Here is a 181,035-nt window from a genome sequence, read left to right on the forward strand (position 1 = left end):
CAGTCACGTTTTGCTGTGCGAGCACTGTATAACTTGTGAAGCAACACTGTCCGAAGACAGCGGCGTCCGCTACCCAGCGCCCACACTTATCGGTTGTTTGTTTGTTAAAGAACTTCGCTTCCCGGCTTTGCCGTTCAGCGCGCTGCGTTGTCTGCAGCAGAGAAACGAGATTATGCAGAGCTTTCTTCGTTTCGTCAACCGTTGCAGCAATCTTTTTTTGCTGCGGCCGGCGCTGCAAACTTCGCTGCGCCAACCTTGCGGTCGACCCCGCAACCCTTGCTGCGTCTGCCTTGCAGCGCCGCGTTGTGTTGCGAGGGGGCGAATATTAAGTGAGCGTGCCAGGGTTGGCAAGCACTTTTTCGGAAAACTCCGAAACCGCACAAAAAGTGCAGCTACCACCGCTTTGAACAGCCTGCAACGCCCTGTATAGAATGACTGCTCCGGCCCGCCGGGCCGCCTTCTCTTATTAGATGGGGACGATCGATGACTATCCAAGCGACCTGGCAGCCGAGCCAGGGCAACACCATCTGCCACCTGAGCAACGGTACCGCCAAATGGCAGGCCGACCTGGATGCCTCGGCGGGCGGCGATACCAGCTACCCCAGCCCCCACGACTTGCTCGACTCCGCGCTGGCCGCTTGCACTACCCTGACGCTGCAGCTCTATGCCAGGCGCAAGGGCTACGCCATCGCCAGGATCGACGTGTCGATCGCCCATGAAGAATCCAACGGCACCTATTCGCTGAAGCGCGAGGTCAAGGTCAGTGGTGAACTGACGCCCCAGATCCTGGATGACCTCCTGCGGGTCGCCAACCGTTGCCCGGTACATAAGACGCTGTCCGGACAGATCGCTATCGAGACATCGATCGGCTGAGAACCGGCGAATTCCTGTTGCTGCAGCAAATGATAATCGTTATCATTTGCGACCTCGGGTTCTGACACGACCTGAGTCAGCAAATGGGTTACCGGACACGCTTCGTGTCCGGTTTTTTCTTCCCGCTCGTACCCTCAATCCAGAGCCGTTGACGCGCTCGCAAGCATCGGAATGTCATCGTCCTGACGCCGGCCCCGGGCTACTGTGCGGCTAATGCCGCTACGCCCACCCGATCGGGGGACGCCGCCGGCAGTATGTTGGCTGTCCAACGAAGGTTGCGTCGTATTCAGGCTAATCCGGCACCGCGCACTTTGTCTGCGATGCAGCGCCGGCTTACCATGATCGAAAAGCAGAACAAGAAAAAGCGCATCCAGAAGCGTCGCGAGCGGGGGAGTCCTTGACCAACTTTATTGAAGCGTATTGCTCTCAGGTACGGCTTGGGGGCGCCACCGGCGTCATCGCCAGACCCGTCCTGGTTGGGCAAGACGGTACGTACGCCATGCACTACGTGCCGTGCGAATACCTGAACACGCAGGCGCAGCTGGTGCTCGTCAGCACCACCCCGGGCCATGCCCATGTGCGGCTGGCAGCGTCCGTGACCGAGGAGCTGCTGCGCAGCCATGCGCCGGGCCGCGTGATCCAGCGCGAGAACAAGCGTCGGGTGGAACTGGGCGGCAAGCTGATTCGGCCAAACCTGATCCGCATGCTCGACCACTTCCGCGTACCCGAGCTGGTCCGCCTGCCACATGCCGCGGCGCTGTGGAACGAAGGCTTCGAGCGGCTGCAGCCGCTGGCCTTGCTGCCGCATGCCACTACCCGGCGCGGGCTCGCCTTCGACGGCCCCTTCGAAGATCTGATGGCGGCGCCCATGCTTCGCGAAGTCTTCGAAAACCAGTTTCTCGACACCGTCCGGCAGATGCGCACCGACGCTTTCTATATCGCGCTGGGCCGCACCGCCTGGGCCGGGCTCCGGCATGCCGTCAGCCGGCGGCTGATTGCGCGCGACCAGTTGCTGGGCATGATGCCGGTACCCGCACGAGCCGGCAGCATGGTGCGCTATTTCCTGCGCGAGCTGTCCGTCAGCGACCTGTCGCCGAAGGATCCCGTGCGCCATCGCGTGGGATGGCTTGACACCGCCCATGCCGAACTGGAAGCCAATGTCCGCAGGATCAAGGCAGCGGCAGAACCGGATCCGCATGGCTCCTGCCTTATCGCCTGAACGATTGCCCGCCTCGCAAACTGTGATGCATACGCCCCACCGAAGTGGGGTCTTGCGACGCCGTCTGGCGTCGATAACGCTTCTTGAGGAAACTGACCTCCTCGCATTCCCGATTGGCGGCCCCACGTGGGCCGCAATTTTTTTGTGCGGCCGGTGCGCGATGCGCATGGTGATGGGCACGAGCCTTGCGTCACGCCCCGTGGCCATATTCCCTCCCGGATCGACCATGAGTGCCACGCCTGCCCTGCGCCTCGCCTTGTGTGCCGCGCTGCTGCTGCCGCAGCTTGCCGTTCAGGCCGCGGACGAACAGCCCGGACTATCGGTGTCCGCGCGCAAGCCGGGAGCAGCGCTGCCAGATGGCTGGAAGAATTTACCGGTGGCCAACGGCAAGGCGCAAACCAGCTATCAGCTGGTGGCCGACGGCCGCGCGACGGTGCTGCAGGCCGACGCCGAGCACTCAGCCTCGGCGCTGCTGCACGCGGGCGATGTGAATCTCTCACGCACGCCCGTGGTGGCGTGGCGCTGGAAGGCGCAAGGCCCGATTCCCGGTGCGGACAATAGCGACGGCGCCCATGAGGATGCGCCGGCCCGGCTGGTGTTCTTCTTCGAGGGCGACACGAGCAAGCTCTCGCTAGGTGACCGCGCGGCGATGCAGATCGCCAAGAGTCTCGCCGGTGAAGAACTGCCCTATGCCACGCTGATGTATGTGTGGTCCGACAGTGCCGAGCCGGGCAGCGTCATCCCCAACCCGCATACCGGCCGCGTGCAGATGATCGTCGTCTCTGGCGCGCAAGGCGATGCCGGTAAATGGCAAAGCCTGCGCCGTAACGTCGTGCAGGACTACGAACGGGTGTTCCATGAGCAACCGGGCCCGCTCAAGGCGTACGGCATCATGACCGATACCGACAACACCCACAGTGCCGCCCGCGCCTGGTATGGCGACATCCGCTTCCTGCCTGCCAACTAGGCCGGCGGGGGCGTCTGCGCGGCACTGTGCCTCAGTACCTGCGATACCTGCGCCATCAGTTCGGCCCCGTCGGCGGCGGCACGCCCCTGCGCCTGCAGCGCCTCGCGCACGCTGACCACCTTGCGCGGATCATAGTGGCGCCCGCTGTCGATCGCTGCCTCGAAGGCATTGGCACGCGCGTTGATCTGCGCCGGGTCGGCACTTACCAGCAGCACCGCATGCGCCAGGACCAGGTGCCGTTGCCCATCCGGCGACTGCATGGCCGCCGGCGCGCGCCGCCAGTACTGCGCGGTGCCGGCGATCTTGCGGGCCGCCTCCGGCGGTCCCCACGCGAGATTGAAGCGGCCGTCGCAGAACGAGCCGGCCACCGCCTGCCAATGGGTCGGCACGCACAGCGCCAGCAGCCCCTTGCCGATGACATCGCACAGGTGCAGGTAGACCCCATCGCTGAGCGCACCCGGCGGCTGGCCGACGCTATAGGCCAGGCTCAGGTTGAGGATGCCCGGGCCTTGCGGCACCAGTCCCCCGCCCGACATGCGCAGGAACACCGGACAGCCTTGCCGGGCGAACTCGGCGCGCGCCGCCTCGAAGCCGGCATGCCGCTGATAGGTACGCGGCACCACCAGCGACAGTGGCGCTTCCCACAGTTGCGCGACCTGCCGGCCCTGCGCGGCGAACTCGAGCAAGGCCAGTTCGTCCTGCAGCGGATCCGCATGCGGCTGGCCGGCAGGCGCGGGCTCGACGAACTCAAAAGGCATGGCGCGGCAGCGGTCTTGGCCGGTCGGGTAACGATAGGCCGAGTCTAGCAAGGCTAACCGTTGAGCGCATCGAAATAGGCCAGCGCCTTCGACGCATACATCGCGCCCGGGCCGCCGCCCATCTCGATATTGAGCGCCAGCACTTCGGCCAGTTGATCGCGCGTGGCGCCGTGGCGCAACGCCTGTGCCGTGTGGAACAGCACGCAGTCGTCGCAGCCCTTCTGCACGGCCAGCGCCACCGCGACCAGTTCCTTGACCGCGGCCGGCAGGCTGCCTTCCTGCGTGGCGGCCTTCATCAGGCCCTGGAATGCGCTCATGGCCGCGGGCTGGGCCTGCGCGAGCGCGGCGAACTGCTTGTTGATCTGGGCGAGGCGGGTCTTCAGTTCAGTGCTCATAAAAGCTGTCGTCCTGATTCGGTGGATGGAGGACAAAGGCGGGCGGCAGCGCACGCCGCCGCCCGCGCCGCGGCATCAGCCGCCGAGGTGCTGCCTGAGCAGCGCGTTGAAGTCGTTGGCCTTCTCCATCTGGCTCATATGGCCGGCGTCGGCAAAGACCTTGACGGTAGCGCCGGGCGGCGCCGCCTCGGCATGTTCCGCCGGGATGATGCGGTCCTGGCCGCCCCACACCACCAGCACGCGCTTGCCGCTGCCGGCCAGCCGCTGGCCGGGCTGCTCCTTCTGCCTGCCGCCGGCGAACAGGTCCTGGCCCAGGGAGGTCAGCGCTTCGGTCACGCCATCCAGCCGCTTGTAGCGCAGCAGGTCGTCGAGCATCTGCCGGCTGACCAGCCCGGCATCCGCGAACAGCAGTTCGATCACCGGCTTCAGCTCTCGCCGCGACTGCGCATTGACGAAGCCCTCGGTATAGCCGCTGTTGACCGCTTCGCCAAAGCCCACCGGCGACACCAGTGCCACCGACAACACCCGCTGCGGCGAGTCCACGGCGAGCTGCGCCGCCACGCCGCCGCCCATCGAATGGCCGACCAGGTGCGCCGCGTCGATCCCGGTCTCGTCCATGAAGCGCGCTACAAAGCCGGCCATCTGCGCCAGCGTCGTGCCCGCGAGCCGCGGCGACGACTGTCCATGGCCGGGAAGGTCCAGTGCCACGACCGTGTACGCGTCGGCAAGGGGATCGAGGTTGAACAGCCAGTTGTCCAGGTCACCGCCAAAGCCGTGGATGAAGAGCACGGTCTCGGCGCCGCTGCCCTTGCGGGCGTAGCGGACGCGGACGCCGTCCACCTCGGCGAACTGGTACGCGGCGGCAGCGTCTTCCTCGTCGCCGTCGTCCGCGGGCGCTTCATAAGCCGATACATACGCGTCGATATCCGCATCGCTCACCTCCGCCGGGGCCAGCACGCCAAGCAACGCCTTGACCGGCAGCACGTCGCCGGCCTGCGCCACCTTGCGGCGCAGCGTGCCGGCATCCGGCGCCTCCACCGCATTGGCGATCTTGTCGGTTTCCACATCGAGGATCGGCATGCCCACGCTGATCTCGGCGCCCTCGTCGACCAGCCAGGCATTGACCGTGCCTTCCTTCATCGACAGGCCCCACTTGGGCATCACGATCGGGGTAATTGCTGCGCTTGCCATCACTGCTTGCCTCCCTTCACCGTCTTGCGCGCGGCAGCAGCAATCTGCGCGGCGCCGGGGATATACAGGTCTTCCAGCGTCGGCGAGAACGGCACCGGCGTATGCGGCGGGCACACCATCTCGATGCCGGCCTTGAGCGCGCCGAAGGCCTGCTGCGCGACCTGCGCGGAGATATCGGTGGCGATATTGCAGCGCGGGCTGGCTTCATCCACCACCACCAGGCGGCCGGTGTTCTCGACCGATTCCAGCACCGTGTCAATGTCCAGCGGCGACAGCGTGCGCAGGTCGATCACTTCCGCTTCGATGCCTTCCTTCGCCAGCGTGGCCGCCGCCTCCAGCGCGCGGTGCACCATCAGCCCGTAGGTGACGATCGACACGTCCTTGCCGTCGCGCACGATATTGGCCTCGCCAAACGGGATCGCGTACGCGCCCTCCGGCACCTCGCCTTCCAGCCCGTACAGGTTCTTGTGCTCGCAGAAGATCACCGGGTCGTTGTCGCGGATCGCCTGGATCAGCAGGCCCTTGGTGTCATACGGCGTTGACGGGCATACCACCTTGAGCCCGGGGATATGCGTGAACAGTGGCGTCAGCATCTGGCTGTGCTGCGCGGCGGCACGAAAGCCCGCGCCGACCATGGCGCGGATCACCACCGGGGTTTCGGCCTTGCCACCGAACATGTAGCGGAACTTGGCCGCCTGGTTGAAGATCTGGTCGAAGCACACGCCCATGAAGTCGATGAACATCAGCTCGGCGATCGGGCGCATGCCACAGGCCGCGGCGCCGATGGCCGCGCCCACATAGGCCGACTCCGACAACGGCGTATCCAGCAGCCGGTCGCCATGCTTGGCATAGAGTCCCTTGGTCACGCCCAGCACGCCGCCCCAGGCGTCCTTCTCGCCATCCGCGCCGGCGCCGCCGACGATGTCTTCGCCCAGCATGATGACGCTGGGGTCGCGGGTCATTTCCTGGTCGATCGCCTCGTTGATCGCCAGCTTGATGCTCAGTTTGCGAGCCATGTTTGTCTCCTGATAGTTCGGTTAGCCGTCTGGTTGGCGAGAGGCGATCAGTAGCTGACGTAGACGTCGGTGAGCAGGTCTTCCGGGCCGGGCAGCGGCGCGGCCTTGGCTTCCTGCACGGCGTGCTCGATCAGCGCGGCGACTTCGCGGTCGATGGTGTCGAGTTCCTCGCGCGCGACCACGCCGGCCTGCGTCACGGTGCGGGCGAACAGCTTCAGGCAGTCCTTGTTGGCGCGGATATCGTCGAGTTCGCCGGCGGCGCGATAGGTCTGCGCATCGCCCTCGAAATGGCCGTAGAAGCGCACCATCTTGCATTCGAGCAGCGACGGGCCGCCGCCTTCGCGCGCGCGGCGGATCACTTCGCCCGCGGCCTCGTGCACGGCGAAGAAGTCGGTGCCGTCGACAGTCACGCCGGGGATGCCGAAGCCGGCGGCGCGGTCGACGTAGCTGTCCACCGCGGTGCCATAGTCACGCGAGGTCGACTCGGCATAGCCGTTGTTCTCGATCACGAAGATCACTGGCAGGTTCCACACCGCGGCCAGGTTCAGGCTTTCCAGGAAGGTGCCCTGGTTGGAAGCGCCGTCGCCGCAGAAGGTGATGCCGACCTCGCCCTTGCCGCGGAACTTGGCCGCCAGCGCGGCGCCGCAGACCAGCGGCGCACCCGCGCCCAGGATGCCGTTGGCGCCCATCATGCCCTTGGACAGGTCGGCGATATGCATCGAGCCGCCCTTGCCGTTGCATGAACCGCCCTTCTTGCCATAAATCTCCATCATCATCGCCACCGGATCCACACCCTTGGCAATGCAGTGGCCGTGGCCGCGGTGCGTGCTGGCGATGCGGTCGCCATCGTGCAGGTGGTGCAGGATGCCGACGCCCGCGGCCTCCTCGCCCGCATACAGGTGGACGAAGCCCGGGATGTCGCCACGCGCGAAGTCCACGTGCAGGCGTTCCTCGAAATCGCGGATGGTGCGCATCTTCCGGTACACCGTCAGCAGGGTCTCCTTGTCTAGCGGCAGCAAGGCGGAAGCTTGTGAAGCTCTGGCTGTCATGTCTGTCTCCTTCGTTCTATCAAGGTTTGCACTTCAGGAAAGGCAGGAAAGCAACGGGTTGCTGCTGCGCATCAGCCGATGCTGCGCGGCATAGCGCATGCAGCCCGCCACGTCGATGCTGCGAAAAGCGTGTTCATGCAGGGTCACGGTGACTTCGTCGTCAGGGCCGAAGGCCAGCTCGCGTTCGCCGTCGAGCGCGACAATGCCGCTGCGCTGGCGCACGCGGTGCGGGCGGCCGTGTTCAAGACGCTGCCAGCCGGCGACCGGCACCGTGCACAACAGTCCCGGCGCGATCGGCGCGCGCAGGTCGAATTCGCCCTCGCCCGGCGCGGCCAGCTCGATCGCCAGGCCGCCGGGATCGCGCCGGCCCAGCGGTTCGAGCAGCCCGGCGATGGCCGACAGGCCGATGGCCTGCGGATCGGCGAACGACACATAGACCGCTGCGAGCGTGTCGGTCTTCCACAAGGCGCGCGCGCCGATGAAGTGTTCGTGCGAGATCACCGCATCCACCAGCGCGATGTCGCGGCGAAAGCCGCCATCGCCGTCGCGGATGACGATGTCGAGCCGCTTGTTGGAGGCCAGCGCGTGCTTGTCGGGGACGCGCCCGGTGGCGTAGAGCCCGGTGGCGAGGCCGGTGACGGTAGGCTCGCGCATCTCGGGGTAGGCGTTGTTGGTGCCGGTCGACAGGCCGGCGATGGGAACCCCGCCGCATTCGCGCACCACCGCGCGGTGGGTGCCGTCGCCGCCGAGCACGATGATGGCGGCCACGCCGGCGTCGGCCATGCCGCGCGCGGCGTGCAGCGTGTCGTCGACGCGCGCGGTCACGGGCATATCGAGGTATTCGACGGCAGGCAGGCCGGAGTCGGGTCCCTGCCGGCGCGCCAGGTGCCGCGCTAGCATGACGCGCAGTCCTTCGCGGTCCGGCATCATCAGCACGCGGCCCACGCCGCATGCCGCCAGCGCGGACAGCAGGCGCAGCACGATATTGACGCGATCGGCCAGCTGCAGGCTGTTGGCGTTGGCGATCACGCGGCGGATATCGCGCGCGGAAATCGGGTTGGCGATGATGCCGACCAGTGGCGTGCCGGCGCCGGTTGCGTGCCCCATTGCCTGTCTCCTGTTGTCATTGTGGTGACAGGCAAATTGCAATGGCTGTGCCAGCGCGCGCAGGGCGAAAAACGCGCAAAAACCGAGGGATTACCCGCGGCGAAAAGGCAAGACGGGGCGGTGCGCTGTGACAGGTGTCACAGCACAGGTGTACAGCGGGTGGACAACCGTATCGCGCGACCGCTCAGTGAATGGGCTTGCCGCCTTCATCGTCGGCCCCGTCGCGCCGGTTAGGCGACTGGATGCCATAACGCTCCATGCGCCGGTACAGCGTCATGCGGCTGATGCCGATCTGGCGCGCGACCGCGCTCAGGTTCCAGCCGGAAGCGCGCAGGTACTGCATCAGCAGCATGCCTTCAGGCGGCAGCTGGTGCGGGTCGAATGGGGCGGCGGCGCTGTCGCCGGCAACCTGCGCAGCTTGTGCCGGCGCAGCGGCGATGGCCGCGATCCCGAGGCCGTCGGGCAGGTCGTGCTCATCGATATAGCCGCCGGTGCAGACGGCGCGCGCGTATTCCAGCACATTGCGCAGCTCGCGCAGGTTGCCCGGCCAGCTATGGCGATGCAGCCGCTCGCGTGCCGCCGGCGACAGCGTTACGGGTGCGGCGGCGCCTTCCTGCAGCAGCTTGGCCATCAGCCAGTCGAGGTCGTGGCGTGCGCGCAGCGGCGGCAGTTCAAAACGGGCGCCGTTCAGGCGGTAGAAGAGGTCTTCGCGGAAGCGTCCCTCGGCGACCAGTTGCTCCAGGCTGTGGTGCGTCGCCGAAATGACGCGCAGCCGCACCGGCACCGGCCGCGCGGCGCCGACCGGCAGCACCTCGCCTTCGGCCAGCACGCGCAGCAGCCGCGACTGGAGCTCGCGCGGCATGTCGCCGATCTCGTCCAGGAACAGCGTGCCGCCGTCCGCTTCCTGGATCAGCCCGCGCTTGCCGCGCGGGCCGGCGCCGGAGAAGCTGTTGGGCAGGTGGCCGAACAGCTCGCTCTCGATCAGCGTTTCCGGGATCGCCGCGCAGTTCACCGCGATGAACGGGCCGCCGCGGCGGGCGCTGGCCTGGTGCAGGGCCTTGGCGAAGAATTCCTTGCCGCTGCCGGTCTCGCCGTGGATCAGCAGGTTGATCGGCGAATCGACCAGCCGCGCGGCGCGCTGCAATTGCTGCTGCAGCGCAGCGTCACCGCCGGTCAGCGCGGCCAGCGCCTCGGGCATAACCACCGGCGCTTCCTTCGCGGGAGCCTGCCAGCGCAGCGCGGGTGGCATCACGCTCAGGTATAGCAGCCCGCCGCTGCGGTTCAGCGCCACCAGCCGCTGCTCGCTGGGCCGGGAGTAGACATAGTTGCCCAGGTCTTCCAGCCGGGCGCCGAACAGCGTTTCGAACCGCTGGCCGAGCACGGTGGCGCCGGCCGCGCCGCCCAGCTCGCCCTCCAGCATCAGCCGGGCGCGGTGGTTGTGGCCGACGATGCGGCCGACCTCATCCAGCGCCAGCAGGTATTCGGGATTGACGTCGACGAACTCCGGCGCCACGTTCAGCTTCAGGATCCAGTCGCGCCGGTGCGCGCGCAGGAAGTTGGCGTTCTCGATATGCGCGGCATAGATGCGTACCAGCTGCAACGCCAGCCCCTGGCTGTCCTTGGCGTGCGGCGAGGTCAGCGCGGAGATGTCGAGGATGGCGTGCAGGTTGCCGTGCGTGTCGAACAGCGGCGCGGCGGTGCAGGTCAGCGGGATATGGGTTGCATCGAAATGGTCGGCCTGGTGCACCGTCAGTGCCTGGCCGGTGACCAGCGCCGTTCCCACCGCGCAGGTGCCGGCGCCGCTCTCGCTCCATTCCGCGCCGAGGTAGAGGCCGGCGTGCCGCAGTGCGGCATCGGTGCGCGCATCGCCGATATAGTCGACCGTCACGCCTTGCGCATCGGTCAGCAGCACCACGTAGCCCAGTGCGGCCACTTGCCCGTACAGGCTCTGCAGGCCGTGGCGCGCGATGCGCGCGAAATCGTCGATGCGTTCCTGGTGTTCGCGCAGCCGCGGCTGCGGCAGGATGCGCGCTTCCTGCATGCGCGAGGGATCGAGCCCGTACTGGTGCACGCAGCGCCGCCATGAGTTCTGGATGATGGCGTCGTGCGCGATCCGGTCCGCCAGCACGGCGGGCGGGGCTAGGTATGTGGTGGCCTGGACCACCGTCTCGATGTGCTCGCGTTGCCGCAGGTCCATCGCTGTCTCCTGGTCGTCGCTGCCGTCGGCCCCGGGAGCCTGCTGAGGGGGGTGAATCGGGCGGACTGTGCGGGCGCGTGCCTGGGTGGCCACGCCTCTGTCTGGTCTCGGCCTTCTAATGTATCCGAGCGCGTCGGCGAGATGCAAACCAGAATGGCAGGCAGGAATCAGGAGACGTCGGCCAGCGCACGCCGCAAGTGCGGCGTGCGCCATACCGGATGGCTCAAAGTGCGGCGTTGGCCTTGAGGCTGCGCGCCGCGCCGGCGGCGATCTCGAAGGAGCGCAGGCGCGCCTGGTGGTCGTAGATCTGGCCGGTCAGCATCAGCTCGTCCGGCTGCAGGTCGTCGACAAAGCGCTGCATGCCGGCGCGCACCGAGTCCGGATCGCCCACCACCGAGCACGCCAGCGAGCGGCGGATATGGTCGGCCTCGCTCTCGGTCCACAGCGACTCGATGTCGTCCACCGGCGGGCGCAGTTGCCCCGGCGTGCCCCGCACCAGTGCCAGGAACTGCTGCTGCAGCGAGCTGAACAGGCGGCGCGCCTCATCGGCGCTGTCCGCGGCAAAGACGTTGAAGCCGAGCATCACGTACGGGCGATCCAGCGCTTCAGAGGGCCGGAAGGTGCGACGGTAGAGGTCGAGCGCCTGGCGCATGAAGCCCGGCGCGAAGTGCGAGGCAAACGCGAACGGCAGGCCCATGGCCGCGGCCAGCTGCGCGCTGAACAGGCTCGAGCCCAGCAGCCAGATCGGCACCTTCAGGCCGGCACCGGGAACGGCGCGCAGGCGCTGGCCAGGGCGCACGTCATCGAAATACGCCTGAAGCTCTTCCACGTCCTGCGGGAAGGTATCGGCGCTGTCGCTGGTCAGATGGCGGCGCAACGCGCGCGCGGTGGCCTGGTCGGTGCCGGGCGCGCGGCCCAGTCCCAGGTCGATGCGGCCCGAGTACAGCGAGGCCAGCGTGCCGAACTGCTCGGCGATCACCAGCGGCGAATGGTTGGGCAGCATCACGCCACCGGAGCCCACGCGGATGGTCTGCGTGCCGTTGGCGACATAGCCGATCAGCACCGCGGTGGCGGCGCTGGCGATGCCGGGCATGTTGTGGTGCTCGGCCAGCCAGTAGCGGTGGTAGCCCAGTTGCTCGGCATGGCGCGCCAGGTCGAGCGAGTTACGCATGGCCTGGCCGGCGTCGCTGCCCTGCGGGATGGGAGCCAGGTCGAGCACCGAGTAAGCGATGCCGTTGCCGGCGGGGAGAGAGTCGCGATTCATGTTGTGGTCTGGCGGGCGGCGTACGCCACACGTGCGCCGCCCGCTGCTATGCGGATGGTTCGCTATGTTAGTGAGCCTGCGCGGAACGTGCTGGCGACGGATTTGCGGCCCTGCGGGCGGCGTGGGTATGTGGGTATCCGCCGGACCAGCGCCCGACGGCAAGGATTGAGCCTCGCGCCGCTTGCCCTTACCATTCAGCCCGATGCGAAGGAACGATCGATGACTCTCAAGACACTGGACGGCGCGCTGGCCCTGCTGACGCACTTCACCGTGCGCCAGCCCACCTGGGGCGTGCGCGAACTGGCCAAGCACAGCGGCGTGCATTACGCCGTGGTGCACCGCGTGCTGGCGACCTTTGCCGCCAACGGCTTCCTGGTACAGGACGCGGCCACCGGCAAGTATTCGCTGGGGCTGCGGCTGTTCGAGCTGGGGCAGGTGGTGCGCAAGAGCTTCTCGCCGGACGAGATCGTGCGCCCGGTTCTGGAAAAGCTGGCAGCGCAAAGCGGCGAGACCGTATTCCTGTCGTGGCTCGACGGCCATGAAGGCCTGTGCGTGGGGCTGGTGCAGAGCCAGCACCAGCTGCGTTTCTCGATCGAGCTGGGCGAGCGCTTTGCGCTGTACGCGGGGGCGCATGCCAAGGCGATGCTCGCCTTCCAGGACGATGCCTTCCGCGACGAAGTCTACCGCCAGGGCATGGCGCGCGTGGGCCCTCACACCACGCTGGACCGCGAGCGCATCGAGCAGCAGCTTGCCGAGGTGCGCGAACGCGGCTGGGCCCATACGCGCGAGGAAGCCGCGGCCAGCGTGGCCGGGCTGGCACTGCCGCTGTGGTCGCGCGACCGCAGCGCGGTGGTGGGCTCGGTGGCGATTGCCGGGCCGCAGCAGCGCCTGGACGAGGCCGCCGTGCCGCGCCTGCTGGAGGCCTTGCGCGACGCCAGCGGCCGGCTGGAAGACGTGATCGGCTTCGTGCGCTGACGCCAACGTTCAGTCAGCTCGATCACGCAAGCAGCGCCTTTCCCACTTCGCCGCCCAGCACCCGCTTGCCGATCGCATGGCCCAGCGCCCGATAGCTTTCCCATTGGGCTTCATCGAAGAACTGGTCGCTGGTGCTTTCCTGCGGGAAGGCCGGGTGCGTGGCGCCATAGTGCCGCACGTCGGCCGGCGCCCATGACACCAGCCGCGGCTTGAGCAGCACGATGCGGCAGACCTGCGCGCGCGGCGCCGCGCACGCCGGATCGGTGCGGTACACGTTGAGCAGCACCGCGCATTTGTCGGCGGCAGGGTCGCTGCCCGTCACACCAGGCATGAAATCGTCCGGCACGCCGAAGACGCGGCTCAGCACGGGATGCGTGGCGGCCTCGGTATCGACCACGATCTCCAGGCCATGGTCAATGCGCGCGAGCCGGATCAGGTTGGCGAGGTCGCCGAAGCGATAGTCCGGATCGCCGCCACAATCGCACAGCACGATCAGCGCGACGTCCCGGCCCGGACGCAGCAGCTCGTAGACACCGGTGTTGTCGAAATGGCCGCCGTCCGACAGGTATTGCCAGCCGCGCCGCGTGCCATGGAAGCGGGCGCTCAGCTCGCACCCGAGGTAGTACTGCGTGCGGAACATGCCGGCGGCCAGCCACGGATGCGTGGCGCGTTCGGGATGGCGCCACCGCTCGCCCTCGGCTCCGCCCTGGCGCGCATACCTGGCCGGGTACGAGGGCCACCACGTGCCCAGCCGCAGGTTGGCCAGGCCCAGCAGCAGCGAGGTCCCGAGCGTGGTGGCCCGGCCCAGTCCCGTTGACACCACCGCCCCCGAGATGGCGATCCAGTCGCCCACCGTGAGCGATTGCGACAGCTTGCCCGATGCGGGCCATGACGCATCCGGGCAGCACTGCCGGCCGTCGATGGTGAAGCGCGCATAGGCATCCGGCGCGATGGTGGCCGCGGCGCCCGGCCGTGCCACGCTGGCGCCGGGCGCCAGGCACAACGGCTTGCCTTTGCGGTCGCGCTGGACCAGTTGCTCGGCCGGATCGACGGTCAGGTTCAGCGTCGCGTTGATCAGGTGCAGCGGCGCCAGCACGCGCGGATCGTAATAGGCGTTGAGGCCGAGCTGGTCGCCGGGCACGGGCTCCGCCACGCTGAAGCGCGCGCGCCGGCGGCGGTCCGCCACCGGATCGGGATCGGGCGCGGCAAAGCGCTCGCCGTTGGACGCGCCAAGGTAGGCGCGCGTGAGGCGCGCCGCATAGAAGGGCTGCAGCGTGGACAGGTTGAGGAACCCGGTAAAGCGGCCGGCGACCAGCGCCAGCACCAGCGCCACGACAGTCAGCATTGCCAGCGCCGGCCCGGTGTAGGCCGTGCCGTACACCAGCCAGTCGACCGGCTCGCGGCCATCCCAGCGCACCCACAGCACCAGCCACGACCACAGCACGAACAGCAGCAGCGCCAGCACCGCCGCGGCCGCGCCGGCCAGCAACGAGACCGGCAAGCGCGCCCACAGTGCGCGCCAGGCGGTGTCGGCGCTGCCCTTGCGGCCTGCGTCGAGCCAGCGCGCGCCGTAGCGCACCAGCCAGACCAGCACGCCAAGCACGCCCGCGGGCAGCGCCGCGCCCCACGGATGATGAGCGGCATGGGCATACAGGTAGGCGGTTCGCGCGACCGTATCGGCCACGCCCAATGCCGCCAGCCACAGCGTCAGCGTGACCGCAGTGCGCAGCGCACGCGTGGCGCGCACGCGATAGCCGGACACGGTGCGCGGCTCGCCCTGCAGCATCACCAGGCAGCTCAGCACGCCCAGCCACGTCAGCACACCCAGCGCGGCAAAGAGCTGCGCCGGAACGTGGTTGGCACCGAGCCATTCCGACCAGTGCGCGGCCGCCAGCAACAGCAGGCCGAGCAGCGTCGCCACCAGCGGTGCTGGGCTGAGAAAGCGCGCCGGCGCCTGCGGATCGTTGGCGCGCGGGTAGACCAGCCAGTATGCCAGGCCGGGCGGCACCGCGCCGATCACCACCGTAACCAGCGGCAGCCACAGCCAGGGGCTCCACCAGATCGCGCACTCGCCCTGGTTGAAGGCCTGCCGCGCATCGTGCAGCAGGTCCATCTCATAGCGCCCGAACCCGTACCACGCTCCCGCGGCGCCATGCAGCAGCAGCGCGAGCAGGGCCAGCAACGCCAGCAGCGCGCTGCCGATCACGTAGTGCATGGCCAGCCAGTTGCGCACCACCAGGGCGGCGGCATAGAGGTTGTCGCCCGCGCCCGTGGGCGACAGGTAGCGACCGTTCTCGCGCAGCCACGCGAGCGCGCCGCGGCCGGGATCGGCGGCATAGGAGACCGAGGTGTGGATGCGCCCGGGCGGCTCGCATTGCAGCGTGTGGTAGGCGTCGGCCGCGGCCTGGACCGGGCCGGTGCCGCGGCGCAGGCGGCCCGGCACGAACAGGCTGACGAAGAAGGCCCCGAGGTAGCCGCCGCCGCTGACGGTGGACAAGTAGTCGAACTGGGCCAGCAGCGAGGCCATCCCGGGCACGGCCTGCGCCGCGGCGGCGGTGTTCGCCGCGGGCGTCGGAGGAGCCTCGGTGTTCGCGGCGGTGGCAAGCGTGCGCGCCGGCATGTCGGTGCCGGCCATCGCCTGCATCACGCCCAGGCAGAACGTGGCGCTGCGGATGCCGCCGCCGGAAAGCGCCAGCGCCCAGTTGCGCTGGCGCTCCTGCGTGCGCGGCGAGATGCCGAGCTGGCGGCGCCGATGCGCGACGCGGGCCGCTTCGTCGCCGAAACCGTGGTCTTCCGCAGCCATGGGCGCCTCCCGTAGCAGTCGCTCTGCGCCAAGTATAGGCAACGGCGCATGGTCGATATTCGCCCAGCCACCGGCGGCGATTGCGCGTTAACCCTGATTGTTGCGCGTCTGGGCGAGGCCTAGCATTTCTCTGTATAAGAGACGTTGTCTCTTAAATAGAGACACAAAGCAGTCAGTCATGCTCAAGACCCTGGACGGCGCGCTCGCGCTCCTCACCCATTTCACCGCTCGCCAGCCCAGCTGGGGCGTGCGCGAACTGGCGCGCGAAAGCGGCGTGCACCAGGCCGTCGTGCATCGCGTACTCGCCACGTTTGCCGCCAATGGCTTCCTGACGCGGGACAGCGTCGGCCGCTATGGGCTGGGCTTGCGCTGGTTCGAACTCGGTCAAGTGATGCACAAGGCGTTTTCGCCGGCGGCAGTGGTCCAGCCCGCGCTGGAGGCGCTGGCGCAGGAAAGCGGCGAAACGGTTTTCCTGTCGTGGCTGGACGGTCACGAAGGCCTGTGCACGGACATCGCCCAGAGCCAGCACCAGCTGCGCTTTTCGATCGAGGTGGGCCAGCGCTTCGCGCTGGACGCCGGCGCGCATGCCAAAGCGATCCTCGCATTCCAGCCGGAAGCGTTCCGGCGGCAGGTCATCGGCGACGCGCCGGAACTGGCCGCGCAACTGGCCCAGGTCCGCGCCGACGGCTTTGCCTATACCTGCGAGGAATCCGCGGCCACGGTGGCGGGGCTGGCATTGCCGCTGCACCACCGCGACACCCAGGCGGTGGTGGGATCCCTCGCCATCGCCGGCCCGCTGCAGCGGCTGACGCGCGAGGCCGTGCCGCGGCTGCTGGAAGCGCTGCGCGCGGCGCGAAAGACGATCGGCCCGGTGGCGGGCTTCATGCGATAGCGGGTCGGGATTGCCGGCCCACGCAAACGCGCGCACACGACACACAAAACCAGACAACACTACGGGGAGCGGTGGAAGACATGACCATGCCAACACAACTGAACGCGCCAATGGCGGCGCAGCCCGCGACACGGTCGCGCTTTATGGAGCCTTTGCTGCTGCTGGTATCGGTGGCGCTGTCGGTATTCGGCGCCATGATCGGCATGCAGCTGATCGTGTCGCTGGGGATCTCGGCCAATACCTCGATCATCGGCGCGCTGATCGCGATCGTGTTTTCGCGCATCCCGCTGGAGATCACGCGGCGCTTCCGCGTGCTGGAGCGGCAGAACCTGGTCCAGACCGCGATCTCGTCGGCCACCTTCGGCGCCGCCAACTCGCTGATGATCCCGATCGGCGTGCCGTATGCGATGGGCATGCCCGAGCTGGCCACGCCGATGCTGATCGGCGCGGTGATCGCCATGTTCGTCGACGGGGCCATGCTGTACTTCCTGTTCGGCAGCAAGGTCTTCCCCGCCACCGGCACCTGGCCGGCGGGCATCGCCACCGCCGAGGCGATCTGGGCCGGCGACCGCGGCGGCCGCAAGGCGGCGTTCCTGGGCCTGGGCATTGCCGTGGGCGTGGGCGGCGCGTGGCTAGGCGTGCCGATGTCGGCCTTCGGCGCGGCGTTCCTGGGCAACCTGGCGGCGCTGACCATGTTCGGCATCGGCCTGCTGGTGCGCGGCTATTCGGTGGCCGTGACCGGCATCGATATCGCCAAGGCCTATATCCCGCATGGGCTGATGATCGGCGCGGGCATTGTCGCGCTGTTCCAGGTCGCCATGGAAATCCGCCGTGCACGCAACGCGCCGGCCGCCGACGCGCGCACCATCGAAGTCCCGGCCTCGCGCGCCAGCCGCATCCTGTCGGGCGGCTTTGTCGTGTACCTGGCGATCGCGTTGCTGATCTCGCTGCTGGCCGGGCATGTATCCGACATGTCGCTCGGCATGCTGGTCGTGTTCGTGCTGTACGCCGCCTTTGCCGCCTATGTGCACGAGCTGATCGTCGGCATCGCGGCGATGCACTCGGGCTGGTTCCCGGCCTTCGCGGTGGCGCTGATCACGCTGACCATCGGCATCCTGATCGGCTTCCCGCCAACGGCGCTGGCGGTGCTGGTGGGCTTCTCGGCCGCCACCGGGCCGGCCTTTGCCGACATGGGCTACGACCTCAAGACCGGCTACCTGCTGCGCGGCGAGGGCCGCGACATGGAGGCCGAAATCGCGGGCCGCAAGCAGCAGTTCCTGGCGGCGATGGTCGGCTTCGGCGTGGCCGCCGTGGTGGTGATCGTGTTCCACGGCACCTTCTTCTCGCAGGGCCTGATCCCGCCGGTGGACCGTGTCTATGCGGCATCGATCAAGGCCGGCTCCTCGGCGGAGATCGCGCGCAACCTGGTGATCTGGGCGATTCCCGGCGCGCTGCTGCAATGGCTCGGCGGCTCGAAGCGCCAGCTCGGCATCCTGCTCTCCACCGGCATGCTGATCGCCTCGCCGCTGGCCGGCTGGGCGGTGCTGGCGGGACTGCTGATCCGCTTCGTGGTGCAGCGCCTGCGTGGCGACAGGCACATCGCCGAAATGAGCGCCTTTGCCGGCGGCGTTATCGCGGGCGACGCGCTGTTCAGCTTCTTCGGCTCCGTCACCAAGCTGCGCAAGTAAGCCTCACCTCCGGGGCGCACGCGTTGCTGCGCCCCGCCTGTCATTACCCGAGACGTTCCATGGATATCCAAGCAATCCGCGCCGACACTCCGCTGACGGCTTCCACCATCTATCTCGACACGGCCGCGGCCTCGATTCCGCCCGACGCCGTGCTCGACACCGTGCGCAGCTACCTGCTCGATACCGGCCATGTCGGCATCTACCTGCCGGCATTCCGCAAGGAGACCTATGCGCGCGTGGAAGCCGTGCGCGGCATGCTGGCCGGACTGCTCAACTGCGCGGCCGACGAGATTGCCTTCACCAAGAACGCCACCGAGAGCATTTCCATTGCCGCGCGCGGCATCGCCTGGCAAGCGGGCGACGAAGTGCTGGTGGCCGACACCGAGATGCTGAGCAACCTGCTGCCGTGGCGCCGGCTGGAGCAGTCGCACGGCATCGTGGTGAAGATGGTGGCGGCCGATGCCGAAGGGCTGCTGAGCGCGCAGGCGTTCGAGGCCGCGATCACGCCGCGCACGCGCCTGCTGACGTTCTCGCACCTGCCTAACTCCACTGGCGCCGTGCAGCCCGCCGCGCAGATCTGCGCGGCCGCGCGCAAGCATGGCGTGCTGTCGCTGGTCAATGCCGCGCAGAGCGTGGGCATGCTGCGTTCCGATGTGGCGGAGCTCGACTGCGACTTCCTCGCCGGCTGCGGGCGCAAGGCGCTGCGCGCGACCGAAGGCTCGGGCTTCCTGTACGTGCGCCGCGCACTGATCGGTGAGGTCGAGCCGATGCTGGTGGGCTGGTGGAACGGCGCGTACGACCGCAACACCGGCGCGCTGTCGCTGGTGGCGGGCGCGAAGCGCTTCGAGGCCGGCTGCCCGATTGTGCCGGCCATCCTCGGCATGGGCACCGCCATCGACTACGTCACCGCCATCGGCATCGAAGCCATCGAAGCGCGCGTGCGCGACCTGACCGAATACGCGGTGGCGAAGTTCGCCGCGATTCCCGGCTTCGAGCTGTACGGTCCCACCGACGTGACCCAGCGCATCGGCATCGTGCCGTTCAACGTACGCGGCGTCGACCCGGCGCGCATCGTGGCTGCGCTGGAAGCGCAGCAATGCATCATCGAAGCGGGCAACTTCATGGCCGATTCGATCCTGGCGCGCTACGGCGTGTCGACCATGGCGCGCGTATCGCTGCACTACTTCAACACGCACGAAGAGATCGACCGCGTCGCCGCACTGATCCGCGCCGCCATCGCCTGAACGCATCACCGAAAAAACGGATACCAAGACATGACCCAACGCATCCTCCTGATGAGCAGCTCGCGCAAGGACAACCTCGGCTACCTGGAGCACGCCGGCGAGCAGATCCACACGCTGCTGCAGCGCGAGCCGCGCAAGGTGCTGTTCGTGCCGTTCGCGGGCGTGACCTTCAGCTTCGATACCTATGAAGGCATGGTCAAGCCGGTGTTCGAGAAGCTCGGCTATGCGCTCGAGTCGATCCACCACAGCGCCAATCCGCTGCGCGCGGTGCAGGAAGCCAAAGCCATCGCCGTGGGCGGCGGCAATACCTTCGCGCTGCTCAAGCGCATGTACGACGCCGGCATCGTCGACGCGATCCGCGCCAGGGTGCGCGCGGGCACGCCGTACGTCGGCTGGAGCGCCGGCAGCAACGTGGCCTGCCCGACCATCCGCACCACTAACGACATGCCGATCGTGCAGCCGCCCTCGCTGCGCGCGCTGGGCCTGGTGCCGTTCCAGGTCAACCCGCACTTCATCAGCGGCAAGCCCGCGGGCCACAACGGCGAAAGCCGGGAAGAGCGCCTGGCCGAGTTCCTGCAGATCAATGCGCCCGAACAGGTGTTCGCGCTGCCGGAAGGTTCGGCGCTGTACTCGGACGGCACCCACGGCACCGTGCTAGGCGAGCGCAATGCGCTGTGGTTCCCGGCTGAAGGCAGGGTCGAGGCCATTCATGAGGGCGAGCCTTTTCCGCTGTCGCAGATCATCGGGCCTGCCGGGATGGAGGAATGGCGGGGCTTTTCGGCCTGAGTGATGCGTTAAACGCCGAAGCACAGACTGTTGCCTCCCCTCTCCCGCAAGCTGGAGAGGGGAGCAAACCAGCGGGACGAATGCGTGACTAGCGACTAGCCAACCCCGGTCACAACAAACACACAAACAAAACCCTGCCCCGCGGGCCGCGCTGCGCCGCCCGCGCGGCCCCCTTTTTGCCATCTGGAGGAGAAACACAATGAGCCAAACCCTTCGCCACGCCGCCCGGCTGACCTTGCCACTGATGCTGGGCCTGCCCACCGCCGCGATGTCGCAGTCCGGCGTGACGCTGTACGGCGTCATCGATACCGCGCTGACGTACCAGACCCATTCCAACCCCGCCGGCGATGCGCAGGTCGGCCTGCAGCAAGGCGGCGAAGGCTTCCTGTCCGGGAGCCGCTTTGGCCTGAAGGGCGTCGAGGACCTGGGCGGCGGGGTAAAGGCCGGCTTCGTGCTGGAGAACGGGTTCCTGGCCGACACCGGCAAGTTCGACCAGCAGGGCCAGCTATTCGGCCGCCAGGCGTACGTGAAGATCGGCAACCAGTGGGGCGAGCTGGCGCTGGGCCGGCAATACACCACGGCCAACACCATGCTGTACTACGTCGATCCGCTCGGCGTGGGCGCGGCACCGTCGAACTCATGGATGGTGTACCTGACCGGGCAGCGCTACGACAACGCCGTCAGCTACACCGGCAATTTCGGCCCGGTGTCGCTGATCGCCGAATACGCGCTGGGCGAGACCGCGGGCAACACCCGCGCCACCTCGTCCACGTCGTTCGGCCTGAAGTACGCGGCCGGCCCGATCACCGCGATCGGCGACTTCCAGCAGACCCGCGACAGCCAGAGCCGTACCGCAAACATCTACCTGGCGGGCCTGAAAGTCGCGATCGGCCGCGCCAGCCTGTTCGCCAACTACCTCCACAGCGACCGCGAGGCGGGCTTCGACTCGTCCAGGGGCGGCACCGACACGGCCACCATCACCAGCATGTCGACCGCGGCCACGCCGACCAACCGCGCGGCGATCAACTCGGTGTTCGGCAGCAGCCGCCACGACGACTTCTTCACGCTGGGCGCGAGCTATGCCGTGACCGGCAACGTAACGCTGACCGGCAGCGTGATGCACAACCGCACCCGCGCCGACAGCTTCAGCGGCAACCGCACCACCGCGTATGCCGTGGCCGACTACGCCTTCAGCAAGCGCACCGACACCTACGTGGCGCTGGCCTATGACCGCGTCCACGGCGACTGGTCGGGCCTGTTCGGCAACAACACCACCAGCTGGACCGGCGGCAGCGGCACGCCGCTGGACGGGCGCGACAGCCAGACCACCGTGATGGTCGGCCTGCGCCACCAGTTCTAACGATTCAACCGACGCCGGGCCCGCGCCACGCGGACCCGGCACCTCATCTGGAGAAAGCCATGGCCCTGCAGCAGACGCTGGTCATTCACGAAGCCCTGGACAGCCCGCATGCCAACGGTGCGGTCGTCAGCGAACTGTTCGCGCCCTACGCCGGCGCCGGCGTGACCTTGCAAGTCACCACCGTCAACAACGCGCCCCCCGAGAACACGGCCAACACCACCGACTTCATCACCATCGTGATCCCCGGCAGCGCCGGCAAGCGTGGCCGCGGCAAGGCGCCGACGCTGGGCGTGATCGGCCGCAACGGCGCCATCGGCGCGCGTCCGGAACTGGTTGGCCTGGTGTCCGATGCGGACGGCCCGATCGGCTGCCTGGCGGTGGCGCTGAAGCTCGCGCAGATGAAGGCGCGCGGCGACCACCTGCAAGGCGACGTGATCGTGACCACGCACCTGTCGACCGATGTCTCGATGGTGCCGCACGACCCGGTGCCGTTCATGGGCATGCCGGTGTCCTCCGACACCATGAACGACTACCAGGTGCTGCCGGAAATGGATGCGATCCTGTCGATCGATGCGTCCAAGGGCAACAGCATCATCAAGCATCGCGGCTTTGCCATCTCGCCGACGGCGATGCAGGGCTATATCCTGCGCGTGGCGCCGGACCTGGTGGCAACGATGGAATCGACCACCGGCTGCCCGGCAGTGACCTTCCCGATCTCGCTGCAGGACATCACGCCGTACCACAACGGCCTGTATCACTTCAACAGCATCATGCAGCCGCACGTCGCCACGGCGGCGCCGGTGGTGGGCGTGGCAGTGACCGCGCAGTCGGTGGTGTCAGGCAGCGCCACCTCGGCCAACCACGAGATCGACATCGCCGAGGCGGTGCGCTTCTGCGTGGAGGTGGCCAAGCGCTTCGGCATCGGCAAGTGCCAGTTCTTCAATGCCGCCGAGTGGGAGAAGATCCGCGCGATCTATCCGGACCTGTCGGTATTCCAGACCGCCGGCAAGCGCTGAGGCTTGCGCGTCAGCGTGCCGCCACCTTGCCCGGATCGGGATGCGTGACGGCGGGCGGCACGGTCTCGCCGTGCCGCCGCTTCCATTCATCGAAGCCCCCGGCCAGCGCCCAGGTCCTGGGATAGCCGGCAACGCGCAGGCGTTCGGCCAGCAGCGCCGCGGACATCTCGTGCGGGCAGGCGCAATAGACCACGATGTCGGCCTCGGCAGGCGGCACGCCCAGCGCGTCGAGGCTGTCGAGCGCACCCTGCATGTCGAGCACCATCGAGCCGGGGATGCGCTCCATCGGCATGTCGCCATGGGCGCGCACATCGATCACGACGGGCAGCGTGCCGGCCAGGCGGCGCGATTCCAGTTCATCCACGCTCATGCGCGGCACGCGCCTGGTGATGCGCAGCAGCCGGAAGCGGCGCCACGAGCGCCACGCCAGGAACGCCAGGAACGCCCCCACCACCGCCACCACCGCCATATGCCCGTAGGTGCTGAATCCCTCCAGGATGGCATCGATAAAGTCGCTGAACACCACGCCGATCAGCAGCCCGCTGCCGGCCCATACCAGCGCACCGATCGCGTCATAGAACAGGAACACGGGCAGCGGCGTGCCGGTCATGCCGGCCATCGCGGTGGACAGCGCGCCGGCCCCGGGAAGCAGCTTCGCGACCACCAGCGAGCGCGGCCCCACGCGCAGGTACAGCGACTGGGTCTGGCGGATGCAGGAATCGGGCGAGATCGATACCTTGCAGATGGTGCGCAGCATCGGCTGCCCCAGCCGGCGGCCGGCGAAGTACCAGCCGGTATCGGCGATCAGGCAGGCGACAATCACCGCGGCCAGCACCGCGCCGATCGACGGACCGGTTTCCTGCATGCCGAGCGCGCCGGCGACGAACAGCATCGGGTACGCCGGCACCGGCAGTCCCGCCTGTTCAACCAGCACGTTCAGGAATACCAGCATCAGCCCGTGGTCTTCCAGCAAGGCTTGTAACTCTCCCACCGTCTTTTCCCCCGTTGGTTCAGGTTGCCAGTGTGCCAGCCGGAGGCAACCGATGCACGGGGCGGCTTTGCATGGGAGCATCAAAATTACTGATTTGCCGTCACTTACGTTGTCCTACAACGTTGAGAGGGCACGCCGGCTCATGCCGGTGCCGCAGACGTCTCAATGCCGGTGCCATCCATGGATCTATGCGGGCTGCCGGCACATCCGTCCCGGTAAACCCGCGAACGCCCTCCAGCCCTATTGCCTTTGTATGATCGTTGTCGTACGATGACTGATAACTCGGATGTCCCGCCAACTGGCAGGTCGCCGCCGTCACCACCCTGGGCCGCCGGCCCGATCAGGATTTCGCAAATGCTCGCACCCAACGAACTCAAGCAGATCGTCTCTGAAGGCCTGCTCTCCTTCCCCATTACCGACTTCGACGTCAAGGGCGACTTCAACGCGAAGTCCTATGCCGCCCGCCTGGAATGGCTGGCCCCGTATGGCGCCACCGCGCTGTTCGCCGCCGGCGGCACCGGCGAGTTCTTCTCGCTGACCCCGGCCGACTACACCGCCGTGGTCGACACCGCGGTCAAGACCTGCGCCGGCAAGGTGCCCATCCTGGCCGGCGCCGGCGGCCCGACCCGCACCGCCATCGCCTATGCGCAGGAAGCCCAGCGCCTTGGCGCCGCCGGCGTGCTGCTGCTGCCGCACTACCTGACCGAAGCCAGCCAGGACGGTGTCGCCGCCCACGTGGAAGAGGTCTGCAAGTCGGTCGGCATCGGCGTGATCGTCTACAACCGCGCCAACTCCAAACTGAACGCCGAGCAGCTGTCCCGCCTGGCCGACCGTTGCCCCAACCTGATCGGTTTCAAGGATGGCGTGGGCGACATCGAGTCCATGGTCAGCATCCGCCGCAAGCTCGGCGACCGCTTCTCGTACCTGGGCGGCCTGCCCACGGCCGAGGTCTACGCCGCCGCCTACAAGGCGCTGGGCGTGCCGGTGTACTCGTCGGCGGTGTTCAACTTCATCCCGAAGACCGCGATGGACTTCTACCGCGCCATCGCCGCGGACGATCAAGAGACCGTAGGCCGCCTGATCGACAACTTCTTCCTGCCGTACCTGGCCATCCGCAACCGCAAGGCTGGCTACGCCGTGAGCATCGTCAAGGCCGGCGCCCGCATCGTCGGCCGCGACGGCGGCCCGGTGCGCGTGCCGCTGACCGACCTGACCGGCGAAGAGATGGAAATGCTGGGCACGCTGATCAACAAGCTCGGCCCGCAGTAATCCGATCCGTCCTTGCCATATGCATCGCGACAAGCCGGCCGCGGGGCACCTTGCCCTCCGGCCGGCTTGTCCTCTTCTGCCACACTCAAACGTTGACAAGGAACCTCCCATGCAAATCACCGGCGACATGCTGATCGGCGCGCAAGCCGTGCGCGGCACCGAATCGACGCTGCAGGCCATCAACCCGGCCACGGGCGAGACCCTGGGCCCTGACTTCCACGGCGGCGGCCAGGCCGACGTCGAGCGCGCCTGCGCGCTGGCCGAAGCGGCCTTCGATACCTATCGCAATACCTCGTCCGAGCAGCGCGCGGGCTTCCTGGACGCGATCGCCGCCGGCATCGAGGCGCTGGGCGACACGCTGATCGAGCGCGCGCACCAGGAAAGCGGCCTGCCAATCGCGCGCCTGCAGGGCGAGCGCGGCCGCACCGCAGGCCAGTTGCGCCTGTTCGCGACCGTGCTGCGCGAAGGCCGCTGGCAGGAGGCCACCTTCGACGCCGCGCTGCCCGAGCGCACCCCGCCGCGCCCCGACCTGCGCATGCAGCGCATCGCCATCGGCCCGGTGGCGGTGTTCGGCGCGAGCAACTTCCCGCTGGCCTTCTCCGTTGCGGGCGGCGACACCGCCTCGGCGCTGGCAGCCGGCTGCCCGGTGGTGGTCAAGGCGCATTCGGCGCACCTGGGCACGTCCGAACTGGTCGGCCGCGTGATCCAGAAAGCCGTGCAGGACGCCGGCCTGCCCGAAGGCGTGTTCTCGCTGCTGGTGGGCGCGGGCAATGTCGTCGGCACGGCGCTGGTGTCGCACCCCGCGATCCAGGCGGTCGGCTTCACCGGTTCGCGTTCGGGCGGCATGGCGCTGATGCAGGCGGCCAACGCGCGTCCGCAGCCGATTCCCGTGTATGCCGAGATGAGCAGCATCAATCCGGTGTTCCTGCTGCCCGCCGCACTGCAGGTGCGCGGCGCCGAGATCGGCCGCCAGTTGGTCGATTCGCTGGTGCTGGGCGTCGGGCAGTTCTGCACCAACCCCGGCCTGGTGATCGGCATCGAAGGCCCGGCGCTGGACCAGTTCCGTGCCGCCGCGCTCGACGCGCTGGGCGGCAAGCCGGCGGCGACCATGCTGACGCCCGGCATCCATGCCGCCTATGAAAAGGGCGTGGCGCAGCTGTCGTCGCTGGATGGGCTGCAGCGTATCGGCGACGGCGTCGCCGCCACGGGTGTCAACCAGGCCCGTCCGGTGATGTTCGAGACCACCGCCGCGCAGTTCCTGGCCGATCACCGCATGCAGGCCGAAGTGTTCGGCCCGTCGACCGTGCTGGTAGTGTGCCGCGACCTGGAAGAGGTGCTGGCGCTGGCCAACCAGCTCGAAGGCCAGCTCACCGCCACGATGCAGCTCGACGACGCCGACCTCGACGCCGCGCGCCAGCTGCTGCCGGTGCTGGAGCGCAAGGCCGGGCGCGTGCTGTGCAATGGCTATCCGACCGGCGTGGAAGTTGCTCACGCCATGGTGCATGGCGGGCCCTTCCCGGCCACGTCTGACGTGCGTTCGACCTCGGTCGGCGCCACGGCGATCGACCGTTTCCTGCGCCCGGTGTGCTACCAGAACCTGCCGCAGGGATTGCTGCCGGCGGCACTGCGGGGATAAGCGCAACACTTGCAATGATGAGCCCCGCGCCTTGTGCGGGGCTTTTTGTTTTAATAAGCCAGCGCAAAAGAAAAGAAAGCGACCCGCGTTCGTCACGCGGGCCGCCTGTCGTTTATCGCGTCGAAGCGCCCTGCCGGGGCGGCCGATCCCTGCCGGTCAAGCCTCCAGCTTGATCCCCGCCTGCTTCACCACCCCCGCCCAGCGCGCCTGCTCGGCCACGAAGAACTTGCCGGTTTCCGCCGGCGTCATCGTCACCACTTCGGCACCCTGCTGGACCAGTTGCGAACGCAGTTCCGGCGCGCGGATGATCTTGATCAACTCGGCGTTCAGGCGCGTCACCAGCGCATCCGGCATGCTGGCCGGGGCCATCACGCCCTGCCACGTGCCCGACTCGAAGTTGGGCACGCCCTGCTCGGCAATGGTCGGCACGTTCTGCAGCAGCGGCATGCGCGTGCGCTTGGACTGGGCGATCAGCTTGAGCTTGCCCGACTGCACATGCGGCAGCGTGGCCAGCATGCCGTTCATCAGCACCTGCGCGCTGCCGCCCACGGTGTCCGCAATCGCCTGCGAGCCGCCCTTGTACGGCACGTATTGCCACTTGGCGCCGGTGGCCTGCTCCACCGCTACGCCGGCCAGGTGCGGCGCGCTGCCGATCGCCGTCACGGCGAAGTTGAGCTGGCTGCGCTTGGACAGTTCGACCAGTTCCTTCAGGTTGCTGACCTGCACTGACGGATGCACCACCAGCAGGTGCGGCGAGTACGCCAGCATCGTCACCGGCTTGAGGTCCTTGGCGATGTTGAAGCTGAGCTTGGTATAAACCGACGGGCTGATCGCCAGCGCGCCGATATCGCACAGCATCAGCGTATGGTTGTCGGTGGCCTGCGCAACCATGGCCGCTCCGACGTTGCCGTTGGCGCCCGGCTTGTTGTCGACCACCACGGACTGGCCCAGCGCTTCGCCCAGTTGCTTGCTGATCAGCCGCGCGATGATGTCGGACGAACCGCCGGCGGTGTACGGCACCACCAGGCGGATCGGGCGCGTCGGCCAGGCCTGCTGCGCGGCGTGCGCGCCTGTGGCGAGGCCGGCCAGCGGGCCGGCGGCGATGCCCGCGGCCAGCGCGGAAGTCTGCTTGAGAAAAATGCGGCGTCCCTGGGTCATGCTATGTCTCCATTGTTGTTGCAGGTGCGCCGGCGCGGCACGGTGGTCGTGCGGCGGCCGGCGCTGTCGGTGTGTTGGTCAGGTGCGGTCGATGCTTGTTGCGCTCAGTCGAGCACGATGCGGCCCTTCTCGATCACGGTCTTCCAGCGCTGCAGTTCCTGCGCTTCAAACTGGCTGAATTGCTCGGGCGTATTCGCCACCACCTCGAAGCCGCTCTCCGACAGCTTCTGGCGCATCTTCGGATCGTTCAGCGCGCCGACCAGCGCACCGTGCAGGCGCGTCTTCACGTCGGCGGGCAGCCCGCGCGGCGCGGCGACGCCCTGCCAGGAATAGACCTCGACTTCCTTGACCCCGGCTTCGGCCATGGTCGGCACGTTGGGCAGCACGGCCGGGCGCTTGTCCGCCGTCACCGCCAGCGCCTTGAGCTTGCCGGTGCGGATGTGCTGCAGCACCGCGTTGATGTTCTGGAACGATACGTCCACCTGGCCGGCGAGCAGGTCGGAGATGGCGGGCGCGCCGCCCTTGTACGGCACATGCAGGCCGTCGGTGCCGGTCTTCTGCCAGAACAGCGCCGCGGTCAGGTGGTCGGACGACCCCGCGCCGGACGAGGCAAAGCTGACTTTGCCCGGGTTCTTCTTCATGTGCGCCACCAGTTCCTGCACGTTATTCGCCGGGAACTGCGGATTGACCACCAGCACGTTAGGCGCGCGCACCGCCACCGTCAGCAGGTCGAAGTCCTTGACCGGGTCGTAGCCCAGGTTCTTCTGCAGGAACGGGTTGACGGCAAAGACGCCGATCGACGCCACCAGCATGGTGTAGCCGTCCGCCGGCGCGCGCTTGACGAAGGTCGCACCGATGGCGCCGGTCGCCCCGGGCTTGTTGTCGACCACGAACGGCTGGCCCAGCTTCTCGTTGAGCGGCGCCGTCAGCATGCGCGCGATGGTGTCGGTGGAACCGCCCGCGGGGAACGGCACCACCACCGAAACAGGGCGTTGCGGCCAGTCTTGCGCGGCCCGGGCGTTGCCGGCCGCCAGCGCGGCCAGCGCCGCGACCGTCAGCACCGAGCCGACGGCAACCATGCGCAGCCAGTCTTGCAGGCGCAGGGCACCCGTGCGTTGGGAGGGATACATCGTTGTCTCCTGCTCTGTCTTGTCGATACCGGACTGCCGTGCCGGCTCAGCGCACCATGCAGGGCGCCTTGTTGTTGAACTGCCAGCCGGGGATCAGGAACTGCATGGCGATGGCATCGTCGCGCGCGCCCAGGCCCTTGCTCTGGTACAGCGCGTGGGCGCGGCCCAGCGCGTCCATGTCGAGCTCCACCCCCAGGCCCGGCGTTTTCGGCACCTGCACCAGGCCGTTCTCGATCTTCAGCGGCGCCTTGGTCAGGTTCTCGCCGTCCTGCCAGATCCAGTGCGTGTCGATGGCGGTGACCCGGCCCGGCGCGGCGGCGGCCACATGGGTGAACATCGCCAGCGAGATATCGAAGTGGTTGTTCGAGTGCGAGCCCCAGGTCAGGCCCCATTCGGCGCACATCTGCGCCACGCGCACCGAACCCTGCATGGTCCAGAAGTGCGGGTCGGCCAGCGGGATGTCGACCGACTGCAGGCGCACCGCGTGGCCCATCTGGCGCCAGTCGGTGGCGATCATGTTGGTCGCCGTGGGCAGGCCGGTGGCGGTACGGAACTCGGCCATCACTTCGCGGCCGGAATAGCCGTCCTCGGCGCCGCACGGGTCTTCGGCGTAGGCCAGCACGCCGCGCTTGTCACGGCACAGGCGTACGGCCTCGGCCAGCGACCAGGCGCCGTTGGGGTCGAGCGTGATGCGGGCCTTGGGGAAGCGTTCGGCCAGCGCCAGGATCGCCTGCATTTCTTCTTCGCCGCGCAGCACGCCGCCCTTGAGCTTGAAGTCGTTGAAGCCGTAGCGTTCGTACGCGGCCTCGGCCAGCCGGACCACCGCCTCGGGCGTCATCGCCACGTCATTGCGCAGGCGGAACCAGGCGTTATCGGCATCGGCTTCGGTGCGGTAGTCCAGCGTGGTGCGCTGGCGGTCGCCGATATAGAACAGGTAGCCGAGCATCTCGACGGCGTCGCGCTGCTGGCCTTCGCCGAGCAGTGCCGCCACCGGCACCTCCAGGTGCTTGCCGAGCAGGTCGAGCAGCGCCGATTCCAGCGCGGTGACGGCGTGGATGGTGATGCGCAGGTCGAAGGTCTGCAGGCCGCGGCCGCCGGCGTCGCGGCTGGCGAAGGTGGCGCGCACGCGGTTCAGGATGGCCTGGTACTGCCCGATGGGCTGCCCCACCAGCAGCGGACGCGCGTCTTCCAGCGTCTGGCGGATGCCTTCGCCGCCCGGCACCTCGCCCACGCCGGTGTGGCCGGCGCTGTCGCGCAGGATCACGATATTGCGCGTGAAGTACGGGCCATGGGCACCCGACAGGTTCATCAGCATACTGTCGTGCCCGGCCACGGGCACCACGGTGAGTTCGGTCACCACGGGGGTCTGGCCGGCACCGGCGTGCATGGCGGGGGCGGCGGAAGTGGCGGGATGGGTCATTCGGGTCTGGTCTCCGGCATTGCTATGTTATCTGTCATCGTATGACTGATAACCCAGTATAATGAGGCCATCTCGAACCGGTCAAGTCCGGGAAACCCCGCCCGTATCCGCCATGCCTACCGCACGCAACCCTGCCCTGCCCGACCCGCTTGCCGCTGCCCCCGCCGCCGGTGCGCCCAACGCCGCCGCGGCCGTGCCGTTGCGCCGCCGCGGCCGCACCCTGGCCGAAGAAGTGGTGCAGGCGCTCTCCGAAGAGATCCGCCAGGGCCAGCTCAAGCCCGGCGACAAGCTGCCGACCGAATCGGAAATCATGGCGACGCAGGGCGTAAGCCGCACCGTGGTGCGCGAGGCCTTGTCGCGGCTGCAGGCCAGCGGCCTGGTGGAAACCCGCCACGGCATCGGCACCTTCGTGCTGGCGCGCGCTGCGGAGGCACCGTCGCCCTTCCGCATCGGGCCGGATACGCTGGGAACCGCGATCGACGTGATGGCGATGCTGGAATTCCGCGTCAGCCTGGAGGCCGAGGCGGCCGGACTGGCCGCCGCGCGCCGCAGCGACGCGCAGCTGGCCGCCATGCGCCAGGCGCTAGACGACCTCAAGCGCAATACCGGCGCCGGCAACGACGCGGTGGACAGCGATTTTGCTTTCCACCTGGCCATCGCCCGCGCCACCGGCAACCGCTACTTCACCGACATCATGGACCACCTGGGCACCATGCTGATCCCGCGCAGCCGGCTGCGGGTCAATACGCCGGAGCGCGAGCAGTACCTGGAGCGGGTCCAGTTCGAGCACGAGAACATTTACGATGCGATCGAACGCCGCGACCCCGACGCGGCCAAGGCGGCGATGCGCATGCACCTGACCAACAGCCGCGAGCGGCTGCGCAAGGCCTCGGGCTCCGGCGGCGCGCAGGCCTGACGCCCGGGACGCCCGGGACGCCCTGCCGGGCGTTTCCAGGCCCCGTCAGTCATACGATGTCTGAACAATAGCTGACGACTGGCGCCTACAAGGCGAGGTGGCAGCGGCGCGCGAAGTCGACCAGTTCCACCAGCGACGACACCTGCAGCTTGGCCATGATGCGCGCCTTGTAGCTGCTGACGGTCTTGTTGCTGATGAACAGGCTGGCGCTGATGGCCTTGTACGACATGCCGCGCGCCAGCATCTGCAGCACCACCAGTTCCTTGTCGGAAAGCCGGCGCAGCATCTCGTCGTCGGCGGAAACCGCGTGGCGCGAGCCGCCGTCCCGCCCCATCGCGGGGAACACGGTATAGCCGGCCAGCACCGACTCGACCGCGCGCAGGATTTCCTTCAGGTCCTGCGTCTTGCTGACAAACCCCTGCGCGCCGGCCTGCCACGCGCGGCTGACGAACACCGCCGGGTCGAGCGCCGTCACCACCAGCAGGCGCACCTGCGGATGGATCGCCCGCAGGCGCGGCGCCACGTCGAGGCCGCTGGAACGCGGAATGTCGAGATCGAGCAGCACGAGGTCGGGCATGCGCGCGCGCACCAGCTCGAGCGCGCTTTGCCCGTTGTCGGCCTCGAGCACTTCATCGACGCCGAGCAGCTGCAGCAGATGGGTCTTGAGAATCAGCCGCATCGCCGGGTGGTCGTCAACGATCAGGATGGTGGTCATGCGTCGGTTCGCGTGAATGGGTATGTCGGGGCATCGGCCGGCGCGATGCAGGGCCAGTATAGGGAGGCAAGGCGGCGCGCAGGATGGGAGGATTCCGCAAGGTAATGCAGCTCGCCCCTAGGCTCGCCTCAGACGCCGAGCACCGGGTTATGCAGGGCCATGCGCCGCTCGCGCGCGTTCCCCTGCGTGCTGCAGGGACAACGGCAAAGGTCCAGTGGTGCTACTCTATTCCGGAGGTGTTACCCAGGAGAACACTGTGTCCCGCAAGACCCCCATCGAGCGCTACCGCAACATCGGCATCAGCGCGCATATCGACGCCGGCAAGACCACGACGACCGAACGCATCCTGTTCTACACGGGCGTCAACCACAAGCTGGGCGAAGTGCACGATGGCGCTGCCACCATGGACTGGATGGAACAGGAGCAGGAGCGCGGCATCACCATCACGTCGGCTGCCACCACCGCCTTCTGGAAAGGCATGGCCGGCAATTACCCCGAACACCGTATCAACATCATCGATACGCCGGGACACGTCGACTTCACCATTGAAGTCGAGCGCTCGATGCGCGTGCTCGACGGCGCCTGCATGGTCTACGACGCGGTCGGCGGCGTGCAGCCGCAATCCGAGACGGTCTGGCGCCAGGCCAACAAGTACGCTGTGCCGCGCATCGCCTTTGTCAACAAGATGGACCGCGTCGGCGCGGACTTCTTCCGCGTGCATGCGCAGATCGCCGACCGCCTCAAGGGGCGCGCCGTGCCGATCCAGATCCCGCTCGGCGCCGAAGACCATTTCCTGGGCGTGATCGACCTGGTCAAGATGAAGGCCATCGTCTGGGACGATGCCAGCCAGGGCGTGCGCTTCGAGTACCAGGAGATCCCGGCCGAGCTGCTGCCGACCGCGCAGGCCTGGCGCGACAAGATGGTAGAAGCCGCCGCCGAGGCCGACGAGGCCCTGCTCGAGCGCTACCTGTCGGGTGAGGCGCTGACCGAAGAGCAGATCAAGCGTGGCCTGCGCAAGCGCACCATCGCCAACGAGATCGTGCCGATGCTGTGCGGCAGTGCCTTCAAGAACAAGGGCGTGCAGAGCATGCTCGACGCGGTGATCGACTACCTGCCTTCGCCCGCCGACGTGCCCGCCATCCTCGGCCACACCGAGGACGACCGCCAGGCCGAGCGCCATCCGAGCGATGACGAGCCGTTCTCGGCGCTGGCGTTCAAGATCATGACCGATCCCTTCGTCGGCCAGTTGATCTTTTTCCGCGTGTATTCGGGCGTGGTCAATTCCGGCGACACCGTCTACAACCCGCTCAAGTCCAAGCGCGAGCGGCTCGGCCGCATCCTGCAGATGCATGCCAACGTGCGCCAGGAGATCAAGGAAGTGCGCGCCGGCGACATCGCCGCGGCGGTCGGGCTGAAGGAGGCGACCACCGGCGATACGCTGTGCGACCCGGACAAGGTCATCATCCTGGAGCGCATGAGCTTCCCCGAACCCGTGATCTCGCAGGCGGTGGAGCCCAGGACCAAGGCCGACCAGGAAAAGATGGGCATTGCGCTGAACCGCCTGGCGCAGGAGGACCCGTCGTTCCGCGTGAACACCGACGAGGAATCCGGCCAGACCATCATCTCGGGCATGGGCGAGCTGCACCTGGAAATCCTGGTCGAGCGCATGCGCCGCGAATTCAACGTGGAAGCGTCGGTGGGCAAGCCGCAGGTGGCCTACCGCGAGACCATCCGCCAGCCGGTCAAGGACGTCGAGGGCAAGTTCATCAAGCAGTCCGGCGGCCGCGGCCAGTACGGCCACGTGGTGCTGAACCTCGAGCCGATGCCGCACGGCGCCGGGTACGAATTCGTCGATGCGATCAAGGGCGGCGTGGTGCCGCGCGAATTTATCCCGGCGGTGGACAAGGGTATCCGCGAGACCCTGCAGTCGGGCGTGCTGGCGGGCTACCCGGTAGTAGACATCAAGGCCACGCTGGTGTTCGGCTCGTACCACGATGTGGACTCGAACGAGAATGCCTTCCGCATGGCGGGCTCGATGGCGTTCAAGGAAGGCATGCGGCGGGCCCGCCCGGCGCTGCTGGAGCCGATGATGGCGGTCGAGGTGGAAACGCCGGAGGAATTCACCGGCAACGTGATGGGCGACCTCTCGTCACGCCGCGGCATGGTGCACGGCATGGAAGACATCGCCGGTGGCGGCGGCAAGATCGTGCGCGCCGAAGTGCCGCTGGCGACGATGTTCGGCTACTCGACCACGCTGCGCTCGCTGACGCAGGGTCGCGCGACGTTCACCATGGAGTTCAAGCACTATGCCGAGGCGCCGGCCAACGTTGCCGAAGCGGTGATTTCGGCGAAGAAGCTCGGCTAGCGATGGTTCGCTCCCTCTCCCGCAAGCGGGAGAGGGAGCACGCAACCTGCGGAGTCGACGGCTATCCCCAACTCGCGCTCAGCACGCCGCCGCGGTCATCCTGAAAATCCCCTGCGCATTGCCCGCATCAAAGCCGAGGTCATAACGCTGCTGCGCAGCTTCGGCCTCGGCAAAGCGCTCGCGCGTGATGAACTCGTAGAACGATCCCGGCACCTCGCGCTCCACGGCCTCGCCCTGTGCACCGACGAACGTGCGGCGCACGGTATCGGCACGGAACGCCGTCTGCCTGACGCGCCCGCTGCCCGACACTTCCACCTTGTCCTTCATCGGCCGGCCCAGCTGCTTCTGCTGCTCGGCCAGCGCAAACACGTCGTCGACGCGGTCCGTGGCGTGGTTGAAGGCATTGCCTTCGGTGGCGATCCATGCCATTTCGGCCGATTCGCGCAGCAGCGCTTCGTAGTCGGCCAGCCATGGTGCAGCGTGCTGGCGCTCGAAGCAAGGCACCAGCAAGCCGACCAGTTCGGCGCCGTCGGCCACTGCCAGCGCGCCGTCGCGCTCCAGTTGCCACAGCAGCGTCTGCGCGCGCGGCGTCAGCGGATCGGCGGAGCTGCCGGTCACGCGGCTGACCGCGGCGCGGAAGTTTTCGCTGAAGCGCTCCGGATGGAATTCGCTGACAAAGAACTGGGCAATGTCCTCGGATGCATCGGCGTGCGCGTACGAGCGCCCGGTCATGCCGATGCGGTCAAGCGGATAGGTGCCGTTGAGCACGTAGCCCAACGGCCGCAGGATGCGGGTAAAGGCGGCCTCGCCTTCGGGCAGCGCGCCGTTGTCGCGCCACTTGACCGTGCGCAGCGCGCCGTGGTCGAAGGTGACCTTGCCGCCTGCGGCGGCGACGTCATCGGTGTAGGCCCGGCCGGTCGGCACGCGTTCCAGGATGCCGCCGAACAGCACCATGTTCAGCGCCTGGGCGATCTCGGCCCGGGTAGCACGACCGTGCGGGTCCTGGGGCAGGCTGGCCGGCAGCGTGACCAGCGACATCAGTTGCGCGGCGCGGGTGGCACCGACGTTGGCGGTGAGGAGCGTGGAGATATTGGATGACATGGGCGCTTGGAAGTGGGCTGGACCGGCTTTCACCCCGGCGGGCAATATGGCAACGATCCGCGGGGCAGGATAGTGGCCCGCGCCGCCCGGGCACAAGCGCGCATTGCGCACAACGTTGTGCGCGCGGCGCACGACCTCCGGTGCCTCGCCGCTGTTTATACTGTCGCACTCCCTTCCTCGCCGTCCCATGAGAAACGACATCCCCAACCTGGGCGCGCTGCAGGCCTTCGAAGCCTCGGCACGGCTGGGCAGCTTTACCCGCGCCGCAGCCGAGCTGGCGCTGACGCACAGCGCGGTGGGGCGGCAGGTGGCGCAGCTCGAGCAACGCCTGGGCGTGGCGCTGTTCACGCGCGTGCGGCGGCGCCTGGAACTGACCGAGACCGGGCGCGAATACGCCGCGCGCATCCGCCGGCACCTGGACCACCTGCAGCGCGACACGCTGGAAATCAGCACCGGCCGCGCCATGGGCTTCACGCTGGAGCTGGCGGTGGTGCCCACCTTCGCCACGCAGTGGCTGATCCCGCGGCTGCCCGACTTTGCGCGGCGCCATCCCAACGTCACCGTCAACCTGTCGGCGCGCTCGCAGCCGTTTTCGTTCCAGGAGTGCGCTTACGACGCGGCGATCTATTTCGGCGACCAGTTCTGGCCCGGCACGCGCGGCGGCGTGATCTTCCGCGAAGGCGGCATGGTGCCGGTGTGCAGCCCGGCCTTCCTTGCCGACCATGCCGTCACCGATGCCGCCAGCCTGGCACGCTGCCGCCACCTGCACCTGAGCACGCGCGCCAACGCCTGGCGCGACTGGTACGCGGCGCAGGGCTGGGACTTCAGCCTGGCCGCCTCGCGCGGGCCGCGCTATGAGCTGTTCACGATGATGACGGCCGCCGCCGCCGCGGGGCTCGGCATCGGCCTGGCGCCGCGGCTGCTGATCGAGCGCGAGCTGCAGACCGGGCAGCTGGTGACGCCGCTGGCCGGCATGCTGGACCAGGACCAGGACCAGGACCAGGACCAGGGCTACTATTTCGCCTACCCCGAGGGCCGGCCGGAATCGGAGGCACTGGCGGCCTTCCGCGGCTGGATCCTGGGCCTGTCGCGCGACATGCCGGCCGCCCCTGCAGAAGGCTGACGCGATTCGCCAGTGCAGCGCCAGACACGGCACCTTTCCTGGGTGCCCGCATCGACCAGGAAAGCCAGCGCCTGTCGTCGGCCGGCAGACCGAATACCGGGCCGGCACCCCGGCCGCCGGCGTGGACGGCAGGACGCGCGTGGACGTCATGCTGGGGATGCGCCACCAGTTCTGAACGCGGCCGTCCCGGCGCGCATTTTTGCAAACCCGGCGCGAAAGAATTACGTTGCCGCGCGCCCGACGCGGCAAAACAGCCTTGCGTGGCCCGCTGCGGCGCCGCCCGCGGTGCAGGCATGGTCATTGCGCACGCTCCATGTTCCTGAGTTCATTGGCACAAGGAGCCCAACATGCAAACCCAATCTCCCAGCAGTCAAGGCGCGGCCATCATCGGTTCGGGCGTGGGCGAAGGCCCCGGTCCGGAAGTCATGGCGGCATCCAGCCTGGACGGCACCAAGGCGTACTCGTCCGACGGCGAACACGTCGGCACGATCTCCGAGATCATGCTGGACGTGCCGCACGGCCGCATCGCCTACGCGGTGCTGAAGGCCGGCGGCTTCCTCGGCATTGGCGATACGCTGCACGCCATCCCGTGGAACGCCCTGGTGATGGACACCGACGAAAAGTGCTTCCGGATCGCCGTGACGGCGGATCGGATCAAGTCCGCCCCCGGCTTCAACAAGGACAGCTGGCCGGCCATGGCCGATCCGCAGTGGGGCAAGTCGCTGCACGAGTACTACGGGCGGGACCCGTACTGGGTGAACCCGCCGCTGTAGGCGCCGGCGCAGCTTGCATTGCGCCACCAGGCTAGGCAAAGTCTTGCGGGACGCGCGCGCAGCGCAGGCGCGGCTCGGGAGACCACCATGAGCAGACCCGACGGCATCGGGCCGCAAGCGCCCGCCTGCCCAGACATGCCTGGCTTTCTGGCCGGGGGCGGCGAGATGGGCGCGCTGATCCGCGCGCACGACTGGGCCGCCACGCCGCTGGGGCCGCCGCAGGCGTGGCCGCACAGCCTGAAGACGGCCATCCGCATCATGCTGACCTCGCGCCAGCCGATCTGGATCGGTTGGGGCGAGGCGCTGCATTTCTTCTACAACGACGCCTACAAGTCCATCATCGGCGGCAAGCACCCCGGCGCGCTGGGCCAGCCGACCGCAGTGGTCTGGCGTGAAATCTGGCCGGAAATCGGCCCGCTGCTCGACACCGCGATGACCGGTGCCGAGGGCACCTTCGTCGAGCAGAAGCTCCTGATCATGGAGCGCAACGGGTATCCGGAAGAGACCTACTACACCTTTTCGTACAGCCCCGTGCCGAACGACCACGGCGGCACCGGCGGCATCATCTGCGCCAACAGCGACGATACCGAGCGCGTCCTGGCCGAGCGACAACTGAATGTGTTGCGTGACGTGGCCGCGGCGGCCACCGACGCGCGTTCGTGGCGCCAGGCGTGCGAGCGCACCATGGGCGCGCTGGCATCGGACCCGCGCGACATCGTCTTCGCGCTGCTCTACATCGCCGAACCCGGCGTCACCGACCTGCAGCGCGTGGTCGCCAGCGGCATCGATCCTGCTCACCCCGCCGCACCGCCCGCGATCTCGCTCGAAGGCATGGCGCCGTGGCCGGTGGCCGAGGTCCTGCAGCAGCAACAGCCGGCGCTGATCGAGCAGCTGGCAACGCGCTTTGCCGCGCCGCTGCCCGCCGGCGCGTGGGGTGTGCCCACGGATGCGGCCGCGGTGATCCCGGTGGCGCCGTCGGGCAGCGCCTCGCATCGCGGCGTGCTGGTGGTGGGGCTGAACCCGTACCGGTTGTTCGGCGAGCGCTACCGCAGCTTCCTGAACCTGGTGGCGGGCCAGATCGGCGCGGCCATGCATTCGGCGCAGGCCTACGAGGAAGCGCGCAAGCGTGCCGAGGCGCTGGCCGAGATCGACCGCGCCAAGACCACCTTCTTCTCCAACATCAGCCATGAGTTCCGCACGCCGCTGACGCTGATGCTGGGACCGCTCGAAGAGCTGCTGCGGCGCGCCGGCACTGGCGACGACAGCGCCGGCGACGAACAACGCTCGCTGCTGGAGATGACCCACCGCAGCGGCATGCGCCTGCTCAAGCTGGTCAACGCGCTGCTCGACTTCTCGCGCATCGAGGCCGGCCGCATCCGCATGCGGCGCCACCCCACCGACCTCGCCGCCTTCACCGCCGACCTCGCCTCGCTGTTCCGTGCCTGTGTCGAGAGCGCCGGCATGTCGCTGCGCGTCGAATGCGAACCGCTGCCGCAGCCGGTGGCGGTGGACCGCGACATGTGGGAGACCATCGTGCTGAACCTGGTCTCCAATGCGTTCAAGTTCACGTTTGCCGGCAGCATCACCGTCAGCATCGTGGCCCATGGGGACAATGCGGTGCTGCGCGTGCGCGACACCGGCATCGGCATCCCGGCCGGCGAGCTGCCGCGCATCTTCGAGCGCTTCCATCGCGTCGAAGGCGCGCAGGGCCGCTCGATCGAAGGCAGCGGCATCGGCCTGGCGCTGGTGCGGGAACTGGTGCGCCTGCATGGCGGCACCGTCGAAGTCGACAGCGTGCAGGGCCAGGGCACCTGCTTCACGGTCACGATGCCGGTGGTGGCCGCCGGGGACGTGCCGGCGGACACGGTGCCAGCGCTCGCGGCCAGCAGTGCGCAGGCCCGCGCCTACGTGGACGCGACGCTGCGCTGGCCGCATGCCGAGGCACCGGCGCTGGCCATGGCCGCAGAGGACGCGCAATACAGCCCGCAACATGCGCCTGCGCCCGGCGGCGAAGCGGCTGCCCCCGCCACCGTGCTGGTGGTTGACGACAACGACGACCTGCGCGACTACATGCGCCGGCTGCTGAATGCCGCCGGCCACCGCGTCGAGGTGGCGCCCGACGGCGAGGCCGCGCTCGAGTTGGCGCGCCGCCAGTTGCCCGCGCTGATCGTGTCGGACGTGATGATGCCCAGGCTCGACGGCTTCGGCCTGGTGCAGGCCGTGCGCGCGGATCCGGCGCTGCGCGACACGCCGGTGCTGCTGCTGTCGGCGCGCGCCGGCGAGGAAGCGCGCGTGAGCGGCCTGGGATCGGGCGCCGACGATTACCTGATCAAGCCCTTCTCGGCCCGCGAACTGCTGGCCCGCGTGGCCAGCAACCTGCGCCTGTCAGAGCTGCGGCGCGCCACCGAGCGCCGCCTGCAGGACCTCAATGCCTCGCTCGAGCGGCGCATCGCGCAGGCCGTGACCGACCACGACCGGCTGTGGGAACTGAGCGAAGACCTGCTGATCGTGGCCGGCTTCGACGGCACCCTGCAGCGCATCAGCCCGGCCTGGACACGCACGCTTGGCCATGCCCCGCACGAGGCGCTGGGCCGGCCTTACCTGTCGTTCATCTATCCGGACGACCTGGTGCTGGTAACCGCGCAGCTGGCGGCGCTGCGCCACGACGGCACGCCGGTGCGTTTCGAATGCCGCCAGCCGCGCGCGGACGGCGCGTTGCGCTGGCTGGCCTGGACCCTGACGGTGGATCCGGCCAACGGCCATCTCCACGGCGTCGGCCGCGACGTGACCGGCGACCGCGAAGTCCAGGCGGCGCTGCGCCATGCCGACCAGGCCCTGCGCACGGCGCAGAAGATGGAAGCCATCGGCAAGCTGACCGGCGGCGTCGCCCATGACTTCAACAACCTGCTGCAGGTGATCGGCGGCAACCTGCAGCTGCTGGCGCGCGACCTGTCCGGCAATACCGACGCCGCGCCGCGGCTGCGCAATGCGCTGGCCGGCGTGGCCCGCGGCGCCAAGCTGTCGTCGCAGCTGCTGGCATTCGGGCGGCGCCAGCCGCTGGCCCCGCGCGTGGTCAACCTGGGCCGGCTGGCGCGCACGCTGGACGACATGCTGCGGCGCGCGCTGGGCGACGGCATCGAGATCGAAACCGTGGTGGCCGACGGCCTGTGGAATACGCTGGTCGACCCGTTCCAGGTCGAGAACGCGCTGCTGAACCTGGCGATCAACGCGCGCGACGCCATGCACGGCCAGGGCCGCCTGACCATCGAGGCGCGCAACACGTGGCTCGACGAGGCGCTGGAAGAGCCGCCGCACGGGCGCGCGCCGCGGCCGGCGGCGCAGTATGTGCTGCTGGCGGTCACCGACACCGGCACCGGCATGACGCCCGAGGTGCAGGAACATGTGTTCGAGCCGTTCTTCACCACCAAGCCCGAAGGCCAGGGCACGGGCCTCGGCCTGAGCATGGTGTATGGCTTTATCCGCCAATCGGATGGCCATGTGAAGATCGTAAGCAAGCCCGGCCGCGGCACCACGGTGAAGCTCTACCTGCCGCGCGTGCACATGGCCGAGGATCCCGATGCCGAACCCGATATGGACCGCGCGCGCGGCGGCGGCGAAACCGTGCTGGTGGTCGAGGACGACGAGGACGTACGCGCCACCGTGGTCGAGATGCTTGCCAGCCTGGGCTACCACGTGCTGCGCGCGCGCGATGCGCAGGGTGCGCTGGCCATCGTCGAGCGGGGCGTTCACATCGACCTGCTGTTCAGCGATGTGGTGATGCCGGGGCCCTTGCGCAGCACCGAACTGGCCGACAAGGTGCGCGAGCGGCTGCCGGGCATCGGGGTGCTGTTCACCTCGGGCTATACCGACAGCATCATCGTGCACGGCGGCAGGCTGGATCCCGGCGTCGAACTGCTCAGCAAGCCCTATACACATGAAGCGCTGGCGCGCAAGGTCCGCCATGTGCTGGCCAACCGGGAACAGCGTGCCGCGGGGGCAGCGGCTGTGGCTGGCGCCGGCCGCGCGCCGAGTGATTCGGGCACGCGCGTGCTGTGCGTCGACGACGACGCGCAGGTGCGCGCCAGCACGGCGGAACTGCTGCGCGCCTGCGGCGCCGAGGTGACCGAGGCGCAGAACGACATCGAGGCGCTGGCACTGCTTGCCGCCGGCACCTTCGACCTGCTGCTGACCGATGTCGCGCTGCACGGCGGCGCCAGCGGCTCGGGCGTGGACCTGGCACTGGCCGCGCGCCAGCGCCAGCCGCGGCTGCGTATCGTGTTTGCCACCGGCTATCCGCTGGCGCTGACGCCGGCCCAGCACCAGGCGCTGGGCGACGCCGCGGTGCTGCGCAAGCCGTATGCGCCGCAGGCGCTGCTGGACCTGCTGCAGGGCGCCGTCGCCGAAGGCCTTGGGGGCACGGTGAGCGCGGAGGGCGCCACAGCGCTCGGAAGCCGACCGTCATCGACAGCTTGAAGGTGCGCGGCGCTTCTTGGCGCAAGATAGCCGCCGTAGGCGGAGGCCCAGCGGGCCTTCTGCAACGTTCCCCACCGCGGCGCGCAGCGTGTGAATCAGGCGGGCATGGACTCGCGGCCGAACGCTTCCAGTTCGCGCACCAGGCTTTGCGCGGCCAGCCTGACCAGCTCGGCACCCTTTTCCGGCGTCGCCAGTCCCGGATCGGAGCCGATACGGCCATCCGGATAGCGCGCGCGGAAGTCCAGCGCTTCGCGGATCGGGCCCGACGGTGCGATCTTCGGCGCATAGTCGGCAATCTTGATGGCGTCCGGAAAAGCCCACTGGGTGATCGCAATCTCGGAAGGCGTGGCGTGCGAGCCGTGGCCAGCCGGGAACTGATTGCGCGCCAGCTCGCCGACGCCTTCCAGGTCCCACCAGTTGCACAGCTTTAGCGCGAAGCCCGCGCGGCGCCTGGCGAAGCTCGCCTCGGCGTAGAGCTCGGAGAACGCGGCTTCAATTGATGCCACATTGCCCCCGTGGCCGTTAAGGAACAGGATCTTCTCGAAGCCATGCCCGGCCAGCGAGCGGACCCAGTCACCGATCGCGGCGATAAAGGTCGAGGGGCGCAGGGAAATGGTCCCCGGAAAGGCGAGGTGATGCTGCGCCATACCGATATTGAACGTCGGTGCCACCAGGATATCGGCCCCCTTCTCCGCTTCATTGGCGATGATTTCCGGGCACAGCCAGTCGGTGCCGAGCAGCCCGGTCGGTCCGTGCTGCTCGTTCGAGCCGATCGGAACCACGATGGTACGGCTGCGCGCCAGGTATTGCTCGATTTCAGCCCAGGTTGAAAGATGCAAGCGCATTGCTACTCCTTTTGATCTCCGGTGCGTCCGGACACGATACTTGATTCATGCCGCCTGGCGCAGGTTCAGCGCTTGGCCGGCAGCTTGTTGGCAAGGACGATCACGGCGGCGAGCAACGGCAGCGAAGCCATCAGCAGTACCCCATAACTTAGGCTGCCGGTCGCGCCCTTGGTCCAGCCGATGACGGCAGGACCCCAGAAACCGCCCGACAAGCCAATGGTATTGATCAGCGCGATGCCGCCCGCCGCCGCCGGACCCTTGATGTATTCGGCGGGCATGGCCCAGAACACCGTGTAGGCCATCCACAGCCCCATCGTGGCGAGCGTCAGCAAGGCCAGCGTCACGAACAGGTTTCCATCCGTTGCAAACGAGGCCGCCAGCAGCACTGCCGCGCCCAGCGCAGGCACCGCGCAGTGGAAGCGCCGCTCCCCGACCCGGTCAGACCTGCGGCCCATGAAGACCATGCCAAAGGCGGCAGCCAGGTAGGGGATGGCCGAGTACCAGCCAAGCTGCACCGTATCGTTCACGCCCTGTGCCTTGATGAGGCTCGGAAGCCAGAAGCTGATGGCGTAGATGGTTGCGATGATGCAGAAGTATGCCAGGGCCAGCACGTAGACCCGCGCGTCCTTCGCCACGGCCTTGAAGGAATGCTTGTGCGCCGCCGCGGGACTCAGCTCGGCTTCAAGCAGGCGCCGTTCCTGTTCGCTCAGCCAGCTGGCCTGGGCGGGCCGATCCGGCACCAGCCGCAAAGCCATCACACCGAGCAGGATGCAGGGCAGGCCCTCGACCAGGAACATCCACTGCCAGCCCGCGAGACCGGCCTGGCCGGCGAGCGCGGTCATCAGCCACGCCGACACCGGCCCCCCGACGATTCCGCCGATCGGGCCCGCCAGGAAGACGATCGCGATGGCGCGGGCCATGCGTTGCGGACCGTACCAGCACGACAGGTAATAGATCATGCCCGGGGCGAATCCCGCCTCGAACACGCCGAGCAGGAAGCGCATGGCGTAGAACGTCGGTACGTTGCGCACGAACAGCATGCAGGCGGAGGTAATGCCCCACAGCACCAGGATGCGGCTGAACGTCTTGCGCGCGCCGACCCGCGGCAGCATCAGGTTGCTGGGCAACTCGAACAGCACGTAGCCGATAAAGAAAATCCCCGCGCCCACGCCGTACGCGGCATCGGAGAAGCCCAGGTCACTTTGCATCTGCAGCTTGGCGAAGCCGACATTGACCCGGTCCAGATAGGCGAACAGGTAACAGACCAGCAGGAAAGGCAGCAAGCGCCAGTTGATCTTGCTGTACAGCGAGGAAGCGTCGGAAGCGCCGTCGGCGGCGCTCGAGGTGGGAATTGCCAGCATGCTGCCTGTCTCCTGTGGTTGCGTGTCGTCTGCATGTTTTTCTGGCCTGAAGTCTGGCAGCCGGAGAGGGGCAGGCAAAGAGCAACTAAGTCCACGGTTCGTTCCCTTTTGAGCAACGGATTTTCCGCCGAGTGCAGCAAGTGCCGCGCAAGGGCCTCCGGCTTCAGGTATCGTCAGCGCGGTCAGAAAGCGAAGCGGAGCGTTTCGACATGCGAGAGATCAACCAGCAGCGGTTGCGATACTTCCGGGAAGTCGTGGCTCACGGCACCATCCGGGGGGCCGCGGAAAGCCTCAATACCTCGCCGTCCGTGATCACCCGGCAGATCAGGCTGCTCGAGGAAGAACTCGGCGCGACGCTGTTCGAGCGCGAGCCGCGTGGCCTCAAGCCGACTGCGGCGGCTGCGCACCTGCTCGAGTTCTGGCGTGGCTATCGCTCGCACCAGGAGAAGCTCGAAGACCAGTTGCATTCACTGAAGGGCTTGCAGCAAGGCGAGGTCCGGCTGGTGCTGAGCGAAGGCTATGTGGACCTCCTGGTCAACGAAGTCCTTGCGCAGTTCTGCGCCCGGTATCCGAAGCTCGATATCCACATGGACATCCTGGCGGTGGACGGCGTGCTGCAGGAAGTCGCCGAAAGCCGCGCACATATCGGCCTGGCGTACAATCCGCCGCCCCATCCGCGCGTCGAGTACCGCGCGAGTGCGGCGCAGCCGGTGGTCCTGCTGGTCCGCCCCGACCATCCCCTTGCCGTGCGCGGCGGCGCGGCCAGCCTCCAGGATCTGCAGGCCTACCCGCTCGCGATCATGCCCGCATCATTCGGCGTGGGTCATGCACTGAGCATGGTGGAGTTTGCCGAGAACATCTCGATCCGGGCGACGCTGGTCAGCAATTCGCTGACGGCCCTGAAGCAGTTCGTCGGCTACAACAATTTCATGACGCTGATCGGTGAATTTGCCGCCTATCGCGAGATCGCGGCAGGCACGCTCGCCGTCGTGCCGATCGATCACCCGCTGTTCATGGGCACCCAGGCAAGGCTGATGGTGAAGGCCGGCCGGCCATTGCCGGCGGCTGCGCTCGAACTGCTAAGCCATATCACGCGGCACATGTCCATGTTTGCCAGGACCACGCCCGGCGCGGATTAGCCGGATCCCTCGTTCTCCAGCCGCAGCATCCGCACTTGTTGTTGCGTCGACGACCCTGACCGTTGCTGCCGCGCTGTCGGGCGGCTACGCCCACGCAGGAGAAGTCGTTGTGGCCGGCATGGACCGGACAGGTGTGTCCGCGTCGCCCGCTCGCAAGCCCGATCCGTTCACGGACGGTGCGCGCATCGGTGCTTACGACTTGTACACCGACGGCGCCCGCGCCGGCGAGTCGGACTCGTTCGCCAAGGGACTCTGATGCCGCAGGCCTACGCCTCACCTTCGGCTGTCGCCATTTCCATCCACTCATGCCAGCTCCTGCAGCATTGTCGGCACCAGCTCGGATACCGTGGGATGGATGTGCATGGCGCGGCTGATGGTGGTATAGGGCGCCCCGGCATACATCACGTCGAGCAGGGAGTGAATCACCTCGTCGCCGTTCAGACCCAGGATTGCCGCGCCCAGGATCAAGCGGCTGTCGGCGTCGACCACCACCTTCATGAAACCCTGGCTTTCGCCCTTTTCCACGGCGCGCCCGACGCGGCTCATAGGGCGCCTGCCGACAAGAACGTTGCGCCCGGACTGGCGGGCCTCCGTTTCAGTCATGCCGGCGCGCCCGAGCGGGGGATCGGTGAACAAGGCATAGGCCGTGATGCGGTCCGCAACCGTGCGAGGATCGTTGTCGAGCAAGTTGGCGGCGACGATTTCGTGGTCGTGATACGACGTATGCGTGAAGGCCCCGCGGCCGTTGCAGTCACCCAGCGCCCAGATGCCGGGGACGCTGGTGCGCAACTGTTCATCCACCTTGATATAGCCCCGCTCGTCGGCTTCGACCCCTGCCTTGTCGAGTCCCAGGTCTGCCGTGTTGGGTACCCTCCCCACTGCCAGGAGCAGGTGCGAGCCATTGACGTCGCGCGAACCAGACGCGCAATCGAGCCCGACGGAGATGCCTGCTCCCGCCCGGCGGGCAGTCAGGCAGTTGGCATCGAGGCGGATTTCGACCCCCTCCCGCTCCAGTATCTCCCGCACCGCCTCCGACACGTCTTCGTCCTCGCGCTGGATCAGGCGCGGGCCTTTTTCCACCACGGTGACCCTGGCGCCAAAGCGTCGGTACATCTGGGCAAACTCCAGGCCTATGTAGCTGCCGCCAATGACGACCAGATGCTCAGGCAGGTAGTCAACGTTCATCATGCCCGCATTGGTCAGGTACGCCACTTCGTCGAGCCCGGGCATCGGCGGAACGAGGGCCCGGCCACCGACGTTGATAAAGATCCGCTCAGCTTCCAGCAGTTCGCCATTGACGCGCACGGTGTGCGCGCTTTCGAAGCGGGCGTGCCCCTGATAGACGGTGCCGTTGGCCAGGCCGCGCATCCACTGTTCCACGCCACTGGCGGAGCGCCCGGCGATTTCGTCCTTGCGCGCCTTCACCTGCCTCATGTCGATGGCAACCGGCCCACCGATCGTCACGCCATAGTCGCCCGCGCGCCGCGCAAGATGGGCCGCATACGCGCTCGCGATCAGCGTCTTGGTCGGGATGCAACCGGTGTTCACGCACGTGCCGCCAAAGTTCGCACGTTCGATGACTGCCACTTTCTTGCCTGCGCCGGACAGCCGCGCGGCCAGCGCGGGGCCAGCTTGTCCGGTGCCGATGATGATCGCGTCGAATACCTGAGCCATCACGCTTCTCCTTACCTTGTGCCGGGGCCGCTACACAACCCAAGCGCAGCGGTGCGCTCCCGCTGTGGATCTGGGAGCGATGCTGGCTGCGCGCTCGTCAAAGCAAAGTCAACTTTAGGTGAATTGGGTCACGGCAGGCAGGCGAGGTGATGGCTCCGTCCAGCGTCATGTCATGGAAGAAGCCCCGCGCAGTTCAGTGTGACTGGGCCTCGATTCAATCAGAAATCAGATCGGCAAAAATTTCACTTGTAATGAGATCGATTCCCATTTACTATTCGATCACTGCCTGACGCACGGTGCTTCACCACCCAGGCAGCCCGGCCAGCACCGAGGCCGCCGCGGCAAGCGGCACCGCCCCGAACCCTGGCAGGACAGAATTTCCGGACGCCGCCACGTGCCACGCCACGCGGCATCCGATACCGACTTTTGTGGGGACCGCTCCGTCACGCGGAGCGTTTGGCAGTAGCCAGTCTTCGGAAGATCGGGAAAGCAACCAGACCCCGCTTTCCCCATCGCGTCTTCCGCAGGCAAGCCAGGCCGCCTTTTTATTCAGCGCGTCGTGCAGGCACGGCGTGCCGCCAGGGACGCCAGCGCTGCGCGCGGCCGGCCCTGGCGCTCCAGCCTGAATATCCCGCCAAGCCATCGACGCCGCCGTGCGCGGCGACGGGCACGGTGCCGCCCTGCCCGATGCGGGGCAACAGCAGCATTCCAATGTCATCCGCCATGTCATCCGAACAGTCCAGCCCGATCCACCTCAAGCGCGCGGGCCTGAAGGCTACATCGCCGCGGATGCGGATCCTTGAAGTGTTCCGCACCAGCGCACGGCGCCATCTCAGTGCGGAGGATGTCTACCGCATCCTGCTGACCCAGGACGAGGATGCGGGACTGTCTACCGTGTACCGGGTGCTCAACCAGCTGGTGCAGGCCGACATCCTGCTGCGGCACACCTTCGAGTCCGACCACGCCGTGTTCGAACTCAACGAAGGCGGCCACCATGACCACCTGATCTGCGTTGCCTGCGGCCGCGTGGAGGAATTCCGCGACGAAAGCATCGAGCAACGCCAGCGCCAGGTGGCCGCCGACAACGCCTTTATTTTGCGCGAGCACATGCTGGTGCTGTACGGCGTCTGCCCCGAGTGCCGTGCCGGCGCGGCGGACGAAACGCATCTGTCCGCGGCGCTGCCCACGCAAGCCTGAACGCGCCCGAGGTCCGCGTAGACATAGCGATGCCGCGCCCTGACGGAGCCATCATGAAGCGCCTGACCAAGCCGCTATCCGAACTGGAACGCCTGCTCAGCGTGTACCTGAGGCAGGAACCCGGCTGCCATGACTGCCAGCTGCGGGCGGTGTGCGTGCACCGGCCCGACCACACCGGCTGCAACTGGAGCGCCGAGGTCGATTTCCCCGAACGTACCGAGGCCGACGCCATCCGCCATTGGCGCCAGGCGCGCCGCGTCGTGATGATGGTGCGGGAGCAGTACAACGTCGCCGCGGGAACGACGGCGGGAGCGCCAGCGCGCCCAGGGGCGGCTTGCTGACAGGTCAGCGTTTCGCCGGCATCCCCACCGCCGCCGCCGGCACGTCGGCCATCACCGGCCGCAGCACCAGCCACACCGCCAGGCCGATCAGCGCGCCGCCAGCGGCATGGGCCCACGACAGCGCCTCGCCCAGGAACAGTGCGCCCCAGACCATGCCGAACGGCGGAATCAGGAAGGTCACGGTCAGCGAGCGCACCGGGCCAAGGTCGGCAATCAGCCGGTAATAGAGGATGTAGGCCAGCGCCGTGCAGAGCACGCCAAGGCCCGCCATGGCCCACCACACTCCGGCGCCGGCCTCGGGCAGGGTGTTGTGGCGCCACAGCGCAGCGGCGCAAAACGGCAGCAGGAACAGCGTCGCGCCGACCATGCTGCCGGCGGCGACCAGGCGGCTGTCCAGGCCGCCGCGCTGGGTGATCCAGCGCCGCGCCAGGAAGCCGGACAGGCCGTAGCAGGCGGTCGCCACCAGGCAAGCCAGCGCGCCGAGCAGCAGCTCGGTCGAGAACGCGACCGGGCCGGTGCGCGTCAGCACCGCCACGCCGGCCACGCCCAGCATCACGCCCAGCGCCTTGGCGCGCGTCAGCCGTTCGGAAAAGGCCAGCGCGCCGATCACGACGCCCATCAGCGGCGTCATGGCATTGAACACCGCCGAATAGCCGGCGGGCAGCCACAGCGCCGCCACCGCGTACATGGCGAACGGAATGCCGGAGTTGATCACGCCCAGTGTGAGCACCGCCGGCCATTTGGCGCGCATGTCCCAGCGCAGTCCCAACAACGGCAGGCATACGGCGAGCGTGATGGCGGCAACGAGCACGCGCACGAAAGCGGCCGGCATCGGGCCGAGCACCGGCGCGCCAATGCGGATGAACAGAAAACTGGCGCCCCAAATGGCGGCCAAGGTGAGCAGGCGTGCGAGATCGGCGGGCTTCATGAGGAGGCGGCGGCGAGCTGCGTCGCCACGGCAAGATGAGGGTGTCGCGATTTGACGCTGGTGGTGGCACGGGCGCAAGCCGGATTCGGACATCTGCATCTTGTTGCATGCGATGAATGCGGCACATGTGAGTCGCTTTTTCGCTGCAGTTGAGGGATCTACCTCACATCAGGCTGCCTTTTTGGGCACAATGGCAGACAATTGCAGGGCGTTCCCTTCGAACCGCCTACACCTATACCCCTCCATGGGAGGGGTGTCGAATCAGACAGGTGACAAGCCGTATTCAGTTAAATTAAACTCTGGTCTGCGCCAGAGTTAATTGACCCCTCCGACGCATTCCCGACAAGCCGCCAGGGCACCTGGCGGCTTCTTTTTTGCCTGCGCCGTCTAAAGTGAATTATCCGGCATGCGCTGCACGGTAAATCCCGGCTACCGGCAGCGTTTCCGCTGTTGGCGGCACAACGTCCGCAAACCCAAACATCCAGCATGCCGCCCGCGTCAACCGCCGGTACGGCTGCCGCGTTGCCAGATTTCATGAAACGACAGTTCCTGGGCCTGCTTGCCCGCGTCTACGTCCTGCAATTTGCCCTGGAAGTCCCCGCCACGGTAGCCATGCTCGCCGACATGCTGCTGGAGTACGGCTTCCAGGTCGACATCGGCACCGTGCGTCCCCTGCTGCGCGCCCTGCAGATGGAGGGCTATCTCGAAAGCGTGCTGCGCGACGGCATCGGCCGCGTCTACCTGCTGACCGAGCGCGGCCGCGAGGAACTGGCGGCCAGCCGCCAGCGCATCGACGAACTGTACCGCCGCCTGCACGCCGAGCTTCCCACCCCCGACACGCCGCGCGAAGCCTGACCGGTCCGCGCATTCACTAAGCCGCCCAACCGCACTGAGCGTACCCGTTTCTGCGAGGCCGCAGTCCGGCGTGTCCGGCCTATTGCCGCGGGGCGGCCTGGTCGGCCAGCGGCGTTTCCAGGCCTGTCTCCAGCAGCTGGCGCAAGGCGTGCGGCGCCACCGCCTGGCAGAACAGGAAGCCCTGCACGCCGTCGCAGCCCTGCGACCGCAGGAACTCGAACTGCGCCGCGGTTTCCACCCCTTCGGCAACCACCTTCAGGTGCAACTGGTGCCCGAGCGCGATGATCGCCGCAGCCACCGCCTGGTCGTGGCCGGGCGTGGCCACGTCGTCGACGAAGGACTTGTCGATCTTGAGCCGGTCGATCGGCAGCCGGGTCAGGTAGTTCAGGCCGGAATAGCCGGTGCCGAAATCGTCGATCGACAGCGCCACGCCAAGCGCGCGCAGCCGACGGAAGGTCTCGATGGTGGTCTCGCCGCCGTCGACGAGGATGCCTTCGGTGACCTCGATCACCAGTTGCCGCGGCGGCAGGCCGGCCTGCTCCAGGCAGCGCGCCACGGTGTCCGGGAAGCCGGCCTGGCGCAGCTGCAGCGGCGAGATATTGACCGCCACTTCGATGTCGCGGCCCAACGCCTCGCGCAGCGCCTGGATCTCGCGGCAGGCGGTGGCCAGCGTCCATTCGCCCAGCGGCGCGACCAGCCCGCTTTGCTCGGCGATGGGAATGAACTCGGACGGCTGCATCGGGCCGCGTTCGGGCGTTTCCCAGGCGATCAGCGCCTCGACGCCGGTAATCTCTTTCGTGGCGGTATCGACGATGGGCTGGTAGCGCAGCCGGAATTCATTGCCGGCCAGCGCGCGGCGCAGCAGCCCTTCGATGGTGAAGCGCGCCAGCGAGGCCTCCGCCATCGACGCGGCAAAGCGGCACAGCTGGGCGCGGCCACCCTGCTTGGCGGCATAGACGGCGGCGTCGGCGGACTTCATCAGCTCGGTCAGCGAATCGCCGTCTTCGGGGAAGATCGCCATGCCGATCGACAGGGTCACGCGCAGGCGCTGCCCGCCGGCCAGCAGTTCCTCATTGACCCGCGCCTGGATCTTGGCGGCGATCAGCTCGGCCTCGCTGTCGTCGCGCAGGCCGCCCAGCACCACGCCGAATTCGTCGCCGCCCATGCGCGCCACCAGGTCGCCCTGGCGCACCGCGCCCTTGAGGCGGTCGGCCATGGTGCGCAGCACGTCGTCGCCGACCGGGTGGCCGAGTGAATCATTGATGTGCTTGAAGTGGTCCAGGTCCAGCAGCAGCAGCGCCACGCGTTCGCCGTGGCGGCGCGCGTGCAGCAGCATGGGCTGTGCGCACTCGTTGAGTTCGGCGCGGTTGGGCAGGCCGGTCAGCGGGTCGTGCAGCGCCAGGTGGCGGATGTATTCGTCGACACGGCGGCGTTCGGTCAGGTCGTAGGCGATGGCCTGGTAGCCTGCCGGCGGCCCGTCCGGCTGCGCGGCCAGCGCCGACACGGATACCTGCACCGGCAGGCGCGACCCGCCCTTGCGCACCCAGGTCCATTCGCCTTCGTCGGTCAGGCCGAGCCGCGCCTTGGCGACCAGCGCGGGCATGCCGGCCGGCACCGGTTCGCCCAGCTCCTGGCTGAGCGCGCGCGCGTGCGCCGCCAGTTCGTCGGCGAGATGCAGCCCGGTGACCGGCATGCGGCCGACCAGCTCGGCGGTGGCGTACCACAGCATGCGCGTGCCTGCGGCATTGACGCTGGTGATCACGCCGTCGTCGCCGAAGGTGATGACGCCGAAGCTGGCATGGTCGAGCAGCCCGGCGTAGCGCGCGGCCTGGTGCGCGGCGGCCTGGTGCGCGCGCTGCTGCGGCTCCAGGTCGGTGATTGCCCACAGCCAGTGGGCGCCGCTGTCGCTGCTGTCGCCGCCCTCGGCGCTGGGCAGGTGCGCGGCACTGGCGCGCAGCGGGAAACGGCTGCCGTCGCTACGCACGCCGGCCAGCTCTCGCTGCGCGGCGCCGCGGGCCAGGCCAGCGCCATCGGCACCCTCCACGACACCGGTGGCGCCCGGGGCGAGCGTATCGAGGCTACGCCCGACGAGATCGGGCGGCGCGATGCCGAACAGCATGCCGGCGCGCTCGCTGGCACGCACGACCACGCCGTTGGCGTCGGTGAGGACAAAGCCGTCGGCGGATTGCGCCATGCATGCCTGCAGCGTGGCATTGTCGTCTTCCCAGGGGGGGACAGCCTGCGCCTCGCGTTGCCGCGCGGTGCGGCGCTGCCGTGCCAGCGCATAGGCCATGCCGGCCAGCGCCAGCGTGGCGAGCGCGCCCGCGGCCAGCACGGCATACCCCTGGCGCGGGCCATATGCCGCCTCGAACGCGGGACGCGTGGCCGCACGCAGCGTCCACGCGGCGCCACCATAGTGGAACTGGCGCTCGCCGCGCAGCAATGGGGCATTGCCGTCATCGCGATCCGCGGTACCAACCGTATCCGACAGCTGCGGGCCGGGCATGGCAGGCGTGCCCTCGTGCAGCGACAGCTCCAGGTCCGCCAGTGCCGGCGCGCCGATCCCGCGCATCAGGTCGCCCAGCCGCAGCGACACATAGACATAGCCGACCACCGCCTCGCGCCGCTGCGCCAGCGTGCTGGCGGCCACGCCGCCACCGTAGACCGGCAGGAACAGCAGCGCGCCGCGCTGGCGCTCCTGCGCCTCGGCCTCGCGCACCAGGTCGAGCCCGCGCGTCAGCCGGGGCTCGCCGCTGTCGCGCGCCGCTTCCATCGCGGCACGACGGGACGGCTCGGACAGCAGGTCAAAGCCGGCGGCGCGGGCGTTGCGCCCGGCCAGCGGCTCCACGTAGAGGATGGGCGCGTAGAGCCTGCGCGGGCCGGCGGGATGGATCCGGTAATCGGTCAGGCCATCGGCGCGCGCGGCCGCGATCAGGGGTTGGACCTGGCGCGGCGCCGTCAGCGGTGCGTAGCCGATCGATTGTGTGCCGGGCGGCAGCTCATCGAGCTGGGCGGTATAGAGATAGTTGCGCCATTGCGCGCGCGAAGTTGCCGGATTGGCCGTCATCAGGCCCGCCACGCCGCGCAGCAGCCGCTCGTTCTCGAGCATGCGCTCGCGCAGTGCACTGCTGGCCTGGCTCAGCCGCGCATCGAAATGCTGCTGGGCCAGCCGCTGCTCGAATTGCTGTACCTGGCGCCACGCCCCCGCGGTCAGCAGCGCCCCGCCTGCCGCGACCAGCAGCGACAGCAAGGCAGGGGGAAGCGCAGTCAGTCTCATGGTCTTCGTGAACGGTCTGGCGCCAGCGACGCGCGCCTGCCACGGAACCCGTCAGGCTGGCCAGCGCCCGGCAAACGGCTGCGTGCCTTGCGATAACGCGGCACTATACCGCGACGGATGCACAAGGCACAGTCCCGTGCGCGTGACCCGAAGGGGTGTAAGGTGCTGGCCCGATATGGCGCTCTACCACGGCGGGCCGGTGCAGGACCGCGGGCTGACGCGGCTCGCGGACGTGCTGCTGTACCGCGCCAAGGGTGCCGGGCGCGGGCGCTATGAAATCGGTCCGCCGGACCTGGCCGGCGAACTCAGCCACCAGCCGGGCCGTGGCAGGCCCGTGCCGGGCCGGCGGCCCGTCAATGCAGCGTGCCGCCAGGCTTGCCAGGCACGGTGTTGGCAGTTGCCGCACCGCTGCCTTCCGGCTCGAACGGGACATGGCGCCCGTCGCTGGACTGGTAGCCAAGCTGGGCGTCGGCGCCCAGCATCTTTTCCCAGGCGATCATGGCCTGCGCCACGGCTTCCGGCGCGCCCTTGAACACCACCACATCGTTGCCGCAGCCGGGGCATTCCCCGCCGAACACGGCGTCGATGCCGGGCAGGCCCGGCACGTTGAGGGTGTCGAACTGCTTGAACGCAGTCTTGCAGTGCCCGCAGACCAGCTGCGCCGGACGCAGGGCCTCAATCTTCGCGCGCGCCTGTGCCGCACGCTCTTCGGGGGTGCCCCGTTTCTTTGCCTCGCCCATGATGTCCTTCCTTCCCGTGCTGCCGGTGTGCTTGCCCCGGCGCGGCCACTGTGGCCACGCGGTGCGGTGTGTTGTTGGGTAGCCGACTGGCGGCCTGTCGCGTGCCCGGCCGGAGCCCGGCAATGCGTCATGTTGTCTGCGGCTTCCTGTTAGATGCGGTTGGGGGGACGGTGGTGCCCGACGACCACGCCGGGTGCCGGGCACGATACCCGCGCCCTATCCTCCGGAACGCCTGCGCAGGCGGCATTGTAACCAGCGCGGCGCTGCAAGTACCGGGCCCGCAGGATCGACTTTCGCCTGCTATTGTGAATAACGATGCCCCGTGACGGCGCCTTTGGGGCGCCCGCATCACCGCGGGCATGCCATGGGACCGGCTTGCCGCCGCCAGGGCGGCGCGGTGCCCTGCGCCCGCCGGCCACGCGCCGGCATTCACGGTTCCATCCACCTACCCCCGAAGGAGGACGCTCGATGATCCGACCCACCGTGCAGGAAAACGCCGCCCGCTACGCCGACTGCATCGCCGCGTGCAACGCCTGTGCCGCCGCCGCGCTGAAATGCGCCGGGGCCTGCCTGGAAGAGCAGGACGTGCACAGGATGGCGCGCTGCATCGCGCTGGACATGGATGTCGCCGGCATCGCGCAGCTGGCCGCCTCCTACATGCTGCGCAACAGCGAGTTCGCGCCGCTGGTCTGCGAGGACTGCGCCGAAGTCTGCAAGTGGTGCAAGGAGGAATGCGAGCGCCATGACGCCGAGCACTGCCAGGAGTGCGCGCGGGCCTGTGCGGTTTGCATGGAGCAGTGCCTCAAGATGACGGCGTAGCCGCGCCCCCGCCCGCCGCGTCGGCCGCATGCTGGTTACCCCGGCGGGCAGCATGGACTTGAACGCACGCAGCGCGCCTGCGGCGTAATCTGGCGGACTGCTCGCACGGGCGGTGCGCGGCCTGGCTCCAGACGGCCATGACTTGCCGGCGCCCGCGCTTCCCCACGTTCCTTGCCACGTTCCTTCCATCCGGCAATGCCGGCGCCCGCAGCGCCGCCTCCTGCCTTGCAAAGGAGTCTGTCCATGTCCAGCCCTTCCGCCAGCAACACCCGCATCGAGAAAGACAGCCTGGGCGATGTCCCGGTGCCCGCCGACCACCTCTGGGGCGCGCAGACCGAACGCTCGCGCCAGAACTTCCGCATCGGCGACGAGAAGATGCCGCCGGCGCTGGTCGAGGCCTTTGCCGTCCTGAAGCTGTGCGCGGCCCGCGCCAACCGTGAGCTGGGCGTACTGCCGCCCGAGCTGGCACAGGCCATCGAGCAGGCGGCCACGGAAGTGATCGAAGGCCGCTGGCCGCAGGAGTTTCCGCTGTCGGTCTGGCAGACGGGATCGGGCACGCAGACCAACATGAACCTCAACGAGGTCATCGCCAACCGCGCGATCCAGCTGCTCGGCGGAGAAGTCGGCAGCAAGAAGCCGGTGCACCCGAACGACCACGTCAATGCCAGCCAGTCGAGCAACGACAGCTTCCCGACCGCGATGCACATCGCCGCGACGCGCGCGATCCAGCAACAGCTGCTGCCGGCGCTGGAGCAGCTGCAGCAGACCTTTGCGCGCAAGGTGGAAGCCTTCGCCGATATCGTCAAGGTCGGCCGCACGCACCTGCAGGACGCTGTGCCGCTCACGCTGGGCCAGGAGTTCTCGGGCTACATGACGCAAGTCGCCGATGCGCAATCGCGGCTGCAGCAGGCCATGCTGCGCGCCATGCCGGTGGCGCAGGGCGGCACCGCGGTCGGCACCGGGCTGAACGCGCCGCACGGCTTTGCCGTGGCCTTTGCGCGCGCGCTGGCCGATTACACCGGCCTGCCGTTCGAGCCCGCGCCCAACCGCTACGCGCTGCAGGCCTCGCATGATGCGCTGGCCGACCTGTCGGGCGCGCTCAACACCACCGCCTCGTCATTCCTGAAGATCGCGCGCGATTTCATGCTGCTGGGCTCGGGGCCGCGCGCCGGCTTCGCCGAGCTGATCCTGCCGGCCAACGAGCCGGGCTCGTCGATCATGCCGGGCAAGGTCAATCCGACCCAGGCGGAGGCGCTGGCCATGGTGTGCTGCCGCGTGATCGGCAACCACACCACGGTGACGCTGGCCAACGGCCTGGGCACGCTGGAGCTGAATGCGTACAAGCCGGTGATCATCTACAGCCTGCTGCAGTCGGTCAGCCTGCTGGCGGGGGCGGCGTCGAGCTTTGCCGAGCATATGGTCGAGGGCGTCGAGGCCGACCGCGAGCGCATTGCCGAGCTGCTGGAACGCTCGCTGATGCCGGTCACGGCGCTCAACCCGCATATCGGCTACGACAAGGCCGCCGAGATCGCCAAGCTGGCGGTGCAGCGCAACCTGTCCCTGCGGGAAGCGGCGATCGCGTCCGGACATGTGACCGAGGAGCAGTTCCGCGAGTGGATCGACCTGGCCGGCATGACGCGCGAAGTATGAGCCGCGTCGACGCGAGCGCGTGTTGATGGCGGTCGCGCGGCTCAGCCGGGCGTGCCGCCCAGCGGATTGCAGCGCTGGCGCGCCAGCGCTTCGCGCGAATAGCCATGGCGTACGCGCAACTGGTGCTCGACCGCGTCCGCCTGGTCCAGGCAAGCGAAGATCAGGTCATCCTTGAAGCGCTGCGAGACGCCTTTGAGGCGTGGCGCTTCGTAGGCGACCTGGCGCGCACGGCAGCGCAGGAACAGCAGCGTTTCCTGGGTGGCGGCAATCAGCTGGTCATGCTCGATCCGCTTGCACTCGACCAGGTCCTGGGCAGAGGCACTGGCGCCGGCAATGAACAAAGGCACGCACAGCCAGCGGCGCATCAAGCGGTGCATGGCAAAGGGGGGCGCGTCGGGCCGGTTGACGGTGTGGATCGCATCATTGCCCAGAGTCGCGTTCGGTGCAAGCGATGGCCAGCCTGAAACGCCGTCACGGGCGGCCGAAACGCGGCACACACTGTTTCGCCGGCTGGACAATCCCCCAAACCCTGATGATACGTTCGCCGTATGCTGCACCTCGGCGCCGAGGTGCGCGCGCCAGCATGGCAATATACGGGGCCGGCCCTTTTTCTTTCCTACTAGCTCTTTCCTACTAGCCATGGACCTCAACGCCTTGCGCCTGTTCGTCGACATCGTCGACGCCGGCAACCTGAGCGCGGCCGCGCGCAAGCTCAAGATGACGCGCGCCAATGTCAGCTACCGGCTGAAGGCGCTGGAAGAAGAGCTGGGCGTGCAGCTGCTGCGGCGGACCACCCGCCATGTCGAGCCCACGCCTGTGGGGGCCGGGCTGTACGAGCACGGGCGCAATATCCTCGGCGAGGTGGCAGCCGCCAATGCGCTGATCAGCAACATGGGCAAGAGCCTGCAGGGCCATGTGCGGCTTTCGGTCCCTACCGGCCTTGGCCATACGCTGCTGTCGCCGCTGATGGTGCAATTCAAGCAGCGCTATCCCGACATCACCCTCGATGTCGTGTTCGACAACCGCGTGCACAACCTGGTGTCCGAGGATGTGGACGTGGCGCTGCGCATCATCTCCACGCCGCCCGATTCGGTCATCGCCACCGAGATTGGCACGGTGGACTGGGTCATCTGCGCTTCGCCCGCCTACCTGGCAAACCATCCCGCGCCCCAGTCACTCGCAGACCTGCAGCAGCATGCGATCGTTTGCGCCTCGCCAGTCGGGCAAAAGCTGAAGGTCGCGGGAACGCGGCCCGGCAGCGAAGCGCAGGAAGCCCGCGACCAGGTGGTGCTGGAACCGACGCTCAGTTCCGATAATTTCGGCTTCCTGAAGGAAGGAGTGGTGGCCGGCCTGGGCATCGGCATCACGCCAATCTACGCGATCGGCGAGGAACTGGCGAGCGGCGGGCTGGTGCAGCTGCTGCCGGATTACCGCATCAGCGTGTTCGGCAGCCGACTGTACATGCTGACCATGCCAAACCGCTACCAGACGCTGGCGACGCGCTACCTGCTGAACTTCCTGAAAACCGAGCTGCAGGCGGTGTGGCCGCGGCTGCACCGCTAGCGCTGCAAGGCGGATCGGGAGCCGTTGGGCACGGCGCCAGGCACTATATTAGGAACACAAGGATAACCGTAGGCGTATCCCTGTTCTGAGGAGCAACCATGGCCCTGTCTAGCACGCTTGCAAACTGCCTGAGCAGCAAGAATACCCAGTACGACATCATCCGCCACCCCTACACCCTCAGCAGCATGGCCACTGCCGAGGCGGCGCACATTCCCGGAGACCGTCTGGCCAAGACCCTGTTGCTCGAGGACGAGCGCGGCTATGTCGCCGCGGTGATCCCTTCGAGCCATCACCTGCAGCTGGCTGCGATCTGCGAACAGACCGGCCGCGACCTGGTGCTCGCACATGAGGATGAAATCCGCGAGATCTTCAAGGATTGCGACCTTGGCGCGATTCCGCCGGTCGCCATGGCGTATGGCATGCAAACCTATGTGGACGACAGCCTGATGCAGCAGCCCGAGGTGTATTTCGAAGGCGGCGACCACCAGGAACTGGTGCACATGACACGGGACCAGTTCATGGACCTGATGTCGGATGCCACGCCGGGGCACTTCTCGCGCCGCATGATGTAGCGCGGCGACGTTACGGTGCGGCCACCGCGGATCCGCCCGCGGTGGCCGTTTTCGTTTTCATTCATTCGAGGTCCCGCAATGCCGCTGCCGGCGGCGCCGCGCCGGCCAATGCGCGCTCGCTGTCGTCCTTCAGGTCCACGCCCGAGCGCCCGAGTGCCGCGGCACCGCGCAGCAGGAACACCAGCCGTTGCGCGGCCTGCACATAGGACAACCCTTCGGGCCGCACATTGGAGATGCAGTTGCGCTCGGCATCGGTACGGCCGGGCCGCGGGGCGTAGGTCAGGTAGATGCCGAGGCTGTCGGGCGAACTCAGCCCGGGCCGTTCGCCGATCAGCATCACCACCTGACGCGCGCCAAGCACGGCACCGATATCGTCACCGAGCGCGACGCGCGATTGCTCCGCCACCACCACCGGTCCGATACGCCATTCCTGCGGCAGCAGCCGGCACGTTGCTTCCAGCACCGCTATGGCATGGGATTGCGCTGCCAGCGCCGAAAGGCCGTCGGCGATCACGAACACGACATCGGGCGCCTGCTGCGGTCGCGCCGCCGCCAGGCGCTCCCTGCTCGCGTCATCCAGGCCCCGGCCGAGGTCCGGGCGCCGCAGGTAATGGGTGCGGTCGGGCGCTGCGCTATGGACGACCACGTGGTCGAATCCCGCCTGCCGCAGTGCGCCGGCGATGGCATCGGCGTCCAGCGGCAGATGCACGGCATCGCGCGCCTGCGCATGGGCCAGGCCGAACGCGAGCACGGCCTCGGTGGTCTGGCTGTGGCCGGTGCGCCCCAATGCGATGCGCGCGCGCGTGAACTGGCGCAGGCGCTGCCATGGATCGGCGTCGTGCGTAGCGGAGGTATTGGCGCTATTGGCGGTATTGGCGGGGCGCGAAGGAAGGTCGGACATGGCGTGTCGTGAAGAATGGCCGGGGGCGGCCTTACAGGCTGTGCGCCATCTGCAGCAGCGGCTGGCGCTCGGACGGCTCCAGCAACCGGCCGGCGGCATCTGCGATGCCCATGCGCTGCAGCCATTGCTCGAATTCCGGCGCGGGGCGCAGGCCCAGCACTTCGCGCAGGTATAGCGCATCGTGGAACGACGTGCTCTGGTAGTTCAGCATGATGTCGTCGGCGCCGGGCACGCCCATGATGAAGTTGATGCCGGCCACGCCGAACAGCGTCAGCAGCGTGTCCATGTCGTCCTGGTCGGCCTCGGCATGGTTGGTGTAACAGACGTCGCAGCCCATCGGCACGCCCATCAGCTTGCCGCAGAAGTGGTCCTCGAGCCCGGCGCGGATGATCTGCTTGCCGTCGTACAGATATTCCGGCCCGATAAAGCCCACCACCGTATTGACCAGCAGCGGCGAGAACGCGCGCGCCACGGCGTAGGCGCGCGCCTCCATGGTCTGCTGGTCGACGCCATGGTGAGCATTGGCCGACAGCGCGCTGCCCTGCCCGGTCTCGAAATACATGACGTTGTCGCCGACGGTGCCGCGCGCCAGGCCCTGGGCGGCGTCGTGGGCCTCGGCCAGCAGCGCCAGGCTGATCCCGAAGGCCGTATTGGCGCGTTCGCTGCCCGCCACCGACTGGAACACCAGGTCGACCGGCGCGCCCTGCGCGATCGCGCGCAGCGTGTTGGTGACGTGGGTCAGCACGCACGACTGCGTCGGGATATCGAAGCGGCTGCGCAGCGCATCGAGCATATGCAGCAGCGAAACAATGGCGCCCAGGTTGTCCGAGGCCGGGTTGATGCCGATGGTGGCGTCGCCGCAGCCGTACAGCAGGCCGTCGATGACGGAAGCGGCAATGCCCTTGGGGTCGTCGGTAGGATGGTTCGGCTGCAGCCGCACCGCCAGCCGCCCCGGCAGTCCGACGGTATTGCGAAAGCGCGTCACCACCTGGCATTTGCGCGCCACCGCTACCAGGTCCTGGTTGCGCATCAGCTTGCTGACCGCGGCCGCGATCTCGGGGGTGATGCCCGGCGCGACGCGCGCCAGCGTGGCGCTGTCGGTCTCGTGCCGCAGCAGCCAGTCGCGCAGGTCGCCGACGGTCGTGGCACCGATCGCGGCAAAAGCGCAAGCGTCATGCCGGTCGACGATCAACCGCGTGATTTCGTCCGCCTCATACGGCACCAGCGCCTCATTGAGGAATTGCGTCAGCGGCACGTCGGCCAGCGCCAGGCGCGCGGCCATCCGCTCCTGCTCGCTGGCGGCGGCGATGCCGGCGAGCGCATCGCCGGAGCGCGCCGGGCTGGCCTTGGCCAGCAGCGTGCGCAAGCTGTCGAAGACATGGCGCTGACTGCCGATGGTGTGGGTATATGCCATGGGGAATGCGGTTCCGATGCCGGGGCCAATGCGGGGGCCGATGCCCCTAATATAGTCACCGTTGCGGCACCTGGCTGGCGCGGCGATACGAAAAGCAGAGCAATTCCCATGCCGGCTGGCGCCTAGCGAACGCTGGCAAAGACTTCTATCCGGCGGTTCAGCATCCGGCCCCCGGCGGTCCGGTTGTCTGCCACGGGCTGCGCGGCGCCCCGCCCGATGGTGTCGACCCGCACCGCTGCCAGGCCACGCGCCTGCAGGTAGCCGGCCACCTCTTGCGCGCGCGCTTGCGACAGCGCCTGGTTGGACCGATAACCGCCTGGGCCACCGGAGAATCGTCGGCATGCCCGACCACCGTGATCCAGTCGGCCCGGCCGTCGAGCAGGTCGGCCAGCTTGTCGAGTTGCTCGGCCAGCGCCCGTGGCAGTTGCGCCTGCCCGGGCGGAAACGACAGGCCGTGTTGGAAGACGATGTGCAGGCGGCCGCTGCGCACATCGGCATGGATGGCTGCGCTGGCGAGTTGCCCGGCGAAGGCCTGTTCGATGTCCCGCTCCAGCGTGTCTGCCGACGGGGAAACGGACGGGGAAACGGACGGGTAAGCGGGTTGGTAAGCGGGTGGGTAAGCGGCTTGTGCCAGCCGTTCCACCCGTAGTGCAAGCGCTTCGGTCGCGGCGTTCTGGCGCGTCGCCTGGACCGCCACGACGACGGCAGCGACTAGGAAGGCCAATGCGGCGACGGCAAGCAGCGGCCGGGCGCCGGCCATCGGCACCCGCGGCGGCGCTTCGGGCTGCGCTTCACATGGCGATGCCGGTCTCAGCGCCATGATCTCGCGTGTCGCCGGCCGGATCCGCGGCACCAGTTCTGCCGGTGGCCGCCCGTACTCATCCGTGAGCCCGCGTGCGACCAGGCATGCAACGACTTCAAGCGCATCAGCATGGGCGCCGGCTCGCTGCTGCAGCCTGGCGACCAGTGCGCGGCAGCGGCTGCCGCGCTCCGCCTCGCCGTAGTGCGCCGCAAGCAGGCCGCGCTGCAGCCAGGCGCCACGGCAGGCACCGGAGCGTCCCTGCACGCGGCGGCCCGCCTGGTCCAGCGCCGCGCACAGGCAATAGTGGACCGCCTCCACATCCTCCGCCGGCAACGCCGCCGCGCGACAGGCCTGCCGGAAGTTGGCCAGGCGCGTGTGCGCGGCTTCCTGCAGCGTCTCCAGGCGCGCCGCGGAATCGAGTTCCGGCGTCAGTTCATCGAGCACCCAGATCACCGGCTGCGCCAGCCGCAGCAGGTGGTTGCCATTACCCATCGCGGCGTGCGTCATCATCCCGAACGCCCCGGGCATTTGAAGCCTTGCAGCAAGCCCGTGGTCCACGGATTGGCCAGGCTGCCGGTGTTGATATCCAGCCGCGCCTTGCGGCCGTCGAAGTCGTACTCCGCCATGAAATGGCTGGCGCTGGCCGATCCGGCCAGCTTTCCCCTTGCCACGATCCGCATCAGTGCCCATGGGCCGCTTGCGGCCAGCGTCGAAGTCTCCGGGCGGATGCGCGGGCTGGCGCTGATCTGTGCGCCCTGGCCGCCGCGCGGGCCGGGCCAGGTGATCTTCAGCGGCACCACCGGGCCATGCACATAGCGCTGCCCTTGTCCGTCGAAGTCCAGGTTCAGCTCGACGATCTCGGGATCGAGCCCGACGACCTTCAGGTCGACCTTCCACGCCAGCCTCTTCGCGCCCGGATCGCGCAAAAACACCTCGCGGATGTCCCGTGCGCGCTGGAACGGCACCAGGCTCGGCCCGGCCACCGGCGGCACGTCCGGCGCGGTCAGCTTGTAGCGCCAGGGAGAGATGGTGGTATCGACGTGCGGCGCCAGCACTTTCTCGAAAAAGTCGTCGAGCACGCCGCCGGCGGCAAAGATCCGCGCGAAGTCTTCCGGATCGACATCCGGTGCCGCCGCGGGGGCGAAGGGGTACTTGCCCTCGATGGCGCTGCGGCAGCTTTCGCCGATCATGGCATCCATCTGCGCCACCAGGATCTCGCCGATGCCCTTGTTGACATCGCGCGTACCCTGCACCACCAGGTCGGCCAGCACCGCAGCGAACGGCGCGGGCAGCTTGGCCGCTTCCATGCGCAACTGCGCGCCGGTGTCCGCCGGCGGCGGCAGGTTGCGGGTATTCAAGGCGTTGTTGGCTACCACCAGGGTGGTGTAGTAGGCGTTGACCATGCCGGCAATCGCCTCCAGCCGCGGCTTGGCGCCTGTTGCCTGCGCGTCTGGCGCGGCGGCATCGGCCTGTCCGGTCACGACCTCGCGCAGCGCGGCAAAGCGGTTGTCGACCAGTTCGCGCTCCTGGCGCGCTTCGGCGCGCGCATTCAACACCTGTACTGGTCCGGATGTCTTGTCGAGTACGGACAGCGCCTTCTGCGCCAGCGACGGGTCCTGCGGCGCGAGCGGCCGGGGGAGCGTGGAGAGCGTGGTCTCCTGCACCGCGGCGCGGCCGAGCCGGGCCAGCGGCGAGTCCGGCGCGGCGAAATTGCGCAGGATCTCCAGGTCAAAGGCAAGGTTGTCGCCGGTCACCGTGCGTATGTCGCCAAGGAACGCGATCCAGCGGCGTGCATACTCCTCCAGGTACAGGCGGCGGATCTCGCGCGTCAGCGGATCGTTATCGCCCGGCTTGCCCGCTGCGGCCTCAAGCGTTTTTTTTTGAACCCCGTCGTGGCCCGTGCGGCCCATCACCCAGGCGTCGACCGCCTGCGCCTTGCCGACAAACTCGGGCAAGCGCGCGTTGAAGAGATCGTGATAGCCGGCATAGGTAAAGAGCCCGGGAATGCCCCGCTCCAGCGGCTCGCCGCTGGCCCGCGTAAAGACCGTTCCGGCCTGCGGCCCGACCGCCCGGACCAGCGTGAAGTCCTGCGGCGCGGCTTCCAGCATGGCCGCCTTGGCACGGTCGTAGAGCCGCTCGATCGAAGTGTTGCCATCAAGGAAATCCCGCGCCGAGCGGATCAGAGCTTCGTTCCTGGCATAGGGCGATTGCACCGGCCGGCTGCCGTCCAGCAGCCCATTCAGGTGTTCCAGCACGGCGACCCTGCCGCCAAAGGCGGCCGCGCCGTTGCCGGTGGCCCAATCGCTCTGGACCCATGCCCGCACCTCCGGCGCGCTGAACCTGTTCTTCTCGTGCAGCATCAGGTAGACGCGCAGCGTGTCGTAGGTCTGCCTGGCATCGCGCGCGGCCACCGCGCTTTCGAGCACCGATTCGACCCGGCGCACCAGGTATGGCACCAGCAAGTTGTCCTGCAGCCTGACGTGGGTCCGGATCGAGGCATCGAGGACCGGTGGCACGCTGTAGAGGCCGTAGCGCCATGCCAGCGGCGGAACGGCCGGCGCCAGGCCGGCATAGGCAGGCAGGTCGCGCGCGGCCGACAGCACCTCGGGCATTGTGCCGGGCTGCGGCGCCTTGTAGAAGGCGGCGACGGTAGCGGCCAGCGCCCCGGCCTTCTGCCGCACCGACTGCAGGTAGGCGCGGTTGTGGCCATCGCTGGCATAGAGCGCACCGGCCAGCCACAGGAAGATCACCACGGCCAGCGTGTGGCCGAGCAGCCGCAGCAGGCGGAAGCGGAATTCCCAGCGCAGGTTCGGTTTCACCAGATGCGCTTCGGGCACGATCACGCGCTTGAAGACGTCCTGCAGGAAATAGCTGCGATGGCCCGTCGCTTGCGCCGCCGCGGAATCGGCAACGGATTCGGCCGTGGCAGGGAAGGCCTGCTCCGCAGTTTCCGTGGTGTCGGCATGGTTGCGCTCCAGGCGCCTGAGCACGGTTTCATGGTCCGCCACCACCGTTGACGACGTCTGGGCCGCACTGGTGAAGTACACGCCGCGCAGCATGTGGGTGCTCTCGGTATCGTCAAAGCGGGAATCGAGGAACACCTGCGCCAGCATGGCGACGACCGGCCCGGCCAGGCCGGCAAACTCTTGCGGCAGCGCGAACAGGTCCTTGCGGCGCTGCGGGTCGTACTCTTCATACAGCCGCGCATCGAGTCCCGCCTGCAGCCGGTCGACCAGCAGCGCCATCTCGGTGCGGCAGCGTTGCGCGAAGGCGTCGGGCGCATCGGAGCGCCTGGCCTTGCGGTCGTCATGCGGGAAAGTAAAGCCCCACGGCTGCGCGCGGCCTTCGCTGCTCAGGTACCGGAAGTACGCGCCGAAGCCCGCCAGCTGGTCGAGCTTGGTGACGATCACATAGACCGGGAAGCGGATGCCGAGATCCGTGCGCAGGTCGGCCAGCCGGGCGCGCAGGCTGGCCGCCTGGCGCACGCGCACTTCGGGCGACTGCGTCAGCAGGTCCTCCGCGCTGATGGCAAGCACCGCGCCATTGATCGGCGCCCGGCTGCGATGCCTGCGCAGCATCGTGAGGAACCCGGTCCACTCGGCCTGGTCGATCTTTGGATTCTGGCCATGGCTGGTATAGCGGCCGGCCGTGTCGATCAGCACGGCCTCATTCGAAAGCCACCAGCTTGCAGTCCGGGTGCCTCGATCCTTGCCGGCCAGCGCGGCGGCGCTCATCTGCTCCGGCAACGGGAACTGCAAACCGGCATTGAGCAGGGCGGTGGTCTTGCCCGCTCCCTCTACGCCGACCACCATGTACCACGGCAGTTCGTACAGGTAGCGCCTGCCTTCCAGGACGCGACCGATCCCGCCACCGCTGCGCATCCCCTTGAGCTGCCTCAGCGCCTTCCGCACAGCCTCTTCCACAATGGCGAGCTCGTCCGTGGCAATGGCTTCCGGACGCTTGCCGCCAGGGTTCAGCAGCTTCTGCAGCAACGAATCGTTCGCCCGCGAGCGGCGCAGGAAACGGAACACTTCATAGGCCGCGAGCAAAAAGACAAGCACGGCAATGACGACGACCCGCACGACGTCCGAAGCGAGCGGATGCGCTGCGCCGACAGCAAGCAGCGGCCCGGCATGCCAGATTGCCAGGCAAAGCACGGCGATCCCGATCACCGCCACCGACCAGCGCAGCACCAGCAACAATGCCAGCGCCAGCAGCAGCACGATGGCGGCCATCCGCATGCCGATCCCCGCCAACGGCCGCAAACCATTGAACGCGAGCAGCGGACCGATAAACCAGATCGCGGCCGCGGCTAGCGCCAGCGCCACGTACACCAGCATCTGACGCGAGAACAGCACGGCCAGGCAACGTTTCAGGAATTCCATACCGCACTCTCTCAATGCATCACCACGATTTCCACACGGCGGTTCTGGGCGCGCGCGGCGGGCGACGCATTGCCCGCCAGCGGCTCGCTATCGCCCTTGCCCACCGCCGCCAGCCTTCCCTTGGCAACGCCCTTGCCGGCGAGGTATTCGGCGACGACGGCCGCGCGCTCTTCGGACAACACCTGGTTGGAAGGAAAGCGTGCGGTCCTGATCGGAACGTTGTCGGTATGGCCGATGACGTTGACCTGTCCGGCGACCTTGCTGATCTCTGCGGCCACCTTGTCGAGCACCGGCAGGACCTTGCTGCCGACATCCACCTGGCCGGCGGCGAACATGTCGTCGCCGCGGAACGTGACCGTGCTGCGCTTGTCGTCTTCGCTGACGCTCACGACGCCGCGGGCGATCTCCGCCCGCAGCAGCGCCGCCAGCCGCATTGCCGTCGGCGGATCCGGCGGCGCGGCGTGGCCGATGGCGACGATCTGCCGCGCCAGCGCATCGGTGCCGGCGAGCAGCTGGTACTTGTACCAGCCGAACAATGCCGCAATGCCGAGCGACAACACGCAGGCCGTGACCCACACCGGCACCGAACGCAGCAGCCGCAGCTTGCCCGGCGCCGCGCCGCGCCAGTGCGGAGACAGCTCGCGCGGCACGCTTTCGCGCGCGCCGGCGATCAGGTTCAACAGTTGCTGGCGGATCGCGTCGAGTTCGCGCGGTCCTTCGGACCGCTTGCCGTAGCGGCCGCGAAAGCCCAGAGACAACACCTGGTAGACCAGCTCGATGACGTGCATGTGCTCTTGCGGCGAGGCCACCAGCCGGCCCAGCAGCTGGAACACTTTCTCGCCGCCGTCTCCCTCCTGGTGGCACTGGATCAGCAGGCTTTGCGTCGCCCAGTCGCCGGCTTCGCCCCAGCGGGTCGCGTTGGCGGCCTCGTCAAGCGCGGTGCAGAGCGTGTAGCGTGCGGCGAGCACATGCTCGCGGCGCAGGTTGGCGCGCTCGCAGACCGCCTGGAACCGCAAGATCTCCTGCATCAGCATCTGCTTCAGCGCTTGCGCCGCACCATCACCGGGCAGCTCCGCCGGCATGTCGGCCAGCGTGCGCAGCAGCGGTTGCGCCGCGGCAAGCAGGGGATTGGCGCTGGCCGCAATGCGCGCGGCACGCTGCTCCAGCGTTTCGGGTGTGTTCCAGCGCCATGCGGAACGTCCTGGCGCGGTGGTGTCCGCGGATGTCGCGTCGGCCCCGCTGACAGCGTCCGCGATGGCGGACGGCGGCATGGTCTCGCCGGTGTGTTCGACTGCGTCTTCCATCAGCTGCGCACTCCCCACAACTCGAGACGAATTTCCGGAAAATGGCCGGCCACATGCAACGCGAGGCCGCCGTAGCGCTGGACCTGCTCCCACAGCGGATGGTCCTGGGACAACTCGAAGTAGACCTGCCCGGCGTTGAACGGAATCTGACGCGGCGGCACGGGCAGCGGCCGCAGCGGGATGCCGGGAAGGTGCGAGCGGATCAGTTCGGCAAGGCGCTCCGAAGGCCCCGCCTTGGCCTGGGCCGGGAATTGCCGCTGCAGCACGTCGGGCGGCATCTGCGCGCCAACGGCCAGCACAAAGGTATGGAAGCGCGAGAACTCGCTCGGCTCCAGCACCGCAAGCCGGATGCCGTGGGACTGGTCGCGCAGCTCGATGCGCTGCGCACTGCGCTCCAGCACCACGTTGAGCAGGAAGCGCAGGTCATCGACCACCGGCTTCAGGCAGGTGTGCGGCTCGTCGTGGCGATAGGCGCCAAACGGCAGCGGACGCCGGGTAGCGGTGCGGACAAAGGTAGACAGCTCGCCGGCCAGCGCGGTCAGCATGACATAGAGATCCTCCGGCGAGGCTGCCTTGGCCTCGAGCATATGCGTCAGCACCGGCTCATGCCGGTTCAGCAGCTGGAGGATGAGGTACTCCGACACCTCGGCGGCATCTCCGCCGCGGGTGCTGGCCGCGGCAAGCCGTTCGGCCATCGCACTGGCACGCAGGCGCAGCAGGCCGTGGAGTTCGCCCAGCCACGCCGTCAGCAAGGCGCTGGCCGTGTACACGTTGACCGGCGGGATCAGCGCCGGATCGAGCGTGGCGCTGCCATCGGCGCGGATCTCGGCCACCCTGGCAAGCGGCAGTCCGATCCAGGATTCGGTCAGCTCCTTCTCCGGCAGCAGGCGCAGCCGCAAGTCGGCCAGCTGCACCAGCTTCGGCCCCTGCCCGATCGAGTTGGCATCCAGCAGTTCCTCTTCGAAGCTGTGGTACCGCGCCAGCGAGTCCGCGGCGTTGTCGAATGTGGTCTCTTCCGTATTGGGCGTGCGAATCGGTGCCGACAGGCAGATGCGCTGGTTCAGGTGCTCATGGCGCAATGCCAGCGGGGCGGGCAAGCGCGCATGGGCGGGCGCGTCGAACGGCGTGCCATCCTGCAGGATGCCGGCGGCGCCGGAAACCACCAGCTTGCCGAGCGCCAGCGCCTCGGTGTCGATGGCCAGGTGTGAAAAGCCCCAGAAGAATGCGCTCAGCGCCGCGGCGCGTTTATGCGCGAAATGCTCCAGATAGCGCTCCTGCTGCTGAAACAGCTGCGGGCGCAGGAACAACCCTTCGCTCCAGACAACCTTGTTGTACCAGCTCATGAATCAGTCGGGTTTTATAACGGTAATGGTTTGCTGGTCGAGCACGACCTGCAGCCTGACCTTGCGCGCAGGCACGACGGCGCGGTACCACGCCGCTTCCGGTGCAGGCGGCAATGGGTAGACCGTGCGCCAGGTCGCCTTGCCCAGGTCGCGGTATCCGACCAGGAAGCCCAGCGCTGTGGTTTGGGGATTGAGCTTGCGCTCGATCGATCGGGATTCCCCGGGGCGCAGCACGAACGCATCGCGGGCCAGCAGGTCCTGGGTCAGGACGGTGCTGTCGTTCTGATCGAGCGAGAAGTAGTCAGCGCTGCTGAACGCCGCTTCCGTCTTGAGTTCGTAGACGCGAACCAGGACGGGTGCAGCGCGATCCTGTTCGTCCGGGTTGACGGTCGGCCTGGCATCGACAGCCAGCACGAGCTTGATCTGTTCCCGGGAGGCGTCCGGCTGCGGCGCCGAGCAGGCGCACAGCAATGCGGCAGCCGATGCCGCCATGATGCGTAGGCTCACTGCAATCTCCTTGTACCGCACGAATAAGCGTCTGGCCGTCGGGCGTCGTGCCGCAACCGCCTCGCGTGCCAGGCGGAGGCCCTGCCGATCCCCTTTATCAGGGTTCGCGGCAGGGCCCCACGCCGGGGTGCGGGTCAAGCCTCCTTGTTGCCCTTGATGTCGTATCCCGCCGTCACGGCGCCGCCGCTGCCGCCCTGGGCGTTCTGCACCACGTACTCCTGCTTGACCCGGGAGAACGACAGCGCCACCTGCTCGCGCATGCGGACTTCATCGTCCACCGACCCCCTCGGGCTGACCTTGGTGACAATCACATCGGTCATGGTGAGCTTCAGGTACTCGAGCGGGTTGCCGCCGGCCTTGCGCACCACCAGCACCGCTTCATTCATGTGCTTGCCCGTCAGGCAGTACTTCATCAGGTTGGGCGAAGCGCGGTCGATGTAGTGCTCGAAGCTCAGGTCCGACACCGTCGCCTTGCCGGCGCCGCCGCCACTGCCGGCGTGCATGGTCGACTGCTGCTCGATGGTCCAGTCCCACGCGAGCAACTCGATCTCGTTCTTGTGGGACGAATCCTGCGATTCGCCATCGATGCCGTTGATCTTCAGGAAGATGTCCTGCGCCATTTCGTCACTCCTTTACGTAAGTCAGAAACTGCAGACAAGGGCCACGGCAGGCCTTGCCGTGGGCATTTCCGGCCCGGATCAATGCCCCGACGTGGGCTATGCGGCGTCCTTGACCGATGGCAGCCGCGCCACCAGCCGCAGCGAGACCGTCAGGCCTTCCAGCTGGAAGTGCGGGCGAAGGAAGAACTTGGCGCTGTAGTAGCCGGGATTGCCATCGATTTCTTCCACCAGCACTTCAGCGGCCGCCAGCGGGCGCCTGGCCTTGGTCTCCTGCGAGGAGTTGGCCGGGTCGGCATCGACGTAGTTCATGATCCATTCGTTGAGCCAGCGCTGCATGTCCTCGCGCTCCTTGAACGCGCCGATCTTGTCGCGCACGATGCACTTCAGGTAATGGGCGAAGCGCGAGCAGGCAAACAGGTACGGCAGCCGGGCAGAGAGATTGGCGTTGGCGGTTGCATCGGCGTCGTAGTATTCCGCAGGCTTCTGCAGTGACTGGGCGCCGATAAAGGCCGCGTAGTCGGTGTTCTTGCGATGCACCAGCGAGATGAATCCATTCCTGGACAGCTCGGCTTCGCGGCGGTCCGAGATCGCAATCTCGGTCGGGCATTTCGTGTCGATGCCGCCGTCATCCGTCGGGAAGGCATGGCAGGGCAGGTTCTCCACCACGCCGCCGCTCTCGACGCCGCGGATCAGCGTGCACCAGCCGTAGAGCTTGAAGGAGCGGTTGACATTGACCGCCATCGCGTAGGCCGCGTTGCTCCAGACATACTTGCGATGATCGGTGCCGTCGGTGTCTTCCTCGAAGTCGAAAGCATCAACGGGATTGGTATGGATGCCATACGGCAGCCGCGCCAGGAAGCGCGGCATGGCCAGGCCCACGTAGCGCGCGTCTTCCGAGCTGCGCAGGCCATTCCATGGCGCGTACTCCAGGTTCTGGAAGATCTTGGACAGGTCGCGTGGATTGGCCAGCTCCTGCCACGAATCCATCTGCAGCACCGAGGGCGAGGCGCCGGCGATAAACGGAGCATGGGCCGCCGCCGAGATCTTGGCGATCGAACCAAGCAGTTCCACGTCCGGCGGCGTGTGGTCGAAGTAGTAGTCGGCCACCAGGCAGCCATAGGGCTCGCCACCGAGCTGCCCATATTCCTCCTCGTAGATGCGCTTGAAGAACGGGCTCTGGTCCCAGCCGATGCCCTTGTAGCGGCGCAGCGTGCGGCGCAGCTCTTCCTTGGAAACGTCCATCACGCGAATGCGCAGCTTGTCGTCGGTTTCGGTGTTGGCGACCAGGTGATGCAGGCCGCGCCACGCAGACTCCAGCTTCTGGAAATCCGCGTGGTGCAGGATCAGGTTGATCTGCTCGGACAGCTTCTTGTCGATGGCGGCAATGATGGCCTCGATGCTCTTGTAGGCATCGTCGCTCAGGGTGCAGGCGCTGGCGAGCGCCTGCTCGGCCAGCGTCCTGACGGCGAGGTCGACGGCCTCGCGCGCCTGCTCCGTCTTGGGTGAAAACTCGCGGCTGATCAGCGCGGCAAAGTCAGCGTGGTCGGCGGCATGCTCAGCGGCCGCTGCGGCTTGAGTCTGCGTTTGGTGGGCGGAAGCCATGGATTCCTTGCTCGATGAAATGGTTCAGGTAGGCAAGCAGCCGGCCGATTCACGAGGGCTCGGCTTCGCCCTTGTCTTCGCTGGCCTGTGTCCGGGGTGTGCAGGCAAGCGATTGCAGCAGCGCGGGATCCTGGAGCAGCCGGTTGATCAGCGCTTCGGCGCCCGACTTGCCGTCCATATAGGTCTGCAGGTTGGCAAGCTGCGTGCGGGCTTCGAGCAGCTTTCTGAGCGCGTCGACCTTGCCGGCCACGGCGGCCGGCGAGAAGTCTTCGATGCTCTCGAAGGTCATGTCGACCAGCAGCTGGCCCTGGCCCGACAGCGTGTTATGCACGGCAAACGCCACGCGCGGCTGCATCGCCTTCATGCGCTCGTCGAAATTGTCGACATCGACTTCCAGGAACTTGCGGTCGGCCACCGGCGGCAGCGGCTCGGCGGGCTTGCCCGAGAGGTCCGCCAGGACGCCCATCACGAACGGCAGCTCGATGCGCTTCTCCGAGCCATAGACTTCGACGTCGTACTCGATCTGGACGCGCGGCGTGCGATTGCGCGCGATAAATTTCTGCGAACTGTTCACAACGGACATGGCTCTCCCCAACGGGTTTCAAGGATGTGCCGGAGGCATCAGGCCGGTCCGGCTTCGGCATTGCCCGGCTCGGCATGACCCTGGCCGGAACGGTATTCGATGTCATAGGTCAGCTCGCCCGGCCCTGTACCGGACAGGCCGATGGCGACGGCCGCCACATCCTGTTTGCCGGACAGTGCCGTCAGCCATAGCCGCGCGAGCTGCGGCTGGATGGCCTGCTCGATAAAGCCGATCAGCTGGCGCGCGCCGGTCTCGCCCACCGCGCACCGCGACACGATGAGATCGACCACGGCATCCGCGTACTTCAACGCAATGCCGTGCTGGGATTGGAGGCGTGCCGCGACCCGCTCCAGTTGCAGGCGCGCGATGCGCCCGAGGTTTTCCGGCGCCAACGGCAGGTAGGGAAGGACCACGAGGCGGCCGAGGAAGGCCGCCGGGAAATGCTTGCGCAGTTCGGGCGTGAGGGCCTCGCACAACGCGGCAAGGTCGGGGGGCGAGCCGTTGCCCTCACACAGGTCCAGCAGCAGCTCGGAACCCACATTGCTGGTGAGCAGCAGGATCGTGTTGCGGAAGTCGATGTGGCGGCCTTCGCCGTCTTCCATATGGCCCTTGTCGAAGACCTGGTAGAAGACTTCGTGCACATCGGCATGCGCCTTCTCGACTTCATCGAGCAATACCACGCTGTGCGGCCGGCGGCGCACCGCTTCCGTGAGCACGCCGCCGTCGCCGTAGCCGACATAACCCGGCGGCGCGCCCTTGAGCGTCGAGACGGTATGCGCCTCCTGGAATTCGGAGAGATTGATCGAGATGAGGTTCTGCTCGCCGCCGTACAGCGCATCGGCCAGCGCCAGCGCCGTTTCGGTCTTGCCGATGCCGGACGGCCCGACCAGCAGGAACACCCCGACCGGCTTGCCGGGATCGGCCAGCTGCGCCCTGGCGGTCTGGATGCGCTCTGCCAGCAGGGCAAGCGCGTGGTCTTGCCCGGTCACCCTGGCGGCGAGCGTCTGCGGCAGCCGCATCACCGCCGCTACCTCGTCCGCCACCATGCGGCCGACAGGGATGCCGGTCCAGTCCGAGACGATTTCGGCCACGACCGCCTCGTCCACTTCGGTATGGACCAGCGGCGCGCTGGCGCGGGCCGCGCTCAGTTCGGCTTCGATGTCCTCGAGCTGGCGGCGGGCCTCGTCCGTGGCCAACGGCGCCTGCTCCGGCGCCTGGCTCAGCACGCGCCGGCAGGCAAGCAGGTCGTTGGCCAGGCTCAGTTCGCGCTTCCACCGACCGTCGGCCAGCGCCAGCTCGCCCTCGATCCGCTCGCGGCGCGTATTGAGGTCGGCCATCCGCGGCGTCAGCAGCTTGCCCGGAGCGGCACCGAGCGTCGCCTCTTTGGCCAGCAGCGCATGCTCGGTATCGCATGCCTGCAATTGCTGCCGCAGGAATTCGACCTCCTTCGGCGGGGCGTGCAGTGACAGCGCAACGCGCGCGCAGGCAGTGTCGAGCAGGCTGATCGCCTTGTCAGGCAACTGCCGCGAAGGGATGTAGCGATGCGACAGCCTGACCGCGGCACGCACCGCGTCATCGCGCACGAGCACCTGGTGATGCGTCTCGAAAGTGGAAACCAGCCCGCGCAGCATGGCCATTGCCATGGCCTCCTCCGGCTCGATGACCTGCAGCACCTGGAACCGTCGCGTGAGCGCGGGATCCTTTTCGATATGGCGCTTGTATTCCGTCCAGGTGGTGGCGCCGACCGTGCGCAACGCGCCGCGGGCCAGCGCCGGCTTGAGCAGGTTGGCGGCATCGCCGGTGCCTGCCTGCCCGCCGGCACCGACCAGCGTGTGTACTTCGTCGATAAACAGGATCACCGGCTTGGGCGACCGGTCGGCCTCTTCCAGCACAGCCTTCAGGCGCGCCTCGAATTCCCCCTTCATGCTCGCGCCGGCGAGCAACGCGCCGACATCGAGGCTCAGAAGCCGGACATCCTTCAGGCTGGGCGGCACCTGCCCTGCCGCGATGGCCCGGGCGAATCCTTCGATCACGGCGGTCTTGCCTACACCCGCATCGCCGGCCAGCAGCGGGTTGTTCTGACGGCGGCGCAACAGGATGTCCGTCATGGTGCGGATCTCCTGCTCGCGGCCGATCACGGGGTCGAGCTTGCCGGCACGCGCGGCTTCGGTCAGGTCAAGGCAGTACTGGTGCAGCGCCGACCGGCCAGACGGCGCGTCGGCGATGGCGCCGCTCGGCTCCCCTGGCGCCGCCGGCGCCAGGCCGCTACCGTCATATGCCCCCTCCTCCGCTTCCGGCGACTGGGCAACCTGTGCCGGCAGGTTGGCGACGAGATCATCGGCCTGTACCTTCCCGAACTGCCTGGACACGCCAAGCACGGTGCGGCGCAGCTCGGGCGTCTTCAGCAGCGCGGTCAGCAGGTAGGCGCCGCGCACGCGGCCGTCATCGAATGCCAGCGTTGCGTAGACCCAGGCACGCTCCACCGCTGTCTCGATCTGGAACGAGAAATCGTTGATCGACGAAGCGCCGGCCGGCAGCGCCGCCAGCGCCCGGGTCAGGTCGGCCTCCAGGGCCGCCCGGTCCGCACCCGCATGCCGCAGCATGCGCTGCATGTCGCCGTCGGGCGCCTGCAGCAACTGGTGCAGCCAGTGGACCAGCTCCACGTACGGGTTGCCGCGGAGCTTGCAGAAAGCGGTCGCGCTTTCCAGCGCCTTGAACAGGGTGGGATTGAGTCGGCCAAACAGGGCCTGGCGCGAAATATCCATTCGAATGCCTTGCGTCTTCCGTTCACGGCTGCATGAATGCGAGCCGTTGGACGGTTGTCTTTGCGTTTTTTCAGACTATTGACGAATCTTCAGGCATGCAATGCGCCGACAATCTGAATATTCATAGCGCGGCGCCATAAAAATCGAATCACAACATTCATGGGGTAATTCGACCCATCTCGTGCGCAATTACCACCGCATGAATCATGCCGCAATGACAGACAGCCTTATTTCTTCGGACTCTCATCGAAATACGGGACAGCCGTCACTGACTACACACACCCGCAAGTCAAACAATAGGATTCTTCATATTTTTAATGAAACTAAATTAAATCTAATATTAGAAATTAATAGCACGTAATACCGGATTTCCGCATTCATTTCCGCAATTTTTGTGATTATCATCAGCGCCATTTCCTGAAACCGAGGTGGGCGGAGGCGACATGAGCGAATGGCCAGGCGATCCAGCAAGGGCGCTTTCCGACGCAGGACCCGACGCGAATGGGTTGCTCGACCTGGTCGGCCAGGGTCACATCCCGGCGCCAAGCGCCAGCCACGCCGGCATCGCGGCGGGCCCGGACATGCTGGCGCGGCTCATGCTGGAAGCCGAGGCCGTCTTGCGCGATCCCGACTATGTCGGCGTCCACGATGCAGGCGCCAGGGCGCCCACCCCGCTTGCCGCGTCCGATCCCAATCCGCTGCAGACGCTCGCCCACGAAGCCGCCAGTACGGCCAGGCTGATGGACATGCTGGACGTGGCCGGTCATATCGATGCCTGCATCAGCGCAGGAGACGCCGCGGATGACTGCCAGCTCTTTATGCAACCGCGAGCCCCGGACGTGCTGCGGCTCTTTGCCAGCGGCATCGATTGCGCGCAAGTCCGCGCCGCCACCGCCAGCCTTACACGGCGCGAACACCATTTGGTTTCCATGGACAGCGTCTATTGCCCAGAACGCGAATGGTCCCCGGACGATGAGCAAACCACCTGAGCGGCCGGACCGTGGCACGCCGGCGGCCCTGCGCCGCGCCGGTCCGCCCCGCCGTCCGAATTCGCAACTGCTGCCGACGCTGTTCGACCGGCTGCGCGACGATGCGCCGCACCGCAGGACGGAAGCGCCGGAGGAATACACCGTCACGCGCGCGCAGATGCGCAAGATCATCCAGCGCGATCTCACCTACCTGCTCAACACGACCAACCGCGAGGACGAGATCGATCGCGCGCGCTATCCCCAGGCTGCCAGCTCGACGCTCAACTACGGCGTTCCCGCGCTCGCAGGAAGCTACCTGTCCGAGCGCAAATGGGACGACATCATCCGCATCGTCCAGCGCGCCATCGAGGATTTCGAGCCGCGCCTGATCCCGGGCTCGCTCGGGATCGCGCCGCTGCTGAAGGAGGATGCGCCGCATCGCCACAACGTGCTGCTATTCGAGATTTCCGGCCTGATCCACATGGATCCCTATCCGATGGCCTTCACCGCACAAAGCTCGCTCGACCTGGAGACCAGCCGCATGCAGGTCAAGTCGATTCACGCCAACTGATGCCTCCCCACCACCATGGACCCTCGGCTGCTTGAGTACTACAACCGCGAACTGGTCTACATGCGCGAGCTGGCGGGGGAGTTTGCGAACCAGCATCCCAAGGTGGCCAGGCGCCTGGGCATGCAGGGCATCGAGGTGGCCGATCCCTATGTGGAGCGCCTCATCGAAGCGTTCTGCTTCCTGTCCGCCCGCACGCAGCTGAAGCTCGATGCGGAATTCCCGCGCTTTACCCAGCGCCTGCTGGAAGTCATCTATCCCAACTACATCGCGCCGACGCCGGCGATCGCGGTCGCGCAGTTCCATCCCAGCCACAAGGAGGGCGACCTGGTCCGCGGCATCCCGATACCGCGCGGCACCGCGCTGCTGGCTCGTGCGCCGGCGGGCGAATCGACCCAATGCGAGTTTCGCACGACCCAGCCGCTGACACTGTGGCCGATCGAGATCGCCGACGCCCGGCTTACCGGCATCCCGCCGGACATCCGGCATCTCGAACGCTACGTGCCGGCCCACGTGAACGTACAGGGTGCGCTGCGGCTGCGACTGAGGCTGACCCGCAATGTCACGTTCGCCAGGCTGGCCGGGCTTGATACCCTGCCCCTGCATCTGTGCGGCAACGACCAGATCGCCTCGCACCTGTTCGAGTTGCTGCATGGTGCCGGCGTCACCGTGCTCATCGGCAAGCCAGGCGCGATGGGCGAGCGGCCCTGCGCGGTCCCGCAGGACGCGGTCGGCTACGTCGGCATGGCACCGGAGGAAAGCGCCTTGCCGGTGCCCTGGAACAAGTTTCACGGGCACAACCTCGTGCACGAGTATTTCGCGTGTCCGCAGCGGTTCTATTTCGCCGCACTCAACGGACTCGCACCCGGACTGGCCGGCATCGACGGCGGCGAGGCCGAGATCGTGATCCTGCTGGCCAGGCCGCCCGGGGTGCTCGCGAGCCAGGTCGATGCGAGCCAGTTCGCGCTGTTCTGCACGCCGGTGGTCAACCTGTTCCCGATGCGCACCGACCGGATGGAAATCCATGCCGGGCACACCGAGTTTCACCTCGTGCCGGACCGGCGCCGGCCGCTCGACTACGAGGTCTTCTCGGTGCAGGGCCTGTCCGGGCAGGTTTCCGAGCGCAGCACGCCGGTGGCGTTCCGGCCGCTCTTTGCCACGCTGAACAGCGACGAGGGCAACCATGGACGCTACTTCTCCATGCGGCGGGAACGACGGCTGGTTTCCGATCATGCGCGCAAGTACGGGACACGCACCGCGTACACCGGCACCGAGGTGTTCCTGTCGCTGGTCGACCAGCGCGAGGCCCCCTACCCGAACGACTTGCGCTACCTGTCGGTGCAGGCCATGGTCACCAACCGCGACCTGCCGAATCTTGTCCCGCGCAATGGCTACGATGACTTGCGCACACCGGATTCGATTCCCGTCGGCGGGGTCGGGCTGATCCGGCCGACGTCGGCCCCGCGCGCGCCCTTCGCCGAGGGAGAAATGGCCTGGCGGCTGATCCGCCAGCTGGGGTTCAACTACCTTTCGCTCACCGATCTCGACCATCGCGAAGGCGGCCAGGGACTGCGCGACCTGCTGCGGCTGTTCGTCGCCCCCGACGACGCGGCCCAGCAGCGGCAGGTCCAGAGCCTGATCGGCAGCAGCATCCGGCCGGTCACGCGGCGGCTGCCCGGAAACGGACCCATCCTCTACGGCCGCGGTGTCCAGTGCCGGCTGACGGTGGAGGAAAGCGGCTTCTCGGGCATCAGCCCCTACCTGTTCGGCGTGATCCTCGAGCACTTCCTGGCGCGGCACGTATCGGTCAACGCCTTCGCGGAAACGGAGTTGTACGCGATCGAACGCGGCCTGATTCACCGCTGGCCGGTACGAATGGGAGGACGCGGCGCGATATAGCCATGAGCCAGACCGACAACAGTATCGGCCAGCGCGGCGCCGCGCGCTCCGTCGCAGACGATGCGCAACGCGCGCCATGGAAGGTCAGCTTCCTCGGGCTCTTGCGCGCGCTGTCGGCGCAGCATGCCGACCTGCCGCCGGCCGGCCGCGCCATCCGACCGCAAGCGGAATGCTTCCGCATTGGCCAGGCCGCCTCGCTGGCGTTTGCGCCGCGCGAGATTGCCCGGCTTGAGATGCAGGCGGGCCGGTTGCGGATCCAGCTGTTCGGGCTCGGCATGCTAGGCCCCAATGGCGCCTTGCCGATCCATCACACGGAAATTGTCAGGGAGCGCACCGAGGCACACCGCGACGGGACGACTGCGGCCTTCCTCGACCTGTTCCATCATCGCGCGCTGACGCAGTTCTACCAGGCCTGGGCGGGCTCGCAGGCCACGGCGGGGCTCGACCGGCCGGACGAGGAAGTCTTTTCGCGCTACGTGGGCTGGCTGGCGGGGCAGGATCCCGGAGAAATCCGCCGCGGCCCGTTGCCGGCGCACGCGCGCCTGTCCGCGAGCGCCCACCATGTGCGCGAGTCGCGCTGTCCCGATGGCATCGCCGGGACGGTGTCGCACTTCTTTGGCCTACCGGTGCGGCTGGAGGAGTTCGTGCTGCACTGGATCGTGCTAGATCCGGCCGAACACAGCCGTCTCGGCCGCCCCGGTTCGCCAGGCGTGATGGGCCAGGGCGCGCTGCTGGGCGACATGGTCCCCGACCGGCAGCACAAGTTCCGTCTCGTCATCGGCCCGCTGCATCTGCAGCAGTACCTGAACTTCACGCCCAACGGGCGCGATCTGCCGGTGCTGGTGGAATGGGTCCGGTCCTTCATCGGCTTCGAATACGAGTGGGAGCTGCAGCTGCAGATAAAGCCGCATTGCGCGCCGCCTGCCGTGCTCGGTGCGCAAGAGGGCCTGGGCTGGTCGACCTGGCTGGGTGAGGCCGACCAGCAGCGCGCCATCACCGGCATGGTCTTCGACCCCGAGAAGTACGTCACACACTGAGGCTGCCATGAAGGCAAAATCCAGGGCAGCCAGATCCGATGCGCGCCAGGCAATCCGCCTCGCCGAGCTGGCACAGCCGATCGATGCCGCACATCCTTGCGGCCCCGATCTCGAATACGACCCGGAATTCGTCGTCCTGATGGCAAAGGCGGCGCCCGGCGCGGAAGCACAATACGGCGATTTCGTTGCGCAGGCCGAGCCACCGAACTGGACAGAGCTCGAGCGCGACTGCCGGCGCTTGCTGATGCGCAGCAAGGACATCCGCTTGCTGAACCTGCTGCTTCGCTGCCGCACGCGGCTCGACCACGCCGAGGGCCTGCGCGATGGCATGGCGCTGCTGCAACGCCTGCTGGCTGACTATCCGGAAGACATCCATCCCCAGCTGATGGTGGAAGGCGAACACGATCCGGCACTGCGCGCCAACGCCTTCGCGGCGCTGGTCGACCCGGACGGCCTTCTCGCCGATATACGCGAGATCGTGCTGGCAGGCAATGCGGCAACGCGCCTGCAGGTCAGGGATATCGAACGGGCGTTGGGGGTACCTCATCCTGCCGATGCCCTCGCGCCAGAGTCCGTGCGCCAGCAACTGGACGCGTTGCGGCGCCAGGGCATGCGCGAGATTGCCGCCATGGATGAAGCCTACGGCCTGGCAGCGATCTTGCAGCATTGGGGCGATGAGACGCTGGCGGGCCATGCGCCGGACCTCGCGCCGCTTGGAAAGTTACTTCGGCTCGTCGGCAATCCGGAACTCGCGGGCACGACCGTGGCGGAGGCAATGGCCGATCGCCCCGTCAAGCCTGGGCCGATGCCCATGTCAGATGCCTCTCACTCCATGGCGCCATCGGCGCCTGCCGCCCTGCCAGTCATCCCGGACCCCGGCGATAGCCCCGCTGGCCGCGATGCCGCCTTGCGCCAGGTCCGGGCTGTGCGCCAGTGGTTCGAGCAGCATGAACCCAGCAGCCCGGTTGCCCTGCTGCTATGGCAGGTCGAGCGCCTGATCGGCAAGCGCTTCGAAGACGTCTACCGCGCCATACCGGAGGAACTTGTCGAGCGCTGGGTGCGGGAGTCCGCATAGGAGCGCTGCGCGGCACGCCTTCCAGCCTTTTGCCACCAGCGGGACCCGTGCACGGCAGGCTTGCCTAACCCCGCCACCGCCCCGACAATCGAGCGCTAGGCTGCCTGACCCGAACTGACAGGCGGGCTTGCCCTGGCCCGCCCCGCACCCGCCGAGGGCGCGTGCCCCCCAACGCCGGAGACCATCGATGAAAGACCCCGACCAGACCAACGCCCCGCGCCTGCTGCCGGCCGCGTGGTACAGCGTCGGTGCCGTCGCCTATGTCCTGACTGCGCTGGCGCTCTGGACCGTGCTCCAAGCGAACCTGGTGGCAGCCTTGCTGTCCGGGCTGCTGCTGTATTCCCTGGTGGATGTGCTGGCGCCGCGGCTGAAGCGGCTGAACCAGCGGCACGATGCGCTGGCGGTGGCAATCCTGTCGGCGTTGATCCTGCTGGGGCTGTCATTGGCAGGCTGGCTGCTGGTGCGCTTTATCAGCGGGGAAGGCAATACGCTGGATGGCTTGCTCAATCATGTCGCGGACATTATCGACCAGTCGCGCGGGCAGTTGCCGCCGTGGCTCAGTGACGCACTGCCCAACGGCGTGGACGAGCTGGCCAATGCGCTGATCGAAGCGCTGCGCGCGCATGCTGCCATGGCGCAGAAGCTGGGGGCGGAGGTGTTGCGCACGCTGGTGCATATCCTGATCGGCCTGGTGATCGGCGCGATGGTGGCGCTTTACCGCGCCGTGTCACGGCCGAACCGCCGTCCCTTGGCGGCTGCGCTGGTGGCGCGGGCGCGCACGCTGCAGCAGGCGTTCTCGCAGTTCATCTTTGCGCAGATCCAGATTTCGACGATCAATACCTTGCTGACGGCGATTTACCTGCTGCTGGTGCTGCCGCTGTTCGGCGTGCACCTGCCCCTGTCGAAGACGCTGGTGGTCATCACCTTCGTGGCCGGCTTGCTGCCGGTGCTGGGCAACCTGATTTCCAATACCGCCATCGTGGTGGCGTCCCTGTCGGTATCGCTGCCGATCGCGGTGGGTTCGCTGGTGTTCCTGGTGGTGATCCACAAGCTGGAGTATTTCCTGAACGCCCGCATCATCGGCGCGCGCATCCAGGCCGCGGCGTGGGAGCTGCTGGTCGTGATGCTGCTGATGGAGACGCTGTTCGGCATTCCCGGCGTGATCGCCGGCCCGATTTTCTATGCATACCTGAAGCGGGAACTGGCCGGTGCCGGCCTGATATAAACACAGCGCCCTGGCCTTTGGCCGCGGGCAAAAGTGGGCGAATGTGCCGCAGCCGTTGCTGGCATTGGAGACGTTTTCCATTCCGGCGCCCCAGCGCCCGCTGGTCCGACCAATTACGCGCATTCAGCTCCCGTCCTGCTCGACCCGGCTGCGCACGAAGTCGATATGCGTCTGCATCGCCGTGCGCGCTTCTTCCGGCCGGCGCGCGCAGATCGCCTCGCATAGCGTCCGGTGCTGCAGCAGCAACAGTTCCGAGGCGCTGTCGTCCTGTTCGCGCAGTCCGGTGCCATTGATGGTGATGTGTTCGCGCAGCATGCCGATCACGCTGGTATGCAGGTGCAGGAACATGGTGTTGTGCGAAGCCAGCGCGATGGCGTCATGCAGGCGCGCATCGGCATCGGCCTCGGCTTGCTTGTCGTCGGCGGCGCGGGCGCATTCGAGTTCATCCATCAGGGTGCGGATGCGCCTGACGTCGGCGGCGTTGGCGCGCAGCGCGGCGAAATAGGCGGTCGCGCCTTCCAGTACGCGGCGGAACTCCAGGATGTCGTCACGCAGCGCGGGATGGTCGGCCACCAGCTGGCCCCATGGGGAAGCAATGCCGGCGCGCAACTGGTCGGTGGCATAGACGCCGGCGCCGCGCCGGCTTTGCAGCAGGCCGCGCGCGGCCAGGCGCTGGATGGCTTCGCGCACGGTGTTGCGCGCCACCGCGTACTGCTCGGCCAGCACGCGCTCGGCCGGTAGCCGGGTGCCCGGCGGCCACGTACCGTCCAGCAGCGCGGTTTCCATCTCGCGCATGACCGCCTCCACGCGCCCGCGGGTGCGTCCGCTCCTTTGTGCCGCCGCCGTCATGCCGTCCACCCTCGCTCCACAATCGCCCCGCCGACTGGTCCAACCAATTTGAACAACGGCGCGGAAGCGGGAATTATGCGCCCAAATGTGCGACGCCAAGCAGCGCAACCCAGCACATACGGAGCGAGACATGAAGGATCGTCAGTACCCCAACGGCCCTGCGCCTACGCAGGCCTATCTCTTTGCCACCTGCCTGGTCGACCTGTTCGTGCCGCAGGCCGGGCTCGACGCCGTGCGGCTGCTCGAGCGCGAAGGCCTCACCGTACACTTTCCGCGTGCGCAGAGCTGCTGCGGCCAGCCGGCTTACAGCAGCGGCAATCCCGACGCCGCGCGTGCGGTAGCCCGTGCGCAGCTGGACCTGTTCAGCCAGCCCTGGCCGGTCATCGTGCCGTCCGGGTCATGCGCCGGCATGATGCGCCACCACTGGCCGCAATTGTTCGCCGACGATCCCGTGGCCGGCCCGAAGGCGCGCGCGCTGGCCGAGCGGATTTACGAGCTGGGCGAATTCCTGCTGCACGTACTGCACGTTGATTTCCACAACGCCGTGCCGCCGGGCCAGGCGCCCGAGCGCATCGTGCTGCATACCTCCTGCGGCGCGCGCCGCGAAATGGGTACGCGCCAGCATGGCGTGGCACTGGTCGATGCATTGCCTGGCGTGACCCGCGTCGAGCATCAGCGCGAGTCGGAATGCTGCGGCTTCGGCGGCACGTTTTCGCTCAAGCATCCCGATATCTCCGGTGCGATGGTGCGCGACAAGGTTGCGTCCGCCTGCGCCACCGACTGCGAGCGGCTGGTGTCGGCCGACTGCGGCTGCCTGCTCAATATCGGCCATACCGCCGCGCATGACGGCGTCCCGCTGCAGGTCGAACACCTGGCCAGCTTCCTGTGGCGGCGCACCGGAGGTGCCGCATGAGCACGCCCGGCGCCCGCGAACGCATGCTGGGCCGGCTGCGCGCCGCCGCCATCACGCCTGCGTCCTCCACCGCTGAACTGGATCGCCGCATCGATGGCCATTTCGAGGCGCGCCGGCATCGCGCGCCTAGCGCCGACGAGCTGGTCGATGCGATGCGCATGGCACTGGAAGCCTCGCACGCTGAAGTCTGGTGCACCGATGCGCAAGCGTGGCCGGCATTGCTGGCCGCCGCGCTGGCCGAAGCCGGCGTCCGGCGCCTGCTGCTCGATCCCGCGAGCCACGCCGGCGCGGCGCTGGCTGCCGCGCTGCCGCCCCAGGTCGAAGCCATCGGCTATGACCGCCCCATCGAAGCCTGGAAAGCCGAGCTGTTCGACACCGTCGACGCCGGCTTCACCGTGGCGCGCTCGGGCATTGCCGCCACCGGCACGCTGATCGTTGCACCGGACGCGGGATCGCCGCGCACGGTATCGCTGGTGCCGCCGCTGCACGTGGCGCTGGTGCGCGCATCGACGCTGCACCAGGACCTGCACATGGCCGCGCGCGCCGAACGCTGGCGCGACGGCATGCCGACCAACCTGGTGATGATCTCGGGCCCGTCCAAGACTTCCGATATCCAGCAGACGCTGGCCTACGGTGCGCACGGCCCGCGCCGGCTGTGGGTCGTCATCGTGCAGGACATCGACAAGCAGGACATCGATAACAAGGAGGCCGCGCAATGAGCCAGAACACGCTGCATTTCGTCGCGCCGCAAGACTTCAAGGCGCGCGCGCGCGAGGCGCTGGACGATCCCAAGCTGCGCCAGAGCTTTCGCGGCGCGATGGACTTCCTGCAGGGCAAGCGGCTGGCGCAGTTTCCCGACGCCGATGAGCTGGAGCGGCTGCGCGACCTGGGCGAAGCGGTGCGCCAGCACGCGCTCGCCAACCTGCCGGACCTGCTGGTGCAACTGGAGGAACAGCTCGCCGCCGCCGGTGTGCAGGTCCACTGGGCCGAGACCGCCGACGACGCCAACCGCATCATCCACGGCATCGCGGCGGCAAGGCAGGCCAGTCGCGTGATCAAGGGCAAGTCGATGGCCAGCGAGGAAATCGAGCTGAACCATTACCTGGCCGAGCGCGGCGTCGAATGCATCGAGTCGGACATGGGCGAGTACATCGTCCAGCTTGCCGGCGAGAAGCCGTCGCATATCGTGATGCCGGCGATCCACAAGACCAAGGGCGATATCGCCGCGCTGTTCGAGCAGCATATTCCTGACACGACCTATACCGAGGACGTCGACGCGCTGATCCAGACCGGACGCCGCGCGCTGCGGCAGGCGTTCGTCGGCGCCGACATCGGCCTGTCCGGGGTCAACTTCGCCGCGGCGGACACCGGCACGCTGTGGCTGGTCGAGAACGAGGGCAACGGCCGCCTTTCGACAACGGTCCCCGATGTGCACATCGCCATCATGGGCATGGAAAAGGTGGTGGCGAAGCTCGAGCACATCGTGCCGCTGTCGAGCCTGCTGACGCGCTCGGCCACCGGGCAGGCGATCACCACGTACTTCAACCTGATCTCCGGCCCGCGCCGCGACGGCGAGCGCGACGGCCCGCGCGAGGTGCACCTGGTGCTGCTCGACAACGGCCGTACGCAGGCCTACGCCGACGCGCAGCTGCGCGCCACGCTGCAGTGCATCCGCTGCGGGGCATGCATGAACCATTGCCCGGTCTATACGCGCATCGGCGGCCATGCCTATGGCACGACTTATCCCGGTCCGATCGGCAAGATCATTTCGCCGCATCTGCTGGGGCTCGAGGCCACGGCGGACCTGCCCACCGCATCCAGCCTGTGCGGCGCCTGCGGCGAGGTCTGCCCGGTACGCATCCCGATCCCGCAATTACTGGTGCGCCTGCGCACCGAATCCAACCGCGATCCCGAGGAGCGGGTGGCCAACCCGCTGCGTGGCCAGGGCGCCAAGTACAGCAAGGGCGAGCACCTGGTGTGGCGCTTCTGGAGCGGGGCGTATTCGCACCCGGCCACTTACCGGATGTTCCGCTGGGCGGCCACCAGACTGCGTGCGCTGGCGCCGTCGAAGCAGATGGGATGGACGCAGCATCGCACGCCACTGAAGCCGGCGGCGAAGAGCCTGGCGGATCTGCTCAAGGAGAAGGGGCAGCCGGAGTAGGCACGCCCGCCTGTTTGCCAGAACTACAAAGAATTCCCGAAACACCACTGAAGTAGGAGACTAAGCCGTGCAACCCTGGACCCAACTCTATACGCCGCTAGGCAGCCTGTGGCTGTCGGCGCTGGCGGCGGCCATTCCCATCCTGTTCTTCTTCATCGCGCTGGCCGTGTGGCGCATGAAGGGCCATGTCGCCGCCGCGGTCACGTTGCTGCTGGCGCTCGGCGTGGCGATCTTCGCCTACGGCATGCCGGTGCAGCAGGCGCTGGCCTCGGCCGGCTTCGGCTTTGCCTACGGGCTGTGGCCGATCGCATGGATCATCGTGACCGCGGTGTTCCTCTACAAGATCGTGGTCAAGACCGGCCAGTTCGACATCATCCGCGCCTCGGTGCTGGCGATCACCGACGACCAGCGCCTGCAGATGCTGCTGATCGGCTTTGCCTTCGGCGCCTTCCTGGAAGGCGCGGCAGGCTTCGGCGCGCCGGTGGCGATCACCGCCGCGCTGCTGGTCGGCCTGGGCTTCAATCCGCTGTATGCCGCCGGACTGTGCCTGATCGCCAATACCGCGCCGGTGGCATTTGGCGCGATGGGTATTCCCATCATCGTGGCCGGACAGGTCACGGGCATCGATCCCTTCCTGATCGGCGCCATGGCCGGCCGCCAGCTGCCGCTGCTGTCGCTGCTGGTGCCGTTCTGGCTGGTGTTCATGATGGACGGCGCCAAGGGCGTGCGCGAGACCTGGCCGGCGGCGCTGGTGTGCGGCGGCAGCTTCGCGGTGACGCAGTACTTCACTTCCAACCATATCGGGCCGGAACTGCCGGACATCACCTCGGCGCTGGTCAGCCTGGTGTCGCTGGCGGCGTTCCTGAAGGTGTGGCAGCCGCGCGGCGCGTCGCAACGCGCTGGCGGCGCAGGCAGTACGGTCAGCGGCGGCACCGTGGCGCTGGGCGGCTTTGGCGGCGGCTTTGGCGCCGCGCCGGTGAGCCGCAAGGCATCGCCCTACACGCTGGCGCAGACGCTGCGCGCCTGGGCACCGTTCGGCATCCTGACGGCGATCGTCACGGTATGGAGCCTGCAGCCGTTCAAGGCGCTGTTCGCCGCCAACGGCGCGCTGGCGGGCACGGTGCTGAAGTTCAAGGTGCCGGGGCTGGACCAGATGGTGATCAAGGCCGCGCCGATCGTGGCCACGCCCAAGGCCTATGAGGCCGTGCTGAAGCTTGACCTGCTGTCCGCCGTGGGCACCGCCATCCTGCTGACCGCGCTGATCTCGGCCGTGCTGCTGCGCATGAAGCCGCGCGACCTGGTTGTTACCTTCGGCGAAACGCTGGTGGAACTGGCGCGCCCGGTGCTGTCGATCGGGCTGGTGCTGGCCTTTGCCTTCGTCGCGAACTACTCCGGCATGTCGTCGACGCTGGCACTGCTGCTGGCCGGCACGGGGGCCGCGTTCCCGTTCTTCTCGCCGTTCCTCGGCTGGCTGGGCGTGTTCCTGACCGGATCGGATACGTCGTCCAACGCGCTGTTCTGCGCGCTGCAGAACACCACCGCGCACCAGATCGGCGTGTCCGACACCCTGATGGTGGCGGCCAACACCACCGGCGGCGTGACCGCCAAGATGATCTCGCCGCAATCGATCGCAGTGGCCTGCGCGGCGACGGGACTGGTGGGGAAGGAATCGGAGCTGTTCCGGTTTACCGTCAAGCACAGCCTGTTGTTCGCGGTGGTCATCGGGATCATCACGATGGTGCAGGCTTATCTCTTGCCTGGGATGATTCCGGGCTGACCTGAGCGGCGGGCCGGCTGCGGCGCGTGGGATGTGCCTGCGGCTGGCCAGGCCGCGGCCCCCGCCTCACAGCCGGATCTCAATCAAGAAACCCCTCCCCCTCACTCAACGGCGCATGCCGATAACTGGCCGGCGTCCGGCTAAGCTTGACCGGCGCGCCCAGTCCCTTGTAGCCGCCTTCCATTTCCACCACCATCTCGCGATGCAATGTGTGCGGATGCTGCAGGGCATCGGCCACCGATAGCACCGGTGCGCACGGCACGCCCGCGGCGACCAGCGTGTCGGCCAGTGCCTTGCCGTCGTGCTTGCGCAGGTGCGTCTCCAGCTCGGCCTTCAGCGCCACGCGGTTCACCGACCGCGCACCGGCGCAGGCATAGCGTTCGTCTTCCGCCAGTGCCGGCACCCCGAGATGCTCGCACAGGATGCGGAACTGGCGGTCATTGCCGACCGCGAGGAAGATCGGGTCCGTCGCGGTGGCCACCGTGTCGTAGGGATAGATGTTGGGATGCGCATTCCCCGTGCGCTGCGGCGTCTTGCCGCTCATGAACCAGTTGGCCGCATGCGGATGCAGCAGCGACAGCCCCGAGTCATACAGCGCGGCCTCGACAAACTGCCCGCGCCCGCTGCGCGCACGTTCCTGCAACGCCAGCAGCACGCCGATCGCCGCATTCAGCCCGGTGACCATGTCGACCACCGGCAAACCCACCCGCAGCGCATCGCCATCGGCTTCGCCGTTGATGCTCATGATGCCGGACATCGCCTGGATCGCCGCGTCATAGCCGGGCAGGCCACCGAGCGGGCCATCCGCGCCGAAGCCCGACACGCGGCAATGCACCAGCCGCGGAAAGCGCTCCGACAGCACGTCATAGCCCAGCCCCCATCTCTCCATGGTGCCGGTCTTGAAGTTCTCGACCAGCACGTCGGCCTCGGCCAGCAGCGCGAGCAGGACTTCGCGCCCGGCGTCCGTGGTCAGGTCCAGCCGCATCACGCGCTTGTTGCGGTTCAGGCCGAAGTAGTACGACGCCACGCCGTCCTTGAACGGCGGGCCCCAGGTACGGGTGTCGTCGCCCTGCGGCGGTTCGATCTTGAGTACGTCGGCGCCGTGGTCGCCCAGGATCTGCCCGCAGTACGGGCCGCCCAGGATGCGCGACAGGTCGACCACGCGGATGCCGGCAAGCGCGCCGGGACTGGATTGGGTCATGGCTGGCTCCTGTTCGCTTGGTCGCTTAATCAAGCTGCGCGCCGGACTTCTGCACCACAGCGCGCCACTTGCCGACCTCGGCCTTGACGAAGCTGCCGAGCTGCTCCGGCGTGGTCGACGGCGCGAATTCCAGGCCCTGCGCCTGCAGCGTCTTGCGCACCTCGGGCTGCTTGAGCGCATCGGCGAAGGCGCGGTTGAGCTTGCCGATCACTTCGGGCGGCGTACCCGCCGGCGCCACGACACCGAAGAACACCGAAACGTCGAAGCCCGGCACGCCCTGCTCGGCGACAGTCGGCACATCCGGCAGCGCCTGCGAGCGCGCCCTGCTGGTGACGCCCAGCGCGCGCACCTTGCCGCTCTTGATGAAGGGCATGGCGGTCAGCACGTCGGTGAAGGTCATGCTGACCTGGCCGCCGAGCAGGTCGTTCAGCGCCGGGCCGGTGCCCTTGTACGGAATGTGCTGGAAGTCGGTGCCGGTGACGTTGTTGAACAGCACGCCGGCCAGGTGCGACGAGGCGCCGTTGCCGGACGACGCATAGGTGAGCTTGCCCGGATGCGCCTTGCCGTAGGCGATCAGCTCGCTGACGTTCTTTGCCGGCACCGACGGGTTCACCACCAGCACGTTGGGCAGCTGGCCGATCTGGATCACCGGGGCGAAGCTCTTGACCGGGTCGTAGTTGATCTTGCGATAGAGGCTGACGTTGATCGCCAGCGGCGCCGATGTGCCGAACATCAGCGTGTAGCCGTCGGGCTCCGCTCGCGCCACCGCTTCCGCGCCGATATTGCCGCCGGCGCCGGCGCGGTTTTCCACCACCACCGGCTGGCCCAGGCTGGTCTTGAGCGCGGCGGCCAGCGTGCGGGCCATCGCGTCGGTCGGGCCGCCCGGCGGATAGGTGACGACCATCATGATGGGCTTGGTCGGGAAGTCCTTCTGCGCGAAGGCGGGGGCGGCGATGCAGAGCGAGCACGCGGCAATGGCCGCGAGGCGGTGCCAGAGTTTCATGGCGTTGTCTCCTGGTGTAGGGCGTCTCCCGCGGAGGCGGGATGGTATGGGGCGTCGTCGAGGCGGGGTGCTCCGACTCCCGCTTGCGGGAGAGGGGAGCAAACAATCGGGATGGATACGGTGTCAGAACACGTTGACGTCTGCGACCGCGCCCGCTGCGCGCACCACGCCGTCAGCGGGGGGCGCCACCGTCTCGGCCAGCCAATCCGGCTCGGTGCTTGCCGCCAGCGGATCCTGCGGCAGCACGCGATGGCGCAGCACCAGCTGCGCCAGGCGCATGCGGCGCACCGAGCCGATGCGGCCGGCTTCCCACGCCATCGCCACCGCGGTGGTCACGTGGTACAGCGCGGAAGCCGCCTGGCGCGCCAGCAGGTCGCCGTCGGCGCCGGCTTCGGCGGCATGCGCGGCCAGTTTCGCGGCAGCGGCGATGGCGCCTTCGAAGGTGGCGCGTGCGTCTGCGTGCATCGGGGTATCGGCCAGCAGCCCGGCCAGGTGTGCCTGCAGCACCGGCAGCGCGCCTTCGCGGCGGATCGCGCGCAGCACGTCGAGCGCGACGATATTGCTGGTGCCTTCCCAGATCGAGCCGAGGTGGGCGTCGCGCACCAGGCGCGGGTCGCTCCATTCCTCGATATAGCCGCAGCCGCCGCGGATCTCCATCGCGTCGCCGGTGACCTTGCGCGCGTCGCGGCAGGCGCGGAACTTGATCAGCGGTGTCAGGATTCGCATCAGCGGATAGGCATCGGCCTCCCCGGCATCGGCGCGGCGCAGCGCCTCGGCGGTCTGGAACACCATGGTGCGGGCCTGCTCGGTGGGCAACGTCAGCTTGAGCAGCTGGCGGCGCATCAGCGGCATGTCCTCCAGGCGCTTGCCAAAGGCACGGCGCTCATGCGCGATGAACAGGCCCTCGGTCAGCGCGCGGCGCATCAGGCCGGCGGCGCGCACGCCGTTGGACAGACGCGAGTTGTTGATCATGTCGGCCATCTGCACGAAGCCGCGGCCGGGTTCGCCCACGAGGTAAGCCTGCGCGCCTTCGAGGCGGATCTCGCCGCTGGCCATCGAGCGCGTGCCGAGCTTGTCCTTGAGCCGGATGATGCGGTACTGGTTGTCGCTGCCGTCGGCCAGCTTGCGCGGCAGCAGGAACAGCGACACGCCCTTGTGGCCGGGCACGGCGTTGCCGGCTTCGTCTTCCACGCGCGCCAGCACCATCGCCAGCGCGGCATCGGGGTTCGAGCAGAACCACTTGTCGCCGTGCAGGCGCCAGCCGCCCTCGGCGCCGGCGTCGCGCACCGCGCGCGTGGCGGTGGCGGCCACGTCGGAGCCGGCGCCCTGCTCGGTCATGAACATGGCGCCCTGGTACAGGTCTTCGAATACCTGCGTGGTCAGGTTGGGCAGGAATTTCCCGACCAGCGCCGGATCGCCGAACTTGCGCAGCGTGCGCGTCAGCGAATCGGTCATCGACAGCGGGCAGCACAGGCCGAACTCGGCCTGCACGAACAGATAGGTGAGCGCGTACTTCGCCGCCGGCGGCATGGGCTTGTCCCAGCCGAGCACGCCACCACGGTGCGAGGCGGCGGCCAACCCGAATTCGGCGAAGGCCACGCGCTCCATTTCCACGTAGGCGGGATGCTTGTCGATGCGCTGCGCGTCCATGCCGCTGCGGGTGCGGTAGCTCAGCGTCGGGGGGTTCTGGTCGGCCACGGCGGCCAGTTCGTCGAGCACGCCGCCTGCCAGCGCGCCCATGCGCTCCAGGTGCGGCAGCAGGTGATTGAACAGGTCCGCGGGCAGGTAGAGCGGCAGCAGCGCACGCAACTCGGGGTCGGCGCCGAGCAGGCTCCCGCCCTGGCGGTCGGGCACCGGATGGGCGGCGGCGGGGCTGTCGGGCTGGGCGTGAGGTGCGGTATTGCGCACGGCGCTGGTCGGCATGTCTGGTCTCCTTGGCGGGTGGACCGGCATGGTTGGCGAACACGCTGCGGCCCTTTGACCTGCATTATTCAAACCCCAAGGATTTGCGTCTAATTCTAAAATTGGCTCGATCAATATGATTTTTGTATCGCCATGGAATTCCGTCACCTGCGCTATTTCCTTGTGCTGGCAGAGGAACTGCACTTCGGCCGGGCCGCGCGCCGGCTTGCGATTTCGCAGCCGCCGCTGTCGCTGAACATCCAGCAGCTCGAAGCCTCGGTCGGGGCCCGGCTGTTCGACCGCGACAGCCGCGGCGTACGGCTGACCGCGGCCGGGCGCGCCTTTCGCGAATCGGCCACGGCATTGCTGGCGCAGGCCGAGGCCGCGCGGCTGCTGGCACGCGAGATCGAAGCGGGCGCCATAGGCCGGCTGCGTGTCGGCTTTGTCGGCTCGATGCTGTACCGCGGCCTGCCGCAGATCCTGCGCGGGTTCGAGGCGGCTTACCCGGGGATCCAGGTGGCGCTGACCGAGCTCAACTCGCAGGAGCAGATCGATGCGCTGCTGCACGACGAGCTCGACGCGGCCTTTATCCACACCGGCCGGGTGCCCGACTCGCTGCGGGCCACGCGGGTGCATGCCGAACCGTTCGTCTGCTGCCTGCCGGCGGACCACCCGCTCGCGGCGCAGCCGGAGCTGGCGCTCGCAGACCTGCGCGGCGAGGCCTTCGTGCTGTTTTCGCGCAAAGCGTCGCCGGACTACTACAGCCGCATCTTCGATATGTGCGCGGCCCAGGGCTTTTACCCGCAGATCCGGCACGAAGTGCGCCACTGGCTCTCGGTGGTCTCGCTGGTCTCGCAGGGCATGGGCGTGGCCGTGGTGCCTGCGGCGCTGGCGCGTTCCGGCATGGCGGGGGCGGCATTCCGGCCGCTGGCGGGCACGGCGGTGCGCTCTGAAGTCTATTGCGTGTGGAAGACGGCGCCCGACCATCCCGCGCGCGACAACTTTGTGGCGATGGTGGCCGCACAGGCGGCGTCGAAAGCGGCGTCCAAAGAAGCAACGTCCAAAGAAGCAACGTCCAAAGAAAAAGCCACCGGCCCTGCGGCCGATGGCTTGTGAAGTACGCGTGGAACGGGGTGTTCAGCGTGCTTGGAGCTTAACGCCGCAGGCTTGCGGCATCCAATAACGCAAATGTAGTAATTGCATGGTGCTGCATGAGACCTGTTGCATTAGGTTTTGGACAGCCGAACTTCGAAACGCTAGCGCGCATGTGTGCCAGCGCACGGCCGTAAGCTTGGCCCCTCCGCGCGCGCCGTCACCGGTTATCATTCGCCTCCTGCCGCGCAGCGGCATGGCGGCTGGCGTGCCCGCCACTTGCGGGGCATCGTCATGCCCTATTTGCGATACAATGAAAACGATTTTCATTTACCTACCTGGCGAGGTCATGCCGGCCGCATCACGGCCGCGTTGGACGACCGCGCCAACGGACTGGAAGCATGATGCGGTTGTCTGAACTTCCACGGCGCACGCCCGCCGTAGTGCAATCGGTGGACGACGCCACGCCCGGCGACCCGGTTGCGCGCCGCCTGCGAGAGCTAGGCTTTGTTCCCGGCGAAATCGTCCAGGTCATCGCCTACGGACCCTTCGGCATGGATCCGCTGGTCGCGCAGATCGGCTTTACGCGCTTTGCGCTGCGCCGCGTGGAAGCGGCGCGCATCGGCATCGAGCTCGCCAGCGCCTCGGTGACCAGCATCGCGCCTGCCGAAGCGGGCAAACAGCCCGGCGCCACGACGCCCACACCGAACGAGCGGACCAAGCGGACCGCGTGAGCCCTTCCGGAATATGTCTGCAGCAGCTTCCCCGACTCCTGCCCTGCGCATCGCGCTGGTAGGCAATCCCAATTGCGGCAAGACCGCACTGTTCAACCGACTGACCGGCAGCCGGCAGAAGGTGGCCAACTACGCCGGCGTGACCGTCGAGCGCAAGGAAGGCCATTTCGTCTCGCCGGCCGGACGCCAGGTGCGCATCCTGGACCTGCCGGGTGCCTACAGCCTGCACGCGGCGAGCCTGGATGAAGCCATCACGCGCGACGTTTGCATGGGCGTGCGCGCCGGCGAGCAGCGTCCCGACCTGCTGGTGTCGGTGGTGGACGCGACCAACCTGCGCCTGCACCTGCGCTTCGTGCTGGAACTGCGCCGGCTGGGCCTGCCGATGGTGGTGGTGCTCAACATGAGCGACGCCGCCGCGCGCCGCGGCATCCGGATCGACCGCGACAAGCTGGCTGCAGCGCTGGGCGTGCCGGTGGTCAGCACCGTGGCGGTCAAGCGCGACGGCGCGGCAGCGCTGCTGGCGCTGCTCGACGGCGCCTTGCCTGCCGCACCGCCGTCCTCGCCCGAGCCCGCCAGCGACGTTGACGTGCACACCGAGGTCAACCGCCTGCTGGCCACAGCGGTCAGCATGCCGGCGCGCACCGCGGCGCTGGACGACCGGCTCGACCGCATCGTGCTGCACCCGGTGTTCGGCCTGCTGCTGCTGGCGGTGCTGCTGTTCCTAATGTTCCAGGCGGTGTTCTCCTGGGCCGAGCCGCTGATGGACGGCATCGAGGGCGGCGTGCACTGGGCCGGAGAACTGCTTGGTGCGCATCTGCCCGACGGCCTGCTCAAGAGCCTGCTGGTCGACGGCCTGATCGCGGGCCTGGGCAGCGTGGTGGTGTTCCTGCCGCAGATCCTGATCCTGTTCCTGTTCATCCTCACGCTGGAAGAATCGGGCTACCTGCCGCGCGCGGCATTCCTGCTGGACCGGCTGATGATGGGTGCGGGGCTGTCCGGCCGTTCGTTCATCCCGCTGCTGTCGAGCTTTGCCTGCGCGATTCCCGGCATCATGGCCACGCGCACCATCCAGGATCCGCGCGACCGCCTCACCACCATCCTGGTGGCGCCGCTGATGACCTGCTCGGCACGGCTGCCGGTGTATGCGCTGCTGATCGGCGCCTTTATCCCCGAACGCACGGTGATGGGCCTGTTCAACCTGCAGGGGCTGGTGCTGTTTGCGCTGTACGTGGCAGGCATCGTCAGCGCACTGGTGGTGGCCTATGCGCTCAAGTTCTTCCGCCGCGACCGCACCGACCATCCGCTGCTGATGGAGCTGCCGTCGTACCGCATCCCCAATGTGCGCGACGTGGCCATCGGCCTGTGGGAGCGTGCCCGGATCTTCCTGTCGCGCGTGGGCAAGGTGATCCTGACGCTGACCGTGCTGCTGTGGTTCCTGTCGACCTTCCCGGCGCCGCCGGAAGGCGCGACCGCGCCGGCCATCGACTACAGCTTTGCCGGCATGATCGGCCATGCGCTGCAGAAGGTGTTCGCGCCGGTGGGCTTCAACTGGCAGATCTGCATCGCGCTGGTGCCTGGCCTGGCCGCGCGCGAAGTGGCGGTGGGCGCGCTGGCGACGGTGTACGCGCTGTCTGGCAGTGAAGACGCCATGGCCGCGCAGCTGGCGCCGATGATCGCCGCGCAGTGGTCGCTGGCCACCGCGCTGGCGCTGCTGGCGTGGTTCGTGTTCGCGCCGCAGTGCATCTCGACGCTGGCGGTAATCCGCCGCGAGACCAACTCATGGAAGGTCATGGCCGCCTCGATCGTGTACCTGACCGGGCTGGCCTACCTGGCCGCGTTTGTCACTTACCGCGTCGCGCTGCTGTTCAGCTGACGCCATCGCTGCCATGACCCTCTACCACGCCTTCGAAACGCTGCTGGTCCCGCTGATCGTGCTGGCGTGCGCGGTCTCGGTGCTGGCGCGCTATGCGCCGCGCACGCGCGAGCGCGTCAAGGCCGCCCTCGCGACACGCCTGGGCGGCGCCGCCGCGAGCGGCTGGCGCGGCCGGCTGGTGCGCTGGCTGGCGCCGCAGGCGGCCTCGGGCTGCACCAGCGGCTGCGACGACGGCGGCTGCAACACCTGCGGCTCCAACACCGCCAACGCCACTGGCGCGCAAGGAAAGCCCGCCGAGCAGGTCGTGCGCTTCGTGCGCAAGCGCTGAACGGCGCGTCTTTTCCCCTCCATTTCCCTTCTGGGCTCCTTCACGCAGAAACGGGTACGCCGACTGCTTGCGCGGCATGCGCAGGCAGCGGGATACGCTCGTCTGTGCGCGGGCTGATGGGGTACACCGGCGGCAATGAAGGCCTGTGAAGCGGCACGCAGAAATGGGTACGCTTTGGGTGCGGAACGTCGTCGGTGCGGGCCGCGGCACTGGCAGGACGTGGGATCATCTGGTGGTTTCGCGGACTGTATTGGCCGCGCAATACGACTCTTCCTTGCTGCGCAGAAATGGGTACGCTTCGGGAAGGCACCAATGCAAAACGCCCTCCGGACCGGAGGGCGTTTCGCTTGCGCGCGGGAACGTTGCTGCTTACTTGACGGTACCGACGAAGACCAGCTTCAGCGGCGTGTTGTCCGCCACCACCGTGCAGGTCGCGGTGATGGTGAAGTCGCCGGCGGCGGTGCCCGTCGCGCGCACCTGGTGCGGCAACATCAGCATGCTAGGCGTCAGTGACACTGGACCGGTCTTGTCCCACGCCCAGTCTTTGCACGCGGTGTACTGCGCATCATCGCCCAGGTGCTTCATGCGCGCGGTCACTTCCACCGGGATCGCCGGCATCAGCAGCAGCGTCAGCGGCTGCTGGTTGTCGTCGACCAGCGTCCAGGTCGGATTCTCGGTCACGGACAGGGCGGCAGCCGGGCGCACGGACAGCTTGGTGCTCACGGCGGTCACCGTCAGCGTGCTCTGGACCGGGCCGGTGCCCTTGGCCAGGCTGCTGCTGACCGTGGCATCGTGCGTACCCGCGGCTTCGGCGGTCGACAGCGTCGGCGAGGTGGCGGTGTAGGTCCAGGTGCCGTCGAAGTCGGCCGTGACATCCTGGCCGTCGTTGCGCAGCACGCGCGAGGTGAATTTGGCCGGATGGTCGTTGAGCACCTGCAGCGCATCCACCGGCTGGCCAAGGCGCGTGGTCACCACGCGATAGGTGGCCGAGCCGTTCTTCGCCACCGTCACCACGATGACGCCGCCGATCGCGCGGCCATCCGGCGCCGTGACCGACACCGACACGTCAGCCGTCACCGCCGCGGTGGTCGAGCTGTTGCTCGCCTTCAGCGTGGCGCTGTTCTGGCTGGCCGTGACCTGGACCGCGGTGGCGCTGCTCGCCCACGCCCAGCTGTTGACGCTGGCCGAGACGTCATTGCCGTTGCTGTCGACCAGCGACACCTTGACCGGCAGCTCCTGGCCGTCGCTCATCGACAGATTGGTATGGGGAATCGACAGGCTGTAGCTGACCGCGGAAGCCGGCACCACGGTCATGGTGGCGGTCTGCGCAGGCAGCGTGGTGGTGGTGTTGTCGGCGTTCCTGACGGTCGCGACCACCTGCACGTTGGTGGTACCGGTGGCGATGCCGCGCACCACCGCATTGGCCGGCGTGGCCGCGACCGGTTCGACCGTGGCGATGCCATTGTCGGCGCTGCTCCAGGTGAACACCGTATTGCCGCTGACATCGACGCCGTTGCTGTCCACCGCCAGCGCGCTGATGGTGAGCGTGCGGCCCACGCCTACCTCGCCCGAGGTCGTGCTCATCTTGACGGTGAAGGTCAGCGGCGTGGTCGCGGCAGGCGTGGAGGGCGAACTCGAGCCGCCGCTGCCCCCACCGCCGCAGGCGGCCAGCAAGAATGTCATGGCAGTCCCTGCCAGCCAGGTTGCCCACGTTCTCAGTTTCATGATGTTCCCCCGTGTTCTTTCACGCGCTACCAGCCTAGGTGCAAAGGTGCCAGCGCAATACTGGCCAGATGACTGAGGGATAACGTACGGACCCGCGCATAACTCATCCTTTCAGCGCACATGCGACCGTCCTTCGGTCGAGGCGGAGCGGCGTGACGGATGTGGACCTGCCGGTGCGCGTGATGGACTACCACGAGCACGCGATGACCGCCGGCGCCGATGCGCGCGCGGCTTGCTATGGGGAAGTGCGGGTGGGAGATTCGCCGACGGGCTTCGGCGCGGGCATCGACGTGAACCTGGTCACGGCGTCGCTGCGCGCGGTGGTCTCGGGCGTGAGCCGGCACCGCGCCAGCCGGCAGACGAAGCCGACGCGGCCTGACACGGCGCTCGCCGCAAGGGGATCCGAAGAAAACCGGTGTGCCCCGCCCCCACGGGGCACACCCGGAAAGACGCCCTTGCGGACGCCCACGACATGCCCGGTGCCACGGCGCCCGCCTTTGCGTGGAAGCTCGCGGGCGCTGATCTCCTGCACAGCGTAAGGGCTGGCGCGCCGGCTTGCCACGAATGATTCCGCATGTGGTTATTAGCGGAGGATTAGCGCCGCAACTCCGCTGTCGCGCGATCGCGACGCACCTGTGTGGCGGCTTCTCGACTTGTTCTGCATCAAGGTCCGCACAAACCCGCTCGGCCAAACTGTCCGCGGACTCTTTACCAGACCAAAACAAAACATCATGAACAAGCTCTCTCTCCGTACCCGGGTCACCTGCTCCGCCATCGCCGCCTGCGCCATGCTCGGCGCGTTCGCCGCGCCCGCGATGGCCGCCGACGATGCACAAGGCAACTGGATGGTGCGCCTGCGCGGCACCTACCTCGACATGGCCAACAGTTCGGACCCGGTTGGCGGCGTAGGGGCATCGGACCGCATCACGGTCAACAACAAGTGGATCCCCGAGCTCGACGTCACCTACTTCTTCACCCCCAATATCGCCGCCGAGCTGGTGCTGACCGTACCGCAGAAGCAGAACGTCTATCTCGACGGCAACAAGATCGGCACCTTCAAGCACCTGCCGCCATCGCTGCTGGTGCAATACCACTTCATTCCCAATGGCACGTTCCGTCCGTATATCGGCGCGGGCCTGAACTTCACCCGCATCTGGGGCGAGAACCTCGCCAACAACGCGCTCCAGCTCGACAGCTGGAGCGTCGGGCCGGCGCTGCAGATCGGCATGGACTACAAGCTGACCAAGAACTGGTTCCTGAATGCCGACATCAAGAAGATCTGGCTGTCGAGCGATGTGAAGGCCGGCGACGTCAAAGTGTCCAAGGTGAGCCTGGACCCGTGGCTGTTCAGCATGGGCGTGGGCTATCGCTTCTGAGCGGCAACGCGAGAGTAAAAAATTAAAGGCCGGCCCCGTCGGGAGCCGGCCTTTTTTGCTTGGGCAAGAAAGAACGTCGCAGCCTAGCGGAATGCCGGCTCGTCGAAGCTGCGCAGCTTGCGCGAATGCAGTTGCTCGACACCGTTTTCACGCAGGATGCGGATTGCCTCCAGCCCGATGGTCATATGCTGGCTGACGCGCTGCCGGTAGAACGCGTTGGCCATGCCGCGCAGCTTGAGCTCGCCGTGCAGCGGCTTGTCCGAGACGCACAGCAGCGTGCCGTAGGGCACGCGCAGGCGGAAGCCGTTGGCGGCCACCGCGGCGCTTTCCATATCGATGGCGATGGCACGCGACTGGTTAAAGCGCGCATACAGCGACTTGGATTTCAGCTCCCAGTTGCGGTCGTCGGTGGAGACCACGGTGCCGGTGCGCATGCGCGTCTTCATCTCGCTGCCGGACAGGCCGGTGACGCGCGCCACCGCTTCCTGCAGCGCCACCTGGATCTCGGCGATCGGCGGCACCGGCACCCAGGGCGGGAGGTCGTGGTCGAGCACGTGGTCGTCGCGCACGTAGGCGTGTGCCAGCACGTAATCGCCCAGCTGCTGCGAGCGGCGCAGGCCGCCGCAGTGCCCGACCATCAGCCAGCAATGCGGGCGCAGCACGGCAAGATGGTCGGTCATGGTCTTGGCGTTGGACGGGCCCACGCCGATATTGACCAGCGTCACGCCCAGCTTGTCCTCGCGCACCAGGTGGTAGGCCGGCATCTGCGGCAGCGCGCGCGGGCGGGTCGTGTCTTCGGGCTCGGCGCCGCCGAGGTCCTGGACCACGTCGCCGGGCTCGACGAAGCGGGTGTAGCCGCCGCCGTCGCTGCTGCTCATCAGCGCACGGCCCAGCGCGACGAATTCATCGACATAGCGCTGGTAGTTGGTGAACAGCACGAAGCGCTGGACATGCTGCGGCGCCGTGCCGGTGTAGTGGTACAGCCGCTGCAGCGCCAGGTCCACGCGCTCGGCCGGGAACAGCGACAGCGGCCAGGCCTCGCCCGGGATCGGCTCGTAGGTGCCGTTGGCGATGCCGTCGTCGATGCGGCTGAGCTCGGGCAGCACGAACGAGGCCTCCAGCTCGCGCGCCTGGGTGTAGCTGATGTCGGTGGTCGAGGCTTCGATCACGAACGGCAGCGGGATCGGGCGCCGGCTCAGGCCGACGACCACCGGGACGCGGTGGTAGCGCATCAGCCGTTCGATCTGGTCGCGGTAGTAGTCCGCCAGCAGGTCGGGGCGGGTCACCGTGGTGCCGTACACCCCGGGGTAGGCCACCGTGCCCCAGGAGGGGCGGCTGTCGGTGACCATGGTCTCGATGTTGACCGAGATCCCCAGGTACGGATAGCAGGCGTGCGCGGCCGAGGGCAGCGGCTTGCCGCTGGCGAATGCATCGAAGCGCGCGCGCACCGCGCCGACCGAGGCGTCGTAGATCTCGCGGATGCGCGCCAGCGCTGCATCTGCGTCAGAAAATTCGGCGAGCTGGTCGGCCGGATGGGCTGAGGAGAAGACGGGGGCGTTCATGCAGGCCATGATACCCCGCCGGCGCGCTGGCGTGAGCGGCACCCCCACCCACCCGGAAGCCAAATTGACGCGCCCGCGCCCGCTCGCTACACTCCGCCAATTGTGCGGCGCGGGTTCCCGTGCCGTTCTCGACTCGCGGCGCCCCTGGTGGCAAGGGGCGGCGAGGGGCCGTACATGCTTTACTGGGAGAGCCGCCAATGGAAATCCGTAACCTGTTGCCCGATGACATCGAGGCAGCCAGACAACTACTGATCGCCAATGGCTGGTCCAACCGGATAGGCGGTCCCGACAAGTTCGCGCGGCTGGTGGCCAATTCCCAGCGCGTGGCCGTGGCGGTGGAAGGCGGCGAGATCGTCGGCTTCGCCCGGGCCCTGTGCGACGACGTCTCCGACGGCTTCCTGTCGATGGTAGCCGTGGCCCCGAGCCACCGCCGGCGCGGCATCGGCCGCTCGCTGGTGCGCCACGTCATGGGCAACGATCCCGATATCACCTGGGTGCTGCGCGCGGCGCGCTCTTCCGAAGCGGCGTTCTTCGGCCAGCTCGGCTTTACGCCATCGATGGTGGCAATGGAGCGGCGCCGGCCCTGAGCCGTACCGGCCAGTCCCGACTGATCCTCGCGCCTCACTCCGCGCCCATCTGCGCGAGAACTCCCCGGCGTACCAACCTGAACAGCGGCCGCCCGGCGCGCCATGCGTCGGCGTGGTCGCGCCCCGGCTGCGGCAGCCCGCTACGGGCGGGGCCAGGAACAGCACGTTGAAGAACCCGATGCCCTCGGCCAAGGTGCCGCAGCGGGCAAGCGTACCCATTTCTGCGGCCATCGGCCTGAGCGTTTCCCCAGGCATGGCGAACAGCGCGGCGTGCGCCCCGGGCTATCGATCCGCTCGGATCGGCCCGTACTCGGCCGGCACCCAGGTATAGCCGGCCGTGTCGCGACGCACATGGCCCAGCCCCGGAAATGGCAGGTGCGCGCCCCCTACCCACAGCTTGCCCTTGGCCGCATCGGCCAGGATGCGCTTGCGCGTGATCACCGCGGCATGGCTGTCGGTATCGAACTCGATCGCCACCTGCGGACGGCGGAACTGGACCGCATGGCTGTGGACGATGTCGCCCCACAGCAGCAGGCTGTCCTTGCCCGAGGTGAACAGGTAGCCACTGTGCCCCGGCGTATGCCCGTAGGCGGGCAGCGCGCGCACGCCCGGGATCGGTTCGGCGCCGCTGCCGCCTTGGCCGCCGCTGCCCCCGTTAAACGTGCGGAACCGGTTCGCCGCCTGGTATGGCGCGACCGCGGCGCGTGCCATCGCGAACAGCCCCTGTGCTTCCTTCGGCGCCGCGGCGGCATTGGCTTCGTTGAGCCAGTAGTCGGCATCGGCCTTGTCGACATAGACCGTCGCGTTGGGGAAGGCCGGCTGCCCGTTCGCGGCGAGGCCGCAGGCATGGTCGCCGTGCAGGTGCGTCAGCAGCACCGCGTCGACCTGCTCCGGCGCATAGCCCGCCGCGCGCAGGTTGTCGCCAATGCGCCCGAGCGTGGGACCGAAGCATGCCGCTGCGCCGGTATCGACCAGCACCAGGCTGCTGCCGGTATTGACGAGGTAGGCATTGACCGCCGTCTGCATGCCCGGCGTCGACTCGACGAACATCCGAGCCAGCAGGCTCTGCACCTCGCGTGCGCTGGTGTACTTGAGGATCTTCGGGTCGAGGTCGATGTAGCCGTCGTACAGTGCGGTGACTTCCAGCTGGCCGATCACCATGCGGTAATAGCCCGGTACCTGGGTCTTCTGCTGCGCCGCGGCCGCATGGGCGCTACCGATGGTGGCCGGTAGCATCGTGATGGCTATCGCGGCGGCGGTTGCGGCGGCCATGGCCAATGCCGGCAGGCGCGCGGCGGACTGCAGCTTCATGTCTGGTTCCTTGTTGTTGGTGGTTGTCGGGGGAGACAGCGCCGGCCGGCGCGCACACCGGCCGAAGGCGTATGTTAAGCCGGATGGCGACTCACCGGAAAAGCAGGCCCGGCGCGGCAGCGAGCAACAAGGAGAGACCGCGGACGACACGACAACAGCTACGCAGAAATAGGTACGCCCGACCAAAGCGTACCTACTTCTGCGTAAAGAACGGGGCCGCGTGGCCCCGTTTTCCATTCATGCGAGCTTGCAGCGGCTCGTCGTCACTCAGGCTGGATATTCGCCGCCTTGATGATGCGGCCCCACTTGCCAGACTCCTGCGCCTGGAATTTCGCGAGTTCGGCGGGCGTGCTGGTAAACACTTCGGTGCCTGTCGACTGGTAGAAGCTGGCCGCAGTGTCGCCGCGCGCGGCCTTCACCATCAACGCGTTGAGCTTGGCCACCACCGCCTGCGGCGTACCGGCCGGGGCATACGCCGCGAACCAATAGCTCATCTCGTAGCCCTTGACGCCGGCCTCGTCGATGGTCGGCACGTCGGGCGCCAGCGGCGAGCGTGCCTTGCCCGATACGCCCAACGCGCGCAGCTTGCCGCTCTTGACCTGCGGCAGGCCCGTGGCGGTGTCGGTGATCATCATCTGGATCTGGTTGCCGAGCAGGTCGGTGATCGCCAGCGGGTTGCTCTTGTACGGCACGTGCAGCAGCTCAACGTGCGCCATCTGCTGGAACAGCTCGCCGGCGATGCGCGACGACGAGCTGCCGCTGCCGAAGCTGAGCTTGCCCGGTTGCTTCTTTGCCAGCGCGATGAACTCGCCCACAGTCTTGGCCGGCACTTGCGGGTTGACCACCATGATCTGGCCGCCGCGGCCGAGCGCGGTCACCGGCGCATAGTCCTTGACCGGGTCGTAGGGCAGCTTCTTGAACAGGTGCTCGTTGGCGGCATGGGTGGTGTTGGTGCTGATCAGCACGGTGTAGCCGTCGGGCGCGGCCTTGGCGACGTCAGACGCCGCAATAAAGCCATTGGCGCCGGGCTTGTTGTCGACCACCACGGTGACCTTGCTGTCCAGCGTGATGGCCTGGCCGATGGCCCGCGCGAGCTGGTCGGTGGCGCTGCCGGCGGCGAACGGCACCACGAAGCGGATCGGCTTGTCGGGGAATTCGGCCCATGCCTGCCCGGCGGGCAGGACCAGTGCGCACAGCGCGACGGCGGCCAGTGGCTTGAGGAATCGGTGCATCGTTGTCTCCTGTCGGAATCGTTGTTGGTGCGCGTTGTTGGTGCAGATTCAGGGTGCGGCGGTCATCAGCCGCGGCGGCAGCGGGATCTGCAGCTGCAGCAGGCGGAACGACAGCGCCTTGCCGTGGGTGTCGAGGTTGAGCGCGTCATTGACGCCGCCGTCGAGCACGCCGTCGATGACAAAATTCATGGCGTGCAGTGAGGGCACCAGGTAGCGCGTGACGGCGCCGGGCCGGCGCTCGCTGAACAGCGCGCGCACGGCGTCCTCGGTGACGTGGGCAACCAGGTGCTCGTAGTCGTGCGCGTCGTAGGCGATCACGCTGATGTTGGAACGGTCGCCCTTGTCGCCGGTGCGACCGTGGGCGAACTGGTAGAGCGAGGCGGTAGCGATATCGATCGTGGTCATGGCGTCGTCCTCAGGCGATGAAGCGATGCGTGGCGCTGACGGCTGCGCGCGGCACCAGGCACGACACGGCGTTCAGGCGCGCGCGCTGTCCCGTGCGTACGCCGCCGCCGCCGGCGGGGCCGCAGGTGTAGAGCGCGTTGACCTCGCGCACCAGCGCCTGCGCCACCGCGGCATCGTCATGCGCCAGCGCGGCGCGCAGGCGCACGTCCTGCGCTTCGGCTTCGTGCGGCTGGCGCCGGGCGAGCATCGTGCCGGCGTCGTCGGCCAATACGCTGAGCACGCCGATCAGGTCGAAGCGGATCGGCACGTCATGGCCCAGCATCTGCATGCGCCGGCGCAGGATGTCGGCCGCCAGGCGCGCGCGGGCGGCGGCGTTCGGGCCGGCATAGGAAATCTCTCCTTCGGCCAGCCAGCCGCCGTGGCTGAACACATTGGCCTTGAGCTGGGCCGGCTGTGCGTGGCCGCGCACGTTGCGCACCGCCACGCGGTCGGGGCCGATCTGCGTGACGGTGACGGCGCTGATGTCGGCCACTACGTCAGGGGTCAGGTATGCGGCCGGATCGTGGACCTCGTACAGCAATTGCTCCTTGACCGTGCGCAGGTCGACGCAGCCGCCGGTATTGGCCGCCTTGAAGATCTCGATGGTGCCGTCTTCGGCGAGCTGCGCGATCGGGAAACCCAGCGCGTGGACATCGGGTACGTCCTTCATGCCGGGATCGGCAAAGTAGCCGCCGGTGACCTGGGCCCCGCATTCGAGCAGGTGGCCGGCCATGGTGGCCGCGGCGAGCCGGTCCCAGTCGTCCCACGACCAGCCGTGATGCGCCATCGCCGGCCCCACCGCCAGCGCCGGGTCGGCGACGCGGCCGCACACCACGACCTGCGCGCCGTCGGCCAGCGCGGCGGCGATGCCTTGCGCGCCGATATAGGCATTGGCGCAGACAAAGCGGCCGGCGTCGAAGGCGTCTCCAAGGATGCCCTGCAGCAGCGTGCGGCCAGCGTCTTGCGAGAGATCGTCGCCCTCCACCACCGCCACGCGCGGCGCAGGCAGGCCGAGTTCGCCTGCCAGCTGCAGCACGCGCCGCGCCGCGGCGTGCGGATTGGCCGCGCCGAAATTGCCGACGATGGGAATGCTGTGTTGCAGGCACAGGCCGAGCACCGGCGCCAGCAGCGCGTCGAGCAGGGGTTCGTAGCCGTGCGCGGGATCGTTGCGCCGCGCCAGCTGCGCCAGCGCCAGCGTGCGTTCGGCCAGCGTCTCGAAGATCAGCGCCGCGGGCTGGCCGGCGGCGATCAGCGTGCGCACCACCGGCAACGCGGCGTCGGTACGGTCGCCGGAGAAGCCGGCGCCGGAGCCGATGAGCAAGGGAGCAGTCATGGTCGGGGGCAAGGTTGTTGGCGGGGTCGAAGCCATTCTAGGCCGGGACCGTCCAGCCAAAAAACGGATTATTTGGATTAATCTATCGACTTGCTGGATAAATATGAAGCCTCGATGAACCTGTCGGTCAAGCACCTGCGCGCCTTCGTGGCGCTGGCGACCTACCGCAACTTCACCCGCGCGGCGCGCGCCTGCCACCTGTCGCAGTCGGCCTTCAGCGCACTGGTGCAGACGCTGGAGGAGCAGGCGGGCAGCCGCCTGTTCGAGCGCACCACGCGCCACGTGGAGCTGAGCACCGACGGCGTGCGCTTCGAGCAGACTGCGCGGCGGCTGCTGGCGGATTTCGAAGCGGCGTTCGAAGACCTGCGCGCGCACGCCGAGCGGCGCAAGGGCCGCGTGTCGATCGCCGCGCTGCCGTCGCTGGCGGGGGGCGACCTGCCGCCGCTGCTGGCGCAGTTCCGCGCACGCTACCCGGGCATCGTGCTGGAACTGTTCGACCAGCTCGCCGATGGCTGCATCGAGCTGGTCCGGCAGGGCCGCGCCGACTTTGCGCTGGCCCCCGCGCCGGCGCAGGACGACGACCTGCGCGTCGAGCCGCTGGTGCGCGACACGTTCCACCTGGTTTGCCCGGCCGGCCATCCGCTCGCGCGCAAGCGCCGCATCGCGCCTCAAGCCCTGGCGGGCGAGCCGTTTATCCAGCTGTCGCGCACGACCAGCGTGCGCCAGCATCTCGATGCGGCGCTGCACCCGTTGCGGCTGCACAGCGTGATGGAGGTGGAGCACCTGGCAACCGTGGCGGCGCTGGTGCAGGCGGGACTCGGCATCAGCGCGGTGCCGTCGCTGGCGCTGTTCCAGTTCCGGCGCGAGGGCCTGGCGATCCGGCCGCTGCAGCTGCCGTCACTGGTGCGCGATATCTGCCTGGTGCGGATGAAGGACCGCGGCGACTCCGCTGCCGCCGCGGCGATGATCGAAAGCCTGCAGGCGTTCTACCGCGGCGGCAAGGCGCCGGCGCGGCGCTGAAACGCGGCCACCGCCGTCGCCGGAATGGCACGCAGAATTGGGTACGCTTTGCCGTTGGCGGCGGGTCAGAAGTGGCCCAGGTAGCCGCCGTCGACCGCCAGCACGTGCCCGGTGATATACGACGCCGCCGGCGATGCCAGGAATACCGCCGCGCCCGCGATCTCTTCCGGGCGGCCCCAGCGGCCCAGCGAGGTGCGCTGGCGCAGCCACTCGGCCACGCTCTCGTCGTCGACCATGGGCTGGTTCGGTTCGGTGGCGAAGTAGCCGGGCGCGATCGCGTTGACGGTGACGCCGAAGCGGCCCAGGTCCGCGGCCAGCGCGCGCGTCAGCGCGTCCAGGCCGCCCTTGGTGGCGGGATAGAGTACGTCGCCCGCGCGCGCCACCTGGCCCGCGATCGAGCTGACGTTGACGATGCGGCCGTACTGCCCGCGCTGCATCCGTTGCGCGGCGTGGCGGCACAGCGTGTAGGGCGCGACCAGGTTGGTCTCGAGCATGGCGCGCAGGTCGCCGGCATCGAGCTGCGCCATCGAGCTGCGGTTGCGCGCGCCGGCATTGTTGACCAGGACATCGAGCCGGCCGTGCGCGGCATCGATCCGCGCGAACGCCGCCTCGACCGCCGCTTCATCGGTGATGTCCAGCACTAGCGCCTCGGCGCTGCCGCCGCGCGCGGCCAGCGTGGTAACCGCGTCATGCACGCGTGCCTCGCTGCGCGCGGCCACCAGCACGTGGGCCCCGGCATCGGCCAGCCCGGCGGCAATCGCCAGGCCCAGGCCCTGCGCGCCGCCGGTCACCATCGCGACGCGGCCATGCAACGAGAATGGGGTACGCGCGGCGGCGTCGGGAGATGAGGTAGGAGTAGCCATGCGGGCGAATATACCGCAGCAGGCCGGCCCGCGTGGCGCGGAACCGGCATGCCCCGCAGGCCTGTCCGCCCGCCCGCTCAGCGGATCAGCTTGCCGGTGGACGAGACGATCGACATCTCGACGAAGGACGAGCCGGTATGGCGCGTGGGGCTATAGCTGATCAGGATGCCGCCGAGGTCGTAGTCGCGCAGGCCTTCGAGCGCGCTGACCAGGCGCTCGCGCGTCGGCTCGGGCCCGGCGCGGCGCAGGCCTTCCACCAGCACCTTGGCCGACATGAAGCCTTCCATGCCGGCGTTGGACGGCTCCACGCCCTGCTGCCGGGCCTGGCTGCGGTATTCGCTGGCGAGCGTCATCTGGCTGGAGTTGGTTCCCGGCACCACCTGCGTGATGATCAGGCCGCGCGCATCGTCGCCCAGCTCGCGGATAAAGGAATCGGCCGCGTTGTTAGACAGCGTGACGAACTGCGCCTGGCTGCCGGCGCTGCGCAGCTCGCGGATGATGCGCGCGGCTTCCGAGCCCGAGCCGATCACCAGCACCGCCTGCGGGTTAGCCTTGTTCATGGTGGCAACGCCCTGGCTGATGTCGCCCATCGGCCGCGCGAAGCTGACGGTCGCCGCCGGCTGCACGCCGCGTGCCTGCAGCGCGGTGGTATAGCCCTCGAGCACGTCCTGGCCGAAGCCGTCGGTGGTGTGGAAGATGCCGATCCGGCTCATGCCGGTGGTGGCCAGGTGGTTGATCGCGCGCGCGACTTCATCCTGGTACTTGGCGCGCACGTTGAACACGTAGCGGTTCACCGGCCGGTGCAGCGTGATCGCGCCGGTTAGCGGCGCCACCAGTGGCACCTTGTGCGCGGCGACCAGCGGCAGGATGCTCTCGTTCTGCGGCGTGCCGCGCACCATGAACAGCGCGAACACCTTGTCTTCGTCGAGCAGCTTGCGCACGTTGTCCGGCGTGCGCTTGGCATCGAAGCCATCGTCGTAGGTGACCAGCTCGATGCGCCGCCCCGCCACGCCGCCGCTGGCGTTGACCGTGCGCAGGTACACCTGCGCGCCGGCGATCTGTTCCTTGACCGAACCGGCGACCGGGCCGGTGATGCCGGCCGACTGGCCGATGCGGATGGTGTTGCGGGTCACGCCCGGTTCCGCCTGCGCCGTTTGCACGGCCCATCCAAGCGTGGCGGCCAGCATGCCGCACGCGATCCATTTCGCCTTCATCGATTGCCCCCTCTGGTATGTCGTTATTCTGATGCGCGCTGTTGCGAGCTTACGCGCGCTGCGCACGGCAACGGCCATGCGCCGTTGCGAAAATTACCGCATGCGCCAGGTCAGGGCAAACAGGAGGTGGTGGGGTGTTGCAGCGGCATCACACCGGAACCGGAGGGCGGTTCCGGCGTGGCCAGCTACGCGCTAAGAGATGCGCGTCAAAGTGCGCCGCGCGGGCGCACGAGAGAGACTGCGAATGGCCTTGCCGTCGCGACGGCAAGGCTTGCTGCGGATGGATCAGGGGAAGGCCGGCACGGCCGGATCGAGACCGGCGAAACGGGCTTCCGGGTGCGCGTTCTGCAGCAGCGTTTCGATTTCCTCGACGCGGCCGCGCGGCACGTCGACCATCAGCAGGATCTTGCCCGCCTCGATGTCCTTCTCGAACGCGCGCAGGCGGCTGTTGGGCGCGGAACTGCCGATCATGCTCGCGGCCCATGCGCCGAACACCGCGCCGAGCACCGCCAGCACCCCGACCAGGCCCCATTGCGGCGTATCGCTGACGATCGGGAACATCGCCACCACCGCGCCGGCCACCACGCCCACGCCGCCACCGACCACCAGGCCCATTTCCGCGGCATGGACGATATCGGAGGTCTGGAACAGGTTGGCCTCGTGCAGGCCCGTCATGTCTTCGCCGTCGCGCGCCACGAAGTGGATGCGGCGGTTCTCGACGCGGGCGAGCAGCAGGTCGTCCATGGTGCGGCGGGCGCTCGCCACGTCGGGCAACAACCAGAAGATGCGTTTGCGCATGTCTCTCTCCTTGTTCAGGCCGCGCCGATGGTGTGGGTAGACCGGGTGAGAAAGTACCGCTGACGGCGCGGGGTTATTTCGTTGTACGCCGTTCGGGGGGCAAGCGCAAGGCAAGTGCCGGAGCGCTGCGCGTGCGCGCGCGCATGTGACGCGCACGCGTGCCCTGCCTGCTGCAAGGCACACGTCACGTGAGTCAGAAACGCCTGGAAAAGCGCGGCGAAAGCCGCATCAGAAAGTGATCGGCAGGCGCAGGTTGACCTGCAGGTCGGGCGTGTCACGCGTCAGGCCCGCACCCACCGACAGGTTCAGCGTGTAGCGGTCGTTGAAGCGGTACGAGTAGCCCACCAGCAGCGTGCCTTGCGTGATGCGCACCGAGCCTGGCACAGTCTGTCCGTTCTGCTTGGTCGGCCAGATGATGGCCTGGTCATAGCCGATACTGAACGACGCCTTCTCGTTGAGCGACAGGCCCATGCCAAAGCTGAACTCGAAGATATCGCCCGGGGCGATCTTGCCCAGGTTCTCCGTCTGGCCGTTGAGCACGGTGCGGCTGACGTTGTCGCGCGCAAAGTTGTGCAGGTAGCTGAAGGTGCCGAAGAACACCGCCGGATCGGTCGGCAGCAGCCAGGTGATACCCGGCTGGATTGCCTGGAAGCCGGTGCCGGTCGGCATGCTGAGCGGCAGGCCGGTGCCGGTGGTATTGCCTATGCAACGCGTCACGCAATCGGTCACCACTTCGAACGGGTCCCTGCCGGTGGCGGACTTGTAGCGCAGCCAGCCAACGAAGTACGGGATTTTCTCGTTGCCGTAGTTCAGCTGGTAGCGCACGGTCGCCTCGACGTCGCCAATGCCGCTACCACTGGCATTGAACACGTTGTCGACGGCGGTGCCGGTGAAGACTTCACGGCTCACGGTCGAGCCCGACGTATGCACGTAAGGCACCTTGGCCTCGACTTCCAGCCGCTTGGTCACGCCATAGCGCAGCGCGATCGACGGGATGTAGGTCGAGGTCTTGACCTCGCGCACGTCGAGCAGGCCGATCAGGATCGCGGGGATCACCGTGTAGCCGACCAGCGCCACGCGGTTGTTGGAGGAGTAGCCGTACTGGAAGCCTGGCTCGAGCACCAGCTTGCCCTGTGCGGTCAGCACGCCGGGCTGGTCGATGATCGGCGCGATCTCGGGCGGCCGGGTCTCGCGCTCGGGCGGACGGCCCACGGGTTCTTCCACGGCCACGGTCTGGGGGTTGGCGGACTCGCCCGCCTGCGGGCCCTGCGCGACATCCTGCGGCGGCTGCAGCGTGATCTGCTGCGGGTTGTTGACCGCGTTGGGCGCGCTCTGCGCCGCGCTGGCCGCCGCCGCAGCGGTGGCGGCATTGGTGGCGTTGTTGGAGGGCGACACACCGCCCCCGACACCCTGGCCGCCGCGCTTGGTGGCCAGTACCTCGTTGCTGATGACGCTGCGCAGCTCGCGAATGACTGCCTCTTGTTCGGCCAGCGCCCGCTTCATGGCGTCGAGCTGGGTGGCTTGTTCGGCGAGTTCCCTTTGCAGCGATTCCAGGCCTGCCGCGGGTCCCCCCGCATCGGGCGTCTGGGCCTGCGCCAGGCCGCCGAGCAACAGCAACGTCGAGCATCCGGCATTCCGGATGCCCTGCATCGACCGCTTCTTCATCACGTCTTCCTCCCCCGGGACGGGCGGGCTGTTGTCAGGAGCCCGCAACCTGTAGTGCCTGCTGCTTCGCTACGATTACCTCATGCTGGCGGCCCGCATCAACGCATCCTGCAGCGTCGCGTTGGCCAATTGCGACCGGAAGGCCTGCAGCGTATTCACGCTTGCGTCGATTGTCATCAGGCTCCGGATGCTCTGGTTGTCCATGCTGTTCTGAATCACCGTGGTGGGCGTGCCGGCCAGCGCCGCCACCGCGGCCGAGTTGCCAGGGCCGTTCTGGATCACGTTCAGCAAGCCGTTGGTCACCACCCGGCCCGTGCCGGTCGACACCACGGCAGCGGGCAGGCCGGCCGCGCCCGCGGCGCCGCTGGCACTGGCGCTGCCGCCGTTGGCCGCAGCCGACGTCGCCGAGGAAGCCCCTGCGGCGCCGGCACTCGCACTACCGGCGGACCCGTTCGCGCCACCCTGAGCGCCGGCCGTGACGCCCGCCAGCGCGCTATCGACCGCGGCGTTGGTGGAAGCAATGATGGCGGGGCCCAGCGTCGTCGCCAGGCGCGCCGCCTGGTCCGCGGTGATGCGTCCGACGTCCGGGATGTTAATGCTGGTTGCGACGACCAGGGCCCCGTTGATGTACACAGCGCGTTCGATACCGAACGAAACCTGCAGGCCCGACATCTCGAAGCCGCCCCGCATCTCGTCAAGCTTGTCATGTGCGACCGGTTTCCAGCCGGCCATGCTGCCGCGCGCGGCAGCCACGGGTGTAGGGTCCCGGTCGCCGGCAAAAGCGGCCTGCGACGGCAGCGCCGACGGGTCGAGGCTGTCGGGCTGGGGTAGCGAACTGGCATGTGCCACGCCGGCACAGGCCAGGCCCGCACCAAGCAGCATCGCGGCCGCCGACGTGGCGGTGCGAGGCGCTGCTGGGGTCGGGAGGGAAGTCTGCAACATGATGCATTCCTCAGAAATCGCCAACGCCATGCTTGGGCATGACGGTGAAGAACAGGCTATCCCGGTTGACTCCCATCCAGTAAGGGCCGCTGGGCGCCAGGCGCCAGTCCGCGGCCAGGTTGAAGCGCGCGTTGTCCGTGCGGTTGTGGATCACGAACAACAGCTGGCTTTCCCATACTTTCTCGAAGTGCTCGCGTGACATGGCACGTGTTCCGCGGGCCGGATCACCGACCAGCACGCGGTTGCCTTTGACACCCTTGACCACCACGAAATGGTGGTAGCCGTTTTCCACGATCAGCACGATGGCCGGGATCTGCGTTTCCTCGAGCTTGGACAGCGGCAGCTCATAGCCGTCCGCCTCGTAGCCCAGCGCTGCCAGGAAACGTTTCATGTCCAGCAGCGAGAACCCCTCGGCGCGGATCTTTGCCTGGTCACCGTTGAGGTACATGGTCTGGAACACCGTGGCCTCGTTCATCGGATGGCCGTACTGGTAGGTCAGCAGCGTGGCCACCGCGGCAGAGCCGCAACTGAAATCGTATTGCTGGCGGATCGTGGATTTGAAGCGCGCTTCGCGAACACTGGTGACCCTGACGCTGTAGGGTTCGCCGACCGGCCCGTAGAGATAGACATCCGCGGCATTGGCGCACGGAATGGCCCCCGTGGCCAGCACGAACGGTACAGACGCCAACAGGTTGCGCAGCAGCTTCATTATTTGAACTGGACGTTGAGGATCGTGGCGTTCTGGATCAGCACGTTGGAGCCGGAATTCTGGATTGCCGTAGGAATTCCAGAGGCGTTCGCGAACGCGCCGTCCGCAATATTGTTCGCACCGGACAACACATTGACTGCCGCGTTGTCAGCCACGGTGCCGTGCAAGCGCATGTCGTTGACAGTGACCTCCGAACCACCGCGGATATCGTCTAGTTTAGTCACAGGTACAGCTTTCGCCACCGCGCCGAACAATGTGGTATCGGCTGGGGCTGCAGGTTGCGTGTGAGCAACAGTCTCCTGAGGGATGCTTGCAACACTGCGTGCGGCTGCCATGGCCTCATCCAGCCCTGGCGGCTCTGCACTTGCCTTAAGTGCAGGACAAGCAAGTAGGACCGTCGCAAACGCACTGACGGCAATGCGGACCGATTGCATGGTGTCATCCTCCCCAGGCCTCGTGCACGTACCCTGTCCCGGGCGGCACTAAGGCATATAGGCTTGCGTGGACGCGACAGGACCCGTGCGCCCGCACACAGGATGCGGGCGCCGGTCCTGCCGACATGGCATCGCGAAGTGCCGGCCCGCCCTCGCAAGAAGCTCAGGCAGGGCCGAGTCTGCGTGTATCAGGGGCCAGCGTTGACGTTGGCCTGCACGTTCACGCTCATCTGCGTCAGCGAGGCGGCGCCGCTGTTCTGGCTCGCCATCATGATGCCCGCCGCGGACTGACCGACGCTGGTCATCAGGTTGGACATGTTGAAGTCGCCTGTGGTGACGACGACGTATCCGCCAGCGCCGCCAGCGCCACCAGCGCCGCCGTTGCCGACACCGCCAACGCCACCGGTACCGCCGGTGCCTGCACCGCCAGCGCCACCTGAGCCGCCGGCGCCGCCGCTACCCGTGGTAGCGCTGCCGTTCGAGGCCGAGGTGCTGGCGCTGCCTGCAGATGCCGCACCACCAGCGCCACCGCCGCCGCCGGAAGCCGTCTGCGTGCCACCGGCACCGCCAGTGCCCGAGCCAGCGCCGCCAGTTGACGACGAGCCCGCGGTGTTCGTGCCGCCGGCGCCGCCGGAGCCGCTGCCCGCACCACCGGTCGCCGTCGCGCCGGAGCTTCCGGAACCGCCTGCGCCACCGGTAGCACCCGCTCCGCCGCCCGTGCCAGAGCCTGCGCCAGCCGTGTTGGTCCCGGCCGCGGCTGCGGTGCCACCCGCAGCGCCTGCACCGCCCGTGTCGGTACCCGCACCGTTAGCACTGCCGCCCGAGCCGCCAGAGCCGCCGGCTGCGCCGGCCAGACCGCCAAGGGCTCCGCTGGCCCCCAGGGCATCACCGCCGATCGCACCGGCGCTGCCGCCACGGCCGCCTGCACCGAGCGAAGCGCTCAGAGCACCGCCACCCTTGCCAAAGCCATCGCCACCGCTGGCGCCCGCAGCGCCTGCCGCGCTAAGCGCGCTGCCGCCCTTGCCATAGCCGTCGCCGCCATTGGCACCCCAGTTGGAGGCACGTCCGCCGTCGCCGCCATCGCCTGCCTTGGCCGAGCCTGCCTTGGCCCAACCAGCCGTGGCGCTGCCATTGGTTGCGGTGGCGCTACCGCCCACTGCACCGACGGCGCCGTCGCCGCCCGAACCACCTTGGCCAGTGCCGCCGGCGCCGCCCGTGCCGCCCTTGCCACCGTAGCCGGTGCCGCCGTTGGCACTACCGGTGTTCGTGGCAACGTTGCCAATGCCATAGATGTTGTTGCCGCTCACGGTGCCATTCAGCTTGCTGAGCGCGATTGCCGTGGTCTTGTTGAACGAACTGGCGATGCTGGACGATGCGGCGCCGCCAACAGCCGCCGCAGTCCCGATGCCGTCAGCCGAAGCCTTCAGGCGGTTGTCGGAATTGGTCTTGCTCTTCGTCTTCGTGACCGTGGTGGTCCGCGTGTCAGTACTGTTGTCGGTGCTGTTGTCGTTCTTCTGGATGGCCTTCGAGAACTCATTTGCCGATGCGCCGGCGCCGCTTTGGGCCGAGGTTGCCGTTGCCGTTTGGTTGTTGTCCCCCCCTCCGCTTACACCATCATTGAGGTTGATCGGATTGGCCCATGCCTGCCCCGCAAATGCCATGGCAATTGCCGACGCCAGTAAGGTCTTTTTCATTCCTAGCTCCCAGGAGTATTCACAGTGTCACTGCGGCTCAGCCTCCGGCCGGCGCTCACGTCCGGAACGACGGCTGGAGGTTCAGGTCCGGCAACTGCCAAACCGACCACCCCTAGCGCATAATCGGTGCCAGGTTCGCCACGTGAGGCGGCAAACCCTTGTAATACAAGGCCTGCCCGGTGCCAGCCGGGGAACTTTCTAGCCGCTTGCGCCATCAATGGGGTCCCGCCTGCTGTGCACGCCAAACGACATGTCACACCGGTGTGACAGCGCCCCCCAAGGCGGCTCAGGGGCTTCGCCACCCCTCCAAAAAAATTAATTAGATTTCAATGGCTTACTGATCGCCTTGGGAGTTGCCCGATGCGCCATGCCACGTATCGGCCCTGAAACACGATTCCCGAGGTGCCGCCGTCGTCTCCCATGTGGGCTGCCTCACATTGCGGCGATGTCCGTTTTTCGCCGCCAGATTCCGGTCATCGGTGCGTTCCTCAGGAAGCCCTTCGCCTGGCCCCGGCGGGGCGCCACCGGCACGCGCACGAGCGCCGCCGTGTGATCGGCCACTGGCTTGGCGCGATGCGGATGTCATGCTGAAGCGGCGCGCGCACACGTTGTATCCGAAGCGCCTCAGCCGCTGTCCGTGCTAGGCTCTATGTCTGATTTAAAGTACATTAGAGGCATTACAGACTTGTTATCTCTCCACAAGGGAAACCATGAGTGAAGCCGTCGTTCCCCTGTATCACCAGATTTACGTGGTACTGCGCCAGCAGATCGTCGAAGGACGCTTCGGCCAGGGTCCCCTGCCGGGAGAGATCGACCTGGCCAAGCAGTTCCACGCCTCGCGCGTGACCATGCGCCGCGTGTTCGACCGGCTGGTGCAGGAAGGCCTGGTGCGGCGCCATCGTGGGCTCGGCACCTTCGTCAACCCGCACCCCGTGCGTCCCGCGTCGGCCACCGAGGAACGCGGTGCGAGCCTGCTCGACAACATCATCGACATGGGCCAGAAAACGTCGGTGAAGGTGATCTCGATCGACGAAGTCCACGCCACGCCCGACGTGGCCGAGTCGCTGCAGCTCCAGCCGGGCGACCCGGTGATCAAGATCGTGCGCGTGCGCCACTACCGCAACCGGCCGCTGTCGCATATCACCGTCTACCTGCCCGCGGACCTGGGCCGCCCGATCTCGCGCAAGGCGCTCGAGGAAACCCCGGTGCTGCGCCTGCTCGAGGCCGGCGGAGTCAAGCTGGGCCGTGCCAGCCAGGTACTGTCGGCACGCCTGGCAGACGTGGTGGTGGCGCCGCTGCTGGACGTGCCGGTGGGCGGCGCGCTGCTGGCGGTGCGCCGGGTGGTGAAGGACCAGGGCGGGCGCCCGGTGCAGCTGCTGCTGGGGCAGTACCGTCCCGACCGCTACGAATACCGCATGGAACTGTCGCCCGCCGGCGTGGACAGCGCCAACGTCTGGGTGGAAAGCGAGACCCGCCCCGGCCTGCGCGACTGAGCCTGCCCGCGCGCCGCAAGCCAAAGGATGCGCGGGCACCCGAGTCGGGCGATACTGCGCACTCCCGATCACATCTAGCGAGGAGTCGTCATGCCAGTGTTCCGCCTGGTTTCGTCCAGCCCGACCCGTCAGTCTCCGCCTGTGTCCGCGCGCCGCACCGCGCTGCGCCGCGTTTCCGGCCTGGCCGCCCTGGCCGCCTGCGGGCTGATCCTGCCGCCTGGCGCCGCTGCCCAGGGGCAGGGCCAGGTCGCTGGCGGCAAGCCGATCCGGATCCTGGTGGGCGCCCCCGCCGGCGGCACCACCGACACGCTGGCGCGCACCATCGCCCAGGAGATGTCGCAGCTGCTGGAGCAGTCCGTGGTGGTCGAGAACCGGCCCGGCGCAGGCGGCAATATCGCCGCCGATCTGGTCGCCAAGAGCGCGCCGGACGGCAGCACGCTGCTGATGAGCTTCACCAGCCACACCATCAACGCCACGCTGTACAAGAAGCTGCCCTTCGACCCCGTGCAGGATTTCACGCCGGTCACACTGGTCGCCACCGTGCCCAGCGTGCTGGTGGCCACGCCGAAGCTGCCGGCCAACAACGTGCCCGAGCTGATCCGGCTGGCGCGCGCCGAGCCGGGCAAGCTGAACTTCGCCATCGGTTCGGTCGGCTCGTCGCTGCACATGGCCGGCGACATGTTCAAGATGATGACCGGCACCTATATCGTCAACATCCCGTACAAGGGCACCGCGCCGGCGCTTACCGACGTGCTGGCCGGACAGTGCGACCTGATGTTCGCCAGCACGATCAACGTGCTGCCGCACGTGCGCGCGGGCAAGCTCAAGGTGCTGGGCGTGACCAGCCCGGCGCCGATGCCCCAGTTCCCGGGCGCGGCGCCGATCGGCGCAACCGTCAAGGGTTTCGAGTCAAGCGCGTGGTTCGGCCTGTTCGGCCCGGCCGGCATGCCTGCGGAGCTCACACAGGCGCTCTACCAGGCGGCGCGCAAGGGGCTGGAGTCGCCCTCGGTGCGCAAGCGCCTGGAAAACGACGGTGCGCAGCCGGTGGGCATGGCGCCCGAGGCATTTGCTGCCTTCGTCAAGCAGGACGTCAAGCGCTGGGCATCGGTGGTCAAGTATTCGGGAGCATCGCCGGAATGAGCGTGCCTGCGGACTCCCCTTGCGCGGAGGCGGTGGCCAGGCCGGCGACGCTGGCCCAGAAGCTGGTCGCCCGCGCCGCCGGACTGGACTATGCCGAGATCGGCACGGTGGCGATCTGCCGGGTCGACCTGGCGATGTCGCACGACTCCAGCGGCCCGCGCCGGGTTGCGCCGCTGCTGCACGAGCTCGGCGTGAGCGTGTGGGACCCGTCGCGCTATGTCGTGGTGACCGATCACTTCGTGCCGGGCGGCGATGCCCAGGCCGAATCGATCCTGCGCTTCACCCGCGACTGGACGCGCCAGGCCGGCGCCGAGCTGATCGATGCCGAAGGCATCTGCCACGTGGTGCTGCCCGAACGCGGGCACGTGCTGCCGGGCCGCCTGATCGTCGGCGGCGACAGCCACAGCCCGACCGGCGGGGCGTTCGGCGCCTATATGTTCGGCGTGGGCGCCACCGAGATGGCCGGCGTGCTGGCCACCGGCGAGATCTGGCTGCGCGTGCCGCACACGATCCGGCTGGAATGGGACGGCGTACTCGCAGCCGGGGTCTGCGCCAAGGACATCAACCTGTTCCTGTGCGCCACGCTCGGCCTGGGCGGCGGACGCTACGAAGCGATCGAGTACACCGGCAGCGCCGTTGCCGCGCTGCCGATGCAGGAGCGCATGACGCTGGCCAACATGAGCGCCGAACTGGGCGCGCAGACCGGCCTGGTCGCCCCCGATGCGGTCACGCTGGACTGGCTGGCACAGGCCGGCGTGCCGGCGCAGGTGCTGGCGCAGATCGACCTGGCGCACTGGCGCACCGACGCGCAGGCGCCGGTGCTGGCGCACCACCGCTTCGACGCCGCGGCGCTGGCGCCGCAGGTGGCCGCGCCGCATTCGCCGGCCAACAGCGCGCCGGTCGACCAGGCCGCCGGCGAGCCGGTGCAGATCGCCTACCTCGGCGCCTGCACCGGCGCCAAGCTGGAAGACCTGCGCATGGCCGCGCGCGTGTTGCGCGGACGCAGGGTCGCGCCGGGCGTCAAGCTGCAGGTGGCCGCCGCCTCGCGCCGCGACCAGCAGCAGGCCGAACGCGAAGGCACGCTCGCCATCCTGGCCGAGGCCGGCGCCAGCCTGCTGCCCAACGCCTGCGGCGCCTGCGCGGGCTATGGCGCCGCACGCTTCCCGGCCGGCAGCAGCGCCATTGCCTCGACCGCCCGCAATTTTTCCGGCCGCATGGGCGATGCCGGCAGCGCGGTGTGGCTGGGCTCGCCGATGACCGTGGCCGCCAGCGCTGTCACCGGCCGCATTACCGACCCGCGCACCTTGCTGCCATAAAGACATAGACATAGCGACGCGGCCTGACCACGTGCCCCGCGCAGGCGGGCCTGACCTCTTGCATGACTGCCCTTACCGCCCCCACACCGGCCCCCACACTGGCCCAAACCGCGGCCCAAACCACGGCCCCAACGCCGGCCGGCCGCATCTGGCGTTTCGGCGACAACGTCGACACCGATGCCATGGCTCCCGCCGTGCTGATGAAATCGCCGCTGCCCGTGCTGGCGCGGCACTGCCTGGCCTCGCTGCGCCCCGAGTTTCCAGGCAGCGTGCGGCCGGGCGATGTGCTGGTAGCGGGCGCCAACTTTGGCATCGGCTCCTCGCGCGAGCAAGCGCCGCAGGCGCTGCGCGAGCTGGGTGTGGGCGCGGTGGTGGCGCAGTCGTTCGGCGGGCTGTTCTACCGCAACGCGATCAACCTGGGACTGCCGGTGCTGGTGTGCGCGGAGGCCGCCCGGCTGGCCGACGGCGCCCGGGTGGCACTGGACCTGGAGACGGCGCTGCTGCGCCTGGACGACGGCAGCACGGTGGCGTGCGAGCCGATCCCTGGCTTCCTGCGCGAAATCCTCGGCGCCGGGGGGTTGGTTCCGCACCTGAAGCGGCGCCTGGCCGCCCGGGCCTGATACTGACGCTGACGCGGACGCTGGCGCTGGCGCGTCAGCCCGCGCGCGTGGGGGTGGCCTGGCGCAGCAGCCCGAGCGCCTCGTCGTCGCTGGTCTGCGTGAAATCCAGGTAGAAAGAGCCAACCGCGCCGAAGTTGGGCGGCGTATTCAGGCAGATCACCTCGTCGGCAGCCGCCTCCAGGCTGGCCAGCCCTTCCTGCGCGCCGACCGGCGTGGCCGCGATCACCCGCGCGGCGCCCGCCATGCGCACGCCTTCCAATGCGGCACGCATGGTCGCGCCGGTGGCGACGCCGTCATCGACCACGATCACGGTACGCCCGGCCCGCGCCAGCACCGGCGCGCCGCCGCGATAGCGCTGCTGGCGCCTGGCGATCTCGTCGAGCTGGCGCCCGCGTTCGGCATCGAAGCTGCCGCTTTCCACCGCTCGGCGCGCCCAGGGATCGTCGTTCACCACCGTATGCGGCCCGCCGCCGGCGGCATCGCCCTCGACCACGGCGCCCAGCGCCAGCTCCGGGTAGCCGGTGGCGCCGATCTTGCGCACCAGCAGCACGTCGAGCTGCGCACCGAGCGCGCGCGCCACCTCGAAGGCGACCGGCACGCCGCCGCGCGGCAGCGCCAGCACCAGTGCGGGCTGGTCGAGCTTGTCGGCGCCGAAGCCCAGCTCCGCCAGGCGGCGGCCAAGGTAATGGCCGGCTTCGCGGCGATCGGCAAAGCACGGTGGGACTGACATTGCGCGCTCCCGGTTGGCTGGCCGGCAGGTTCCCGGCCGGAGCACCGCACGATGGTGCCCCACGGCCAATATAGACCTTGCCGCGGAAGGCGTCGGCGCAACCGGCGAGTTGCATTAATCCGCCGCCAACGTCTCACAAGGCACCGCGATTGGACGCGATTGCGCAACAGTGTGTTCAACGCAGGGGGGCTGATCGCGAGGCCCGGGCGCATTAGGATGGATGCGTTGCCAATCGCCGGCCCGTCCGGCCTTCGACGTACCGCAAAAATGACTTCGCAAGCCCACGCCCAGCATCCCGCCCAGCAATCCGACACCACTGAAGCCGCCAGCCTGAACGCGCCCGACATCCCCTTCGGCTCGCTCGAAGCCGCCGCGCTGGCCGAACTGCCGTACACCTTCCGGCCGTCCGGCACCTGCACCCGCTACTACAACGAATACTTCGGCTGACGCTTGCGCTAGCCGGCGTCCGGCGCCGCCGCGCCGGAACTCATGACACGCTCGCACAGGGCGGCCAGGCGCGCGGCCATGTCGCGCGCCGGGGCCGGCAGGTCCGGCTGCGCGTGCAGGCTCAGCTCGACGTCCGGCACCGCCGCCGGCCAGCCGCCGCCATCCAGCACCTCGTGATGCGCCGTGGCCAGCCGCCGCGGCAGCAGCGTGATGCCGAGCCCGTCCGCCACGGCGGCCAGTATGCTGGCCAGGCTCGCGCTGACAAAGGCGATGCGCCAGCGCCGCCCGCCGGCGTCGAGCGCGTGCGTCATCTCGCCGCGGTACAGCCCGCCGGCGGGAAAGGCCACCAGCGGCACCGGATCGCGCGCCACCGCCGGGCGGCTGCGGCTGTCGATCCAGCACAGCGGCTCGGGCCAGCTCGCCATGCCCGGCGCCTGCGCCACGCGCTGCTTGACCAGCACCAGGTCTAGCTCGCGGTCCTGGAAGCGCTGCCACAGCTCGTGGCTCATGCCGCTGGTCACTTCCAGGCGCACCCCGGGCCAGTCGTCGGCAAACCCGGCCAGCACCGGCGTCAGCGGCCGCGCGGCAAAATCCTCGGGCACGCCGATGCGGATCTCGCCCTGGCCGGCGCTCTGGCGCAACTGCCCGACCGCCTCGGCCATCAGCTGCTGCAGGCGGCGCGCGTAGCCCAGCAGCCGCTCCCCCTCCGGCGTCGTCACCACGTAGCGCCCGCCGCGGTCCAGCAGCACGCAGCCGAGCTGGTCTTCAAGCCGCCGCACCTGCTGGCTGACGGTCGACTGGGTCAGGTGCACGCGCTGCGCTGCGCGGGTAAAGCTGCCGCTTTCCGCCACGGCGACAAAACTCTGCAACAGCACGGGATCGAGTCGGGGGTCCTGCATGGCCGGCTTTCCATTGGGTTTTCCACTGCCGGCGATTTCATCATTTAATTTCCCAATCACCAAGCCCCCGCGTACAGTGTGCAGCCTGCCACCTGCCATGCCGCAAGACTTGCGAGCGTGGACTCACTTTTCGGGATCCCTGCGCAAACCATGACCACTCACCAGGAATTCATGCGAGAGGCCGTGCGCCTTGCCGCGGCCAATCGCAAACGCGGCGGTCGTCCGTTCGGTGCCGTGCTGGCCATCGACGGCCAGGCCGTTGCCACCGGCGTGAATGACATCGTGCACAGCCACGACCCGACCACCCACGCCGAAATGGAAGCGGTGCGGGCCGCGGCGCGCAAGCTGGGCCGTCCGGACCTGCGCGGCAGCGTGGTCTACGCCAGCGGCCATCCCTGCCCGATGTGCCTGGCGGCGATGACCATGGCCGGGGTGCAGGCGGTCTACTACGCCTTCGACAACAACGATACCGCGCCCTTCGGCTTGTCCAGCGAGGCCGCCTACCAGGCGCTGCGCCTGCCGCTGGATCCGCCCCCGCTGCCGCTGACGCGCTTGCCGGTAGACCTGTCCGCCGCCCAGCTCTACGGCCCGCGCGCGCCGCACGCTCCGCGCGGCTGACATGGCGGACATGGCACAGGCGCCCGACCTAGCCGGCGCCGCGGCGTGCGCGCGCGGCGGCAGGGCCCCGGCGCGCTGGCTGGTGCTGGCCGCCGTGGCAGGCATCGGCCTGAACCTGCGGCCGTTCCTGACCGCGGTGGGGCCGCTCGCGCCGTCGATCCGCTCCGGCACCGGGCTCACGTACCAGGGCATGGCCTGGCTGACCTTGCTGCCGATGCTGCTGATGGGCGTGGGCGCGTTCTTCGGCCCCGCGCTGCGCGCCCGCCTGGGCGCGCGCAACGCGGTGCTGGGCGCGCTGGCGCTGCTGGGCGCGGGCTGCGCGCTGCGCCTCGGCGTGACCGACGCCGGCTGGCTGATCGCCTCGGCGGCGCTGTGCGGGCTGGGCGTGGCCGTGGTGCAGGCAGCCTGCCCGGGACTGGTCAAGCAGGAATTCCCCGGCCGCGTGGCCCCGGTGATGGGACTGTACTCGGCCGCGCTGATGGGCGGCGGCGCGCTGGGCGCGCAACTTTCTCCCTACGTGACGGCGCTGTCCGGCAGCTGGCGCGAGGCGCTGGCGCTGTGGGCGCTGCCGGCGCTGGCCGCTCTCGCGCTGGCCTGGGTGGCGCTGCCGCGCGCGCATCGCAACGACCGGCTGCCGGACCACGCGGCGGCGCGCAGCCAGTCCGCGGGCCAGTCCGCAGCCATTACGCGAACCCTGCTGCGCCGGCCGCGCACGTGGTTGCTGATGGGATGCTTTGGCGTGATGAATGGCGGCTATGCCTCGCTGGTGGCCTGGCTGGCGCCGTTCTACCAGGGCCACGGCTGGAGCGCACCCGCCAGCGGCGCGCTGGTGGCGCTGATGGCGGTGGCGCAGGCCGGCGCGGCGCTGCTGCTGCCGGCGCTGGCGGCACGGCGCGTCGACCGGCGCGCGTGGATGTTGCTGGCGCTGGCGATGCAGGTGACCGGCTTTGCCGGGCTCGCGCTCTGGCCCGACGCAGCGCCGTACGCATGGGCCGTGATCGGCGGCGCCGGGCTGGGCGGCTGCTTTGCGCTGTACCTGGTGGTGGCGCTGGACCACCTGCCCGACCCGGACAGCGCCGGCGCGCTGAGCGCGCTAATGCAGGGCGGCGGCTTCCTGCTGGCGGCACTGGCGCCGTGGCTGACCGCGATGCTGCAAGCCCATACCGGCGGCTTTGCCGCGGGCTGGTGGTACCACCTCGGCTGCGCCGCGCTGGTGGGCGTGCTGACGCTGCGCCTGAACCCGGCCAGCTTTGGCGCGGCCTACGCCGCGCCGGCGCCGGCGGCCAGGCCGTCGACGACAATCGACGACAAGCCCGTAAGCCCTCAATAGGTCTTGTAGGGCAGGAACTTGCCCGACATCTCGATGCGCACCCGATCCCCGTTGGGGTCGGGTTCGCGCTGCAGGTCCATGCGGAAATCGATCGCGCTCATGATGCCGTCGCCGAACTCCTCGTGGATCAGTGCCTTGAAGGTGGTGCCGTACACGCTGACCAGCTCGTAGAAGCGATAGATCAACGGATCGGTCGGCACCGCCGTTGGCAGCGAGCCCTTGTACGGCACCTCGCGCAGCCAGGCCTCGGCCTCGGGCGGCAGCCCGAAGATCTCCGCCACCGCGCGCGCTCCGGCCTCGTCGAACGTCATCTGGCCGAGGCACGCGGCCGTCGTCCATTCCTTGCTGCGGCCGACACGCTCGGCAACCTGCGCCCAGGTAATGCCGCGCCTGACCTTGGCTTCGATGATGAGATCGGTGACGTCGCTTCGGTTCATGCTGCCTCCATGGCTATGGCGTGGATGGAAGCCATGCGGAGCGCCACCGCCCATTGGCGGCAGGTTCAGCGAGTCAGCGCGGTTTCGACCGTGGCCGTGGCATCCGGCGTCTCCAGCTCCTGCGGCAGCGCAAACAGCGCAGCGGCGGGTGGCGACAGCCCCTGCAAAAACTGCAAGGCAAGCACGATGAGCATGATTGGCATGGCGCCTCCTTCAAGCACACGTGGCAGATTCCACTTCCTGGCCCGACCGGGTTCCGTCTGGCACTCCGTCTGGCACTCCGCCACGCGCAAGCTTCATGCCATTGGCGCAATGCCCCGGAGCGGCCGTACTGGCATCCCGCGCGCACCGTGACGAGCCAGCCCGGCACGCAGCGCGAGCCATGTTGAAGCATGCTGCACCGTCCCGGTCCCGGCAAGGACTGCAGGCAAGGCTTCGGCATCGGCGCCGGCCGTACCCGTTTCTGCGTCAGAAGTGGCAGTGCGCCGGCCGCCCGGCCGACACGCTGGCGGCCTCCCGACGCACGCGCTTGCTTGCTAGGTTTATTTCCGATGTAACGTCACATTACGCCACCCGAGGGCTGGCCGCACCCATCCGCGGTGCCGCTCCGGCGTGCGGCGCGCCTTGCCGTACAAGGCTCCGTAGGCATCGCCAGGCAGCGCGCGCCCGATCGCGCCCGATCTCGCGCGATTAAGCCCCATGTGAGACAGCCTTACAAGTGCAAGCACGCAGCGAGGGGGCCGGTCGCTACATTGAAGCCGTGTCCAACGCGATCCCGCCAGGAGCCCAGAAATGAAACGAGCCCTTTCCCTGGTCGTGCTGCTGTCGACCACGGCCGCACTGCTTTCCGCCTGCATCGTCGTGCCGCCGCGGGGCGGCCCGCCGCCCCGCTACCACCATCACTACGACCGGTATTGATCCCCTGGATTGATCCCCGGATTGAGATTGATGATCGCTTGCCTGATTGCCTGACCACCACCGCCCACAAGGAGCCATTCCATGAAACGCCAGCTCATGCTTGCAGCAGCCGTCCTCGCCACGGGCGGTGCCTTCGGACTCATCGCGCCCGCCGAAGCCCATCCCACGGCCGTCGCCCACGGCTATGGCCATCCGCCGCCGCCGCGCTATGAGCCGCATCCCGCCGCGCGCCGCGGCCAGGTCTGGGTGCCCGGCCACTGGGTCGGCGCTCGCGGCAGCTACGACTGGCGCCCCGGCTACTGGCAGGCGCAACGCCCGGGCCACCGCTTCGTGCCCGACCGCTGGGTGCGCGGACCGAACGGCTGGGTGATGCGCCCCGGCTACTGGACCCGCTGACTGACAAGGCCTGAAACCGGCTTGCCACCTTGTCTGATGCAGTTGGTGGCAAGCCGGGTGCAGACCGGTGCAGCAGCCTTCCCAGGTCTCATGCCGAGGGTGTAGCCACTCCTCATCCAGAAGCACTAGGCCATGCGCCCGAGCGCGTCATTAATCGTGCAGATATATTACGAAGCCCCGTATCAAGCTGCCGTTTCATTATTGCGCCACCTGCATGGGCGATATATTCCGTACACCCCACGATGGGGTTACCAATCCCTCTCACGAGGGCTTTGGATAATGCGATCTGTTTCAACGCTGCAACCAATTTAATTTCGGTTGTCACATCGGTGAAACTGCCCGGACCCGGCACCAGCGCGGCGTTTGCGGAACCTGGCATGGCGCATTTGGGTGAATTCTTAAAGGATTATGACGCGTCTGTCATTCCCACCCTGCCTCGTCCCAAATCCGCTCGCTTGCAATCCACTCAACCAGCCCATAAGATGAATTTAAGCCGATTTAGGAGCGAGAATCTTTCGGGTTCGGGTTCGGGTCAACCATCCAGCCATCGACAAGTTCCATCCAGAAGAACGGAACTGCCGGGGCATGGAAGCATGGGGGTCACACACGCGGTCAGGCACCAATGGTGGCTGACGTCCTGCACTGCCCTCCATACGCAAAGCGCCCCGCAGTCCGCTCCCGAGCAAACGGGGAGTGAAGTCGATGAACGCGTTGCTGATCGAGGAGCATCCGCTGCTCCGGCTCGGGCTGTTGCAGATGCTCGAGAACATCCAGGAATCCGCCCAGGTGGCAGCCATCGCGCCCGCGGACATCGCCAGGCTGGATAGCCGGCACCACCATGCAGACCTGCTCGTGTTTGGCATGCCCGCCGAATCCGGTCCGGGCTGGGCACAACTCGAACAGGCGCAGGCCGTGCTGCAGCCGCAGCGCGTGCTGATCCTGGCCGACGTACTGCCCTTGCACGTGCCCAATCCGGAAAGCGCCCGCGGCGTGTGCGGCTGCCTGCCGAAGACCGCTTCGCTGGCGGTGATCGAGGCGGCCATCCGCCTGGCCATCTCCGGCGTGCAGGGCCTGCTGTTCTCGGCCGAAACCGGGACCACGCCTTCCGCCTCGCGCTCGGCCATGCCGGCGGTGCAATCGCTCGCCTCGGCCGCGCCGCTGCCCTTGCCGGCGAACCTGCCCACCGAATCGCTTTCGCTCGCCTCATGCGCCAGCGCGCAGCGCAGCACGCCGCGCGCTACCGTGGCGGTGCGCGACCTGACCGACCTGAGGCCCGGCCAGCCGTTGCCCGCGCCAGACGCCGCCGGCGCCATGCCGATCGGCGAGGAAGAACCGAGTTACGGCGAAGCGGAAATGCTCAAGATCACGCCGCGCCAGTATGAAGTGCTGGTGCTGCTGGCACGCGGCTATCCGATCAAGACGGTCAGCCGCATGCTGAATATCTCGGTGGCCACGGTGAAAAGCCACGCCTGCACGCTGTACCAGCGGCTCAAGGTGCGCAACAAGGGCGAGGCGGTCTACGCCGCCCTGCAGCGCGGCGCGACGCTGGAGTGGGTCAGCGGCGACGAACGTTTTTCGCGCGACAGCAGCGCGCGCCCGCTAGCCGCATCCCGTGGTGGCGACGCCGCATTCCAGGCCACCAGCACGGCGCTGTAACACCAGACGCTGCGCCGTACCCGCGCAAGACGGGCCGGCGCAGTGCCTGGATCTGTGGATCACAGGGGGTCAAACATGCCGGCACGCACTTTCATGCCGACCTTTTCGGTGTGTGTCGCCACGTGCGACCAACCTGAAGGCCTGCGGCACACGCTGCAATCGGTAGCCGATTCCACCATGCCGCCGCATCAGCTGATCGTCACGGACGACAGTCACGGCTACGACACGCGCGAAATGATGCGCCGCGACTATCCGGACATCACCTATCTGGAAGGTCCGCGCCGCACCAGGGCCGCAAACCGCAACCGTATATTGCCCGTTGCCACCGGTTCGCACGTGCTGTTCCTGGACGACCGCACGCGGCTGGGGCCAACCTTCCTGCAGCAGATGGCCGACTGCCTGGCTGACGACTACATGCACCGCACGGCATCGGGCTGCGCCACACCGCTGATCGTGACGGGTACGGACATGTGCCAGGGACAGCGCGGCAAGCCGCGCAAGGCAGCCTTTCTGGGCTACCCGTCTCTGGACTACAGCCATGGCGAGCGGCTGTGCTCAGTGGTGCTCCACAGCACCGTGTTCCCGCGCGAGTTGTTCGACCATATCCGCTTCTGCGAGCAGCTCGCGGCAGGCTACGAGGACTGCGAGTTCGCCAGCCGCGCGGTGTACGAGTTCGGCCACCGCATCGCGCTGGTACCAAGCGCGGTCAATCAGTACATGGTCTCCGTCGGCCATGACGAGGACACCGAGCCGGCCAGCGCGGCGTCGCGCCTGTACGTGACCTACCGCCGCCACGGGCGCAGCCAGCACCGTCCGGTCAGGGCGGCGCTGTTCCTGGCGGTGGCGCTGCCACATATGCTGGCGCGCAATGTGCGCCAGGCAGGCTGGCATGGCGCGGTGCCGGCGTGGGACACGACACGGAAATTGTGGGCGCTGCTGCGCGCCGACCGGCAGCCGCAGGCGCGCGGCGCAGCAGCCGGGACAAGCCTGCCGGGATCCATGGCCTGAGTGGCGCCGCGCAGGGTGGCAGCGTACCCGTTTCTGCGTCCCACTCCGGGATCAAACTAGCGCCGGTACGCCGGAAAGTATCCGCGCAGGTCCGCCAACTCCTGCTCGCCAGCCTTGCCACCGCCGCACAACGCGGCGTAGCGCTTGGGATCGACAATCAGGCGCTGGGTGCGGAACATCCGGGTGTCAGGCGAGAAGCCTCGCTTGAAGCGAAGCAACGAATCCTGCTCCCCGTTGCTCCCACGCCCCCCGCCCAGGTTCAGCACGCGATATCCGTGCTCGCGGCCCCATTGCCGCTGCGCGTGAATGAGCAGTTTCAGCGGCTGGCGATTCAGGGCGCGATCGTCGGCGCCATACAAGTGCCCCTGCAAGATGCCCGACGACGGCGCCACGGTAAGCAGCGCTGCGGCGATGGGCATGCCAGCCTCCTCGGCGACGAACAGCTTCAGCAGGTCACCGAGTTCATGGCGCAGTGTGTGGTAGTAGCGCTCATCAAAGTAATAGAATGCCGGTGCCCCCAGCCGCCGCATCGACGCGTTGTACATTGCGAGGAAGCTGCCCAGTGCGCCAAAGGACTCGTCGATGCGCACAGTGATACCGGCGCGCATGGCCCGGTTGATATCGCTGCGGTGACCATGCGCGGTGTCGCGCCAGTGCGCGGCCTCGCTCTTGGTCAGGTCAATCGTGACCGTAGGGCCTTGATCCACCACCTCGCCGACTGCGCTGTTCCAGCTTGAATTGAGGAGCGGATGCAAACGGATGAACCAGGACACGCAGCCATCGGCGCGCAAGATGGCGATAGCCTTGCGCAGTGCGGCATCGGCAAAGTCCTGCCCGGCGCCCTCGCTCAGGAGCGGCCCGCCGTAGCCGTAGGGCGAGACGGCATCCCACTCCCCACAGCCAATGGCGCGCCTTACCAGCGGCAGCAGCAACTCGGCCTCACCGTCGCGGGCATATAGCGCCCCTGCGCTGCCACGGTCGCCGAACTCCGCCGCACGCGCCCAGCCGGGCATGTGGTAGCAGTCGTGACAGCGGCGCCGCAGCACCTCACCCCAGGCGGTGTCTGATGGAGCGAGCAGCTGGATCTTCATGACGTCACAGGTTGCGGTTCAGGCTGCCTGCCGGTCTGCACAGTTTGTCCTCCCACGCGAAAAAAACCTGGCGCACCAGCACGAAGGGACCCCACGGTGTCCAGCCGGATCAGCGTTGGCCGGTGCATCATCGCTGCATGGCGCCGGCGCAATCCCGAGTCGCATCGTGCATCGCCACGCCTTCCACGTCCTGCCTTGCTCCCGTCGGCAGGGTTGCACGAAGGACTACCTCGCGCACCACCCGCGCAGCCAGGGCAATCTCGGCCTCGGTCAGGGTGGGATGTACCAGCAGCATCAGGCTGCATTCACCCAGCAATCTGGCATTGGGCAACCGACACGGCGGACGCCAGCCAGTGTCATCGAACGCCTTCTCGAGATAAGCCTCCGAGCAGCCGCCCACATAGCAGGGCACCCCAGCTGCCTGGATCTCGGCAACGATGCGGTCACGGCTCCAGCCTTCCCTGAGCAACTCCGGGTGGACGAATGCATAAAACTTGTACCACGCAGGCCGGGCATCAGGTGGGCAGGCGGGCAGCCAGACTGCAGCGCATTGCCGAAGCGCGCCGGCAATGACCTCTGCATTGGCAGCGCGCTGCGCCGTCCATTGCTTCATGCGCGCAAGCTGTATGCGCCCGATCACCGCCTGCATTTCCAGCATGCGCCAGTTGGTACCGAAGGACTCATGCAACCACCTGAATCCCGGGGGATGCTGGCGCCCATAGACCGCATCCCAGTTCTTGCCATGGTCCTTGTACGACCACATGCGCAGCCAGAGGTCTCTTGCGCTGGTCGTCACCATCCCGCCCTCGCCGCCGGTGGTCATGATCTTGTCCTGGCAAAAGGACCAGGCGCCCACATCCCCAATTGCGCCAACCGAGCGCCCTTTGTAGCGCGCGCCATGTGCCTGCGCGCAATCCTCGATCACCTTGATGCCATGCTCGCGCGCCAACGCCATGATCGGGTCCATGTCGCAGGGTATGCCGGCCAGGTGCACGCAGATGATGGCTCGTGTCCTTGGCGTCAGCACCTTGCCGATCGTCGCTGCGGAAAGATTGCCACTCGCAAGCTCGACATCGGCAAAGACTGGCGTTGCACCCGCATTCACCACGCATGAAATGCTGGCGATAAACGTGCGTGGCGTGACCACGACCTCGTCGCCTGGGCCAATGCCTAGCGCCTTCAGCGCGACATCGAGCGCAAGCGTCCCGTTTCCCAGCGCAATTGCATGCGGCGTCCCCACCCAACTGGCAAATTCCTCCTCGAACTCCCGGCATTCGGAGCCTGTCCAGTAGTTCACACGATTAGACAACAGCACCTTCTGGACGGCAGCCGCCTCGTCGGCGGTGAAACTTGGCCAGGGAGAAAAGCTGGTATCCAGCATGGTCGTCCACCTCAGCAATGGAAGTCGGAGCGGGTACTGCCGCGCAGGCCAGGTGTCAACTAAGCACCCGCTGGAATGCCATCATCTAACCAGACTTGCATTGGCACGTGAAGGCCACCATGTGGACTAGGACACTCAGATGAGGCGCCATGGTGAGGGCGCGCGCCGGCGCCCATTGCGTACGCAAGCCCACGTTGCGGTGTTGCAAGAGAAGCGCCAGCAACAATAATTGCTTCAGTCTGGAGTGGTGCCGAAGCACCCAGTCATGCTGACGGGCTGACGGGCTGACGGACGGGCCAACGGACGGGCCAACGGACGGGCCAACGGGCAAATCGGAAGCCATTGACAGAAGAAGCCTCAAGACAATGCAAAACCGTGTGCAGCCATTCTTGTTCGTTCCGCCAGTAGGGCATCCTTGTCGCAGCCTGGTCGCCACCAGGTCCCTGCACCCTGCGGTGCATGGAGGTTCCGGCAAATGACCAGACTATTTTCGCGCTGGCTGATTGCGCTGCCCCGACGCCGCAAGGTCGCGCTCATGATATCGGCTGACCTGCTTGCGCTGCCGCTGTGCTTTGCTTTCGCTTTGTTCCTGCGCGTCGGCAATTTCGAGTTGCTGGCCCAGTACGGCATCACACCGCCGCTGATCATTGCGGCCTGCACGATTCCCGTGTTCTCGCTCAGCGGCCTGTATCGGACCGTCGTGAGGTATTTCGACCTGAAAGTCCTTTGGACGACTGGCACCAGCCTGGCCTGCATCATCGGGATCACCTATGCGCTGTCGTTCCTGGTGCACCTCGACCGGCTGCCTCGCACCGGCCTGCTGATCTACTGGTTCATCGCTTTCTCCTATGTCGTAATCTCCCGCTTTGTCGCGCGTGCATTGCTGATGCGCTCGCTCCAGTCCCGGCAGGTGCAGGCCGAGCCAGCGCCTCTGCGCGTGGCAATATTTGGAGCCGGCGAGGCGGGCTTCCAGCTCGCCATCGCCATGCGATCCAGCCTGCGTCACAAGGCGGTCTGCTTCTTTGATGACGACTTCGCGCTCGAGGGCAAGATCTTTGCCGACCTCCCCGTCCATCACAGCAACCAGATGCGCGCGCAGATCCAGAAGTACGCGATCAATGAAGTCGTGCTGGCCGCGCCGACCCTGCCCATAGAACGCCGCCGCCAGCTTGTGGAGAAGTTGCACCACTATGCGGTCAGCGTGCGCACAGTGCCCACCCTGCTCGAACTGGTCGACCGGCAGATCACCGTGCAGTCCATCCGTGACATCAGCGTGGAAGACTTGCTGGGCCGCGACATCGTCCCCCCACGTGAAGACCTGTTCGCCAAGTGCACGCTACGCAAGACGGTAATGGTCACCGGCGCGGGTGGTTCCATCGGCAGGGAGCTATGCCGTCAGATCGCCACGCAGGGACCGCAGCGACTGATCCTGTTCGACCACTCCGAATATGCCCTCTACGCGATCGCAGAGGAGCTGCGGCAGCGCTATCCTGAACTGCAGATCGATGCCCGGATCGGCTCCGTCTGCGATTCCACCGCAATGTCCGCGGCACTGCGCGGTCAGCAGGTCGACACCATCTATCACGCCGCGGCTTACAAGCATGTGCCGCTGGTCGAAGTGAACATGCCGGAGGGCATTCGCAACAATGTGTTGGGTTCCCAGACCGTCGCCGACCTGGCGGATCATTTCGGCGTTCAGACCTGCGTGCTGGTTTCCACCGACAAGGCGGTCCGCCCTACCAATGTCATGGGCGCAAGCAAGCGGATTGCAGAACTCGTTTTCCAGGCTGCCGCCGCCCGCCCCAATACGAGAACTACGTTCTCGATGGTGCGCTTTGGTAATGTATTGGGCTCATCCGGGTCGGTGGTGCCGCTGTTCCGCAAGCAGATCCGCGCGGGCGGGCCCATCACAATTACGCATCCGGATGTCATTCGCTTCTTCATGCTGATCCCCGAAGCGGCACAGCTGGTAATACAGGCCGGCGCGATGGCCAAAGGTGGCGAAGTGTTCGTGCTCGACATGGGCAAGCCGGTCCGCATCATCGACCTTGCCCGCACAATGATCGAGATGTCCGGGTTGGTGGAAAAGACGCGCAAGAACCCTGCCGGCGACATCGAGATCAAAGTCGTAGGGCTGCGCCCGGGCGAGAAGCTTTTTGAAGAGCTTTTGATCGGCGGCGAGGTGACGGCCAGCGGTCACGAGCGCATCATGTGCTCGAACGAACCGTTTCTCGAAGCCGCAGAGTTGCAGGCGAAGCTCCAGCGCCTGCTCGCAGCCTGCGACACCCGCGACGAGCTGGAGATCCAGATCGCCGTACAGAGCCTGGTTTCCGAGTACACCCCCTACAGCTCCCTGGATTCGCCCGCCCGCAAGGTGCTGGCACCCGCACCGCCGCCGTTGCGCGGCGTTACATCGCGCCGGAACCCGTCCCCGGAAGTCGGCGTGGACCTGCAGCCCCCAACATTGTCCAATCCGAGCGAGGCTGGCTGAAGGCGGCCGGCCAGGTGCCCGTGACAGCAACGCAGTAACCCAATTGCCGAGCCAGGTCCTGCACGGCCCCGTGTGGCTCGGCACAGCTGAGCGCGCGCCTGGTCCGAGGGCCATGCATTTCCGAGCGTTCCGAGCGTCAGGCAGGGTGGTGCTGCGCGGGTCTGGTGCGTGCAGAGCGCACGCGCCAGCCGTCAAGCCTGCCTGCGGCTATCCGTGCTTCGTGGAGAACGCACGCGGCATCGTTGGCTTGCGACGTGCCTGACATCATCCGTCATGACGCCACGACACTGTTCGCCGCACTGTCGAAGATCCAGTACGGCGCCCGATGGACAAAGCCAGGGATTCCGACGCTATTTCGCCTTGTTGTCGGAGACATGAAGCATGGTTTGCCCATGCAAACGGCTTCCACTGTGTTCCTGGTCCAGTTCCGGTTCTCGGGCCGACGGCTGCACACGATGATCCCCGTCCTCCTTGAAGCGCCCGAGAATGTGCCGTGCCAGGTGTGGCGCCGCATACTTCGCACCATAGACGAAACGCAGTGCGGGCCCGAAGCTCAGCGCAGCCGCGGGTCCAACCACGTACAGGTCGCGTAGATTGGTTTCGAAATTGCGCGTCAGGCTTGGCGCGCCGCAAACGAGTGAGAGCGAATCCTGAAGCTCCTGGGAGAGGAAGGAATGCCTGGCCATATCAATCTTGAACCCTGTGGCCAGAACAACATGATCGGCACTGATTCGGGACACATTATTCGCGCTCGAGACCTGCAGGACTACCTGACCGTCCCTGAGTTCGGCATCCCTGATTTCGCTCTGGGTCCGGATATCAACCTTGCCCTCCACGCGATCGCGCAGCCACCACGCGCCAGACGGTGCCCAACCCGTGTCGAGCAACCTCTGGCGGCGCTGGAGATCCATCATGTGGAAGAAGGCGGGGTGCTCGGACAACAGGAAGGACATCAAAAGCACACTTGGACTATTGGAATCCCAACCACGTCCCAGGCCGACGCGCCCTCGGAGCAGCCTTGTGACACCACCGCCGGAGACACGCGGCTCCCTGCCCCAATTGATCTCGCCGCGCACAAGCAGCCGAACCCGAGCTCCGAGTTCGCCAAAAAGCGCAGCCAGCCCGATTGCCGACTGGCCCCCGCCGACAACAACGATACTCTTGCCTTTCGCCCAAGCCAGGCTTCCGAACTCGCCGGAGTGGACCACGTAAGGCTTCGGCATGGCCTGCAGTGCCGGGGGCACCTGCGCGAATCCTTTCAGGCCCAGGGCGACTACCACGCGCCGCGCCGCCATGGCGCTGCCATCGCTCAGAAGCAGCCGGTAGAGCCCCTCCTTGCGGTGCATGTCGACAACTTCCACCGGACGCACATGACTGACCAGTCGCGACTGAAACCACAGCCCATAGTCCACGAAGAGTTCCAGCGGCACGCGCAATCCGACCTGTCGGTACGCGACGCGATTACGACGGCAATATTCTTCCAGCGTATAGCCTTTCCACGGCGCGTAGAGATTCGAGGCAAACGGTTCCGAGCGCAAGAGCATCCCCGGCGGCATGAAATTTCTCCAGGCATGCATTGGTTCCCCGAGAATCTGATTGGGCACGCCGGCCTTGCTCAGATAGGCCGAAACCGACAGACCATAGGGGCCGGCCCCGACAATAACCGTATCCGTGGATGAGAACATTATTGCTCTTCCCTTTTGAGTTTTCCTGGCGGTTGCGAAGCCGCGCCTTCCGGAGCAGCATTGCGCGCCATGCAGCCGTCGTCGGTTGCTTCGATCACGCGCCCAGCCAGATTACGGCAGTCTGAAACCTGCCCTCCGGTGCATCGGTACGGACCCGCACACTCCTTTTCGATCACAGCGGCGCCCCGACTTTGGCATGACCAGTGGCGCGGCAGAACGTGGCCTCGGCCACATTTGCTGCTTCACACAACGAGCCGATTTTGGTGAGATAAGACTCAGAGCGGAAATTCGGAATCCGTCGGACGGCGGCAATGAACTCCTCTGCGTGACAGACTGGACGGATCGATCATGAAGCGCTTGTTTGACATTGTGTTCGCCTCCATGGCATTGCTTGTGCTGGCAATACCGCTGCTGCTCCTGGCGGGTGCCGTGCGCTGGAAGCTAGGCAGTCCGGTGCTGTTTCGACCGACGCGGGCCGGCCTGGACGGCAGGCCATTTCGGGTTGTGAAGTTCCGAACCATGACGGATGAGCGAGGTCCGGATGGCAATCTCCTGCCGGACAACGACAGGCTCACGCCGTTCGGCAGATTTCTGCGCCGCGCCAGCCTCGATGAGCTACCCCAGTTCTGGTGCGTCCTGCTGGGGGACATGAGTGTCATTGGCCCACGCCCGCTGCCAATGAAGTATTTGCCGTGTTACTCACCCGACCAGGCTCGCCGCCTTCTGGTCCGTCCCGGCATATCCGGGTGGGCACAGGTGAACGGGCGGAACACCCTGACCTGGGAAGAGAAATTTCGCCTGGACACCTGGTACGTGGACCACCACTCTTTCTGGCTGGATCTGAAGATCCTCTTGCGCACGGTAGGCACCGTTGTCGGCCGCCAGGGCATTAACGCAGCAGGGGACATCGAGGTACCGACGTTCACAGGCAGTCCCGGTGTTCAGCATGCGGCGAGCGTGCCCCGGCCCGCTGCGAACGAAGACGTTCCGATTCACATCGCATGATGACTCTTCTCGTGCTGAATGTCACATTCCCGCTCGCGGTACAAGAGGCGTGTCGCCACTTCGTGAACTTGCGCACGTATCGCGCTGCTTTCGGGCAGGCCATTCTGATTAGATGACATATGTCAGACATTGAGCGTGGGCATCGGGCGCAGCAGGCTTCCGCGCGGTCGGCAAGCCACGACTCAAGGCAGCAGAAAACAAAATGCCGGTATACAGGCACTATTCCAACGAAAACGGCCGAAGGCCTGCATGACGGGGCCTGCTGGGCTACGACAGGGTCATTGTGACTGGAATGGCATTGGGGTGAACATGAACGTTCTGCTGACGTGCATAGGTAGAAGGCGCTACCTGGCGGAGTATTTCAAGTCGGAGCTGAATGGCGCCGGCCTGGTGCTTGGAGTGGACATGAATGGCGGCGCGCCGGCTGCGAGCGCGTGCGACAGGTTTTTTTCGGCGCCCGGCCTTTATGCGGATGACTACATCGACTTCCTGCTCAACCTGTGCAGCGTGCATCGGGTCTCAGCCATCCTGTCCCTGAATGACCTGGAACTTCCGCTCCTTGCCGCGAACGCACAACGGTTTCGCGAGATCGGAACGATACCGGTGATCTCCTCGACAGAGGTGGTGAATCTGTGCGCGGACAAGTTCCTGACTGGGCAGTTTGCCGAATCAATCGGAGTATCCACGCCGCGCAGCTATGCCACGCTGGAGAGTGCCGAAGATGCGATTTCGGCGGGAACGGAAATTTTCCCACTGGTGGTCAAACCCCGCTGGGGCAGCGCAGGTTTTGGCATATTGTTCGTCGAGAACCTTGACGAGCTTCGCTTCGCCTATGCCTACTGCCAGCGGATGTGGCGGAAATCGGCTTTTGCCAGGCTGGGACAGCCAGATGCAGCGGTGCTGGTCCAGGAATTGATCTCGGGCCAGGAGTACGGACTCGATATCTTCAACGACCTTGAAGCGAGGCCGGTCGGATTTGCCGTGCGCAAGAAGCTGTCGATGCGCGCGGGAGAGACCGATCGCGCGATCACTGTCGAAAGCGAGCCTTTCGAGGACATCGCCACGCGCATCGGCAATGCATTGGGACATATCGGCAATGTCGACTGCGATGTGATCGAGCGCGAAGGGCGCCAGTATCTCCTGGAGCTGAATCCAAGATTTGGAGGCGGCTACCCCTTTACCCATCTGGCGGGAGCCAACCTGGTAAGAGTGCTGCTGAATTGCGTGCGCGGGCAGCACGGCCAGGAAGTCCGCTATCAGGCCGGCATCGAACTGTTCAAGTGCGCCTACCTGGCCAGTGTCGGCGAACTGGCGGAGCAGCATGTTGCCATGGAAGCATCAGCCGGCTAACGGCATGGAAGGAATCGATGAACAGCGCGAATGGGATTGCCAGTGCCGCGACGGACCTGGTGCAGCCGACTTCCGACCCCAGCCGTCAAGGGGACGCTGACCACCACCCCGGACTAAATGCTCCAGCGGCGAGCGGAGCCACTGCTCCCGTCAGGCAGGTCGCTGACACGGAGGTTGCGGGTAACGCGGCACAAGCCCGCTACCGCCAGCTCTGCAATACTGCGAATATTCCGCTATTTAGTCAGGCGTGGTGGCTGGACGCCACCGCCGGCCCCGGGAACTGGAGCGTAGCGCTGGTCGAGCGCGGCGGTCAGATAGTCGCAAGCCTGCCCTACGCCCCCCGGCGCATGTACGGGTTTTCAGTCATTGCCCAGCCGGCACTGGCCAAGATGTCCGGACCGTGGCTGGCCCCGATGGATGGCAAGCCGGCGAGAGTGCTGGGCCAGCAGAAGGAGTTGATGGACGATCTGATCGGGCAGCTCCCGCGGTTTGACCATTTCCAGCAGCACTGGGATCCCGGCCAGACCAATTGGCTGCCCTTTGCCTGGAAGGGGTTCCGTCAGACCACCAAGTACACCTACGTATTCGATGACCTGTCGGATCCGGAAGCGCTCTGGAATGGCATGCAGCACAACATCAGAGCCGAAATCCGCAAGGCGGGCTCCCGCCATGGTCTTCAGGTGCGCGACGACCTTGGCATCGACGAGTTCATCAAGCTGAACCGGCAGGTCTTCTCCCGGCAGCGCATGGCGATACCCTACACGGACGACTTCGTGCGCCGCCTTGACGCCGCGTGTGCGGCGCGAGGCGCACGCAAGTTCTTCATTGCCGTGGATAAGGAAGGCCGTCGTCATGCCGGCGTCTATCTGGTCTGGGACGGGCGAGTCGCCTATTACTTGATGGGCGGCTCAGATCCATTGCTCCGGACCAGTGGGGCGACCAGCTTGTGCATGTGGGAAGCAATCCGCTACGCCTCGGGCGTGGCGCGCACGTTTGACTTCGAAGGGTCGATGCTGGAGCCGGTCGAGCGCTTTTTCAGGGCATTCGGCGCCAGACAGCAGCCTTACTTCTTTATCCAGAAGACCCCCTCGCGCATCCTGCTGACATACCTGTACCTGCGTTCGCTCCTCAATCCCTGAGGGATTGCTTGTTGTGGCAGTGCCTATTGCGTCGACGCGCGTTGCACTCAGGTCGCGCCGATCCATAGCAGCTGCGCGTGGACTCGCGGCAGCTCCGATCCCCCATTGCTCGCATTCCGGGAATGCCACCTTGCCAGCATCCGTGCGGTTTCGCACATTGCTGGCCTGTCGCGCACCGCACGCGCGATGGCGTGGTACGGCCTCAGTCGAATGGACGATACCCGTTGGAACGATGTTTCCTTCAATTGCCAATCGCTAGTCTGAAGGCTCCCCGGCACGCCGCGACGAGTACCGGCGCTGGGACGCGCCCGATCGCAGGTGTATGTGCAGCAATGTGTGTGGGTGACAACAATGCCCACATATCCGGCGGTCGGCGAATTTCTACAATCGGAGCACGGTTCATCAGTTCAGCGCTGTCACCTCGCAAGTCAGTCCGATTCGATCGGCTTCAACCACAAACCTTCTGATTCCATCATGTCGAGCCCAATCGCCAAAGATCTCATCGAACGGATCAAGAACAGGGAGTCCATTATCGGCATCGTCGGCCTGGGCTATGTCGGGCTGCCCCTGATGCTGCGCTACTGCGCAATCGGTTTCCGTGTGTTGGGTATCGACATCGACGAGGGCAAGGTTGCCAAGCTCAACGCCGGCCAGAGCTATATCGAGCATATTCCCGCACGCAGCATCGCCCGTGCCCGCGAGACCGGGTTCGAGGCCACTACGGATTTCGAGCGTGCCGGAGAGTGCGATGCCATCATCCTGTGCGTGCCGACGCCGCTCAACAAGCATCGTGAACCCGACATGAGCTTTGTCATCAACACCGCGGACGCCATCAAGAAGTACCTGCGCGCCGGACAGGTGGTGTCGCTGGAAAGCACCACCTACCCCGGCACGACCGAGGAGGAACTGCTGCCTCGCATGCAGGAAGGCGGGCTTGAGGTGGGCGGCGACATCTTCCTGGTCTATTCGCCGGAGCGCGAAGACCCGGGCAATGGCAAATTCGAAACGCGCAGCATTCCCAAGATCGTCGGTGGCCAGACGCCGGTCTGCCGCGAGGTCGGTATGGCGCTGTACGAAGTGGCGATCGACCGCGTGGTGCCGGTCAGCTCGACCAAGGCCGCCGAGATGACCAAGCTGCTCGAGAACATCCATCGTGCGGTGAACATCGGCCTGGTCAACGAAATGAAGATCGTGGCCACGCGGATGGGCATCGATATCTTCGAAGTGGTCGACGCCGCTTCAACCAAGCCATTCGGTTTCACCCCTTACTATCCCGGGCCGGGCCTGGGCGGGCATTGCATCCCCATCGATCCCTTCTACCTTACCTGGAAGGCGCGCGAATACGGCTTGCACACCCGCTTCATCGAATTGTCCGGCGAAGTCAACAAGGCCATGCCGGAGTACGTGGTCAGCCGGCTGGTGGACGGACTGAACCAGCAGGGCAAGGCACTCAAAGGCTGCCGGGTGCTGGTGCTGGGCATTGCCTACAAGAAAAACGTCGATGACATGCGCGAATCGCCCTCTGTCGAGATCATGGAACAGATTCGCGCACGCGGCGCGACGGTCGCATACAGCGACCCGCACGTCCCGGTGTTTCCGAAAATGCGCGAGCACTATTTCGAGCTGTCGAGCGTGCCGCTCGACGGCGAATCGCTCTGCGGCTTCGACGCCGTGGTACTGGCCACCGATCACGACGCCTTCGACTATCTTCTCATCCGCCAGCATGCGAAGCTCCTCGTCGACAGCCGCGGAAAGTATCGCGCGTCATACGCGAATGTTGTCAAGGCCTGAGCACATGGGAGCGCTAGCGTGAAACGATTCGCACTGATCGGAGCGGCCGGCTACATTGCGCCACGCCACATGACCGCCATCAAGGATTCGGGCAATGAGCTCGTGTCGGCGTACGACATCAACGATTCAGTTGGCATCCTCGACAGCATTTCGCCACAGAGCGAATTCTTCACCGAATTCGAGCGCTTCTATGACCATGCCTGGCGCCTGCGGCGCCAGCCGGGCGCAGCGCTGGACTACATCTCCGTCTGCTCGCCGAACTACCTGCACCAGTCGCATATCTCTGCCGGCCTGCGCCTCGGATGCGACGTGATCTGCGAGAAGCCGCTGGTCCCGACACCTGCATTGCTCGATGAGCTCGCGCTCGTCGAACGCGAGACCGGCAGGCGCGTGTTCAATATCCTGCAGCTGCGCCATCACCAGGCAATCCTCGCGCTCAAGGAGAAGGTTGCGTGCGAGCGCAACGGGCACAAGCACGAGGTCGACCTGACCTACATCACCTCGCGCGGAAAGTGGTATCTGGAAAGCTGGAAAGGCGACACGCGCAAATCCTTCGGCGTGGCCACGAACATTGGCGTGCACTTCTATGACATGTTGCACTTCATCTTTGGCAGCCTGCAACGCAATGTGGTGCACTATGGCACGGACAACAAGGCTGCAGGCTACCTCGAATACGAGAATGCGCGCGTGCGCTGGTTTCTATCGATCGATGCCAATGACCTGCCTGCCACGGTGAAGGGCAAGAAGACGACCTATCGTTCGATCGCCGTGGACGGTACCGAGATCGAGTTTTCGGAAGGCTTCACCGACCTGCACACCACCAGCTACCGGGAGATACTCGCGGGCCGGGGCTACGGCCTGGACGACGCGCGTCACTGCGTAGAGACGGTCAGCACAATCCGTTCCGCACGCGCCACGGCGCCCAGCGACAACGAGGGCCATCCTTTCCTGCAGCAACTTCTTGCATGAGGCTGTGATGACGGACCAGGTACACCCATCGGCCATCGTCGACGCGGGAGCCCAGATCGGCGAAGGATCGCGCGTCTGGCATTTTGTCCATGTCTGTGCCGGTGCGCGCATCGGCAGGCATTGCTCGCTCGGCCAGAACGTGTTCGTCGGTAACCGCGTCGTCATCGGCGACCACGTCAAGGTGCAGAACAACGTCTCCGTCTACGATAACGTCACGCTGGAGGACGGCGTTTTCTGCGGCCCCAGCATGGTGTTCACCAATGTCTACAACCCTCGCTCGCTGATCGAGCGCAAGAACGAGTACCGCGACACGCTGGTGAAGCGGGGCGCGACCCTGGGCGCCAATTGCACCATCGTCTGCGGCGTCGTTATCGGCGAATATGCGTTCGTCGGCGCAGGCGCCGTTGTCAACAAGGATGTACCTGCCTATGCGCTGATGGTCGGCGTTCCCGCACGGCAGGTCGGCTGGATGAGCGAATTCGGCGAGCAGCTTGACCTGCCAGTGCGCGGCGAGGGCGAGGCCGTCTGCCGGAATAGCGGGCAGCGCTACGTCCTGGACGGCGCAACACTGCGCAAGGCCGCAGACTGAGGCAATGACCAGTCCCCTCCGCATGCCGTCTGCACAGGAAATCAGCCATGATCGAGTTCATCGACCTCAAAGCGCAGCAAGCCCGCATCAAGCACAGGATTGACACCGGCATCCAGCGCGTGCTGGCGCACGGCCAGTACATTCTCGGTCCGGAGGTCGAGGAGCTGGAGCAGCGGCTTGCGCACGATACCGGCACCCGGTACTGCATCAGTTGTGCCAACGGCACGGACGCACTGCAGATTGCCCTGATGGCGCTGGGCATCGGGCCCGGCGATGAGGTCGTCATGCCCGGCTTTACCTATATTGCCACCGCTGAGACCGTCGCCTTGCTGGGAGCGAAGCCGGTCTATGCGGACGTGGATCCGCGCACCTGCAACCTGGATCCCGCGGCGCTCGAGGCGGCGATCACCGACCACACAAGGGCCATCATCCCGGTCAGCCTGTATGGACAGTGTGCCGATTTCGACATCATCAATGCCATTGCCGCGCGCCACGGCTTGCCGGTCATCGAGGACGCTGCGCAGAGCTTCGGTGCCACCTACAAGGGCCGCAGTAGCTGCAATCTGTCCACGATTGCCTGTACCAGCTTCTTTCCCAGCAAGCCACTAGGCTGTTACGGGGACGGCGGAGCGATCTTCACCAACGACGAAGATCTGGCCAAAGCGATGCGCCAGATCGCCCGTCATGGCCAGGACCGGCGCTACCACCATGTCCGCGTTGGCGTGAACAGTCGCCTGGATACATTGCAGGCGGCCATCCTGCTGGCAAAGCTGACGATCTTCGATGAGGAGGTCGAGCTACGCCAGCAAGTGGCGGCGCGGTACGGAGAACTGCTGCGCCAGGGGGGGTTCGAGGCCACGCCGCATGTCGAACCCCACAACCTCAGCGTATGGGCACAATACACCATCCGTGTCCCGGATCGCGATTCCTTGCAGGATGTGCTGAAAGCCACCGGAATCCCCACTGTCGTGCACTATCCGTTGCCGCTGAACCGGCAGCCCGCAGTAGCCACCTGCGAGGCCCGCCTGCCGGTCGGCGACGCGCTGGCGCGTGAGGTGTTGAGCCTGCCGATGCATCCGTACCTCGACATGGCAAGCCAGCAGGCTATCTGTTCAGTGATTCTCCGACATGCCATGTGCCAGCCAGAGCGAGTCGTGCCTTGAACAAGCAGGCGCTCGCCGTGGACCCCGGCACGGCGGAGAAACCCCGTGTCGGCAGAAGCATTGGCGTGCTGGTCAGCGGGCAGGCCGCCGCGCAGATACTTACGCTGGCGGTCTCGCCAGTTCTGACGCGCCTCTATTCTCCGCAGGATTTTGGCGCCGTGGCGGTCTTCGCGGGCCTGCTCGCGTTCTTCGGCGTTGTCGCCTGCCTGCGCTATGACTTGTCGATCGCCCTGCCCGCCAGCGATCGCGATGCCGAGAACCTGGTGGCCTTATGCCTGCTGTGCGTGGCGACGACCAGCGCGCTTTGCGCGCTCGGCGTGCTGTTCTTCGGCGAATCGCTGATCCTGACCCTTAACTGGTCAATCGACGCCAGCGCTCTCTGGCTGCTCCCCTTCGGCGTTGCTTCGGTCGGCCTCTACACTGTGATCGAGCGATGGATGGTCCGGATGCAGTATTTTGGCCAGCTGGCGCAGACCAGGCTGCTGCGGTCCGTGATCGCAAACCTGGTGCAATTGGGCGGCTATGGTTTCGGCGTCCTGGCCTTGATGGGTGGAACGGTGATCGGACATGGCGCCGGCGGACTGTTCTATGCGATCAGGGAAATCCGCCGCAGGCGGGGCGGCAACGTGAAGCTGATCCGCATCGTGGCCCTTGCGCGCCGCTACAAGGATTTTCCGCTGTACTCCACCTGGACAGCCACATTCAATGTGGCGGGCGTGCACCTGGTGCCGCTGATCTTCTCGGCGTTGTTCGGCGCTGCCGTAGTCGGCCACTTTGCCTTCGCGCTGCGCATGGTATCGGCGCCGATCTCACTGATCGGCGCGGCGATCGGTAGTGTTTTTTTCGCCCAGGCGCCGGCCGCCATGCGGGCCGGTCGCCTGCCCGAGGCGGCCGAGGCGCTGCGCCGGAAGCTGGCCAATGCCGGCGTTCCGGCACTGGTGCTGCTTGTTTGCGCCGGGCCGGACCTGTTCGCGGCCGTGTTCGGCGAACGGTGGCGCATGGCCGGCCACTATGCGCGCTGGATGGCTCCCTGGATCTATTTCCAGTTCCAGTTCTCGCCGCTCTCCTGCCTCCCTGATGTGATGGAACTGCAGAAGATGGAACTGATCGCGCAGTTCAGCACCTTTGCGATTCGTCTTGCCACGCTGGCAGTTTGTTACGGATTCAGCGTTCCGGCGGACCCCAGCATTGCCGTTTTCTCCGCAGTGAGCGCCGTTGCCTATCTCGGGATGCTTACCCTGTTCATGTCGCGAGTGGGGGTGAGGCTCAAGACAATGGTGACGCACGATGCGGGGCGCTTGCTGGTCTTCTGCGCCTGGGCACTGCCTTCGATACTGCTGTTCAGCGGCGAACCCGACTGGCGGACCCTGGTTTCTGCCGCTTACTTCCTGGCCCTGTCTGCGTTCTGGATGCGGCGCACGCTGCGCCCGACGCGAACTGACGATGAACGACGGTAGCCTCGATCCGCTAGCGGACCAGACATCTCTGTGCCGGATGCATGTCGTGGCGTTGTAGACGGAGTTTCAAGTGCAAGTTGCTAACGTAGCCCACCTCACCTCGGTTCATCCGCGCTACGATGACCGCATCTTCCTCAAGCATTGCCGTAGCCTGGCGGCCAACGGCTATCGGGTCTCGCTGGTGGTGGCCGACGGCGAAGGGGATGAAAGCCGGGACGGGGTTTTCATCACCGATGTCGGCGGCTCGGCGGGGCGCTTAAACCGCGTCTTCCGGACCACGACACGCGTGCTGCGCCGGGCGCTCACGCTGAATGCCGACGTCTACCACCTGCACGACCCCGAGCTGATTCCCGTTGGCTTGAAGCTGAAGAAGATGGGTAAACGCGTCATCTATGATTCGCATGAGGACGTGCCCCGCCAGTTGCTCAGCAAACCCTACCTGGGGCCGAGGCGATTGCGCGCGCTGGCGGGTGCCTTTGCCATATACGAGAGACGTGCCTGTCGCGAATTCGACGGCATCGTCGCGGCTACCCCCTTTATCAGGGACAATTTCCTGCCGATCAATCCTCGCACCGTCGACATCAACAATTACCCGATTCTCGGCGAACTTGGCGGCCCGGTGCAGTGGGAATCCAAGCGAGCGGAAATCTGCTATGTCGGCAGCATCAGCTCAACTCGCGGTATCCGCGAGACTGTCATGGCGCTCGAGCAGGTGCAATCCGCGGCGCGACTGAATCTGGCCGGCCGGTTCGGCGACCAGGCACTGGAATCGGAGGTGAGGGCGGCCAGCGGCTGGTCCCGCGTCAACGAACTCGGCTATCTGGACCGGGACGGGGTGCGGGGCGTGCTGGCGCGGTCGGTGGCCGGCCTGGTGACGCTGCACCCGCTCATCAATTTTCTCGATGCACTGCCCGTGAAGATGTTCGAGTACATGGCGGCCGGGATCCCGCCCATTGCCTCCAATTTTCCGCTCTGGCGCGAAATCGTCGAGGAAAGCGAAAGCGGCCTGTGCGTGGATCCGCTGGATCCGAAGGCAATCGCCAATGCCGTCGACTATCTGGTGACGCATCCCGATGAGGCGCGCCGCATGGGCGAGAACGGCCGCCGCACCGTGACCAGGAAATACAACTGGGCGAACGAGCAGGACAAGCTGTTTCATTTCTACGAGCGGATCCTGGCCTAAGTGCGTGGCCGGTTCGCCGCTTCAGCGACTCGGCCGAGGAATGGCTTTGGTTTCGGGCTTGCGCATTGTCCGGTGTGGGCTGGCTCACGCACTGCGCTATCAAAGTAGCGGCAAATTTGATTAGATGGATGGAGCGCGAGCGGATATCCGTGGCTGAGCCTTGCATCCGGAAAGGCTAGATCCACCGCTTGCCTGGGGGGCAGACTTTCACTGGCTGATGGACTGCAAGGGGACGGCGATCCGGAATCCGCAATGACGACTAACAGGGAGGCGGCAGAGCGGTCATGAAGCACGGCAACCTCTCGCTCTTTGGCAGCATAGTCTTCCTCACGCTCTTTCCGGGCTATTTCTACTACCACACCGCGGTGGCCGGCGCCTTTTTTCCGCCGGTGCTGGGTGGCTTCTTCGGCCCCATGTCGGTAGTCCTCGGCATCCCGCTGGTGATTTTCGGTTTCGGTGCACTGGTACGCGGGCGCGAGCCGACTCTGTTTATCGATCGTGCTTTCGTTCTGTATGTGCTCTTTGTCCTGGCATGGTCAAGCCTGCACTACCTGCTTGGTACAGGAGTGCAGGAGTCCTTCGACTTCTATATGTATAACCTCAGCACGATACTCATGTGGCTGGTGGTCTACATGTCGGTAAGGAACCTCGATCTGAACGAGAAGTGGCTGCGTTGGATAATATCTATTTCACTGCCCGTATTCCTGGCCATCGCCGCGTGGAACTCGAATGGCCAGTTCTACGATACAGAGAAGATTGCCGGTGACGCCGTGCGGGTTTCCGGCTATCAGGGATTGGCCCGTTCTGCCGCCATTGCCGCCCTGGCAGCGCTCGCATTGCATCGCGGATTGCGTGCCGCACTGGTGGTAGTGATTGCCGTACCGCTGTTGTTCCTGCTCGGGGCGCGCAGCGAGTTCATGGCCTTCCTCGTCGTAGCCGCAGTTCTCTTCGGGCTTCGGGACGGCGCATCGCGGACCACGCTGGTCTGGGTTCCGCTTGGCATAGCCGGACTCGCCTATCTGGCTGTTAGCTTCCAGGTCTTCGAAGGCAGCTCGCGCATCCTCCAGCTTCTGGAGATCAGGGAATCGACTTCCTATCAGGCAAGAAACGAATTGCAGCAGTACGCGGTCAGGACAATCGCAGAGCATCCGCTGCTCGGCAGCTACGCTTCCCAGCTGTATCTCGGCGAGATCGGGAGCTACGCGCACAACGCGCTCTCCGCGTGGGTCAGCTTCGGGCTGGTGGGCTTCCTGGGCTTCGTACTCTTGCTCGGCTATGCATTGGTGCAATCAGCCAGGCTGGCCAGGAAGGGCTACGCCGCGCATCCGGAAGTTGCGCTCGCGCTGGCATTCAGCGTCTATACCGTGACCTTGGCGGCCACCGCCAAATCCGTCAACGACCCGATTTTCGCCTTGGCATGGGGCGCGATGGCCTGCGCACTGCGCAAGCGCGAGCGGGCGGGCAGCCGGCCTGCGCTTGCGCGGTGCCCAGGTCAGCAAGCTGCGCGATCCTGACAGGTATCCGCCAGTCTGGTCACCAGGCAAGGCCTGTACAGCGGCAACTGATATTCATCGATGATTGAGGCGTATGGACATCAATCAGAGCAAATACAGGGAGCTCTGCGAGACCGAACTTTCAATCCCGCTGTCCAGCCGGGCCTGGTGGCTTGACGCGACGGTCGGGGCCGACCGCTGGAGCGTGGCCCTGGTGGAGCGGGCAGGAAAGGTAATCGCAGCCATGCCCTACGTCAAGAAGACAAGGTATGGCTTTGTCATCCTTACCCAGCCTCCCGCCGGAAACGGATTGGGACCATGGCTCGCGTGCAAGGATGCAAAGCCGACAAAATTACTGAGCCAACAGAAGGAGTTGATGACGAATCTGATCGAACAACTGCCGAGGTTCGACCATTTCGTGCAGGCCTGGGACTACAACAATACCAACTGGCTGCCCTTCTTCTGGAAAGGCTATCGGCAGACCACGAGATATACCTACATTCTTCCGGACCTCAGTGACGAGACATCGCTTTGGAGCGCCATGCAACCCACGGTGAAACAGGACATCCGGAAAGCAAGCGACCGCTTCAATCTTCGCGTGCGCCACACCGACAACATTGATGAATTCCTGCCACTGAACCGCAATGTCGGCATTGACCCAAAATGGCGCCGAGGCTATTCCGATGACGTCGCGAGGCGAATCGACGCTGCGTGCAAGGAGCGGGGCAAACGCAGGATCTTTATCGTCGAGGATGAGCAGGGACGGCCTCACTACAGCGCCTATCTCGTGTGGGACGAGCAGAGCGCATATGGCCTGATGGGAGGCGCAAACCGGGACATGCCATCCAATACCGGAGCCGGCAGCTACTGCATTTGGGAAACCATCAGGTTCGCCTCGACGGTAACCAAGGTCTATGACTTCTCTGGCTCCATGCTGGAATCGGTGGAACGCTTCTTCCGAGGCTTCGGTGCTGTTCAGAGACCGTATTTCCTCATTACCAAGACACCATCCAGGGCGCTCTCGCTGTATCAGCTCATGCGTTCCCGATAGCCGTGCCGCCGGGAAAGCAAAGCGCTCGCGCTTTTACAAGGAGATGCTGGCATGAGCAAGCACAACGCACGCGCCCGTCGACCTCTTGCGCGCGCTCTGCTGCGCGCCGGTAGCCTGGCTGTACTGCTGGCCTGTACCGTGCCAGCGGCGCAGGCGCAGTCTGGCGGTGTGATGCCGGCCGCGCTGGAATGCGGTGGCCCTGTCGAAGGCCTGGTCTGGCGCCGCTGGGACGAAGGCGGGTTCGTCTTCGTGCAACAGCAGCTGATCGCGGAACGGCTGGTGAAACAAGGCGACACCTATGCGCTATATCACCTAGAGGTCTTCTTTCATAACTTGCTGGCCATGGCACAACGTTGCCAGCGCAGCGCGCGCCAGGCCCAGTTGGCCGGCCTGGTTGCCAGCACTTATGCACAGCTTGCACCCGCGCCCGGCGACCAGCCAGGGCGGGCCTGGATATGCCGCGGTGGTCCCGAGTGCAGCCACAGCATCCGGCTGCGCAATACCGAGGTGTTGCTCAACAGCACCCAGTTCCTGGCCTTCGCGAGCAGCCTTGCCAACGGCATGAGCCGCGAGGTTCGGACGGGGGCTCCCAACGACTTTGTCGAGCAGACGGCACGCATCGCGCGCGAGCACCTGGAACGCTGGAACACGCCTGCGGCGCAGGACGCGTTGCGCAAGCGGATCGCCGCCAGGCCGGAGGATGTAAAAAATACCTCGTCGGAATTGTTCCTGACCGACAAGGAGCTTTGGCAGATTGCCATCTACGCGGATCTGGCCGGCATGCTGGCCGCGCGGCCTCGGCTTGCCCAGGCGGTGGGCCTGAATGACGGCAGTATTGCCACCATGAAAGCACACCTGGACTTGTTGCTGCGCCTGGTTGCGGCTCGTACTACTGTTCAGGCGCTTCCTGACCCGGAGGGCAAGACCGGCAAGGGCATCAGGGTGGCCGATCTTGATGCGGGATTCTGGCGGCTTTATGACACAAACCGGTATGCCTCCTACACCGGGCGGGACAAGCCCGTGGTGTGCAAGCGCGATCCGGCCAGACCCGAGCTGGTCACGGCGCAGACGCAAATTCCAGCCGAGCGCTTCGCGCCGGTCGCCAACATCGGCTGGGACATCAGCCACGCACGACGGCTGGTACATTTCTTTGATGCCATCGAGCGCAATCGTGCGGCCATGGTCCAGGTCTACGGTATAGACCCGGCGAGTTTGCCCTCGCAAGACACCATGGCTGCCTTTGCAAGCCAGTTCAGTCTTCGCGTCTGGAATCAGGATCGGGCTCGCCCCCTGTTCGCCAACTACTTCAGTGGCGCCAACGGCTGGTATCGGGTGAATTACGACAACGGTACCGGCAGTTGCGCGGAGGGCTATCCACCGTATGGCCTGTCTGAGTCATTCCCCACCGGTGGCTATGCAACCTGGCCAGCCATGCACGCGCTGGGTGTGCGCTTGTACGACATTACCCAGTCGTCGCGCAAGGAAGACCGGGACTTCGTTGCAGCCCATTACCCCGGCTTTGCCAGGCAGCCCGGCGACAGCGGGCGCATGCTTGCCGAGATGATGTTCTGGCCTACGCTGGTGCGCCGCGGCGGCGCGCGCTGAAGGGACGAGCCAACCGCCGCGCTCGTTTCCATCGCGCGCGGCCGGGCGGCAGGGGTGGGGCGATCGTGGCTCGCTGACGCGACAGCTTGTCAGTGGGCGACGACAGCCTGGTACAGCTCGCGCTCCTCGGCTTTGCCGAGCGACGAGTTATGCCACAGCATGGTAAAGCAGCCATTCACCGCATTGCAGGTGTCCTTCAGCTCCCGGAACTTGCTCCATGCCGCCTCGCCGGTTCCAAGCCCCATATAACCCATGACGGTGCCTTCCATGGCAATCAACGGGCGAATGCGCAGGTTCAGGGCCTTGCCTGCCACCGGATCGAAGGCCGGATATTCGAAGCAGGTGCCGCAGCGGAATCCGGCGTGGTCGGCATAGCTGAGCGTGCTGTCGTAGGTCATGCCCGCCTGCTCCCAACCGAGCATCGTGGTCGGGTGCTCCCAGCGCAGATAGTGCATGCGTCCGCCCCAGACCTCCTGCTCGATCTTCTCTTGCTCGCATACCCGCCGCAGCCGGATTGCCTCCGCCTGCACCGCGCCGGGGGCCTGATAGGTATTGAAGCTCGGATGCAGGCCGATCTCATGACCACGGGCATGGATACGCTGCATCAATCCGCGTATCGCAGGATGCTCCGGCTCGTAGTCGGCATCCATGCCTGGGTGGGTGCGGCCGCAGATGAAGTAGAAGGCGCTGACCAGTCCATGGCGCTCGGAAACATCCATGATCCAGTCAAAGGTATTGACCCGATCGCCGGGATGCAGCGCGGTGCGCGTCTTCATCCTGATGACCGGGGCCTGCAGCACGCTCCGTACGTCCCGGCGAATCAGAATGTCGCCGGCCATGCGGCGGAGCATTCGCGCCGCGGAGCCAAAACCATAACGACTGGGAACATCCACGTCATGCGACACCTTCATGCCGGGCCGAAGCTGCCTGAGCTGCAGTTCTGGCCACTGTCGCCTGATCACCTGCCCAAGGATATGCAACCACTCATCCACCACCGGTCGCTCCAGGTAGCCATGCCTGTGGGCATGCGAGCCGCTCGCCGGGAAGCGCCTGTATTTATCCAGGTCGGTGCGGCCAACCTCCTCCTGGCGCGACAGCATCCAGTAGCAAAGACCGAGAACGTCATAGTGGATTCGATAGCCAGCCGGCGTCGACTCGATCAGCGGCGACGGAGCGCGCGCGAGGCCTGGCGCCGGCAAAGGTCCGCGCAGGGCCGTCTGCCACCCCTCGGCAAGTGCATCCCAGGTTGTAAAGGCGAGCGCCGAGTCCGCGCGCTTGAAGGTGACGGGGTCAGCGGCAATCTCGATCGATCCCTCGCCGGAACCAGCAAGGCTCAAGCGGACAAAGCCCGCGTCGGTACCTTGCAACTGAAAACCATGGCCAAACCGCTCCGCGAGAATCCGCTGCAGCCAGGAGAGGGTTTCCTCAGTCATGTGCTTCATAGGGAATTCCAGAGTGAGAATGCCGGCGTCTGATTGAACGACGTCTGTGCACGGCTTGAGCAGGGCATGGACAGCACATGGCAAACCGGATGGCCGAGCCACAGCCGACTGCGCTGACAGAGAAGATTATCGGGACTCGCTACCGTGCCCGCAATGAAGCTGGGTGTGACGCCGAACGCAAGGCGCGCGCGCTTTCCTGCCGCACCCGCGAGGCTGCCGCGGTGCGATGCCGGGCAGTGTGGTCTGGGCCACGCTATGCGCTTTCACGGGGCGTCGGACTCTGATTAGATGTATTCGGGCGGATGGGAAAGTACTCATCCGGCCCTGACCATGGCCCTGCGCGTCCACATGCGGTCGCGGCAGGATCAGCTATTGTCAGGCCCGCGTCTGCCCTGGTGGCCCACCCTGCGGGCCGGGTCGGCCAACCGGGCGAAGCCCGCCAATGACATGTGCGCCAGCATCCAACGATCCGGTCCCTCCATGAAGCACGTCTGGATTCTCAATCACTATGCCCTGGAACCCGGCAGCAGCCCCGGCGGTACGAGACACTTCCACCTGGCAGAGCACCTGAGGTCGTCCGGCTGGCAGGCAACCGTTATCGCGGCCAACGCGGTCGGCGCAAGGGAACGGCATCTGGAGGCGGGCAGGTTGTCGCGCCTTGACAGTATTCGCGATGTGTCTTTCCTCTGGGTACGTACGCCCACATACGAAGGCAATGGCGCTGGCCGCATCCTCAACATGCTGGCCTACAGCTGGCGCGCCTTGCGGCGGCGGACCACGCGTGGCCTGCCGCGTCCCGACGTGGTGATCGGCTCCAGCGTACACCCCTTCGCCGCGGCGGCGGGCGCCTTGCTGGCGCAACGCTTCAAGGTCCCGTTCGTGTTCGAGGTGCGTGACCTGTGGCCGCAGACGCTCGTGGACATGGGTCGCCTGCGCGAAGGGGATTTCCTTACCTGGGCGCTGCGCAAGCTCGAGCTTTGGCTGTATCGGCGTGCCACTCGCATCGTCGTGCTGCTGCCGCACGCGTGGGAGTACATCGCGCCGCTGGGCATCCCGAAAGAGCGCATAACCTGGATACCCAACGGCGTGGACCTGTCGCTGTTCCCGCCGCCCACGCCTGCACGCACCGTCGCGCCGTCCGAGCGTTTTACGCTGATGTATTTCGGCGCCCACGGGCAAGCCAACGGCCTGGACAATGTGCTGCAGGCAATGAAGCTTGTGCAGCAGCGGCCAGAGGGGCGGCACATCATCCTGCGCATGGTTGGAGATGGCGGCCTCAAGCCTGCGCTGATGGCGCAGGCGCAGCAACTCGGCTTGTGCAATGTCATCTTTGAGCCCCCCGTACCGAAGACCCGCATTCCGGCTGTGGCAATGGAGGCCGATGCCTTTGTCATCGCCGTGCGCGACCTGCCACAGTTGTACCGGTACGGCATCAGCATGAACAAGCTGTTTGACTACCTGGCTGCGGGCCGGCCTATCGTCATTGCCTCCAATGCCTCCAATAATCCGGTGGCCGACTCGACGGCGGGATTGACAGTGGCCGCGGAGCAGCCGGAGGCGCTTGCCGACGCCATCATCAGCATCGCCGCAGCGCCGCTCGAGGCTCGCTTGCGTATGGGGCGCGCCGGCCGCGAATATGTCGAGCGCAACCACAGCTTCCAGCTGCTGGCGCAGCGCCTGGCTGGTGTGCTGGACGAAGCATGCAGACCTCAGGCCAACCCGGTGTCCTGACCTGGTCGATATCGAGGCTCCGTGCATTGCACACGGGCTGGAAGACCAGTGCTGGCCTTTGCACCTTTACTGCAGGAAGCGAGATGCAGCGAACAGAGGGGTGCACTGGGCGAAGGCTGGCGCTCGCGGCAGTACAGCTTTCACGTCCGAACATTCAACGTGCGACAACGCACCGAAGCATGGAGTTGCCCCTCCTACGATGCAAAGCATCAGGGCATGGCAGATGCGATGCGTTGTCCGCTGCCATCAGTAAGGAGACCGCCGTGAGACCAGTCAATTGGCGCATGCATTCCCGAATCATCCTGGCTACCCATCGCCACAACATCGCTTCCAGTCTGTCGATACTTGTCGCCACCGGCCTGCTTGCAGCCTGCTCGGCATCGCCGGGCATGTACTTCGGCACCAATGCAGTGGTGAGCGCAATCGGTCCCGATGTCGTACCCAAGGTGACACCGATCACCCTCGATCTGGTGAAAGCCCAACGCAGCAAGGTCCGTACAGACAATGAGCGGGTCGAAGAACTGTTCGCCACACCGCGGCCTTATCAGATCGGCCCTGGCGACATCATCTCGGTCGTGGTGTGGGACCATCCGGAACTGGTGTTTCCCACGCAGACCTACAGCATCGGCGCCGCCTTCGAAATCCCGCAGTCCAGCGGCGGCGCCAACGTGCCGGGTTATGTGGTCAGCGCACAGGGCGATATCCAATTCCCCTACGCCGGCGTCATGAAGGTGGGTGGGAAGACAGCAAACGAGGTTCGCGACCAGATGGCGCGGGTTCTGTCGCGAGTGGTCAGGAACCCCCAGATGACGGTGCGGGTGCTCGGCTTTCGTAGCCAGCGTGTCTATGTTGACGGAGAAGTCAAGACGCCTGGCATGCAGGCCATCGATGACGCGCCCATGACGCTGGTGGAAGCGCTCAATCGCGCCGGCGGCGTGCTGAATCTGACCGGTGACAACAGCCGCATCCGCGTTACCCGCGGCGAGCGTAGCTGGTATGTCAACATTCCTGCGCTGCTTGCCAGGGGTATTGATCCGTCCCGCATTCTGCTGCGCTCGGGCGACATCGTCCGCGTGGAACAGCGCGAGGACAACAAGATCTTCGTCACCGGCGAAGTGGTGCGCCCGGCCTCCCTGCTCATGCGCAATGGACGGATGACACTGAACGAAGCACTTGGCGATGCCGGCGGTGTCAACCCGAGTTCGGCCAATGCGGAACAGATCTACGTCATCCGCAAGGCGGCCGATGGCGAACCCAACATCTTCCATCTGAACAGCAACTCTCCGGCGGCGCTGGCTATCGCCGAGGGCTTCGAGCTGGAACCGAAAGATGTGGTCTATGTGGACGCACGTGAGGTGGTCCGCTGGAGCCGTGTGATCAACCAGTTGTTGCCGAGCACGCAGCCTGTGTTCAGTACTGCCACGGCAATCAAATAGCGGGATGCGAAACATGACTCGCTCGATCCTGGTGATTTGCATCGGCAACGTCTGTCGCAGTCCCATGGCGGCCTGCCTGCTGAGCCAACTTCTGCCCGCATGCGAGGTAGCTTCGGCCGGACTCGCTCCGCCGGTCGGCGCACCCGCGGACCCAAGCGCTGTCAGGCTGCTTGCGCGCGAGGGCCTCGATATTGCCAGTCACCGCGCCCGCGCTGTGAATGACGCACTTGTGGCAGCTGCGGACCTGATCCTCGTGATGGACAGCGAGCAACGCGACGAGCTTGAACGGGTTTTCCCGCTGGCACGCGGGAAGACCCACCGGATTTGCGAATCCACGTCCACGGATGTGCCGGATCCGTACGGATGCTCGCCAAGCATGTTTTATATCGTTCTGGAACTGATCAAGCAGGGCATTGCTTCATGGTCTGCACGGCTGGTAGAGGTTGCACCAACTGATGCTCAAGGAGAGGTATCATGAGAACGGTCAGTACCGGGGATCAAGCTCCCGCTGGTGGGGACGAGCATCAATCGGCCGTGGACTTTACCGCCTATCTCGATTTGCTGGCCCGCTATCGAAAGACCTTCCTGTCCGTCGTCGGCGTGGTCATCGTGGTCGGCCTTACCTATGCCCTCCTGGCCAAGCCCGTCTACCGCACGAACATGACGGTGCAAGTGGAGGACTCGGGTGGTAGCCACGTCAGCAAGCTCATAGCCTCCATCTCACCGGGACCCGATGCCAAACCCGCCGCTTCCGCGGAGATTGAACTCCTGCGCTCGCGGATGGTGGTCGGAAAGGCTGTCGACAACCTGCACCTGTATATCGAAGCCGCACCGCGCTATTTCCCCGTGATTGGCCCGGTAATCGCCAGCTTCAATCCTGAACGGTCGCACCCTGGGCTGTTTGGATGGGGTGGCTTTGCGTGGGGCCATGAATCGATTGCCGTGTCCCAACTCGACGTTCCTGCGTCGATGGAGGAGCGCAAGATCCTGCTGACCGCGCTGGGTGACAACGAGTACAGGGTGCGGTTTGCCAGCGACGATGTCGAGGCTACCGGCAAAGTGGGATCGCCATTGACGATCACCACTGCCAACGGCGCGGTCACCATGCTGGTAAGCCAGTTGGACGGGCGCCCCGGTACCCAGTTCGTGCTGCGTCGCCTGGCGCGCGCTGCAGGCATCGCGCGCTTGCAGGAGAAGCTGACGATCAGCGAACGCGGCAAGGATAGCGGCGTGATCGGCGTGGCTCTGGAAGGTGCCTCGCCAGACATGACGGCGGCTATCCTCAACGAAGTCGGCAATGCCTATGTTGAACAGAACATCCGCCGCAAAGCCGCCGAAGCCGAAAAGTCCCTCGCATTTCTCGAGCAGCAGGTGCCGCTGCTCAGGCAGCAGGTCGACACGGCCGAGACCCGATATAACGCGATGCGCAATCAACGCGGCACGATCGACCTCGGCGAGGAGTCCAAGCTGATCCTGGGTCAGTCGGTGCAGATTCAGACCAAGCTGCAGGAGTTGCAGCAAAAGCGCCAGGAACTGGCTGCGCGCTTTACTTCAACTCATCCGGCCGTCGCACTCGTCGACAGCCAGATCTCCGGCCTGACCGCCCAGCTGAACGGAGTGTCCGGGCGGATCCAGAAGCTGCCGGACGTGGAGCAGAACGTGTTGCGGCTGATGCGCGACGTCAAGGTCAGCACCGAGCTGCTGCAGTCCCTGCTGAACGAGGTCCAGCAGTTGAAGCTGATCAAGGCGAGCAAGGTAGGAACGGCGCGGATTGTCGACCCGGCGGAGGTACCGCTCAAGCCGGTCCGGCCGGACCGGGCGCTGATTGCCGGACTATCGCTCGCGCTGGGCTTGGTTGCTGGTCTGCTGGTGGTCTTCGTGCGCCATACGCTCGAGGGCGGCGTGGCAGACCCGGACGAGATCGAGCGGCAGACAGGGATGACTGTCTACTCGACCATCCCCTTCAGCAAACAACAGTCACAGTTGTCACCGGGCGCCGGCCTTCTGGCACTCCAGCAACCGGACGATCCCACGGTGGAGAGTCTGCGTAGCTTCCGTACCGCATTGCGTTTCGCCATGGCCGGGAGCAACAGCCCGACGGTAGTGATCACCGGGCCTGCCCCGGGCGTCGGCAAATCCTTTGTCTGTACTAACTTTGCCGCAATTGCCGCGACCGGAAGCCGCGTGGTGCTCATTGATGCCGACCTGCGCCGCGGTAACCTGCAGAGTTCCTTTGATGTCAAGCGCGGCCCTGGCTTGACGGAACTGCTGATGGGCGCGCCGCTGGAGCAGGTATTGCAGCGGCAAGTGGTGCCCGGCCTGGACTTCATACCGACCGGCTCGCAACCACCACACGCGACAGATCTGCTGCTGAGCCCCGCCATGGACTCCGTGCTTGAGCAGCTCAAAGCGCGCTATGACCTGGTGCTGATCGATACGCCGCCAGTGCTTGTGGCTGCCGACGCGGGCATCCTGGCAGGCAAGGCTGGCGCCGTGTTCCTGGTGGCGCGCGCCGAGAAGACCACGACCGGCGAACTGGTTGCGGCGCAACGCGCGATCCGGCAGGCCGGCGCCGATGTCAAGGGCGTGCTGTTCAACGGGCTTCTGATCGAGGGTCGCTGGTACCGGTCCCACAGCTACTTTGGCAAGTATCGCTATCTCGCCGATTACGGCAATGGACAGACCAAGCGGGCTTAGCCAGGGCGACGGCGGCGGCTGGTGTAGTTTCCGTCCAGCCGTCGGCCGCTGAACTCGAGCTCCGCTTCGCTGAGGGCAAACAAGTCATGCCACTCGTTCATGCGGATGCCGTCTCGTCCGTGGTCATCGCCGGCGCAGGCGGACTTGGGCTGGAACTCTATGACTATCTGCAGGCAGAAGCGCTGTGCGGCGGACCGACGGTAGCGGGCTTCATCGATGACACGCCAGACAAGGTTCCGGAGGGCATAGACCTGCCACATCTGGGGTCGATTCGTCAGTACCGGCCAACGCCGCGCCAGGCAGTGCTGGTAGCGATCGGTGCCACCCTGGCACGGCAAGAGGTGCTGTCATGGCTCCTGCATAGCGGGATCGAGGTTCCGATCTATGTCCACGGTACGGCCCTCGTCTCGCCCTCCTCCCACCTGGGCGTCGGCTCGTTGATTTTTCCGTTTGCGGTCATCAGCCGGGGCGCGGTGGTGGAGGACGGCGTGGTGGCCAATGTCTCCAGCGGAATTGGGCACGGTGCCCGGGTGGGTGCGTGCTCCGTGCTTTCTCCTCATGCGGTCCTCAACGGCAACGCCGCCATCGGACCGCGGTGCTTCCTGGGGACACGCGCGACGCTCTTTCCGGGCGTCAGCATCGGCGCGGAATGCGTTGTCGATTCTCACACCTGCGTTTCGACCAGCGCCAAGGACCGGCAGTTCATCACTACCGGCAGTTTCCAGATGACCTCACGCCTGATTCGCGATCAGTGATGAACAGCTCGAACAGCTCGGGGCCCAGCTCAAAAGGTTTCAGAACATACGCGGTACGACGGCACCCGGCATTTCACGACCGTCACCACGATCTGGCCGGAGACCGGATCGGTATCGATGTACCTGGAATAGCGCTCGGTGACGCCGAACCAATCCATTCCATGTGACCACAATCGACCCTTGACGGGACGTGTCGCTGCCAGCACAAAGACGAACAGGAACCCGCAAAGCGCCAGCCTCGCAAGCATCGGCGTCCGACCGGGGCGCGCACGCTGACGAGCGGGCTGACGAGCGGGCTGACGAAATGGATGCAAGTTGATCCACGCCACGGCAAATCCGACAGTCATGCCGATCAGGGTTTCAGCAAGCGTGTGATAGTGTCCGACGATCAGGGCAATCGCCACCAGTACGGCCACGAGTACACCGGCAGACAGGCCGATCCTGGCCGTTCGCTTGCCCCATGCCGATCCCAGTATCGCGCCCAGCATCGGGTAGACCGATGCAGTGAGCATGGCGTGCCCGCTTACGCTGTACACGTTCACCGATGGCATTGACCACCCATTGAATTCGAACGCCAGCTTCCCTGCAAGAATGACGGCTGCACCGCCCACCAGCGACATGAGCCAGTAACACGCGCGCTCCCACAATCCCAGGTAGGCCAGACGGAGCGCAACAAGGCCCGCCAGGGGGACCGCCAGTGACGCGCCGCCACTATGGACAATGAGCATCCAGGATAGCTGCATCAGGAGCCTCAAGTTGTCGAATGGTCGCTTACCCGTGCGCCCCGGCGTATGTCGCCACCCGTTTCCAGTTCATCGCGCGATATCGGCATCCGAGGCGCTCCGTTTGCTTCCCATGAAGCGAGGGGCGGAGAATTCTCCCGCGGCACTGATCCCCTCGCGCGCTACTACCTTGATGACGGTCTTCCACAAGATCACGATGTCCAGCCACACCGAAACGTGATCCACGTACCAGACGTCCAGCCGGAATTTTTCTTCCCAGCTGATCGCGTTGCGTCCACTGATCTGTGCGAGTCCGGTAATGCCGGGACGGACCATGTGGCGGCGCATCTGCTCTGGAGAATAGCGCGGGAGGTATTCCATCAATAGCGGCCGTGGCCCAACCAGGCTCATGTCACCCTTGAGTACATTCCAGAGCTCCGGCAGCTCATCGAGGCTGGTGGAGCGAAGAAACGCCCCAAGTCTGGTCAGCCGCTCCGGATCAGGCAGCAGTTCGCCGTCCGGTCCGCGAGCATCCGTCATGGTACGAAACTTGAGAATGTGGAATGGTTCGCCATGAAGCCCCGGCCGGACTTGCCGGAAGAAAACCGGGTTGCCCAGACGCACGCGCACTACGCAAACCAGGAGCAGAAGCGGAATGGCAAGCAGCAGCATGCCCAGCAAGGCCAGGACAACATCTAAGATGCGCTTCATCACAATGGCTCCGAGAAACCGCACTCATTTGGGCATGGCGCAGGGGGAGCGCCGCTGACAGGCTTCATGCTCTTGGTTCGGTTGCTTTGCCCATGGCAACGATCCATCCACGGGCACTCAATGCGGAGGATTGCCTGCAGTGACTATGCCCCGCGGCGCCCCTTTGCACCGTTGGCTATCTCACACTTCAGCCGCCGGCTCTGCCACGGCGCCAGCGAGCACTCCCGCGACCCATTTTCCTCGGCTTGCCTCACCAGTTCTTCAAGTCTGTTTGAGAGCGCACCGAATGGCAGGTGCCGTCACGCCAGAATCGGAAGTCCGTACGCAAGCCAGCACAATGAAAGGTGCAGAGGACCGACATGAAAGTCTCGACAGCAAGCGGCGAAGGTGGAGGCGGGCTGAGAACCGCCCTGCCGGCGACCGCGCATCCCCACGCTCTGCATGGTTCCGAAGCCATCTGGCAGGAAACCAATTGCTATATCGACCTGTGGGTGGAATTGCTGCATGGCTGGGGGCTCGAACCGCGCGCAGGACTCGCGTTCACCGTTGCACAAGACTTTGAAGGCGATCACTTCACTTTCTTCAAGTACCCGCAGATGGATCTGGAAACGCTGTATGGGATCAGCGTGCAGGAAATGGCCGTTTATGACACGCTGCAGGCACACGTCACGGCGCAGGTCGAACGCGGTCACACCGCACTGGTCGAAGTCGACAGCTTTTACCTGCCCGACACGCATGCCACCGCCTACCGGCGCGAGCACGTCAAGACCACGATAGCGATCAACCGTATCGACAACCAGGCCGAGCGTGTCTGGTACTACCACAGCCTGGGCTACCACAACGCGCAGGGCGAGGACTATCGCGGCCTGATGCGGCTCTTGCCCGAGCTCGCAGGCAACGCAAACATCCTGTTCCCCTATGCTGAATATGCGAAACGCGTGCGGCCTCCGCTCGAATCGTCCGCGTTGGTCGATGCTTCGGTGGCACTGATGCGATACCACCTCGCCAGGCGCCCCGCAGGCAATCCGGTAGGTCGCTGGCGACAGGTGTTCGGCAAGCATATGGACGCCCTGCTGGCGCGGGACGAATCCTATTTTCACCTGTACACCTTCAACTTCCCGCGCCAGCTGGGCGCCAACTTCGAGATGCTGCATCACTGGCTGTATTGGCTAAGCGAGCATGGGCACGAAACGCCCCTGGCCGTCGCAGACGACGCACGCGCCATCGCAACCGAGAGCAAGGTATTGCAGTTCCGACTGGCGCGGGCAGTGGCACGCCGGCGCGCCGACCTCTGCGCGGACTGCCTGGATAGCCTGGAGTCCTGCCATGACAAGGCCATGGCAGGACTGCTATCGGCTTTCGGCTGAGCCAGCACGCGACCGGCAGGCGTCGCTAACCATCATAGCCAAGCGGATGGTCAGCATTCACAGCGTAGATTTCGCCTGAGGGAACGGGAACAGCTTGCGCCGCGCCCTTGCGCTCGTGCACGAGTCGAACTCGCCGGCTGCTTCCCGGTGCAAGGTGGAACCAGTTCTCCGAAGCCTGGTAGGCAACGTCCTCGATGTGCACCCAGCGCGCGAAGCGCTCCGCTGACACCGTCAGCCACCACTCGTCGCCAACCTGCTCTAGCTGCGCCCGCAACCCAGGCGCCTTGAGCGCGGCGGCACGGCGGTCGGGCAGGTACACCGCCTGGCTCAGTGGCTCGCCGCTGTCGCCGGCAAGCAACGTCGCCAGTACCACGTCATGCGTCGGCGGGCCGAAGCGATAGGCATACGTGAAGTCAAAGAAGCGATCGAGCAGTGCGGACGCCTCGATACGCTCCGACCCGCGCGCCGGCAGCCGCAGGCTGTGCCGGGCTTCAGCCACCACCATCATGCCGTCACGCAGGCAGCGCAGGACCAGCAGCAGAGAGCGTGGCTGCGGCATTTCGTTCAGCACGTGCAGGTGCAGTCCATTGAGCCCCTCATCGGTAATCAGCACCTGCACTGGTTGCCAGACCTGGCGTAGCGCATGCCATGCCGACTTGGGGCGCCCGCACGCATCGACAATACCCCAGCCTGCGCCAGGCGTCAGGTCTTGCAGCTGCCAGATCAGGCCGCCGGAACAACCCGATCCCACCCGTCGCCATTCGCTGAAGACTTCGGTCATCACCTCCGCCGTCACCGCCCGCGACAGCATCAGATAGCGTTGGGGCTGCTCATACCGCAAGCGCGGCGGATCCACATCGTACAAGGCGCGCAAATAGTGATCGCGGACATCTTCGAAATCCCACGGTGCACCCGCGTCGCGCGGCACCGTGGCTTTCCAGCGCGGGGAATGCAGCGGCAGCAACAGTCCGTGCTCTGTCAGCGTTCGGTCACCGGGAACATTGGCAAAGGCCAGGCATTCGGAGGCGAAGCGGACCTGTGCCAGCCGCGCATCCGTCAACGGACGTTCGTAGGCCCCCACGCCGTAATAGTGGCAGACACCGCTGTCCGGCTGGAACGGCCAGGCCCCTCCGGTTGGCGAATTGCTGACATAGACCACGTCCGGACGATGCGCGGCAACCAGGCCCGGGATCAACTCCTCGAACAGCGGTTGCTTCCATTCGCCACGCGAGGTACCCAGCATTGCCGCCTGCTGCTCCGCCTCGCTACCGCCGCAAAGCACCGCAACGCTTGGATGCGCCCGGGTCGATGTCAGCCACCCGGTGACTTCGCGCTGGAAGTCATCGGTAAGGCCAACGCCGGGTCCGATGCTGCCATAGTCGAAGTTGGCGAACATGAAATCCTGCCAGACCAGCAAGCCCAGTTCGTCGCAAACCCGATAAAAGGCTTCGCCCGGATAGCACGTGACACCGCTGATGCGCACCATGTTCATGCCGCCGTTGCGCGCAAGCGTCAGCCAGTACCGGGAGGCTTCATCAGTGTCTGCGAGGCCAGGCAAATCGATGCTGGAAATGCAGGCCCCGCGGCAAAACAGCCGCTCGCCATTGATGCACAGTGCAAACGGCTCAGACAACCGCGAAGGCCCGGACGAAGCCGATGCGCTCGCACCGTCGAGCGATACCGTGCGAAAACCGGCCCGGCCGCATTCGATGGCGCGCCCGTCGACGGTTGCATCGACACGGTAGAGGTGTGGCTCGCCGTGCGTATGAGGCCACCATAGCTTCGGGCGTTCGACCCGTAGCGTGCCCGCAAGGGTGTGCCTGTCAATGCGCGAGAGTGTGCCGGGATGGCGGCAACCCTCACCGTCTGTTGCCTCGAACGACCCCGAAGCCGGCGCTGCCCCCGGGAAATGCAGCCGCAGCGAGACGACGCCGTGTCCTTCCGGCATTTGCGCCGACATGTCAGCGCGCACGCCGTGAAGAATGTCGTCGCTTGCCGGATCGAGCAACTCTACGGAACGCCAGGGCCCCACCGCATGCACCGGCGGGCACCAGGCCGGCATATGGCCAAGCAGGGTCGTGCGGACCGTACGCAGGGTCGGGGGCACGATCATTCTGGGCTTCCAGCGCACTGCGCCACGCCGCTTGCGCAACCATGGATGCAGCGCCCGAAAACAGAGATACAGCAGGTTGTCTCCGTCCAGGTCGACCTCGACCTCGTGCGCGGCGAACATATGCTGAACACCCAGCACGAGTTTTCCGTTGAGCCAGGCTTCGGCCACTGTGGCGAGTCCGTTAAAGCGCAGCACGTGCCTGCCCCGCCCGGCAAAGCGCACACGATACCAATGGTCATGCAGGTGCAGTGGCGGCGGCGCGGAGTCGTCCCAGCGGCCGGCGGCGCGCAGCGCGCTGGCCACCGTGCCAGGAACCGGGGCCGGCAGCCAGCCCGCCGTGCCATCCAGGCCCGCCGGACTGTCGGCTGCACCGGCGTCCGTCTGTATCCACGTCCACTCGCCACCGAGCACGGCGTTGCCAATGGGGATGCCCGATCGGATGTCAGGGAATGACTCCGGATCAGGCATCGAGGTGTTTGTGTCCGGGTAACCTTGGGACATCATGGACTGCCTTCATCGCGTAACCCGGCAGGGCCGGGATGCCAGCCTGGCGGATCACAGCCGACTGCCTCGCAGATTGGCTCCAGCGGCATCAGCCGGCAACACTCTGCGCGGTTCCGATCGAATGCTCGCGGCGTTGGACTAGATGCCTCCGAGCACATCGCGCACGCGTTGCGGCCAGCGCGCCAGTTCGAAGCCGTGATGGCGCAGCAAAGCCAGCGTCAGGCGCTCGATGCCGAAGCCCACGCAGCCGGTATGGGCCAGCGCCCCGTCATCGGTGCGCAGCGGCCACGCATGGGCGAAATGATCCATGTGGTAGTTGAAACTCATGCAAGCGGTCGGGGGCGCGCCATCGTTGATCGGCACCAGCAGCTCAAACTTCAGTTTGAGTTCACGCTGACTGTCCGCGACGATCTTGCCGCCACGACCGAAGAACGGATCGTTCGCAATATCCACCTCGTGCGGCAACCCGAGCATGCTGGCCAGCTTCTGGCCACGTTCTATCCATGTCTGGCGGAATTCGACAATCTGCTCGGCTGTCCCGAGCCGCACGTACTCGCGCTGGCGGAACATCTGCATGCGTGCGGGGTCGATGGAGGGCTCATGGCGGAAGCAATACGTCAGCACGTCGACCACGAGGCCGCCACGGGGCATCGGCCCGCGGTCGGCCACTACCGGGTAGACCGGATAGCACGCGGCGGGTGCCAGCACCACCTCGGTCGGTCGCTGCTGCTCCGCCCATTCCTCACCGTGTTCCACACGGGCGAGCAGACGGTGATGTTCCCGTTCGCCGCCACAGAAGCAATGCACCGTCCCCGCCAGTTGCGGAAAACTCTTGAGGTATTCGCTCGCTTCGAAATCCTCGCGCGGCATCGCGGGAGGAAATCGCATCACTTCCGCATGCTGGTCGGCTCCGAGCTTGCCGATGGCGAGGTTCAATCCATCGGCAATGCCTTCGAACAGCGCGCTGCGACCATAAATGCCATCGACCTTGGTCGGAAAGAGCACGCGGGCATCGATGAGCGCCTGCCGGTAGGCACGACGGCCGAGGTCCGGATCCCGCACCGGTACGGCGTGGAAAAAATGATCACCCGCAACAGGTGATGCGTTCTCGTCGGGCGTGCAAGTGTTGCTGGTGTCGTCCATGCTCGGATCCTCAGGCAGTCCGGTCCGCCAGCAGCAGATTGGCGGTGTTGGTCAGGATGCGATCGTTGTTGATCATCAGGGGCGCTGACCACAGATCCCGAAGGTGGCGTCCCAGGCTGAACGGCGTGCCATGCTTGTAGCCCGCCATGCCGCACACCAGCATCGCGATCTGGACTGCCTCGAGCGCCAGCACCGACACGCTGGTCTTGAGACCATTCATTTCCGCCGCCAGGCTGAACATCGCCGACACGCCCTGCCTTGCCTGCCGCTGGCGCTGGTGGCTGAGCGCCAGCTCCAGGCGGCCATCGAGCATCTGGATGATGGCTACGGCCTCAGCCACGCGCGTTGCCGATGGCGGCAGCGTGCCGGGTCGGGCACGGGCCTGGCCCTGGAACAGTGCCTTGGCACGCTGGACCGCGTCCGCCGCGATGCCTGTCCACACGGCAGACCACAGGATATGCGACACGGGGGTCATCGTAACGTCCGCAATCTCGCCGAACGGCACCGGCAGGATCTGATCGGTATGGCCGCGCGCTTCGAGCCGGAAGCCGTTGCTGCACGTGCCCCGCATGCCCAGGGTGTCCCATGCGGAGAGGGTGTCCAGCGTGTAGTCCGGCTTCAGAACGCTCACCATGACCTGGTCCGTGGGCGCGGCATCGGGGTGTCGACGTGCCGTCACGAGAATTCCGTCAGCGTGGGCGCCATAGGAGATGGTTGGCGCCATCTTCAGCAAATGGAGGTTGCCGTTGTCGACGTTGACCGCGCATCCGCTGTTGCGCAACGCACCGCCAATAGCCTCTTCGGAGGTGGCCGATGCGAGCAGCAACTGTTCGCCGCCAAGCCGTTGCAACAGTTGCGCGTGCCATGCACTGTTGCCGGCATGGTTGACCAGGCATGCCACCTGGATCTGGTGCATCGCGTATATCATGCCCGTCGAAGCGCAGGCGGCGCCGAGCACGCGGCAAACCGCCGCGATCGTCTCGAGCGGCGCGCCACCACCGCCAAGGTCAGTCGGCACCATGGCACCCAGCAGTTTGTGCTCGCGCAATACCGTGAAGGCCTGACAGGGAAAGCTTGCGTCCCGGTCGACCTGGTCTGCATGCCGTGCTGCTTCTGCGGCGACCAGCCTGGCCGCCGCCAGCCAGTGCGCGGCATCGGCAATCTCGGCGCGCGGAGGTGCCAGCTCAACGCTGGCAAGCGCGGGGCTCACGCCGCCTCCTGCTCATTCTTGAGTTGCTCGGCTGCCGTCGCCAGTGCGCCGATGCTGCGAAACAGCTGGCGGGTCAGCATGCGATCGGGGATTTCGATGCCGAAAGCGTTCTCGATCGCGATCATGACGTGCACGGTCGCCAGCGACGACAGTCCCGCTTCATACAGATCGGCGTGGTCGTCCAACGATTCAACTGGCACGTTCAGACGAGCCACTTCCGAGAGGATGGTACGTATGGCTGCTCTCATGCTGGGACTCCAGATTTTGAGGAAGCATGGTGTTGAGCCATTTAGCCTGAACTTCGGGCTCGAATCGGTACGCTTCCGTACCAATGGGCTGCGGTGCCGGCACGCCTGCAAGGCCGCCCGCGCACGGCGAGCTCCGGGCGGAGAAGCCCGGCTGCAGTTGCGAGGGCAATGCGTGGTCTTTGCGCGGGAAAGCACGAAGGGACATCCAGGCCTCGGGGCGAAGACCCTGTCAGGATCTTCTTGCCATAGCGCTACCAAAGGAGCAGCTCCGCGCGGAGGCGGCACCGACCGAGGGCCGTCACGCGATGCGGGCGTACCCGTTTCTGCGTAACGCTTTGCCGGCGTTGCTGCATGCGCTCGTGCGTATGTCGCGCAGAAACTGGCACGTTCCGCGACCCTGAGCTCCAGCTTCAGGCTTTCTCCGCTCCATTGACTTGCCGGGTCAATGCCGGGCGCTTCGCTTCCGGCTTGGGCAAGGGCATGCCCAGATAGGGATTGATGGTATTGAAGTCCGACCTGTTGCTGCGCCGTGGCATGACCCCGTTCAGGATCCCGCCCGCCAGCCTCGCGTTGGCATGCGCGAGGCGCTTGAGGGCGTCGTCAACCTGGCCCGCCGCGGTTACGTCAGCGCGCACCACCACCAGCGTGGAGCCTGCCAGGTTGGACACCAGCGTGGCATCCGCCACCGCCAGCACCGGCGGAGTATCGACCAGCACCAGGTCGAAGCGGCCCGCGCACAGGCGCAGCGTTTCCGCCAGCGCCGGCAGCATCAGCAGCTCGGACGGATTCGCCGGCGCCGCGCCGCGGTTGAGCAGGAACAGGCCGCTGACCACGCTCGGCCTGACCGCGTCGGCGATCGCGGCGCGCCCGGCCAGCACTTCGGCCAGGCCCGGCTCTACCGGCTGGTCGAACCAGTCCGCCACGCGCCCGCGGCGCAGGTCCGCGTCGATCAGCAGCACGCGCTGGCCGGCCTCGGCAAACAGCACCGCGAGGTTGACCGCGGTAAAGGTCTTGCCCGCGCCGCTGGCCGGGCTGGTGATCGCCACCAGGCAATTGGGCGCATCGCGCAGCGCGAAGTGCAGCGCCGCGCGCAAGGTACGCAATCCCTCCACCGCCAGCGAATGCGGCGCGCGCCGCGCCAGCAGGTACTGGTCGTGCAGGCCCTGGCGCAGCAGGCGTTCGGCGCGCGCGCGCTCGTCCTCCGGCGCGGCCGCGGTCACGGCATCGATCACCTCGGTGCCCGGCTCGGGCCAGCCCAGGCGCGCCTCGGTCGGCAGCGTGAAGCCCGCGGCAATGCCCAGGCTGCGCTTGGTTTCGATCTGGCGCTCCAGATCGGCCTGCTCGTTGCTGAAGGCGATGTCGCCGAGCATCGCCATGCCAAGCCGCTCTTCGGCATCGGCCGCGCTGGCCACCGACGGGCGCAGGCGCTGGCGCAGGTTGATGCCGGCCACGCCCAGGCACAGCCCGAGCAGCGCGCCCACGGAAGCGAACGGCCACGTGCCGATCCCCACCGGCGTCACCGGCGCGATCGCGGCGTCGATCACGCGCAGCTGGCTGGAGCTGTCGGACAGCATCAGCGACAGCTGCTCGACCTTGGTGCGCAGGGCCATGTACATGTCCTCGGCCACCTTGACGTCGCGCGTCAGCGCCACCGATTCGCGCTCGGAGGCCGACAGGCTTTGCATGCGCGCATCGATCTCGGCGCGCTCGCGCGTCATCTGCTGAATCTGGCTGTCGACCATGCGCACTTCATTGGCCTCGGTGGTGAAGCGCTGCAGCAGCCGTGTGCGCTCCAGCCGCAGCGCGGCGATCTGGCGCTGGTACTCCATGCTGTTGTTCAGGAACGATTGCGCATCGCGGCTGGGCGCCATCGAGCCGGTACGCGCGCGGTAGCGCGTCAGCGCCTCTTCCGCACGGGTCAGCTCGGCCTGCACGCGCGGCAATTCGTTCGACAGGAAGGCCAGCGTGCCGGCGGCGTCCTCGCGGCGCTTGGTGGTCTGTCCGTCGATATAGGCGCGCGTGACGCCGTTGACCAGCTCGGCAGCAAGCTGACGGTCCGCATACTGCCAGCCCACGCGCACCGTGCCGCCCGGCTGCGCCGGTGCGCTGCCCTGACTCGCGGACATCTGCGCGCCTTCGCTCTCGACCTGGAGGCCCTTGCGCACGGCCTCGGCGGTGCGCGCGAGGTCATGCCGCGTCAGTGCGAAGCGCGTGCCGGGCGCGGCCTCGATGCGGTCCACGCGCAGCGTGATGCCGTTGCCGCTGGCGGTCTCCCCGACACGGCCCTCGAGCAGCAGCACGTCATGGTCGAAAAGGCGGTAGGCGCCGTCGCGGCGCGTCTCGAACACCAGTGGCTGGTCCACCAGGTCCTCGGGCACGGTCATGGTGTCGACCACCAGGCGTTCGCCGCCCCAGGCATAGCCCTGGCTTGCGGGCCAGGTGCCGCGCACGTGGCCGGGCGTGGAAAGGCGGTCGACCAGCGCGCCCACCAGCGGCGCGCGCAGCGGCTGCGCGGTGATATCCAGGCGCAGCCGCTCCACCACGGGCCCGACCACGGCGCGGCTCTTGAGCAGCCCCGCGTCGAAGCCGGCGGCGCCCTGCGTCTGCGCCACGCTGCGCACGCCGCCGTCGCGGCCCTCCACCTGCACCAGCGCCTGCGCACGGTATTGCGGCGGCTCGGACAGCGCCACCAGCGCGCCGACGCCGGCGCCGACAACGCCCGCGGCGACGATCCAGCCCATATGGTCCATCAGCGCGCGCGCCTGGCGCGTGCTGGCGGGCTGGGCTTCGCGCCGGGGGGCCGCACCTTCCGCCGGTGCACTGGCATATGACAGTCTGCTCACGGGTACCGCTCCTCAAATGGGATCAGCGCGGCGTCCTGCGCCGCGCGTGGCCACCTCACGCCGCCAGGGGCAGCTGGCAGCGCCGTTCAGGCGCTGGCCAGCGCGGGCAGCAGCCGGTCATATTCGCGCTTGACCAGCTTGTAGCATTCGCATGAATGCTTCTCCAGGCCGCAGCGGTCCAGTACCGTGATATGGCCGCGGCTGTGGTGGATCAGTCCCAGGTCCTCCAGCTTGCCCGCGGCCTCGGTCACGCCTTCGCGGCGCACGCCGAGCATGTTGGCGATGACCTGCTGCGTGATCACCAGCTCGTTGGAACTGAGCCGGTCGATCGCCAGCAGCAGCCAGCGGCACAGCTGCTTGTTCAGCGAGTGGTGGCGGTTGCACGCGGCGGTCTGTGCGATCTGCGTCAGCATCGCCTGCACGTACAGCAGCGTCACGCGCTGCAGCGTGGGCAGGCGCGGCAGCTCGGCGCGCAGCATGCGTGCGGGAATGCGGTAGGCCAGGCCGGGGCTGCGCACTTCGACGCGGCTGGGCATGGTGTCGCCGCCGGTGACCACCGGGATCCCGACCAGCCCTTCATGGCCGACCGCGGCGATCTCGACGGTCGCGCCGTCTTCGAGCAGCGACAGCAGCGAAACCACTGCCGTGGTTGGAAAGTAGACGTGGACGATGCGCTGGCCGGAATCGGTGAGCAACTCCCCGGCGCGCAGCCGGACCAGCTCGAAATGCTGGGCCAGCGCTTCCCACTCGCCACGCGGCAACGCGCTGAGCAGGTGATTGACATGCAGTTCCGACCGATGCGTAATCATTTTTCGTACCCCCTGTCCAAACCCGTTTTCGGGAACAACGTCCAGCCGGCTCGGCGAACGCCACTCGGGAAAACGGGCTTCAGCCTTGCCGGTCCCCGTTCAGCGCCGGCATGGACCGGCATGACTGGTTTCCGACTGCCTGGCTGCGCCGTTGACCCTGCTGCGGCGCTGACTGCAAGCCAGTGACTCTATTTAGCGTCATGGCGAGGCGCTGCGACAGTAGGCGAATGGTTGGGAAGCGCTCATCCATCGGGAGGTTGGCCGGAAAGCCGAGCGGATGCCCGGCCACGGCGCAATCAGCGTGCAGCGCGCGGCAGCGGCGCCGGCAGGTGCCGGGCCCTCCTGCAAAAGTCGGAGACGGGTGGAAGCGCGGGGCGGCCGGCGGAAACGAGCGGTGCCGGAAGGGGCGCAAATGGCGTAAAGAGCGTGATGGGCGCAAGCAATTCGACGGGCTGGCATGGCCCGACCTCATCCAACGGCAAGGCGCGCGGAAGAAAACCGGCCAGGTGGCCGGCGGCGGCCACCACCGTGCAGCGCCAGCCACGCACTGCCGCCGCGGCGGGATGCAGCACGCGCGGCGCGCGGAAGCACAGGTGGATCGTGTTCATGCCCGACAGTTCGATCGCGGCCTCGTACAACTGATGCGGCGCGTGCAACTCGTGCAGTTCAGTGCCATGCCCGATCGCATCATCCACGGCAATCACCTGGCGCCCGTTGACCCACGCTTCGGTGCCGCGCACCAGGCCGCGCAGCCGCAGCAGCCGCGGTCCGTGTCCGGCAAAGCGGAGCCGGTACCAGTAGTCGTGGCAGTGCAGCGGCACCGGCGCGCCTTCGCGCAAGCGGCCCGCCGCCTGCATGGCCATCGCAACCGAACCGGGCACCGGCGCCGGCAGCCAGCACGCGCCATCGTCGAGCACCGCGGGCGACGGTGCCGCGCCGGGCAGCGTCTGCAGCCATCGCCACGGGCCGCAAGGCGCGCGCCCCGCAACGTCGGTGAAGGCGGTGAGGGGTGTGACGTCGACGGACGGAACGGCGGCCGAAATGAGGGCGGCGGCTCGCCGGCCCGTGGCCTCGGCAGCGGCGGTCATGGCGCATACTCGCCGAAATGCCGGGCCAGCGCCGGCACGCTGGCCTGGTAGGAGGCCTCGAGCTGGTCCAGGCAGTCTTCGCAGCGATCCGGCTTGCGGCTGATCACGGCGCGCATCAGCCGGAACTGCATCACCATCGCTTCCGACGCCATCGTGTAGCACGCCTCGGCCGCCTTCTCCGGGACCTCCTGTCCCTGCATCACCAGCCAGCGCAGGTAGCGCGCCAGCAGCTCGAAGTTGGCGCCTAGCTGGCGCAGCACGCCCGAGGCGTAGTGGTGGAAGCCCGGCTCGCCGCGCGCCATCAGCCGCTCCAGGTGGGCGGGAAACACGGCACGGAACTGTGTCACGGGATTCTGCTGCGGACGGTTGCCGAGGTGCGTGCGCAGCAGCGCCAGCGAAGCGTCGAGCAACGACTCGCGCCCGCGCAGCCGGCCATCGCGGCGCACTACCTCGGCATGCACGAAGGGCAGCGACTCGGCGCTGCGCGCGCCCGGTGCCAGCCGGAAGATCGCGGCGTAGTCCTCGCCGCTGGCGGTGTGGTAGCCGTCAGTGTGGTAATAGCCGACGGCGCCCGCCTGGGGGATCAGCACGTCGACGGCGATGCAGGTCGGCGTGCGGTGGCGCTGGTAGCCCGCGCCGGGCGGCGGCGGCAGCTGGCCGCTGTCGAGTTCGATCACGACGAGATGGCCGCGCGCGGTCTGCGCCGCCACGTGCGACTCGAGCGAGTCGTACAGCGTCAGCGCATGGGCGGTCAGCCCGTAGAGCCGCTCCAGGTCCGCCACCGGAAAGCGGCACTGCGTGAAATGATCGGCCTCGAAATCCTGGCGCACTGCGCACGGCAGCGCGGCGACCGGTGGCAGTTCAAGTCCGTGCAGCAACTCGATCCACAGGTCGACATGGCAGTTGACGTGCGACCACACCGGATTGCCGCCACGCAACCCAGGCCCGCCACGTCCACGCATCTTGGTGTCGCCGTACACTAGAGACCTCCGCGCCTGCCATGCCGATCCAATCGCGGGTGTGCGTGGCCCGCGCCGGATGCGCGCCCTCGCGCTCGCGTTCCGGCTGCCGTGCACTGACTGTCTGCTGTCATGCCCGCCTTCTCCCTGCCCCGAGCCAAATGCTTGCGCCATCGGTCTTGATGGCGATCTTGGCGCGCGCGGTTCAGGACAGTCTGTTGGACGGCGCACAAACCTTGCACGGGCCCACAGGTTCGGCCGTCATTGCGTGGCGCAAGGACGCGCATGCCGATGGCAAGCGCGTCTGTACCGTTCGCCGCAGAGGTTGAGTTCCGGTTGAGCCGGTTTAGTGGCATTCAGCCGCATGCGTGACGCGCATGCTGCTTCTGGTTGATAGAGGCGTGCGTGCCGATTGGATATCGTCAAGAGGACGTGTGGGCGGGCAGTATTGCCTGCACGCCTTCAAAGCCCGCATGGTCCCCCGGTCGGCGGGCTTCTTTTTTTGTGGCATGGCACGGCGCGCGCGACAGGGTTCGGCAGCGCGGCGACGCCAGCAGGCATGTGCATGCCCTGTGGGTGCACGGCAATGGCTGGCGAGCGGGACTGGTGGCAGGCAGCACTGCTGCAGGACAATGGCAGCAGTGGTCGCGCCTCGCGCTGGCGCTGGCGAGGCACGCGGAACACAGCAGGGCGCCGCGGCGCCCTGGCTCAGGGCAGCGTAGCTGCCGGCAGGCGCAGGCGATGCTGCGCCAGGATCAGTGCGCGCAGGCTTTCCACCCGCAACACCGCTTCACGCTGTCCTGCTTCACGCGCGGCCTGCGCTGCGGCATGCTCGCAATCGTAGCGGCGACCATGCAGTTCTCCGCGATACAACAGTGGCTGCTCGCCCGCACCAGCCAGCCGGATCTCGAAGCAGCAAGCCCACTTGCCCCGGCCCTCGCGCACGGCGAAGCCATGCACGACCAGGTAATCCATCCCGCCTTCCATACGACCCCCTAGCATCCCGGCGCGGCAAGCCCTCTTGGAATGGGGCTGCTCGGACGCCGGGCATCTCAAGCATAGTGCTTGCGCGCACCGAACGCCCTCATCCGCAGGCTGTAATCCTGTGGTGGCCGAAGGAGGGAAGCAAGAGAGGGACGGGCAGATTCAGGCGGCGCCGACGCTGTCGCAGGGCGTGGCCTGCATCAGCGAAAGGGCCATGCGCGGGAAGCACTGGCCGCCAGCCCACACCAGCGCGGTCGCGGCACAGACGAGCTCGGCAGGCGCCGGCACCGCCAGGCAACCGCTCGCGCCCAGCAGCGCGGCGTGGACGATCAGCGTCGCGTCCAGCCGGTCCGACAACACCAGCCAGCGGCGCGGCGCGAGCCGGGCCTGCATCTGTTCGAGCAGCTTGCGCGGGTCGCCGTCCAGCCCGCTGCAATCGATCAGCGCGACATCGGCCGGGTCGCTGCCGGGCTCGTCCGCATCGGGATGACGCTGCCGGCCGGCAGCACCATCCTGCAGCCAATGCGGCGCGCGCCACCGGATCGGGCGCGGCAGGCCCAGCGCTTCCAGGCGCCGCACCAGGGTGCGGCACATCATTTCGTTGCTGGCGATCAGGTAGGTCGGCATCGAATCGGCAATGGAGGCCACGGCCGGTGCGGCGGGATGGGCCCGGGGTCAGAAGGTCAAGTGGCCGGATGGCCCGCCGTGGCGAACATGGGGGGCCTCGCGGCGGTGCGCGCCCTGCCGTTGGGCGCCTGACGCATGGCGCGCGGCAGGCGGCGGCGAACGCCTCCCTGTCAACGTAGCAAGCGCTCCCCGGCACCGCCTCATGCTTTTGGCGGAGGCCGCCACGTCAAATGGATGACCTGCGGGGATGGCCGCGGCACCGGATCCGACCGGCGCCGGCATGGCTGCAACCGATGCACCCCAGAACGGTCATGCAGGGGGGCTTCAGGCGGCCCGGCACGCGCCGAGCGGCCGCACCGCCGGCGGGCCGGCCCAGTCCAGCGTGGCGCCACGCTGCAGCGCCACGTAGACAGCTTCGCCCTTGTTGCGTACATGGAGCCGCTGGTACAGCGTGCAGGCATGCGTCTTGGCCGTGGCGACGGAGATATTGAGCATCCGGCTGACGGTCTTGATCGGATAGCCGCGCGCGAGCAGGGCCAGTACCTCATACTGCCGTTCGGTGATGTTGAGCAGATGCGCGCCGCTCGACGGCGTTTCGCTCGTATACACAGGCGGCGTGGCCGGTGTTTCGCCGCGCAACGCATGCAGCGGCACCACCACCGGGGCACCGGCATGACCGGACGGCATGGATGGCGCGGCCGGTGCGGACTGTTCGGACTGTGCGGACATGGCCAGCGTGCCGGCATCGTCGCTGCGTCCGCTGGCTGGCTCGGACAGCAGCAGCGACGGGAAGCACTCCCCACCGGCCAGCACCAGCCGCACCGCGGCGTCGAGCGCTTCGGCGCTGGCGGCCTTGTGCAGGCAGCCACGTATGGACTCCGGCAGCGCCGGCCGTGACAGTGCCGCGGCGGGCCGCTCGGTCAGCAGCAGCACGCGCCGGGGCCGCAGGCGCTCGCACAGGTCGTCGAGCTGGGCCCAGCCTGCCGCGGCGTCGTGCGGTAGCCCGTACACCAGCAAGTCGGCGTCTACCAGCCAGAGATCGGGGTCGATCGGCGCGAGCGGATCGATATCGATCAGGTCGCCCGGGAGATGCGCTTGGGCCAGAAGGTGGCGAAGACCCAGGCGCAGCAGTGGATGGTGTTCGATCAAGAGGATGCTGGCCATGGCCGCTCTCCTTCTTATTGCGGCAAGCCCAGGTCCTGCGACAAACCCGTTCTTGCTGTTGGACCGCCTTCCGCTATGCTGCGGCTCGTCGATCCATACGATCCGGCTTGTTCCTGGCCTGGTACGGCGTCCCGTCGGTTGCCGTGCCCGTCCCTTCCCTTGGAGTGCCGAATCGCCCCGTTTGCGCCGTTCGAACCGAGTCTGGCCGGCTGGTGCCGGACCCGCGCAGTTCATGACTAGCGCTTTAGCAACTTTCCGATCAAATTTAACAGAATCTAATTCTGATCTTCAGCTTATGAAACAGGGGCGTCGAAAGCAAGCCTCTGTTGCATTGCAGCGGGTATTCCCGGAGGGGGCTCCCTTCGTCCCGGAACGCTGTCACGGGCGGCCCACTGCGACCCTGCCAGCGAGCTTAGATCGACAAACGGGTGTTCGGGTGGCCCGGGGACTGGCGGAATGCCGCTTACCTCGCATAAAATTATCGGCATTGCTCTTTGCTGTGCATTTCCGGCCGGATGGATTTGGCCTGAGTTCAAGTGCCTTATAAATCAAGGAGTTACCGTAAGCTATGTGCCCTCCCCCACCGACGCTCCCGCACCCCTGCCCATGTTGCCCGGATCGCATGCCGTCAGCCTGACCCGCAGCGAATTCGCCGCCGTCCGCGCCTATGTCCAGGGCATGCCGGCAGCGTTGGTCGTTGGCCGTTACCTTGCCGACGACGGCGATGACGACGATGCCGGCGAATCGGCACTGCGCACCCTGCTGGGTCTGCGCGACCGCATGGTCCAGCTCGCCCATCTCCATGGCCGCGCCGACCTGGGCGAACTGCTGGTGTCCGGTCCGGGCCGTTCCAACCGCGGCATGGATCGCCGGGTGGATGCGTTGGCGGAACTGGAACGGCTCGGTACGGCGGCGCCGCGGGCGGAGCATGGCGTGGAACTGTGGTTCGGGCCGTCACTGGCACGCCGCCTGCGCAAAGCCAATATTGTTACTATTAAGGAACTTATTGCATTGACTAATGCCCGCGGCACGGGATGGTGGCGGCGTGTGCCACGTATCGGCGCCCTCGCCGGCCAGGCCATCAACCGCTGGCTGGCGGAACATCGCGACCTGGTCCGCACGTCCCAGGGCCAACCCATGCTGGCCGCGCATGTAGGTGACCGCGCGCCGCTGGCGCGCGGCGCGCTGACACCGGACATGCCGCGCCTGCTGCCGCTGGAACTGCTCGCCGGTGACGCCGGGGCACCGCCCGCCTGTCCCTTTGCGAGCGGCGTCGACGTGGTGCGCAAGTGGCTGCACGCCAGTGCTCCCCCTGCCGGCGCCACGTACGCGGCGTACCGCAAGGAGGCCGAGCGGTTGCTGCTGTGGTCGGTGATCGAGCGCCGCAAGGGTCTCGCCGCGCTGGACGGGCAGGACCGCCAGGCATACCTGGCCTTTCTTGCGGACCCGCAGCCGGCGGCGCGCTGGTGCGGACCGCGGGCTTCCAGGCAAGTCGGGGCCTGGCGGCCATTTACCGGGCCGCTGGGCGATGCCAGCTTGCGGCATAGCATGCGTGTCCTGGGCGCCTTGTGGGCCTGGATGGCGCGCAACGGGTACGACTCGGCCGCGCGGTGGCTGCCAGCAGGCGGACCGGCAACGGGTACAGGAACGGATATCGGGATGACGCGCGCGGCAGGCGATGTGGCTTCCGGCCTTGACCCGGGCAGCGCTGCCGGTGAGGGAATTGTCGACGACATGGCGCTGGTGCGCTTCACTGCCTGGCTGGAGAACGAATGCGTCCAGCCCGATGGCCGGCGCTACCGCGCCGCGGCCGCAGCGGTCGCGCTGCTGCGCGAATGCCGGCCCCGCTTTGCCGGGCTGGTGGCGCTGCGCTGGAAAGACCTGCGGATCCTCGACCGGGTGCCGGCAACGAAGGCGGACGAAGCATTGGATGGCGACCGGCTTGCGCTCAGCGACACGGCGCTGGCCGCGCTACGCCGCCATTGGCAAGACCGGGCGCTGGACCTGGACATGCCCGCGATGGCGGATGTGCCCCTGCTCGGCCCGCCCGTTGCGCCGCCCACCCGGCGGGCGCAGCGCAAGCTCGCCAGCATGACCCACCCGCCCTACTCGGTGCGAGGGCTGCACGCACTGCTGTCGGCGGTGATTACGCGCTATCGGAGGCTGGATGCGAGCTTCCCGGCGTGCACGCCGCGTGACCTCGTGCGCGAGGCGCGGCGTTGGCGGACAGCGTTGGCATCGGCCGAAGAAGTTGGTACGGAGAAAGAGTCGCCGTAGGGTCTGGCTGTACGGAACAGGACCCTTTTCGGCATGAACAGCCTTGGCTGACCATCTGCCTTGGCGTAGATATGGGTGGCAGCATCGCCACCGAAGAACTGGGTACGCTGCAGGGTCTTGCCGAGCGATCCTGCCACGTCCGCGGTCTCCCTGATGCGCCGGGAGTGCGGTGGTTCGTAGCCCGCTTCCCCGGCACCTGACTCGCTCAGCGGACTCGTTCAGAGCAAGGTCTTGTCCAGCCCGAAGCGAGCCTTGAGGAGTTCGACCAGGTCCTCGCGGGCGCTGCGGTCGCCCAGCTGGACATCGAGGACGACGCGCCCCGAATCCCACTCCTTGATGGTTCCGAGCAACTGGCCGCTGTCGGTCCGGATTTTGTATTGCCGGCTGATTTCCTTGACCTTGCGCGCCTTGCCTTCCTGCGCGTGCTTGCGGATTGCCTCGACTTCGCGGCTCGACAGGCCATCGTTGATGATCCGTGCCGCCAGCTCGCGGGTTCGCTCCTCCCCCGCCAGCTTGCAATACAAAGTCAGCTCATAGCCCGCGGCGATGCCGATCGCGCTCGGCCGCTCGCGCATCACGCCCAGCACGGACTCGGGCAGGCGCAATAGCGCCAGCGTCTTGTTGACCGTTCCAGCGGACATCCCGGTCAATTCACAGATTTCTTCTTCCTTCTGAACCTTGCCTTCATCGAGCAACTGGCGCCAGGCAATCGCATTGTCCAGCGCCGACTGGTCCGAGCGCTGCTCGTTGAGCATGAACGACAGCCGGTAGAAATCCAGGTCGCTCAGGTCGTCCTCGACAAAGCACTCCATCTCGAGCTTGCCGGCCGAAGCCAGCGCTCGTTTGCGGTAGTGGCCGTCGATCAGGATGTAGTGGCCGGGACGCGAGGGGTCGGGTGCAGCGAGACCGGGGGTCTTCTGTCCATGCGTGGCGATCGACGCCGCACGCTCCTGCACGACCGCGGGATCATAGATCCGGCGGGCATTCAGTGGATTGTCGTGGAGTTGCGCCAGCGGAATCCGCACCAGCTGCCGGCCGGACGCCATCTCGCCCGCACTTTCAGCGCTGAAAACCGCCGCGGCGTCGTTGGCCCTGCCCTGCAGCAGGCCATTCGGATGCTGCGAAATTGCTGCCTCGGCCCGCGCAAAGCGGTCCAGCGTGTCGTTGCGGTTCTTCTCCGCCACCATGCCGGCGAGCATGCCGGCCTTAAGGCTTTTCAGTTTTGTAGCCATGCCTTATTGCTCAATCAAAGACAACACTTCGTCGACCATCATGTCGACCTCCTGTACCGCTTCACGCGCTCCGGCAACGCCATGGACGGTACAGCCGATCGCCTGGCATTCGCGGAAGGCCGAGCGCGATCCAATCATCGAATTCAAAAGCGGCACCTCGCCATCGTCACCCAGGATCTCGATCGCCTGCCGTGCGATCGACACGCGCCGCTGCACCATATTGGCCATTACCCGGATCAGCAAGGTTTCATTCTGGACTTGCGCATGTTGTGCCAGCGTTTTAGCGGCGACCGCCGCCCATAGGTCCGGAGGCGACGGCACTACCGGGATGATGGCTAGGTCGGAAATCAGCAGCGCACTGGATGGCGCCGCCGAATGAACCGCAGGCGGACAATCGACCACGATGTAATCGTAGTCCTGCACAAACTTCCGAACCTCCCGGTGCATGGCGCCGCCCGAGGGCGCCAGGCCGATCACCGACGCGGGAAACGGGCGCTCATCGCTGGCCTGCGCAGCCCAGCGGGTGGCGGTGCCTTGCTCGTCCATGTCGACCAGCATGGATCGGGCACCGCGCAGGCCGAGTGTTCCCGCCAGATGCATGCTGACCGTGGTCTTTCCGCAACCGCCTTTCTGGTTGAAGACGGTAATGATTTTGGCTGCCACTGCGACCTCTCTTTCAGCGCTGAAAGCGCGGTTGACTCTTAAGGCGCAACTGTAGCCAAAACCAGGTGACGCTTCAACCGTTTTACAAATTTACAAATATTTTATTAAGGTGCAGCGGAGCGTCGTCCCGGCTTTTTTGCGGGAGAGGTCGCGTTCGACAATAAATTTGCTTGAAATGCGCCCGCCCCTATGTCTAAAGTATTTGTAGTGCGCATTACGCCGCACATGACACCGCAATCCAAAGTGGTTATGATGCGCGCTACAGTCGAGTCAAGTCGTGTCAACCTCGTCGGCTTCCGTTCGGTATCTACGAGAACTCAACGTGCTTGAACGGTTGTTTGCGTGGTGTACTAGAACTTGCTTCGAAAAGGAACTCTTATGGCAACCGGTACGGTCAAGTGGTTTAACGAGACCAAGGGCTTTGGCTTCATTACCCCGGACGATGGTGGTGCAGATCTGTTTGCGCACTTCTCCGAAATCCAGGGTTCTGGCTTCAAGACCCTGAAGGATGGGCAGCGCGTGACGTTTGAAGTCAAGCAGGGTCCGAAGGGCCTGCAGGCTTCGGCCATCAAGCCGGCCTGATCCAGCTGATTTGCCCGCTGCAGCAAACCTGCCGCGGCGGACAAACAAAAAGGCAAGCGTTCAACGCTTGCCTTTTTTGCATCTGGCCATTCGGCCAGGAACTCAGCCCAGCTTGCGCACGCTGGTACGGGACGGCTGCAGGATCAGCGCCTTGGACGAATCCGCATCGACCTTGGCCCCCGGATAGACCACCAGCACGTCCTTCAGCGCCTTGCGGAACAGCGCGCGGAACTTGCGCTCGCTTTCGGTTTCCGTACCGAATTGCATTTGCAGGGCTTCCCAAGGGATCTCGGTGCGCCGCTGGATCGTGAAGAACCGGTAGGTCAGCCACGAGTAAACGTCCAGCGCGAACGGCGACTGCTTCAGCGCCTTCAGTGCACGCATGTCCACCGGTACCGGTCGGTTGACCAGTTCGTTGAAAAACGGCTCGGACAGCACCACAAAGCTCTCGAACATCGACCCCTGCCCCGGCTGCATCGGGTCCCACCATGTCGACAACTGGTCGGCCAGCAGGTAGCCCACACGGTCGATCGATAGCGGCTCGTGATTCGGGTTCTGGTTCTGGCTAGGCGTCGACTTGTTCTGCACGATCGCAATGGTTGCGGAGAACAGCCGGATCATCTGCTGGCGAACCAGCGTCATGGTGCCCCGCTTGCCGCCAGTGGCCATCGGGATACCGAGGTTGTACATGAATTCGGACAGCGAATTGCCCAGCGAGATACGCCGGTCTTCCACCGTCCCGGTGAACTCACCCCGTTTTTTCTTCGCCATGATCTCCTTGCCGATCCAGGCAAGCATCAGGCGCGGATAGGAGCCATAGGGATAGCCCAGCGAGACGGTCTCCGACACCAGCTTCTGGCGGCCGTTGGCTGCGCGTTCAGAGCGCTGCTGCGTGAAGTAGCCCGGCTGGATCATCAGCGAGATATTGCCGCTGGTACGCGTCCATACCGGCGGTGCGCCCTTGGGCGCCCGATATGGCAGCGTGACCTGGACGCTGGCGCGGCTGAGGAAGCCAACTTCGCCGCTTTGCCAGGCGTCTTCGCGTTCCATGGCCTGCGCCTCGTCAAACAGACGCTGGAATTTCTCGGACGGAACCAGGATGTTCTCGTTGCCGGGAACAATGATGCGGGAGGGCTCGGCATCCACGTCGAGGACACTTCGATCCCCCGTGGCGGCCGGGGAGCGTTTGATGGGCATATTGGCGTGCTTCGGATTACCCGCCTTTGTACTCGAAGCCGCAAAAGTTGTCACGCAGAAACAGGTACGCTGAGGTTTGGCCTTGCTTGCCTCGGTTTTGTCGTGCGGGGACTCTCACGACTGATAGCTGGGGGGCGGACGGTGGGCAACCCGCAAGGGTTGTCCACGGTGCGCAACCCTGTGACTACCAGTAAACGATACCGATACGGGTTAACTACTTGTAAACCGTATACGTGAAGTTCAGCGCCTTGATTCGTAAGGAAAAAAACTACCCTTGCGAACCCGAATCTGCGGACAACCGTACTCGATTCTGCGAAGGGCCGAACCCGTATCTGCGGCGCCCCGAACCTGTATCTGCGGACCGCGCGTACTGGTTTCTGCGGGGATAACCCCGTGTTTCCACAGGCTTTTCCACAACGCAGACCGCGCAAAGCGTACCCGTTTCTGCGGCGACCCGGGCGGTATACGCCGTTTACGCCCGGTTTACCGCCGGATTGCGCCGTCGCGCGGCCTGCGGCATGGGTTATCCACGCAGAAAAGGGTTCAAGCCCTGGATCGCCCTCGGCCTCCCAGCGCCGGCGGCGTACCCATTTCTGCGGTGAATGGGCCGAAACCGTACCTGATTCTGCGTGGCGAAGAAAAACGGCTGCGCCTTTGCCTCTGCGTACCCGTTTCTGCGGCGTACCCAATTCTGCGCCCGCAGACCTGTGCGCCGGGCGTTGGCCCCCGTACCCGTTTCTGCGGTGAGATCTCGGGCTCTGTACCTGCATCCGTACCCATTTCTGCGTTGAAGGGGTGGGGTTGCGGATGGATGTACTGCCAAGTTTCTATTATATATCTGCCTCATATAAAAAGCTAGCGCTCACACTCAACGTATACGTGAGTGTGCCGCCCCTCATCCATGCGTACCTGTTTCTGCGAGCCAGTCGGGGGCTGCGCTTCATCCCAACAAGTCGGAAATGTCCGGAAACCCCGGACGCCGTACCCGTTTCTGCGCGACAGGCGGCATCCACGCACTTGTGGTGGCCGTACCTGTTTCTGCGAGCGTTCGTTTCAAGCTTTTGGCTGAACGGATCTTGTGCGCTGCAATACGAAGCGTACCCATTTCTGCGTGGCGTTCGCGGCGTAGTCGTGTGGATATCTAGGCGTCCGGCTGTTACCGGCGCCCCATGATCCGAGCAAGCCTGGTAACGCGGTGGAACCGGGCGTACCTATTTCTGCGGGCTGTGCGAACCCACGCCAGGTGGCGTTCTGGCACCAGGCGTACCCGTTTCTGCGTTGTTGCGGGCCGCTGGGAAGAGGCTTTATGGCGACGGGCGTACCCGTTTCTGCGTTAGCGGGCGGATGGCGCCCGCAGCTTGCACTGCAGCAAGGCGTACCCGTTTCTGCGGGCGGCATGTGGATAGGAAAGTAAGCGCCAGGACCGGCGCATAGAAGCCGGGAGGCAGGAAAACGGGGAGCGGGAAAGCGGGGAGGCGGGGAGGCGGGGAGGCGGGAAAGCGGGGAGGC

At 66.8% G+C, this 181,035-nt stretch carries 151 protein-coding genes and 2 pseudogenes; 76 read left to right on the top strand and 77 right to left on the bottom strand.

The window, feature by feature from the left end; translation table 11 throughout:
* Positions 1 to 238: hypothetical protein (locus tag E1J61_RS37905; protein ID WP_207951259.1), on the bottom strand; the 238-nt coding region annotated here is incomplete at its 3' end.
* Between the two features lie 245 nt (positions 239 to 483).
* Between E1J61_RS37905 and E1J61_RS27250 the strand changes: the two genes are divergently transcribed.
* From E1J61_RS27250 to E1J61_RS27260, 3 genes are all read left to right on the top strand, one after another.
* On the top strand, positions 484 to 873 hold the full coding sequence (locus E1J61_RS27250) for an OsmC family protein (protein WP_133097049.1): 390 nt from the start codon (positions 484 to 486) through the stop codon (positions 871 to 873).
* Between the two features lie 397 nt (positions 874 to 1,270).
* On the top strand, positions 1,271 to 2,092 hold the full coding sequence (locus E1J61_RS27255) for a hypothetical protein (protein ID WP_133097050.1): 822 nt from the start codon (positions 1,271 to 1,273) through the stop codon (positions 2,090 to 2,092).
* A 226-nt stretch (positions 2,093 to 2,318) separates the two neighbouring features.
* Positions 2,319 to 3,059: a DUF3047 domain-containing protein gene (locus E1J61_RS27260; RefSeq protein WP_133097051.1), complete on the top strand. Its 741-nt coding sequence runs from the start codon at positions 2,319 to 2,321 to the stop codon at positions 3,057 to 3,059.
* Here the strand turns inward: E1J61_RS27260 and E1J61_RS27265 are convergent.
* The 8 genes from E1J61_RS27265 to E1J61_RS27300 all read right to left on the bottom strand — a co-directional run bounded on the left by E1J61_RS27265 (position 3,056) and on the right by E1J61_RS27300 (position 12,036).
* Entirely contained in the window at positions 3,056 to 3,817 is a 762-nt protein-coding gene (locus E1J61_RS27265; protein ID WP_133097052.1) for a lipoate--protein ligase family protein, read from the bottom strand. The genes E1J61_RS27260 and E1J61_RS27265 overlap by 4 nt on opposite strands.
* Before the next feature lie 53 nt (positions 3,818 to 3,870).
* A complete protein-coding gene (locus E1J61_RS27270; RefSeq protein WP_133097053.1) occupies positions 3,871 to 4,212 on the bottom strand; it encodes a carboxymuconolactone decarboxylase family protein in 342 nt (113 codons plus the stop codon).
* A 75-nt stretch (positions 4,213 to 4,287) separates the two neighbouring features.
* On the bottom strand, positions 4,288 to 5,403 hold the full coding sequence (locus E1J61_RS27275) for an acetoin dehydrogenase dihydrolipoyllysine-residue acetyltransferase subunit (RefSeq protein ID WP_133097054.1): 1,116 nt from the start codon (positions 5,401 to 5,403) through the stop codon (positions 4,288 to 4,290).
* On the bottom strand, positions 5,403 to 6,419 hold the full coding sequence (locus E1J61_RS27280; protein WP_133097055.1) for an alpha-ketoacid dehydrogenase subunit beta: 1,017 nt from the start codon (positions 6,417 to 6,419) through the stop codon (positions 5,403 to 5,405). The genes E1J61_RS27275 and E1J61_RS27280 overlap by 1 nt, the downstream gene beginning before the upstream one ends.
* 47 nt (positions 6,420 to 6,466) lie before the next feature.
* Positions 6,467 to 7,468, bottom strand: coding sequence for a thiamine pyrophosphate-dependent dehydrogenase E1 component subunit alpha (locus E1J61_RS27285; protein ID WP_133097056.1), 1,002 nt, complete (start codon positions 7,466 to 7,468; stop codon positions 6,467 to 6,469).
* Positions 7,469 to 7,501: 33 nt separating this feature from the next.
* Positions 7,502 to 8,575: an ATP-NAD kinase family protein gene (locus tag E1J61_RS27290; protein WP_133097057.1), complete on the bottom strand. Its 1,074-nt coding sequence runs from the start codon at positions 8,573 to 8,575 to the stop codon at positions 7,502 to 7,504.
* 184 nt (positions 8,576 to 8,759) lie between these two features.
* On the bottom strand, positions 8,760 to 10,772 hold the full coding sequence (locus E1J61_RS27295; protein WP_133097058.1) for a sigma-54-dependent Fis family transcriptional regulator: 2,013 nt from the start codon (positions 10,770 to 10,772) through the stop codon (positions 8,760 to 8,762).
* Between the two features lie 223 nt (positions 10,773 to 10,995).
* The gene (locus tag E1J61_RS27300; protein WP_133097059.1) at positions 10,996 to 12,036 is read right to left on the bottom strand and encodes an LLM class flavin-dependent oxidoreductase; all 1,041 of its coding nucleotides are present in this window, start codon (positions 12,034 to 12,036) and stop codon (positions 10,996 to 10,998) included.
* Positions 12,037 to 12,255: 219 nt separating this feature from the next.
* Between E1J61_RS27300 and E1J61_RS27305 the strand changes: the two genes are divergently transcribed.
* Positions 12,256 to 13,011 (top strand): IclR family transcriptional regulator, encoded by a 756-nt coding sequence (locus tag E1J61_RS27305; RefSeq protein WP_063237763.1) that lies wholly within the window; start codon positions 12,256 to 12,258, stop codon positions 13,009 to 13,011.
* A gap of 22 nt (positions 13,012 to 13,033) precedes the next feature.
* On the opposite strand, the gene E1J61_RS27310 is transcribed toward E1J61_RS27305, so the two are convergent.
* Positions 13,034 to 15,814, bottom strand: coding sequence for a hypothetical protein (locus E1J61_RS27310; RefSeq protein ID WP_133097060.1), 2,781 nt, complete (start codon positions 15,812 to 15,814; stop codon positions 13,034 to 13,036).
* A 178-nt stretch (positions 15,815 to 15,992) separates the two neighbouring features.
* Here E1J61_RS27310 and E1J61_RS27315 point away from each other — a divergent pair, with 178 nt between their 5' ends.
* The 6 genes from E1J61_RS27315 (at position 15,993) to E1J61_RS27340 (ending at position 22,800) form a co-directional block, all read left to right on the top strand.
* Positions 15,993 to 16,706, top strand: a complete 714-nt coding sequence (locus tag E1J61_RS27315) for an IclR family transcriptional regulator (RefSeq protein ID WP_133097061.1) — start codon at positions 15,993 to 15,995, stop codon at positions 16,704 to 16,706.
* 80 nt (positions 16,707 to 16,786) lie between these two features.
* Positions 16,787 to 18,394: an OPT/YSL family transporter gene (locus E1J61_RS27320; protein ID WP_133097062.1), complete on the top strand. Its 1,608-nt coding sequence runs from the start codon at positions 16,787 to 16,789 to the stop codon at positions 18,392 to 18,394.
* Between the two features lie 59 nt (positions 18,395 to 18,453).
* On the top strand, positions 18,454 to 19,638 hold the full coding sequence (locus E1J61_RS27325; RefSeq protein WP_133097063.1) for an aminotransferase class V-fold PLP-dependent enzyme: 1,185 nt from the start codon (positions 18,454 to 18,456) through the stop codon (positions 19,636 to 19,638).
* A gap of 30 nt (positions 19,639 to 19,668) precedes the next feature.
* Positions 19,669 to 20,424: a dipeptidase PepE gene (gene pepE / locus E1J61_RS27330; protein WP_133097064.1), complete on the top strand. Its 756-nt coding sequence runs from the start codon at positions 19,669 to 19,671 to the stop codon at positions 20,422 to 20,424.
* 199 nt (positions 20,425 to 20,623) lie between these two features.
* Positions 20,624 to 21,784: a porin gene (locus E1J61_RS27335; RefSeq protein WP_133097065.1), complete on the top strand. Its 1,161-nt coding sequence runs from the start codon at positions 20,624 to 20,626 to the stop codon at positions 21,782 to 21,784.
* 59 nt (positions 21,785 to 21,843) lie between these two features.
* The gene (locus E1J61_RS27340) at positions 21,844 to 22,800 is read left to right on the top strand and encodes a DUF1177 domain-containing protein (RefSeq protein WP_133097066.1); all 957 of its coding nucleotides are present in this window, start codon (positions 21,844 to 21,846) and stop codon (positions 22,798 to 22,800) included.
* Positions 22,801 to 22,810: 10 nt separating this feature from the next.
* On the opposite strand, the gene E1J61_RS27345 is transcribed toward E1J61_RS27340, so the two are convergent.
* Entirely contained in the window at positions 22,811 to 23,791 is a 981-nt protein-coding gene (locus E1J61_RS27345; RefSeq protein ID WP_133097067.1) for a DedA family protein/thiosulfate sulfurtransferase GlpE, read from the bottom strand.
* A 354-nt stretch (positions 23,792 to 24,145) separates the two neighbouring features.
* Here E1J61_RS27345 and kdgD point away from each other — a divergent pair, with 354 nt between their 5' ends.
* Together kdgD and E1J61_RS27355 are read left to right on the top strand one after the other, a co-directional pair.
* Positions 24,146 to 25,060 (top strand): 5-dehydro-4-deoxyglucarate dehydratase, encoded by a 915-nt coding sequence (kdgD, locus tag E1J61_RS27350; protein ID WP_133097068.1) that lies wholly within the window; start codon positions 24,146 to 24,148, stop codon positions 25,058 to 25,060.
* A 109-nt stretch (positions 25,061 to 25,169) separates the two neighbouring features.
* Positions 25,170 to 26,696 carry an aldehyde dehydrogenase (NADP(+)) gene (locus E1J61_RS27355; protein ID WP_133097069.1) on the top strand — a complete coding sequence of 509 codons (1,527 nt, stop codon included), beginning with the start codon at positions 25,170 to 25,172 and terminating at the stop codon, positions 26,694 to 26,696.
* 156 nt (positions 26,697 to 26,852) lie between these two features.
* On the opposite strand, the gene E1J61_RS27360 is transcribed toward E1J61_RS27355, so the two are convergent.
* From E1J61_RS27360 to gudD, 3 genes are all read right to left on the bottom strand, one after another.
* Complete coding sequence (locus tag E1J61_RS27360; RefSeq protein WP_133097070.1) at positions 26,853 to 27,854, bottom strand: tripartite tricarboxylate transporter substrate binding protein; 1,002 nt, start codon at positions 27,852 to 27,854, stop codon at positions 26,853 to 26,855.
* A 104-nt stretch (positions 27,855 to 27,958) separates the two neighbouring features.
* Complete coding sequence (locus tag E1J61_RS27365) at positions 27,959 to 28,984, bottom strand: tripartite tricarboxylate transporter substrate binding protein (protein ID WP_133097071.1); 1,026 nt, start codon at positions 28,982 to 28,984, stop codon at positions 27,959 to 27,961.
* A 46-nt stretch (positions 28,985 to 29,030) separates the two neighbouring features.
* Entirely contained in the window at positions 29,031 to 30,404 is a 1,374-nt protein-coding gene (gene gudD, locus E1J61_RS27370; protein WP_243736999.1) for a glucarate dehydratase, read from the bottom strand.
* A gap of 112 nt (positions 30,405 to 30,516) precedes the next feature.
* On the opposite strand from gudD, the gene E1J61_RS27375 reads away from it, so the two are divergent.
* Complete coding sequence (locus E1J61_RS27375) at positions 30,517 to 31,320, top strand: FadR/GntR family transcriptional regulator (protein ID WP_240745756.1); 804 nt, start codon at positions 30,517 to 30,519, stop codon at positions 31,318 to 31,320.
* A gap of 85 nt (positions 31,321 to 31,405) precedes the next feature.
* Here E1J61_RS27375 and E1J61_RS27380 read toward each other — a convergent pair whose 3' ends face one another.
* On the bottom strand, positions 31,406 to 32,035 hold the full coding sequence (locus tag E1J61_RS27380; protein WP_133097072.1) for a response regulator transcription factor: 630 nt from the start codon (positions 32,033 to 32,035) through the stop codon (positions 31,406 to 31,408).
* Between the two features lie 256 nt (positions 32,036 to 32,291).
* On the opposite strand from E1J61_RS27380, the gene fusA reads away from it, so the two are divergent.
* Positions 32,292 to 34,400: an elongation factor G gene (gene fusA / locus E1J61_RS27385; protein WP_133097073.1), complete on the top strand. Its 2,109-nt coding sequence runs from the start codon at positions 32,292 to 32,294 to the stop codon at positions 34,398 to 34,400.
* Positions 34,401 to 34,478: 78 nt separating this feature from the next.
* Here the strand turns inward: fusA and E1J61_RS27390 are convergent, their stop codons facing one another.
* A complete protein-coding gene (locus E1J61_RS27390) occupies positions 34,479 to 35,501 on the bottom strand; it encodes a DUF1338 domain-containing protein (RefSeq protein WP_133097074.1) in 1,023 nt (340 codons plus the stop codon).
* A 187-nt stretch (positions 35,502 to 35,688) separates the two neighbouring features.
* Between E1J61_RS27390 and E1J61_RS27395 the strand changes: the two genes are divergently transcribed.
* The 3 genes from E1J61_RS27395 to E1J61_RS27405 all read left to right on the top strand — a co-directional run bounded on the left by E1J61_RS27395 (position 35,689) and on the right by E1J61_RS27405 (position 41,870).
* Positions 35,689 to 36,624, top strand: a complete 936-nt coding sequence (locus tag E1J61_RS27395) for a LysR substrate-binding domain-containing protein (protein WP_133097075.1) — start codon at positions 35,689 to 35,691, stop codon at positions 36,622 to 36,624.
* 347 nt (positions 36,625 to 36,971) lie between these two features.
* Positions 36,972 to 37,397, top strand: coding sequence for a PRC-barrel domain-containing protein (locus E1J61_RS27400; RefSeq protein ID WP_133097076.1), 426 nt, complete (start codon positions 36,972 to 36,974; stop codon positions 37,395 to 37,397).
* Positions 37,398 to 37,484: 87 nt separating this feature from the next.
* Positions 37,485 to 41,870, top strand: coding sequence for a response regulator (locus E1J61_RS27405; protein ID WP_133097077.1), 4,386 nt, complete (start codon positions 37,485 to 37,487; stop codon positions 41,868 to 41,870).
* 95 nt (positions 41,871 to 41,965) lie between these two features.
* Here the strand turns inward: E1J61_RS27405 and E1J61_RS27410 are convergent, their stop codons facing one another.
* Positions 41,966 to 42,715, bottom strand: a complete 750-nt coding sequence (locus E1J61_RS27410; RefSeq protein ID WP_133097078.1) for a creatininase family protein — start codon at positions 42,713 to 42,715, stop codon at positions 41,966 to 41,968.
* A 65-nt stretch (positions 42,716 to 42,780) separates the two neighbouring features.
* The gene (locus E1J61_RS27415; protein ID WP_133097079.1) at positions 42,781 to 44,076 is read right to left on the bottom strand and encodes an MFS transporter; all 1,296 of its coding nucleotides are present in this window, start codon (positions 44,074 to 44,076) and stop codon (positions 42,781 to 42,783) included.
* Between the two features lie 209 nt (positions 44,077 to 44,285).
* Between E1J61_RS27415 and E1J61_RS27420 the strand changes: the two genes are divergently transcribed.
* Positions 44,286 to 45,215 carry a LysR family transcriptional regulator gene (locus E1J61_RS27420; protein WP_133097080.1) on the top strand — a complete coding sequence of 310 codons (930 nt, stop codon included), beginning with the start codon at positions 44,286 to 44,288 and terminating at the stop codon, positions 45,213 to 45,215.
* A gap of 133 nt (positions 45,216 to 45,348) precedes the next feature.
* Positions 45,349 to 45,471, top strand: a complete 123-nt coding sequence (locus E1J61_RS38685) for a hypothetical protein (protein ID WP_256376143.1) — start codon at positions 45,349 to 45,351, stop codon at positions 45,469 to 45,471.
* 47 nt (positions 45,472 to 45,518) lie between these two features.
* Here the strand turns inward: E1J61_RS38685 and E1J61_RS27430 are convergent, their stop codons facing one another.
* On the bottom strand, positions 45,519 to 46,889 hold the full coding sequence (locus E1J61_RS27430; protein ID WP_133097081.1) for an FAD-containing oxidoreductase: 1,371 nt from the start codon (positions 46,887 to 46,889) through the stop codon (positions 45,519 to 45,521).
* Between the two features lie 723 nt (positions 46,890 to 47,612).
* Between E1J61_RS27430 and fur the strand changes: the two genes are divergently transcribed.
* Together fur and E1J61_RS27440 are read left to right on the top strand one after the other, a co-directional pair.
* On the top strand, positions 47,613 to 48,086 hold the full coding sequence (gene fur, locus E1J61_RS27435) for a ferric iron uptake transcriptional regulator (protein WP_240745754.1): 474 nt from the start codon (positions 47,613 to 47,615) through the stop codon (positions 48,084 to 48,086).
* Between the two features lie 53 nt (positions 48,087 to 48,139).
* A complete protein-coding gene (locus tag E1J61_RS27440) occupies positions 48,140 to 48,427 on the top strand; it encodes a hypothetical protein (RefSeq protein ID WP_133097082.1) in 288 nt (95 codons plus the stop codon).
* Between the two features lie 4 nt (positions 48,428 to 48,431).
* Here the strand turns inward: E1J61_RS27440 and E1J61_RS27445 are convergent, their stop codons facing one another.
* On the bottom strand, positions 48,432 to 49,355 hold the full coding sequence (locus E1J61_RS27445) for a DMT family transporter (RefSeq protein ID WP_133097083.1): 924 nt from the start codon (positions 49,353 to 49,355) through the stop codon (positions 48,432 to 48,434).
* Positions 49,356 to 49,889: 534 nt separating this feature from the next.
* Here E1J61_RS27445 and E1J61_RS27450 point away from each other — a divergent pair.
* Positions 49,890 to 50,210 (top strand): PadR family transcriptional regulator, encoded by a 321-nt coding sequence (locus E1J61_RS27450; protein ID WP_133097084.1) that lies wholly within the window; start codon positions 49,890 to 49,892, stop codon positions 50,208 to 50,210.
* Between the two features lie 79 nt (positions 50,211 to 50,289).
* On the opposite strand, the gene E1J61_RS27455 is transcribed toward E1J61_RS27450, so the two are convergent.
* Together E1J61_RS27455 and E1J61_RS27460 are read right to left on the bottom strand one after the other, a co-directional pair.
* A complete protein-coding gene (locus tag E1J61_RS27455) occupies positions 50,290 to 53,487 on the bottom strand; it encodes an EAL domain-containing protein (RefSeq protein ID WP_133097085.1) in 3,198 nt (1,065 codons plus the stop codon).
* 353 nt (positions 53,488 to 53,840) lie between these two features.
* Positions 53,841 to 54,227: a hypothetical protein gene (locus E1J61_RS27460; protein WP_133097086.1), complete on the bottom strand. Its 387-nt coding sequence runs from the start codon at positions 54,225 to 54,227 to the stop codon at positions 53,841 to 53,843.
* Positions 54,228 to 54,695: 468 nt separating this feature from the next.
* Here E1J61_RS27460 and E1J61_RS27465 point away from each other — a divergent pair, with 468 nt between their 5' ends.
* Positions 54,696 to 55,046, top strand: a complete 351-nt coding sequence (locus tag E1J61_RS27465) for a four-helix bundle copper-binding protein (protein ID WP_133097087.1) — start codon at positions 54,696 to 54,698, stop codon at positions 55,044 to 55,046.
* Between the two features lie 243 nt (positions 55,047 to 55,289).
* Positions 55,290 to 56,696 (top strand): class II fumarate hydratase, encoded by a 1,407-nt coding sequence (gene fumC / locus E1J61_RS27470; protein WP_133097088.1) that lies wholly within the window; start codon positions 55,290 to 55,292, stop codon positions 56,694 to 56,696.
* A 41-nt stretch (positions 56,697 to 56,737) separates the two neighbouring features.
* Here the strand turns inward: fumC and E1J61_RS27475 are convergent, their stop codons facing one another.
* The gene (locus E1J61_RS27475; protein ID WP_133097089.1) at positions 56,738 to 57,073 is read right to left on the bottom strand and encodes a hypothetical protein; all 336 of its coding nucleotides are present in this window, start codon (positions 57,071 to 57,073) and stop codon (positions 56,738 to 56,740) included.
* Between the two features lie 262 nt (positions 57,074 to 57,335).
* Here E1J61_RS27475 and E1J61_RS27480 point away from each other — a divergent pair, with 262 nt between their 5' ends.
* Together E1J61_RS27480 and E1J61_RS27485 are read left to right on the top strand one after the other, a co-directional pair.
* Positions 57,336 to 58,259 carry a LysR family transcriptional regulator gene (locus E1J61_RS27480; protein WP_133097090.1) on the top strand — a complete coding sequence of 308 codons (924 nt, stop codon included), beginning with the start codon at positions 57,336 to 57,338 and terminating at the stop codon, positions 58,257 to 58,259.
* A 98-nt stretch (positions 58,260 to 58,357) separates the two neighbouring features.
* Positions 58,358 to 58,831: an aminoacyl-tRNA deacylase gene (locus E1J61_RS27485; protein ID WP_133097091.1), complete on the top strand. Its 474-nt coding sequence runs from the start codon at positions 58,358 to 58,360 to the stop codon at positions 58,829 to 58,831.
* Between the two features lie 61 nt (positions 58,832 to 58,892).
* On the opposite strand, the gene eutC is transcribed toward E1J61_RS27485, so the two are convergent.
* The 12 genes and pseudogenes from eutC to tssH all read right to left on the bottom strand — a co-directional run bounded on the left by eutC (position 58,893) and on the right by tssH (position 75,057).
* Positions 58,893 to 59,732, bottom strand: coding sequence for an ethanolamine ammonia-lyase subunit EutC (gene eutC, locus E1J61_RS27490; protein WP_133097092.1), 840 nt, complete (start codon positions 59,730 to 59,732; stop codon positions 58,893 to 58,895).
* A 31-nt stretch (positions 59,733 to 59,763) separates the two neighbouring features.
* Entirely contained in the window at positions 59,764 to 61,146 is a 1,383-nt protein-coding gene (locus E1J61_RS27495; protein WP_133097093.1) for an ethanolamine ammonia-lyase subunit EutB, read from the bottom strand.
* Between the two features lie 122 nt (positions 61,147 to 61,268).
* Entirely contained in the window at positions 61,269 to 61,415 is a 147-nt protein-coding gene (locus E1J61_RS38390; RefSeq protein WP_243737000.1) for a hypothetical protein, read from the bottom strand.
* A 431-nt stretch (positions 61,416 to 61,846) separates the two neighbouring features.
* Positions 61,847 to 62,476 (bottom strand): annotated as a pseudogene (locus tag E1J61_RS38395) (DotU family type IV/VI secretion system protein); the annotation flags it as partial.
* The gene (gene tssM / locus E1J61_RS27505; RefSeq protein WP_133097095.1) at positions 62,455 to 66,333 is read right to left on the bottom strand and encodes a type VI secretion system membrane subunit TssM; all 3,879 of its coding nucleotides are present in this window, start codon (positions 66,331 to 66,333) and stop codon (positions 62,455 to 62,457) included. The gene tssM and the pseudogene E1J61_RS38395, both read right to left, overlap by 22 nt.
* Before the next feature lie 11 nt (positions 66,334 to 66,344).
* Positions 66,345 to 67,637, bottom strand: coding sequence for a type VI secretion system protein TssL, long form (gene tssL, locus E1J61_RS27510; protein WP_243737001.1), 1,293 nt, complete (start codon positions 67,635 to 67,637; stop codon positions 66,345 to 66,347).
* Positions 67,637 to 68,980, bottom strand: coding sequence for a type VI secretion system baseplate subunit TssK (gene tssK / locus E1J61_RS27515; protein ID WP_133097096.1), 1,344 nt, complete (start codon positions 68,978 to 68,980; stop codon positions 67,637 to 67,639). Before tssK ends, tssL begins: the two co-directional genes overlap by 1 nt.
* A gap of 3 nt (positions 68,981 to 68,983) precedes the next feature.
* A complete protein-coding gene (gene tssJ / locus E1J61_RS27520; protein WP_133097183.1) occupies positions 68,984 to 69,472 on the bottom strand; it encodes a type VI secretion system lipoprotein TssJ in 489 nt (162 codons plus the stop codon).
* Positions 69,473 to 69,621: 149 nt separating this feature from the next.
* On the bottom strand, positions 69,622 to 70,107 hold the full coding sequence (locus tag E1J61_RS27525) for an Hcp family type VI secretion system effector (RefSeq protein ID WP_133097097.1): 486 nt from the start codon (positions 70,105 to 70,107) through the stop codon (positions 69,622 to 69,624).
* A 96-nt stretch (positions 70,108 to 70,203) separates the two neighbouring features.
* Complete coding sequence (gene tssC, locus E1J61_RS27530) at positions 70,204 to 71,709, bottom strand: type VI secretion system contractile sheath large subunit (protein WP_133097098.1); 1,506 nt, start codon at positions 71,707 to 71,709, stop codon at positions 70,204 to 70,206.
* A 49-nt stretch (positions 71,710 to 71,758) separates the two neighbouring features.
* Positions 71,759 to 72,292: a type VI secretion system contractile sheath small subunit gene (gene tssB / locus E1J61_RS27535; RefSeq protein ID WP_133097099.1), complete on the bottom strand. Its 534-nt coding sequence runs from the start codon at positions 72,290 to 72,292 to the stop codon at positions 71,759 to 71,761.
* A gap of 38 nt (positions 72,293 to 72,330) precedes the next feature.
* Complete coding sequence (tssH, locus tag E1J61_RS27540) at positions 72,331 to 75,057, bottom strand: type VI secretion system ATPase TssH (protein ID WP_133097100.1); 2,727 nt, start codon at positions 75,055 to 75,057, stop codon at positions 72,331 to 72,333.
* Between the two features lie 506 nt (positions 75,058 to 75,563).
* Between tssH and E1J61_RS27545 the strand changes: the two genes are divergently transcribed.
* The 6 genes from E1J61_RS27545 to E1J61_RS27570 all read left to right on the top strand — a co-directional run bounded on the left by E1J61_RS27545 (position 75,564) and on the right by E1J61_RS27570 (position 81,829).
* Positions 75,564 to 76,046: a TagK domain-containing protein gene (locus E1J61_RS27545; protein ID WP_165971553.1), complete on the top strand. Its 483-nt coding sequence runs from the start codon at positions 75,564 to 75,566 to the stop codon at positions 76,044 to 76,046.
* Positions 76,030 to 76,596, top strand: a complete 567-nt coding sequence (gene tssE, locus E1J61_RS27550; protein WP_133097102.1) for a type VI secretion system baseplate subunit TssE — start codon at positions 76,030 to 76,032, stop codon at positions 76,594 to 76,596. Before E1J61_RS27545 ends, tssE begins: the two co-directional genes overlap by 17 nt.
* A 15-nt stretch (positions 76,597 to 76,611) precedes the next feature.
* On the top strand, positions 76,612 to 78,492 hold the full coding sequence (tssF, locus tag E1J61_RS27555; RefSeq protein WP_133097103.1) for a type VI secretion system baseplate subunit TssF: 1,881 nt from the start codon (positions 76,612 to 76,614) through the stop codon (positions 78,490 to 78,492).
* Positions 78,489 to 79,529 (top strand): type VI secretion system baseplate subunit TssG, encoded by a 1,041-nt coding sequence (gene tssG, locus E1J61_RS27560; protein WP_371704805.1) that lies wholly within the window; start codon positions 78,489 to 78,491, stop codon positions 79,527 to 79,529. Before tssF ends, tssG begins: the two co-directional genes overlap by 4 nt.
* Before the next feature lie 7 nt (positions 79,530 to 79,536).
* Positions 79,537 to 80,604, top strand: a complete 1,068-nt coding sequence (gene tssA / locus E1J61_RS27565; RefSeq protein WP_133097105.1) for a type VI secretion system protein TssA — start codon at positions 79,537 to 79,539, stop codon at positions 80,602 to 80,604.
* A gap of 187 nt (positions 80,605 to 80,791) precedes the next feature.
* Positions 80,792 to 81,829 (top strand): AI-2E family transporter, encoded by a 1,038-nt coding sequence (locus E1J61_RS27570; protein WP_133097106.1) that lies wholly within the window; start codon positions 80,792 to 80,794, stop codon positions 81,827 to 81,829.
* A gap of 123 nt (positions 81,830 to 81,952) precedes the next feature.
* Here the strand turns inward: E1J61_RS27570 and E1J61_RS27575 are convergent, their stop codons facing one another.
* A complete protein-coding gene (locus tag E1J61_RS27575; protein WP_133097107.1) occupies positions 81,953 to 82,624 on the bottom strand; it encodes a FadR/GntR family transcriptional regulator in 672 nt (223 codons plus the stop codon).
* Between the two features lie 184 nt (positions 82,625 to 82,808).
* Between E1J61_RS27575 and E1J61_RS27580 the strand changes: the two genes are divergently transcribed.
* The 4 genes from E1J61_RS27580 to E1J61_RS27595 all read left to right on the top strand — a co-directional run bounded on the left by E1J61_RS27580 (position 82,809) and on the right by E1J61_RS27595 (position 87,529).
* Complete coding sequence (locus E1J61_RS27580; RefSeq protein ID WP_133097108.1) at positions 82,809 to 83,591, top strand: (Fe-S)-binding protein; 783 nt, start codon at positions 82,809 to 82,811, stop codon at positions 83,589 to 83,591.
* The gene (locus tag E1J61_RS27585; protein WP_133097109.1) at positions 83,588 to 84,310 is read left to right on the top strand and encodes an LUD domain-containing protein; all 723 of its coding nucleotides are present in this window, start codon (positions 83,588 to 83,590) and stop codon (positions 84,308 to 84,310) included. The genes E1J61_RS27580 and E1J61_RS27585 overlap by 4 nt, the downstream gene beginning before the upstream one ends.
* A complete protein-coding gene (locus tag E1J61_RS27590) occupies positions 84,307 to 85,752 on the top strand; it encodes a LutB/LldF family L-lactate oxidation iron-sulfur protein (protein WP_133097110.1) in 1,446 nt (481 codons plus the stop codon). The genes E1J61_RS27585 and E1J61_RS27590 overlap by 4 nt, the downstream gene beginning before the upstream one ends.
* A 67-nt stretch (positions 85,753 to 85,819) precedes the next feature.
* The gene (locus E1J61_RS27595; protein ID WP_133097111.1) at positions 85,820 to 87,529 is read left to right on the top strand and encodes a lactate permease LctP family transporter; all 1,710 of its coding nucleotides are present in this window, start codon (positions 85,820 to 85,822) and stop codon (positions 87,527 to 87,529) included.
* Between the two features lie 79 nt (positions 87,530 to 87,608).
* On the opposite strand, the gene E1J61_RS27600 is transcribed toward E1J61_RS27595, so the two are convergent.
* From E1J61_RS27600 to E1J61_RS27610, 3 genes are all read right to left on the bottom strand, one after another.
* Positions 87,609 to 88,730, bottom strand: a complete 1,122-nt coding sequence (locus E1J61_RS27600) for a CaiB/BaiF CoA-transferase family protein (protein WP_133097112.1) — start codon at positions 88,728 to 88,730, stop codon at positions 87,609 to 87,611.
* Positions 88,731 to 88,755: 25 nt separating this feature from the next.
* Positions 88,756 to 89,733: a tripartite tricarboxylate transporter substrate binding protein gene (locus E1J61_RS27605; protein ID WP_133097113.1), complete on the bottom strand. Its 978-nt coding sequence runs from the start codon at positions 89,731 to 89,733 to the stop codon at positions 88,756 to 88,758.
* A gap of 123 nt (positions 89,734 to 89,856) precedes the next feature.
* The gene (locus E1J61_RS27610) at positions 89,857 to 91,656 is read right to left on the bottom strand and encodes an acyl-CoA dehydrogenase family protein (RefSeq protein ID WP_133097114.1); all 1,800 of its coding nucleotides are present in this window, start codon (positions 91,654 to 91,656) and stop codon (positions 89,857 to 89,859) included.
* 132 nt (positions 91,657 to 91,788) lie between these two features.
* Between E1J61_RS27610 and E1J61_RS27615 the strand changes: the two genes are divergently transcribed.
* From E1J61_RS27615 to E1J61_RS27630, 4 genes are all read left to right on the top strand, one after another.
* Positions 91,789 to 92,751 carry a LysR substrate-binding domain-containing protein gene (locus E1J61_RS27615; protein WP_133097115.1) on the top strand — a complete coding sequence of 321 codons (963 nt, stop codon included), beginning with the start codon at positions 91,789 to 91,791 and terminating at the stop codon, positions 92,749 to 92,751.
* Positions 92,752 to 93,131: 380 nt separating this feature from the next.
* A complete protein-coding gene (locus E1J61_RS27620; protein WP_240745865.1) occupies positions 93,132 to 93,461 on the top strand; it encodes a FeoA family protein in 330 nt (109 codons plus the stop codon).
* A gap of 13 nt (positions 93,462 to 93,474) precedes the next feature.
* Positions 93,475 to 95,334: a ferrous iron transport protein B gene (feoB, locus tag E1J61_RS27625; protein WP_133097116.1), complete on the top strand. Its 1,860-nt coding sequence runs from the start codon at positions 93,475 to 93,477 to the stop codon at positions 95,332 to 95,334.
* Between the two features lie 13 nt (positions 95,335 to 95,347).
* On the top strand, positions 95,348 to 95,662 hold the full coding sequence (locus E1J61_RS27630; RefSeq protein WP_133097117.1) for a DUF6587 family protein: 315 nt from the start codon (positions 95,348 to 95,350) through the stop codon (positions 95,660 to 95,662).
* Positions 95,663 to 96,031: 369 nt separating this feature from the next.
* Here the strand turns inward: E1J61_RS27630 and E1J61_RS27635 are convergent, their stop codons facing one another.
* Positions 96,032 to 97,387: a hypothetical protein gene (locus tag E1J61_RS27635; protein WP_243737002.1), complete on the bottom strand. Its 1,356-nt coding sequence runs from the start codon at positions 97,385 to 97,387 to the stop codon at positions 96,032 to 96,034.
* A gap of 152 nt (positions 97,388 to 97,539) precedes the next feature.
* Here E1J61_RS27635 and E1J61_RS27640 point away from each other — a divergent pair.
* Positions 97,540 to 97,740 (top strand): annotated as a pseudogene (locus E1J61_RS27640) (alpha-isopropylmalate synthase regulatory domain-containing protein); the annotation flags it as partial.
* Positions 97,741 to 98,118: 378 nt separating this feature from the next.
* A complete protein-coding gene (locus tag E1J61_RS27645) occupies positions 98,119 to 98,763 on the top strand; it encodes an OmpW family protein (protein ID WP_133097118.1) in 645 nt (214 codons plus the stop codon).
* Between the two features lie 83 nt (positions 98,764 to 98,846).
* On the opposite strand, the gene E1J61_RS27650 is transcribed toward E1J61_RS27645, so the two are convergent.
* A complete protein-coding gene (locus E1J61_RS27650) occupies positions 98,847 to 100,334 on the bottom strand; it encodes an AMP nucleosidase (RefSeq protein WP_133097119.1) in 1,488 nt (495 codons plus the stop codon).
* A gap of 188 nt (positions 100,335 to 100,522) precedes the next feature.
* Here E1J61_RS27650 and E1J61_RS27655 point away from each other — a divergent pair, with 188 nt between their 5' ends.
* Positions 100,523 to 100,912 (top strand): GNAT family N-acetyltransferase, encoded by a 390-nt coding sequence (locus E1J61_RS27655; protein ID WP_133097120.1) that lies wholly within the window; start codon positions 100,523 to 100,525, stop codon positions 100,910 to 100,912.
* 282 nt (positions 100,913 to 101,194) lie between these two features.
* On the opposite strand, the gene E1J61_RS27660 is transcribed toward E1J61_RS27655, so the two are convergent.
* The 4 genes from E1J61_RS27660 to E1J61_RS27675 form a co-directional block, all read right to left on the bottom strand.
* On the bottom strand, positions 101,195 to 102,223 hold the full coding sequence (locus E1J61_RS27660) for an MBL fold metallo-hydrolase (protein ID WP_133097121.1): 1,029 nt from the start codon (positions 102,221 to 102,223) through the stop codon (positions 101,195 to 101,197).
* Positions 102,224 to 102,486: 263 nt separating this feature from the next.
* A complete protein-coding gene (locus E1J61_RS27665) occupies positions 102,487 to 103,455 on the bottom strand; it encodes a tripartite tricarboxylate transporter substrate binding protein (protein ID WP_133097122.1) in 969 nt (322 codons plus the stop codon).
* Between the two features lie 48 nt (positions 103,456 to 103,503).
* Complete coding sequence (locus E1J61_RS27670; RefSeq protein ID WP_133097123.1) at positions 103,504 to 103,860, bottom strand: hypothetical protein; 357 nt, start codon at positions 103,858 to 103,860, stop codon at positions 103,504 to 103,506.
* Positions 103,861 to 103,870: 10 nt separating this feature from the next.
* Positions 103,871 to 105,232: an acyclic terpene utilization AtuA family protein gene (locus E1J61_RS27675; RefSeq protein ID WP_133097124.1), complete on the bottom strand. Its 1,362-nt coding sequence runs from the start codon at positions 105,230 to 105,232 to the stop codon at positions 103,871 to 103,873.
* A 114-nt stretch (positions 105,233 to 105,346) separates the two neighbouring features.
* Here E1J61_RS27675 and E1J61_RS27680 point away from each other — a divergent pair, with 114 nt between their 5' ends.
* Positions 105,347 to 106,252 (top strand): LysR family transcriptional regulator, encoded by a 906-nt coding sequence (locus tag E1J61_RS27680; protein WP_133097185.1) that lies wholly within the window; start codon positions 105,347 to 105,349, stop codon positions 106,250 to 106,252.
* A 65-nt stretch (positions 106,253 to 106,317) separates the two neighbouring features.
* Here E1J61_RS27680 and E1J61_RS27685 read toward each other — a convergent pair whose 3' ends face one another.
* The 8 genes from E1J61_RS27685 to E1J61_RS27720 all read right to left on the bottom strand — a co-directional run bounded on the left by E1J61_RS27685 (position 106,318) and on the right by E1J61_RS27720 (position 114,571).
* Positions 106,318 to 107,115: an SDR family oxidoreductase gene (locus tag E1J61_RS27685; protein WP_133097125.1), complete on the bottom strand. Its 798-nt coding sequence runs from the start codon at positions 107,113 to 107,115 to the stop codon at positions 106,318 to 106,320.
* A 77-nt stretch (positions 107,116 to 107,192) separates the two neighbouring features.
* Positions 107,193 to 108,329, bottom strand: a complete 1,137-nt coding sequence (locus E1J61_RS27690; protein ID WP_133097126.1) for an ABC transporter substrate-binding protein — start codon at positions 108,327 to 108,329, stop codon at positions 107,193 to 107,195.
* A gap of 285 nt (positions 108,330 to 108,614) precedes the next feature.
* The gene (locus E1J61_RS27695; protein ID WP_133097127.1) at positions 108,615 to 109,127 is read right to left on the bottom strand and encodes a DUF1269 domain-containing protein; all 513 of its coding nucleotides are present in this window, start codon (positions 109,125 to 109,127) and stop codon (positions 108,615 to 108,617) included.
* A gap of 228 nt (positions 109,128 to 109,355) precedes the next feature.
* A complete protein-coding gene (locus tag E1J61_RS27700; RefSeq protein WP_133097128.1) occupies positions 109,356 to 110,792 on the bottom strand; it encodes an acetate kinase in 1,437 nt (478 codons plus the stop codon).
* Positions 110,793 to 110,867: 75 nt separating this feature from the next.
* Positions 110,868 to 111,734: a flagellin gene (locus E1J61_RS27705; RefSeq protein WP_133097129.1), complete on the bottom strand. Its 867-nt coding sequence runs from the start codon at positions 111,732 to 111,734 to the stop codon at positions 110,868 to 110,870.
* A 10-nt stretch (positions 111,735 to 111,744) separates the two neighbouring features.
* Positions 111,745 to 112,443, bottom strand: a complete 699-nt coding sequence (locus tag E1J61_RS27710; RefSeq protein WP_133097130.1) for a C39 family peptidase — start codon at positions 112,441 to 112,443, stop codon at positions 111,745 to 111,747.
* Complete coding sequence (locus tag E1J61_RS27715; RefSeq protein WP_133097131.1) at positions 112,443 to 112,877, bottom strand: hypothetical protein; 435 nt, start codon at positions 112,875 to 112,877, stop codon at positions 112,443 to 112,445. Before E1J61_RS27715 ends, E1J61_RS27710 begins: the two co-directional genes overlap by 1 nt.
* Positions 112,878 to 113,065: 188 nt before the next feature.
* Entirely contained in the window at positions 113,066 to 114,571 is a 1,506-nt protein-coding gene (locus E1J61_RS27720) for a hypothetical protein (RefSeq protein WP_133097132.1), read from the bottom strand.
* A 710-nt stretch (positions 114,572 to 115,281) separates the two neighbouring features.
* Between E1J61_RS27720 and E1J61_RS27725 the strand changes: the two genes are divergently transcribed.
* The 4 genes from E1J61_RS27725 to E1J61_RS27740 all read left to right on the top strand — a co-directional run bounded on the left by E1J61_RS27725 (position 115,282) and on the right by E1J61_RS27740 (position 119,140).
* A complete protein-coding gene (locus tag E1J61_RS27725; protein WP_133097133.1) occupies positions 115,282 to 116,064 on the top strand; it encodes a GntR family transcriptional regulator in 783 nt (260 codons plus the stop codon).
* 90 nt (positions 116,065 to 116,154) lie between these two features.
* Positions 116,155 to 117,204: a tripartite tricarboxylate transporter substrate binding protein gene (locus E1J61_RS27730; protein WP_133097134.1), complete on the top strand. Its 1,050-nt coding sequence runs from the start codon at positions 116,155 to 116,157 to the stop codon at positions 117,202 to 117,204.
* Entirely contained in the window at positions 117,201 to 118,520 is a 1,320-nt protein-coding gene (locus E1J61_RS27735; RefSeq protein ID WP_133097135.1) for an aconitase/3-isopropylmalate dehydratase large subunit family protein, read from the top strand. Before E1J61_RS27730 ends, E1J61_RS27735 begins: the two co-directional genes overlap by 4 nt.
* A 62-nt stretch (positions 118,521 to 118,582) precedes the next feature.
* A complete protein-coding gene (locus tag E1J61_RS27740) occupies positions 118,583 to 119,140 on the top strand; it encodes a 3-isopropylmalate dehydratase (protein ID WP_133097136.1) in 558 nt (185 codons plus the stop codon).
* A 34-nt stretch (positions 119,141 to 119,174) separates the two neighbouring features.
* Here E1J61_RS27740 and E1J61_RS27745 read toward each other — a convergent pair whose 3' ends face one another.
* Complete coding sequence (locus E1J61_RS27745; RefSeq protein WP_133097137.1) at positions 119,175 to 119,870, bottom strand: phosphoribosyltransferase; 696 nt, start codon at positions 119,868 to 119,870, stop codon at positions 119,175 to 119,177.
* Positions 119,871 to 120,137: 267 nt separating this feature from the next.
* Between E1J61_RS27745 and E1J61_RS27750 the strand changes: the two genes are divergently transcribed.
* Complete coding sequence (locus E1J61_RS27750; RefSeq protein WP_133097138.1) at positions 120,138 to 120,317, top strand: hypothetical protein; 180 nt, start codon at positions 120,138 to 120,140, stop codon at positions 120,315 to 120,317.
* An 8-nt stretch (positions 120,318 to 120,325) separates the two neighbouring features.
* Here the strand turns inward: E1J61_RS27750 and E1J61_RS27755 are convergent, their stop codons facing one another.
* A complete protein-coding gene (locus E1J61_RS27755; RefSeq protein WP_133097139.1) occupies positions 120,326 to 121,216 on the bottom strand; it encodes a LysR family transcriptional regulator in 891 nt (296 codons plus the stop codon).
* Positions 121,217 to 121,366: 150 nt separating this feature from the next.
* Here E1J61_RS27755 and E1J61_RS27760 point away from each other — a divergent pair, with 150 nt between their 5' ends.
* A complete protein-coding gene (locus E1J61_RS27760) occupies positions 121,367 to 121,834 on the top strand; it encodes a nucleoside deaminase (RefSeq protein WP_133097140.1) in 468 nt (155 codons plus the stop codon).
* A gap of 10 nt (positions 121,835 to 121,844) precedes the next feature.
* Complete coding sequence (locus tag E1J61_RS27765) at positions 121,845 to 123,164, top strand: cyanate transporter (protein ID WP_240745751.1); 1,320 nt, start codon at positions 121,845 to 121,847, stop codon at positions 123,162 to 123,164.
* Here the strand turns inward: E1J61_RS27765 and cynS are convergent.
* Both cynS and E1J61_RS37525 read right to left on the bottom strand, forming a co-directional pair.
* Positions 123,158 to 123,601, bottom strand: coding sequence for a cyanase (gene cynS / locus E1J61_RS27770; protein WP_133097142.1), 444 nt, complete (start codon positions 123,599 to 123,601; stop codon positions 123,158 to 123,160). The two genes, E1J61_RS27765 and cynS, sit on opposite strands and share 7 nt — an antisense overlap.
* A 65-nt stretch (positions 123,602 to 123,666) precedes the next feature.
* Entirely contained in the window at positions 123,667 to 123,804 is a 138-nt protein-coding gene (locus E1J61_RS37525) for a hypothetical protein (protein ID WP_165971554.1), read from the bottom strand.
* Positions 123,805 to 124,393: 589 nt separating this feature from the next.
* Here E1J61_RS37525 and E1J61_RS38690 point away from each other — a divergent pair.
* The 4 genes from E1J61_RS38690 (at position 124,394) to E1J61_RS27785 (ending at position 127,579) form a co-directional block, all read left to right on the top strand.
* Complete coding sequence (locus E1J61_RS38690) at positions 124,394 to 124,519, top strand: hypothetical protein (RefSeq protein WP_255519748.1); 126 nt, start codon at positions 124,394 to 124,396, stop codon at positions 124,517 to 124,519.
* 81 nt (positions 124,520 to 124,600) lie between these two features.
* Positions 124,601 to 124,915: a YXWGXW repeat-containing protein gene (locus E1J61_RS27775; RefSeq protein ID WP_133097143.1), complete on the top strand. Its 315-nt coding sequence runs from the start codon at positions 124,601 to 124,603 to the stop codon at positions 124,913 to 124,915.
* A 702-nt stretch (positions 124,916 to 125,617) separates the two neighbouring features.
* Positions 125,618 to 126,571, top strand: coding sequence for a LuxR C-terminal-related transcriptional regulator (locus E1J61_RS27780; RefSeq protein ID WP_133097144.1), 954 nt, complete (start codon positions 125,618 to 125,620; stop codon positions 126,569 to 126,571).
* A gap of 75 nt (positions 126,572 to 126,646) precedes the next feature.
* Positions 126,647 to 127,579 (top strand): glycosyltransferase family 2 protein, encoded by a 933-nt coding sequence (locus tag E1J61_RS27785; RefSeq protein ID WP_133097145.1) that lies wholly within the window; start codon positions 126,647 to 126,649, stop codon positions 127,577 to 127,579.
* Positions 127,580 to 127,635: 56 nt separating this feature from the next.
* On the opposite strand, the gene E1J61_RS27790 is transcribed toward E1J61_RS27785, so the two are convergent.
* Positions 127,636 to 128,670, bottom strand: a complete 1,035-nt coding sequence (locus E1J61_RS27790) for a GNAT family N-acetyltransferase (RefSeq protein WP_133097146.1) — start codon at positions 128,668 to 128,670, stop codon at positions 127,636 to 127,638.
* Positions 128,671 to 128,797: 127 nt separating this feature from the next.
* A complete protein-coding gene (locus tag E1J61_RS27795) occupies positions 128,798 to 130,051 on the bottom strand; it encodes a DegT/DnrJ/EryC1/StrS aminotransferase family protein (RefSeq protein ID WP_133097147.1) in 1,254 nt (417 codons plus the stop codon).
* A 475-nt stretch (positions 130,052 to 130,526) separates the two neighbouring features.
* Between E1J61_RS27795 and E1J61_RS27800 the strand changes: the two genes are divergently transcribed.
* Positions 130,527 to 132,542, top strand: coding sequence for a nucleoside-diphosphate sugar epimerase/dehydratase (locus tag E1J61_RS27800; protein WP_133097148.1), 2,016 nt, complete (start codon positions 130,527 to 130,529; stop codon positions 132,540 to 132,542).
* 350 nt (positions 132,543 to 132,892) lie between these two features.
* On the opposite strand, the gene E1J61_RS27805 is transcribed toward E1J61_RS27800, so the two are convergent.
* Positions 132,893 to 134,227, bottom strand: coding sequence for an NAD(P)-binding domain-containing protein (locus E1J61_RS27805; RefSeq protein ID WP_133097149.1), 1,335 nt, complete (start codon positions 134,225 to 134,227; stop codon positions 132,893 to 132,895).
* 348 nt (positions 134,228 to 134,575) lie between these two features.
* Between E1J61_RS27805 and E1J61_RS27810 the strand changes: the two genes are divergently transcribed.
* From E1J61_RS27810 to E1J61_RS27865, 12 genes are all read left to right on the top strand, one after another.
* Entirely contained in the window at positions 134,576 to 135,232 is a 657-nt protein-coding gene (locus E1J61_RS27810; RefSeq protein WP_133097150.1) for a sugar transferase, read from the top strand.
* A gap of 309 nt (positions 135,233 to 135,541) precedes the next feature.
* The gene (locus E1J61_RS27815) at positions 135,542 to 136,582 is read left to right on the top strand and encodes an ATP-grasp domain-containing protein (protein ID WP_133097151.1); all 1,041 of its coding nucleotides are present in this window, start codon (positions 135,542 to 135,544) and stop codon (positions 136,580 to 136,582) included.
* 17 nt (positions 136,583 to 136,599) lie between these two features.
* On the top strand, positions 136,600 to 137,721 hold the full coding sequence (locus E1J61_RS27820; RefSeq protein WP_133097152.1) for a GNAT family N-acetyltransferase: 1,122 nt from the start codon (positions 136,600 to 136,602) through the stop codon (positions 137,719 to 137,721).
* 474 nt (positions 137,722 to 138,195) lie between these two features.
* The gene (gene wbpA / locus E1J61_RS27825; protein ID WP_133097186.1) at positions 138,196 to 139,512 is read left to right on the top strand and encodes a UDP-N-acetyl-D-glucosamine 6-dehydrogenase; all 1,317 of its coding nucleotides are present in this window, start codon (positions 138,196 to 138,198) and stop codon (positions 139,510 to 139,512) included.
* A gap of 18 nt (positions 139,513 to 139,530) precedes the next feature.
* Positions 139,531 to 140,481 (top strand): Gfo/Idh/MocA family protein, encoded by a 951-nt coding sequence (locus E1J61_RS27830; protein ID WP_133097153.1) that lies wholly within the window; start codon positions 139,531 to 139,533, stop codon positions 140,479 to 140,481.
* Positions 140,482 to 140,488: 7 nt separating this feature from the next.
* Entirely contained in the window at positions 140,489 to 141,070 is a 582-nt protein-coding gene (gene wbpD / locus E1J61_RS27835) for a UDP-2-acetamido-3-amino-2,3-dideoxy-D-glucuronate N-acetyltransferase (protein WP_133097154.1), read from the top strand.
* 47 nt (positions 141,071 to 141,117) lie between these two features.
* On the top strand, positions 141,118 to 142,233 hold the full coding sequence (locus tag E1J61_RS27840) for a DegT/DnrJ/EryC1/StrS aminotransferase family protein (RefSeq protein ID WP_133097155.1): 1,116 nt from the start codon (positions 141,118 to 141,120) through the stop codon (positions 142,231 to 142,233).
* A complete protein-coding gene (locus E1J61_RS27845) occupies positions 142,230 to 143,690 on the top strand; it encodes a lipopolysaccharide biosynthesis protein (RefSeq protein ID WP_165971555.1) in 1,461 nt (486 codons plus the stop codon). The genes E1J61_RS27840 and E1J61_RS27845 overlap by 4 nt, the downstream gene beginning before the upstream one ends.
* A gap of 70 nt (positions 143,691 to 143,760) precedes the next feature.
* Positions 143,761 to 144,873, top strand: a complete 1,113-nt coding sequence (locus tag E1J61_RS27850; protein WP_133097157.1) for a glycosyltransferase family 4 protein — start codon at positions 143,761 to 143,763, stop codon at positions 144,871 to 144,873.
* Between the two features lie 284 nt (positions 144,874 to 145,157).
* On the top strand, positions 145,158 to 146,387 hold the full coding sequence (locus E1J61_RS27855) for an O-antigen ligase (RefSeq protein ID WP_133097158.1): 1,230 nt from the start codon (positions 145,158 to 145,160) through the stop codon (positions 146,385 to 146,387).
* Between the two features lie 73 nt (positions 146,388 to 146,460).
* Positions 146,461 to 147,417, top strand: a complete 957-nt coding sequence (locus E1J61_RS27860) for a GNAT family N-acetyltransferase (RefSeq protein WP_133097159.1) — start codon at positions 146,461 to 146,463, stop codon at positions 147,415 to 147,417.
* A 51-nt stretch (positions 147,418 to 147,468) separates the two neighbouring features.
* A complete protein-coding gene (locus tag E1J61_RS27865) occupies positions 147,469 to 149,022 on the top strand; it encodes a hypothetical protein (RefSeq protein ID WP_133097160.1) in 1,554 nt (517 codons plus the stop codon).
* 89 nt (positions 149,023 to 149,111) lie between these two features.
* On the opposite strand, the gene E1J61_RS27870 is transcribed toward E1J61_RS27865, so the two are convergent.
* Positions 149,112 to 150,464: a polysaccharide deacetylase family protein gene (locus E1J61_RS27870; RefSeq protein ID WP_243737003.1), complete on the bottom strand. Its 1,353-nt coding sequence runs from the start codon at positions 150,462 to 150,464 to the stop codon at positions 149,112 to 149,114.
* Between the two features lie 480 nt (positions 150,465 to 150,944).
* Here E1J61_RS27870 and E1J61_RS27875 point away from each other — a divergent pair, with 480 nt between their 5' ends.
* From E1J61_RS27875 to E1J61_RS27895, 5 genes are all read left to right on the top strand, one after another.
* Positions 150,945 to 152,195: a glycosyltransferase family 4 protein gene (locus E1J61_RS27875; protein ID WP_133097161.1), complete on the top strand. Its 1,251-nt coding sequence runs from the start codon at positions 150,945 to 150,947 to the stop codon at positions 152,193 to 152,195.
* 284 nt (positions 152,196 to 152,479) lie between these two features.
* On the top strand, positions 152,480 to 153,631 hold the full coding sequence (locus E1J61_RS27880; protein ID WP_195428072.1) for a polysaccharide biosynthesis/export family protein: 1,152 nt from the start codon (positions 152,480 to 152,482) through the stop codon (positions 153,629 to 153,631).
* A 13-nt stretch (positions 153,632 to 153,644) separates the two neighbouring features.
* The gene (locus E1J61_RS27885; protein ID WP_133097162.1) at positions 153,645 to 154,109 is read left to right on the top strand and encodes a low molecular weight protein-tyrosine-phosphatase; all 465 of its coding nucleotides are present in this window, start codon (positions 153,645 to 153,647) and stop codon (positions 154,107 to 154,109) included.
* Entirely contained in the window at positions 154,106 to 156,328 is a 2,223-nt protein-coding gene (locus E1J61_RS27890) for a polysaccharide biosynthesis tyrosine autokinase (RefSeq protein ID WP_133097163.1), read from the top strand. Before E1J61_RS27885 ends, E1J61_RS27890 begins: the two co-directional genes overlap by 4 nt.
* 86 nt (positions 156,329 to 156,414) lie before the next feature.
* Positions 156,415 to 157,083: an acetyltransferase gene (locus tag E1J61_RS27895; protein WP_133097164.1), complete on the top strand. Its 669-nt coding sequence runs from the start codon at positions 156,415 to 156,417 to the stop codon at positions 157,081 to 157,083.
* A gap of 29 nt (positions 157,084 to 157,112) precedes the next feature.
* On the opposite strand, the gene E1J61_RS27900 is transcribed toward E1J61_RS27895, so the two are convergent.
* Together E1J61_RS27900 and E1J61_RS27905 are read right to left on the bottom strand one after the other, a co-directional pair.
* Positions 157,113 to 157,826 (bottom strand): phosphatase PAP2 family protein, encoded by a 714-nt coding sequence (locus E1J61_RS27900; RefSeq protein ID WP_133097165.1) that lies wholly within the window; start codon positions 157,824 to 157,826, stop codon positions 157,113 to 157,115.
* A gap of 69 nt (positions 157,827 to 157,895) precedes the next feature.
* Complete coding sequence (locus E1J61_RS27905; RefSeq protein ID WP_133097166.1) at positions 157,896 to 158,516, bottom strand: sugar transferase; 621 nt, start codon at positions 158,514 to 158,516, stop codon at positions 157,896 to 157,898.
* Positions 158,517 to 158,860: 344 nt separating this feature from the next.
* Between E1J61_RS27905 and E1J61_RS27910 the strand changes: the two genes are divergently transcribed.
* Positions 158,861 to 159,883 (top strand): DUF1839 family protein, encoded by a 1,023-nt coding sequence (locus tag E1J61_RS27910; RefSeq protein ID WP_371704794.1) that lies wholly within the window; start codon positions 158,861 to 158,863, stop codon positions 159,881 to 159,883.
* A gap of 25 nt (positions 159,884 to 159,908) precedes the next feature.
* Here E1J61_RS27910 and E1J61_RS27915 read toward each other — a convergent pair whose 3' ends face one another.
* From E1J61_RS27915 to E1J61_RS27965, 11 genes are all read right to left on the bottom strand, one after another.
* A complete protein-coding gene (locus E1J61_RS27915; protein WP_133097167.1) occupies positions 159,909 to 162,500 on the bottom strand; it encodes a glycoside hydrolase family 2 protein in 2,592 nt (863 codons plus the stop codon).
* Positions 162,501 to 162,638: 138 nt separating this feature from the next.
* Positions 162,639 to 163,643, bottom strand: coding sequence for an amino acid--[acyl-carrier-protein] ligase (locus E1J61_RS27920; RefSeq protein WP_133097168.1), 1,005 nt, complete (start codon positions 163,641 to 163,643; stop codon positions 162,639 to 162,641).
* Positions 163,644 to 163,653: 10 nt separating this feature from the next.
* Positions 163,654 to 164,853: an acyl-CoA dehydrogenase family protein gene (locus E1J61_RS27925; protein WP_133097169.1), complete on the bottom strand. Its 1,200-nt coding sequence runs from the start codon at positions 164,851 to 164,853 to the stop codon at positions 163,654 to 163,656.
* Positions 164,850 to 165,101, bottom strand: a complete 252-nt coding sequence (locus tag E1J61_RS27930; protein WP_029045129.1) for an acyl carrier protein — start codon at positions 165,099 to 165,101, stop codon at positions 164,850 to 164,852. Before E1J61_RS27930 ends, E1J61_RS27925 begins: the two co-directional genes overlap by 4 nt.
* Positions 165,102 to 165,511: 410 nt before the next feature.
* A complete protein-coding gene (locus E1J61_RS27935; RefSeq protein WP_371704809.1) occupies positions 165,512 to 167,851 on the bottom strand; it encodes a polysaccharide biosynthesis tyrosine autokinase in 2,340 nt (779 codons plus the stop codon).
* Positions 167,852 to 168,030: 179 nt separating this feature from the next.
* Positions 168,031 to 168,753, bottom strand: coding sequence for a Crp/Fnr family transcriptional regulator (locus tag E1J61_RS27940; protein WP_133097171.1), 723 nt, complete (start codon positions 168,751 to 168,753; stop codon positions 168,031 to 168,033).
* A gap of 296 nt (positions 168,754 to 169,049) precedes the next feature.
* Positions 169,050 to 169,841, bottom strand: a complete 792-nt coding sequence (locus E1J61_RS27945) for a hypothetical protein (RefSeq protein ID WP_133097172.1) — start codon at positions 169,839 to 169,841, stop codon at positions 169,050 to 169,052.
* Positions 169,838 to 170,821: a DUF1839 family protein gene (locus E1J61_RS27950; protein ID WP_368671143.1), complete on the bottom strand. Its 984-nt coding sequence runs from the start codon at positions 170,819 to 170,821 to the stop codon at positions 169,838 to 169,840. Before E1J61_RS27950 ends, E1J61_RS27945 begins: the two co-directional genes overlap by 4 nt.
* 687 nt (positions 170,822 to 171,508) lie before the next feature.
* Positions 171,509 to 171,787, bottom strand: coding sequence for a hypothetical protein (locus tag E1J61_RS27955; protein WP_133097173.1), 279 nt, complete (start codon positions 171,785 to 171,787; stop codon positions 171,509 to 171,511).
* A gap of 159 nt (positions 171,788 to 171,946) precedes the next feature.
* A complete protein-coding gene (locus tag E1J61_RS27960; protein ID WP_133097191.1) occupies positions 171,947 to 172,411 on the bottom strand; it encodes a response regulator transcription factor in 465 nt (154 codons plus the stop codon).
* 324 nt (positions 172,412 to 172,735) lie between these two features.
* Positions 172,736 to 173,575: a response regulator transcription factor gene (locus tag E1J61_RS27965; RefSeq protein WP_133097174.1), complete on the bottom strand. Its 840-nt coding sequence runs from the start codon at positions 173,573 to 173,575 to the stop codon at positions 172,736 to 172,738.
* 456 nt (positions 173,576 to 174,031) lie between these two features.
* Here E1J61_RS27965 and E1J61_RS27970 point away from each other — a divergent pair, with 456 nt between their 5' ends.
* The gene (locus E1J61_RS27970) at positions 174,032 to 175,852 is read left to right on the top strand and encodes a phage integrase family protein (RefSeq protein WP_371704800.1); all 1,821 of its coding nucleotides are present in this window, start codon (positions 174,032 to 174,034) and stop codon (positions 175,850 to 175,852) included.
* A gap of 218 nt (positions 175,853 to 176,070) precedes the next feature.
* On the opposite strand, the gene E1J61_RS27975 is transcribed toward E1J61_RS27970, so the two are convergent.
* Entirely contained in the window at positions 176,071 to 177,084 is a 1,014-nt protein-coding gene (locus E1J61_RS27975) for a ParB/RepB/Spo0J family partition protein (RefSeq protein ID WP_133097176.1), read from the bottom strand.
* Positions 177,085 to 177,087: 3 nt separating this feature from the next.
* Entirely contained in the window at positions 177,088 to 177,747 is a 660-nt protein-coding gene (locus E1J61_RS27980; protein ID WP_063237647.1) for an AAA family ATPase, read from the bottom strand.
* A 378-nt stretch (positions 177,748 to 178,125) separates the two neighbouring features.
* Here E1J61_RS27980 and E1J61_RS27985 point away from each other — a divergent pair, with 378 nt between their 5' ends.
* Positions 178,126 to 178,329, top strand: coding sequence for a cold-shock protein (locus E1J61_RS27985; protein WP_006159056.1), 204 nt, complete (start codon positions 178,126 to 178,128; stop codon positions 178,327 to 178,329).
* 102 nt (positions 178,330 to 178,431) lie between these two features.
* On the opposite strand, the gene E1J61_RS27990 is transcribed toward E1J61_RS27985, so the two are convergent.
* Positions 178,432 to 179,526: a replication protein RepA gene (locus E1J61_RS27990; RefSeq protein WP_133097177.1), complete on the bottom strand. Its 1,095-nt coding sequence runs from the start codon at positions 179,524 to 179,526 to the stop codon at positions 178,432 to 178,434.
* Between the last annotated feature and the right edge of the window lie 1,509 nt (positions 179,527 to 181,035).

It is taken from the genome of Cupriavidus sp. L7L (assembly GCF_004353535.1).
Classification (GTDB): Bacteria; Pseudomonadota; Gammaproteobacteria; order Burkholderiales; family Burkholderiaceae; genus Cupriavidus; species Cupriavidus oxalaticus_A.

Excerpts from the sequence above, each read along its gene's own strand:
- E1J61_RS27250 (WP_133097049.1), top strand. The coding sequence starts at position 484 with ATGACTATCCAAGCGACCTGGCAGCCGAGCCAGGGCAACACCATCTGC.
- E1J61_RS27260 (WP_133097051.1), top strand. The coding sequence starts at position 2,319 with ATGAGTGCCACGCCTGCCCTGCGCCTCGCCTTGTGTGCCGCGCTGCTG.
- E1J61_RS27265 (WP_133097052.1), bottom strand. The coding sequence starts at position 3,817 with ATGCCTTTTGAGTTCGTCGAGCCCGCGCCTGCCGGCCAGCCGCATGCG.
- E1J61_RS27270 (WP_133097053.1), bottom strand. The coding sequence starts at position 4,212 with ATGAGCACTGAACTGAAGACCCGCCTCGCCCAGATCAACAAGCAGTTC.
- E1J61_RS27275 (WP_133097054.1), bottom strand. The coding sequence starts at position 5,403 with ATGGCAAGCGCAGCAATTACCCCGATCGTGATGCCCAAGTGGGGCCTG.
- E1J61_RS27280 (WP_133097055.1), bottom strand. The coding sequence starts at position 6,419 with ATGGCTCGCAAACTGAGCATCAAGCTGGCGATCAACGAGGCGATCGAC.
- E1J61_RS27285 (WP_133097056.1), bottom strand. The coding sequence starts at position 7,468 with ATGACAGCCAGAGCTTCACAAGCTTCCGCCTTGCTGCCGCTAGACAAG.
- E1J61_RS27290 (WP_133097057.1), bottom strand. The coding sequence starts at position 8,575 with ATGGGGCACGCAACCGGCGCCGGCACGCCACTGGTCGGCATCATCGCC.
- E1J61_RS27295 (WP_133097058.1), bottom strand. The coding sequence starts at position 10,772 with ATGGACCTGCGGCAACGCGAGCACATCGAGACGGTGGTCCAGGCCACC.
- E1J61_RS27300 (WP_133097059.1), bottom strand. The coding sequence starts at position 12,036 with ATGAATCGCGACTCTCTCCCCGCCGGCAACGGCATCGCTTACTCGGTG.
- E1J61_RS27305 (WP_063237763.1), top strand. The coding sequence starts at position 12,256 with ATGACTCTCAAGACACTGGACGGCGCGCTGGCCCTGCTGACGCACTTC.
- E1J61_RS27310 (WP_133097060.1), bottom strand. The coding sequence starts at position 15,814 with ATGGCTGCGGAAGACCACGGTTTCGGCGACGAAGCGGCCCGCGTCGCG.
- E1J61_RS27315 (WP_133097061.1), top strand. The coding sequence starts at position 15,993 with ATGCTCAAGACCCTGGACGGCGCGCTCGCGCTCCTCACCCATTTCACC.
- E1J61_RS27320 (WP_133097062.1), top strand. The coding sequence starts at position 16,787 with ATGACCATGCCAACACAACTGAACGCGCCAATGGCGGCGCAGCCCGCG.
- E1J61_RS27325 (WP_133097063.1), top strand. The coding sequence starts at position 18,454 with ATGGATATCCAAGCAATCCGCGCCGACACTCCGCTGACGGCTTCCACC.
- pepE (WP_133097064.1), top strand. The coding sequence starts at position 19,669 with ATGACCCAACGCATCCTCCTGATGAGCAGCTCGCGCAAGGACAACCTC.
- E1J61_RS27335 (WP_133097065.1), top strand. The coding sequence starts at position 20,624 with ATGAGCCAAACCCTTCGCCACGCCGCCCGGCTGACCTTGCCACTGATG.
- E1J61_RS27340 (WP_133097066.1), top strand. The coding sequence starts at position 21,844 with ATGGCCCTGCAGCAGACGCTGGTCATTCACGAAGCCCTGGACAGCCCG.
- kdgD (WP_133097068.1), top strand. The coding sequence starts at position 24,146 with ATGCTCGCACCCAACGAACTCAAGCAGATCGTCTCTGAAGGCCTGCTC.
- E1J61_RS27355 (WP_133097069.1), top strand. The coding sequence starts at position 25,170 with ATGCAAATCACCGGCGACATGCTGATCGGCGCGCAAGCCGTGCGCGGC.
- E1J61_RS27360 (WP_133097070.1), bottom strand. The coding sequence starts at position 27,854 with ATGACCCAGGGACGCCGCATTTTTCTCAAGCAGACTTCCGCGCTGGCC.
- E1J61_RS27365 (WP_133097071.1), bottom strand. The coding sequence starts at position 28,984 with ATGTATCCCTCCCAACGCACGGGTGCCCTGCGCCTGCAAGACTGGCTG.
- gudD (WP_243736999.1), bottom strand. The coding sequence starts at position 30,404 with ATGACCCATCCCGCCACTTCCGCCGCCCCCGCCATGCACGCCGGTGCC.
- E1J61_RS27375 (WP_240745756.1), top strand. The coding sequence starts at position 30,517 with ATGCCTACCGCACGCAACCCTGCCCTGCCCGACCCGCTTGCCGCTGCC.
- E1J61_RS27380 (WP_133097072.1), bottom strand. The coding sequence starts at position 32,035 with ATGACCACCATCCTGATCGTTGACGACCACCCGGCGATGCGGCTGATT.
- E1J61_RS27390 (WP_133097074.1), bottom strand. The coding sequence starts at position 35,501 with ATGTCATCCAATATCTCCACGCTCCTCACCGCCAACGTCGGTGCCACC.
- E1J61_RS27395 (WP_133097075.1), top strand. The coding sequence starts at position 35,689 with ATGAGAAACGACATCCCCAACCTGGGCGCGCTGCAGGCCTTCGAAGCC.
- E1J61_RS27400 (WP_133097076.1), top strand. The coding sequence starts at position 36,972 with ATGCAAACCCAATCTCCCAGCAGTCAAGGCGCGGCCATCATCGGTTCG.
- E1J61_RS27405 (WP_133097077.1), top strand. The coding sequence starts at position 37,485 with ATGAGCAGACCCGACGGCATCGGGCCGCAAGCGCCCGCCTGCCCAGAC.
- E1J61_RS27410 (WP_133097078.1), bottom strand. The coding sequence starts at position 42,715 with ATGCGCTTGCATCTTTCAACCTGGGCTGAAATCGAGCAATACCTGGCG.
- E1J61_RS27415 (WP_133097079.1), bottom strand. The coding sequence starts at position 44,076 with ATGCTGGCAATTCCCACCTCGAGCGCCGCCGACGGCGCTTCCGACGCT.
- E1J61_RS27420 (WP_133097080.1), top strand. The coding sequence starts at position 44,286 with ATGCGAGAGATCAACCAGCAGCGGTTGCGATACTTCCGGGAAGTCGTG.
- E1J61_RS27430 (WP_133097081.1), bottom strand. The coding sequence starts at position 46,889 with ATGGCTCAGGTATTCGACGCGATCATCATCGGCACCGGACAAGCTGGC.
- fur (WP_240745754.1), top strand. The coding sequence starts at position 47,613 with ATGTCATCCGAACAGTCCAGCCCGATCCACCTCAAGCGCGCGGGCCTG.
- E1J61_RS27440 (WP_133097082.1), top strand. The coding sequence starts at position 48,140 with ATGAAGCGCCTGACCAAGCCGCTATCCGAACTGGAACGCCTGCTCAGC.
- E1J61_RS27445 (WP_133097083.1), bottom strand. The coding sequence starts at position 49,355 with ATGAAGCCCGCCGATCTCGCACGCCTGCTCACCTTGGCCGCCATTTGG.
- E1J61_RS27450 (WP_133097084.1), top strand. The coding sequence starts at position 49,890 with ATGAAACGACAGTTCCTGGGCCTGCTTGCCCGCGTCTACGTCCTGCAA.
- E1J61_RS27455 (WP_133097085.1), bottom strand. The coding sequence starts at position 53,487 with ATGAGACTGACTGCGCTTCCCCCTGCCTTGCTGTCGCTGCTGGTCGCG.
- E1J61_RS27460 (WP_133097086.1), bottom strand. The coding sequence starts at position 54,227 with ATGGGCGAGGCAAAGAAACGGGGCACCCCCGAAGAGCGTGCGGCACAG.
- E1J61_RS27465 (WP_133097087.1), top strand. The coding sequence starts at position 54,696 with ATGATCCGACCCACCGTGCAGGAAAACGCCGCCCGCTACGCCGACTGC.
- fumC (WP_133097088.1), top strand. The coding sequence starts at position 55,290 with ATGTCCAGCCCTTCCGCCAGCAACACCCGCATCGAGAAAGACAGCCTG.
- E1J61_RS27475 (WP_133097089.1), bottom strand. The coding sequence starts at position 57,073 with ATGCACCGCTTGATGCGCCGCTGGCTGTGCGTGCCTTTGTTCATTGCC.
- E1J61_RS27480 (WP_133097090.1), top strand. The coding sequence starts at position 57,336 with ATGGACCTCAACGCCTTGCGCCTGTTCGTCGACATCGTCGACGCCGGC.
- E1J61_RS27485 (WP_133097091.1), top strand. The coding sequence starts at position 58,358 with ATGGCCCTGTCTAGCACGCTTGCAAACTGCCTGAGCAGCAAGAATACC.
- eutC (WP_133097092.1), bottom strand. The coding sequence starts at position 59,732 with ATGTCCGACCTTCCTTCGCGCCCCGCCAATACCGCCAATAGCGCCAAT.
- E1J61_RS27495 (WP_133097093.1), bottom strand. The coding sequence starts at position 61,146 with ATGGCATATACCCACACCATCGGCAGTCAGCGCCATGTCTTCGACAGC.
- tssM (WP_133097095.1), bottom strand. The coding sequence starts at position 66,333 with ATGGAATTCCTGAAACGTTGCCTGGCCGTGCTGTTCTCGCGTCAGATG.
- tssL (WP_243737001.1), bottom strand. The coding sequence starts at position 67,637 with ATGGAAGACGCAGTCGAACACACCGGCGAGACCATGCCGCCGTCCGCC.
- tssK (WP_133097096.1), bottom strand. The coding sequence starts at position 68,980 with ATGAGCTGGTACAACAAGGTTGTCTGGAGCGAAGGGTTGTTCCTGCGC.
- tssJ (WP_133097183.1), bottom strand. The coding sequence starts at position 69,472 with ATGGCGGCATCGGCTGCCGCATTGCTGTGCGCCTGCTCGGCGCCGCAG.
- E1J61_RS27525 (WP_133097097.1), bottom strand. The coding sequence starts at position 70,107 with ATGGCGCAGGACATCTTCCTGAAGATCAACGGCATCGATGGCGAATCG.
- tssC (WP_133097098.1), bottom strand. The coding sequence starts at position 71,709 with ATGGCTTCCGCCCACCAAACGCAGACTCAAGCCGCAGCGGCCGCTGAG.
- tssB (WP_133097099.1), bottom strand. The coding sequence starts at position 72,292 with ATGTCCGTTGTGAACAGTTCGCAGAAATTTATCGCGCGCAATCGCACG.
- tssH (WP_133097100.1), bottom strand. The coding sequence starts at position 75,057 with ATGGATATTTCGCGCCAGGCCCTGTTTGGCCGACTCAATCCCACCCTG.
- tssE (WP_133097102.1), top strand. The coding sequence starts at position 76,030 with ATGAGCAAACCACCTGAGCGGCCGGACCGTGGCACGCCGGCGGCCCTG.
- tssF (WP_133097103.1), top strand. The coding sequence starts at position 76,612 with ATGGACCCTCGGCTGCTTGAGTACTACAACCGCGAACTGGTCTACATG.
- tssA (WP_133097105.1), top strand. The coding sequence starts at position 79,537 with ATGAAGGCAAAATCCAGGGCAGCCAGATCCGATGCGCGCCAGGCAATC.
- E1J61_RS27570 (WP_133097106.1), top strand. The coding sequence starts at position 80,792 with ATGAAAGACCCCGACCAGACCAACGCCCCGCGCCTGCTGCCGGCCGCG.
- E1J61_RS27575 (WP_133097107.1), bottom strand. The coding sequence starts at position 82,624 with ATGCGCGAGATGGAAACCGCGCTGCTGGACGGTACGTGGCCGCCGGGC.
- E1J61_RS27580 (WP_133097108.1), top strand. The coding sequence starts at position 82,809 with ATGAAGGATCGTCAGTACCCCAACGGCCCTGCGCCTACGCAGGCCTAT.
- E1J61_RS27585 (WP_133097109.1), top strand. The coding sequence starts at position 83,588 with ATGAGCACGCCCGGCGCCCGCGAACGCATGCTGGGCCGGCTGCGCGCC.
- E1J61_RS27590 (WP_133097110.1), top strand. The coding sequence starts at position 84,307 with ATGAGCCAGAACACGCTGCATTTCGTCGCGCCGCAAGACTTCAAGGCG.
- E1J61_RS27600 (WP_133097112.1), bottom strand. The coding sequence starts at position 88,730 with ATGACCCAATCCAGTCCCGGCGCGCTTGCCGGCATCCGCGTGGTCGAC.
- E1J61_RS27605 (WP_133097113.1), bottom strand. The coding sequence starts at position 89,733 with ATGAAACTCTGGCACCGCCTCGCGGCCATTGCCGCGTGCTCGCTCTGC.
- E1J61_RS27610 (WP_133097114.1), bottom strand. The coding sequence starts at position 91,656 with ATGCCGACCAGCGCCGTGCGCAATACCGCACCTCACGCCCAGCCCGAC.
- E1J61_RS27615 (WP_133097115.1), top strand. The coding sequence starts at position 91,789 with ATGGAATTCCGTCACCTGCGCTATTTCCTTGTGCTGGCAGAGGAACTG.
- E1J61_RS27620 (WP_240745865.1), top strand. The coding sequence starts at position 93,132 with ATGCGGTTGTCTGAACTTCCACGGCGCACGCCCGCCGTAGTGCAATCG.
- feoB (WP_133097116.1), top strand. The coding sequence starts at position 93,475 with ATGTCTGCAGCAGCTTCCCCGACTCCTGCCCTGCGCATCGCGCTGGTA.
- E1J61_RS27630 (WP_133097117.1), top strand. The coding sequence starts at position 95,348 with ATGACCCTCTACCACGCCTTCGAAACGCTGCTGGTCCCGCTGATCGTG.
- E1J61_RS27635 (WP_243737002.1), bottom strand. The coding sequence starts at position 97,387 with ATGAAACTGAGAACGTGGGCAACCTGGCTGGCAGGGACTGCCATGACA.
- E1J61_RS27645 (WP_133097118.1), top strand. The coding sequence starts at position 98,119 with ATGAACAAGCTCTCTCTCCGTACCCGGGTCACCTGCTCCGCCATCGCC.
- E1J61_RS27650 (WP_133097119.1), bottom strand. The coding sequence starts at position 100,334 with ATGGCCTGCATGAACGCCCCCGTCTTCTCCTCAGCCCATCCGGCCGAC.
- E1J61_RS27655 (WP_133097120.1), top strand. The coding sequence starts at position 100,523 with ATGGAAATCCGTAACCTGTTGCCCGATGACATCGAGGCAGCCAGACAA.
- E1J61_RS27660 (WP_133097121.1), bottom strand. The coding sequence starts at position 102,223 with ATGAAGCTGCAGTCCGCCGCGCGCCTGCCGGCATTGGCCATGGCCGCC.
- E1J61_RS27665 (WP_133097122.1), bottom strand. The coding sequence starts at position 103,455 with ATGCACCGATTCCTCAAGCCACTGGCCGCCGTCGCGCTGTGCGCACTG.
- E1J61_RS27670 (WP_133097123.1), bottom strand. The coding sequence starts at position 103,860 with ATGACCACGATCGATATCGCTACCGCCTCGCTCTACCAGTTCGCCCAC.
- E1J61_RS27675 (WP_133097124.1), bottom strand. The coding sequence starts at position 105,232 with ATGACTGCTCCCTTGCTCATCGGCTCCGGCGCCGGCTTCTCCGGCGAC.
- E1J61_RS27680 (WP_133097185.1), top strand. The coding sequence starts at position 105,347 with ATGAACCTGTCGGTCAAGCACCTGCGCGCCTTCGTGGCGCTGGCGACC.
- E1J61_RS27685 (WP_133097125.1), bottom strand. The coding sequence starts at position 107,115 with ATGGCTACTCCTACCTCATCTCCCGACGCCGCCGCGCGTACCCCATTC.
- E1J61_RS27690 (WP_133097126.1), bottom strand. The coding sequence starts at position 108,329 with ATGAAGGCGAAATGGATCGCGTGCGGCATGCTGGCCGCCACGCTTGGA.
- E1J61_RS27695 (WP_133097127.1), bottom strand. The coding sequence starts at position 109,127 with ATGCGCAAACGCATCTTCTGGTTGTTGCCCGACGTGGCGAGCGCCCGC.
- E1J61_RS27700 (WP_133097128.1), bottom strand. The coding sequence starts at position 110,792 with ATGAAGAAGCGGTCGATGCAGGGCATCCGGAATGCCGGATGCTCGACG.
- E1J61_RS27705 (WP_133097129.1), bottom strand. The coding sequence starts at position 111,734 with ATGTTGCAGACTTCCCTCCCGACCCCAGCAGCGCCTCGCACCGCCACG.
- E1J61_RS27710 (WP_133097130.1), bottom strand. The coding sequence starts at position 112,443 with ATGAAGCTGCTGCGCAACCTGTTGGCGTCTGTACCGTTCGTGCTGGCC.
- E1J61_RS27715 (WP_133097131.1), bottom strand. The coding sequence starts at position 112,877 with ATGCAATCGGTCCGCATTGCCGTCAGTGCGTTTGCGACGGTCCTACTT.
- E1J61_RS27720 (WP_133097132.1), bottom strand. The coding sequence starts at position 114,571 with ATGAAAAAGACCTTACTGGCGTCGGCAATTGCCATGGCATTTGCGGGG.
- E1J61_RS27725 (WP_133097133.1), top strand. The coding sequence starts at position 115,282 with ATGAGTGAAGCCGTCGTTCCCCTGTATCACCAGATTTACGTGGTACTG.
- E1J61_RS27730 (WP_133097134.1), top strand. The coding sequence starts at position 116,155 with ATGCCAGTGTTCCGCCTGGTTTCGTCCAGCCCGACCCGTCAGTCTCCG.
- E1J61_RS27735 (WP_133097135.1), top strand. The coding sequence starts at position 117,201 with ATGAGCGTGCCTGCGGACTCCCCTTGCGCGGAGGCGGTGGCCAGGCCG.
- E1J61_RS27740 (WP_133097136.1), top strand. The coding sequence starts at position 118,583 with ATGACTGCCCTTACCGCCCCCACACCGGCCCCCACACTGGCCCAAACC.
- E1J61_RS27745 (WP_133097137.1), bottom strand. The coding sequence starts at position 119,870 with ATGTCAGTCCCACCGTGCTTTGCCGATCGCCGCGAAGCCGGCCATTAC.
- E1J61_RS27750 (WP_133097138.1), top strand. The coding sequence starts at position 120,138 with ATGACTTCGCAAGCCCACGCCCAGCATCCCGCCCAGCAATCCGACACC.
- E1J61_RS27755 (WP_133097139.1), bottom strand. The coding sequence starts at position 121,216 with ATGCAGGACCCCCGACTCGATCCCGTGCTGTTGCAGAGTTTTGTCGCC.
- E1J61_RS27760 (WP_133097140.1), top strand. The coding sequence starts at position 121,367 with ATGACCACTCACCAGGAATTCATGCGAGAGGCCGTGCGCCTTGCCGCG.
- E1J61_RS27765 (WP_240745751.1), top strand. The coding sequence starts at position 121,845 with ATGGCACAGGCGCCCGACCTAGCCGGCGCCGCGGCGTGCGCGCGCGGC.
- cynS (WP_133097142.1), bottom strand. The coding sequence starts at position 123,601 with ATGAACCGAAGCGACGTCACCGATCTCATCATCGAAGCCAAGGTCAGG.
- E1J61_RS37525 (WP_165971554.1), bottom strand. The coding sequence starts at position 123,804 with ATGCCAATCATGCTCATCGTGCTTGCCTTGCAGTTTTTGCAGGGGCTG.
- E1J61_RS38690 (WP_255519748.1), top strand. The coding sequence starts at position 124,394 with ATGAAACGAGCCCTTTCCCTGGTCGTGCTGCTGTCGACCACGGCCGCA.
- E1J61_RS27775 (WP_133097143.1), top strand. The coding sequence starts at position 124,601 with ATGAAACGCCAGCTCATGCTTGCAGCAGCCGTCCTCGCCACGGGCGGT.
- E1J61_RS27780 (WP_133097144.1), top strand. The coding sequence starts at position 125,618 with ATGAACGCGTTGCTGATCGAGGAGCATCCGCTGCTCCGGCTCGGGCTG.
- E1J61_RS27785 (WP_133097145.1), top strand. The coding sequence starts at position 126,647 with ATGCCGGCACGCACTTTCATGCCGACCTTTTCGGTGTGTGTCGCCACG.
- E1J61_RS27790 (WP_133097146.1), bottom strand. The coding sequence starts at position 128,670 with ATGAAGATCCAGCTGCTCGCTCCATCAGACACCGCCTGGGGTGAGGTG.
- E1J61_RS27795 (WP_133097147.1), bottom strand. The coding sequence starts at position 130,051 with ATGCTGGATACCAGCTTTTCTCCCTGGCCAAGTTTCACCGCCGACGAG.
- E1J61_RS27800 (WP_133097148.1), top strand. The coding sequence starts at position 130,527 with ATGACCAGACTATTTTCGCGCTGGCTGATTGCGCTGCCCCGACGCCGC.
- E1J61_RS27805 (WP_133097149.1), bottom strand. The coding sequence starts at position 134,227 with ATGTTCTCATCCACGGATACGGTTATTGTCGGGGCCGGCCCCTATGGT.
- E1J61_RS27810 (WP_133097150.1), top strand. The coding sequence starts at position 134,576 with ATGAAGCGCTTGTTTGACATTGTGTTCGCCTCCATGGCATTGCTTGTG.
- E1J61_RS27815 (WP_133097151.1), top strand. The coding sequence starts at position 135,542 with ATGAACGTTCTGCTGACGTGCATAGGTAGAAGGCGCTACCTGGCGGAG.
- E1J61_RS27820 (WP_133097152.1), top strand. The coding sequence starts at position 136,600 with ATGAACAGCGCGAATGGGATTGCCAGTGCCGCGACGGACCTGGTGCAG.
- wbpA (WP_133097186.1), top strand. The coding sequence starts at position 138,196 with ATGTCGAGCCCAATCGCCAAAGATCTCATCGAACGGATCAAGAACAGG.
- wbpD (WP_133097154.1), top strand. The coding sequence starts at position 140,489 with ATGACGGACCAGGTACACCCATCGGCCATCGTCGACGCGGGAGCCCAG.
- E1J61_RS27840 (WP_133097155.1), top strand. The coding sequence starts at position 141,118 with ATGATCGAGTTCATCGACCTCAAAGCGCAGCAAGCCCGCATCAAGCAC.
- E1J61_RS27855 (WP_133097158.1), top strand. The coding sequence starts at position 145,158 with ATGAAGCACGGCAACCTCTCGCTCTTTGGCAGCATAGTCTTCCTCACG.
- E1J61_RS27860 (WP_133097159.1), top strand. The coding sequence starts at position 146,461 with ATGGACATCAATCAGAGCAAATACAGGGAGCTCTGCGAGACCGAACTT.
- E1J61_RS27865 (WP_133097160.1), top strand. The coding sequence starts at position 147,469 with ATGAGCAAGCACAACGCACGCGCCCGTCGACCTCTTGCGCGCGCTCTG.
- E1J61_RS27870 (WP_243737003.1), bottom strand. The coding sequence starts at position 150,464 with ATGAAGCACATGACTGAGGAAACCCTCTCCTGGCTGCAGCGGATTCTC.
- E1J61_RS27875 (WP_133097161.1), top strand. The coding sequence starts at position 150,945 with ATGAAGCACGTCTGGATTCTCAATCACTATGCCCTGGAACCCGGCAGC.
- E1J61_RS27880 (WP_195428072.1), top strand. The coding sequence starts at position 152,480 with ATGCATTCCCGAATCATCCTGGCTACCCATCGCCACAACATCGCTTCC.
- E1J61_RS27885 (WP_133097162.1), top strand. The coding sequence starts at position 153,645 with ATGACTCGCTCGATCCTGGTGATTTGCATCGGCAACGTCTGTCGCAGT.
- E1J61_RS27890 (WP_133097163.1), top strand. The coding sequence starts at position 154,106 with ATGAGAACGGTCAGTACCGGGGATCAAGCTCCCGCTGGTGGGGACGAG.
- E1J61_RS27895 (WP_133097164.1), top strand. The coding sequence starts at position 156,415 with ATGCCACTCGTTCATGCGGATGCCGTCTCGTCCGTGGTCATCGCCGGC.
- E1J61_RS27900 (WP_133097165.1), bottom strand. The coding sequence starts at position 157,826 with ATGCAGCTATCCTGGATGCTCATTGTCCATAGTGGCGGCGCGTCACTG.
- E1J61_RS27905 (WP_133097166.1), bottom strand. The coding sequence starts at position 158,516 with ATGAAGCGCATCTTAGATGTTGTCCTGGCCTTGCTGGGCATGCTGCTG.
- E1J61_RS27915 (WP_133097167.1), bottom strand. The coding sequence starts at position 162,500 with ATGATGTCCCAAGGTTACCCGGACACAAACACCTCGATGCCTGATCCG.
- E1J61_RS27920 (WP_133097168.1), bottom strand. The coding sequence starts at position 163,643 with ATGGACGACACCAGCAACACTTGCACGCCCGACGAGAACGCATCACCT.
- E1J61_RS27930 (WP_029045129.1), bottom strand. The coding sequence starts at position 165,101 with ATGAGAGCAGCCATACGTACCATCCTCTCGGAAGTGGCTCGTCTGAAC.
- E1J61_RS27935 (WP_371704809.1), bottom strand. The coding sequence starts at position 167,851 with ATGGACCATATGGGCTGGATCGTCGCCGCGGGCGTTGTCGGCGCCGGC.
- E1J61_RS27940 (WP_133097171.1), bottom strand. The coding sequence starts at position 168,753 with ATGATTACGCATCGGTCGGAACTGCATGTCAATCACCTGCTCAGCGCG.
- E1J61_RS27945 (WP_133097172.1), bottom strand. The coding sequence starts at position 169,841 with ATGACCGCCGCTGCCGAGGCCACGGGCCGGCGAGCCGCCGCCCTCATT.
- E1J61_RS27955 (WP_133097173.1), bottom strand. The coding sequence starts at position 171,787 with ATGGAAGGCGGGATGGATTACCTGGTCGTGCATGGCTTCGCCGTGCGC.
- E1J61_RS27960 (WP_133097191.1), bottom strand. The coding sequence starts at position 172,411 with ATGCCGACCTACCTGATCGCCAGCAACGAAATGATGTGCCGCACCCTG.
- E1J61_RS27965 (WP_133097174.1), bottom strand. The coding sequence starts at position 173,575 with ATGGCCAGCATCCTCTTGATCGAACACCATCCACTGCTGCGCCTGGGT.
- E1J61_RS27970 (WP_371704800.1), top strand. The coding sequence starts at position 174,032 with ATGCCGCTTACCTCGCATAAAATTATCGGCATTGCTCTTTGCTGTGCA.
- E1J61_RS27975 (WP_133097176.1), bottom strand. The coding sequence starts at position 177,084 with ATGGCTACAAAACTGAAAAGCCTTAAGGCCGGCATGCTCGCCGGCATG.
- E1J61_RS27985 (WP_006159056.1), top strand. The coding sequence starts at position 178,126 with ATGGCAACCGGTACGGTCAAGTGGTTTAACGAGACCAAGGGCTTTGGC.
- E1J61_RS27990 (WP_133097177.1), bottom strand. The coding sequence starts at position 179,526 with ATGCCCATCAAACGCTCCCCGGCCGCCACGGGGGATCGAAGTGTCCTC.